This window comes from Solibacillus sp. FSL R7-0668 (genome assembly GCF_038006205.1).
Lineage (GTDB): Bacteria > Bacillota > Bacilli > Bacillales_A > Planococcaceae > Solibacillus.
Window position 1 is genome coordinate 1,345,758 of sequence record NZ_JBBOUU010000001.1, and the last position, 230,686, is coordinate 1,576,443.

244 protein-coding genes, 1 other RNA gene, 2 pseudogenes, 1 riboswitch and 1 other annotated feature (2 of these 249 only partly in view) are annotated in these 230,686 nt (G+C 38.0%); of the genes and pseudogenes, 175 read left to right on the plus strand and 72 right to left on the minus strand.

Translation table 11 applies throughout. From position 1 onward, the window contains the following. From panB to MKX47_RS06460, 15 genes are all read left to right on the plus strand, one after another. Positions 1 to 437 carry the 3' portion of a 3-methyl-2-oxobutanoate hydroxymethyltransferase gene (gene panB, locus MKX47_RS06390; RefSeq protein ID WP_340772278.1) on the plus strand. 403 nt of this gene lie to the left of the window's left edge, so only the last 437 of its 840 coding nucleotides appear in the window; the start codon falls outside the window, past its left edge; its stop codon occupies positions 435 to 437. After that, positions 434 to 1,297, plus strand: a complete 864-nt coding sequence (gene panC, locus MKX47_RS06395) for a pantoate--beta-alanine ligase (protein WP_340772279.1) — start codon at positions 434 to 436, stop codon at positions 1,295 to 1,297. The genes panB and panC overlap by 4 nt, the downstream gene beginning before the upstream one ends. Then, on the plus strand, positions 1,290 to 1,673 hold the full coding sequence (panD, locus tag MKX47_RS06400; protein WP_340772281.1) for an aspartate 1-decarboxylase: 384 nt from the start codon (positions 1,290 to 1,292) through the stop codon (positions 1,671 to 1,673). Before panC ends, panD begins: the two co-directional genes overlap by 8 nt. 187 nt (positions 1,674 to 1,860) lie before the next feature. After that, positions 1,861 to 2,448, plus strand: a complete 588-nt coding sequence (locus MKX47_RS06405; RefSeq protein WP_340772282.1) for a 3D domain-containing protein — start codon at positions 1,861 to 1,863, stop codon at positions 2,446 to 2,448. Between the two features lie 109 nt (positions 2,449 to 2,557). Then, the gene (locus MKX47_RS06410; protein WP_340772285.1) at positions 2,558 to 2,923 is read left to right on the plus strand and encodes a DUF423 domain-containing protein; all 366 of its coding nucleotides are present in this window, start codon (positions 2,558 to 2,560) and stop codon (positions 2,921 to 2,923) included. Positions 2,924 to 3,067: 144 nt separating this feature from the next. Then, the gene (lpdA, locus tag MKX47_RS06415) at positions 3,068 to 4,402 is read left to right on the plus strand and encodes a dihydrolipoyl dehydrogenase (RefSeq protein ID WP_340772287.1); all 1,335 of its coding nucleotides are present in this window, start codon (positions 3,068 to 3,070) and stop codon (positions 4,400 to 4,402) included. 99 nt (positions 4,403 to 4,501) lie between these two features. Then, positions 4,502 to 4,840, plus strand: a complete 339-nt coding sequence (locus MKX47_RS06420; RefSeq protein ID WP_340772288.1) for a transketolase — start codon at positions 4,502 to 4,504, stop codon at positions 4,838 to 4,840. A gap of 339 nt (positions 4,841 to 5,179) precedes the next feature. Further along, positions 5,180 to 6,328, plus strand: coding sequence for a cation:proton antiporter (locus MKX47_RS06425; RefSeq protein WP_340772289.1), 1,149 nt, complete (start codon positions 5,180 to 5,182; stop codon positions 6,326 to 6,328). Between the two features lie 283 nt (positions 6,329 to 6,611). Beyond that, entirely contained in the window at positions 6,612 to 9,395 is a 2,784-nt protein-coding gene (dinG, locus tag MKX47_RS06430) for an ATP-dependent DNA helicase DinG (RefSeq protein ID WP_340772291.1), read from the plus strand. Positions 9,396 to 9,492: 97 nt separating this feature from the next. Further along, positions 9,493 to 9,975, plus strand: a complete 483-nt coding sequence (locus MKX47_RS06435) for a cell wall elongation regulator TseB-like domain-containing protein (protein WP_340772292.1) — start codon at positions 9,493 to 9,495, stop codon at positions 9,973 to 9,975. Between the two features lie 13 nt (positions 9,976 to 9,988). Further along, the gene (locus tag MKX47_RS06440; protein ID WP_340772293.1) at positions 9,989 to 11,182 is read left to right on the plus strand and encodes a pyridoxal phosphate-dependent aminotransferase; all 1,194 of its coding nucleotides are present in this window, start codon (positions 9,989 to 9,991) and stop codon (positions 11,180 to 11,182) included. Between the two features lie 30 nt (positions 11,183 to 11,212). Further along, entirely contained in the window at positions 11,213 to 12,508 is a 1,296-nt protein-coding gene (gene asnS / locus MKX47_RS06445) for an asparagine--tRNA ligase (RefSeq protein ID WP_340772294.1), read from the plus strand. 172 nt (positions 12,509 to 12,680) lie between these two features. Then, positions 12,681 to 13,409 carry a DnaD domain-containing protein gene (locus MKX47_RS06450; protein ID WP_340772295.1) on the plus strand — a complete coding sequence of 243 codons (729 nt, stop codon included), beginning with the start codon at positions 12,681 to 12,683 and terminating at the stop codon, positions 13,407 to 13,409. A gap of 15 nt (positions 13,410 to 13,424) precedes the next feature. Next, positions 13,425 to 14,084, plus strand: coding sequence for an endonuclease III (nth, locus tag MKX47_RS06455; RefSeq protein ID WP_340772296.1), 660 nt, complete (start codon positions 13,425 to 13,427; stop codon positions 14,082 to 14,084). Then, positions 14,081 to 14,425: a YpoC family protein gene (locus MKX47_RS06460; RefSeq protein WP_340772298.1), complete on the plus strand. Its 345-nt coding sequence runs from the start codon at positions 14,081 to 14,083 to the stop codon at positions 14,423 to 14,425. The genes nth and MKX47_RS06460 overlap by 4 nt, the downstream gene beginning before the upstream one ends. Positions 14,426 to 14,554: 129 nt before the next feature. Here the strand turns inward: MKX47_RS06460 and MKX47_RS06465 are convergent, their stop codons facing one another. Both MKX47_RS06465 and recU read right to left on the minus strand, forming a co-directional pair. Further along, positions 14,555 to 17,269, minus strand: coding sequence for a PBP1A family penicillin-binding protein (locus MKX47_RS06465; RefSeq protein ID WP_340772299.1), 2,715 nt, complete (start codon positions 17,267 to 17,269; stop codon positions 14,555 to 14,557). A 1-nt stretch (position 17,270) separates the two neighbouring features. Then, positions 17,271 to 17,930, minus strand: coding sequence for a Holliday junction resolvase RecU (recU, locus tag MKX47_RS06470; RefSeq protein WP_340772300.1), 660 nt, complete (start codon positions 17,928 to 17,930; stop codon positions 17,271 to 17,273). 232 nt (positions 17,931 to 18,162) lie between these two features. Between recU and MKX47_RS06475 the strand changes: the two genes are divergently transcribed. The 11 genes from MKX47_RS06475 to MKX47_RS06525 all read left to right on the plus strand — a co-directional run bounded on the left by MKX47_RS06475 (position 18,163) and on the right by MKX47_RS06525 (position 29,793). Next, positions 18,163 to 18,360, plus strand: a complete 198-nt coding sequence (locus tag MKX47_RS06475; RefSeq protein ID WP_340772301.1) for a molecular chaperone — start codon at positions 18,163 to 18,165, stop codon at positions 18,358 to 18,360. A gap of 49 nt (positions 18,361 to 18,409) precedes the next feature. Continuing rightward, a complete protein-coding gene (locus MKX47_RS06480; protein ID WP_340772302.1) occupies positions 18,410 to 18,778 on the plus strand; it encodes a YppE family protein in 369 nt (122 codons plus the stop codon). After that, entirely contained in the window at positions 18,768 to 21,044 is a 2,277-nt protein-coding gene (locus MKX47_RS06485; protein WP_340772303.1) for a DEAD/DEAH box helicase, read from the plus strand. Before MKX47_RS06480 ends, MKX47_RS06485 begins: the two co-directional genes overlap by 11 nt. 4 nt (positions 21,045 to 21,048) lie before the next feature. Next, positions 21,049 to 22,302 (plus strand): ribonuclease H-like domain-containing protein, encoded by a 1,254-nt coding sequence (locus tag MKX47_RS06490; RefSeq protein ID WP_340772305.1) that lies wholly within the window; start codon positions 21,049 to 21,051, stop codon positions 22,300 to 22,302. Between the two features lie 98 nt (positions 22,303 to 22,400). Beyond that, a complete protein-coding gene (gpsB, locus tag MKX47_RS06495) occupies positions 22,401 to 22,703 on the plus strand; it encodes a cell division regulator GpsB (protein ID WP_340777728.1) in 303 nt (100 codons plus the stop codon). Between the two features lie 63 nt (positions 22,704 to 22,766). Next, positions 22,767 to 23,153, plus strand: an RNA gene (gene rnpB, locus MKX47_RS06500) — RNase P RNA component class B. A 107-nt stretch (positions 23,154 to 23,260) separates the two neighbouring features. Beyond that, positions 23,261 to 25,009, plus strand: coding sequence for a putative bifunctional diguanylate cyclase/phosphodiesterase (locus tag MKX47_RS06505; protein WP_340772306.1), 1,749 nt, complete (start codon positions 23,261 to 23,263; stop codon positions 25,007 to 25,009). Positions 25,010 to 25,012: 3 nt separating this feature from the next. Beyond that, positions 25,013 to 26,152 carry a THUMP domain-containing class I SAM-dependent RNA methyltransferase gene (locus tag MKX47_RS06510; protein WP_340772308.1) on the plus strand — a complete coding sequence of 380 codons (1,140 nt, stop codon included), beginning with the start codon at positions 25,013 to 25,015 and terminating at the stop codon, positions 26,150 to 26,152. 222 nt (positions 26,153 to 26,374) lie between these two features. Beyond that, entirely contained in the window at positions 26,375 to 28,276 is a 1,902-nt protein-coding gene (locus MKX47_RS06515; RefSeq protein WP_340772309.1) for an ATP-dependent DNA helicase, read from the plus strand. 115 nt (positions 28,277 to 28,391) lie between these two features. Beyond that, positions 28,392 to 28,889 (plus strand): RNA polymerase sigma factor, encoded by a 498-nt coding sequence (locus MKX47_RS06520; protein WP_340772311.1) that lies wholly within the window; start codon positions 28,392 to 28,394, stop codon positions 28,887 to 28,889. Next, complete coding sequence (locus MKX47_RS06525) at positions 28,882 to 29,793, plus strand: hypothetical protein (protein ID WP_340772312.1); 912 nt, start codon at positions 28,882 to 28,884, stop codon at positions 29,791 to 29,793. The genes MKX47_RS06520 and MKX47_RS06525 overlap by 8 nt, the downstream gene beginning before the upstream one ends. 39 nt (positions 29,794 to 29,832) lie before the next feature. On the opposite strand, the gene MKX47_RS06530 is transcribed toward MKX47_RS06525, so the two are convergent. Continuing rightward, positions 29,833 to 30,294 (minus strand): chemotaxis protein CheX, encoded by a 462-nt coding sequence (locus tag MKX47_RS06530; protein WP_340772313.1) that lies wholly within the window; start codon positions 30,292 to 30,294, stop codon positions 29,833 to 29,835. Positions 30,295 to 30,743: 449 nt separating this feature from the next. Here MKX47_RS06530 and MKX47_RS06535 point away from each other — a divergent pair, with 449 nt between their 5' ends. The 13 genes from MKX47_RS06535 to MKX47_RS06595 all read left to right on the plus strand — a co-directional run bounded on the left by MKX47_RS06535 (position 30,744) and on the right by MKX47_RS06595 (position 45,246). Continuing rightward, positions 30,744 to 31,544 carry an alpha/beta fold hydrolase gene (locus tag MKX47_RS06535; RefSeq protein ID WP_340772315.1) on the plus strand — a complete coding sequence of 267 codons (801 nt, stop codon included), beginning with the start codon at positions 30,744 to 30,746 and terminating at the stop codon, positions 31,542 to 31,544. A 10-nt stretch (positions 31,545 to 31,554) separates the two neighbouring features. Further along, positions 31,555 to 32,565: a sensor domain-containing diguanylate cyclase gene (locus MKX47_RS06540; protein WP_340772316.1), complete on the plus strand. Its 1,011-nt coding sequence runs from the start codon at positions 31,555 to 31,557 to the stop codon at positions 32,563 to 32,565. Positions 32,566 to 32,765: 200 nt separating this feature from the next. After that, the gene (locus tag MKX47_RS06545; protein WP_340772317.1) at positions 32,766 to 36,377 is read left to right on the plus strand and encodes a dynamin family protein; all 3,612 of its coding nucleotides are present in this window, start codon (positions 32,766 to 32,768) and stop codon (positions 36,375 to 36,377) included. A gap of 12 nt (positions 36,378 to 36,389) precedes the next feature. Continuing rightward, entirely contained in the window at positions 36,390 to 37,202 is an 813-nt protein-coding gene (locus MKX47_RS06550) for a sulfurtransferase (protein WP_340772318.1), read from the plus strand. A gap of 135 nt (positions 37,203 to 37,337) precedes the next feature. After that, positions 37,338 to 38,147: an MBL fold metallo-hydrolase gene (locus MKX47_RS06555; RefSeq protein WP_340772319.1), complete on the plus strand. Its 810-nt coding sequence runs from the start codon at positions 37,338 to 37,340 to the stop codon at positions 38,145 to 38,147. Between the two features lie 372 nt (positions 38,148 to 38,519). Next, the gene (locus tag MKX47_RS06560) at positions 38,520 to 39,140 is read left to right on the plus strand and encodes a DUF47 domain-containing protein (protein WP_340772320.1); all 621 of its coding nucleotides are present in this window, start codon (positions 38,520 to 38,522) and stop codon (positions 39,138 to 39,140) included. A gap of 16 nt (positions 39,141 to 39,156) precedes the next feature. Beyond that, the gene (locus tag MKX47_RS06565; protein ID WP_340772321.1) at positions 39,157 to 40,173 is read left to right on the plus strand and encodes an inorganic phosphate transporter; all 1,017 of its coding nucleotides are present in this window, start codon (positions 39,157 to 39,159) and stop codon (positions 40,171 to 40,173) included. A gap of 507 nt (positions 40,174 to 40,680) precedes the next feature. Further along, positions 40,681 to 40,947: a CD3324 family protein gene (locus MKX47_RS06570; protein WP_340772323.1), complete on the plus strand. Its 267-nt coding sequence runs from the start codon at positions 40,681 to 40,683 to the stop codon at positions 40,945 to 40,947. Between the two features lie 283 nt (positions 40,948 to 41,230). Next, positions 41,231 to 42,010 carry a hypothetical protein gene (locus MKX47_RS06575; RefSeq protein WP_340772324.1) on the plus strand — a complete coding sequence of 260 codons (780 nt, stop codon included), beginning with the start codon at positions 41,231 to 41,233 and terminating at the stop codon, positions 42,008 to 42,010. Positions 42,011 to 42,396: 386 nt separating this feature from the next. Next, positions 42,397 to 43,728, plus strand: coding sequence for a tetratricopeptide repeat protein (locus MKX47_RS06580; RefSeq protein ID WP_340772325.1), 1,332 nt, complete (start codon positions 42,397 to 42,399; stop codon positions 43,726 to 43,728). Positions 43,729 to 43,730: 2 nt separating this feature from the next. After that, a complete protein-coding gene (locus MKX47_RS06585; RefSeq protein WP_340772326.1) occupies positions 43,731 to 44,192 on the plus strand; it encodes a hypothetical protein in 462 nt (153 codons plus the stop codon). 33 nt (positions 44,193 to 44,225) lie between these two features. Then, complete coding sequence (locus MKX47_RS06590; RefSeq protein ID WP_340772327.1) at positions 44,226 to 44,804, plus strand: hypothetical protein; 579 nt, start codon at positions 44,226 to 44,228, stop codon at positions 44,802 to 44,804. 115 nt (positions 44,805 to 44,919) lie between these two features. After that, entirely contained in the window at positions 44,920 to 45,246 is a 327-nt protein-coding gene (locus tag MKX47_RS06595) for a hypothetical protein (RefSeq protein WP_340772328.1), read from the plus strand. Between the two features lie 176 nt (positions 45,247 to 45,422). Here the strand turns inward: MKX47_RS06595 and MKX47_RS06600 are convergent, their stop codons facing one another. The 7 genes from MKX47_RS06600 to MKX47_RS06625 all read right to left on the minus strand — a co-directional run bounded on the left by MKX47_RS06600 (position 45,423) and on the right by MKX47_RS06625 (position 50,882). Continuing rightward, positions 45,423 to 45,890: a YrvL family regulatory protein gene (locus MKX47_RS06600; protein WP_340777729.1), complete on the minus strand. Its 468-nt coding sequence runs from the start codon at positions 45,888 to 45,890 to the stop codon at positions 45,423 to 45,425. 62 nt (positions 45,891 to 45,952) lie between these two features. Next, entirely contained in the window at positions 45,953 to 46,132 is a 180-nt protein-coding gene (locus MKX47_RS06605) for a hypothetical protein (protein ID WP_340772329.1), read from the minus strand. A gap of 123 nt (positions 46,133 to 46,255) precedes the next feature. Continuing rightward, positions 46,256 to 46,456: a DUF6442 family protein gene (locus tag MKX47_RS21425; protein WP_445683572.1), complete on the minus strand. Its 201-nt coding sequence runs from the start codon at positions 46,454 to 46,456 to the stop codon at positions 46,256 to 46,258. Positions 46,457 to 46,466: 10 nt separating this feature from the next. Continuing rightward, on the minus strand, positions 46,467 to 47,507 hold the full coding sequence (locus tag MKX47_RS06610) for a LolA family protein (RefSeq protein ID WP_340772330.1): 1,041 nt from the start codon (positions 47,505 to 47,507) through the stop codon (positions 46,467 to 46,469). After that, the gene (locus MKX47_RS06615; protein WP_340772331.1) at positions 47,504 to 48,928 is read right to left on the minus strand and encodes a sensor histidine kinase; all 1,425 of its coding nucleotides are present in this window, start codon (positions 48,926 to 48,928) and stop codon (positions 47,504 to 47,506) included. The genes MKX47_RS06610 and MKX47_RS06615 overlap by 4 nt, the downstream gene beginning before the upstream one ends. After that, complete coding sequence (locus tag MKX47_RS06620; protein ID WP_340772332.1) at positions 48,925 to 49,620, minus strand: response regulator transcription factor; 696 nt, start codon at positions 49,618 to 49,620, stop codon at positions 48,925 to 48,927. Before MKX47_RS06620 ends, MKX47_RS06615 begins: the two co-directional genes overlap by 4 nt. A gap of 446 nt (positions 49,621 to 50,066) precedes the next feature. Beyond that, the gene (locus MKX47_RS06625) at positions 50,067 to 50,882 is read right to left on the minus strand and encodes a S1C family serine protease (RefSeq protein ID WP_340772333.1); all 816 of its coding nucleotides are present in this window, start codon (positions 50,880 to 50,882) and stop codon (positions 50,067 to 50,069) included. 393 nt (positions 50,883 to 51,275) lie between these two features. Between MKX47_RS06625 and MKX47_RS06630 the strand changes: the two genes are divergently transcribed. Beyond that, on the plus strand, positions 51,276 to 52,496 hold the full coding sequence (locus MKX47_RS06630; protein WP_340772334.1) for an NAD(P)-dependent malic enzyme: 1,221 nt from the start codon (positions 51,276 to 51,278) through the stop codon (positions 52,494 to 52,496). Between the two features lie 47 nt (positions 52,497 to 52,543). Here the strand turns inward: MKX47_RS06630 and pepF are convergent, their stop codons facing one another. After that, entirely contained in the window at positions 52,544 to 54,349 is a 1,806-nt protein-coding gene (pepF, locus tag MKX47_RS06635; RefSeq protein WP_340772335.1) for an oligoendopeptidase F, read from the minus strand. Positions 54,350 to 54,506: 157 nt separating this feature from the next. On the opposite strand from pepF, the gene MKX47_RS06640 reads away from it, so the two are divergent. Continuing rightward, on the plus strand, positions 54,507 to 55,361 hold the full coding sequence (locus tag MKX47_RS06640; protein WP_340772336.1) for a patatin-like phospholipase family protein: 855 nt from the start codon (positions 54,507 to 54,509) through the stop codon (positions 55,359 to 55,361). Positions 55,362 to 55,477: 116 nt separating this feature from the next. Here the strand turns inward: MKX47_RS06640 and MKX47_RS06645 are convergent, their stop codons facing one another. From MKX47_RS06645 to MKX47_RS06655, 3 genes are all read right to left on the minus strand, one after another. Further along, positions 55,478 to 55,660: a hypothetical protein gene (locus tag MKX47_RS06645; RefSeq protein ID WP_340772337.1), complete on the minus strand. Its 183-nt coding sequence runs from the start codon at positions 55,658 to 55,660 to the stop codon at positions 55,478 to 55,480. A gap of 144 nt (positions 55,661 to 55,804) precedes the next feature. Beyond that, positions 55,805 to 57,184 carry a Na+/H+ antiporter NhaC gene (gene nhaC, locus MKX47_RS06650; RefSeq protein WP_340772338.1) on the minus strand — a complete coding sequence of 460 codons (1,380 nt, stop codon included), beginning with the start codon at positions 57,182 to 57,184 and terminating at the stop codon, positions 55,805 to 55,807. Between the two features lie 142 nt (positions 57,185 to 57,326). Next, on the minus strand, positions 57,327 to 58,013 hold the full coding sequence (locus MKX47_RS06655) for a phosphoribosylaminoimidazolesuccinocarboxamide synthase (protein ID WP_340772339.1): 687 nt from the start codon (positions 58,011 to 58,013) through the stop codon (positions 57,327 to 57,329). A 178-nt stretch (positions 58,014 to 58,191) separates the two neighbouring features. Between MKX47_RS06655 and MKX47_RS06660 the strand changes: the two genes are divergently transcribed. Continuing rightward, positions 58,192 to 58,614: a universal stress protein gene (locus MKX47_RS06660; RefSeq protein WP_340772340.1), complete on the plus strand. Its 423-nt coding sequence runs from the start codon at positions 58,192 to 58,194 to the stop codon at positions 58,612 to 58,614. Positions 58,615 to 58,667: 53 nt separating this feature from the next. Here MKX47_RS06660 and gdhA read toward each other — a convergent pair whose 3' ends face one another. After that, the gene (gene gdhA, locus MKX47_RS06665) at positions 58,668 to 60,032 is read right to left on the minus strand and encodes an NADP-specific glutamate dehydrogenase (protein ID WP_340772341.1); all 1,365 of its coding nucleotides are present in this window, start codon (positions 60,030 to 60,032) and stop codon (positions 58,668 to 58,670) included. A gap of 171 nt (positions 60,033 to 60,203) precedes the next feature. Between gdhA and MKX47_RS06670 the strand changes: the two genes are divergently transcribed. Genes MKX47_RS06670 through MKX47_RS06680 form a run of 3 tightly spaced genes read left to right on the plus strand, consistent with a single transcriptional unit; the run spans position 60,204 to position 62,360 of the window. Next, positions 60,204 to 60,671, plus strand: coding sequence for a YaiI/YqxD family protein (locus MKX47_RS06670; RefSeq protein ID WP_340777732.1), 468 nt, complete (start codon positions 60,204 to 60,206; stop codon positions 60,669 to 60,671). Beyond that, complete coding sequence (locus MKX47_RS06675; RefSeq protein ID WP_340772342.1) at positions 60,664 to 61,992, plus strand: D-serine ammonia-lyase; 1,329 nt, start codon at positions 60,664 to 60,666, stop codon at positions 61,990 to 61,992. The genes MKX47_RS06670 and MKX47_RS06675 overlap by 8 nt, the downstream gene beginning before the upstream one ends. 14 nt (positions 61,993 to 62,006) lie before the next feature. Next, the gene (locus MKX47_RS06680) at positions 62,007 to 62,360 is read left to right on the plus strand and encodes a DUF4181 domain-containing protein (RefSeq protein WP_340772343.1); all 354 of its coding nucleotides are present in this window, start codon (positions 62,007 to 62,009) and stop codon (positions 62,358 to 62,360) included. Between the two features lie 48 nt (positions 62,361 to 62,408). On the opposite strand, the gene MKX47_RS06685 is transcribed toward MKX47_RS06680, so the two are convergent. After that, a complete protein-coding gene (locus tag MKX47_RS06685) occupies positions 62,409 to 63,230 on the minus strand; it encodes a squalene/phytoene synthase family protein (protein ID WP_340772344.1) in 822 nt (273 codons plus the stop codon). Between the two features lie 199 nt (positions 63,231 to 63,429). On the opposite strand from MKX47_RS06685, the gene MKX47_RS06690 reads away from it, so the two are divergent. From MKX47_RS06690 to MKX47_RS06700, 3 genes are all read left to right on the plus strand, one after another. Further along, the gene (locus MKX47_RS06690; protein WP_340772345.1) at positions 63,430 to 64,053 is read left to right on the plus strand and encodes a hypothetical protein; all 624 of its coding nucleotides are present in this window, start codon (positions 63,430 to 63,432) and stop codon (positions 64,051 to 64,053) included. A gap of 261 nt (positions 64,054 to 64,314) precedes the next feature. Continuing rightward, positions 64,315 to 64,836: a sigma-70 family RNA polymerase sigma factor gene (locus MKX47_RS06695; RefSeq protein WP_340772346.1), complete on the plus strand. Its 522-nt coding sequence runs from the start codon at positions 64,315 to 64,317 to the stop codon at positions 64,834 to 64,836. Beyond that, positions 64,823 to 65,767 (plus strand): hypothetical protein, encoded by a 945-nt coding sequence (locus MKX47_RS06700; protein ID WP_340772347.1) that lies wholly within the window; start codon positions 64,823 to 64,825, stop codon positions 65,765 to 65,767. The genes MKX47_RS06695 and MKX47_RS06700 overlap by 14 nt, the downstream gene beginning before the upstream one ends. An 88-nt stretch (positions 65,768 to 65,855) precedes the next feature. Here MKX47_RS06700 and MKX47_RS06705 read toward each other — a convergent pair whose 3' ends face one another. Further along, positions 65,856 to 66,338, minus strand: coding sequence for a YjdJ family protein (locus MKX47_RS06705; protein ID WP_340772348.1), 483 nt, complete (start codon positions 66,336 to 66,338; stop codon positions 65,856 to 65,858). 145 nt (positions 66,339 to 66,483) lie between these two features. Between MKX47_RS06705 and MKX47_RS06710 the strand changes: the two genes are divergently transcribed. The 3 genes from MKX47_RS06710 to MKX47_RS06720 all read left to right on the plus strand — a co-directional run bounded on the left by MKX47_RS06710 (position 66,484) and on the right by MKX47_RS06720 (position 68,887). Continuing rightward, the gene (locus MKX47_RS06710) at positions 66,484 to 67,092 is read left to right on the plus strand and encodes an FMN-binding negative transcriptional regulator (protein WP_340772349.1); all 609 of its coding nucleotides are present in this window, start codon (positions 66,484 to 66,486) and stop codon (positions 67,090 to 67,092) included. A 606-nt stretch (positions 67,093 to 67,698) separates the two neighbouring features. Then, positions 67,699 to 68,262, plus strand: a complete 564-nt coding sequence (locus tag MKX47_RS06715) for an MFS transporter (protein WP_340772350.1) — start codon at positions 67,699 to 67,701, stop codon at positions 68,260 to 68,262. Further along, positions 68,195 to 68,887, plus strand: coding sequence for a hypothetical protein (locus MKX47_RS06720; protein ID WP_340772351.1), 693 nt, complete (start codon positions 68,195 to 68,197; stop codon positions 68,885 to 68,887). Before MKX47_RS06715 ends, MKX47_RS06720 begins: the two co-directional genes overlap by 68 nt. A 74-nt stretch (positions 68,888 to 68,961) precedes the next feature. Here the strand turns inward: MKX47_RS06720 and MKX47_RS06725 are convergent, their stop codons facing one another. Beyond that, the gene (locus MKX47_RS06725) at positions 68,962 to 69,456 is read right to left on the minus strand and encodes a DinB family protein (RefSeq protein ID WP_340772352.1); all 495 of its coding nucleotides are present in this window, start codon (positions 69,454 to 69,456) and stop codon (positions 68,962 to 68,964) included. Positions 69,457 to 69,493: 37 nt separating this feature from the next. Then, positions 69,494 to 70,285, minus strand: coding sequence for an aminoglycoside adenylyltransferase domain-containing protein (locus tag MKX47_RS06730; RefSeq protein ID WP_340772353.1), 792 nt, complete (start codon positions 70,283 to 70,285; stop codon positions 69,494 to 69,496). A 462-nt stretch (positions 70,286 to 70,747) separates the two neighbouring features. Here MKX47_RS06730 and MKX47_RS06735 point away from each other — a divergent pair, with 462 nt between their 5' ends. Beyond that, entirely contained in the window at positions 70,748 to 71,590 is an 843-nt protein-coding gene (locus MKX47_RS06735) for a hypothetical protein (RefSeq protein ID WP_340772354.1), read from the plus strand. A 136-nt stretch (positions 71,591 to 71,726) separates the two neighbouring features. Here MKX47_RS06735 and nadA read toward each other — a convergent pair whose 3' ends face one another. The 3 genes from nadA to nadB are packed head-to-tail and all read right to left on the minus strand — an operon-like array spanning position 71,727 to position 75,211. Further along, a complete protein-coding gene (nadA, locus tag MKX47_RS06740; RefSeq protein WP_340772355.1) occupies positions 71,727 to 72,827 on the minus strand; it encodes a quinolinate synthase NadA in 1,101 nt (366 codons plus the stop codon). Next, entirely contained in the window at positions 72,814 to 73,674 is an 861-nt protein-coding gene (gene nadC / locus MKX47_RS06745) for a carboxylating nicotinate-nucleotide diphosphorylase (RefSeq protein ID WP_340772356.1), read from the minus strand. Before nadC ends, nadA begins: the two co-directional genes overlap by 14 nt. Then, complete coding sequence (gene nadB, locus MKX47_RS06750; protein ID WP_340772357.1) at positions 73,631 to 75,211, minus strand: L-aspartate oxidase; 1,581 nt, start codon at positions 75,209 to 75,211, stop codon at positions 73,631 to 73,633. The genes nadC and nadB overlap by 44 nt, the downstream gene beginning before the upstream one ends. Before the next feature lie 96 nt (positions 75,212 to 75,307). On the opposite strand from nadB, the gene MKX47_RS06755 reads away from it, so the two are divergent. The 6 genes from MKX47_RS06755 to MKX47_RS06780 all read left to right on the plus strand — a co-directional run bounded on the left by MKX47_RS06755 (position 75,308) and on the right by MKX47_RS06780 (position 81,327). After that, positions 75,308 to 76,429 carry a cysteine desulfurase family protein gene (locus MKX47_RS06755; protein WP_340772358.1) on the plus strand — a complete coding sequence of 374 codons (1,122 nt, stop codon included), beginning with the start codon at positions 75,308 to 75,310 and terminating at the stop codon, positions 76,427 to 76,429. A gap of 69 nt (positions 76,430 to 76,498) precedes the next feature. Further along, on the plus strand, positions 76,499 to 76,630 hold the full coding sequence (locus MKX47_RS06760; protein ID WP_340772359.1) for an RAxF-45 family protein: 132 nt from the start codon (positions 76,499 to 76,501) through the stop codon (positions 76,628 to 76,630). Between the two features lie 120 nt (positions 76,631 to 76,750). Continuing rightward, the gene (abc-f, locus tag MKX47_RS06765) at positions 76,751 to 78,364 is read left to right on the plus strand and encodes a ribosomal protection-like ABC-F family protein (RefSeq protein ID WP_340772360.1); all 1,614 of its coding nucleotides are present in this window, start codon (positions 76,751 to 76,753) and stop codon (positions 78,362 to 78,364) included. Beyond that, positions 78,361 to 78,801 carry an ASCH domain-containing protein gene (locus MKX47_RS06770; protein ID WP_340772361.1) on the plus strand — a complete coding sequence of 147 codons (441 nt, stop codon included), beginning with the start codon at positions 78,361 to 78,363 and terminating at the stop codon, positions 78,799 to 78,801. Before abc-f ends, MKX47_RS06770 begins: the two co-directional genes overlap by 4 nt. A gap of 205 nt (positions 78,802 to 79,006) precedes the next feature. Further along, complete coding sequence (locus MKX47_RS06775; protein ID WP_340772363.1) at positions 79,007 to 80,914, plus strand: LTA synthase family protein; 1,908 nt, start codon at positions 79,007 to 79,009, stop codon at positions 80,912 to 80,914. A 152-nt stretch (positions 80,915 to 81,066) separates the two neighbouring features. Next, positions 81,067 to 81,327 (plus strand): hypothetical protein, encoded by a 261-nt coding sequence (locus tag MKX47_RS06780; protein WP_340772364.1) that lies wholly within the window; start codon positions 81,067 to 81,069, stop codon positions 81,325 to 81,327. 552 nt (positions 81,328 to 81,879) lie between these two features. Here MKX47_RS06780 and MKX47_RS06785 read toward each other — a convergent pair. After that, positions 81,880 to 82,911: a S66 family peptidase gene (locus tag MKX47_RS06785; protein ID WP_340772365.1), complete on the minus strand. Its 1,032-nt coding sequence runs from the start codon at positions 82,909 to 82,911 to the stop codon at positions 81,880 to 81,882. Between the two features lie 465 nt (positions 82,912 to 83,376). Here MKX47_RS06785 and MKX47_RS06790 point away from each other — a divergent pair, with 465 nt between their 5' ends. Continuing rightward, positions 83,377 to 85,071: a methyl-accepting chemotaxis protein gene (locus MKX47_RS06790; protein WP_340772366.1), complete on the plus strand. Its 1,695-nt coding sequence runs from the start codon at positions 83,377 to 83,379 to the stop codon at positions 85,069 to 85,071. Between the two features lie 227 nt (positions 85,072 to 85,298). Here the strand turns inward: MKX47_RS06790 and MKX47_RS06795 are convergent, their stop codons facing one another. Further along, a complete protein-coding gene (locus MKX47_RS06795; protein WP_340770684.1) occupies positions 85,299 to 86,651 on the minus strand; it encodes a transposase in 1,353 nt (450 codons plus the stop codon). 362 nt (positions 86,652 to 87,013) lie between these two features. On the opposite strand from MKX47_RS06795, the gene MKX47_RS06800 reads away from it, so the two are divergent. Then, a complete protein-coding gene (locus MKX47_RS06800; protein ID WP_340772367.1) occupies positions 87,014 to 88,708 on the plus strand; it encodes a methyl-accepting chemotaxis protein in 1,695 nt (564 codons plus the stop codon). 220 nt (positions 88,709 to 88,928) lie between these two features. On the opposite strand, the gene MKX47_RS06805 is transcribed toward MKX47_RS06800, so the two are convergent. Beyond that, entirely contained in the window at positions 88,929 to 89,633 is a 705-nt protein-coding gene (locus MKX47_RS06805; RefSeq protein WP_340772368.1) for a class I SAM-dependent methyltransferase, read from the minus strand. Between the two features lie 299 nt (positions 89,634 to 89,932). Between MKX47_RS06805 and MKX47_RS06810 the strand changes: the two genes are divergently transcribed. Both MKX47_RS06810 and MKX47_RS06815 read left to right on the plus strand, forming a co-directional pair. Continuing rightward, the gene (locus tag MKX47_RS06810) at positions 89,933 to 90,367 is read left to right on the plus strand and encodes a GNAT family N-acetyltransferase (RefSeq protein ID WP_340772369.1); all 435 of its coding nucleotides are present in this window, start codon (positions 89,933 to 89,935) and stop codon (positions 90,365 to 90,367) included. A 3-nt stretch (positions 90,368 to 90,370) separates the two neighbouring features. Next, complete coding sequence (locus tag MKX47_RS06815) at positions 90,371 to 90,610, plus strand: DUF3977 family protein (protein WP_340772370.1); 240 nt, start codon at positions 90,371 to 90,373, stop codon at positions 90,608 to 90,610. Positions 90,611 to 90,661: 51 nt separating this feature from the next. Here the strand turns inward: MKX47_RS06815 and MKX47_RS06820 are convergent, their stop codons facing one another. After that, a complete protein-coding gene (locus MKX47_RS06820; protein WP_340772371.1) occupies positions 90,662 to 91,834 on the minus strand; it encodes an MFS transporter in 1,173 nt (390 codons plus the stop codon). A gap of 103 nt (positions 91,835 to 91,937) precedes the next feature. On the opposite strand from MKX47_RS06820, the gene MKX47_RS06825 reads away from it, so the two are divergent. Then, on the plus strand, positions 91,938 to 93,332 hold the full coding sequence (locus MKX47_RS06825) for an SgrR family transcriptional regulator (protein WP_340772372.1): 1,395 nt from the start codon (positions 91,938 to 91,940) through the stop codon (positions 93,330 to 93,332). A 102-nt stretch (positions 93,333 to 93,434) separates the two neighbouring features. On the opposite strand, the gene MKX47_RS06830 is transcribed toward MKX47_RS06825, so the two are convergent. Genes MKX47_RS06830 through MKX47_RS06845 form a run of 4 tightly spaced genes read right to left on the minus strand, consistent with a single transcriptional unit; the run spans position 93,435 to position 95,646 of the window. Further along, positions 93,435 to 93,641 carry a hypothetical protein gene (locus tag MKX47_RS06830; RefSeq protein WP_340772373.1) on the minus strand — a complete coding sequence of 69 codons (207 nt, stop codon included), beginning with the start codon at positions 93,639 to 93,641 and terminating at the stop codon, positions 93,435 to 93,437. After that, positions 93,641 to 94,051, minus strand: coding sequence for an arsenate reductase (thioredoxin) (gene arsC, locus MKX47_RS06835; protein ID WP_340772374.1), 411 nt, complete (start codon positions 94,049 to 94,051; stop codon positions 93,641 to 93,643). Before arsC ends, MKX47_RS06830 begins: the two co-directional genes overlap by 1 nt. A 12-nt stretch (positions 94,052 to 94,063) precedes the next feature. Then, a complete protein-coding gene (locus MKX47_RS06840; protein WP_340772375.1) occupies positions 94,064 to 95,353 on the minus strand; it encodes an arsenic transporter in 1,290 nt (429 codons plus the stop codon). After that, on the minus strand, positions 95,341 to 95,646 hold the full coding sequence (locus tag MKX47_RS06845; RefSeq protein ID WP_340772376.1) for an ArsR/SmtB family transcription factor: 306 nt from the start codon (positions 95,644 to 95,646) through the stop codon (positions 95,341 to 95,343). Before MKX47_RS06845 ends, MKX47_RS06840 begins: the two co-directional genes overlap by 13 nt. Before the next feature lie 280 nt (positions 95,647 to 95,926). Between MKX47_RS06845 and MKX47_RS06850 the strand changes: the two genes are divergently transcribed. Then, positions 95,927 to 96,325 (plus strand): VOC family protein, encoded by a 399-nt coding sequence (locus MKX47_RS06850; protein ID WP_340772377.1) that lies wholly within the window; start codon positions 95,927 to 95,929, stop codon positions 96,323 to 96,325. A gap of 93 nt (positions 96,326 to 96,418) precedes the next feature. Here MKX47_RS06850 and ade read toward each other — a convergent pair whose 3' ends face one another. Further along, positions 96,419 to 98,146: an adenine deaminase gene (gene ade / locus MKX47_RS06855; protein ID WP_340772378.1), complete on the minus strand. Its 1,728-nt coding sequence runs from the start codon at positions 98,144 to 98,146 to the stop codon at positions 96,419 to 96,421. A gap of 437 nt (positions 98,147 to 98,583) precedes the next feature. Between ade and MKX47_RS06860 the strand changes: the two genes are divergently transcribed. The 3 genes from MKX47_RS06860 to MKX47_RS06870 all read left to right on the plus strand — a co-directional run bounded on the left by MKX47_RS06860 (position 98,584) and on the right by MKX47_RS06870 (position 100,797). After that, the gene (locus MKX47_RS06860) at positions 98,584 to 98,940 is read left to right on the plus strand and encodes a hypothetical protein (RefSeq protein ID WP_340772379.1); all 357 of its coding nucleotides are present in this window, start codon (positions 98,584 to 98,586) and stop codon (positions 98,938 to 98,940) included. Positions 98,941 to 99,008: 68 nt separating this feature from the next. Then, positions 99,009 to 100,154 carry a methyl-accepting chemotaxis protein gene (locus tag MKX47_RS06865; protein WP_340772380.1) on the plus strand — a complete coding sequence of 382 codons (1,146 nt, stop codon included), beginning with the start codon at positions 99,009 to 99,011 and terminating at the stop codon, positions 100,152 to 100,154. A gap of 94 nt (positions 100,155 to 100,248) precedes the next feature. Then, positions 100,249 to 100,797: a DUF4256 domain-containing protein gene (locus tag MKX47_RS06870; protein WP_340772381.1), complete on the plus strand. Its 549-nt coding sequence runs from the start codon at positions 100,249 to 100,251 to the stop codon at positions 100,795 to 100,797. 375 nt (positions 100,798 to 101,172) lie between these two features. On the opposite strand, the gene MKX47_RS06875 is transcribed toward MKX47_RS06870, so the two are convergent. Continuing rightward, positions 101,173 to 101,445, minus strand: a complete 273-nt coding sequence (locus MKX47_RS06875; protein WP_340772382.1) for a hypothetical protein — start codon at positions 101,443 to 101,445, stop codon at positions 101,173 to 101,175. 18 nt (positions 101,446 to 101,463) lie between these two features. Continuing rightward, entirely contained in the window at positions 101,464 to 101,901 is a 438-nt protein-coding gene (locus MKX47_RS06880; RefSeq protein WP_340772383.1) for a GNAT family N-acetyltransferase, read from the minus strand. 166 nt (positions 101,902 to 102,067) lie between these two features. Between MKX47_RS06880 and MKX47_RS06885 the strand changes: the two genes are divergently transcribed. The 18 genes from MKX47_RS06885 (at position 102,068) to MKX47_RS06970 (ending at position 117,141) form a co-directional block, all read left to right on the plus strand. Beyond that, positions 102,068 to 102,388 carry a PadR family transcriptional regulator gene (locus MKX47_RS06885; protein ID WP_340772384.1) on the plus strand — a complete coding sequence of 107 codons (321 nt, stop codon included), beginning with the start codon at positions 102,068 to 102,070 and terminating at the stop codon, positions 102,386 to 102,388. Beyond that, positions 102,381 to 103,571, plus strand: a complete 1,191-nt coding sequence (locus MKX47_RS06890; protein ID WP_340772385.1) for a DUF2812 domain-containing protein — start codon at positions 102,381 to 102,383, stop codon at positions 103,569 to 103,571. Before MKX47_RS06885 ends, MKX47_RS06890 begins: the two co-directional genes overlap by 8 nt. 90 nt (positions 103,572 to 103,661) lie before the next feature. Beyond that, complete coding sequence (locus tag MKX47_RS06895) at positions 103,662 to 104,492, plus strand: EAL domain-containing protein (RefSeq protein ID WP_340772386.1); 831 nt, start codon at positions 103,662 to 103,664, stop codon at positions 104,490 to 104,492. A 24-nt stretch (positions 104,493 to 104,516) separates the two neighbouring features. Then, positions 104,517 to 105,467, plus strand: coding sequence for a GGDEF domain-containing protein (locus MKX47_RS06900; protein ID WP_340772387.1), 951 nt, complete (start codon positions 104,517 to 104,519; stop codon positions 105,465 to 105,467). Positions 105,468 to 105,683: 216 nt separating this feature from the next. After that, complete coding sequence (locus tag MKX47_RS06905) at positions 105,684 to 106,061, plus strand: GntR family transcriptional regulator (protein WP_340772388.1); 378 nt, start codon at positions 105,684 to 105,686, stop codon at positions 106,059 to 106,061. Further along, positions 106,054 to 106,743, plus strand: coding sequence for an ABC transporter ATP-binding protein (locus MKX47_RS06910; protein WP_340772389.1), 690 nt, complete (start codon positions 106,054 to 106,056; stop codon positions 106,741 to 106,743). The genes MKX47_RS06905 and MKX47_RS06910 overlap by 8 nt, the downstream gene beginning before the upstream one ends. After that, entirely contained in the window at positions 106,740 to 107,567 is an 828-nt protein-coding gene (locus MKX47_RS06915; RefSeq protein WP_340772390.1) for a hypothetical protein, read from the plus strand. Before MKX47_RS06910 ends, MKX47_RS06915 begins: the two co-directional genes overlap by 4 nt. Before the next feature lie 12 nt (positions 107,568 to 107,579). Then, entirely contained in the window at positions 107,580 to 108,773 is a 1,194-nt protein-coding gene (locus MKX47_RS06920; RefSeq protein WP_340772391.1) for a hypothetical protein, read from the plus strand. Between the two features lie 164 nt (positions 108,774 to 108,937). Further along, a complete protein-coding gene (locus tag MKX47_RS06925) occupies positions 108,938 to 109,804 on the plus strand; it encodes an alpha/beta fold hydrolase (protein ID WP_340772392.1) in 867 nt (288 codons plus the stop codon). 124 nt (positions 109,805 to 109,928) lie between these two features. Then, entirely contained in the window at positions 109,929 to 110,507 is a 579-nt protein-coding gene (locus MKX47_RS06930; protein WP_340777734.1) for a GNAT family N-acetyltransferase, read from the plus strand. Positions 110,508 to 110,523: 16 nt separating this feature from the next. Beyond that, on the plus strand, positions 110,524 to 111,048 hold the full coding sequence (locus tag MKX47_RS06935) for a GNAT family N-acetyltransferase (protein ID WP_340772393.1): 525 nt from the start codon (positions 110,524 to 110,526) through the stop codon (positions 111,046 to 111,048). An 80-nt stretch (positions 111,049 to 111,128) separates the two neighbouring features. Further along, positions 111,129 to 111,836, plus strand: a complete 708-nt coding sequence (locus tag MKX47_RS06940; RefSeq protein ID WP_340772394.1) for a hypothetical protein — start codon at positions 111,129 to 111,131, stop codon at positions 111,834 to 111,836. Beyond that, positions 111,829 to 112,533, plus strand: a complete 705-nt coding sequence (locus MKX47_RS06945; RefSeq protein WP_340772395.1) for a hypothetical protein — start codon at positions 111,829 to 111,831, stop codon at positions 112,531 to 112,533. The genes MKX47_RS06940 and MKX47_RS06945 overlap by 8 nt, the downstream gene beginning before the upstream one ends. A gap of 81 nt (positions 112,534 to 112,614) precedes the next feature. Beyond that, positions 112,615 to 113,190, plus strand: coding sequence for a GNAT family N-acetyltransferase (locus MKX47_RS06950; protein WP_340772396.1), 576 nt, complete (start codon positions 112,615 to 112,617; stop codon positions 113,188 to 113,190). Between the two features lie 246 nt (positions 113,191 to 113,436). Continuing rightward, on the plus strand, positions 113,437 to 114,507 hold the full coding sequence (locus MKX47_RS06955) for a 3'-5' exonuclease (RefSeq protein ID WP_340772397.1): 1,071 nt from the start codon (positions 113,437 to 113,439) through the stop codon (positions 114,505 to 114,507). 100 nt (positions 114,508 to 114,607) lie between these two features. Beyond that, positions 114,608 to 115,444, plus strand: a complete 837-nt coding sequence (gene coaW / locus MKX47_RS06960; RefSeq protein WP_340772398.1) for a type II pantothenate kinase — start codon at positions 114,608 to 114,610, stop codon at positions 115,442 to 115,444. 124 nt (positions 115,445 to 115,568) lie between these two features. Then, entirely contained in the window at positions 115,569 to 115,967 is a 399-nt protein-coding gene (locus tag MKX47_RS06965; RefSeq protein ID WP_340772399.1) for a MarR family winged helix-turn-helix transcriptional regulator, read from the plus strand. Between the two features lie 4 nt (positions 115,968 to 115,971). Then, positions 115,972 to 117,141 (plus strand): MFS transporter, encoded by a 1,170-nt coding sequence (locus MKX47_RS06970; RefSeq protein WP_340772400.1) that lies wholly within the window; start codon positions 115,972 to 115,974, stop codon positions 117,139 to 117,141. Between the two features lie 42 nt (positions 117,142 to 117,183). On the opposite strand, the gene MKX47_RS06975 is transcribed toward MKX47_RS06970, so the two are convergent. Continuing rightward, positions 117,184 to 117,576 (minus strand): ribonuclease HI family protein, encoded by a 393-nt coding sequence (locus MKX47_RS06975; RefSeq protein WP_340772401.1) that lies wholly within the window; start codon positions 117,574 to 117,576, stop codon positions 117,184 to 117,186. A 107-nt stretch (positions 117,577 to 117,683) separates the two neighbouring features. Between MKX47_RS06975 and MKX47_RS06980 the strand changes: the two genes are divergently transcribed. Further along, positions 117,684 to 117,878 (plus strand): zinc-finger domain-containing protein, encoded by a 195-nt coding sequence (locus MKX47_RS06980; protein WP_340772402.1) that lies wholly within the window; start codon positions 117,684 to 117,686, stop codon positions 117,876 to 117,878. A 357-nt stretch (positions 117,879 to 118,235) separates the two neighbouring features. Here the strand turns inward: MKX47_RS06980 and MKX47_RS06985 are convergent, their stop codons facing one another. Together MKX47_RS06985 and MKX47_RS06990 are read right to left on the minus strand one after the other, a co-directional pair. After that, a complete protein-coding gene (locus MKX47_RS06985) occupies positions 118,236 to 119,240 on the minus strand; it encodes a YecA family protein (RefSeq protein ID WP_340772403.1) in 1,005 nt (334 codons plus the stop codon). A 214-nt stretch (positions 119,241 to 119,454) separates the two neighbouring features. Beyond that, positions 119,455 to 120,351 (minus strand): DMT family transporter, encoded by an 897-nt coding sequence (locus tag MKX47_RS06990; RefSeq protein ID WP_340772404.1) that lies wholly within the window; start codon positions 120,349 to 120,351, stop codon positions 119,455 to 119,457. A 168-nt stretch (positions 120,352 to 120,519) separates the two neighbouring features. On the opposite strand from MKX47_RS06990, the gene MKX47_RS06995 reads away from it, so the two are divergent. The 4 genes from MKX47_RS06995 (at position 120,520) to MKX47_RS07010 (ending at position 122,940) form a co-directional block, all read left to right on the plus strand. Then, positions 120,520 to 121,392 carry a LysR family transcriptional regulator gene (locus tag MKX47_RS06995; protein WP_340772405.1) on the plus strand — a complete coding sequence of 291 codons (873 nt, stop codon included), beginning with the start codon at positions 120,520 to 120,522 and terminating at the stop codon, positions 121,390 to 121,392. A gap of 12 nt (positions 121,393 to 121,404) precedes the next feature. Then, a complete protein-coding gene (locus MKX47_RS07000; RefSeq protein WP_340772406.1) occupies positions 121,405 to 122,067 on the plus strand; it encodes a phosphopantothenoylcysteine decarboxylase domain-containing protein in 663 nt (220 codons plus the stop codon). A gap of 70 nt (positions 122,068 to 122,137) precedes the next feature. After that, positions 122,138 to 122,623, plus strand: coding sequence for a YbaK/EbsC family protein (locus tag MKX47_RS07005; RefSeq protein WP_340772407.1), 486 nt, complete (start codon positions 122,138 to 122,140; stop codon positions 122,621 to 122,623). Between the two features lie 80 nt (positions 122,624 to 122,703). Next, complete coding sequence (locus MKX47_RS07010) at positions 122,704 to 122,940, plus strand: hypothetical protein (RefSeq protein WP_340772408.1); 237 nt, start codon at positions 122,704 to 122,706, stop codon at positions 122,938 to 122,940. A 40-nt stretch (positions 122,941 to 122,980) separates the two neighbouring features. On the opposite strand, the gene MKX47_RS07015 is transcribed toward MKX47_RS07010, so the two are convergent. Further along, positions 122,981 to 123,181, minus strand: a complete 201-nt coding sequence (locus MKX47_RS07015; RefSeq protein ID WP_340772409.1) for a cold-shock protein — start codon at positions 123,179 to 123,181, stop codon at positions 122,981 to 122,983. 188 nt (positions 123,182 to 123,369) lie between these two features. Between MKX47_RS07015 and MKX47_RS07020 the strand changes: the two genes are divergently transcribed. Then, complete coding sequence (locus tag MKX47_RS07020; protein WP_340772410.1) at positions 123,370 to 125,046, plus strand: formate--tetrahydrofolate ligase; 1,677 nt, start codon at positions 123,370 to 123,372, stop codon at positions 125,044 to 125,046. An 84-nt stretch (positions 125,047 to 125,130) separates the two neighbouring features. Here the strand turns inward: MKX47_RS07020 and MKX47_RS07025 are convergent, their stop codons facing one another. Together MKX47_RS07025 and MKX47_RS07030 are read right to left on the minus strand one after the other, a co-directional pair. Continuing rightward, entirely contained in the window at positions 125,131 to 125,283 is a 153-nt protein-coding gene (locus MKX47_RS07025; protein WP_340772411.1) for a hypothetical protein, read from the minus strand. Positions 125,284 to 125,567: 284 nt separating this feature from the next. Next, entirely contained in the window at positions 125,568 to 126,326 is a 759-nt protein-coding gene (locus tag MKX47_RS07030; RefSeq protein WP_340772412.1) for a class I SAM-dependent methyltransferase, read from the minus strand. 130 nt (positions 126,327 to 126,456) lie between these two features. Here MKX47_RS07030 and MKX47_RS07035 point away from each other — a divergent pair, with 130 nt between their 5' ends. Beyond that, entirely contained in the window at positions 126,457 to 127,224 is a 768-nt protein-coding gene (locus MKX47_RS07035; RefSeq protein ID WP_340772413.1) for a LysR family transcriptional regulator, read from the plus strand. 230 nt (positions 127,225 to 127,454) lie between these two features. Here the strand turns inward: MKX47_RS07035 and MKX47_RS07040 are convergent, their stop codons facing one another. Next, positions 127,455 to 128,789 carry an amidohydrolase family protein gene (locus MKX47_RS07040; protein WP_340772414.1) on the minus strand — a complete coding sequence of 445 codons (1,335 nt, stop codon included), beginning with the start codon at positions 128,787 to 128,789 and terminating at the stop codon, positions 127,455 to 127,457. A 117-nt stretch (positions 128,790 to 128,906) separates the two neighbouring features. Here MKX47_RS07040 and MKX47_RS07045 point away from each other — a divergent pair, with 117 nt between their 5' ends. The 12 genes from MKX47_RS07045 (at position 128,907) to MKX47_RS07100 (ending at position 137,460) form a co-directional block, all read left to right on the plus strand. Continuing rightward, positions 128,907 to 129,791, plus strand: coding sequence for a helix-turn-helix domain-containing protein (locus MKX47_RS07045; protein WP_340772415.1), 885 nt, complete (start codon positions 128,907 to 128,909; stop codon positions 129,789 to 129,791). Positions 129,792 to 129,981: 190 nt separating this feature from the next. Next, positions 129,982 to 130,437 carry a hypothetical protein gene (locus MKX47_RS07050; protein WP_340772416.1) on the plus strand — a complete coding sequence of 152 codons (456 nt, stop codon included), beginning with the start codon at positions 129,982 to 129,984 and terminating at the stop codon, positions 130,435 to 130,437. 136 nt (positions 130,438 to 130,573) lie between these two features. Continuing rightward, positions 130,574 to 130,774: a hypothetical protein gene (locus tag MKX47_RS07055; RefSeq protein WP_340772417.1), complete on the plus strand. Its 201-nt coding sequence runs from the start codon at positions 130,574 to 130,576 to the stop codon at positions 130,772 to 130,774. Positions 130,775 to 131,018: 244 nt separating this feature from the next. Next, complete coding sequence (locus tag MKX47_RS07060; RefSeq protein ID WP_340772418.1) at positions 131,019 to 131,531, plus strand: hypothetical protein; 513 nt, start codon at positions 131,019 to 131,021, stop codon at positions 131,529 to 131,531. A gap of 382 nt (positions 131,532 to 131,913) precedes the next feature. Continuing rightward, positions 131,914 to 132,450, plus strand: a complete 537-nt coding sequence (locus MKX47_RS07065; RefSeq protein WP_340772419.1) for a D-glycero-alpha-D-manno-heptose-1,7-bisphosphate 7-phosphatase — start codon at positions 131,914 to 131,916, stop codon at positions 132,448 to 132,450. Positions 132,451 to 132,930: 480 nt separating this feature from the next. Beyond that, entirely contained in the window at positions 132,931 to 134,223 is a 1,293-nt protein-coding gene (locus tag MKX47_RS07070) for a transglutaminase domain-containing protein (protein WP_340772420.1), read from the plus strand. A gap of 74 nt (positions 134,224 to 134,297) precedes the next feature. Beyond that, positions 134,298 to 134,579 carry a hypothetical protein gene (locus tag MKX47_RS07075; RefSeq protein WP_340772421.1) on the plus strand — a complete coding sequence of 94 codons (282 nt, stop codon included), beginning with the start codon at positions 134,298 to 134,300 and terminating at the stop codon, positions 134,577 to 134,579. A gap of 239 nt (positions 134,580 to 134,818) precedes the next feature. After that, positions 134,819 to 135,268 carry a LytTR family DNA-binding domain-containing protein gene (locus MKX47_RS07080; protein WP_340772422.1) on the plus strand — a complete coding sequence of 150 codons (450 nt, stop codon included), beginning with the start codon at positions 134,819 to 134,821 and terminating at the stop codon, positions 135,266 to 135,268. Further along, the gene (locus MKX47_RS07085; protein ID WP_340772423.1) at positions 135,265 to 135,687 is read left to right on the plus strand and encodes a DUF3021 family protein; all 423 of its coding nucleotides are present in this window, start codon (positions 135,265 to 135,267) and stop codon (positions 135,685 to 135,687) included. Before MKX47_RS07080 ends, MKX47_RS07085 begins: the two co-directional genes overlap by 4 nt. Positions 135,688 to 135,747: 60 nt before the next feature. Then, positions 135,748 to 136,287, plus strand: a complete 540-nt coding sequence (locus MKX47_RS07090) for an ATP-dependent exonuclease (protein ID WP_340772424.1) — start codon at positions 135,748 to 135,750, stop codon at positions 136,285 to 136,287. Between the two features lie 87 nt (positions 136,288 to 136,374). After that, the gene (locus tag MKX47_RS07095) at positions 136,375 to 136,992 is read left to right on the plus strand and encodes a C39 family peptidase (RefSeq protein ID WP_340772425.1); all 618 of its coding nucleotides are present in this window, start codon (positions 136,375 to 136,377) and stop codon (positions 136,990 to 136,992) included. A gap of 126 nt (positions 136,993 to 137,118) precedes the next feature. Beyond that, positions 137,119 to 137,460: an ASCH domain-containing protein gene (locus tag MKX47_RS07100; RefSeq protein WP_340772428.1), complete on the plus strand. Its 342-nt coding sequence runs from the start codon at positions 137,119 to 137,121 to the stop codon at positions 137,458 to 137,460. 126 nt (positions 137,461 to 137,586) lie between these two features. On the opposite strand, the gene MKX47_RS07105 is transcribed toward MKX47_RS07100, so the two are convergent. From MKX47_RS07105 to MKX47_RS07115, 3 genes are all read right to left on the minus strand, one after another. Then, the gene (locus MKX47_RS07105; protein WP_340772429.1) at positions 137,587 to 137,775 is read right to left on the minus strand and encodes a DUF4017 family protein; all 189 of its coding nucleotides are present in this window, start codon (positions 137,773 to 137,775) and stop codon (positions 137,587 to 137,589) included. Positions 137,776 to 137,839: 64 nt separating this feature from the next. Further along, the gene (locus tag MKX47_RS07110; RefSeq protein ID WP_340772430.1) at positions 137,840 to 139,117 is read right to left on the minus strand and encodes an alkaline phosphatase family protein; all 1,278 of its coding nucleotides are present in this window, start codon (positions 139,115 to 139,117) and stop codon (positions 137,840 to 137,842) included. Positions 139,118 to 139,121: 4 nt separating this feature from the next. After that, positions 139,122 to 140,306: an MFS transporter gene (locus MKX47_RS07115; protein ID WP_340777735.1), complete on the minus strand. Its 1,185-nt coding sequence runs from the start codon at positions 140,304 to 140,306 to the stop codon at positions 139,122 to 139,124. A 258-nt stretch (positions 140,307 to 140,564) separates the two neighbouring features. Here MKX47_RS07115 and MKX47_RS07120 point away from each other — a divergent pair, with 258 nt between their 5' ends. From MKX47_RS07120 to MKX47_RS07160, 9 genes are all read left to right on the plus strand, one after another. After that, positions 140,565 to 141,737 carry an MDR family MFS transporter gene (locus MKX47_RS07120; protein ID WP_340772431.1) on the plus strand — a complete coding sequence of 391 codons (1,173 nt, stop codon included), beginning with the start codon at positions 140,565 to 140,567 and terminating at the stop codon, positions 141,735 to 141,737. Between the two features lie 65 nt (positions 141,738 to 141,802). After that, positions 141,803 to 141,900, plus strand: a riboswitch (TPP riboswitch). Between the two features lie 72 nt (positions 141,901 to 141,972). Beyond that, entirely contained in the window at positions 141,973 to 142,116 is a 144-nt protein-coding gene (locus MKX47_RS07125) for a hypothetical protein (protein WP_340772433.1), read from the plus strand. Beyond that, positions 142,113 to 142,925 carry a bifunctional hydroxymethylpyrimidine kinase/phosphomethylpyrimidine kinase gene (gene thiD, locus MKX47_RS07130; RefSeq protein ID WP_340772436.1) on the plus strand — a complete coding sequence of 271 codons (813 nt, stop codon included), beginning with the start codon at positions 142,113 to 142,115 and terminating at the stop codon, positions 142,923 to 142,925. The genes MKX47_RS07125 and thiD overlap by 4 nt, the downstream gene beginning before the upstream one ends. Before the next feature lie 59 nt (positions 142,926 to 142,984). Further along, a complete protein-coding gene (locus tag MKX47_RS07135) occupies positions 142,985 to 143,959 on the plus strand; it encodes an NADPH:quinone reductase (protein WP_340772438.1) in 975 nt (324 codons plus the stop codon). A 257-nt stretch (positions 143,960 to 144,216) separates the two neighbouring features. Beyond that, positions 144,217 to 145,650, plus strand: coding sequence for a hypothetical protein (locus tag MKX47_RS07140; RefSeq protein WP_340772440.1), 1,434 nt, complete (start codon positions 144,217 to 144,219; stop codon positions 145,648 to 145,650). A gap of 54 nt (positions 145,651 to 145,704) precedes the next feature. Further along, positions 145,705 to 145,946: a binding site (T-box leader), on the plus strand. A 113-nt stretch (positions 145,947 to 146,059) separates the two neighbouring features. Continuing rightward, positions 146,060 to 147,694, plus strand: coding sequence for a methionine--tRNA ligase (metG, locus tag MKX47_RS07145; protein WP_340772442.1), 1,635 nt, complete (start codon positions 146,060 to 146,062; stop codon positions 147,692 to 147,694). Positions 147,695 to 147,702: 8 nt separating this feature from the next. Next, positions 147,703 to 148,266: a histidine phosphatase family protein gene (locus tag MKX47_RS07150; RefSeq protein WP_340772444.1), complete on the plus strand. Its 564-nt coding sequence runs from the start codon at positions 147,703 to 147,705 to the stop codon at positions 148,264 to 148,266. Between the two features lie 90 nt (positions 148,267 to 148,356). Continuing rightward, entirely contained in the window at positions 148,357 to 149,301 is a 945-nt protein-coding gene (locus tag MKX47_RS07155) for a hypothetical protein (protein ID WP_340772446.1), read from the plus strand. A 103-nt stretch (positions 149,302 to 149,404) separates the two neighbouring features. Further along, positions 149,405 to 150,565 carry a DUF2812 domain-containing protein gene (locus MKX47_RS07160; protein WP_340772449.1) on the plus strand — a complete coding sequence of 387 codons (1,161 nt, stop codon included), beginning with the start codon at positions 149,405 to 149,407 and terminating at the stop codon, positions 150,563 to 150,565. A 180-nt stretch (positions 150,566 to 150,745) separates the two neighbouring features. On the opposite strand, the gene MKX47_RS07165 is transcribed toward MKX47_RS07160, so the two are convergent. Then, positions 150,746 to 151,099: a hypothetical protein gene (locus MKX47_RS07165; protein ID WP_340772451.1), complete on the minus strand. Its 354-nt coding sequence runs from the start codon at positions 151,097 to 151,099 to the stop codon at positions 150,746 to 150,748. A gap of 265 nt (positions 151,100 to 151,364) precedes the next feature. On the opposite strand from MKX47_RS07165, the gene MKX47_RS07170 reads away from it, so the two are divergent. After that, positions 151,365 to 151,823, plus strand: a complete 459-nt coding sequence (locus MKX47_RS07170; protein WP_340772453.1) for a hypothetical protein — start codon at positions 151,365 to 151,367, stop codon at positions 151,821 to 151,823. 659 nt (positions 151,824 to 152,482) lie between these two features. On the opposite strand, the gene MKX47_RS07175 is transcribed toward MKX47_RS07170, so the two are convergent. Continuing rightward, positions 152,483 to 153,307, minus strand: a complete 825-nt coding sequence (locus MKX47_RS07175) for a MerR family transcriptional regulator (protein WP_340772455.1) — start codon at positions 153,305 to 153,307, stop codon at positions 152,483 to 152,485. Between the two features lie 129 nt (positions 153,308 to 153,436). Between MKX47_RS07175 and MKX47_RS07180 the strand changes: the two genes are divergently transcribed. Together MKX47_RS07180 and MKX47_RS07185 are read left to right on the plus strand one after the other, a co-directional pair. Beyond that, positions 153,437 to 153,910, plus strand: coding sequence for a GNAT family N-acetyltransferase (locus MKX47_RS07180; RefSeq protein WP_340772459.1), 474 nt, complete (start codon positions 153,437 to 153,439; stop codon positions 153,908 to 153,910). Between the two features lie 27 nt (positions 153,911 to 153,937). After that, positions 153,938 to 155,296: an MATE family efflux transporter gene (locus MKX47_RS07185; protein ID WP_340772461.1), complete on the plus strand. Its 1,359-nt coding sequence runs from the start codon at positions 153,938 to 153,940 to the stop codon at positions 155,294 to 155,296. A gap of 116 nt (positions 155,297 to 155,412) precedes the next feature. Here MKX47_RS07185 and MKX47_RS07190 read toward each other — a convergent pair whose 3' ends face one another. Next, positions 155,413 to 155,817: a hypothetical protein gene (locus tag MKX47_RS07190; protein ID WP_340772466.1), complete on the minus strand. Its 405-nt coding sequence runs from the start codon at positions 155,815 to 155,817 to the stop codon at positions 155,413 to 155,415. Between the two features lie 264 nt (positions 155,818 to 156,081). On the opposite strand from MKX47_RS07190, the gene MKX47_RS07195 reads away from it, so the two are divergent. Next, positions 156,082 to 157,230: a DUF2812 domain-containing protein gene (locus MKX47_RS07195; RefSeq protein ID WP_340772471.1), complete on the plus strand. Its 1,149-nt coding sequence runs from the start codon at positions 156,082 to 156,084 to the stop codon at positions 157,228 to 157,230. Positions 157,231 to 157,307: 77 nt separating this feature from the next. On the opposite strand, the gene MKX47_RS07200 is transcribed toward MKX47_RS07195, so the two are convergent. Continuing rightward, entirely contained in the window at positions 157,308 to 157,832 is a 525-nt protein-coding gene (locus MKX47_RS07200) for an AAA family ATPase (protein ID WP_340772473.1), read from the minus strand. A 396-nt stretch (positions 157,833 to 158,228) separates the two neighbouring features. Between MKX47_RS07200 and MKX47_RS07205 the strand changes: the two genes are divergently transcribed. Beyond that, on the plus strand, positions 158,229 to 158,822 hold the full coding sequence (locus tag MKX47_RS07205) for a biotin transporter BioY (protein ID WP_340772476.1): 594 nt from the start codon (positions 158,229 to 158,231) through the stop codon (positions 158,820 to 158,822). A 12-nt stretch (positions 158,823 to 158,834) separates the two neighbouring features. Further along, positions 158,835 to 159,830: a biotin synthase BioB gene (gene bioB, locus MKX47_RS07210; RefSeq protein ID WP_340772478.1), complete on the plus strand. Its 996-nt coding sequence runs from the start codon at positions 158,835 to 158,837 to the stop codon at positions 159,828 to 159,830. A gap of 54 nt (positions 159,831 to 159,884) precedes the next feature. Here bioB and MKX47_RS07215 read toward each other — a convergent pair whose 3' ends face one another. From MKX47_RS07215 to MKX47_RS07230, 4 genes are read right to left on the minus strand one after another with little or no spacing between them, the layout of a single operon-like run. Then, positions 159,885 to 160,682, minus strand: a complete 798-nt coding sequence (locus tag MKX47_RS07215; protein ID WP_340772480.1) for an ABC transporter ATP-binding protein — start codon at positions 160,680 to 160,682, stop codon at positions 159,885 to 159,887. Next, a complete protein-coding gene (locus tag MKX47_RS07220) occupies positions 160,683 to 161,714 on the minus strand; it encodes a FecCD family ABC transporter permease (RefSeq protein ID WP_340772482.1) in 1,032 nt (343 codons plus the stop codon). Continuing rightward, positions 161,711 to 162,745: a FecCD family ABC transporter permease gene (locus MKX47_RS07225; protein WP_340777737.1), complete on the minus strand. Its 1,035-nt coding sequence runs from the start codon at positions 162,743 to 162,745 to the stop codon at positions 161,711 to 161,713. Before MKX47_RS07225 ends, MKX47_RS07220 begins: the two co-directional genes overlap by 4 nt. Before the next feature lie 2 nt (positions 162,746 to 162,747). Beyond that, a complete protein-coding gene (locus MKX47_RS07230; RefSeq protein WP_340772485.1) occupies positions 162,748 to 163,800 on the minus strand; it encodes an iron-siderophore ABC transporter substrate-binding protein in 1,053 nt (350 codons plus the stop codon). A 238-nt stretch (positions 163,801 to 164,038) separates the two neighbouring features. Here MKX47_RS07230 and MKX47_RS07235 point away from each other — a divergent pair, with 238 nt between their 5' ends. Beyond that, positions 164,039 to 165,067, plus strand: a complete 1,029-nt coding sequence (locus MKX47_RS07235) for an NAD(P)/FAD-dependent oxidoreductase (protein ID WP_340772487.1) — start codon at positions 164,039 to 164,041, stop codon at positions 165,065 to 165,067. Positions 165,068 to 165,114: 47 nt separating this feature from the next. On the opposite strand, the gene MKX47_RS07240 is transcribed toward MKX47_RS07235, so the two are convergent. Next, positions 165,115 to 165,909 carry a M15 family metallopeptidase gene (locus tag MKX47_RS07240; RefSeq protein ID WP_340772489.1) on the minus strand — a complete coding sequence of 265 codons (795 nt, stop codon included), beginning with the start codon at positions 165,907 to 165,909 and terminating at the stop codon, positions 165,115 to 165,117. A gap of 214 nt (positions 165,910 to 166,123) precedes the next feature. Between MKX47_RS07240 and MKX47_RS07245 the strand changes: the two genes are divergently transcribed. Further along, positions 166,124 to 168,526 carry an excinuclease ABC subunit UvrA gene (locus tag MKX47_RS07245; RefSeq protein ID WP_340772492.1) on the plus strand — a complete coding sequence of 801 codons (2,403 nt, stop codon included), beginning with the start codon at positions 166,124 to 166,126 and terminating at the stop codon, positions 168,524 to 168,526. A 92-nt stretch (positions 168,527 to 168,618) separates the two neighbouring features. Here MKX47_RS07245 and MKX47_RS07250 read toward each other — a convergent pair whose 3' ends face one another. Continuing rightward, positions 168,619 to 169,302, minus strand: a complete 684-nt coding sequence (locus MKX47_RS07250) for a TraR/DksA C4-type zinc finger protein (protein WP_340772494.1) — start codon at positions 169,300 to 169,302, stop codon at positions 168,619 to 168,621. Between the two features lie 297 nt (positions 169,303 to 169,599). Between MKX47_RS07250 and MKX47_RS07255 the strand changes: the two genes are divergently transcribed. Both MKX47_RS07255 and MKX47_RS07260 read left to right on the plus strand, forming a co-directional pair. After that, a complete protein-coding gene (locus tag MKX47_RS07255; RefSeq protein WP_340772495.1) occupies positions 169,600 to 170,004 on the plus strand; it encodes an NUDIX hydrolase in 405 nt (134 codons plus the stop codon). Positions 170,005 to 170,066: 62 nt separating this feature from the next. Then, the gene (locus MKX47_RS07260; RefSeq protein ID WP_340772499.1) at positions 170,067 to 170,819 is read left to right on the plus strand and encodes a class I SAM-dependent methyltransferase; all 753 of its coding nucleotides are present in this window, start codon (positions 170,067 to 170,069) and stop codon (positions 170,817 to 170,819) included. Between the two features lie 79 nt (positions 170,820 to 170,898). On the opposite strand, the gene MKX47_RS07265 is transcribed toward MKX47_RS07260, so the two are convergent. After that, positions 170,899 to 171,546: a helix-turn-helix domain-containing protein gene (locus MKX47_RS07265; protein WP_340772501.1), complete on the minus strand. Its 648-nt coding sequence runs from the start codon at positions 171,544 to 171,546 to the stop codon at positions 170,899 to 170,901. Positions 171,547 to 172,241: 695 nt separating this feature from the next. Between MKX47_RS07265 and MKX47_RS07270 the strand changes: the two genes are divergently transcribed. The 4 genes from MKX47_RS07270 (at position 172,242) to MKX47_RS07285 (ending at position 174,243) form a co-directional block, all read left to right on the plus strand. Continuing rightward, entirely contained in the window at positions 172,242 to 172,385 is a 144-nt protein-coding gene (locus MKX47_RS07270) for a DUF3953 domain-containing protein (protein WP_340777739.1), read from the plus strand. 133 nt (positions 172,386 to 172,518) lie between these two features. Beyond that, on the plus strand, positions 172,519 to 173,085 hold the full coding sequence (locus MKX47_RS07275) for a GNAT family N-acetyltransferase (RefSeq protein WP_340772502.1): 567 nt from the start codon (positions 172,519 to 172,521) through the stop codon (positions 173,083 to 173,085). Between the two features lie 93 nt (positions 173,086 to 173,178). Then, entirely contained in the window at positions 173,179 to 173,451 is a 273-nt protein-coding gene (locus tag MKX47_RS07280) for a hypothetical protein (protein ID WP_340772503.1), read from the plus strand. Between the two features lie 312 nt (positions 173,452 to 173,763). After that, entirely contained in the window at positions 173,764 to 174,243 is a 480-nt protein-coding gene (locus MKX47_RS07285; RefSeq protein WP_340772504.1) for an HIT family protein, read from the plus strand. A gap of 658 nt (positions 174,244 to 174,901) precedes the next feature. Here MKX47_RS07285 and MKX47_RS07290 read toward each other — a convergent pair. From MKX47_RS07290 to MKX47_RS07300, 3 genes are read right to left on the minus strand one after another with little or no spacing between them, the layout of a single operon-like run. Then, positions 174,902 to 175,627: a hypothetical protein gene (locus MKX47_RS07290; RefSeq protein WP_340772507.1), complete on the minus strand. Its 726-nt coding sequence runs from the start codon at positions 175,625 to 175,627 to the stop codon at positions 174,902 to 174,904. 12 nt (positions 175,628 to 175,639) lie between these two features. Beyond that, on the minus strand, positions 175,640 to 176,374 hold the full coding sequence (locus MKX47_RS07295) for a hypothetical protein (protein ID WP_340772509.1): 735 nt from the start codon (positions 176,372 to 176,374) through the stop codon (positions 175,640 to 175,642). Next, entirely contained in the window at positions 176,367 to 177,260 is an 894-nt protein-coding gene (locus MKX47_RS07300) for an ABC transporter ATP-binding protein (RefSeq protein ID WP_340772511.1), read from the minus strand. Before MKX47_RS07300 ends, MKX47_RS07295 begins: the two co-directional genes overlap by 8 nt. A 263-nt stretch (positions 177,261 to 177,523) precedes the next feature. Here MKX47_RS07300 and MKX47_RS07305 point away from each other — a divergent pair, with 263 nt between their 5' ends. Beyond that, positions 177,524 to 177,955 carry a hypothetical protein gene (locus tag MKX47_RS07305; RefSeq protein WP_340772513.1) on the plus strand — a complete coding sequence of 144 codons (432 nt, stop codon included), beginning with the start codon at positions 177,524 to 177,526 and terminating at the stop codon, positions 177,953 to 177,955. A gap of 344 nt (positions 177,956 to 178,299) precedes the next feature. Further along, on the plus strand, positions 178,300 to 178,692 hold the full coding sequence (locus MKX47_RS07310; protein WP_340772515.1) for a hypothetical protein: 393 nt from the start codon (positions 178,300 to 178,302) through the stop codon (positions 178,690 to 178,692). A 356-nt stretch (positions 178,693 to 179,048) separates the two neighbouring features. On the opposite strand, the gene MKX47_RS07315 is transcribed toward MKX47_RS07310, so the two are convergent. Next, a complete protein-coding gene (locus tag MKX47_RS07315) occupies positions 179,049 to 179,186 on the minus strand; it encodes a hypothetical protein (protein ID WP_340772517.1) in 138 nt (45 codons plus the stop codon). A gap of 145 nt (positions 179,187 to 179,331) precedes the next feature. On the opposite strand from MKX47_RS07315, the pseudogene MKX47_RS07320 reads away from it, so the two are divergent. The 8 genes and pseudogenes from MKX47_RS07320 to MKX47_RS07355 form a co-directional block, all read left to right on the plus strand. Continuing rightward, positions 179,332 to 179,562, plus strand: a pseudogene (locus MKX47_RS07320) (hypothetical protein); the annotation flags it as partial. A 501-nt stretch (positions 179,563 to 180,063) separates the two neighbouring features. After that, positions 180,064 to 180,402: a hypothetical protein gene (locus MKX47_RS07325; protein ID WP_340772519.1), complete on the plus strand. Its 339-nt coding sequence runs from the start codon at positions 180,064 to 180,066 to the stop codon at positions 180,400 to 180,402. 23 nt (positions 180,403 to 180,425) lie between these two features. Continuing rightward, positions 180,426 to 180,767 carry a MazG nucleotide pyrophosphohydrolase domain-containing protein gene (locus MKX47_RS07330; protein WP_340772521.1) on the plus strand — a complete coding sequence of 114 codons (342 nt, stop codon included), beginning with the start codon at positions 180,426 to 180,428 and terminating at the stop codon, positions 180,765 to 180,767. A gap of 141 nt (positions 180,768 to 180,908) precedes the next feature. After that, the gene (locus MKX47_RS07335) at positions 180,909 to 181,643 is read left to right on the plus strand and encodes an AAA family ATPase (protein WP_340772523.1); all 735 of its coding nucleotides are present in this window, start codon (positions 180,909 to 180,911) and stop codon (positions 181,641 to 181,643) included. Positions 181,644 to 181,696: 53 nt separating this feature from the next. Further along, positions 181,697 to 182,389 carry an AIM24 family protein gene (locus tag MKX47_RS07340; protein WP_340772525.1) on the plus strand — a complete coding sequence of 231 codons (693 nt, stop codon included), beginning with the start codon at positions 181,697 to 181,699 and terminating at the stop codon, positions 182,387 to 182,389. Positions 182,390 to 182,443: 54 nt separating this feature from the next. Continuing rightward, positions 182,444 to 183,424: a hypothetical protein gene (locus MKX47_RS07345; RefSeq protein ID WP_340772527.1), complete on the plus strand. Its 981-nt coding sequence runs from the start codon at positions 182,444 to 182,446 to the stop codon at positions 183,422 to 183,424. A gap of 70 nt (positions 183,425 to 183,494) precedes the next feature. Then, a complete protein-coding gene (locus MKX47_RS07350; RefSeq protein WP_340772529.1) occupies positions 183,495 to 184,604 on the plus strand; it encodes a M20/M25/M40 family metallo-hydrolase in 1,110 nt (369 codons plus the stop codon). Positions 184,605 to 184,615: 11 nt separating this feature from the next. After that, the gene (locus tag MKX47_RS07355; protein WP_340772531.1) at positions 184,616 to 185,098 is read left to right on the plus strand and encodes a chemotaxis protein CheW; all 483 of its coding nucleotides are present in this window, start codon (positions 184,616 to 184,618) and stop codon (positions 185,096 to 185,098) included. A gap of 48 nt (positions 185,099 to 185,146) precedes the next feature. Here the strand turns inward: MKX47_RS07355 and MKX47_RS07360 are convergent, their stop codons facing one another. Beyond that, entirely contained in the window at positions 185,147 to 185,797 is a 651-nt protein-coding gene (locus MKX47_RS07360; protein ID WP_340772534.1) for a DedA family protein, read from the minus strand. 149 nt (positions 185,798 to 185,946) lie between these two features. Here MKX47_RS07360 and MKX47_RS07365 point away from each other — a divergent pair, with 149 nt between their 5' ends. From MKX47_RS07365 to MKX47_RS07385, 5 genes are all read left to right on the plus strand, one after another. Then, positions 185,947 to 186,447 (plus strand): DUF1648 domain-containing protein, encoded by a 501-nt coding sequence (locus MKX47_RS07365; protein WP_340772536.1) that lies wholly within the window; start codon positions 185,947 to 185,949, stop codon positions 186,445 to 186,447. Positions 186,448 to 186,460: 13 nt separating this feature from the next. Further along, positions 186,461 to 186,940 (plus strand): nucleoside 2-deoxyribosyltransferase, encoded by a 480-nt coding sequence (locus tag MKX47_RS07370; protein WP_340772538.1) that lies wholly within the window; start codon positions 186,461 to 186,463, stop codon positions 186,938 to 186,940. Positions 186,941 to 187,059: 119 nt separating this feature from the next. Then, complete coding sequence (locus tag MKX47_RS07375; RefSeq protein WP_340772540.1) at positions 187,060 to 187,557, plus strand: RNA polymerase sigma factor; 498 nt, start codon at positions 187,060 to 187,062, stop codon at positions 187,555 to 187,557. Continuing rightward, complete coding sequence (locus MKX47_RS07380; protein WP_340772542.1) at positions 187,547 to 188,431, plus strand: hypothetical protein; 885 nt, start codon at positions 187,547 to 187,549, stop codon at positions 188,429 to 188,431. The genes MKX47_RS07375 and MKX47_RS07380 overlap by 11 nt, the downstream gene beginning before the upstream one ends. 7 nt (positions 188,432 to 188,438) lie before the next feature. Continuing rightward, the gene (locus MKX47_RS07385) at positions 188,439 to 188,639 is read left to right on the plus strand and encodes a cysteine-rich CWC family protein (RefSeq protein WP_340772544.1); all 201 of its coding nucleotides are present in this window, start codon (positions 188,439 to 188,441) and stop codon (positions 188,637 to 188,639) included. A 22-nt stretch (positions 188,640 to 188,661) separates the two neighbouring features. Here the strand turns inward: MKX47_RS07385 and MKX47_RS07390 are convergent, their stop codons facing one another. Beyond that, the gene (locus MKX47_RS07390) at positions 188,662 to 188,949 is read right to left on the minus strand and encodes an ABC transporter permease (protein ID WP_445683573.1); all 288 of its coding nucleotides are present in this window, start codon (positions 188,947 to 188,949) and stop codon (positions 188,662 to 188,664) included. Between the two features lie 150 nt (positions 188,950 to 189,099). Between MKX47_RS07390 and MKX47_RS07395 the strand changes: the two genes are divergently transcribed. Next, a complete protein-coding gene (locus tag MKX47_RS07395) occupies positions 189,100 to 189,465 on the plus strand; it encodes a DUF5412 domain-containing protein (protein ID WP_445683574.1) in 366 nt (121 codons plus the stop codon). 187 nt (positions 189,466 to 189,652) lie between these two features. Here MKX47_RS07395 and MKX47_RS07400 read toward each other — a convergent pair whose 3' ends face one another. After that, on the minus strand, positions 189,653 to 190,210 hold the full coding sequence (locus MKX47_RS07400; RefSeq protein ID WP_340772550.1) for a TetR/AcrR family transcriptional regulator: 558 nt from the start codon (positions 190,208 to 190,210) through the stop codon (positions 189,653 to 189,655). Positions 190,211 to 190,419: 209 nt separating this feature from the next. On the opposite strand from MKX47_RS07400, the gene qac reads away from it, so the two are divergent. Together qac and ccsB are read left to right on the plus strand one after the other, a co-directional pair. Beyond that, complete coding sequence (qac, locus tag MKX47_RS07405; RefSeq protein ID WP_340772551.1) at positions 190,420 to 191,970, plus strand: QacA/B family quaternary ammonium compound efflux MFS transporter; 1,551 nt, start codon at positions 190,420 to 190,422, stop codon at positions 191,968 to 191,970. 234 nt (positions 191,971 to 192,204) lie between these two features. Continuing rightward, positions 192,205 to 193,359: a c-type cytochrome biogenesis protein CcsB gene (gene ccsB / locus MKX47_RS07410; protein WP_340772553.1), complete on the plus strand. Its 1,155-nt coding sequence runs from the start codon at positions 192,205 to 192,207 to the stop codon at positions 193,357 to 193,359. Between the two features lie 109 nt (positions 193,360 to 193,468). Here ccsB and MKX47_RS07415 read toward each other — a convergent pair whose 3' ends face one another. Continuing rightward, positions 193,469 to 194,008, minus strand: a complete 540-nt coding sequence (locus tag MKX47_RS07415) for a helix-turn-helix domain-containing protein (RefSeq protein ID WP_340772556.1) — start codon at positions 194,006 to 194,008, stop codon at positions 193,469 to 193,471. A gap of 106 nt (positions 194,009 to 194,114) precedes the next feature. On the opposite strand from MKX47_RS07415, the gene MKX47_RS07420 reads away from it, so the two are divergent. Genes MKX47_RS07420 through MKX47_RS07430 form a run of 3 tightly spaced genes read left to right on the plus strand, consistent with a single transcriptional unit; the run spans position 194,115 to position 196,041 of the window. Continuing rightward, positions 194,115 to 194,354 carry a PLD nuclease N-terminal domain-containing protein gene (locus MKX47_RS07420; protein ID WP_340772559.1) on the plus strand — a complete coding sequence of 80 codons (240 nt, stop codon included), beginning with the start codon at positions 194,115 to 194,117 and terminating at the stop codon, positions 194,352 to 194,354. Beyond that, entirely contained in the window at positions 194,351 to 195,256 is a 906-nt protein-coding gene (locus MKX47_RS07425; protein ID WP_340772560.1) for an ABC transporter ATP-binding protein, read from the plus strand. The genes MKX47_RS07420 and MKX47_RS07425 overlap by 4 nt, the downstream gene beginning before the upstream one ends. Further along, the gene (locus MKX47_RS07430) at positions 195,253 to 196,041 is read left to right on the plus strand and encodes an ABC transporter permease (protein WP_340772562.1); all 789 of its coding nucleotides are present in this window, start codon (positions 195,253 to 195,255) and stop codon (positions 196,039 to 196,041) included. Before MKX47_RS07425 ends, MKX47_RS07430 begins: the two co-directional genes overlap by 4 nt. Positions 196,042 to 196,116: 75 nt before the next feature. Here MKX47_RS07430 and MKX47_RS07435 read toward each other — a convergent pair whose 3' ends face one another. After that, complete coding sequence (locus tag MKX47_RS07435; RefSeq protein WP_340772564.1) at positions 196,117 to 197,136, minus strand: DUF2332 domain-containing protein; 1,020 nt, start codon at positions 197,134 to 197,136, stop codon at positions 196,117 to 196,119. Between the two features lie 113 nt (positions 197,137 to 197,249). Here MKX47_RS07435 and MKX47_RS07440 point away from each other — a divergent pair, with 113 nt between their 5' ends. The 7 genes from MKX47_RS07440 to MKX47_RS07470 all read left to right on the plus strand — a co-directional run bounded on the left by MKX47_RS07440 (position 197,250) and on the right by MKX47_RS07470 (position 202,657). Continuing rightward, positions 197,250 to 198,128 (plus strand): LysR family transcriptional regulator, encoded by an 879-nt coding sequence (locus tag MKX47_RS07440; RefSeq protein ID WP_340772566.1) that lies wholly within the window; start codon positions 197,250 to 197,252, stop codon positions 198,126 to 198,128. Positions 198,129 to 198,343: 215 nt separating this feature from the next. Further along, positions 198,344 to 198,637 carry a transposase gene (locus MKX47_RS07445; RefSeq protein ID WP_340772569.1) on the plus strand — a complete coding sequence of 98 codons (294 nt, stop codon included), beginning with the start codon at positions 198,344 to 198,346 and terminating at the stop codon, positions 198,635 to 198,637. Next, positions 198,568 to 199,533 carry an IS3 family transposase gene (locus MKX47_RS07450; RefSeq protein ID WP_340772571.1) on the plus strand — a complete coding sequence of 322 codons (966 nt, stop codon included), beginning with the start codon at positions 198,568 to 198,570 and terminating at the stop codon, positions 199,531 to 199,533. Before MKX47_RS07445 ends, MKX47_RS07450 begins: the two co-directional genes overlap by 70 nt. A 442-nt stretch (positions 199,534 to 199,975) precedes the next feature. Then, entirely contained in the window at positions 199,976 to 200,590 is a 615-nt protein-coding gene (locus MKX47_RS07455; protein WP_340772573.1) for a class I SAM-dependent methyltransferase, read from the plus strand. 111 nt (positions 200,591 to 200,701) lie between these two features. Continuing rightward, positions 200,702 to 201,247, plus strand: a complete 546-nt coding sequence (locus MKX47_RS07460) for an ankyrin repeat domain-containing protein (protein WP_340772575.1) — start codon at positions 200,702 to 200,704, stop codon at positions 201,245 to 201,247. A gap of 56 nt (positions 201,248 to 201,303) precedes the next feature. Next, a complete protein-coding gene (locus MKX47_RS07465; RefSeq protein ID WP_340777745.1) occupies positions 201,304 to 201,807 on the plus strand; it encodes a GrpB family protein in 504 nt (167 codons plus the stop codon). Between the two features lie 154 nt (positions 201,808 to 201,961). Further along, positions 201,962 to 202,657, plus strand: coding sequence for a CPBP family intramembrane glutamic endopeptidase (locus tag MKX47_RS07470; RefSeq protein WP_340772578.1), 696 nt, complete (start codon positions 201,962 to 201,964; stop codon positions 202,655 to 202,657). Positions 202,658 to 202,797: 140 nt separating this feature from the next. Here the strand turns inward: MKX47_RS07470 and hepT are convergent, their stop codons facing one another. From hepT to MKX47_RS07495, 5 genes are all read right to left on the minus strand, one after another. Beyond that, positions 202,798 to 203,196 (minus strand): type VII toxin-antitoxin system HepT family RNase toxin, encoded by a 399-nt coding sequence (gene hepT, locus MKX47_RS07475; protein WP_340772580.1) that lies wholly within the window; start codon positions 203,194 to 203,196, stop codon positions 202,798 to 202,800. 403 nt (positions 203,197 to 203,599) lie between these two features. Further along, positions 203,600 to 204,088 carry a histidine phosphatase family protein gene (locus MKX47_RS07480; RefSeq protein ID WP_340772582.1) on the minus strand — a complete coding sequence of 163 codons (489 nt, stop codon included), beginning with the start codon at positions 204,086 to 204,088 and terminating at the stop codon, positions 203,600 to 203,602. A 90-nt stretch (positions 204,089 to 204,178) separates the two neighbouring features. Beyond that, positions 204,179 to 204,958 (minus strand): YibE/F family protein, encoded by a 780-nt coding sequence (locus MKX47_RS07485; protein WP_340772585.1) that lies wholly within the window; start codon positions 204,956 to 204,958, stop codon positions 204,179 to 204,181. Next, positions 204,955 to 206,094 (minus strand): YibE/F family protein, encoded by a 1,140-nt coding sequence (locus MKX47_RS07490; RefSeq protein ID WP_340772587.1) that lies wholly within the window; start codon positions 206,092 to 206,094, stop codon positions 204,955 to 204,957. The genes MKX47_RS07485 and MKX47_RS07490 overlap by 4 nt, the downstream gene beginning before the upstream one ends. A 130-nt stretch (positions 206,095 to 206,224) precedes the next feature. Further along, positions 206,225 to 206,524: a hypothetical protein gene (locus MKX47_RS07495; protein ID WP_340772590.1), complete on the minus strand. Its 300-nt coding sequence runs from the start codon at positions 206,522 to 206,524 to the stop codon at positions 206,225 to 206,227. Between the two features lie 139 nt (positions 206,525 to 206,663). Here MKX47_RS07495 and MKX47_RS07500 point away from each other — a divergent pair, with 139 nt between their 5' ends. From MKX47_RS07500 to MKX47_RS07535, 8 genes and pseudogenes are all read left to right on the plus strand, one after another. Continuing rightward, a complete protein-coding gene (locus MKX47_RS07500) occupies positions 206,664 to 207,146 on the plus strand; it encodes a GNAT family N-acetyltransferase (RefSeq protein WP_340772592.1) in 483 nt (160 codons plus the stop codon). Between the two features lie 213 nt (positions 207,147 to 207,359). After that, a pseudogene (locus tag MKX47_RS07505) lies at positions 207,360 to 208,368 on the plus strand (serine hydrolase domain-containing protein). A gap of 157 nt (positions 208,369 to 208,525) precedes the next feature. Next, positions 208,526 to 209,278 (plus strand): DUF4184 family protein, encoded by a 753-nt coding sequence (locus MKX47_RS07510; RefSeq protein WP_340772594.1) that lies wholly within the window; start codon positions 208,526 to 208,528, stop codon positions 209,276 to 209,278. A 202-nt stretch (positions 209,279 to 209,480) separates the two neighbouring features. Next, complete coding sequence (locus tag MKX47_RS07515) at positions 209,481 to 210,581, plus strand: flavin monoamine oxidase family protein (RefSeq protein WP_340772597.1); 1,101 nt, start codon at positions 209,481 to 209,483, stop codon at positions 210,579 to 210,581. Between the two features lie 524 nt (positions 210,582 to 211,105). Next, positions 211,106 to 212,413 (plus strand): sensor histidine kinase, encoded by a 1,308-nt coding sequence (locus MKX47_RS07520; protein WP_340772598.1) that lies wholly within the window; start codon positions 211,106 to 211,108, stop codon positions 212,411 to 212,413. A gap of 562 nt (positions 212,414 to 212,975) precedes the next feature. Then, positions 212,976 to 213,470, plus strand: coding sequence for a sigma-70 family RNA polymerase sigma factor (locus tag MKX47_RS07525; RefSeq protein WP_340777747.1), 495 nt, complete (start codon positions 212,976 to 212,978; stop codon positions 213,468 to 213,470). Next, positions 213,463 to 214,239 (plus strand): ABC transporter ATP-binding protein, encoded by a 777-nt coding sequence (locus MKX47_RS07530; protein WP_445683607.1) that lies wholly within the window; start codon positions 213,463 to 213,465, stop codon positions 214,237 to 214,239. The genes MKX47_RS07525 and MKX47_RS07530 overlap by 8 nt, the downstream gene beginning before the upstream one ends. After that, positions 214,239 to 216,635, plus strand: a complete 2,397-nt coding sequence (locus MKX47_RS07535; RefSeq protein WP_340772601.1) for an FtsX-like permease family protein — start codon at positions 214,239 to 214,241, stop codon at positions 216,633 to 216,635. The genes MKX47_RS07530 and MKX47_RS07535 overlap by 1 nt, the downstream gene beginning before the upstream one ends. 187 nt (positions 216,636 to 216,822) lie before the next feature. Here MKX47_RS07535 and MKX47_RS07540 read toward each other — a convergent pair whose 3' ends face one another. Further along, positions 216,823 to 217,698, minus strand: a complete 876-nt coding sequence (locus MKX47_RS07540; RefSeq protein WP_340772603.1) for a helix-turn-helix domain-containing protein — start codon at positions 217,696 to 217,698, stop codon at positions 216,823 to 216,825. A 291-nt stretch (positions 217,699 to 217,989) separates the two neighbouring features. Between MKX47_RS07540 and MKX47_RS07545 the strand changes: the two genes are divergently transcribed. The 3 genes from MKX47_RS07545 to MKX47_RS07555 all read left to right on the plus strand — a co-directional run bounded on the left by MKX47_RS07545 (position 217,990) and on the right by MKX47_RS07555 (position 219,479). Then, complete coding sequence (locus MKX47_RS07545) at positions 217,990 to 218,229, plus strand: hypothetical protein (RefSeq protein ID WP_340772604.1); 240 nt, start codon at positions 217,990 to 217,992, stop codon at positions 218,227 to 218,229. A gap of 276 nt (positions 218,230 to 218,505) precedes the next feature. Beyond that, positions 218,506 to 219,177: a MerR family transcriptional regulator gene (locus MKX47_RS07550; RefSeq protein ID WP_340772606.1), complete on the plus strand. Its 672-nt coding sequence runs from the start codon at positions 218,506 to 218,508 to the stop codon at positions 219,175 to 219,177. An 80-nt stretch (positions 219,178 to 219,257) separates the two neighbouring features. Next, on the plus strand, positions 219,258 to 219,479 hold the full coding sequence (locus MKX47_RS07555; RefSeq protein WP_340772608.1) for a hypothetical protein: 222 nt from the start codon (positions 219,258 to 219,260) through the stop codon (positions 219,477 to 219,479). 350 nt (positions 219,480 to 219,829) lie between these two features. On the opposite strand, the gene MKX47_RS07560 is transcribed toward MKX47_RS07555, so the two are convergent. Continuing rightward, positions 219,830 to 221,890, minus strand: coding sequence for a catalase (locus MKX47_RS07560; protein ID WP_340772609.1), 2,061 nt, complete (start codon positions 221,888 to 221,890; stop codon positions 219,830 to 219,832). Positions 221,891 to 222,215: 325 nt separating this feature from the next. On the opposite strand from MKX47_RS07560, the gene MKX47_RS07565 reads away from it, so the two are divergent. From MKX47_RS07565 to MKX47_RS07575, 3 genes are all read left to right on the plus strand, one after another. Beyond that, a complete protein-coding gene (locus MKX47_RS07565; RefSeq protein WP_340772611.1) occupies positions 222,216 to 222,785 on the plus strand; it encodes a hypothetical protein in 570 nt (189 codons plus the stop codon). A 25-nt stretch (positions 222,786 to 222,810) separates the two neighbouring features. Further along, on the plus strand, positions 222,811 to 223,740 hold the full coding sequence (locus tag MKX47_RS07570; protein WP_340772612.1) for an alpha/beta fold hydrolase: 930 nt from the start codon (positions 222,811 to 222,813) through the stop codon (positions 223,738 to 223,740). Between the two features lie 91 nt (positions 223,741 to 223,831). Continuing rightward, complete coding sequence (locus tag MKX47_RS07575) at positions 223,832 to 224,419, plus strand: dienelactone hydrolase family protein (RefSeq protein WP_340772613.1); 588 nt, start codon at positions 223,832 to 223,834, stop codon at positions 224,417 to 224,419. Between the two features lie 193 nt (positions 224,420 to 224,612). Here the strand turns inward: MKX47_RS07575 and MKX47_RS07580 are convergent, their stop codons facing one another. Next, positions 224,613 to 225,074 carry an NUDIX hydrolase gene (locus tag MKX47_RS07580; RefSeq protein WP_340772614.1) on the minus strand — a complete coding sequence of 154 codons (462 nt, stop codon included), beginning with the start codon at positions 225,072 to 225,074 and terminating at the stop codon, positions 224,613 to 224,615. A 180-nt stretch (positions 225,075 to 225,254) separates the two neighbouring features. Continuing rightward, on the minus strand, positions 225,255 to 225,659 hold the full coding sequence (locus MKX47_RS07585) for a VOC family protein (RefSeq protein ID WP_340772615.1): 405 nt from the start codon (positions 225,657 to 225,659) through the stop codon (positions 225,255 to 225,257). A gap of 208 nt (positions 225,660 to 225,867) precedes the next feature. Between MKX47_RS07585 and MKX47_RS07590 the strand changes: the two genes are divergently transcribed. From MKX47_RS07590 to MKX47_RS07615, 6 genes are all read left to right on the plus strand, one after another. Next, positions 225,868 to 226,584, plus strand: a complete 717-nt coding sequence (locus MKX47_RS07590) for an aspartate/glutamate racemase family protein (RefSeq protein WP_340772616.1) — start codon at positions 225,868 to 225,870, stop codon at positions 226,582 to 226,584. A gap of 175 nt (positions 226,585 to 226,759) precedes the next feature. Then, the gene (locus tag MKX47_RS07595; RefSeq protein ID WP_340772618.1) at positions 226,760 to 227,572 is read left to right on the plus strand and encodes an ABC transporter ATP-binding protein; all 813 of its coding nucleotides are present in this window, start codon (positions 226,760 to 226,762) and stop codon (positions 227,570 to 227,572) included. A gap of 2 nt (positions 227,573 to 227,574) precedes the next feature. After that, positions 227,575 to 228,279 (plus strand): hypothetical protein, encoded by a 705-nt coding sequence (locus MKX47_RS07600; RefSeq protein ID WP_340772620.1) that lies wholly within the window; start codon positions 227,575 to 227,577, stop codon positions 228,277 to 228,279. 409 nt (positions 228,280 to 228,688) lie between these two features. Beyond that, positions 228,689 to 229,297, plus strand: a complete 609-nt coding sequence (locus MKX47_RS07605) for a CPBP family intramembrane glutamic endopeptidase (protein ID WP_340772622.1) — start codon at positions 228,689 to 228,691, stop codon at positions 229,295 to 229,297. Positions 229,298 to 230,140: 843 nt separating this feature from the next. Beyond that, positions 230,141 to 230,518 (plus strand): GntR family transcriptional regulator, encoded by a 378-nt coding sequence (locus MKX47_RS07610; RefSeq protein ID WP_340772624.1) that lies wholly within the window; start codon positions 230,141 to 230,143, stop codon positions 230,516 to 230,518. Next, a protein-coding gene (locus MKX47_RS07615) for an ABC transporter ATP-binding protein (RefSeq protein WP_340772626.1) crosses the window boundary here: on the plus strand, positions 230,518 to 230,686 show its 5' portion. 710 nt of this gene lie beyond the right edge of the window; only the first 169 of its 879 coding nucleotides appear in the window; it begins with the start codon at positions 230,518 to 230,520; its stop codon lies off the right edge, out of view. The genes MKX47_RS07610 and MKX47_RS07615 overlap by 1 nt, the downstream gene beginning before the upstream one ends.

A 230,686-nucleotide genomic window follows, 5' to 3' on the forward strand; every position in this document is an offset into this window, starting at 1 on the left:
CGCATTTAGGGCTATTACCACAATCTGCAGGGGTTTTAGGTGGCTATAAAGTGCAAGGGAAAACAGCGGAGCAGGCAGAAAAGTTAATTCAAGATGCCTTAGAAGTGGAGCAAGCAGGAGCCTGTGCGGTTGTACTAGAATGCATTCCCCATCAATTGACGGCGGTTGTTTCTGACAAGCTAACGGTCCCGACAATTGGGATTGGTGCGGGGGTCGAAGCAGATGGGCAGGTACTGGTATTCCATGATTTACTGCGATTTGGTAAACATCATATGCCAAAGTTCGTACACGGTTTTGCGCAGGTGGGCGATGAAATTGAGCGCGGTATTAAAGGCTACACCGATGCAGTGAAGGCTGGGACTTTCCCAACATTAGCCCATAGCTTTACGATGAAGGAAGAGGAATTGAACGAGCTATATGGAGGCGTAAGATCATGAACGTCATTTCAACGATTGCACAATTAAGAGAAGTGGTGTTACATGCAAAAAAGCAACAGCAAACAATCGGACTCGTCCCAACGATGGGCTATTTACACGATGGGCATTTGACGCTAGCTGCTAATGCACGACAGGAAAATGAACTTGTTGTCATGAGTATTTTCGTCAATCCAACACAGTTTGGACCGAATGAGGATTTTGAGTCGTATCCACGTGATTTAGCGCGTGATACGAAGTTGGCACAATCGGCTGGTGTGGATATTATTTTCGCGCCATCGGTGGAAGAAATGTACCCTCATGATGGAGGCATCCGAATTCGAGCAGGTCGTCAAGCGGAACTATTATGTGGGGCTAGCCGTCCGGGGCATTTTGATGGCGTGCTTCAGGTTGTGGCCAAGTTATTTCATTTAGTTCAGCCGGATCGTGCTTATTTTGGTCAAAAGGATGCACAGCAAGTAGCGATTATTCAGACGATGGTGCGTGATTATAACTTCCCAGTCGAACTGCGCATTGTACCGGTTGTACGAGAAGAAGACGGCTTAGCAAAATCCAGCCGTAATATTTATTTATCGCCATTAGACCGCTCACAAGCACCTGCCATCCAACAAGCATTGCAGCTGGCAAAACGCGAATTACAGGAAACGCAAGACGTTAAAAAGGCACTCGCATTAGCAACGAAACTGATTGAAAAAAATACGGATGGAAAAATTGATTATTTAGCCATTTTAGCGTATCCAGATTTAACAGAGGTGACGCCAGAAACAGAGCAAATTCTGCTAGCCGCCGCTGTTTATATTGGAACAACACGTTTAATTGATAATGTAATCTTTTCGTTAAAAGGGGAAATCGCACATGTTTAGAATGATGATGAATAGTAAAATTCACCGCGCACAGGTAACACAGGCAGACTTAAATTATGTTGGTTCCATTACAATCGACCAAAATCTTTTAGACGCAGTTGGGATGCTGCCAAATGAAAAGGTGCATATTGTCAATAATAATAATGGTGCACGCTTTGAAACATATATTATTGCTGGCGAGCGTGGATCAGGCGTGATTTGTGTGAACGGCGCAGCAGCTCGCCTTGTGCAAAAAGGGGATGTCGTTATAATTATTTCGTATGTGTATGTAGACAACAATGAAATTGCCGACCATCAACCAACTGTGGCAATCATGGGGGATAACAATACCATTAAAGAACTAATTAGCTACGAGCCAGAAGCAACGGTAATGTAAGTGGAATAGGGTGTTACATAGAAGGACTTCTATGTAGCCCCCTTTTTTGTTACAAAATATTATGTTTTGAATAATTTTGTAATAATTATATTATACCCCTGTAATATATTTGAAATATTAAATGTGTAGACTAGGGTTAGTTTATAAATACTAATTATTTCAAATGTAACAGGAGGAAATGGCTATAATGAATCAGTGTAAAATAATTTTAAGCCTATCTTTAGTCTTGTTCAGTTCGATTTTCTATGTAAATACAACTAGTGCAGCAACACACACAGTAAAGACCGATGAAAATATAGAAGAGATTGCAAAGCGTTACGATACAACAGTGGAAGAAATATTAGAGCTAAACCGAATTGAAAAGGCAAGCGATATCGTAGCGCATTTAGTATTACGATTACCTGAACCGAAACCAAAAGAAACACCTAAGGAACAGCCAAAAAATGCGGAAGCAAAAAAAGAAACGATTGAGGATTATGAAGTTGTTAAAACATTAACAGTAGAAGCAAGTGCTTTTACAGCAGGCTGTAGCGGCTGCTCTGGCAAAACGGCCTACGGAATTGATTTACGCAAAAATCCAGATATTAAATTAATTGCGGTTGACCCAAATATGATTCCGCTTGGCACAAAAGTATGGGTGAAGGGCTACGGGATTGCCATCGCTGGTGATACGGGTGGTTCGATTAAAGGCGGTAAAATCGATGTCTTTATGAAAACAAAGAAAGAAGCATATAGCTGGGGACGTAAAAAGGTTGAGATTAAGATTTTGAAATGAATACAAACGCAAAAACCACGGAGATTTCTGGTTTTTGCGTTTTTTCTTTTTTTGCTATGGATTATAGGGGATAATTAAATCGATACATATGTATGAAAGGAGGCTTATTATGGAAATTATTTTAGCAATGGGTGCAATTTTAGGTGCGTTAACTGTAGCGCTTGGTGCATTTGGCGCGCATGCGTTAAAGGGCAAATTTGCTGAGGAACGCTATGAGCAGATCTTTGAGACGGGGGTTCGTTATCAGATGTACCATAGCTTAGCCATTTTAATTATTGGTTTAGTGATGCATGTCGTTGGGGAATTACCAATTCTAGAAGTTGCTGCATATTTAATGCTAGCTGGTATTCTCCTATTTTCAGGGAGCTTATATGCACTTTCAGTTACAGGAATTCGCAAGCTTGGTGCTATTACGCCGATTGGAGGTCTATGTTTTATTGCGGGGTGGATTTGTCTTGCGGTAGGTATTCTATAACGGTTATTGTCCTAATTAGAATGCCTTATTTTAGTTTGTCCTTTTATAAAGATTCACATGAAATCTACTTTACACATGTAAAACCTCCAACTTCAGTTGCAATCCAAATATCGTGATGTTAAGGTGAAAAACGAGGTGGAAAATATGGAAAACTTTGATTTAGCAGTAATAGGTGCGGGTCCGGGTGGTTATGTAGCGGCCATCCATGCTGCAAAAAGTGGTTTAAAGGTCGCGCTAGTAGAACGCGATAAAGTAGGTGGGGCTTGCTATAACGTAGGGTGTATCCCATCGAAAATAATGTTAGAGCACAGTAAATTAGTGCAGGAAATTCGCCGTGGGACAGATTGGGGCGTAACGGTTCCGACAATTCATATTGATTTCCCAAAATTAATGCAGCGTAAGGATCAAGTTGTGGAGGAATTACTAACAAATATCGAAACCTTTATTGAAAACGCGCAAATTACAATGTTTCGCGGGGAAGCAACGGTAACGGCAGAGCGCAAAGTCATTGTAGATAATGAAGCTTTTTTTGCTAAGCACGTTATTTTAGCTACGGGTAGTCGTCCATTTGTTCCTCCATTTAAAGGGATTGAAACAGCAAATTATTATACAACGGATACATTCTTTAGTATTCAGGAATTACCGAAGGAGTTAACGATAATCGGTGGAGGGGTCATTGCAATAGAGATGGCCTTTGCATTAGCACCAATGGGCACGAAGGTTACGGTGTTAAATCATAGTAAAGACATTTTACAAACCGAAGAGCCGGATGCGCGTCCGATTATTAAAGAAAAAATGAAACAACTCGGTATTGAGCTGATAACAGATTTTACGTTTGAAGAAATTCATCCTGATAAAATTCAAACATCAATTGGTGATTTCTCTTTCGAAAATTTATTGTTTGCAACGGGGCGTCGTCCGAATACGCAAATTGCGGATGCGCTAGAAATGGATATGGATGGTCGTTTGATTAAGGTGAATAATCATTATGAAACGAGTATTCCGGGGATTTTTGCGATTGGTGATTTAGTCGGAGGTTTCCAGCTTGCTCACTCTGCTAGTGCAGAAGGGGTGCATGCGGTGGATTATATTTTAGGGAAGCATCCAAAGGTCATTAATCAGCAGGAAATTCCGCGCTGTGTGTATACGCATCCAGAAATTGCGACATTCGGTATGCTTGAGCATGAGGCACCAGCCGATTCGATTGTTACGAAAATGTATTTACCGACAAATCCCAAAGCTTTACTTGAAGGTAATACACAAGGCTTTATGAAGTTTGTCGCTAGTCCTGAGGGGGATATTTATGGGGCATGTGTTGTTGGGGACGGTGCAACAGAAATGATCAACTCAATGCTAGCAGCGAAAGTATTGGGTGGCTCGGTGAAAGATTTGGCTCGCTTAATTTTCCCACATCCAACAGTTAGTGAACATGTAGGCGATGCTGCACGTTCGGTATTTGGCAAAGCGATTCACGCATAATAGTTAATGCATGTTCAAAACACTTGAGCATGCATTTTTCTTTAAGCTTCAATTATTGTTCGTTATACTAATGGTACTAATTACTACATGAGGTGCATGATGGAACAAGAAATAATGGAAAAGGTCGAAAAAGAAGTCGAACAAGCGCTATTTACCTGCATCGATTTAAAAATGGAAGAAAATTATCTGGTGATGGGACAAGTTTTTGCAAAAGTACTCGCACAGCTACAAAAGCATAATTTCATTAGCCCAACATTAAAGGTAATAGTCACACCCGAGAGCTGCTTAACAGAGACGCGTCTATTGCTCGAGAGCTTGCAAGAAGCGCAGCGCAGACATACATCGCGGGGCAAGCTATTAACACATCGTCAAATATTAAATGTTTGGCTTCGTAAAAACGCGCATTATCAGCGTGAAATTTTACCGGGGTTCTTCTAATAATCTCTTTTGACAATAAGGAAATTTTAGAAAATAGCAGAAAATCGTTGCGTCTCTAACATTATTTATATATAATAGAACTATTCAATAGAAAAGTAAGGCATGGTGGAGTCAGTCAATTCTGGCACCGCCATGCCTTTTTGTTGTTCTAGGAAGTCTAAATATACTATATATTCAAAATATATAAAGTCTTTCTTGTACAACTTAACTAAAACGTAACGTTCTTAGAGCTAGTTGCGCCACTTTTTTGAATAACTAGTTTTGAGCATAGTCACCCTTAATCAAGGGCGATTATTCAAATGTTTTAGTGCTTTGTTACATCTAGAAGGGAGTCGTTGTATGTTTATTTTTCAAATTGTGATCGTTTTATTAGCAACGAAAATTGCTGGTCATTTTTCAGTTCGACTTGGGCAGCCATCTGTGCTTGGGAAGATTTTAGTTGGTATCCTCATTGGTCCAGCAATGTTAGGCTGGGTGACAGATAATGATGTTATGCAAGCATTTAGTCAAATTGGTGTTATTTTATTAATGTTTTTAGCAGGGCTTGAGACAGATTTAGAAGAATTAAATGCCAATATGAAGGGCGCTGTATATGTTGCGATTGGTGGTATTATTATCCCGATTGCGATGAGTTATCCGTTAGCGCTCGCATTTGGCTTAACGCAAGGGCAGGCCATTTTCATTGGTTTAACATTAGCGGCAACATCAGTGAGTATTTCGGTACAAACATTAAATGAAATCGGATGGTTAAAAAGTAAAGAGGGTTCAACTTTACTAGGTGCAGCTGTATTAGATGATATCATTGTTGTCATTTTATTAGCCATTGCGATGAGCTTCCTAGTTGGGGATGATGTATCGATCCCGGCATTACTTGGCGGCAAAGTGTTCTTCTTTGTGTTGTTATTTGTTGTTGCGAAGTGGGTCATTCCACCATTCTTAAAGGCGTTTAGTCGTTTAAAGGTAACAGAGGCGCTTGTTAGTGGAGCACTTGTAGCTTGTTTTGCTTTCGCATATATTGGAGAGCATTATTTCGGAATCGCGACAATTATCGGTGCATTCTTTATGGGTATTGCGATTGGGCGTACGGAATTTAAAGATAAAGTTGAACATAAAGTAGAGTCAATTGCAAGTAGTTTATTTGTGCCATTTTTCTTCGTGAGCATCGGATTATCGGTAACGTTTGATGGAATTACGGAAAATATTTGGTTCTTAGTTGTCTTCTCAATTGTAGCGATTTTATCGAAATTAATTGGTTCTGGTTTAGGTGCAAAGCTTGCAGGATTCAGCTGGCGTTCATCTACAGGGATTGGTTCAGGGATGGTTTCGCGTGGTGAGGTTGCGCTTATTTTAGCGGCAATGGGCTTATCAAGCGGGCTATTACCAGCAGAGGATTACACGCCAATGGTCATTGTCATTATTATTACAACAATTGTGACACCACCAATGTTAAAAGGAGTATTCGGTGTTCGTGAACATTATCATTCATAAAATTTATGCTTGCTAATTGGATACAAAACGATTATTCTAGTAAACAGGTGCCAAAACCTCAGTGAAGATTTAGTCTTCACACACAAAAGCTCCACCTAAACAGCACGGACTTGCTGGGAGACTTTTGTTCGTGCAGGGAGATGAGCCCCTGCACACCTTACATATGATAATTAACCTAGTGCTTGCGTTCTTGCAGTACTAGGTTTTTTTGTATTTACATGACCTTACCTCGCTCATTATGATAAAATGCCGTTATAATACTTGAACTGTGAGTTGAATGATAATGAATGAAAGTCAAAAATATGCCATTGTCGATATTGAAACGACCGGTCATTCGCCAGCAAATGGTGACCGTATGATACAAATTGCGATTGTCATTATGCAACAGTGGCAAGTTGTCAAAACCTATACAAAATTTATCCATCCAGGAAAGTCGATCCCTATGTTTATTCAGGATTTGACAAATATTACAGATGAGGATGTTAAAGATGCGCTACCGTTTGAAGCGTATGCCGATAAGATTTACGAGCTGTTACAGGATACTGTATTTGTTGCGCATAACACTGATTTTGATTTATCGTTTTTGCAGGCAGAATTTACACGCGCGGGTTTACCAAAATGGCATGGGAAAAAGATGGATACAGTCGAGCTTTCGAAAATATTATTCCCTATGTCGTTAAGCTATAAATTAGGGGATTTAGCAAGCGATTTGAACATTCCGCTTGAAAGTGCCCACCGTGCGGATGATGATGCGCTAGCGACGGCGTATTTACTAAAACGCTGCTGGGAAGAGCTCCTAACGCTACCATTAGTGACGTTAGAGCAGCTACATAAGCGTTCGTTCCGTTTGCGATCCCATTTAGCACAGTTATTTTTTGATGCACTTGTTATAAAGCGTGCAAAAGTTTCTGATGACCGTGAGCATGTGTTTTTCAATAAAATTGCGGTTCGTAAAATGGCACCAACGCCAAAAGGCTTTGAACCGCTTCAGCAATACCCGCAAACAGTAGAAGAAAAGGTAGCCTTGCTGCAAAGGGCCATTCCGAATTTCGAACAGCGCCCACAGCAATTTGCTATGATGGACCGGATTTTTGAAAAGCTAACGGCACAGCAAGAGCATGTGATTGAAGCCTCAACCGGTATTGGTAAAACGATGGGCTATTTAGTACCATCTATTTTTTATGCGAAGCAAACGAATCAAAAGGTTGGTATTAGTTCGTATACCTCCCATTTACTTGACCAGCTTTTGCAAAATGAAATCCCCGTTATTGAAAAAATGCTCGGTCAGCCGATTAAAGTCGCATTACTAAAGGGGATGAATCATTATGTCGATGTCGAGAAATTTGAAAAACAATTAAAGTCATTAGACGATTCATATGATGAGACGTTTACCTTACTACAAACGCTTATTTGGCTAGCTAAAACCGAAACAGGTGATTTAAATGAGCTCAATGTTTCGGGTGGTGGGCAATTATTGCTCGATAAAATTCGTAAAACGGCGTTGCCAAAAACGACCATGCCACTCTATGATTTTTATTCGCGTGCCATTCAGATGAGCAAACAGGCAGACCTGATTATTACAAACCATGCGATGCTACTCAGCGATTTAGTGCGCCATGACCAAATTTTTAATGAATTTGGAGGCTGGATCATTGACGAAGCACATCAGTTTATACAAGCTGCCATTAGTCAGGACGAAAAAATTTTCTCCTATATGAATTGGAAGTATTTATTTGGTCAAATTGGGGCGTATGAAGATGAAGCGCTCTCTTTTAAATTGTCCAAATTGGCGTATAAAAAGCATGTTTCAAACCAACAAACTTTGCAGCAATTAGAAAAACGCTATATGCAAATGGTACGAAGCTTTGATGATGCGATTACAACGTTGATAACTGCCATGAAAACGCATCCTAAAAGCTCGCTAAAACAGCAAAAGATTTCTTTATTTTTTAATGAGTTAGATTTACCACAAGCAGCCTTTGAAAAAGTAGCATCACTTATTCAGCAATGGTTAGATAGTGCAGCATCACTTCATCGACAGTTTATGACGGACGTAAATGAGCTTGCGCCAGAGCATCTATATTTACTTGAGCAATGGCAATATTGGCTGGATGAATTTACGATTAAATTATCTGAGTGGGATGATGTCTTTTTACGTCAGGAAGCTAATTATACTAGCTGGATTGAGCTGGATAAACGGAGCCTACCGGGGAGTATTCAAATTTATAAAAAACCCGTAGCTGTAACAGAGAAAATTCAAAAGCTATTTGCGCCAATTCGTGAGCAAAGTGCGGTAATTTGGACATCTGGAACATTGACCGTGCCAAATAATGAACGCTTCATCACGAACCAATTGGGTATTGATACGTCTATACAAATTGAAAAATTACATGCTGATCCAAGCTACTATGATGGGGCGCACGTCTATATTGTCGAGGATATGCCGGATATTCAGGCGGTGTCACAATCGGATTATATCGAAGAAGTAGCACATGCCATTACCAATGTGGTACGTATGACAGAGGGACGTTCGTTTGTGTTATTTACATCACAAGAAATGCTACGACAAACGGTGGATTTAATTCATGAAAGTGAATTGCTAAGTGACTATATGCTATTTGCGCAAGGTGTTACTGCGGGGAGTCGAATGCGCTTATTAAAATCATTCCAGAAGTTCAATCATTCCGTGTTATTTGGCACGAATAGCTTCTGGGAGGGTGTGGATGTGCCAGGGGACGGGCTTGCTACGGTTATTGTGGTACGCCTGCCGTTTTCTGCACCAGAAGAGCCATCCTTTAAAGCACGCGCAGAGCATTTACAAAGGCAGGGGATAAATGCCTTTACGGAATTGGCATTACCAGAAGCGGTGCTAAGATTTAAACAAGGTTTCGGTCGATTAATTCGTTCAAGTCATGACAAAGGGGCATTGGTCGTTTTAGATCGCCGAATTGAAACGAAATCGTATGGGCGTGAATTTATCGAGTCATTACCGCCAATATCAATACAAAAACTGCCACTTCATAGTATGGTACAACAGCTTGGAAATTGGTATAATGAAAAACGATGAGGAAGGAAAGCAGGTCGACAACTATGAAACAAAACAATCCATACCGTACAGCAATTGTCACTGTACAAAAAAATCAATTGAAATGTAAGGTGCAGCCATGAAAAACTGGATCATCTTTTCGGTTGTCTTTATTTTATCTTTGTCACTTGTTATTTCAGTGTTCGTATTTTGGAAAGCAGATGCGCCGTTTTCTGATATAGAGCAAAAGGCAGAGCAGTTTGCAATGGATACGAAGGCACTTGCTGTTGTTGAAGATTCATATGTATACAACGGAAATAAGCCGTATGTAACCGTATTTGGTGTAGACGAATATGGGAAAGAAAAGGCAATCTTCGTCCCGATGAGTTTAGATGAAAATTCAATGCAAGAAGTATTTTTAGCAGATGGCATTACAAAAGATGAGGCATTAAAGCGCTTCCGTAATGAAACGGCTGCAAAAGAAATTCTTCATACAAAATTAGGCTTTGAGCAACCGGGTCCAGTATGGGAAATTACCTATATTTCAGAGTCGGGTAGCTTAAATTACGTCTATTTAATACATGAAGATGGGCAATGGTGGAAACGCATATTGAATTTGTAGAGGAGAAATGACCATGAAACAATTGTTAGCAAACCGTGTAAAAACATTAACACCTTCTTCAACTTTAGCGATTACTGCGAAGGCGAAGGAACTAAAAGAGCAAGGGATTGACGTAATCGGATTGGGAGCAGGGGAGCCTGACTTCAACACACCAGAAAACATTTTAAATGCTGCAAAGGCGTCAATGGATGCAGGATTAACAAAGTATACGCCAGCTGGTGGTTTACCGGTATTAAAGAAAGCAATCATTGACAAATTACAGCGCGATAACGAGCTTACATATCAAGCGAATGAAATTTTAGTTGGTGTTGGTGCAAAGCATGTACTGTATACATTGTTCCAAGTGATTTTAGATGAGGGCGATGAAGTAATTATCCCAATTCCATATTGGGTTTCATATCCAGAGCAAGTAAAGTTAGCAGGGGGTGTGCCTGTATACGTAGAAGGAACAGCGGCGCAAGGCTACAAAATTACACCTTCTCAATTACGTGAAGCGATTACTAATAAGACAAAAGCGGTTATTATTAACTCGCCTTCAAATCCTTCTGGCATGATTTATTCAAAAGAAGAATTAGCAGAGCTTGCAAAAGTGGCAGAAGAAAAAGATATTTTAATCGTTTCAGATGAAATTTATGAAAAGCTTGTTTACAATGGAGTAGAGCATTTTTCAATTGCACAGCTTTCGGATGCAATTAAAGCGCGTACAATCGTTGTAAACGGTGTAGCAAAATCACACTCAATGACAGGCTGGCGTATTGGTTATGCTGCTGGGGATGCAACAATTATCAAAGCGATGACGGACTTAGCGTCACATTCGACTTCAAATGCAACTACGACTGCACAATATGCAACTGTAGAAGCGTACAACGGTTCTCAAGAAACAGTTGAAATGATGCGTCAAGCGTTTGAATCGCGTTTAGAGGCGATTTTCCCGAAATTAGAGGCGATTCCTGGTTTTAAAGTATTAAAGCCACAAGGTGCCTTCTACTTATTACCAGACGTATCAGAAGCAGCAACAAAAACAGGCTACGCATCGGTGGATGATTTTGCAAGTGCATTATTAACAGAAGCAAATGTAGCAGTAATCCCGGGCTCAGGCTTTGGAGCACCTGCCACAATGCGCTTATCGTATGCAACATCTTTAGAATTACTAGAAGAAGCAGTTCGTCGTATTGATGCTTTTGTGAAAGCAAAGTGGCAAGAATAGTAGGACTGCATCTGAGTTTTGGAGGACTTTATGAAAAAAATTATGATTAAAGATATGCCACAACATATCGGCGAAACTGTCAAAATCGGTGCTTGGTTAGCGAACAAACGTGCTAGCGGTAAATTAGCATTCTTACAATTGCGTGATGGCTCAGGCTTCGCACAAGGCGTTGTTGTAAAAGAAGAAGTAGGCGAAGAGCTTTTTGCAGTAGCAAAAGGCATGACGCAAGAAACGTCTATGTACATCATCGGTGAAGTAAAAGCAGACGAACGTTCTACTTTTGGTGCAGAGTTAAATGTAACTGGTATCGAAGTGATTCACGCTGCAGTGGACTTCCCAATCACACCAAAAGAGCACGGTACAGAATTCTTAATGGACAACCGTCACTTATGGTTACGTTCTCGTAAACAACATGCTGTTATGAAAGTGCGTAACGAAATTATTCGCGCAACGTATGAGTTCTTCAATGACAATGGATTCACAAAAATGGACCCACCAATTTTAACAGGTTCAGCGCCAGAAGGTACTTCAGAGCTATTCGCTACGAAATACTTCGATGAGGATGCCTACCTATCTCAATCAGGTCAGCTTTATATGGAAGCTGCGGCAATGGCACAAGGTCGCGTATTCTCATTCGGTCCGACATTCCGTGCAGAAAAGTCGAAAACTCGTCGTCATTTAATCGAGTTCTGGATGATTGAGCCGGAAATGGCCTTCGTAGAGTTTGAAGAAAACTTAGAAGTACAAGAACAATATGTTACTCATATCGTTCAGTCTGTGCTGAAAAACTGTAAAATGGATTTAGAGCGTCTAGGTCGTGACACTTCTAAATTAGAAAATATCAAAGCACCATTCCCACGTATTTCTTATGATGATGCGATCAAATTCTTACATGAACAAGGCTTTGATGATATTCAGTGGGGTGATGATTTCGGTGCACCACACGAAACAGCAATCGCCAATGCGTACGACAAGCCAGTATTCATCACTTGCTACCCAGTAGGCATTAAGCCATTCTATATGCAACCCCATCCAGAGCGCGATGACGTTGTATTATGTGCAGACTTAATTGCACCAGAAGGCTACGGGGAAATTATCGGTGGTTCTGAGCGTATTCATGATTATGATTTATTAAAATCTCGCTTAGAAGAGCACAACTTATCAATGGACGCATACGCTTGGTACTTAGAGCTTCGTAAACAAGGCTCAGTACCGCACTCTGGCTTCGGTCTTGGTTTAGAGCGTACAGTAGCATGGATTTCAGGAACGGAGCACATCCGTGAAACAATTCCATTCCCACGTTTATTAAACCGCTTGTACCCATAATTTATAAATTGCATTTTTTAAAGAGCGTCCGGCCAATTTACCGGGCGCTTTATTAGTGGATAGGCAAGTATAGCTTTTTTTAGGATATCCACATAAGTAAAGACAACCTTTCTCGCTATTTAGCGCGAAATATGTTTTTCTAATTATATTAGTGACAAAGGGGATTCTAGCAATGGACAATCAATTTAATCGAATCCGCATTTGGACAGAGCAAAAGCAAATTACAGTGCCACAACTGTTTTTTAAGCATTACAGTGAAATGAATATTCAAGATGATGAAGCGCTCATCGTCCTACATTTAATGAGCTTTGCACAAGAGGGGATTGACTTTCCAACGCCAAACGACATATTAGCGCGGACAAGCTTTCAAATGATCACGATTAGCCAACTCTTACAGCGCCTTATGCAAAAGGGCTATGTAGAAATTTCACAAAGCACCGACGAATCAGGGCGTATCGTTGAAAAGTATTCATTGTATCCACTTTGGGAGCGTCTGCTTGATTTATTGCAGTCCAAGGAAATGCAAAGCCAAGTGAAAACGCAAAAAATCGACGAGGCCAAGATTTTCCAATTGTTTGAGCAAGAATTAGGCCGCTTACTATCGCCAATTGAAATTGAAACAATCGGCATGTGGATGGATATTGACCAGCATACACCTGAAATTATTAAAGCGGCGCTAAAAGAGGCGGTGCTTGCGGGGAAGGTGAGCTTACGCTATATCGACCGGATTTTAATTGAGTGGAAAAAGAAAAATATTAAAACGCTTTCTCAAATCGAGCAACATAGTGAGCAATATCGGAAACATACGATGCAGCCATCTACTCAAAAGCCCTATAATCAGCAACAAGCACCAAAGACGAAAAAAGCACCGTTCTATAACTGGTTAGAAGAACGCGAATAGAGAGGAGAAGCGCGCATGTTAACAAAAGCGAAATGGCTAGAATTTTTAGATACGATGGACGAAATGTATCCAGACGCACACTGTGAGCTCGTGCACGACAATCCGTTTGAATTAACGATTGCGACACTTCTTTCAGCGCAGTGTACAGACGTTTTAGTAAACAAAGTGACGAAGGATTTATTTCAAAAATATAAAACACCGCAAGACTATTTAAATGTATCACTTGAAGAACTGCAAACCGATATTCGTTCAATCGGCCTTTACCGCAATAAGGCGAAAAACATTCAACTATTATGTGAGCGACTACTGACGGAATATGGCGGTGAGGTACCGGCATCACGTGAAGAATTAGTGACATTACCTGGTGTCGGACGAAAAACGGCGAATGTTGTGTTATCCGTAGCGTTTGATGTGCCAGCAATGGCCGTGGACACGCATGTAGAGCGTGTAACAAAACGCTTAGGTCTATGTCGCTGGAAGGATAGTGTACTTGAAGTCGAAGAAACGATTATGAAGAAAACGCCAATTGATCGATGGAGTCGCGCACATCACCAAATTATCTTCTTTGGCCGTTACCATTGTAAGGCACAAAATCCAGGCTGTGCGAAATGCCCGTTGCTTGTAGATTGCCGTGAAGGTCAAAAGCGTTTGAAAAAGGGTTTGGTGAATGTATGATTGCTGTAAAAAAAGAAATGATCGCCAAGGAGCTTGTGGATGCATGGTTTAGCAAGTGGGAATTACTACGTGAGGATATTCATGCTGCACATGACCGCCGTGATGGCTCGGCTCTTGACGCGATGCTAAAGGGGATTGCCCATTTCGAACAATTTTTAATCGATAGTGCGGAATCGGATGCAGTCTTTTCAGTGCAAGCGGACTATGAGCTGATGCCGATTAATGGTATGGAACGCTTCCAATTTATTAAAATGCGTCCGACACAATATGCTTGCTATCGTCAGTTGGATGAGCTGTATAAGGAAACGAAAAAGCGTTGTGCGAGATTGCGCTTAAAATAAACAAGGGGCTAGGTGGAGAACAGAACATTCTTCGCCTAGCCTTATTAGATGGTAGGAGTTATTCAAAAATTTTTACATAAAAAAACACAAATCGCGCCAACTAAGTGCGATTTGTGTTTTTAAATTTATTTAGGATTCACCATCATCTGTAGTGCCATCACCTGTGCCTGGTGATGTTGGCTCTGTTGGTTGTGTTGGTGGTGGCGTTATTCCTGGATCTTCTGTGTTACCATTATTATTGTTGCCATTCCCACCGTTATTATTGCCGTTGTTTCCATTGTTCCCGTTATTCCCATTGTTGCTGTTATTGCCGTTATTCCCATTTCCATTTCCATTATTGCCATTTTCCGTTGAATCACCTGGATTTTCTGGCTGTTCCGGTTCTTCGTTATTATCGGTTGGGTCTTCCGGCTCAATCGGCTCTTCTTCGACTGGATCGCCTTCAACAAATAAGGTTACGGAAGCTGGATCACTTCGCAGATCCCCTGAAATCGCCGTTACGGTAAAGGTATAGGTCTTTCCTTTTTCAATACCTGAAATTTGAGCGGTTGTTGCACTTGAAGTTGCGACTACACTTGATGGGCCACCATCTACTGACATCGTTACTTCATAGGTGATTGGGTCTAAAACCTCACCGCTCTCATTCGTTCCTTCTGTCAGTGAAGAATGAGTCCAGGCTAAGTCTGCAAGCTGTGCTACTTCATTGAATGTTGCCGTTAGACCTGATGGCGCATCCAGTGTTTGTGGTACATGCTCTTCTGAATACTCAGTTGGCTGTGTGCCTTTTACAAATAGCTCTGTGCTACGTAAATTCGATGGTGTGTAGCTGCTTGCTAATTGTAATGGATTTGAACCAATCACAATATCAGCTGCAACAACCGAGCTTGGCTGTTTAAATGAAGATGAAGGATTGTGACGATCTAAATCCGTCATAATTGATTTAAATAAATATTGAGGCATCCAGCGCTCATCCCATGAAGTAATGGCGTCTTTACGCTTCGAATAACCGCCCCAAATCGCGATAGAATAGTTCGTTGAATAGCCAGCAAACCAAGAATCTGGAACTGATCCACTCTTCAAATTATATTTACTAAATTCATCTTTTGAATAGTTTGTTGTACCTGTTTTACCTGCGATATCGACACCTGATACTGCCGCACGTGGAGCAGAGGCATTACGCTTGTTACTGACAACATCACGTAAAATATCTGTCACCATATAGGCTGTGTAATCACTCATCGCAATTTTTGGTTTTGGTTTATAGGATTTCGATGTTTTCCCATCACGATATACAATTTTTGAAATAGAATGCGCGTCATTGTATGTTCCGTTATTACCAAATGCTGCATAAGAAGCCGCCATTTGAATTGGTGACATCGTGACATGACCGCCACCGATTGCATCTGACTCTACTAGGCTATCCGTTTTAATCCCTAAGTTTTCGATAAATTGCTGTGCTCGATCTGCGCCAACCTCTTTGAATGCTTTAACAGCTGGAATATTTCGAGACGCGAATAATGCTTCACGTGCTGTCATTGCACCTAAATATTTGCTATCCCAGTTTGTAATCACTTGTTTTGAGCCGGTATAGGTCATTGGCTCATCTACTAATGTTTGCCCAGTTGACCATTTTAAATACTCAATGGCTGGACCGTAATCAATTAAAGGCTTAATTGTCGAACCAGGTGAGCGAGATTGATTGTCGTAGGCAAAGTTATAGTTAAAGCCTGAATAATTACGACCACCACCAATAGCGCGAAGTTCACCCGTTTGTGTATCGACCACTGCAACACCTGCTTCGATTTTTTCGGTAGGGAAGTTGCTGTCGTTATTCATCACATTTTCGACAATTTCTTGTGCTTTTGGGTCCAGTGTAGTGTACACTTTAATACCCTCTGCGATTAATTCACCATCGCCTGCTGCTTCAAGCTCTGATACGACAACATCCAAAAACGCTGGATATTTTGTTTCGCTATTCGCAACGCGTTGTTCTTCTGGGATTAAACCAGCTGCAATATCGACTGTTTTGGCTTCATCCGCTTGAGCTTGTGAAATTTTATCATGCTGCACCATTAAAGAAAGAACAATATTACGACGTTTTTCTGCATTTTCCGGCTTTTTGTAGGGGTTAAAGTTATTTGGACTTTGTGGCATACCCGCTAATTGAGCCGCTTCTGCTAATGTTAATTCGTTTAATTCTTTCCCATAAAATTCTTTTGCTGCTGTACCAAAGCCGTAAACACGACCAGACATTAATACTTTGTTAAAGTACATTTCAAAAATTTCTTCTTTAGAATATTGGCGTTCTAGCTGTACAGCCAGCCATGCCTCCTGTGCTTTACGCTCTAATTTTTTTTCATTTGTAAAGAATGAATTTTTTACTACTTGTTGTGTAATGGTACTCGCACCTTGGGCACCAAAGCCGTCTCGGAAGTTGGCGATAACAGCCCCTCCTAAACGCCAAATATCAATACCGAAATGATCAAAGAAACGAGAATCTTCCGTTGCAATGATGGCATCAATCATTTGTTGTGGAATATCTTCATATTTGACATATTGACGTGTTTCTGCCCCGATTGTCGCAAATAACTCCCCATTTATGTCATAAAACTCTGAAGACAAAGGATCTTTTAATAATTCCTCGTCTAAATCAGGTGCTTTGCTGACGTAGTAGCCAAATAATGCAGCCCCACTCGCAAAGCCAATTACGCCCAATAAGACAATGGTTAGGACAATGCGTTTAATCCATTTCCCAGTGGAAGGTTTATTTTTAGTTTTTTTAGCTTTTTGTTGTAATTGACGTTCACGTTTAATTTCTTCACGTGTTCTTCTTTTTTCCGTCACGTTATTTCTCCTCACTTTCACAAACTGATTTGTCTGCGATTAATACATCCACTGCTTGTAAATAGTCTAACCGAGGTAAATAGCCTTCGTGAATTTCGATAGCCTCAGTTTCGAACACAGTGAATGGAATCGATTTTCTGCCGCCGTTCTTCATATTATCGTAGAATCGGGCCACAACGTCATATCGTACGACAAAATTGCGGGAAAGCGTACTAAAACGCACGATAAAAAAGGCAATACCCCGTTGATGCAGAACCGAATTCATATGTTCCATTTGGTGTGGGTGGATGTTTTTTAGTGGAAAGGATGTTTTACTATCCGTTTCCTTTGCTTCAAAATCGATATAGTAGCCATTATACACACCATTATAATCCGTCGTTGAAGGCGTGCGGAAATATGCCTCACGAATTACTGCAGCACTTCTCGCCGGATAATCTACTTTGACGATTTGGATGGGAACAGGTTTCTTGTGTATATTTGCCAATTTTTGCTGTGAATAAAACACATTTGTATCATTTAAATCATCTTCTAAGCTTTTTCCACGGTTACTATACGAAATTTCTTTGTTGTTTGTTCCTTTAGTTTTCTTTGCTTTGGCTTGTTTTGGCTCGTCTCGTTTCGTGCCTGCATAAAGTTTACCATTCGGATACCGTATGACCATGGAATCACCTTCCTTCTAATAAAGAAATCATCCGTCAATATTTTACCATAGAAAACGACTACAAAAATAGTAATTCACCAGTAGTAAGCTTTGTCCATTCCGTTAACGAACAAGCTACATTTTTAAAAATCTTGCAAAATAACACTACTTTTGGCGAATAGTCACTAGTTTTGTCTTGGGTGAAGGAACAGCTGAGCCCTTAGCGAATCTATTCAAAAAAGGGGGGAACCGATTGAGTAAAATTGCATCTATCATTCGGCAAATCGACTTAGCACAAAATTTGCTTACACTACAATTTGAGCAGCAGCGCCTACATCTTTCACAACACTATTTATTGCGTACCCTTGCCGTTTATCAAAAGGTTAGCTTAGCAGAAAATAGAGAGCAAGTAAAGAATGCACGTTCGCATATGAGTAGTACAAATGATTAGAATTTGATACACTAAACGAAAATGAGCTTTTCACGTTGAGGTGTAGACAATGCAATTAATGACTGAAACCATATTATTAATACAAGAATGCGAGGCGTGTTTAACACGTTTTCAAAAAATGCGTGATGAGGACCGAGAGCCGGATTTTTTTAATGAGGTAAAGCCGCATGCAGATTCACTACATGCCCAAATCAAAAACTGGCAACAAATCGCGCATATTTGGATTACAAAAACAGCGCCCAAAAATTTATATGTACAACAAATTGACCATGCGGCTGATGCGATGGAGCAATTTGTTGTGCAGTCTTTTTATAAAGGAACGAGTAAAAAGCGCTTCATCCAATCGATTCAATCTACGATGTATACGCTCCGTTTAGTCGTACGAAAATTAGAAGAAGGTGATGTGCATGTTAAGTAAAAAGCGTACGGTGAGCGAACTCTTAGCAGAATGGCGATTCGATGAGGAACTGCAACAAAATATTATAAGCACACATTCAATCGAAGCGACACCAGCACATTATGCTGATTTTCCTGCTGCGATGCATCCCTCGATTCAAAAGGCGCTACATGCGCGAGGAATCAAGCAGCTTTATACGCACCAGCGTCAAGCGTTTGACTATGCACAGCAAGGGAAGCACTTTACGGCGATTACCCCAACGGCATCAGGAAAATCCTATTGCTATCATTTGCCGGTGCTCCAAAAAATTTTAGAGGATAAATCAAGCCGCGCCATTTATTTATTTCCAACAAAAGCATTGGCACAAGATCAAAAATCGGATTTAAATGAATTAATTGAATTAATGGACGAGGATATTTTAAGTTATACATATGACGGCGATACAGCGCCTGGTATTCGTCAAAAGATTCGTAAGGCCGGTCATATTGTGATGACCAATCCAGATATGCTCCATTCAGGCATCTTGCCACACCATACGAAATGGGTTTCGTTATTTGAAAACTTAAAGTACATTGTGATCGATGAGTTACATTCGTATAAAGGGGTATTTGGCTCACATGTGGCCCATGTCATTCGCCGATTACAGCGTATTTGTGAATTTTACGGAAGTAATCCTGTATTCATTTGTACAAGTGCGACCATTAAAAATCCAAAAGAGCTTGCTGAAACTTTAACGAACGTGCAGCATGAGCTCATTGCCAAATCAGGTGCACCAGTTGGGAAGAAAACATTTGTCTTTTACAATCCACCAATTATTCATCCAACTTTTGGGGTGCGTCGAAGTGCGGTGTTAGAAGTACGAGACATTTCGAGGCGTCTGTTTGAAGCGGGCATTCAAACGATTATTTTTGCGAAATCTCGTGTGCGCGTAGAAATGCTTGTAACGTATTTGAAATCATTGACAACGAAGAAAATTGGCGATGAATCGATTCAAGGCTATCGAGGTGGCTATTTACCGAGCGAGCGTAGAGAAATCGAAAAAGGTCTGCGCGAGGGCAAAATTCAAATGGTTATCAGTACAAATGCGCTGGAGCTAGGGGTAGATATTGGTCAGCTACAAGCATGCATTATGACGGGCTACCCAGGGAATATCGCGAGTGCATGGCAACAAGCAGGGCGCGCGGGCAGACGTCAGGATGAGGCGCTGATTGTATATGTGGCACAATCTACAGCGCTTGATCAGTATGTCGTACAGCACCCGAGCTTTATGCTAGGTAGCTCACCTGAGGAAGCCCGTATTAATCCAGAAAACATGCTAATTTTAATGGAACATTTGAAATGTGCGGCTTTTGAATTGCCGTTTACGATGGATGATGCCTATGGTGAATATGAGGTACAGGAGCTGCTTGCTTATTTGGAGGAGGAGGGCGTTCTTGTCAAAACGTCGACCAAGTGGCATTGGATGAGTGACCGTTTCCCTGCGCATGAAATTTCATTGCGTTCGGCTGCTCAGGAAAATGTCGTCATTATTGATATTTCGACGCCTGCCAATACAAAGGTCATCGGAGAAATGGATACGTACAGCGCCATGACATTATTACATGAGGAAGCCATTTATATTCATCAAGGAACGCAATACCAGGTGGAAAAGCTCGATTGGGAGGAAAAGAAAGCATTTGTACGAGAAGTCAATGTCGATTACTTCACGGATGCTAACTTAGCAGTAGAATTAAAAGTATTAAGTGAAGACAAATCTGCAAGCTTTAGTGGTGCAACAGTAAGCTACGGTGATGTCAGTCTGCTTGCGATTCCCACTATTTTCAAAAAAATCCGTTTCCATTCTCACGATAATATTGGCTCTGGTCCTATTTCTATTCCACCAATGGAAATGCATACGAATGCGACTTGGATGAGCTTTGACTTACCTGAAAATTGGACAGAAGAACAGCTAACAGATGCTTTAACTGGTGCTGCCTATGCAATCAGTAGCTTTGTGCCGCTATTTATTCATTGTGACCGTTCGGATATTTCCGTTGTCCCACAAGTAAAGGCCATTCATAATGAAAAGCCGACGCTGTTTATCTATGATAGCTATCCGGGGGGGATCGGCTTAAGTGAACGTGTGTATGATGTATTGCTACCATTATTAGAAAAGACAAAGCAGCATGTCCTTCTTTGTCCTTGTGAGCATGGCTGTCCGGCATGTATCGGCGCACAGGATACATTAGGAGAAAGTAAAAAACAAGTCATCAAAGTGTTAACTATACTAATGAGTGAAATGATGTGAATACATGTCATATGAAAATAAAATTTTACAAATGAAAAAAATGCTTGGTAAAAAAAACGAGACCAAACAGGAAAAGCCGAAGTTTATCAAGCCAGAAGCGCCAAGCTATACAGCATCCTGGCAGCAGGCAGGGCTAGAGCTAATTGAAAACGAATTTGGTGTGCTATTTAAGCGCGAGGTACATTATCCATTTATGTACCAGCATGGCGATTATCGTCTTGGGGAGCTATTTACTGCTCTCAAGCGTTGGCGTGTACATGGTGAGGATCATCCATTTGCTATTACTGAGGATGAAAAAATTGTGTTCTTTGATACCGAAACGACAGGGTTAAAGGGAACTGGCACGCATATTTTTCTATTAGGCTTTTTAGAGGCCGATGATGAAGGCTTTACACTGACGCAATATGTATTGGCCGATCCATCAAACGAGGCGGCACTGCTTTTCGAATCAAAAATGTGGCAGCGCAATGTGACGATTGTGTCGTACAATGGCAAAAGCTTTGACTGGCCCCAGCTACATGTGCGCTGGACACTGAATCAACAACATATCCCCAAGCTAAAAGAGCAACGCCAAGTCGATTTACTGCATAGCTCGAAGCGTCTGTGGAAGGACGATTTATCTCGTATGAAGCTAACGCAAGTAGAGCAGGATAAGCTTGGCTTTTACCGGAGGGGGGATATTCCCGGTCATTTGGCGCCAATTATTTATTTTGACGCGGTAAAAAGTGGCAACGCAGAAACCTTAATGAAAGTACTGCTGCATAATGAGTGGGATTTACTTTCTTTAATTACACTGTATATTCATTCGACCAATTTATTGCACGATGCCATCACGACTGAATCGGCAACTACGTATACCAATATTGGGAAATGGTTTGGCGATTTAAAGCAACGTCAAACGAGCGCCGATATTTTAAAGGCTGTCACAACACATTTTGATGCAAGTGAAACAGGCCATGCCCATTTTTATTTAGCATATGAATTAAAGCGAGAAGGCGAATTCGAACTGGCGATTGAAGCGTTTCAATCCGCTTTGTCTACAATTCCAGATAAAAAACAATTGCAAGCTTATGAGCAACTTGCCATATTATTCGAGCATCAAATAAAGGATTACAAACAGGCACTCCATTATACAAAAAAAGGGGCCGAATTAATTGAGCTTCTATCATTTGCAAAAAGAACACAGCTTGAAAAACAGCGACAAAATTGGCAAAAACGGATTTTACGTTTAGTCAGAAAACAAAATCAGCAATCATGACAAAATTTTTGGAATGGCGACTTATGTAATAGGTACGAAATGATGGACCTATGCTATAATACAATCAAGAAAGTTGCGTGACGGAAGGACGATGCATGATGGAAATTAAATTAACAGCTGACTATATATTAGAAAAAGAATTTAAAAAGAGCATGAAGGGCTATAATATCGATGAAGTGGATCAATTTTTAGACATTATTCGTGAAGATTATGATGCCTTTACAGCAAAAATAGCAGCACTTACAGAAGAAAATGAGCGCCTAAAACAGGAAATGACGAGCACAAGCCGTAAAACGGTAGTGCCAGCTCAGCCAGCAGGAGCAAATAATACAAACTTCGACATTTTAAAACGTCTATCAAATTTAGAAAAGCATGTATTTGGTAGTAAACTATACGAATAGTTAGACTATTAAGGGAAGCATTGAATTTTTGATGTAAGTGCAGTATACTTTATTCATACATCAATTATCGAGTAATCGCTGCGTTTCTTGAAAACGTAGAGGAAAGTCCATGCTCACACGCTGCTGCGATGCGCGTAGTGTTCGTGCTTACTGAAAAAATAAGGTAAGGCAGGGAGATGTCTCTCTGACGGCGGAAGGAAATCCTAAGTCTTTTGATATGGATGACACTTCCTGAAAGTGCCACAGTGACGGAGCTTATTAGGAAACTAATAAGGTGGAACGAGGTAAACCCCATGAGTGAGAAACCCAAATTATGGTAGGGGCACTCTCCTGAAGGAAATGAACGGATGGAGGGACGTAAGACTATTCTTGCGTAGATAGATGATTACTACCTATTCGTACGAGGCGCAAGCTGTTTGAGTACTTAGGAACAAAACATGGCTTATTGATTATTGATGCTTTTTTTAACATTAAAAGGGCTCTCCATTATTTTTTGTGGAGAGCCTTTCTTAATAGAATAAAAGTAATTTGCGAATCAACTATAAGGGGATATTTATGTGAACGGAATCATGTCAGATTTATCAGCCGTACAAGAGCTATCATTATCGCAATATCCAAAAAGTCTTATTGATCAAGTATTTGCTAATATTGCGGAAGGCATCATGATTACGGATCGGCATAAAAAAATCGTCACAACGAATGCAGCATTTGAAATTGTGACAGGATATAAAATAGAAGAAGTTCGAGGGAAAAACCCTTCCGTTATCCAATCCGGTATCCATGAGCGTGAATTTTACGTGAATATGTGGAGCCAAATTGATAAAGAGGGTATGTGGCAAGGTGAAATTTGGAACCGACGCAAAACAGGGGAGCTTTACCCAGAATGGCTGACGATATTAGCCATTAAGTCTGAAGAAGGCGAAATTACGAATTACTGCGCGATTTTTACGGATTTATCGGAGCGTAAAATCGTAGAGGATGAATTAGCGAAACGCTCGTTATATGATTCATTAACGGATGTTTGTAATCGATTTGCCTTTATCGAACGTATGAAAACATTATTAGAAGTTTCCGAAAGCAAAGCCCAAAAGATTCAACATGCTGTATTTTTTATGGATTTGGATCGATTCAAGCAAGTGAATGATACACTTGGACATGCGATTGGGGACCTTTTACTCGTAGAAGTATCAAAGCGTGTAAAAAGCCTTCTAAAAAATAAAGATATTTTAGCTCGTTTTGGTGGCGATGAATTTGTAATTACGCTATCGAATATTCATCATCCTCGAGAAGCAGCGCAATTTGCCGAACGTGTCATTCGTGCTTTTGAACAACCAATTCGAATTCATGATCAAGATATTTATGTGTCAACAAGTATTGGGATTAGTATTTATCCAGAGGATGGCACGTCAACGGAAATGTTATTAAATCGTGCAGATAAGGCAATGACTTTCTCAAAGGAAAATGGGCGTAATTGCTTCTCATTTTACTTTGAGGAATTAAAAACGGATTCGAATCGTGTGTTAGCGTTAGATAGTGAGCTACGAAAGGCGATAGAAAATCGTGAATTTACACTAGCCTTTCAGCCGAAAATATGTGTAGAGACACAAAATATTGTTGGCGTTGAAGCTCTTGTTCGTTGGAAGAGTGAAAAATTGGGCTTTGTATCACCAGCTGAATTTATTGAGCATGCCGAAGAATCAGGTCTAATCATTCCATTAAGTGAAATTATTTTTGATTTGGCATGTCAGGGCTATCATAAGCTCGTAGCGGCAGGCTATCCAAATATACCGATTGCGATTAATGTATCGAGCATTCACTTCCAGCAGCAAAGTTTTTTAGAATCGATCCAAACAGTATTAGAGCATAATAATACATCGGCACAAAATTTTGAAATAGAAGTAACGGAGCGTACGGTCATGAATACTGCTCAAGAAACAATTAGCAAGCTTGTGAAGCTAAAGCAGCTTGGCTTTAAATTATCCATTGATGACTTTGGGACAGGCTATTCTTCATTAAGCTATTTAGTGCGATTCCCACTAGATGTATTAAAAATTGACCGCAGCTTTATACAGCATATTTGCTCGCTAGATGATAAGCAGGCCATTGTCGATGCGATTATTCAAATGGCACATCGTTTACAAATGAAAGTGGTAGCAGAGGGCGTTGAAAATGAGCGACAAGTAGAGCTATTAAAGTTGATGGGCTGTGATTTTATTCAAGGCTATTATTATAGTAAGCCGCTCCCGATGGACGAATTAATCGACTTCTTTCACTTTTGGGAAGTTGAGCATCAAGGAAGGATTTAATTTATGACAAAATTTCAATTAGTTGCAACGGCAGCCATGGGGCTAGAGGCAATCGTTGCAGAAGAGGTACGTGAATTAGGCTATGAAACACGTGTCGACAATGGCAAAGTGTATTTTGAGGGCGACGAATTAGCGATTGCTCGGACGAATTTATGGTTACGTGTAGCAGACCGCGTGAAAATCGTAGTGGCAAAATTTCCAGCCAAAACATTCGATCAATTATTCGAAGGTGTCAAAGCCATTCAGTGGGAAAAATATTTACCAGTCGATGCGAATTTTCCGGTATCCGGTAAATCGGTAAAATCAAAATTATACAGTGTGCCAGACTGCCAAGCGATTACAAAAAAAGCAATTGTCGAGCGCATGAAGTTGGCGTATAAACGCTTAGGATTTTTAGATGAATCCGGTCCATTATTTAAAATCGAGATTTCCATTTTAAAGGATGAGGCAACATTAACGATTGATACATCAGGAGCTGGTCTTCATAAACGCGGCTACCGTACAAGCCAAGGGGAAGCGCCTTTAAAAGAAACATTAGCAGCAGCACTTGTGAAAATATCAAAATGGTCTCCAAGTCGTCCATTTGTTGACCCATTCTGTGGCTCAGGTACAATTGCACTGGAAGCCGCAATGATTGGTCAAAATATCGCACCCGGCTACAACCGTGAGTTCGTGTCAGAAACTTGGCCATGGATGAAACAAGCAATTTGGGATCAAGCGCGTGACGAGGCAGATGAAAAAGCAGATTATGATCAGGAGTTAACGATAATCGGGTCGGATATTGATCATCGCATGATTTCGATTGCACAGGAAAACGCAGTGGAAGCGGGCTTTGGGGATATGATTACCTTTAAGCAAATGCAGGCCATCGATTTTACTACAAAATTAACGGACGGTGTCATCGTAACGAACCCACCATATGGAGAACGTATCGGTGAACTTGAAGAAATTGAAAAAATGCTACGACAATTTGGAGATGTCATGAAAAACTATCCAACATGGTCTGTGTATATGCTGTCTTCAATGGAAGATTTAGAAGTGCATTACGGCAAAAAGGCTACCAAAAAACGTAAGCTATTCAATGGATTCATCCGCACTGATTACTATCAATTCTGGGGTCAAAAATCAAAGCGCGAGCAATAATAGCGCCATCGTTATTAAACTACAGTTGATGATTGAACTCCATTTGTCTGTTACATGGCAAATGGAGTTTTTTTGATTAATTTTAGGATGTTATGAGTAGGATTTCTTTTTGATTCATAGTATAATAATCAGTACGGATTTTTTAGATATAGTTAAAATGACTTTATGCGGAAGGGATGAGTGAGCGTTCCTTCCGCTTCATACTTGAGGGGGAACTTTGGTTTGAGAAAATCATTACCGTTTGAATTATCACGTGAAAAAACGTTCTTTGATTCGCTTGGCGATTGGCTTGGAGATGTTCTATATGATGAGCTGCCAGAGCGTGGCTTTGAATGTCGTGATGAGCAAATTTTCATGGCCTACCAAATCGAGCAAGCATTAAAGGAAAAGAACGTCTTATTCGCAGAAGCAGGGGTAGGTACAGGGAAAACGATTGCCTATTTATTGCCTGCTGTATCCTATGCGCGCTATACGGGAAAGCCCGCGTTAATCGCATGTGCAGATGAAACATTAATCGACCAGCTTGTAAAAGAAGGTGGCGATATTCATAAATTACGTGATGTGCTCGGATTAGATATTGACGTCCGTTTAGCAAAATCACGTGACCAATACTTATGTTTAAAGCGTTTTGAAGAAGCCGAAAAAACAGAAACGGAAGAATGGATTGATGATATTGCCTTTTCTATTCCTGATGGTGTGTACGCACAGGGAAGTATGATTGCGGTGCAGCCTTATGGTGATCGTTCAGATTATTCAGGTGTAAGTGATGAGGATTGGCAAAAGGTCAATTACAACTCGATTATGCAATGTGCGGTATGTGATTTACGCAACCGCTGTGGGCAAACATTGCACCGCGCGCATTATCGTAAATCAACGGACTTAATTATCTGTTCTCAGGACTTTTTAATGGAGCATTTAGCGACAAAGGAATCGCGTGAACGAGAAGGTCAATTGCCGCTACTGCCAGAAGTGTCAATGATTGTCCTAGATGAAGGACACTTATTAGAGTATGCAGCCCAAAAAGCATTAACCTACAAAGTACAAGCGTATACAATTGTAGAGCTGCTAGAACGTTTAATGGTAGATGGTGTTCGTGAGCGCACGCTATATGCGATGGAGCATTTACAAGACCATCATGAGTTATTTTTCGATCAATTACGTGACGATGTCTTGCCTTCAGAGGAAGATCGCAAGCGCATCAGCAAATCAGAGCGCCTTATTCAATTAGGCCAGCGCGTGGTTGCAGATGTGGAGCAGCTATTAGAGGAGTTTGTCTTTGAATCTGAGTTATATATGATTCCAGAATATGAATTAAATATGGCGGAGGAATTTTTAGAGCATTATGCGGCGGCGATTCGCATTTTTGTCGCACAAGGTGATGCGGTCGATTGGTTAGAGGATACAGATGGCGAAGAAACATTAGTCATTATGCCTCGCTTAATTACCGATGTTTTATCGGAAACATTATTCTCGAAAAAAATGCCGATTGTTTTCTCGTCGGCGACACTATCAGTTAAAAAGGATTTCAGCTATATTGCATCAAGCCTAGGTATTGATCAATACCAAAGCTTCAGCGTGCCGTCACCGTTTGACTATGAGGAAGTCATGAAAATTTACTTACATGAACTAACGCAGGATGAAAAAGTGACGCAAGTGGAAACCTTGCTGAAAGATGGCGAAAAGACATTAATTTTATTTAAATCAAAACAAGCGATGAATGAATTTAAATCCAAACTGAGCTTAATGACGCGTTTGAATGTTGCATTTGAAGGGGATCGCGAACTTTCTGCCATTGTCCGTGATTTCCAAAATGGCGCTATTCAAACATTATGCTCGTATCATTTATGGGAAGGGTTGGACTTACCTGAGGAAGCGTTAACGCGTGTCGTTATTTTTGACTTACCGTTCCCACCACAGGATCCGCTATTTGATGCGAAGCGTTCCTTTGCGACGAATCCATTTGAAGAGGTGGAGCTACCATTCATGCTATTACGCTTACAGCAGGGAATGGGGCGCTTAATTCGTACTTCGAATGACCATGGCGATATTCATATTTTATTAAATGAGCATGAAGCACAGTCAAAGGATAAATTTATCGACATTTTAGCAGTCACGCCGCAATAATACGAAGCCCGTTCGAGTCATTCGAGCGGGTTTTTGTTTTGGGGAAATTTATGTAAAATGAGGTGAGTAAAATAGGTAAGTTATCCGTCTATATAAGTAAGGAGGTGGAAAAGCGGTGTCGATTGCCCGATTGTATGAAGAATATAGCGAAGCAGTGTACCAATTTATTTATTTTTTAGTTGGTGAGGAGGAGCTTGCCAAAGATTTAACGCAAGAAACATTCTTAAAGGCGATGAATCATTTCTCCGGTTTTCGCCGTGATGCAAGTGAGAAAACATGGCTCATGAAAATCGCGCGCAATCTCGTGTATGACCATTTCAGGCGTAAGAAAGTGTTGAAGTTTATTCCATTTTTACAAAAGCATGAGCAACTGGAGCCTACATATGTACCGGAGAGATGGTTGGAATCAAAGGATAGTCAATATAAGCTATATAAGGCATTGGGACAATTGCCATATCAATACCGAGAAGTCATTGTATTGCGGAAAATTGAGGGCTTTTCCATTAAAGAAAGCGCAAAAATTTTAGGATGGAATGGCGCGAAAGTACGGAATGCCACGGAGCGCGGAATGAAAAAATTGCAGCAGCTGTTAGGAGGGGATGAGGATGCTTGATTCAAAATTAAAGAATATCGCGCGACCAAAACTTGACGCTAACACAAAGGCGAGCCAACTTGCGACTTTACAAACGAAGCAACAACAGGGAAAGCAAAGACAGACAAAGAACTATATAGTAATACTTATTTCCTTTGCAATCCTCACATTATTTTTTATCCAAACATTGCACTATACACCCCCTAATGAGCAGCAGCAAGCCGATGTACTAAAGGTGGGAACTTTAAAAAAGGCAACCTACTTATATTCAACAAATGCGGAACGTAACTATCAATTTCCATCGTTATTTATAACAGGTGAAATGACGACGGATAATGTAGCTAAGCTAAAACAACTTGAACAATTATTAAATGGGTTGGAGAAAGTACCATTTACCGAGAGTTTAACGAAAGAGGAAGGTGCAACGAATTATGTACTCGAGCAAACAAATGGTGATACACTGTATTTAAAAAGTGTATACCGACAACAAGGCTCTCTACTGATAGATGTGAAAACAAATCAAGCCATTGCTTTTTCTGATGATACGGCAAGAGCACTCGAACAATTTTGGATGGAATTATATTTAGAAAACAAAGGATTTCCGATGTGGAAAATCCTTTTGCTCATTGGAATTTCTATCGTGGCATTCATTATTTTACCAAAGCATAATTGGAAACAAGAAAAAATGGATTTACGATTACTATTTCTAACTTTTATTATATTAATTAGTTTTATCTATGGTTTGAAACAATTTACAGCTTGGTATGGTGTTGGAAATATTGCAGTATTTTTGTTGATGATGACTTGTACGTTTATTTTAGTATCTGCACTTGAAAGAAAATTCAAGCGAACACAGCTTACATGGAAGAAGCTGTTTTTGCAAATTGCCTTCATTTGTTTATTTCTATTCATAGTATTGGTCTAATAAAAAAATCGCTCGCATGCTTTTATGCGAACGATTTTTTTATTCTTCTTCATCATCAATCGTATATAAAATAAAAATGTCACCAATGCCTTCAAGTGTAGCAGGAAGCTTAAATGCTTGTTGGAAGCCATAAAGCTTGGTGTTGCCAACCATGACAGTTGGAGGGGTAATATCAAGCTCTAAATCATGCTGTCCCGTAAATGTACATAAATTACCAGCAATCATATTTCCGAATTCTCCAGTAAATGATTCAAGCATGGCACCCTCTAGAGGCATACCGAACATGCCAGAACCGATCGCACCAAAAATTTCAGGCGAACCATCAATAATAATACGTCCTTTTAAATCGCCAACAAGACCAATTAAAACACCCATTTCCTTTTGCTCATAAGGCTCAGTGGCAATGGTGGGTGATTTTACATCGATATTCATAGGTAAAATTGTCTTTAATGAATGGATAGTCCCATTTAAAATCGTTTGAATATGTTTCGAAGCATTCAAAAAATAACACGTCCTCTCCTAAATCTTTACAACATTTTACCATGTTTTTCGACAACTTGTATAGGTAATTTGTCGAATAAAATGAAACTTTACTAGATGAAAGGGTTTCAAATCTGATATCGAACCTAAATTTCCACCAAATAGGCTCTTCAAAATAAAAGGATATTGACGAATAAAACAATAACGCTTATAATGAAATTGATAATTATTATCAATAATTTAAGGACGGTGTAACAAATGCTTTATACATTTATTGGAGCAACGATGCTAGCGTATTTTGCGATTGGCAAATATGTATTAAATAACACAGTAAAGTAATATCTCGTCCTATAATCTTATATATAAACGTTTCATCGTATTATCACTATGATAATACGATTTTTTATGTAGCTATTTTTGTATAATCCCTTAAAATAATAGATAAAAAGAATTAAGTGAGGCTTATTGATATGAATCTAATTACACTTAGAAATCATGTAACCATTCATGGTCAAGGTTCACAGGTTATTGTGATGGCGCATGGTTTTGGTTGTGACCAAACATTGTGGTGGCCCCTTGTAAAACATTTCGAAACACAATATAAAATCATTCTGTTTGATTATGTAGGAGCTGGACAATCGGACTTAACAGCCTATAATTCAAGTAAATATGATTGTCTGCAAGGTTATGCGCAGGATGTATTAGAAGTCATTGAATCCATGCAACTTCAAAAAGTCATTTTTATTGGACATTCCGTTAGTTCGATGATTGGTTTACATGCAGCGCTTATAAAGCCAGAGTTTTTTGAAAAAATCATAATGATAGGACCATCACCATATTATATAAATGAAGTGAATTATCATGGTGGCTTCGAACGGAATGAAATTGAAGAGCTGCTTACGACAATGGAAATGAATTTTGCTGGTTGGGCAAGCTATATGGCCCCAGTGGCAATAGATGAGCCAAGTGATTCTGATTTGTCAAAAGGGCTTGAGCAATGCTTTGTATCGACCAACTCAAAAATTGCACGTCAATTTGCTGAAGTAACGTTTTTTAGCGATACACGTCCCTATTTATCGGAGCTACAAATACCAACGTTAATTATGCAATGTGCGAATGATAGCATTGTACCGGTCGAAGTCGGACATTATTTACATGAGAAAATTTCAGAGAGTGAATTAGTCGTTTTAAATACGCGTGGGCACTACCCTCATGTCAGTGAACCAAAATTAACTGCTGACATCATACAACAGTATTTACAGAAGATTTAGAGGTGAGATTATGGAAAGTCGATTGGACCGATTACCTTGTGGATATATCGTAGTCAATAATCACTATCTAATCGTGGATGTGAATGAAACTTTTTTACATTGGACACTCTATTCAAAAAGTGAACTAGTAGGGCAGCATATCGAAATATTATTTCAATCAAGTAATAAGCTGATTTTCCATTCCTATTTTTATCCAAATATGATGTTATACAAGCAAATTGATGAATTGTTTATTCATATTTCGGGAAAAGATGGACATTCCATCCCTTGTATAGTTAATGCAAAGGAGTTACAAATTGAGCAGGAAAATTATGTTGACCTTGTATTGATGCCAATGAAAAAGCGGATTAAATATGAACATGAAGTGCGCCAAACGAAAAGTCTTTTGGAGCGGGCCTATGAAGAAAAGGAAAAAGCGTACAAGCATTTGCAACATATTTATGAAAAAATTGAATTAAAGCAAGCGCAATTAGTAGAAATGAATAAGCAGCTAACGAAAATATCGAACACTGATAATTTAACGGGTATTGCAAATCGGCGTTATTTCCAGCAGCAACTGACAAAGCGAACCGAACAATTTCATATTCAGGGAATTGCATTTTCACTTCTTCTATTAGATATCGATAATTTTAAACAAGTCAATGATAAATTCGGTCATCCTGTAGGTGATCTAGTGCTGGCACAACTTGGATTAATTTTAAAAGAGCTGGCACGTGAACAAGATACCGTAGCACGTTTTGGTGGAGAAGAATTTGTAATGTTACTTGGCTCGACAAATGAAGCTGAAGTATTGAAAATTGCCGACCAGCTAAAAGAAACGGTCGAACAAACGATTTGGCCAACAGTCGGTCATGTGACAGTAAGTATTGGCTGCACAACTTTTAAAGCAAGTGATACCGAAAGTAGCGTATTTGAGCATGCCGATGAAGCCCTTTACGAATCGAAGCGTAATGGTCGAAATTGTATTACTCAGTATGAAGCGATGAGAATATCTAATAGTAAAGAGTCATTTTCAACATGAAAATGGCTTTTTTTCATAGCAGTCAATTATCCGAAAATAGCATTTTGGTAGCCTAAAATGGAGTAAATCTACAATGATTATGGAAAAAAATGATAGTGGCAATAATTTTTGTGAAAACGTGCCGATTTTCTTTAAAAATCATGGTACTATAGATTTGTGACGAAACGAAGGCAAAACGATATAAAAAAGGGGAAACAAGCATGACATTGTTTGATGATAAAATTCAAGGATTGTTACAGCAATCTGCATTACAATACATAATTTATAAAGAGAATGAAGACACAGAGCGAATTGAAAAACTTAATCTTTTCGCGCGTAAATTATTACAAAAAGAATTTGTAATCGGCTTTGCGGGGCACTTCTCTGCGGGTAAATCAAGTATGATCAATGCGCTATCAGGTGAAAATATTTTAGCGACAAGCCCAATTCCAACAAGTGCCAACATCGTAAAAGTGCATAAATCGGATGAGGATTTTGCGATTCTTTATTTACACAATGAAAAGCCAGTCAAATTCGAAGCTGGCTATGATATTAAACAAGTAAAAGAGCTTAGTAAAAATGGGGAGCTTGTTTCGCAAATCGAAATCGGCCATAGCACATCAAGCTTACCAGAGGGTGTAACGGTAATGGATACACCGGGTGTTGACTCAACAGATGATGCGCACGCGATGAGTACAGAATCAGCGCTGCATATTGCGGATATGGTGTTCTATACAATGGACTACAACCATGTTCAATCCGAGCTAAACTTCCAATTTACGAAGCAATTGATGAAATACAATCCGAACGTCTATTTAATCGTAAACCAAATTGACAAGCATCGGGATACAGAGCTAACGTTTGATGATTTCAAGCAATCGGTGCACAATTCATTCGCTGCTTGGGGTGTGTATCCAAAAGATATTTTCTTCACATCTTTACGTGAAAAAGAATTGCCAAATAATGATTTTAATCAAGTGAAGAAAATCGTGATGGATTCCATGAATGATTGGCAGGAGCAATTAATTTTAACGGCAGAAAACACGCTGACAAAATTACAGCATGAGCACGAAGCCTATTTAGAAGAAGAAAAGCAAGACCGTTTCACAACCTATGCCGAAGTGGTGTCAGAGGATGATTGGCAGCACCGTGATGATATTTTAGAACAATTCGATAAACTAACGCGTCAAACTGAATTATTCTCGTTTGATGTATTTGACAAGCAATTCGATGAAAATCGAAAAGAGCTGCTTGCAAACGCTGCCATTATGCCGGCAGATGTACGTGAAAAGCTTCGCGAATATTTAGAAAGTCAGCAAGAGGACTTTAAAGTGGGAGGGTTGTTCACAGCGAAAAAGAAAACAGCAGAAGCAAAGGTGCAGCGCCAAGAAGATGCGTATGCAGCATTTAACCATGTCGTACAATCGCAAATTACGGGTCATATGAAGGCATTAATGAAAAATGCATTAAAAGATGTAGGTGCCCTAAATGATGAACGTGCAGCAGCCATTGATGCAAAGGAATTTAACTTCCCATTCTCCATTATTGAAGAGCAAGTCCAAAAAAGCGCGGTCATTACAGGGGATGCGGTACTGAACTTTGCGAACCGTGTGTCTGAAGCGGTAAAACGTTATTTTATTCAAATGACAGATGCTTGGAAGATTGAGCAACAGTCGACGCTAGAGCAAGTGGCAATCGAAGCAGCCGCGCCAGTTAAATTAAAAATAAATGCCATGACCGAAAAAGTGGAGGCATTAAACCAAATTATTAAAATTGAAAAGTTCCAGGCGTTTAGCAATACACTAATGAAGCAAGTGTCAAATGAAATTCGCGCGGAATCTAAAGTTCATTTAGAAAAATGGACGCGTGAGCATGAGCAGGCATTAAAGGATATCCGCCCGTTTGATGAATCGATGTTACAAGCAAAAGAAGCGACAGAAGAAATCGTGGAACAACAGCAGCTAGAAAAAATCGGTTCAGGCTTAAATATTGATCAAGTGACTGCGCGTGCGTTAAAGACCGCACATATTTTATCGGATGTACAAGGATTTAAGGAAGTAGCGAACTTCTTGACGAAAAAGGTCGAACGTCTGCAAAAGCGTGACTTCACGATTGCCTTATTTGGTGCGTTCTCTGCTGGTAAATCCAGCTTTTCAAATGCGTTAATGGGGGACAGAGTATTACCCGTATCACCAAACCCAACTACAGCAGCGATTAATAAAATCCGCCCAGTTACGCCAGAGCATCCTCATGAAACAGCGGATGTACATTTGAAAACAGAAGCACAATTATTGGAGGATATTCAAGGCTCGTATGCAGCAATTGGCTTAACGGTCAGCTCATTACAAGAGGCATATGATCGTGCGGCGGAAGGATTAGCCGTGCAATTATCGGATGAGCGTTTAAATGTCCATAAATCATTTATTCGCGCCTATTCGGAAGGCTTTGAATCCTTCTTACCAAAATTAGGTACGACATTACGTGTCAACCGACATGATTTTGAAAAGTATGTCGCGCAGGAAAATCGTTCATGCTTCGTTGATAATATTGATTTCTATTTTGATTCACCACTTACGCGTATGGGGGTTACATTAGTCGATACGCCAGGTGCAGACTCAATTAACGCACGCCATACAGGGGTTGCATTTGATTATATTCGTAATGCCGATGCGATTTTATTCATTACGTATTACAATCATGCCTTCGCAAAAGCGGACCGTGAATTCTTAATTCAATTAGGTCGTGTTAAGGATGCATTTGAATTAGATAAAATGTTCTTCATCGTCAATGCGATTGACTTAGCATCAACAATGGAGGAAGAGGAAGAAGTAAAGGGCTACGTTCGTACAGAGCTACAACGCTTCGGAATCCGCTTCCCAAGACTTTACGGCGTATCCAGCTTACTGGCATTAAAAGAAAAGCAAGAACAAAAAGAGCATGATTCGGGTATGGCACCGTTTGAAGATGCGTTCCATCACTTCTTAAATGATGAGCTGATGGGCATTGCGGTACAAGCTCTACAAGAGGAAATCGAGAAAACCGAGGACCGTCTGCATGATTTAATCACACAAACGGAAGAAAACTTAAAGCGTAAAGATGAGCGCTTAGGTGAACTGGCACACTTAGAGCAGCATGTGCGTGGCAAGTACCAAACAACACAAACGTCCATGGTAGAAAGCGAATCAAAGCAAGAGCTAGATGAGTTACTGTACTATGTATTGCAGCGTGTGTACTATCGTTACCCAGATTTCTTCCGCGAAAGCTATAACCCGTCGACATTTGCACAAATGCCGGTACAGCAAGCATTAGAAACTGCATTAAAAGAAGTACTGCAAGCATTAAGCTTTGACTTTGCGCAGGAGTTACGTGTAACGAACTTCCGTTTAGCACAATTTGTTGATAAGAAAATGAAGGAACGCTACAAAGATGAGGCACGTGATTTAAAGGAATTAAATCCAAGCTTTGGCTTTATGGCCTATGAAACAAGCGAGCCAGAAATTTTAGATTACACAGGTCCATTTAATGATCCAACTCCATATGCAGGGGTAAAATCAAACTTCAAAAACGTTAAGGCGTTTTTCGAGAAAAACGAAAAAGAACTTTTACGTGATGCGTTAGAGCAATTAACAAAGCCAGATGCACAAAACTATTTGGATACAGAAAAGGTCAAATTAATCGAATGGGCGAATCGTTTCATTGCAATCGAAGCAGAAGGGTTACGTCAACATATGCTAGAACAAGCCGTCGAGCAAATTGAGACAGAGCGCTTGTTATTACAAGAAGAAAGCCGTTTAGCAGTTTGGAAAGATATCTACGCACAATTAAAAGCGTAAGGGGGAAACGACATGCAAACAACGATTTTTGTATCAGCCAATAAAATGGAACGTAACGGACGAATCATTGATGCCCGTTACGATTTAACAAATGAGCAATTAGGCAAGCAACTATATGAGGAAGGGCATATTGAAGGGGCCATCTTTTGGGATTTAAATGATGATCTTTCTGATATGACACGTAATGAAGGACGCCATCCACTTCCAAGTAAGGAGCAGCTGCAACAGCTTTTCGAACGAAGTGGTTTACATGTCAATGATGCCATTTATATTTATGACCAAGGTGCATCGCCATTTGCTACGCGTGCCTGGTGGATTTTACATTATGCAGGCTTTCAACACGCGTATATTGTCAACGGGGGCTATCAAGCGATGAAGGCTGCAGGTTTTGCCATATCGGAGGAAGTTCCTACATTTGCTCCGACAACGTTGAATTTACAATGGAATGATGAAATTTTATTAAAACGCTCGGATATTGTGCGTGTAGTAGACGAGAAAGCAAACGTAACATTACTCGATGCGCGTGCCAATGTGCGTTACCGTGGGGAAGAAGAGCCAATGGATGCCGTTGCTGGCCATATTCCAACTGCGAAAAATTATGATTGGGAACAGCTCCGAGAAGGTGCCAATTTAGTTATTACCTCCTCGTTATTAGAAAAAGTAAAAAAAGACGAGGAGATTATTGTGTACTGTGGTTCAGGTGTAACCGCAACACCTGTTTATTCGATTTTAAAACAGGCTGGCTATGAGCAGGTAAAGATTTATATGGCTGGCTATAGCGATTGGGTAAAACACGAACCAATCGAAATTGGTGAAAACCTTTAACTGAATTCAGCTAAATAACATGATTTTTCCGACAAATGGGAAAATCATGTTTTTTAATCTTAAAAAATGAGCGTTCATTCATAAATTATGCTACAGTAAAATTACAAAAATTAGCGAATGAGGGAGTGAATTATTGTGTTATTGAAGAAAAAAACGGAACAGCTGACACAGTCGGGCGTGAATATGGTCAATGGCATTGTCACATTTCAGGCAATCAAGCTGAATGTGCATTGCTTTGAGGTGGACGGCGTGTTAATCGATACAGGTTCGGCTTCACTCTTAAAGGAATTTAAGCCGTTCTTCTCGCAGCTTGATATTGATCAAACGGTATTGACACATTTTCATGAAGATCATTCGGGTGGGGCGCACTATGTGCAAACAAAATTAAATGTACCTATTTATATGAGTGATGTTCGTCGGCAAGAGTGTACATATAAAGCGAAGTACCCTTTATACCGCAAGCTATTTTGGGGGAGTCGTGAGCCGTTCGAAGCAAATGTGATTGGCGAACGCTTTTCCTCGCGCACAGCAAATTGGCAGGTCATTCAAACACCGGGGCATTCCAATGATCATTTAGTGTTTTTAAATGAACAAACCGGCCAGCTCTTTTCGGGTGATTTATTTGTAACACCAAAAACAAAGGTCGTAATGCGTGACGAAAGCATACCACAAATCATCTCGTCAATAGAGCGGGTGCTTACTTATGATTTTGAAGAAGTATTTTGCAATCATGCAGGCTATGTAAAGGATGGTAAAAGAAAGCTACGTATGAAGCTAGATTATTTACAAGAGCTGAGCGGTAAAATTAAGCATATGAATGACGAAGGGCTATCTGTAAAGGAAATCACTGGGCAACTATTCGAGAGAAAATACCCAATTAGTAAGTTTTCTTTAGGTGAATGGGATTCCACGCATATTGTGTCCTCAATACTACGTAAAGGCTAGAAAATGGAGAGAATTTCTTTGGAAGGTAAAGGAAATTCTCTTTTTTTGATTTTTATTATAACGTAATATAACCTTTACAATTCCTTTACAATTGAGAAGGATATGAACTGGATATATTCGTAATGGCGACTTTTTATTTCGAAATAAATATCGAATTTGTCGAATTTCGGCATAAAATCGGTGCTTTTTAATAGGATTCAGAATATTTTGATAGAAAATGATAATTTCAATAGGGAAAGTAGTGTGATTTTCATCGTATGTTTTGTAAAGGTTTTGTTAAGAACAAATAGAAGTATTGAAGAAATTGAAAAGTAGATGTTATGATAACGTAGGTTTTGATTTACAAACTTAATTTTAGGAGGATTTACACCCGTGTTTAATTCAAAAAAACCAGATCCATTTTTCGAAGGATTATTAAATATTGCTAAAAATGTACAGCAAGGTGCCAACTTCGCAAAAGAATGTACCATCTCAAATATTGCAGACTTAAAGCAAATTCAAATTAAAATGAAATCTTACGAAACAGCGGGTGACAAATTAATTCACGAATTAATCGTCAAATTAAATGATTCGTTCATGACACCAATCGAGCGTGAAGACATTTTAGCGCTAGCCATTAAATTAGACGATATTTTAGATGGCATTGAAAACACAATTGCGCATTTTGAAATGTATGCTTTTACAGATTTAAACCAGCATATGCATAATTTCTTAGACTACATTGCAAAATCTTCAGATGAAGCAGTGAAGGCCATGGAATTATTAAACAAAAAGGATTTAATCGGCATGCGTCAACATGCGATTTTAATAAAGGATTATGAACGTCAATGTGATGAAATTTTCCGTGAATCCATTACAGAGCTATTCCAAGTGGAAAAAGATCCAATCCGTTTAATTATTTTTAAGGATTTATATGAACAGTTAGAAGAAATTGCAGATTACTGCCAAAATGTAGCAAATACAATTGAATCGATCATTATGCGAAACGCGTAAAGAAAAGGAGTAAACTATGGATACGTTATTAATTATTACCGTCCTTGTCGTCATCTTTGCGCTCGCATTCGATTTTATTAACGGCTTTCATGACACAGCAAATGCGATTGCCACTTCTGTATCAACGCGTGCGCTAAAGCCGCGTGTGGCAATTCTAATGGCAGCGACGATGAACTTTATCGGTGCGATGACATTCGTAGGTGTAGCAAAAGCGGTAGCATCAGGCATTGTTGATCCATTCTCGCTAAACGCATTTGAAGGGGATGTCACAGGTTCGGTTGTTATTTTAGCAGCACTGAGCTCTGCCATTACTTGGAACTTATTAACATGGTATTTCGGAATTCCATCGAGTTCTTCGCATACGTTAATTGGTTCAATTGCGGGTGCGGCAGTGGCATCAGCAGGCTTTGGTATTTTAAACTATGAAGGCTTCATAAAGATTTTACAGGCATTAATTATTTCGCCTATTCTTGCATTAGGTCTTGGTTTCATCGTGATGAAGATTTTCAAATTCATCTTCCAACGTTCACCATTATATACAACAACAAAAGCCTTCCGATTAACACAAATCGGTACAGCGGCATTGCAATCCTTCACACATGGTACGAATGATGCGCAAAAGGCGATGGGTATTATTACAATGGCATTAATCGCTGCGAATTGGCAATCAACAGATGAAGTACAAGATTGGGTACGCTTTGCCTGTGCATTAGCAATGGGTCTTGGTACATCAGTAGGTGGCTACAAAATCATCAAAACAGTTGGCGGCAAAATTATGAAAATCCGTCCTGTTAACGGGGTAGCAGCTGACTTAACGTCTGCATCAATTATTTTTGGTGCAACAGTAATCGCGTTACCGGTATCGACAACACATGTCATTTCTTCGGCTATTATGGGTGTAGGTGCTGCACAGCGTGTAAAAGGTGTAAAATGGGGGATGGCACGTAAGATTGTCATTACGTGGTTTATCACATTACCAATTTCAGCTGTAATGGCAGGGGCATTTTACTTCGTATACAGCATGATTTTCTAAAATAAAGCGGTACGGCTCCTAATTAAAATATATGAAATAGAGCATGAACGAGTCTATCAAATCAACAAAGATTTGATAGGCTATTTTTATTGCTTTTTTCATCTAAATGATGCTGTGCGGACCAATTTAATCCAATTATTAATGGGATTTTTGAGGGGTAATGTTCTTAAATTAAAATTAAATATTTTCATTTGCTAAAATGAGTTTAGTATGAAAATTATTTTTCTACGTATATTAAGTGTGAATAATATGATAATTAAGATATTATATAAATGAGATAGCTTATATTGTGTATTTACGCATATCAAAAGCATACTAGGAGGTTGATGGATATGAGGCAATCAAGTTATTTGATGTGCACTAATGTTCAAACTCATGCAAAGCTTATTATTAGGAAAGCGATACTTTGCATGGGGTAAAAAAAATCAAACAAATCGCTAGAGCATTTTCTAATAGTATGGCTTTGCACCTTATTTATTTTTATATGAAAATAGGGGAGCTAGCATAATGAACTATGTAAATGCAAATCAAATTTTACCTGAGCATTTATTAAATGAAATCCAAAAATATGTACAAGGTGAAATGATATATATACCGAAGCAGCAACACTCACGTGAAAAATGGGGTTCTAAAAGTGATGGTCGATTATTGATTGACGAGCGCAATTTAGAAATCCAACATTTATTTAAGAATGGAAAAAATATTGAGCAACTAGCCAAACAATATTTTTTGTCTGCTGAAACAATTAAAAAAATTGTTTATTCAAAGAAGTAAATGGAAGCGAAAACTTTATTACATACAACGATTAAGCTATCTAGACATTGCGCTAGATGGCTTTTCGTTTTTTATTAATGAGATTTAAGTAGAAAACAATTCCGAATAGTTTTGTCCCTATTTGTACTAGGAAAAGTAGTCTATGATTGGAATGAATCAATATAGTGAGGAGAAAAGAGAATGCAGATTCAACCGACAACAAATGTATTAGCTTCATGGATGACGAGTTATATCCCTGATAAAGACTTCTTTTTTTTTAACAGAAGAGCAATATAGCAAGGTAATGAATCATTTGGATATACTTGCTATACCTATAGACGAGTTTTTTAGTCATAGTACATATAGTCAGATCCACTATATGAATAGTTATGAGTATTGGAATATAAAATATGCAAAATACGTCATTGTGGCTGAAAGTAACTGGATTGAACAACTGTCGAAAGAGGAAAAGAAATTCATCTTAACTGCTCAAGTACAATGCAAAAGAGGAATGACTGTACCGATTTCATTTATACATAACATCAAAGATATCCCAGTAGATTATATTCAAAACGGCCATGTGGTATTGCAACGTACAATGTGGGAAAATCTGAATCCATATACAAAGGAGAAATTATTATTAAGGATGGTTTATGAATGGTGGGATAAGGGAGAATGTCAAGAAGTCCCCGTCAATTTGCCGAATCATATACATTTGTTTGCCAATACATTTGGGAAAAAACAAGGGGCCAATTGCTTAGCGGCGGTATTATATGCAATTACGGAAGGAAAAAATCCATGGCTCATTCATGAATGGGTACATCAACAAACCTTTTTAGAGAAATTGAAGCAATGTCAGTATCAAATTGTGAAAACGAACAGACCAAATAAAGGCGATGTGGTTATTTGGCAAGATGAAAATGATAACATCCAGCATGCGGCATATTGTATTGAAGAAAATCTTTTTTTTAATAAGCATGGTCAAACGATATTTAATCCTTGGAAACTTTTATCAACGGAGCAACTAAACAAAGAGTGGAGCAGTTTAAAACAACTTATATATAGACGAGCCCAACAAAATTAATACATGACAATGATGCTAGGAAAATAAAATGATACAAAGTTCAATAATCCCCAGCCTCCTTATTGAGAGGGGGTTGCATAGAGAAAGCTCGTCAAACCTTAATCTGGCTTGACGAGCTTTTTCTTTTTTAGATAGTTACCAAATGTAGTATTAGGAACATTTATACTTACTATGAATAGGTTTATTATTATTTCTGTAAAAGCAATTACATACGGCTTCAACTAGATAAGCTGTTAGTTCAACGGAAATAGTTTGGAGTGCTGTATGCTTTGTTTGATGTGTAATTGAAACCATTATTTTCCTCTTACATATGTTATATTAATATAAATCTAAGAAGTATGGTATGACTAAACAATTATTGATTATTTAGAAAGGTGAGAGCGAACGTGAAATTTCAATTTGAGCTTAAAGGCGAGCAATTTAATCCTAATGAGTGGGCAAGTGACAATTGCCATTTAGTTGGAGACTTACAAATTTATGTGGATGGACAGCTGTATTTTACCGAAACACATATAACTATAGTAGGGCTCGCAAAGGAGCTTGGGAAATGGCTAGCTGCAATGCGACATGATTTACGATGCAATTTTATCTATCATTTGATTGATCGAGATGAGCCGATACTACTGTTTGATATACAGCAAAATCGTATGAAGCTGCATTCACCCATTGAACAATTTGAGCCGCCAGCATTACCAGTTGAAACAGTGAAATATGCGGTCCTTCGTTTTTTAGTTGCTTTGAATGAACAGCTTCACAAAATCGATTATATCGAGAAGTTGGACCGTTTTTTGACGGGTGTTGTAACGGAAAATACGAAGGCTATACTGCTGCTTGAGCAGAATGAATATGAGGAGTCATTGGCGTTGTTTAAAAAGCTTGCTGAGGAAGCACCTTCTGTTCAAAGCTTAAACAATTATGCCTGGATGTTTTTGCGAGAGGAAGAAGACCGTGACGAGGCGGAAAGACTACTGCAGCAAGTACTGGCATTTGAGCCACAGTCATCCTTTCCCTATATGATGCTCGGTGAAATTGCGATACATAAACAGCAGTTTGAGGAAGCGAAAAGCTATTTACAGCAGGCTCTTACATTTAGCGAAACAGAAGAAGCAACCTACAATTTAGCACTTGCCCATTTTCAGCTTGGTGCGTACGAGCAAGCGGCACAAACGTTTGCACTTTGTGTGGGTGATTCAGGGCTGACACAGCTGCATGAGGTTGTTTCTTGGGTATACGCAGGGGTGCATGATAAGGCAAAGGCATTGTTAGAGGGCTGGAATGATGAAGCGGATGACTACACAGGTGCGATAGAAATAGCAGACGTTTACGTGGAACTAGGTCAATTTGTGGAGGCTCGTGAGCAGTTTGAAAAAGAGTGGAGCAGCTATTACACTTCGCCGTATATCGTCAGTCGTTTTGCCTATACATTATGGCGATTACAGGACAAAGATGCTTGTCATTCGTTGATTCACCAAGCAATCCAGCAAAATAAAGAGGAAATAAAAGATGAACAGCAGGCTGAACTCGATGAACATTGGACAGCGCAGGATCGTGATGAGCGTATTGTAGAATTAACCGAGCGACAACATACGCTAGAAGCTTTATGGCAACGCCTCGAAAATGGCTCCGTGCCTGCGTTTGAATATGATATGTATCCTATGAGCGGCTGCCAGCTATTTGGCTGTGTGCAGCATGGAAATTTGGAGTATGAAGGAGCTTAATTATGGATATCGAATTAATTCGACTTTATACGTATGAATTACATTGGCATTTGCCAGAAGCAATACAAAAAGAGGCAATGGAATGGCTCACAGAAAACACACCACGCGATCAGCTCGCACTTGTTTTTCCACCGTATGCGAAAAGTTGCTGGCAAAACAGCATGAAAGTGATTGAGGCAATCGGTTATCCAGCTAACAAAGCGGCATTCCCACGGATGGTGGAGCTATTTCAGGATTGTAATTGGCCTGGTGCTGAGGAGGCCGTGCTTTATTTTCAAACCTTAGAGAAAGCGATTGTTATGCCCTATATAGAAGCAGGAGGCAAGCGAGCTATTATTGAACGAGATGAGGAGTGGCTTTGGTTTTTATATGTGGTATGTGAAAGGCTACAGTTTGACCGAGCAGATTTTCAGAATAAGTCGGTGTTTGATACGATGAAAGAAATTTATGAACGTGATGCGTAAAAAAATTAAGCAATAAGATGGAGGTGTAGAGCCGTGTTTACGAACGAACAGCTACAAGCGATGATTCGCCAAGAGGTCGTGAGCGAGCAGTACCCATATTCGACACAGGATGAGCAGGAGCTAAAAAATTATTTGAAATCGATTTTAGCTGAGCTAGAGCGTGCCCAAATTCATTGCAAGGTTGAAAGGGAGCATTTTGGTAGTGGCTATGCTTCTTATATGCAATGGTTTTGCTATGAAGCACAACATATAGAGGTGAAGGAGGATGCGAATAAGCGTGAAGAACATATTCAAGGCTTGCACGTCCTCATTAGCCGATTAGCCCCTGTAATTCTAATAGGCAATGCAGATGAAAGTAATGCCTATTCATTGTCAGGCGAGTATTTGGGTGGGGGAAAGAGCATGTTGGATGAACCTTACCAGCTTGTAATTGAGCCTCGGTTTGAACAGCTATTTCAAACGCTCGAGCGAATTTTTATGAAATACCATTTTACCGTGCTACGTAAGGAAGACATCGAGTCGCTACTAGCTTTTGATGTAGCCATTCCGACACTGTCGCGCAGGAAAGGGAAGTATCTTGTATGGGATGCGATTTTTTACTGGGAGGATTAGGAGATGCTATTTACAGGTCATTATTTTGATAACTACCGACTCTTTGATGTGACAGATGAAATGATTGAGCGCGCCCAGCAAAAGCTGAAAGTGATATTCAAAGGAGCTAAACTAAATGTGTAAGGAACGAACAAAATGTTTAAAAGTAGAAGCTGATTTCAGCGCGGATCCGTTATGGTGTAATAAATGCTATGGCAATTTAGAGCTAGACGAATTTCCATTATCAAAAACATTAAAGACCGAGCTGTTAGAGTGGGTGGCTGCATACGGTACATGGATTGAGTGGGAGACAGACGGCATTGTGGCGGGTGGTGTTGCAATGGAGGCACAGCATAATGTGCGTGGGGCAGAGCTGACTGAACAGGTTAAACAAGAGCTAGAGGGACAATATGAAGTCGTATTTTCGCCATCAACCTTTGCGAAAAGACATAGCGAAATCTAAGGTATTAAGCAGAATAAAAAAATCGCTTTCCTTTTTTATGGAGTTAAGACAACAACACCAAAAGGAAGAGCGATTTTAATGCGCCATAATAATACCACATAGAACACATTTAACCGCCAATAACTGGGTCGCATAAAAATGCTAGTTTCCAACTTTATAGCAACCGCTAGATGAGGTTATTTTTTAGAGCTCAATCTCTGTTCTATTTGCTTAAATTCCTCGCTATCTCTCATTGGTGGTTCATCATCTTGCTCGCCTAATTTCCAATTGATTAGTGCGGTAATAAGTGCGAATAAAAGTGCGCCTTGCCAAGTAATCGAAATCGTATCCATAAAGGTATCGATTACTTTAATTAGCCCAAATGTGAGGCAGGTATTAAGTATGATTGATAACCAACCTTTACTTGATTGGATAATGTCCAGCGATTTTAAAGCTTTTGGTAGCGCATTTGCAATGAGTGAAAGGGGCATTTCAAGAAATACATACAGCACAAAGAATAATAATAAAGCACCAATTGAATTGTATTGTAGCCCGAAAATCTTTAGAAATATGTATTCAAAAATAGCAAATCCTAATAAAGCTATGCCTAGGATAGATGTACATATAACGATTATTTTTAAGTTCTTTATTTGTGATGCCTCCAGTCATTTTCATGGATAGATATTTTTCCCTAACTAGTTATGTACATGCTAGTAAATACTAATGCTCATTTTTTCTTTTCAATAAATATAAACAAATAAATTAAGAGATTAACAGAAAAAATTGTCAACATGATGCCATTGATTGCGCGCATTAAATAGGTATCATTAGGGTATCCAAAAATGATGTAACCGATAGCATAGATGGCTGCAACCCACTTTATACTAGTAAAAATGTTTTTCTTCATAAGTTACCCCTTTTCAAATTTGCATCTACATATAATTTAGCGAAGTAAGCGTTGATAGTTTACTCCGCCAAATGATGTATTAAATTATTTTATAAAGATAGTGGATGATTAAGGCAATCTTCGTCAGTCCATAAGATATCGCTGACCAAAATGCTGTTTTTGATTTTGATATAGTGCAAACGAACGAATCCTCAAGGAAGCCGTTAACACAGCTAATAAATCTGTGGCGGGTTGTTCATTCATAATTTTTATGATGATTAAAATTATAATGAAAACGCAAATACTTAAAATATGCGTTGAATCATCTGAGGTTTCTTTCTGCATGTTTTGCTCCTTATTGAATCACTTCCATTTGCTCCGTTAACGCAAGTACCTCTTCAAATGTAAGCTCTTCATCTTCTAATATAATGCCGTAACGTAGGCCATCTTCATCCCATTGTAGGAGTTTGAAAAATTGTTCATCTGTTATTTCAGCAGGTTGACCATGGACTTTTACAGCGCTATCAGTCGAAAACGGTTCTGTATCTGTTGGGATGAAAACCGATAGCGTAAAGGCAGGCTCACCGTCCTTTAAATACGTAAGCGCAATTTCCTTCGTTTCAGGTACTTCCATATCTTCAATCGTTAATAGCTCATAGCCTGTAGATGCTGGGAAGGCTAGGAAGTCACCAAGCATTTTTTGAGCCTCTGACGCCGTAATTTGTGTTGGCATCGTAACGTCTATTGTTTCCATTGCTGCATCGGCAGGGAGGTCTAATACAAATTGATCCGCTGAAATTTTTGCGTCAGGCTCAAATTTTGTGAATTCCATTGTTAGCTTCATATCCTCTGTAATTGATACAGTTTTTAAGGTCATCCACGTTTTCTTGTCTACCCAAATTTCGATATCACCAATTAAAGAACCTTTTTCCTTTGCCTTGGCGATTAAATGATACGTTTCACGTCCTGCGATTTTTTCACTATCCCCAACAGAAATATCATGTGTGTCTTTAATTAATTCCAATGTTTGCATCGCTTGTTCCTTTAATGTTGGACGGACAAAGCCCTCCATATCATCGGTTACGGTATAGGTTGAACCAGAATTAAGTGTTGGATTGTAAAGTGTAACTGTTTTGCCGTCATTAACTGTAAGTGTTTCCTCACCTGTAGCATCTAGCATTTCAATACGAATCTTTCCGTTATGCTCCCATTGTTTTGCCGTATAGCTTCCTTCACCATCAACGTTCATCTTATATTCCGCATAGTAAGAAGAAAGTTCTGTTGTTTCCTCCATCGCTTGATTTAAAATTTCCTGTGGTGAATATTGTTCGGTTTCGCTGCAAGCTCCTAGTGCAAGCGTTAATGTTAGTGCTGCTGCATAAACTACTTTTTTCATTCCTTTTCCTCCTGTGGTAGCCAAATGATAAAGGCTGTTTCGTTTTGTTTCGATACGACTTTAATTGTGCCGTGATGCTTCTCAATAATATCTTTGGCAATCGTTAGTCCTAATCCCGTACCTCGATTACCTGTTTTTGTTCGTGCTTGGTCAACCTGATAAAGTGGTTCAAAAATCTGGTTTAATTGCTCAGCTGGAATTTCTGTGCCTGTATTTGTCACAATGATGTAGACGCCAGTCGTTTTAGTTAAATGCATAGAGCACCAGTTAGGCGCCAAATGTGGATTGAATGCTGCAATGCGAATTGTTCCACTTGTGTTTGCATAGCGCCAAGCATTCGATAATAAATTATCTAACACACGCATGAGCTGTTTTGGCTGTACGTAAAAGGTCCCTGTCACATGACAGCTTATTGTACAAATAAATCCTTTTTCCCGACTAATATCCTCATAATCTGCAAGGAGCATGTCAAAAAATTCTTCGCCATCCACTGCTACAAGCTCCATTTCATAAGTAGGTGACTGCAATAGTGAAAACATCGTTAACTCATCAAGTAGCTGTTTCATATATACGGTTTTCGCTGTAATAATCGATAAATATTCCTCTTTGTTTGCATCACCTTCAGATAAAAGGCTCTCGGTATAAGCTTGAATAGATGTGAGCGGTGTCTTTAAATCATGCGAAAGACTCGCCAGCATATAGTGTTTTTGCTGTTGCTCCTGCTGTAAATGTGCGCGTGCTGCTAAAATTTCTTGTTGCATTGCTTCAAAGCTAGTGCTAAGTTCACCGATTTCATCTTTTCTACTAGGTAAAGGCTCGATTAGGAGTCCTTTCGCAAAGTGCTGCATCTGTTGTTGTAGCTGCCGAAGTGGCTTGTTTAAACGACGATGTAAAAACCAAATGACCAAACTATACAGAATCAGTAAAATTGCAGCTAAACCAATCAATACAAGGGTCATTTTAGATTCCACATGGTCTACCCATTCCGTACGAGCGAGTGAGATTTTATAAATACCGATGATTTGCTTTTCTTGATAGACAGGCTCTTTATAGACAAACGCATCGTACGTTTGTTCAAGCTCATATAAATGCTGATAAAGCTTCTTTTTATTCTCAAAATTTGCCTGACTAACAAATGGGTTGGAGGCATATAACACACGACCACTCGCGTTATAAAGCGTTATCATGAGGTAATTATTTGTTGTCTGTTCGAGCGCTGCATAATTCGCAGACGTTGAATAAAGAGAAGGATCTGTAAGCAGCTTCTTTACATCTGTTACCGTATTCCACTTGTCAAAATACTCCTCAACATGCTTGTCCTGATAGTAGTTGTTAATTGAAACATAAAGCCCATAAAAAGCGGCAAGCGGGATAAGCATAACGAGTAAGTAGGTAAGGAGTAACCATGTTTTGATTTTCATAATGGCTCACCGATAAAGCGATAACCCTTGCCCCAAACGGTTTGAATAAAATGTGGATTTTTCACAGGGTCGCCTAGCTTTTCTCGTAGTGCTTTAATATGTACGGTAACGGTATGTAGCTGATCCATATCTGCTTGCTGCCAAATATGCTGATAAAGTGCTTCTTTTGTAAAGAGTTCAAGTGGATGCTGGGCGAATAGCTTTAATAAGTCATATTCTTTTTGTGTCACATTGACTTCGGCTTCGTTCAAATAAACAAGCTGTTCTTGCCAATGAATCGTCAATCCATTTGAAAAATGTTGAATGTTTTGTGGAAGGGTTAGGTGATTGTAGCGATACCAACGTTTTAACTGCGCGCGTACTCGTGCCTTTAATTCTTCTAAAGAAAAAGGCTTCGCTAAATAATCATCCGCATCCGCAAGTCCCGTCACTTTATCGACTTCCGTATTTCGTGCACTAATCATAATGACAGGAATATCACTTTCAAGTCGAATATGTTCGATTACCTGTAAACCATCCATTTCAGGTAGCATCCAATCAACGAGCACTAAATCAAAGCGAGCTGCTTTAAAATCTGCTAACCCTTCTAATCCTGTTGTTGCCCACGTGACATTGTAGCCATCATTCGTTAATGTATGCTGAATGATTTTCGCAATTTCTTGATCATCTTCTATGAGTAGTATTTGGTTCATGCTTACGCCTCCTGAAAAAAATATAACAATTGATACGGTGAATATTGAAAACTTTATACATTCTTTATATTTATTGTGCATTATTTCAGCATAATAGGGATTCATTTGGAAGAATCTATTTAAATATATGTAGTGATGGAGATAAAATGGGTTTTAATTCACACTTAAAGGTAGTTTTTGATAGAAAATAGTATTGCAAATGGGTATTAGATGAGGGATTTTGAGTGTTTTTGGAGATGAAGGCTTAAGATCTCAACATATTTATGTTAATTTACAAGGTATCTTATTTAAGAATTGGATGAAATGATGGTTGTTTGTATTTCGAGCGTGATTTGCTGAATTATTTTTTTTTAAGAAACTTCTAGAAACTAAAACTAGGAAAGATAGACTCATTTCACCTATCTTCCCTAGCAAAAATAATTTTACCATTCAACTAGACAGTTGTTTTACTGTAAAGTCTGCTGAAATTGTTGGTGGACGGCTTCAATCGGGATAAATAACCCAACCTTGCCATAAGGTTCACGTGATCCGGTTGCAAAAACAACGCCGATGACCCGCCCAGCTTCATTAATGACGGGGCTACCACTATTGCCTCGGTATACAGGAGCATTCATCATTACAATATCAGTTTTTATATCCGTAGCATTTGTATAGCCGAGCAGCTTTCCTTCATTCGCAATGCCACTAAAGGCGAGGGGATTACCGATGAAATAAACATGCTCATTTTTAGTGAATGTACTGTCTTCCGCTAAGGTTAAATGTGGCAACTCACGGCCATCTATCTTTAATAAGGCTACATCATATTCCTCATAAGCCTCAACAACCTGTGCTTCGTATAAGGAGTCATCTGGAAAGACAACTGTAATCGTTAAAGCATCATCAATGACATGCTCGTTCGTTAAAATAAAGCCATCCTCTGAAATAGCGAAACCTGTCCCTTTTCCGGAATCGGTGTTAATTGTTACAACGGCCTGCTTGTATGTTTGAATGTTTTCTTGGCTAGAAAGCTTGGCCGATACTTTTAAAAATTCAATGGCCGGAATAGAGTAGATATTAAATATAATCGCAAAGGTATTGAAAATTAATGTAAACGCCATGAGCCAAACGACGATTCGTACAACAGGCTTTTGGCGTTTTGGCTTCATAGGGGTAGGATTTAAACGGCGTTCGCGTTCCTCAGCGAGCGCTTTTTGTTGTTCGTCTAATACAAGTTCTAAAAATTCTTCTTCTGTGAGCTCTTCGGTCGATTTATGTTCAGTCATGTAATTCCCTCCGATATGTATAAGTGTAACAAATTGTGAGAAATTTGTGACGACATCTTTTTGAACAAATATTTTTATTTTTGAAGTATGTGAATTTCTTCATATTACACGAGCGAAAATACTTCGTGCAAATAATCACACAATTTCGCCCTTTAAAGCGCTAGTTTGAAAATGACAGCCCTTACATTTATTTTCTTAATATAATTGATTGTGTAAAGATGAGCAATCCAAAAGGAAACGAAAATGACGCTTGAAGCGTTGATGCCAAAGGATTTTTAACGAATTTTATGAGTAATGTTTATAATTCAAATATTATTGTTGACATAAGGGTGAGAAACCCATAATATACGTAAATATAAAGAAAATTCAAACAATTAGAAAAGGATGATGAGAATGGATTTAATGAAGAAGTCGTTAGAAATGCATGAAAATTTTGGTGGTAAGATGGAGATTCGCTCAAAGGTACCTGTTCAGGACAAATATGATTTAAGCTTAGCGTATTCACCAGGTGTGGCAGCTCCATGTTTAGAAATTGAAAAAAATCCATCAAAGGTGTATGACTACACAATGAAGGGCAATTTAGTAGCAGTTATCACAGATGGGACGGCAGTGTTAGGACTTGGAGATATTGGTCCAGAGGCAGCGTTACCAGTAATGGAAGGGAAGGCGCTATTATTAAAACGCTTTGCCAATGTGGATGCGGTCCCAGTTTGCTTAAATACAAAGGATGTCGATGAGATTGTGCAAGTTGTCAAAGCGATTTCTCCTACATATGGGGGGATTAATTTAGAAGATATTTCAGCGCCACGCTGCTTTGAAATTGAAGACCGTTTGCGTGCTGAATGTAATATTCCTGTCTTTCATGACGATCAGCACGGGACAGCGATTGTTGTAGGTGCTGCGTTAATCAATGCATTAAAAATTGTGAAAAAGCAGCCGAAAAATATGAAGGTTGTCATTAATGGCGCGGGTGCAGCGGGTATTGCCATCTTACGTATTTTAATTCAGATGGGCTATGTAAACGTATTAATGTGTGATACAAAAGGAATCATTTATGAAGGGCGACAAGAGGGGATGAACCCGATTAAAGAACAAGTCGCAAATATAACGAATCCTTATCAATTACGAGGAACATTAGATGAAGCGCTTGTGGATGCGGATGTATTTATCGGTGTTTCTGCGGCTGATTTGCTGAAGGAGCATCATATTAAATCAATGGCAGCAGAACCAATAGTTTTTGCCTTAGCTAATCCAAATCCAGAAGTAACACCGGATAATGCTAAAAAATGGGGCGTAAAAATTATCGGTACAGGGCGCTCAGATTATGCAAATCAAATTAACAATATGCTTGCATTCCCGGGTATTTTCCGTGGTGCATTAGATGTACGAGCAACAGATATTAACGAGGACATGAAGTTGGCTGCGGTTGAAGCTATTGCCTCATTGGTGACGGATGAAGAGTTAAATGAAGACTTTATTGTACCAAGCTCTATGGATGAGCGTGTAGCGGGGGTAGTCGCAAAAGCTGTAGGTTCTGCCGCGATTGAATCTGGCGTGTCGGATTTGTTCCAGCAAACAGCTGTTGTACAAGAAACAACTACGATTGCGATATAAAAATAAGCGATGGCGTTCCGTATATTGGACGCCATCGCGTTTCTTCCTTAGTGTGCGGCGATTTCTGCTGTTAGCTCTTCAAGCTGTGTAATTAACTCACCGATAAATGCAATCGTTTCGCGTAATGGCTGCTCGGTTGAAAGATCTACACCTGCCATTTGTGCTAATTCTAGCGGTGATTTTGTACCACCAGCTTTTAATACGTCTATCCAATCTGCAACGGCTGATTCGTCCCCGTTCGAAATGCGACGATACACCTGTGTAGAAATCGTTAAACCAGCAGAATACGTATATGGATATAAGCCCATATAGTAGTGTGGCTGGCGCATCCAAGTTAGCTCCGCACCTTCATTTACTTCTATTGCATCGCCCCAGAAGTTTTCTAATACTTTGCGTTTGATTTCGTTCAGCTTCGGTGCATTGACTGTACCACCTGCGTCTACGATTTCGTACACTTTGCGTTGGTAGGCCGCTTCTAGTAAATGTGTAACAAAGTTGTGGTAGTACGTACGGCTAATAATTGTTGAAATGACCCAACGTTTGAAGCGTGCGTCTGTTGAGTTTTTCAATAAATAGTTGGCCATTAACATTTCGTTCATTGTGGATGGTGCTTCAATAAAATAAAGTGATGGACGCGCATTAAACACATTTTGCGCATCATTTGCTAAATAGAAGTGTCCCGCGTGACCAAGTTCATGTGCAAGAACGAATACTTCATTCATACGGCTTGTCCAAGAAATTAAAATATATGGGTGTACACCGTATGGGCTAGAACAGAATGCCCCTGTTGATTTTCCTACATTTTGTGCGAAATCAATCCAGCGCTCATCAAATGAACGATCCAGCATATGCGCATAATCCTCGCCCATAATCGCTAGGCCGTCCTTCATGTATTTGCGCGATTCTTCGATAGTAATTGTAGGCTCATAAGTTGGGTCTAATGAAATTTTCAAATCGGCAAATGTCATACGGTCTAATTGATGTGCTTTTTGAATAAGCTTTGCATAGCGGCGCATATGTGGTGCCAACTCGGTAGTAATTAAATCAATTTGACGATCGTACATAGAGCGGTCTACGCGCTGCGGTTGTAATAATGAATCGAAAATCGAATCATAGCCTCGTAAGTCAGCTTCTGTTTTTTCCATTTGAATATGCGTGTTATACGTCTTTGCTGTTGTATGCTGGTAGTCACGTAGTTTCTTAGAAAATGCATCAAAGGCAGCGCGGCGTTTTACTGTATCCGTTTCGAGCTCCCAGTCGCCTTCAAATAAATTATAGCTCATTGGATACGATTGACCATCCACCTCAAAATCAGGGAATTGCATATCAACTAATTTCGTTGTGTTATAAAGTTCGTATGGTGCGTTAAATGTCGCACCAAATGCAGCTAATGCTTTTTCAGCCTGTGGATGTAATTGATGCGGCTTTTGTACTAATAATTTATCAATAAAGTTTTTGTATTCTGGCTTTACGTTTTGCGCCTCTTTTAATACGGCTTCATCTAATGCTAGTAAATCACTTGTAACAAATGAAAGCTTCGTTGCGATTGTTGCAGCTAATGCGCCAAAGTTTGCCGAACGCATTTGATTTTCTGTATTTGTTTGATCGACACTGCTTGCAAGATTCGCAAACGTTCCGATGGGTACCATTTTTTCTTGGATTTTTTCTGTTACCTCGATTGCTTTTATAGCACTATTCACATCCGCAATGCTGCCTTCTAAGCTAGTTGCCGCATCATCTACAAATGCTTTTAAATCCTCGATTGCGGCTGTATAATCTGTTTCGGTTGCGAATAAATCTTCTAAATTCCATGTTTCTTGCACAGGTACTTCGCTACGTTTTATTGTTGACATCATATGCCCTCCTATTTGTTACGAATTTCGAAATAAATAATAACATATTTCAGAATATTTAGGAAGTAAATGGCGATAATAAATTCTTTGTTGTCAATTCGAGAAAACCTTATAATGGAATTAAGGATTTTCATATGGATGAAAGAGTGTGATAAGGGTGAATGAAGTAAAGGATTGTAGTTTGATTTTAGAAGGGGGCACTTTCCGTACGGTGTATACTGCGGGTGTGCTGGATGCATTAATGGAGGAAGAAATTGTGATGCCGTATATTGCTGCGATATCAGCGGGCGCAATTAATGCGGTTTCGTATATGTCGAATCAGCCGGAGCGTACAATGCGTGTATTAACGACATATCGCAATGACCCGCGCTATATGGGACCACGCAATATTTTAAAGGAAAAAAGTATTTTCGGACTGGATTTTGCGTATAATGTCGTGCCGAATGAGCTCGATTTATTTGATTGGGAGGCGTATTATAATTACCCTGGTGAAGTGGAATTTGGGGTAACGAATGCGTATACCGGAAAAGTGGAGTACAAGCAGGCACATACGATGAACAAAACATGCGACATTTTACAAGCCACATGTGCCATTCCGGTATTGTTTCCCGAAATTAAAATCGGCAATGCACCCTATTATGACGGGGGACTAACCGATTCGATTCCAGTAAAGCGCGCTATTGAAAAGGGTTTTGAGAAGCATTTGCTCATCTTAACACGCGAGCCGGGCTATTTAAAAGAGGCATCGAAATCATCTACTTGGGTAACGAAGCTATTCAAAAAGCGTTATCCACGTTTGGCAGCTGCAATGAATCAGCGCCCTGAACACTACAATGAAACGATGCAGTTTATTAGCGAACTGGAACAGAAGGGCAATGCATTCATATTCAAACCAGACCGCGCGCTAAAAAGCTTTGAAAATAAGGTGGATCAAATGAAGGCGAACTATTATATGGGCTACGAGCAAGCAACAAAGCAAATGGCGGAGTTGAAGCTGTTTTTAGGGGTGTAGATGCAAGGTCGGCTGTATTATAATAATGTTTTAAACGAAAAGGCATGGAAAATCGTAATGGATTTTTACATGTCTTTTTTATGTGCAAATCCACATTGCTATGTTGTATAAATTTTTTAAGAGGGTGGATTATTTTGTTGCTCAAGTTCTTGCTCTATTTCTTCATTACTAAGTTCTGGAGGTTTAGCTGGTTGTTGTTTATTTTTAAAATATAGTCCCACTTCTGAGTAATTAATGCCGTGTTTTACTGCTAAAAAAATCACGATATATAAAACAAGTATCCAAAATATTATCACCATTTTAACCCTCTTTCTAAACTATCAATTTAATAAATATTACCATATATTAGATAGGGGTAATATACAAAAAAATAGGCAAACAATTACGTAGTGTATATTGCTTGCCTTAAAAAAGGATTTGCTCGAAACAGCTATCTATATACACTAGTGCGTTTCTTTTGTAATCGTGATATTCAACCAGCCAAACAAAATTGTGATGACTGGGCTAAGTAAGCAGAAAAATGCAAATGGTAAGTAATCGAGTACAGGAACATTCAACGTCGATACAATAAATAAACCACATACACTCCATGGAACAAGCGGGTTAATGACAGTCCCTGCATCTTCAATGGTGCGTGCTAAGTTTTTCGGATGAAGCTTTAACTGCTTGAACTTTTCTTTAAAGGCCTCTCCTGTTAAAAGCAGTGATAAATATTGTTCACCAATCGTGAAGTTAATGCCAATTGCTGTAAATGCTGCACCAGTAATGACAGAGCCCACTGATTTTAATTGGCTTTGCAATGTTTCTAAAAGTGTTTGAATAATGCCCAGTGCAAATAAAAGACCGCCCATCGAGAGGGAAAGCACAATTAAAATGATCGTAAACAGCATACTATTCATGCCACCACGGGATAGTAGCGAATCAATTGCAGCTACACCTGTTTCCATAGAATAGCCGTTATATAAAATCGAAAACAGTTCATTTAATGGAATGGTGCTATGGAAATACGCAATCACAATGCCGCTGATGGCACTAATCGCAAGTGTAGCAAGGCTTGGAACCTTCAATATGGTACAAACAATCAGCACGACTAATGGCAACACAGAATACCAATGGATTAAGTTTGTCGCAAGGAGTGTTTCCTTGTAGCTATTAATGAGCGTGGTATCAATTTCATCCGCATTTGGAGATAGCACCGCATAGCCAATAAGTGTTAGGACGAATGCTGGAAACGTTGTATACATCATATTTTTGATATGTGCAAAAAGGTCAATACCTACGACAGTTGCTGCAAGATTAGTTGTATCTGATAACGGTGACATTTTATCCCCGAAAAAAGCCCCTGATACAATTGCGCCAGCAGTAATGGAAAGTAAAGCATCAATAGAGCTGGCGACACCCAGCATTGCCACACCAATCGTAGCTACGGTCGTAAGGGAGCTACCAATCGCCGTACCGATAATACTCGTAATAATAAAAACAATTGCGTAAAAGAAGGTCGCCGATACAATTGACAGCCCCATAAATAATAAGGTTGGAATGGTACCACCAATAAGCCAGCTACTAATTAAAATACCAATTAACAGAAAAATATAAATCGCGCCAATGCTTGTAGCAACGGATTGTATCATACTTTTCTCCATTGTTTTAAAAGGCACTTTTTTAACAATACCGTAGACGATCAATAACGTAATCGAAATTAATATAGGCACATGAGGCACACTTTCGAGCTTGATAATGGAATAGGAAATCATTGCAATAATGCTAAGCATAAGAAGTAATGCCTCGATGAAATGAGGTTTTACGTGCTGAGTTTGATTCATGAAGTCAAAACCTTTCGAGAAATTATTTTCGCGCTTCAACGCGTCGAAGTACGAAAGCTAGTGTAGCACTTTATCGGGGAAAAGGGAAGAGGAAAATAAAAAGTAGCGCAAACTGAAATCCAATTTGCACTACTATTATCTATTAATCCGCTAACATAATTTGCTCTAATTGTAATGGCTCGATATACGTATCGCCTTTGTATGCGCGCATATTACCGCCTGAAATTTCATCAATTAATAAAATTTCGTTTGTTTTCGCATCGCGGCCAAATTCTAATTTAATATCATACAGTGTTAAGCCTTTTTTCGCTAGCTCTGCACCAACGAATTTTGAAATTTCAATCGTACGTTGTTTTAAGATGGCATATTCTTCGCGTGTTAACAGGTTTAACATCGCTAATGCATCTTCTGAAATTGGAGGATCTTGACGGTCATCGTCTTTAATTGTTACTTCTACAAACGCGTCTAAATCTTGCCCTTCCGTAGCATAGGCACCGTAACGACGTAAGAATGAACCAACAGCTTTAAAGCGGCAAATAACTTCTAAGCCTTTTCCGAACACTGTTGCAGGCTTTACAGTCATCGTTTGCTCTTCGAAGTTAGCATCTACATAATGAGTAGGTACGTTAAGCTCGTTTAATTTAGAGTAGAAGAATGATGTTAATTTTAAGCCAGCTAAGCCAGCGCCGTCGATTGTTAATCCTACTGTGTTAGCACCTGGATCGAACACACCGTTTTCACCTGTAACATCATCTTTGAATTTTAATAAATAAAGTTCATTTTCTAATTTAAATACATCTTTTGTTTTACCAGTATAAATTAATTCCACGCTAAAAAACCTCCAATTTGAATTCTTTTTTATTATAACACGAATGTTATTGTGTTGAGTATATAAAATCGTTCGTTTTTGTAAGAAAGACGTCTAACAACTATTGCCGGAAGTGGAAATACAGTGCACATTAAGGCGTACATTTGCTATACTACAACTAAGAAAAGGAGTGGTAATCATGGTAGAAACATATCATAATGTTGTCGTAGCAGTAGACTTTTCAGAAAAAGCAAAAATTGCATTTGAACGCGGTGTCCGCATTGCAAAGTTAACAGGTGCTACACTTCACCTTGTTTGTGTAATTGATACACATTCGTTTGGTTCTGTGGAAGCATATGATTTAAAATATGCAAAAGAACTAAAAGAAAAAGCAGCTGTACATTTAGACGAATACAAAAAAATAGCGGTTGAAGCGGGTGTTGAGAATATCCGAACAATCGTGGAAGAAGGCTCGCCAAAGGTTATTTTAACGAGTTTAACTGAATCGGATTTAATCATTGTTGGTGCAACAGGGTTAAACCGCGCTGAACGCTTCTTACTTGGCTCTGTGTCAGAAAATGTTGTACGCAATGCGAAATGTGATGTATTAGTCGTACGTTAAACGAATTTGAAAACCGCAACCCCGAAGAGGAGATTGCGGTTTTTCATTGACTATTAGTACACGCCTTCAACGAGCATACCGTTCGCTACTCTAACAAAGCCTGCAATATTAGAACCTACTACTAAGTTCCCCTCATAGCCATATTTCTTCGCTGCTTCTGAGCTTTCGTTGAAAATAGATTTCATAATATCATGTAATTTGGCATCTACTTCCTGGAATGTCCAGTACGTACGGCTGGAATTTTGTGCCATTTCTAATGCGGATACTGCCACACCTCCAGCATTTGCTGCTTTGGCAGGTCCGAATAATACACCGCTATCTAAAAATTCATTGATTGCTTCTAAGTTCGAAGGCATGTTGGCACCTTCTGCAACAACTTTTACACCGTTTGCGATTAATGTACGTGCTTGATCGCCATTAATTTCATTTTGAGTTGCACAAGGTAGGGCAATATCACATGGAATTGTCCAAATTCCTTCGCAGCCTGCTGTAAATACAGCATTCGGACGGTATGTTACATATTCGCTAATACGTTTGCCTTCTACTTCTTTTAATCGCTTCACAATTTTTAAATCGATGCCTTCTGCGTCGTAAATATAGCCTGAAGAATCAGAGCAAGCAACAACCTTAGCGCCAAAATGCTGAGCTTTTTCAATTGCGTAAATGGCAACATTACCTGAACCAGATACAACAACCGTTTTGTTTAAGAATGTGCTATTTGCCTCACGTAGCATTTCGCTTACGAAGTATACTAAACCATAGCCAGTTGCCTCTGTACGTGCTAATGAACCACCATAACCAGGCTTTTTACCAGTTAATACGCCCGATTCATAGGCACCACGGATACGCTTGTATTGGCCCCATAAATAGCCAACCTCACGCGCACCTACACCAATATCGCCTGCAGGAACATCGACATCTGGACCAACATAACGGTATAATTCTGTCATAAATGCTTGGCAGAAGCGCATAATTTCTGCATCTGATTTCCCTTTTGGATCAAAGTCAGAGCCACCTTTACCACCGCCAATAGGTTGACCTGTTAAAGCATTTTTAAAAATTTGCTCGAATGCTAAAAACTTCATAATGGATTCGTTTACTGTTGGATGGAAACGTAAGCCGCCTTTATATGGTCCGATGACATTGTTGTATTGTACACGGTAACCACGATTTACTTGTACGTCGTGATTATCATCTTGCCAAGCAACTCGGAATGAAACGATGCGATCAGGTTCTACGATACGCTCTAAAATATTATGTTTGATGTATTCAGGATGCTGTTCGAATACAGGAACTAATGATAGGAATATTTCTTCCGCTGCTTGTAAGAATTCTGGTTGATGTGCGTTCTTTGATTGTAGTTTAGAGAATACGTTATCAACGTATTGTTTTGCATTATTAATCAAGGCTGTTGTCATTTTGTAACCCCCAAATTTATTGTTAGCTCTACATTAGTACGAATTATCTCGCAATTCAATTTAATTTTATGTGACATGGGCTTGTAAAATTGATGTGAGAAAGGGAAAACGCTTTCATAAAGCTATATTAAAATAATAAAAAATAGTCAATATTAGGAAGGGTGGATATTTATTTTAAAGCTATTAATTGATGCAGATGCCTGCCCAGTTGTTTATTTGGCGCTGTTTGTTTCATCTCAATTTGAGATAATACCTATCTTGTTCTGCGATACGTCTCATCGTGTAGAGCGTGAAAATGTAAAAACTATTATTGTCGACAAAGGACCAGATTCGGTCGACTTTAAGCTCTTGAGTGAACTAAAACGCGGTGATATCGTTATTACAGGCGACTATGGCCTTGCAGCTATGTGTTTGGCAAAAGGTGGAATAGTCCTCACACATAACGGTAAAGAACTGACGTCTGACAACATAGATCAACTGTTGGCATTTCGCTATGAAAGTGCGAAAATAAGACGTGCAGGAGGTCGCACAAAGGGGCCTAAAAAACGTACGGAAGAAAACAATTTGGCGTTTGAAGTGAAATTTCGACAAATTTGTGAACGTGCGATTTTACTGAAGGAGGAGAAACGGCATGAGTGAGCAAAAAATCGATGTAAACGCTTTAATAGCAGGCTTTCCATTAATTGAAAAGCTGCAAACACAACAATATGTATTTTGGGTTAATGAGCCATTATTTATTCAAAAGCAAACAATTTCGTCTATTTCTATGGAAATGATTCGGAATGCCGAACAAAAATTACAACGTTTTTCTTCATATATAAAGGAAGTATTTCCGATGACAAAATTTTCTGGCGGCCTGATTGAATCCGATTTAAAGGAAATCCCTTATATGAAAAAATTAATCGAAGGACGCCGTGGCTTTGCAATTCCAGGGACACTGATGCTGAAATGCGACCATGCGTTACCAATCGCAGGCTCGATTAAAGCACGAGGGGGCATTTATGAAGTGTTGAGTCACGCTGAAAAGCTAGCCCTAGATGCAGGACTTATCTCAAAAACAGATGATTATGCCAAATTCGCATCCGATGAAATGCGCGTATTTTTCAGCCAATACAAAATTGCGGTTGGGTCAACAGGCAATTTGGGGTTAAGTATCGGAATGATGGGGGCTAAATTAGGCTTTCAAGTAACGGTGCATATGAGTGTGGAGGCTAAACAATGGAAAAAAGAATTATTGCGTAAAAACGGTGTAGAAGTGATTGAACATCAAACGGATTATACAGAGGCAGTGCGCCAAGGTCGAATTGCAGCAGAACAAGATGCTACATGTCATTTTATTGATGACGAAAATTCAGTTGATTTATTTTTAGGGTATGCGGTTGCCGGCTTGCGTTTACAGGAGCAGTTAAAGCAGGCGAAAGTAAAGGTTGATGCAGAACATCCATTATTTGTGTATTTACCATGTGGTGTTGGTGGTGGGCCAGGTGGGATTGCCTATAGCTTAAAGCAAATTTACGGTGAAAATGTGCATATTTTCTTCGGAGAGCCAATGCAGTCGCCTTGTATGCTACTTGGGATGATGACCGGCTTACACGATGAAATTAGCGTGGGTGATATTGGATTAACAAACCAAACAGAGGCGGATGGCTTAGCTGTTGGGCGTCCATCCCGTTTTGTAGGGACGTTAATGGAATCCGTGCTGAGCGGATGCTATACTGTGGACGATAGCTTTTTATTTAGAAGTTTAAAGGGTATGTTCGAAACGGAAAATATTTTTATGGAGCCATCTGCGCATGCAGGGGTTTATGGACCAATCGAATTAATGATGCAAGGTGTCGGGTATTTAGAGAAGCATAATTTACAACAAAAGCTACCTCAAGCGACGCATATTATTTGGTCTACTGGTGGTGACTTGGTGCCTGAAGAATTACGCCAGCAGTATTTACAGACAGAGATTTAGAGGGGAAGACAGCTGTGTTAATTTTTATCGTCATTGTAGCGTTATTTGCGGCAGGGATGCTGGATTTAAAGCTACGCAAGAAATTTAATATCGAAAAAAACCAAAAATTTATGGATCAATATGTAGGCATTTGGCATTTGTTTTTAGAGGTGTTCTTATGCTTTATGTTCTTATCGTTTGTGACGGTCAATGTATTTGATCAGAAAACGGTTTACGCATTGCTAATGGCCTTTATTATGGTGCTGTTTATGATTCGTGGATTCCTTGAATTTTTATTTAGACGTGAGATGCGTCGTCATATTATCTCCTTTACATATGTTGCGCTTTGTGCGGTATGTAGTGTGGCGATTGCGTTGTTTATGAAATAAAATGAGGGTGTGCTGCTTACGATGATCACGTAGGCGGCACACCCTATTTTAATCTTGTTGAACTTCTTCTACAGTTGCTTCCACTTCGGCACGTGACATTTTTTCACGGCCATCGCGCATTGCTTGTAGCGTTTTATGAGCTAGTGCAAGTGGCAGCTTACAAAATAGCTTGATGGTACGCTTGTCTAAATCCTTCATATAAAGGTCGGCCTTTGCTAAGTTTTCCTCCGCATAAGCAAATAGCTCCGCACGTGTCCAGTCATCAGGTACGAAGCTGACACCGCGCTCGTCTAAATCTTCCTGCTCATTACGTAAAATATTTACCGCTTGTAAGCCGCGTCCATAGCCAATTGCAAGCTCACGGTCTGTTTTTGTGCCGGCGCTCCATTCCCAAAGGTCGGAAAGCATGACACCTACTAAGCCAGCAACATAGTATGTATAGTCATCTAAATCTTCCTTCGTATGCACTTGCCAGTTTGCGAGCGCCCATTTTGCCATTCCTTCTGCCATCTCACTTGTTGCAGACGTCACAATTGTGCGTGCATCTTGTGGACATACTTCCAGCCAGTCTGCTAAACGTGTTGTCACTTCAGGCATTTTGTCTGCTACCGGTGCTAATGCTTCGGTGTAAGCTGTGTTATCAAAGGCTGGTGCTTTTAAAATATTAGCTACTTTTAAAAGTGTTGCATGTTTCAATTCATTTGAAACATCTTCGTGGTCTTCAATTTCATCGATCGCACGCATGGCCAAATAAGCAGCTGCGACCGTTAGCTTTAATTCTTTATCTAAAAAGGTAATTGGGATATAAAATGTACGGCTCGTGTCTTTTAACACGCGCATCGCATCTTTTTGTAATTGTTTGATTGTCATACGAAGCATCCTCCAATATCTATTGCATCCATCTCTTATCGTATCGTAAATTGACAAAAAGTGAAAATAAAAGTTCTGTTACGTTTTTGCATTAGTAAAGTGGACGTTAATTTATGCATTTGAACACAGGTTTTTTGAATTATTTGGAATGTCATTGTTATTTATAGTAAGTTTTAATGTAATATAGAAGGAAGGAGTGATGAAGTTGAAACTATTGTATTACATTATTTTTGGGGCTGTTGGCGGGGTATTTGTTGCTTTGATGAATTTACCGCCCTATACGATAGCCGTATTCTTTGGTATGGGAATGATAATTAGTCTTGCAAATTTATTTTACATAATCATGTATTCGCAAAATTTAAAGAAGCTTGAAAAATACATTCAGCAAAACAGTAAAAATCCGATTTACAAAAGTTTACAGTTATTAGCACAAGGTACTGACGAAGAATTTATGAATAGCTTAGAGGCGATTGTGAAGAAGTATAAAAATACAAAATATGAGGCCACATATGGTGCATTGCTTACGATGATGCAAGGGAATTTTGAGCAAGCACACCGTTACAATAAGCCACAGTTACATAAGGAAGTCGGGAAATATACGCATTATTTGATCGAAATTATGGCTGGAAAAGAAATCGAGGATGTTCCCGTATTTAAGCAAAGCTGGATGAATGCAAGCATTGAAGCACATAAAGCGTTTATGCTTAAAGATTTAGTAGCCTTTGAATCCCTTTCAAAACAAGCGACGAATCAGGCGAAGGGCATTCAGTATTACGGGAACTATTATACGTTTAAGCGGATGAGGGGAAGATTGTCCGAATAACTTAATAGAAAAAATTGCGCATTCGTTTTAGTTGAATGCGTTTTCATTAATTATTGTTGATACTTTACAAATAAAAAAAGAGTTAATGCAAGGCAACACAAGATGAAAATGATAATGAACCAAAGGAACATTTTGAATTTCATAGCCTCCCCCCCATAAAAATGATTACTTAAATCTTACCATTAAATTGCAATCTATTTACCGATAAAATAAACTTTTGCGCGAAGCATCTCGTTTATACTTACGAAGGGAGGGAATGCTGTGGTTTCTAATGAGCAATTTCAGCTCGTGATGGATCAACATACAGAGCATTTGTTTCGCATCGCGTATTATTATACGAAAAATGTCCATGTTTCACAGGATATTGTGCAAGATACATTCGTCAAATATTATACGACGAAGACTTATGAACATCGTAGAGAATTAAAGGCTTTCCTTTCTCGTATTACGATCAATTTATGTAAAGATTATTTGAAAAGTTGGACGTATCGTAAAATGATTGTTCAAGAAAAGTTATTACCGCAACGGACAGTTGAACAAGAGGATGCTTTACTATTAAAAGATGAGCGGGATTTATTGGATGAGGCGATTTTAAGCTTGCCATTAAAGCAACGTGAGGCGATTGTCTATTTTTATTTAGAGCAAATGACAATTCGAGAAATTGCTGTGCTACTTGAGATTCCAGAAAACACAGTGAAATCAAGACTTCGGAGTGGTAAAAAAATTTTAAAAGAAAAACTTGCCAATGTTGAGTGGGAGGTGTTAATAAATGCGTCCATATAAATTGAAACGACTAGAAAATATTGAAAATGACAAAAAGCAAATTATCGAAAGCACATGGCGTAAAGTGAGGCAACCTAAGCGTAAAAAGCAATCGAATTCGTTGAAAGTCGCTCTTGTCAGTGTTGCGAGTATTACACTAGTTGTTTTGCTATCATGGTCATTTATTGATTCACCAAACAACTCACAAATTGATATGCAGATTGAAGGTATACCGCTATTGAAAGATATTGAATCGATAGAAATATGGAAAAAAGGCACAGGTGATTCTGTGGTAATAATGGAAGAGTCTCAGCTTCAATCATTATATGAGATTATTTCTTTTGTTTTACAGCACTCAGTCAACGGTCAGCTTCAAACGGACGATTACCATTATTCTCTTCAAATAAATGAACGAGGCTTTTACCCCAGAGGACATGTTTATGTCACGAAAAACCAGATGTTTTATTTGTCGATGGTTGCTTCGATAACCGATGCGCAATATAAAATGATAAAAGAACTTTTTCAGAACCAAAAGTTTATTGATGAAAGTTTAAATTCGCAGCCAATTACAGAAAAAGGAGGTATGTTTTATTTCGATGTGCTCACTTTAGGGGATTCTAAGTCCGCAATGATTGGTCAATATGGTTATCATTATACAGAACGGCAAAATGAAGAAGGTTTTTATAATGCAGATACCATTTATGATTATGGCACGATTGAGGTATATCTGCGTGATGATCTAATTGTGGCAATAGAAAATCAACATTTTTATAGTGTGGATTTTGATGATATCTATGAAGCGTTTTTGAAGAGGGGTTTTGTTGAAGAAAATCCAGACTCTGCTTATGTGTCAAGTTTTTATAGTAAGGCAAGCAATCAGCAAATTATATTTGAGACGAATCCTAATGGAACATTAATAGCAACGTTAAGGTATAAAATAAGCAGCGAATGATTGAAACAGGCATATCTTTTTGAGGTTACAATGGATATGCCTGTTTTTGTAATTATGTTTGAGTAGTGTTCAACTAGCTCATTCACTTTTAATTTGTATTATTAGAGGTCCTTATTTTAGCGCTTTTTAAATAAGCGAAGACTGTGATAATAGCACTAATAAATCCAATAATTAATGTAACGGAGAAAAAGATTCTTCCTCCAATTGTTAACGAATTAAAAGCAACACTACCAAATAAGAGAATTGTACAACTTATTACCCCTAAAAAGATAAGCCCCTGTTTAATATGATGCTTTACTAAGTAGTAGCCAATTATAGACAAAATATAGCACATACTTAGTAGCATAATTATCGGAAAGAGCGGCTGATATTTAGCGGCATAAACAAAATAATCAAGCTGGCTAATCTCATAACCACTCACAATTTCAATATTAAAAAGCTTAGAAAAAGGGGTAGAATAGTTCCATTCCCAAGGTATATCTATGATTGCACTTCCCTCGTACCAAGCAAAAAATGTTGAGAAAACTAATGTAAATATACCTAGGATCAACAGGAACACATATTTATACATTTTTACCACCTCATTTCCATAGTTTGTTACAATATAGACGCATTAAGAGGCTTTTAGTTTCGAAGGAGATTATAGCGGAAAAACGTTTGATAGGAGCCTATGATTTGGGAGTAATTATACTAAATGATTTTTTGGGGGGACTGACATGTACATTCCAAAGTATTTTCAAATGAAAGACGAGCATGAGATGTTTCGTTTTATGGTGCATCATAGCTTTGCAACGCTTGTTTCTCAGTCTAGTAGCGGACTGGTTGCGAGTCATTTACCATTAACAGTTAAGGTAGATGACCGCGTTTTGTACGGGCATTTTGCAAAGGCAAATTCGCAGTGGCAGGGGCTGGATGGGCAGCGGGTACTCGTTATTTTTCATGGGCCACATAGCTATATTTCGTCATCTTGGTATGAGACAAAGGATGCCGTCCCAACGTGGAATTATACAGCGGTGCATGTGAAAGGAACGCTTCAATTACTACAGGATGAGGCACTAATTGACGACTGTTTACGTGAATTAATCGATAAATATGAAGCACCAAATAGCTCGTATCGATATGATGCGGTGGATTCAAAGTATATCGCGAGCTTAAAAAAGGGGATTGTCGCGTTTAAAATTGACATCGAATCGCTCGATGGGAAGGCAAAATTAAGTCAAAATCATTCGAACGAGCGCCAACAGCTTGTTATTGAACAATTGAAAAATACAAATGATCCGGAAAGTATAGCAATTGCAAAGTTGATGGAGCAAAACAAAGATTAGTTTTTATTAATTTCACATACTCGCAATCATTTTTAAAAACAGATAAAAACTATCATTGATAAAGCATATGATTAATGCTGAAAATGCATAGGGTTTACTGTTTTTAAATTCGTAAATAAAGGTGATTACGCCGAAAGTTAATAAACCAATCTAGCTACTTTCCCACAAGATATTTGCTAATTTATCGGGAAAAAGTGTGTACCCCCCGCTAAAAAGCAAGTCCAAATGACAACGGTTGAACCTAGAAAAATATAACTTAATTGAGATGCCATTATTGAATCATCTTCTATAAAATAAAGCGCGACCACGATACAAATACTTATAAAAACCCAAATATAAACAGAAGTGACATAAGTTATCTCCCCTTGTTATTTATAATTTGACATATCGATTGGGAAATAGTTTCCAAATTAACGTAAATAGGTATTACAATTTATGTAATTATGTTGTATATTTTACTAATCAAACTAAAAGGAGAGAGGAATATGTTAGCCATTACATTAACGATCACAAACGAATCGGAGGGTATGTTGAACTAATTTAATACTGTCACTTATTCTCCGATTTGAGTTTCATAATTGACTCAAAAATTCGGAGGGCAAAAAATTGGATATTAAAAACATTTATTATTTTTTATCGAGTTCACGTTCATTTTGTATTCATATCGTATTTACGCTAAATGCGATTTATTACGTTTCTCAGGCTGACTTGAACCCACTACAGTTAGTGTTAGTAGGAACGATTATGGAATTGGCTATCTTATTCTTTGAAATACCGACTGGATTAGTAGCTGATTTTTGGGGACGGAAAAAATCATTTATCATTGGGACGTTCATTATAGGTGTTGCGCATCTATTAGAAGGAAGTTTCCCGGAATTTTGGGCAATTGCCATTGGTGCTGCATTATGGGGCATTGGATGGACTTTCATAAGTGGGGCAGAAACAGCATGGATTGCGGACGAATTAGAAAATAATGAATTGGATTTGATTTTTCTAAAAGGCGCTCGGTATGGCTCAGTTGGTAGTTTCTTAGGGATTATTGTTAGCGTTCTTTTAGCTACTGCTTTTTCGGTGCAAATGGCGATCTTAATAGCGGGGGGGGTTGCTCGTTGTTATTGCCTTGGTTTCTATAAGAATTGTACCCGAAACAAAATTTGTGCGTATGGCTAGTGAAGAGGCGACAGGTTTTCAACAAATGCTACGAGCGCTGAAGAGTGGCATTACTCAAATAAAAGGGAATTCCATTTTACTAGGTCTTGCTGCGATTACGTTATTTGTGGGATTAGCTAGCGAAGGTTTTGATAGACTTTGGGGTGCTCATTTTATAGAAGGCTTTCAATTGGATGCTGAAGAAGCCGTTTATTGGTTTGGTGCTTTTTACGCAATTGCTTTTTTATTAAATATAGGCATTTTAAAAGTTGTTGAAACATATGTGAAAAAACGATTTACTCATGTTTTACTCGCACTGAATGGCTTGCTTGTTTTGACTATGTTGCTGTTCGCAATGAGTGAGACTTTTTTACTGGCAATAGTACTATACTGGGTAATTGCTTCGCTACGAGCAGTAAATTCGCCATTAATAACGGTTTTAACAAACCAACAATTACAATCACAAGGGCGTGCAACGGCGCTATCCATGTATGGTCAGCTTGATGCATTTGGACAAGTAGCTGGCGGGCCATTAGTAGGGATGGTTGCGCTTTATACATCGATTCAAGGTGGGCTTATGATGTCTGCACTTTTAATAATTCCTACAGTGTTCTTTTTATGGAAGATGAGAAAATTGGCTTCATGAGACAGATTGTTTGAAGTAATGATTGTGTAAGGGTTCATAGATGTTACTAAAATACTAAGGTGGAAACGTTGATACTACAGCGTTTCCGTCTTTTTTATTTCCTGAATATCTTTTAAAAAGGTGTGAATTTGCCTCATATGGTGAATATCATGCTCCATCAAACCTTTGAAATAGGAATACAGGGATAATGAAGAGTAGTTAATTGTTAACTCGGCTAACCAATTTTCTTCAGGTAGGTCACTTAATGTTTCAATTAATTCCTTACGAATACGTATGCACTTTTCAAATGTGTGTTGAATCGGTTCATTTCTTGCAAGGTGAGCTGAATATAAATTTAAATCGTCAGCATTCGGACTTGATGGCAAACTGCTGTTCGTCAATAAATATGGAATTCTATTTTGCAAGACAAATTCATCCCAAGTATAAAAATGACCAATGATTTCGATGGTCGACCATTTTCCATCACGAATCGGTGTTAGTAAAACATGTTCATTTATATGTGTCAAGCTTTGTATGAAACGAAGAAAATCCTGTTGATGGGCTAGGATTTCGGATTTTTCTTTAAGCATTTTAATCAGCTCCAATTCCTTAATTCAATCAAATTACTCAATCGAAGTATCCAATTCTATCCTCAATTGCATTTAAAATATATTGTTTATATGATGCTAACTCTTCTGGAGTAAATTCAAGGGAGTTTGCTTTGTTGCAATAGCCGTTTAGCGCTTTAGAAATGGTGTTACGATTCGGCTCTGATAAGTGTATTAGTCCCCAAGTTCCAGCTTCCTGCTTAGAAAAAATCAAATTGTGTTTTAAATAAATGTAGACTCGCAGCATATTTAAAATGCTGTACATAGGAGTTTCATTTATGTTCTCCAAACAATCATTAAAGTCATTCATAATCGCATCGATATAATCAGACTGAGGGATTTGTGGAAACACATCGCAAATCGGTTGCCCTTTATAGCAGATACCCTTGTAGTGAATAATTGTAAGATGTGCGGCTAAATCAACATCAGTTTTAATATCTTCATTAATTACTTCAGAAGTATGATTTAATAAATCCTGCATAGTACGCTCTCTCCAATATTCACTATAATGAAAATCATACGGGCATGGGTGTCGCCATGTCTTTAATTGTTCGATATGTAAAAAGGAAATTTCAATTGGAAAGGGCTTGCCTGAAATAACTAATAAAAACTTTGCTAATTGATTTTTATCTTTATTGGAAAGAGTGGTTTTCGTCACAACAATTAAATCAATATCACTCGTTTGATCATTGAACCCGCCTAAAGCGAGCGAACCATGAATATAGGTTCCTATAAAATTATTTTGAAGGATTTCATCAAGATTATGCTGCAATATATCTATAAATAGAAATACATTAGATAGTTTTTTCATTAAATTATCCCTTCCTTAGTAAATCATTGTGTGCATTAAAATATGCCAAAGTGACATATTATTCAAATTTTCACCAGTATACTTTTTCGGGGAAAAAAACGCTAATGTAAAAATGATTAGTGTGAAAAAGATTTTCTGAAAATTCATAATAAGAAATTATTTTAGGATTTTAAATCGGAAACATTGGTACTATGGCGTTCCCATACTTTTCGTACCACAAAAAACATCTCTAAAACTAAATGATCCTTATTCACTACTTTTTCACAATTCATTTTTCTAGCTGTAAAGTTGCAATCAACCTTAATGATTTTTATATAAAGGTAAAAATATCCTACAATTTCAAAAAACAACTAATGCCTCAATCTTAATTGTATGAATTGTCTTACAATTATGGGTGTATGGTTACTGATGAATATCTTTTAGTGAACATATTAAAAAAACATTTGAGGAGCTGAAGATTGCTTGAATAGTGCATTTGGTAGTAAAGTTATTCGATTTGGGTTAGTTTTATCGGTGTTATTGCTTATACTTTCGGCATGTAATGAAAAAAATGAAGCGGATACAGAGGATGAAACAAAAGATTCGATTACATCTGAACAGGAAAATGTCGGTCAAGATGAAGTGGGAAAAGAAAAAACAGAAACAGCAGTACCAACTTCATCAGATAAATACGGGACTTCTAATTTGGCTGAATGTGAAGGGATTCGTTTTGAAAAAGATGCGATTATTGATGGCAATCAATTAGCCCCATGTATAATGGCTGCCATGTTGGAAGTGGAAACAGGAACGCATAAGGTGGCAACAGATGATGGGACCAGCACAATCGTAGACTTTCAATTTACACCCGAATTTTCATTAAGTGCGGACAATGGGGACACGATTATTATCGTCAATGACAGTGAGGGCTGGATGAAGATGCCGAGTGGTAAATGGTTTAGTGAAACGGATGTATCCGATGATCCAGATGTATTACTTGCATCCAATACAATTAAGTTAACACGTGTATTTGCACATCCAAATACCATCACCCAATTTTTGGCTTTAACGCCTAGTTGGAAGGTTGTAGAAGAATCGAAAGTACCCGCAGAAGATGCCTTTGTCGACACTGCATGGCAGCTTGTTCCGAATGAACCGGTTGTTATGGAAGGTACGGAATTTACGGATGTCGAGCTGTGGATTACCGATGACTATTTAGGTGCCTATTACACATCGACTGCGAAGATGATGGGCATGTCAGCAACCTCGAGCGACACATTTATGCAATGGGGCGAGCCGGTAACCATCGTAAATCCAATGGAATCGTGATTTTTTACTTGTTTTAGCATGCTTCTTCTACTTCTATAGGAGACATTGAAAAAGTCGACTCACACTTAAATGAATAGTGTGGATCGACTTTTATTTTTCTATCTATTTAAAACACATAAGTTAATACTGAGATTTATTACGCACGTGCCAACATACGCTCTAGTGATAATAATGCCTGCGCCGTAACTTCTTTATCAACAGCAATCACATTGCCTTGTCCACCTTGCTCGATTATTTCAAGTGCCCATAATAAGTGGGGCAAATCGATGCGGTTCATCGTTAAGCATGGGCACATATTTTCATTTAATGAAATAATATGCTTATCAGGGTAAGTGGCGATTAATCGTTTCACTAAATTCATTTCTGTCCCAATGGCCCAACTTGAACCCGCAGGCGCAGCTTCAATGACATCGCAAATATACTTCGTTGAGCCGTTGTCATCTGATAGGGCCACTACTTCACGACTACATTCGGGATGCACGAGAATGTTCATGTTTGGATATTTTTTACGTACTTCTTGAATGTTATATACCGTAAAGCCCTCATGTACAGAGCAATGCCCCTTCCATAAAATGACCTTCACATCTTCAAGTGCGCCCTCATACTCGAGCTTGCCTGAAATCGGATTCCACACAGCCATATGCTCCAATGGAATACCAAGCTCAAAGGCAGTATTACGTCCTAAATGCTGATCAGGTAGGAAGAATAGACGGGATTTTTGTGTAAATGCCCATTGTACCATTGATTTTGCATTCGAGGAGGTAACACAAGCCCCACCGTTACGCCCTGTAAATGCTTTAATAGCGGCAGTTGAATTCACATAGGTTAAGGGGATGATTGTATCGCCAAATGTTTTTGTAAGCTCTAACCAGGCCTCCTCTGTTTGGTAAATATTCGCCATATCGGCCATAGAGCAGCCAGCACGCATATCTGGTAAGTAGACGATTTGGTCATCCTCTGTTAGCATATCCGCTGTTTCCGCCATGAAATGTACACCACAAAACACAATATGTTTCGCTTTTTTATTGGCGGCAGCTACTTGGGCAAGTTGGAGGGAATCTCCTGTTACATCAGCGAATTGAATAACCTCATCACGCTGGTAATGATGCCCAGGAATGAATAGCTCCTCACCTAGCTTGTCTTTTATTTCACGGATGCGTGTTTCCATTTGCTCTTGGGTTAAGGATTTATATTTTTCTGGAAGCATCGAGATGTCCATAAATTTAGCGAGTACCATAGCTCATTTCTCCTTTCTGCTGTACGAGTGCACTAATATCAAATGCAGGGACGGAATGGGTGAGGGCACCAAGGGAAATCCACTGTACACCACTTTCTGCATAGGCTCTTAAATTGTCGAGTGTTATATTGCCTGAAGCCTCCGTTGCAATATGAGGTGGCACGAGTGAAATCCAGTCACGAATTTCTGCCGGCGTCCGGTTATCGAACATAATAATGTCGGCTCCTGCATCGATGGCTTCTATTAGTTGCTCCTTCGTTTCGATTTCTACCTCAATTTTGACAGTGTGCCCGATTTTACTACGCGCGGCTTCAACAGCTTTTGTGATACTGCCGGCAAAAGCAATATGATTGTCCTTTAACATAATGGCATCATATAGACCGTTCCGATGATTATAGGCGCCACCTATACGGACAGCGTATTTATCAAGCATACGAAGACCTGGGATTGTTTTACGTGTGTCACAAATATGCGCCTTCGTACCAATCGTTTGAGCAACTGCCTTATTTGCCTTTGTCGCAATTCCACTCATGCGCTGCACTAAATTTAATATGACACGCTCACCAGTTAATAGGCTTCGAAGAGAACCTTTAATAATGGCAAGCTGATCTCCTTTTGAAATGGATTCGCCGTCTTTCTTTAATACTTGTACATTTAAAGTTGAATCTAATAGAGGAAAGCCGATTTCAATAATTTGGGCACCACAAAAAATGCCGTCTTCCTTTGCATAAAACGTAAAGGAGCCCTGTTCTTCAGGAGAAAAAATCGCTTCACTCGATAAATCACCATCGCCAATATCTTCATTAAAAAAGCTCGTTAACATAGCTTTCAGTTTGATTACATTCATATAAATCGTTCCTCACATTCATTTTTCCTTGTTCAAAGACAATCCACTTTTTTTGCCAAAGTTCGTCTTTCGAAGGATAGTCACTGCGTATATGTGCGCCTCTTGATTCGGTTCTTGCTTGTGCAGCATGAGCGATTAAAGAAGCGGTTATATTCATAAAATATAATTCTATGAGCTTCTTAGAATATCCCTGTAGACGTCCTTTTTGGCTTGAGATGCTCGGTAATTGTTGGATTAATTTTTGTAAGCCCTCATTTGAGCGAACAATACCGGCACAATTTAGCATCGCTTCCTGTAAAGACTCTTTAGCGTATAGATTATTAGGTAACGAAGAGCCGGTTTCATTTTTACTTATAAAATTACTTTGCTTATTTCCGTTATTCAGCAAATGGGTTGCCATCATTTTCCCAAACGTAATGCCTTCTAATAATGAGTTACTTGCAAGTCGATTTGCCCCGTGCACACCCGTACAAGCAACTTCACCAATGGCAAATAATCGCGGGATAGAGGTTTGTCCGTAACGATTCGTAATGACACCGCCCATTAAAAAATGGCTGCCAGGTGCAATGGGGATTTTTCCATTCGATAAATTAACCCCATTTTGATGACAAAGGGCGTGGATTGTGGGAAATTTTTTATCAAAGTGGTCGATCCTCGAAATATCAATAAAAGTTTCTTGTCCACTTGCTCGCATTTTGTACATTTCATGGGCTGTAATATGACGTGGTGCCAAATCACCCAAAGGATGCTTACCGTCCATGATCGGTTTTCCGTTCTGGTCAACAAACCTTCCTCCAGCTCCTCGAACAGCCTCCGAAACGAGACCTCTTGCTCCATTTACATAGAGTAAGCTCGGATGAAATTGGACAAATTCCATATCGGTAATGGCTGCTCCGGCTAAATAAGCTAATGCAATCCCATCTCCATAGCTATTCTCACAATTAGAAGTACATTCATAGAGTGCACCGGCCCCACCAGTTGCTAGAATAATGTACGAGGCGTAGTAAGATTTTTCCCCTTCATTCGTTTTTACGCGAACACCGCAGCATTCCCCGGCTGAATTTAAGAGCAGTTCATAAGCAAATTCAAATGTGTGGATATGAACATTTGGTGGTAATCCTCCAGCTAGATAATTGACAAGATTTTTACCTGTAGCATCTCCCCCTGCATGAACGATTCGGTGCTTGCTATGCGCGCCCTCTAAGCCAAGAGAAATTTCCCCATCTTTATCGAAATCTACCTTAAATCCTTCTTGCAAAAGCTCTTTTACTATAGAAGAGCCGTTTTCAATTAGTGCTTTTACATTTTCCTCATGATGATGAAATTCACCAGCCTCAAGTGTGTCTTGTATATGAAGCGAAGTATGGTCGTGAGTAGTGATAACCGCTGCGATACCACCTTGTGCTTTGTAAGAACTACTATTTTTTAAATCTGCTTTTGTAATGATATGGACATCAAATCGGCTACTTAAATTTCGCGCAGCTTCAAGTGCAGCGATGCCTCCGCCGATAATGACAATATCTGTATGAATAATCATATTAACTCCTTTTTACAGTTGTCTTGACACATATCTTTACATAGAATAATAAAATAAACAAGTATTTATTACTTCGTTAGAAAAGAGGCGCAGGAAATGATTTATTTAGACTATGCAGCAACAACACCAATGACTGAAGGCGCAATAGAAGCTTATAGCGAAGTCGCACGAAAACTCGCAGGCAATCCATCAAGCCTGCATGATATGGGAGGTGGTGCAGCGACTGCTATTAAGTGGGCAAGAAAGGTTATTGCCGATAAGCTTGATGTACATGAGGATGGAATTATTTTTACTGGTAGTGGTACGGAAGGAAATATACTAGCAATTTTGTCTCTAGCGAGGGGAGTCCATCGTGGAAAACATATTATTTCTTGCATGGCAGAGCATACGTCCGTTCATGCAGCATTAAATACAGTAGAACGGGAAGGTTTTGAAGTAACAAAGCTACCGCTAACAAAAGAAGGAATAATCGATTTAGCGAGTATAGAGTTGGCTATTCGCCCAGAGACGACGCTTATTACGATTCAGCATGTGAATTCAGAAATCGGCAGCATCCAGCCCGTCAAAGCAATTGCTGAGCTAGCAAACAAATTCGGAATTCCTATTCATATAGATTGTGTTCAGTCATTTTGTAAGTTAGATATAACGGATTTTTCGGGGCAGGTAGATGCTATCACTGTCTCAGCACATAAAGTGGGTGGACCTAAAGGCTGTGGGGCTATCTATATCAATCCGCATGTGCGAGCGACACCGGTATTTCCGGGAGTCACACATGAAAGGGGCTTACGAGGTGGAACACTGGATACACCAAGTATTGTTGCAATGGCAGTAGCTGTTGAAGAGTTTATGTATGATATCACCGATCAATGGCAGCTTCGCCAAGACCTCATCACATCACTTGATAAGAAAATATTTCAAGTAATCGGAGCTTCTCCCGAAAACCAGCTACCGAATATTTGCGGAATTTGTATGCGAGGGGTAGAAGGGCAATATGTCATGCTCAAATTAAATGAGGAGGGGATTGCCATTTCGACAGGGAGTGCCTGTGATGTGAACAGCGCATCAGGAACAAAGGCAATTCTCGCGATGGGAAAATCATTGACGGAAGCAAGACAATTTTTCCGCATTTCTTTTGGAAGTAAGACGAAGCACGAGGAAATAGTAAAGGTGCATGAGGCGTTAAATAAGATTAGTATGAATTCGAATGCATTTCTTTAATCGTAATCTAGCTTTTTTGGCGGAAATATGGTAATATTGAAATAATTTAAATGAACGGAGGTGAACAGAATGAATAAGTTAGCTATGGGGACAGGTGTACAAGTAGATACCGCTATGTATTTTGCACGTGTCATTACTTTTAAATTTGCGTCTAACGGGATAGGTCTGTCCTTTTTTAGACAATTTAAAAATAATGCGTAGCTAATTAACTTCATTCTTTTCACCATACTAATGGAAAGGCTGTCTCGTTAAGGAGCAGTCTTTTTTTCATGGAGAAAATAAGAAATTTGATTGTAAGCTACGCTATGGAGGCGTAGGAATATGCAGTTAAAAGCAGAAAATATAACAAAAACTATGGGTGGTAACACCATTTTTAAAGAACTTTCATTGGAAGTCAATACGGGAGCGCGCGTGGCGATAGTCGGTCGTAATGGAAGCGGGAAAACGACGCTATTTAAGGTACTAGCAGGAATCGAACAACCGGATCAAGGTCGTGTTATTAAAGCAAAGGGACAAACAATGGGCTATTTGCATCAAATTCCGAGCTACACAAATACAACCGTTTTTGATGTATTATCTGAAGCGTTTACTGAGTTACATGCAATGAAAGCAAGACTAACGGATTTAGAGCAGCGTATGCAGACGGATATGTCGGAGAAGATTCTAAATCAATATGGTGAAATACAGGAGCAATATCTTGCCAATGTCGGCTATGAAATTGAGGCGAAAATTGCTTCCATTGCGAGTGGATTAAAGATTACTAAGTTATTAGAGCAACCGTTTGACGCGTTAAGTGGTGGAGAAAAAACGAAGGTCATGCTAGCGCAAATTTTATTGCAACAGCCAGATATCCTTTTGTTAGATGAACCAACGAATCATTTAGATTTAGCCGCAACGGAATGGCTAGAAAACTATTTACATTATTTCAAAGGGACGGTTATTGTCATTTCGCATGACCGCATGTTTTTAAACAACATTGTGCAGTATGTTGCCGAAATTGAAGACGGAGAAATTTGGATGAGCAAGGGCAATTACGATCAATACCTTCAAAATAAAGAGGCAAAGATCGCGCAGCAATTTGCGGACTATCAAGAGCAACAGAAAAAGATTCAAAAAATAAAAGAGGCCATTCGTCGTCTTCGTCAATGGGCGAATGAAGCGTCTCCACCGAATCCGGATTTATTCCGAAAAGCAAAGGTCATGGAGAAAATGCTTGCTCGTATGGAATTAGTAAAAAAGCCAAAAACAGAGCGCCAAATGAATTTGCAACTAAAGGCAGAGGATCGAACAGGGAAAGAAGTGTTTATGCTACGCGATATTTCGCATGGCTTTGACCAGGATTTTTTATTTATGGATATTCAGCTATCTGTCTATTTTCAGGACCGTTTAGCAATTGTCGGAAATAATGGAACCGGAAAATCGACGCTAATGAAAATTCTACTTGGCCAATTGCAGCCGCTTGACGGGCAGGTAAAGCAAGGTAGTAATTTGAAAATTGGCTATCTCGCGCAGCAGTTCGACCAATTTAATCCGAAGCAACGATTAATCGATGCCTTTCGTGAGCAAGTGTCATTAACGGAATATGATGCGCGGCATATGTTGGCCCAGTTTTTATTTTACGGTCATGATGTATTTAAAAAAGTCGAGCAGCTCAGCGGTGGTGAAAAGATGCGCCTTTGTTTAGCACAATTAATGGTACAAAAATGCAATGTCCTTGTGCTGGATGAACCAACGAATCATTTAGATATTGAATCAAGAGAAGCCTTAGAAGAAGCGCTTGAACATTTTGAAGGTACGATTATTACGATTAGCCATGATCGCTATTTTTTACAAAAATTATTTACGAGAACGGCATGGTTAGAAAATCAGCAGCTCACAATCCATGAAGGTCCATTCGAGTGGGCACAAACAAAGCAAAGGGAGTTAGAAAAATGAATAAAATTGAACAGTATTGGCAACAATTTTGTGCGTTAGAAGGATTACAAAATATCCGTTTTACAGAAGCTTTTCAATTTGGCGAAAAGGCAGATTGGTTGGCAAGTCTCGTTGTTGGTGGAACAAAGACAGCCACTTGCTCAAGCCATCCTTTGTATGAAATCGAGGGAGATGCTTTACCCGCAGTAGGTGATTATCAAATTGTCTTAAACAGTCATGATGAGCCTGTTGCCATTATAAAATCCACTTCAATAGAAATTTATCCGTTTAATGAGGTGCCCGTTGATTTTGCGTTGGCAGAGGGAGAGGGGACTTACGAAGAGTGGAAAGAGGCGCATATCGCGTTCTTTGGTCGGCTATTACCTGAGTACAATCTACAATTTACAGAGGATATGCTGACGGTTTGCGATCGGTTTGAAAAAGTCTATCCGAAATAATGTACAACTTTTCGATGCGCTTACACGGATGTAGCTTAAATTCTTTTCATTTTTAATGCTAATACGCATAAATCGGTGATTAAAATGCAACCTTTTCTCCTGCGAATCGTTTAATAGTTGCATACAACAAAGATTTTTTGATATAGTGAATAATGTTTTTCTGATCTATTTGAAAAGCTTTTGAATGAAGAAAGAGTGAGATAAGGTGAAAGATTTAGTGGAGAAAAAAGGAATACAAATAAAAGGTTTTTTAGGAATCTATCTATTAGCTGTGTTGATGATTTGGCTAAAAACCTATATAACGCAATTGACGCAATTTAATTTAGGTGTTGAGGGAACGCTTCAACAATTTTTATTATTTATTAATCCGTTAGGCTCAGCATTGCTATTTTTATCGGTGGCCTTTCTATTTAGAGGCAAAAGTAAAATGAGTATGCTAGTCATCGTCTATACATTAATGACGATTTTATTATATTCAAATGTCATGTATTACCGCTTCTTTAGCGATTTTATTACATTACCGACGATTTTCCAAACGCAAAACTTTGGTGATTTAAGCGGCGGTGTGTTTGCGCTGTTCCGTCCATCGGATTTACTTTATTTCGTAGACGTTGCTTTTCTTATTTATTTACGTGTTGCGAAAAAGGAACAGTTTAAGCAAGTTAAAACAGGCTTTGTAATGCCAGTCATTGCGGTGGCCTTTGCGTTGATGATTTCTTCGACGAACTTATTTTTAGCAGAAAAGGATCGTCCAGATTTACTTGTGCGCGGCTTTGACCGTAGCTATATTGTTAAATATTTAGGCATGTACAATTATGCGATTTACGATACAGTAAAAACTGCAGAGGCATCTTCAGAACGTGCACTTGCGGATAGTAGTGACATCACGGAAATTATTAACTACACAAAATCAAATTATGCTGAACCAAACCCTGAATACTTTGGCTTAGCAAAAGATATGAACGTAATTTATTTACATTTAGAATCCATGCAAACATTTTTAATTGACTATGAATTACATGGTCAGCAAGTCACACCATTTTTAAATTCATTAGTGAAAAATGAAAATACATTATTCTTTGATAATTTCTACCATCAAACGGCACAGGGAAAAACATCTGATGCAGAGTTTATGCTAGAGAATTCATTATACGGCTTGCCACAAGGTTCGGCCTTTATTACGAAGGGGCAAAATACGTACCAAGCAGCACCGTCGATTTTAAAGGATTACGGCTATACATCGGCTGTATTCCATGGTAACGGGGGGACGTTCTGGAATCGAAATGTGGTTTATAATCAGTTTGGCTATGATAAGTTTTTCGATGCAAGTAGCTATGACACAACGGACCCTAAAAATATGGCGGAATATGGATTACTTGATAAGCCATTTTTCGAGCAGTCTAAAAGCTTGTTAGAGACATTACCACAGCCGTTTTACACAAAATTTATTACAGTGGCACATCACTTCCCATACAAAATGGATCAAGAGTTGGTCACAATTGATAAGGCGACAACAGGCGATGAAAGTGTTGATAATTACTTCCAAACTGCGCGCTATGCGGATGAGGCTATTGAAGAATTCTTTACGTATTTAAAAGAAACAGGTCTATTTGAGAACACAATGGTCGTGATGTATGGTGACCATTACGGAATTTCGGATAATCATAATAAAGCGATGGCGCAAATTATCGGTGAAGAAGTGACGCCAGTTGTGAATGCGGATTTACAGCGTGTGCCATTATTAATTTATGTACCAGGTATGGAGGGTGGCGTTAACCACACATATGGTGGACAAATAGACCTTCTACCAACTGTGCTCCATTTATTAGGCGTGGAAACACAAAACAATATTCACTTCGGTACTGATTTATTGTCAGCGGAGCATAATGAAGTCGTTCCTTTTAGAAAAGGAGATTTTGTTAGCCCTACGATTTATTCGCTAGATGGCAAATATTATGACCGTTCAACAGGTGAGCTTTTAGATGCATCGCAATTCGAATTAGCCGATCAGATGAAAGCGAATGTAGAACAAAAACTGAATTATTCAGATAAAGTAGTCAATGGAGATTTACTACGCTTTTACTCAAAAGATGGTAAAGTAATTTCAGAATAATTAATAACACCGCGCAATCCACTAAGGAGCGCGGTGTTTTTTGTTTGATGTTAAAATTATGAGAAAAAGATTAGCAGGTGAGTAGAATCGGACAAAAAATGGATGCACATGTGTTCAAAACAAGGTAGAAGCTGTATGACGCCTATTTAACGTTGCTTGAACAGCAAAAATTAGAACAACTAACGATTCAAGCATTGAGTGCACAAGCAAAGATTAATCGTGTAACCTTTTACAAGTATTTTCAAAATTTAGCGGACTTCCATGATCAGTTTGTAACGCACTATATTTTAGAATTGTATGAAGTAATGAGCCCGTTCCACTATAAACCATATTCAATAGGCTTTGAATATGGTGTGCTGCTGCAATTGCTAGAGCATATTCAGGAAAATCATAAACCTATAAAGTTTTATTGACATCACCAAATATCACGGACTTCAATAAAAAGCTATTAGCGCACTTCCAGCAGCGCATTGCAAAACATAAGACAGAACTTGCGCTATTTGATTTTCCTGGAACAGGGGTCGATCAGTTCTTTGTGGCTTGGTACGAGGTATCGGCATTATTTGGCACCATCATAATATAGGCACAGACGGATTTTACTTATAGCACTGCCCAATTAGCAGATGATATTGTTCGGCAAGCACCTCATGCGGATTAGTTTGGCTACACTTTTTGCTTTGTCTTATACTGAAAGCAATCAAACTGGGAGGCGAGTAGATGACAAATTATCAAGCTGGAATTTATAAAGGGGCTAATTTAGTAGCGGTAGAGGAGCGTTCGATGCCAGAAGTTGGGCCGAATGATGTGTGATTATGCAAGTATACCCCTTAAGCGAAATTCAAACAGCTTTTGAAACGGCAATTGCAGCCAAAGATTCCATTAAAGTAATTGTCGATTTAACGAAATAAGTCAACAACTAATAAAAGCCTGCTTCGAAGTGGGAAGCAGGCTTTTGACACGTTATGTTATTCGACAGCGTTTTCTAAAATGGAGAATGTACTATTGTCACAATCAATTTCAGCAAGTGCCCCGTACGGTAAAATAAACTTCGGCTCTGTATGCCCAAAATTTAAGTTATAAAGTACAGGCAAATGCTCGAGCTGATATTCCTTTAATACTTTTAAAATTTCTGCCTTGTATTCTTCGTAGTATTTTTCGTCTTGCGGTTTACCAAAAATAATGCCATTTGCTTGCTGTAAAATCCCTTGTAGGGCATAGTTACGCAGCCAATAACGTACATTGTTTGGCTTTGGCTTTTCTTCGGACGTTTCGAAAAACAGAATGCTGTCCTTCCACATTTCTTTATCAGGCCAAAGCTCCGTACCATTCACGAAATCTAACACCTCAATGCAGCCACCGATTAAGCGTCCTTGAACAACGCCTGATCCTTGTAGTACCTCATAGCCTTTGTTGTTACGCATCGTGCGGCGTGTATCTTTGTACGCCTGACTCCATGCCAAAAACTCACTCGTCCATTTTTCAGCAGGTTCAATAGTACCGATGACCTCATTTGAAAATAAGGTACGCTCAATGGATTCAATTGTATAAGGGTCCATTGCCACATTTTCCGCAAAATCTGTTAAAATAGCAGGTCCATAAAAGGATGAAACCCCTGCCTTCAAGCAAAATAAATGGGGAACGGTTGTGTCAGAATAGCCCATAAAAATCTTTGGATTATTATGAATCACATCAAAATCGATATATGGAAGTAGTCGAACACTATCCTCACCACCAATGTTTGCGATGATGGCCTTAATAGTGGGATCTTGAAACGCTGCCATAAAATCTTGGGCGCGTGCTTCCGGATGTTCGTATAAATACTGAGCCCCCTTCAAGCTATTCGGCATCGCAACGACATGTAGGCCAAATACTTCTTCTAGTCTTTGTACCCCTTGTTCATAGCGCCAGCGTAAATCGGACTCGCCAGCACCACCCCAAGACGGACTGATTGTGGCAACGGTATCACCACACTTTAATCTCATTGGCTTCTTTAGCATCCTCATCACCTCGTGTTTTTTGTAGTAAAATTATGTAAATGCTATTTTAGCGGATTCTGAAACATTTTACTAGCAAAAGTTCAATACTTATTTTCTTGCTTTTCATTTTGGGTAAAGTTTCCGGTATGAAATAGATTTATTAAAAAGATGATAGTAAGGCTTATTTAATGAAGGTGGATTGCTTTTACAAAAATGTCATTATAGTAGGAGTGTTAGTATAAAAAGAATCATAAGAAAAAGCCTGTAGAGGTGCTTTTGTATAAATAGTACCTTGAAAGAGAATTATTTTAGTGAAATTTTATTGTAGGAATAAATATTTTGCTCAATTTTGTTGGTTTTTAATAAATTGTTTAATAGAAATGTGCATTTAGTTTGATGTCTGAACAAAGGTAGTATGTTATATTAGAAAAATGATTAATAAATCGAGGTAATATAGGTTTTTATAATGGAGAGGGGTATTGATTTATGATGAAACAATTTAGTTTCAAATCAGTTAAGGCAAAAATACTAAGTGCCTTTTTAGTCGTAACAGTTTTCATATTCGGATTTAGTACATACAGTTATTTTGCAAATGCTCGAATTATTTCGACTGCTGAAAATATTGTCGAAAAGGAGCTAAAACTACTATCGGCGAGTGAAAAGTTGGCATCTACAGTCAGTCTTCGGACATCAGCATCGAAAAGCTATATACTGGATGGAAATGTTGCTGCGAAAGATTCATTTGAGGAGTATGTAAAAATAGCAGAGGAAAACTTCGCTATTATTAATGAACTAGAATCCAGTGAAGAATTATCAGAGCTTGCAGATAAGTCAAGAACATGGCGAGAGAATGTCCGAACACAAGTATTCGATGTATATGATAAGGGTGATAAAGAGCAAGCCATTCGAAACTTAGCCGAAACGGATTTACTTGCATTGGAAGTAATGACCGGCTATCAGGATTTCGCAAATGCAAAAAAAGAGTCTATTGATAAACTAGGTGCAGAGATGATTTCTCTTTCAAAGGCAACAAAGAACCTAGGTTCAGCCATTGGTGTGATTATCACTATTCTATCAGTGGCGGTTGCCTTACTTACAGCGCGTATTATTACTACACCGATTAAAGAAGTAGTGAAGAAAATAACAGCGATGGCAGATGGGGATATGAGCCAACCACCATTAAAACAAAAAACGCAAGATGAGGTTGGCGTACTTGTCCAATCTACGAATATAATGAATGAGAAACTTCATGGTTTGTTAAGCACGATTCATGAAGTTTCTGGAAATGTAGCAGCAAGTAGTGAAGAGCTAGCTCAATCAGCAATCGGTGTAAAGGACGGCTCACAGCAAATTGCTATGACTATGACAGACCTTGCAGAAGGTTCGGAATCACAGGCAAGTAGTGCAGGCGATTTAGCCAATATGATAGAAAACTTTAAAGGAAATGTACAGCAAGCAACCGATCAAGGAACAGCAATGGCCAATGATTCTCAAGCAGTTTTACAATTAACGGCAACAGGTCAGGGGTTAATGAATGCATCGACAGAGCAAATGGCTACAATAGACCGCATTGTACAAGAAGCTGTGTCAAAAGTTGAAGGGTTAAATAGTCAATCACAAGAAATTTCAAAATTAGTAGAAGTAATTGATGACATTGCCAATCAAACGAATTTACTCGCATTAAATGCGGCCATTGAAGCGGCAAGAGCGGGTGAGCAAGGAAAAGGCTTTGCGGTTGTTGCAGATGAAGTTCGTAAGCTAGCAGAGCAAGTATCGTTATCCGTTACAGATATTTCCTCAATCGTAACACGTATTCAAAGCGAAACGACGAATGTCACAATCTCACTGCAAACAGGGTATGACGAAGTGAAAAAAGGTACCGAACAAATAACGGAAACGGGCGAAACATTTGGCACGATTTCGACTGCTGTCACTCACATGTCAACAAATATTCAAAGCATTACAGAAAATCTTCAGGGAATTTCTACGACAACTGAGCAAATTAATCGCTCTATTGACGAAATTGCAGCGATTACTCAGGAATCAGCTGCTGGCGTAGAAGAAACAACAGCGACGATTGAGGAAACAGTAAGTACAATGGAAGAAATCGTGAATAATACAGATCAATTAGCAATTCTTGCTGAAAATTTAAATAACCAAGTACAACAGTTTAAATTATAGAAAATGAAGTCTTCATTGGGGTGTATCTGTGCACTCAATGAAGGCTTTTTTTATAAAGTAGAAGATATTAATATGTAATGGAATTTTTATAGTGAAATTCAGTTTATTTTTAACAGAATGACGTCGAAAAAATGTTTATGAAATAATTTTATATTCGAATCAATTTCATAAATCGATTTTTTCAAGAATTTAGACGAATACAATTTTTTGATTTTCATTTTTAAAAATTATGCAGCTGTGTTTTGTTCATTTAATTGTGCATTCAAACGATCAACGGCTAATTTGCAGGCATTATAAATAAACGTCACCAGATTGAAATGGAGCTTGGCTTTTCTACCTGTTCGATGACGGACATTATTTAATTGAAAATATTCTTTTAAGTAGGCATTCACACGTTCAACAGCTGTACGTTCTTTGTACAGTTTCTCCCATAATGCGGAGCCTCTTGCTGGATACGTATACTTGCGAATATCCGTTTCACACTTGATTTTAAAAACTTTTTGACACAGTGAATCCTCACGTAATGGACACGTTGCACATTCTTTTGGACGTGTAAATTTTAAACACTGATATTTCTCGTCATAGCTGTCGTAACAGTAGCTATGTTCACGTACGCACGTTGGACGGAAATTTTCATCGAAACCCAAGATTTCGGATTCACGACGTTTAACGTATGGAATGACTGCTTTCATGTCTTGATTTAAAATTTGTCGATAGATCGCTTTGTAATCATACCCTGCATCAAATATCGTTGTTGTAAATTGATTTGGCACGACTTCAGCTACCTTTTTTAACAGTGGAATGGCTGCTTTACTATCACTTAAATTACCAGACGACATCAAGCGTGCCACAATGTACTGACTTTTTGTCAAGACAGCTAAATGCCCTTTAAAGCCGAACCAGAACGTGTTTTTACCGTCACTATTTTTCTTGACACCCCACTTGGGTTCGATTGGGATGTCTCGCCAAAGTGTCGATGTTGGAATCGTTAATTGAGCTTCTAATTTCTTTTCATAGGTTGTAAGATTTGCCTCGATTTCTGCTTGTTCAGCGAGCCAGGCTTCATGCTCTTCTTTCGATTTGCGACCACGCTTTTTCGGGATTTTTTCCTTTTTCTCAGATGGTTTTGATGCATCGCGCGCTTCAAAATGTGTCGCGTCAAAAGCGAGATGTTCTTCCTCTAGAAATCCTTCTGTAAAGGCATTTTGGATGAGTTCATCTTGCATTTTATCAAAGACTTCTGATTGGCTAATCACATCGACCATACGTGAATAAGAAGAGTCAGAAGGTACTGAATCAGAAAGTAAAAAGCCGCAATCTAAACGAAAGATAAGATCATTTTTCAGACGCTTGATTAAATCTTTTACCGTTGGAATACGCTCAATAATACGAATCACGAGCGATTGAATCATCGCACTATAGTTTAATTCTCTTGGAGCGCCACGCATTGTCTTTTTACTAAACAGTTGAAAAATCGGCTGTAAATCAAAAGTAGCCAAAATCGCATCAAAACGATGAGAACTTTCCATTTCCATTAATTCATGGATGTCAAATAGACGCATTTGCTTTACAATAGTCATAGGGCATTCACCTCAGGGATAATTTTGGTTTGGTCACTTAAATTATACCAAATTGGGGAGGTGCCCTTTTTTTATTGTTTTGAAACCCATGGGAGACAAGGGGTTGGAATTATGAAATTAACTCATTCATAAAATCGTGTGAAATTTTTCATTTTTAATAATATATTGTTGTGAAATAAGTTAGACTATAGTAAATTTCAACTACTCAACAGGGTATATTTAACTATAATCTTTTTTTATTAGTAGTATTTTTATATAAGAAATGTGCAAATAGTTAATAGGAGATATAGGAGTGTTGTGCTATATTGGTTTATAGAAAATAAAATGTAATAAACTACATAAAATAGAAAGGACTGCTTAATATGAAGGGCAATAAAAGACTTCAATCTATTAAAAAAAGATTATTAACAGCATTCTTATTTGTATCTTTTTATATTGTTTGTTTTACGGTTTATAATTATTTTGCAAATGAGCGTTTAGTTTCGATGAGTGAAAGTTTGGTAAATGAAGAATTACAAGTACTTATAGCTAGTGAAAAAATGATGGAATCGATTAATAGTCGAAATTTGGCTCAGAAAAACTACGTATTATCAGGGAATAAAGAATATATCGAAGAGTTTGAGAGCTATAGTGAATTGGCAAAGGCTAATGGTAATCTTCTCGTGAATTTGGGTGCTGATGATAATTTATTGGAACTCAATGAAAAGGCTCAAGAATGGGAAAACATTGTCCAAACAAAAGTATTTGCTGAGTATGACAAAGGAAATTCTGAACAGGCCTATCAAAATATGATGGCTAACGATTATTTGGCTGATGAAATAAAAGAAGGCTATGCTACCTTAGTACAAGTGAAAGAAGAATCCATAAATGAAATGGGTCATGACATGGTTTCACAATTGAAGAGAAGTACAATTATTGGAATCATTGTTGGTCTTGTTATTGTAGCGCTTGCCATTATAACGGCATTTGTTATGTCAAAAATTATTGCTGATCCTATTAAAGCGGCGATTCAAAAATTAAAAGCGATTGCAGAAGGTGATTTAAGTCAGCCACCTTTAGTACATAAAGAAAAGGATGAAATTGGATTACTGATTGAGTCGACGAATACTGTGAATAGCATGCTTCAGAATGTGCTTGGATCGATTCAAGATATATCTGAAAATTTAGCAGCAAGCAGTGAAGAGCTGGCGCAATCAGCGGTCGGTGTCAAAGATGGTTCACAGCAAATCGCCTTGACCATGACAGACCTGGCGGAAGGCTCAGAATCACAAGCAAATAGTGCAGGTGATTTAGCCAATATGATGGAAAACTTTAAAGGGAATGTACAGCAAGCAACCGACCAAGGTGCGACAATGGCCAATGATTCCCAAGCAGTACTACAATTAACGGCATCAGGTCAAGGGTTGATGAATGCATCGACAGAGCAAATGGCTACAATAGACCGCATTGTACAAGAAGCCGTGTCAAAAGTTGAAGGATTAAATAACCAATCACAAGAAATTACAAAATTAGTTGAGGTAATTGATGGCATTGCCAATCAAACGAATTTACTCGCTTTAAACGCAGCTATTGAAGCAGCAAGAGCGGGTGAACAGGGGAAAGGCTTCGCAGTTGTGGCGGATGAAGTTCGTAAACTAGCAGAGCAAGTATCGTTATCCGTTACAGATATTTCCTCAATCGTAACACGTATTCAAAGCGAAACGACGAATGTCACAATGTCACTGCAAACAGGCTATGACGAAGTGAAAAAAGGTACCGAGCAAATAACGGAAACGGGCGAAACATTTGGCACAATTTCGAAAGCAGTCAATCGCATGTCAACGAATATTCAAAGTATCACAGAAAATCTTCAGGGAATCTCGAACACAACTGAGCAAATTAATCGCTCTATTGACGAAATTGCAGCGATTACTCAAGAATCGGCCGCTGGTGTAGAACAAACAACGGCGACGATAGAGGAAACAGTAGGTACAATGGAAGAAATCGTAACTAGCTCCGAACGTTTAGCGACAGTAGCTGAAGAAATTAATACAAAAATGCAACAGTTTAAGCTTTAAAAATAATAGGGCCTCCAAACGTATGTGTAGCTGCGTATGTTTGGAGGTTTTTTGTAGATTTTTATATGTGGTTGTGATGTGTTTCATTGTGTACTTTACATTTACATCGAGGTGAAGCGGGAAATATAGTGATTCGAGCGTAATTAAAAAGTCGTGCATTTTGGTGCTGAATGATAAAAGAATTTATTTCAGTAGGTGGCGTGATGGTTTTTTAGCGTTTTTAGTATTCCTTTTTAAATAAGCAAATAATAAAATCCTCAAGACCAAACTCATCATCCGCTAAGTGGGTGTGCAACATATCACGTATTTCCATCTCTTTAAAATGATGAAAGATGGCTTGGAATTTTTCTTTAGAATAGCCGATACCGCCATGTAAGCTTCGATCAATATAATATTGTTCATCTGCAAGTGCGGAGCCGCCGTATTTGCCATGTTCTTTAAAGGCACTAATGGAAAAATAGCCATCACGTTTTAAATGCTGATGGAGAAACTGTAAATAAGTTATTCTTTGATGTGGGGCTAAGTGATGAAAACAGCCAGAATCGTAAATAAAATCAAATGACTCATGTGGCAATTTTAAGTTGAACATATTATCGCAGTAAAATTCAATCTCCACATTTTGTAAGCTAGCTTGTTGAGTTGCCCAACGTATAGCCTCCTCTGATAAATCAACAGCCGTTACCGTGAAGCCTTGTTTCGCTAAATAAATCGCATTTCGTCCATTGCCACAGCCAATTTCAAGCACACGTCCACGTTCAATCATTTTGTTCTCAACATATTTCTTCAAATGCTCATCAACGCGGTCACAAAAAAATGGAATGTCCTTATCTTTATGCTCCTTATAGAATGAATCCCAAAATTGAGTTGGCTCTCTTAATAAAGTGTCTAAGAGATCATATACATCCTGCTCATCTTTTACTAACATAAAATCCCTCCTTTATAGTAAAAATTGTAATATAATGGAGGATGGGGGATGTTACATTGAGTTTATAAATATGTTAAATTAATTGTTAATTTATTGTATAGAATGCTGTGAAAATGTATTTTAAGAGTGCTCTTTTTATAGTTGCAAAGTTTTTATTTAATAGTTGAGGGGAATTGTACGTGAACTATTTAAAGTTGTATAGGGTAGAAATAGGAGGCTTTCACAGAGCCTTATGAAATCTGGAATGTTACATTTATTACGAATATTACAATCGTAGGAAAATGAAAGGAGTATCTTTTATGCAAATACGTAGCTTTAAAAAGGAAGACGTTATTACACTAACAAGTTTAATGAAACAGCTCGGCTATCCTACAAACTTTACTCAACTACAAGATCGTTTTGAAAAGCTTATTAAATTACCAAACTATCATGTCTTTATTGCGGAGCTTGAAGGGGAAGTAGTTGGATTTACGGGGTTTATGAAACAATGGGCGTTTGAATATGATGGACCATATGTAAGGGTTTTAGCTTTTGTTGTAAATGAAAAGCAACGTCGAAAGAATATCGGTCAGTGCTTAATGCAGGAAGTTGAAAATTGGGCGCGAAATAATGATTGCATGAGAGTTACATTAAATAGTGGAAATCGGGAAGAACGAAAGGCAGCACATCTATTTTATGAACGTTTAGGTTACGTTGCGAAGAGTACGGGATTTTCGAAAATATTGAGGAACTAAAGTATGAAATTTATCGAATTTGGCATCGGCAATAGATGGCTTGTACGAACAGAAACGGAATTAACGGATGGCACAGAATACGAAGAGAAGGGGATTATTGGTCCAATTCAATTTCGGTCAGCCTATATACGAGTATGGATTTGGAAGACGGTGCTTATTCTTGATTTAAAGGAAGGCATAAAGCTTAAAAGGAAAAATCGTAATATGTTTAAGGTGATTTTTGGTGTTGGGAGTAAGAATTGAAGAAAGGATGAAAACGTCTTCGGAATTCCTATGAAGACGTTTTTTTGATTTCTATCTCAAACTTTCTGAATTAATAGAATACATATTTCGAATTAATAAGTACGACGCCATTGAAATAATCGCTAATAGTAAAAAAATAAAGTTCATTCCCATTATAGAGGCAATGACACCTAAAAGCGGGCTAATACAAACAACACTGCCTTGATTAATAATCATTCGAAAGCTCGCCATTTTCCCATTAAAACCCGCAGCAGTATGCATTTGTTGAACTGCTTGAAAGTGGCTTCGAATCCAGGTTGTTAACAATCCTATTAAAAATAAGCTAATGCCAATAATAAGATGACTTTTACTAAATACACAAAGTATCAAAGCGAGGCTAAGAAGCAAAAATGCAGTGTGTGAGAAAATACGGTTTAATTTTGTTAAGAATTGCTTTGAACATAATCCGATAGAGATACCGCCTACCGTTAATATTATTTGTAGATAGCCATAAACAGCCGCATTATTTGCGAACGTTTCATACGTAAAGGCAGCTAAAAATCCTGTTGTGCAATGTGTAATTACTTGACCAGAGCCAAGTATAACGAAGAGTTTCCAAAATAGCGAGTTCGTTTTTATGTAACGAAAGCCATCCTTTAAATCTTGATGAATCGTAGTATGAATCTTTGTCTTTACTTGAATAGTATTAGGTAATGTGTAAGAAATCGTAAAAGTAATTGCTACGGAAAAAAGCATGAGTAGTAAAACAGATAGATTCGAGTAATCTACAAGTTGACTAGCGATAAATGAACCAATTACTCCGCCAAAAATTGAAATAGAGGCGGACTTTGTAAATAGATAAGGTAATCGCTCGTGTTCAAACAATTGTGTCATATACACTTGTACAGATGGTCTAAAAATACTACCACCTAGTTGTAAAAGCATGTGTGATAAGAATAGCATATAGATGGAATCCAATTGAAAGCTTATTAGCATATTGAATAGTGCGATTGTGATAACAATAATGGCGATTTGAATCATCCTTTTGCTATCTCGTCGGTCAACAATTGCTCCGATATATAGATTGGCAATTAAGCTTGGAACAAATCCTAAGCTAACGTAAAGCCCAGTTAATAGCAAACTTCCGGTCGTTGCAAAAATTGTCCAAGAGCTTAACACTAAAAATGCACCGCTTATTAAATCAAGCGAAAATTGAATACAAAATATTTTTTTAACATAGGGCATCCCATTCACCAGCCTTTTCTTTATAATGAAACTATAAAGTAGACATAAGGGATTAAAAATGGACAATTTTACTGAATATGTCCGCTTTTAAGTGGTGATGCAAATGATCAATTTATTGAAATTATGGGCTTTAAATTCAGAAACATTAGCCATTCATGACATTGCTGAGTATTTACATTTAAGTGTGAAACAAACGGCTCGAAATTTAAAAAAGTATGAGCAGCAAGGTTGGCTAACATATACACCTGGTAGAGGGAGAGGAAATAAATCAAAAATAATTTGGCATAAAGACGGTGAAGAAATTGTAGAGGAAATTTTAAATGACCCGAAATTATCACGTGCAATCTTAAAAAGTTTAGATGTTGAACCGTTGCCTGAAGCGCTCGTTACAACCATCTTTTCATCACTGTTTTTCAAACAAATTCATATGCCAAATAAATTAACGATACCAATTTATAATACACAACTAACCATAAATCCACTTTCAGTCATTGATACAGAATCAGCTTGGATTGTCTCGCATCTATTTAGCAGATTAGTTGATGAACATGGTAAAGGGGATTTGGCTTACCACTGGGAGCAAAGAAAAGGGAAGTTTATTTTTTATTTGAGGTCCAATCTTTATTGGCATACAGGACAACCAATGAAGATGCATCAAATTGTTGATTCGCTCTTAAAGTCCTTTAATCATGTAAGCTATAGGCAATATCGAGCAAAGTTAAGGGACATTCACTATTCAAATCAAAATCTAATAGTTGATTATGAAGGCAATTTACAGGAGCTTTTATTAGTACTTGCTCAAATTGAATTTTCTATACAGTACGATGGGGTATTTTCTGGTGCATTTGCAATAAAGCAAACTGCAGCAAATGAATATTTATTAACGGCAAACCCAAATTATCATCTAGGAAAACCAATTATATGCAATATTATGCTTCAGACAATTCCTTCTCAACTAATAAGGAAAATATCGTCTACAGCTGTGTATGAAAACAATTGGTCTGAAGAGCTAGAGTATGGGGGCACATTTTACCTTTATTATAAATCAGAAGTTTTAAAGCAACGGGAACAGCAATTACAGCATTTTTTCTTTCGGTTTGCAAACGAGGTTACTCGATTAGATGAGACGAAAATTGCTCTTCATAGTAACCTAATTGATGTTGTAATTCCTTTAGCATCATTGAAAGTGGGTTATGTTGTCAATAAAGAAAAGTTTGTCGATTTATTAAGTACAATTGGTAGTCCATTTATACAAGTTGATCATTTAACGGTGGAAGATGCTCAAATTGCAGAGAAACTGGTAGAATATGATTGCTTAATTGTTCCAATATACCCCGATTCATTGGAGTATTCTAAAGATAGCTTTGAAACGATTTTTACTAGTAAAGTTGCTTTATATGACTCTTATCGTAAAATGTATTATCCGAAAAATTTTATTCGAAAAGGGCATGATTTGTTCGGCTATCCGAATTTGAAGGAAAGTTATTTAATTGAATAGTTCCATAGATAGAAGGAAACACAAGAAACAAGTAAGAGAAGCTTGTTTCTTGTGCTTAGAAGCGGTGAATTATAAAAATCTTGGTAAATTATCATTGCGAAGTTAACGTTTTGGCAGTTGTAGTTCACCCAACGCCTCTATAAAATTCGCTTTTGAAATCGGTCCGAGTGAATCAATATGACCGTTAAAGAATTGCTTGATCATATAGTTTTCAAGTGCTTTCATGTCAACAACTTCTGCTTGCAATAACAGCTGCATATAAGCGATGAAAAAGGGTTTCGATTTGTTGCCGGAATGGTGTATTCGCATCAGTTTTGCCCCGCAAAAGCTTTAATCCGCGCTTCAATCGCATTGCGCACCGTTTGGAAAACAAGCCATTTTTCTTCGTGAGTTCCAGTTGCTTTCGCTGGGTCGTCAAAGCCCCAATGTTCGCGGCGGATAGGAGGCGGCGTCATGGGACATTTATCCGCTGCATCCCCGCAGAGTGTGACGATGAGCGTGGCATTGTTTAAAATGGCTTCGTCAATGATGTCTGAAGTTTGGTTGGAGATATCGACACCTACCTCTGCCATTGCCTTGACAGCATTGGGATTTAGGCCGTGAGCTTCAATACCGGCACTTTGTACGTCCCAATCTGGTAAATATTTTTTCGCAAATCCTTCTGCCATCTGTGAGCGACAGGAATTGCCGGTACATAAGAAGCAAATCGTTTTCTTCATAAAGTTAGGCTCCTAATAAAGTAATAATGATAGATACAGTCCGAGTAATGTCATGAATAAAATCGGAATCGTTAACACAATGCCGGTTTTAAAGTACGTGCCCCAAGAGATTTTGATGCCTTTTTCACTGAGCACATAGAGCCAAACGAGCGTGGCAAGAGAACCGATTGGTGTAATTTTTGGACCTAAATCCGAACCAATGACATTGGCGTAAATCAAAGCATCCTTTACAGCCCCATGTGTAGAGGTTTCTGCAATTGCTAGCGCATTGATCATGACAGTTGGTAAATTGTTCATGATGCTCGATAAAAATGCAGCTAAAAAGCCCATTCCCATTGTGGCGAATAAGAGGCCTTGATTAGCCGTCCATTCAATTAATTCGGCTAAATAGTTTGTTAAGCCCGCGTTGCCGAGACCGTATACAACAACATACATACCGATAGAGAAAAAGACAATATTCCAAGGTGCCCCTTTTAACACCTTTTTCGTGTCAACGGCTGGACGATTTCGCGCGAGCACTAATGTTATCATGGTAATAATTCCTGCAATGAGGGAAACCGGTACACCTAAGGATTCACTTGAAAAGTAACCAATTACCAATAACAAAAGAATCGGCCAAGCCCATTTGAATAGAAAGGGATCTTTAATCGCTAGCTTTGGTTCTTTTAATAATGCATGTGAAAACTGCTTTGGAATCGATTTATGGAAATAGAGGAGTAGCACTGAAATCGTCGCAATAATCGAGAATAAGTTTGGTATCACCATGCGTAGTGCATAATCAACAAAGCCGATTCCAAAAAAGTCTGCAGAAACAATATTCACTAGGTTACTAACAACAAACGGCAAGCTTGTTGTATCAGCAATAAAGCCGCTCGCCATAATGAATGGGAAAATAATCTGTTCTTTAAATTGCAAATGGCGTACCATCGCAAGAACAATCGGCGTTAAAATAAGTGCAGCGCCATCATTAGCGAAAAGCGCGGCAACAATCGCCCCGAGTAAACTGATGTAAATGAAAAGCTTGATGCCACTTCCTTTCGCGATTCTTGCCATATGTAGTGCAGCCCATTCAAATAAGCCGATCTCATCTAATATAAGTGAAATAATAATGATAGCGATAAATGATAATGTTGCATTCCATGTAATGTCAATAACCGTTGCAACATCTGAAAAATTGACAACGCCGCATAATAGAGCAATCGTAGCTCCTGCCATCGCTGACCACCCAATATTTAAGTTTTTTGGCTGCCATATTACGAAAATTAATGTCACGATAAAGATAATGCTTGCTAGTAAGAACATGATGACCCCTCACAACGACATCCTGTAGTAGGAAGTTCATTTAACACAGCATTTACTACTTCAGGTAATGACTCTGCCAAACGATAATATTTCCAAATGCCGTTTTTTCTTTCTAAAATAATGCCAGCTTCTTTTAATTTTTTTAGCTGTTGACTCACTGCTGGCTGCGAGATTTGAAGCACCTCGACCAAATCACAAACACAGACCTCACCATTTTTCAGGCAAGAAAGTAGCGTCAGTCGGTTTTTATCTGCTAATGCTTTCAACTGTTTTTCAAGTATATGTAGCTCCATTGCTTCCTCCTAACTAAGTAAGTGCTTATATAAGGTAGCATAATTGAATATATAAGTAAATTCTTATATTGTTTATTGGAAGAAACTTGGGTTTTATTAGAACGTTTCGGGTACTTATTAGAAAAATTGACAAGGATATTAGAAACGCTACTTTTTTACAGTAGCTTAGCATTTAACACCACGTCGTAGTAAGACTTAAGTATTTAGCAAAGTCATATGGTTATCTACATTCAAACTGATTTATAATAAAAATAGAACAATTTCAGGAGGATAAGTTATTATGGAAAAAGTGACGCCATTTTTAATGTTCCAAGAGGGAAATGCAGAAGAGGCAATGAATTTTTATACATCCATTATTGAGGATTCAGCTATTACACATATTACTCGGTACGGAGCAAATGACGCTGGTGGAGATGAAGGAACGGTGATGCAGGCTACTTTTACGTTAAAGGGGCAAGAGTTTATGTGCATTGACAGTAATATTAAACATCAGTTTACCTTTACGCCTTCATTCTCAATTTATCTTACATGTGATTCCGAGGCAGAGCTGGACAATCTGTACGAGCAGCTAATTGAAGGCGGCCAAGCACTTATGCCTGTAAACAATTACGGCTTCAGTAAAAAATTCGGCTGGATCAATGATCGTTTTGGCGTTTCATGGCAAATTAATTTACCTTAAAATATAGTTAAGAACCGCCTATTTTCAAGTGAAATAGGCGGTTCTTTTGAATAAATAAAATTAAAACCCTAACTTGCTTGTTCGCGGTTTATTTTAGTTTACTTCAATCTCAATATGCTCAAACGCTTCCACATCAAATAACCCCGTATCCGTTAATTTCAATGAAGGAATAACTGGTAACGCCAGGAATGACAGTGTTAAAAATAGATGGAATGATAAGGTTGGATGCAAACTATGCAATGCTTCATGAACGGCATGTAACTCATCTGTTGCTACGGTTGCATCGACATTGGTCATAATACCACCGATCGGCAGGGCCATCTGTGCTAACACCTTCCCGTCTTTCACGACAACAAGTCCGCCTTGCATTGCTTGAAGTGCATTGAGCGCAGCTGCCATATCTTCATCATTTGTCCCAACAACAATGGCGTTGTGTGAATCATGTGAAACGGTTGTCGCTACAGCACCTGCCTGTAGCCCAAGTCCGTGAACGATGGCAACACTTTTTGTACCACGCTGTAAATGGCGCTCGAATACGGCGATTTTCAAGAAATCCTTGTCCGTATTGGCGACGAATTCCCCATCCATAACATCAACATGGGCAGTTAATTTCTTTGTAATAATCTGATGCGGAATGACTTCGATAATGTTCACAAGTGATTGTGATAAGTTCAGCTTGAAATCTTCTGCTTTGATTTCTGGTAAATGCACCGATTGTAAAATGCTTGCTGGTACGGCTGTTTGACGTGCTGAAGGTAATAGCATTTCACCATTTTCGGCAACCTTTTCCCCGCGCTTCCACACGGCGGCAATTTTCATCGTTTCAAGGTCATCCAGTAGGACAAAATCTGCTTGGAAGCCTGCTGCTAATGCACCTAAATGATGCAGTCGGTAACATTCCGCAGCGTTTAGTGATGCCAATTGAATCGCTTGTAACGGGTCCATGCCATCTTTTATAACCATTGCGATGGAGGCGTTAATCGTTCCTTCGTCAATGATTTCATCTAAATGCTTATCATCTGTACAGAAAGCAAAGCGTCGGGCATTTTGCGTAGTAACTGCTGGTAAAATGGCACGTACATTTTTAGCGGCTGAGCCTTCACGCATTAACACATACATACCTTGTGTGACACGTTCAATTGCTTCTTCTGCGCTTACACATTCGTGGTCGGTATGAATGCTCGCAGCGCGGTAGCCGGTAATTTGTTTGGCGTTTAGTCCGGCTGCGTGACCATCGATAATCATGTTGTTGTCAAGGCCGAGCTGAATTTTAGCAAGCATATCCTCCTCACCATTTAATACTGCTGCAAAATCCATGACCTCCGCTAAGCCAAGTACTTGCTCCTCCTTTGTAAAGGGTGCTAAGTCTACAGCTTTTAATGTTGCGCCTGCATGCTCAAAGCTTGTCGCAGGGACGCTTGAAGGGAGCATATAATAAATGTCCATGAGTGCATGGCGCGCTTCATCAATCATATAGGAAAGTCCTGTCGTTCCGGCAACATTGGCAATTTCATGAGGATCTGTGATAGCGGTTGTGACACCATGTGGTAATAAAATGCGGCTAAATTGTTCGGGTGTTAACATCGATGATTCAATATGGATATGCGCATCAATTAGTCCTGGAATACAGTAACGTCCCTTCGCATCTTCCTCGTGCTTTGCCTGATACTTACCTTCCGTATCCACCGCGATAATCCGTCCATTGGCGACGACTAAGTCTGCTTTTTTCCATTGTAATAAAAACACATCGGCAATCATTGCATTGCGTAAAATAAAATCCGCTTCGATTTTGTGCTGTGATATGGCAATTAAATTTTTCATAGTGTGACCCCCAAGTAGTTTTTGAAATTCTATCGCATTCTTTAGATGAGTGCAAATAAAGTTACATAGAAAATGAAGAAATCTTGATTAGTATGAGGAATAGTGTATATGTACTACCTAATAATACTCGTCTTCGTATTGAGTATTTTTTTGTTTTAATGTGATTTCTTTTGAAACCATCACAGTTTCCTTTACAAAATGATAAAAATTTTCTGAGTAAACCTTTTTTATCACTCAATCGTTACAAGATTATGTAGAAAAAAGTCCTATTTGAGACAAAGTGTGGTTAGTTCATTTATAATATTATGATGTTATGTGAAATGGGTAATTATTATTTAATGGAATTGCGATGTTAAATAATTAGTAGACAAGGGTGTGGAAATTCAATGTCTAACGGTTATTGACAATTCCAACCGTTACAAAAAAGGAGACTAGGTATGATTGTTGTTGATAAAAAAAGCTATAAGATGGCTATTGATGAAACGAAGCGCCTGTTAAGTGTGCAAATACTTGGCCTATTGAGAGAAGCAGATACAGAGGAATATTTGCAAGATTTACAGGAAACGATTCAGAAAGTGAACCGCTCGAATTATACGTTTATGGTGGATGCTACGTACCAAACGCCATCACCATCAAAAGTTGCAGCAGAACTGGATAATATTATGCTCTTTTATTCTTCCCTCGGCTTTAAGGACATTGTTATTGTGAAGCCAAAGTCGAAAATTGCGCAAGTTCAAATTCGAAATGCACTAGAGCGTATTGACTTTAACGGGACATTTATTGAAAGCAAGTAATACAAAGTTCGAATGATATAGGTAGTAAGTATCTAGTTGGTTATTTGAAGAAAAAAGGAGTATCAAAGATGGAGTTTATAATGTTAGGCATCCTAGTTATTTTATTAGGCACAACGATTTACTTTGCCTATCGTGTAATGACGATTAAAAAGCAAGTAGCTATGTTTGAGCAAATGTTGGATGATTTAGGCAGTGAACAAGGTGGTGCGGCTTTGAACCGTCTAAATGAAAGTGGAAAGGGCAATCAATTTGTGACTTTTATCAATCGTTTACGTGATGGTTTTACAATGTTTGCGACGAATGTTTTACAGAAAAGTGTTCATTTAGCCGAGCATGGTGAATACGCGGCGGAAAAGGCAGATATTGTACGTGCTGCAATTGATGAGGTAGGACGCGGACTAGATAAGCAATTAACTGCAACAGAAGAAAGTTCAGTGGCGATGGAGGATATTACACAAGCCATTGAAGAATTATCTGTACGCTCAAATGAAATTTCAGAGCAGTCGAATATGACGTTACAGTTAACAGAGGCTGGGAATGAAAAGCTCCAAGTATCATTGACGAAGATGACGCAATTTAATGATACGATTCATACCACATTTGATGCGATTCATAATCTTGGAGAGAAGTCGCATGAAATCGGCAATATTGTGAAGGTCATTACAGGGATTTCAGATCAAATTAACTTATTAGCGTTAAATGCAGCAATCGAGGCTGCTCGTGCAGGTGAGCATGGAAAGGGTTTCGCGGTAGTAGCCGATGAAGTACGTAAGCTAGCTGAGCAATCTCGCCATTCTGCTTCAGAGGTATCTAGTATCGTAAAAAATATTCAAGTAGAAACCGACAAAGTGATCACTTCCATGCAACAAGGAACAGAGGAATTTGAGGATGCCAATACAACGATTGATGAAGTTGGCACGATGTTTGGGCGAATTTTAGAAACAACAAAAGTTATTGCGGAAAACAATGCAAATTCTTCTGCTAGTACAGAGGAATTATCATCAAGCTCGATTCAAATTATGACATCGATTAAAGAAATTGCGGAAATCTCAAAGGAATCGGTAGAAATGTTTGAAGAACTCATGGAAATTAATGATGAAGAGCTCCATACGATGGACAAACTATTAAAAGAAGTGGAAGCATTAGTCGAAATGAAAGCCGATACAGACAAGCTGTTGCAATCATTCAAGCAAGATTCACAGCAGGTGGCGTAGTTGATGGGGGAGGGCATATAATGCGCTTCCTTTTTCATTTGACGAAAGTAGGGCATGTCCGTTAACTTTAATAGTAAAAATGGAGGGATTAGATATGGCATTAACAACAGAGCAAAAGCAGCAATTATTCACTACATTACAGCAGCGTTTTGAAAAAAATCCACAGCGTCACGAGGGCATTGAATGGGCGCAAGTGGAGGAGAAGCTAGAAAATGCACCCGATAAGCTATGGTCATTATCGCAAATGGAAGAAACAGCCGGGGAGCCGGATATTATCGGTACAACGGAAGACGGCGCTTTCCTTTTCATGGACTGCGCAAAGGAAAGTCCAAAAGGCCGTCGTAGTGTGTGCTATGATCGCGCGGCGTTAGAGGCACGAAAAAATCACCCACCGGCAACAAGTGCGATGGATCTTGTGAAGGAAATGGGTATTGAGATGGCGACGGAGGAACAGTACCGCGCCCTACAGCTATTAGGTGAATTTGATTTGAAATCATCGAGCTGGATAGCAACACCAGACAACATTCGTCAGCTCGGTGGTGCACTGTTTTGCGATCGTCGCTATAATACAGTGTTCGTTTATCATAACGGAGCCGATTCCTACTATGCAGCACGAGGTTTCCGTGGGGTATTAACTGTATAACAAGAAGGTAGCAGCGTTATGGCGTTGCTACCTTTTTTTATACGATCATTGAATGGTTTAGGGTTTTGATTCGAGTAGGTTTAATAAATCGTGATGTTAGGGGGGAGCGTGTTTATTAGAAAAAATGTGTGATATATTAGAACATTTCACCATTTTATTAGAAAAAACAGCCGTTATATTAGAAAATCACGATAATTTGCGGTTCATTCGATGGTTATAGAGATAATGAAGCTATTCTAAATAATGGTCCTATGCAAGATTACGCTCGCATAGAATTTCTTGTACGATCGGTGCATACCGGGCACACTCAAAAAAGAGCCGCGCATCCTTAACGAATACGCGACCATCTACAAGTGTTTGTGCACTTAATACATATTATTTCGTTCTTAATTTTTCAATCTCTTCTATTGATAGACCTGTAGCTTTTGTAATGGTTTCTAAATCAAGATGTAGAGGAAGTAATTCTTTCGCTACTTTTAAAACGCCTTCTTCAAACCCTTCTTCAAGACTTTTCTCACGCACATCAGCTAATCGAGCTTCCTCATCTAAAATCGCTTTTAACCGAGATTGGTAGGCGATAATAGTCTCTGGTGTTTGACTTAGGATTTTCCACGCATTAAAAGCTTCTAATAGGGTTTCATCTTTCACAGCTAACGCCTCCAATTCTTATAATTCCTTGCTTAAAAACATAATGCGTTCAATTTCCTCAAAGCCATTTTTCTTATAGAAGGCTTCGGCAGGGATGCCTCTGTCCGTTAGTAATGTAATATTTTGAATGGCATGTGGTTTTAGCTCATTCACTAGTTGACTTAATAATGCTGTTCCGACACCAGCATGTTGTTTTTGTGACGCTACACACATTTCATTAATGAAAAATTCGTTGCCACTCCACCATGCGTGGCGAACGCCAAAGATAAATCCGACAATTTCATCATGCTCAAAAGCTAATAGCCCTAGAAAGCCAGGCGTATGCGTAAATTCCGTTAAATAGCTCGTAGCGTTTTCGAGCGTCCATTCATCGTTCCAAGGGGCACTATTGAATACTTCGATAAATGTCTTTGTGCAATTTTCTAAATCTTGTTCCGTAAATTGTTTAAATTCCATTGATTAGCTGCTCCTTTGTGCATTGGCTAATTATAAGTATAAGTGAAAGAAGTGATGCACTGTATAGAATTTGCTGAATTAAGGTAAATATATTTACAATTATCTCCTATTTCGTTACTATTATGTCATACGATATATCGCGAGACATAATAGTGAGGTGATGGAAATGTCTTATAGTGGTGGACCGATGACCGAGGCGATGTATTATGTGCTGCTTGCGCTCATGCGTCCGAATCATGGCTATCAGCTGATGCATGCCATCGGAGAAGTTTCGCGCGGACGAATGCAAATGGGACCAGGAACACTTTACGGCGTTTTGTCGCGAATGCAAAAAGATGGGCTCATTGCATTAGCTAATAATGATGGACGACGCAAAACCTATGAAATTACAGTGGACGGGAAAGCAGCGCTACTTAGTGAATACCGTCGATTGCAGGCTGTTTTAGAAGATAGTCGGTTATTGGAGGAGGGGATAGCGAATGACTAAGATTGTGCGAAAGTTGCATTTTAATGATAGTTGGAACATCTTAAGAGATGAAAGCTGGTATACGCATATGGCACAGCAAGGTCTATTCTTGAAGAACAAGGGCAAGTTCTTTACTTACTTTGAACAACGACCTAGTCAAAATATGAAATACCGTATTGAGGTTTCGAAAAAAGCGTTAGAGGATGCACAAATTGATTTTTATGAAACGTCAGGATGGGATTATGTAACGAGCTATCATTATTTTCATGTTTTTTGTTCGCCAGCTGAATTGAACGCACCAGAAATTCATACTGATCCGACACAACAGGCGGTTACATTGAAACAATTAAATAACCGTTTAATGACGAGCTTACTTATGTTAATTACAGTTATTGTTTTTAATTTAGCAATGACCTGGGCAATTTTCTTTTTAGATGGAACCGCTGTGTATCAGCTTGTGCAAGGGACATCAGCAAGCCAACTTTTAATGCAAGTGGTACTATTTTTACTTATGATACAAATGGCGCAAGCGGTTTTGTCGATACGACGCTTAAAAATCAATTTACAAAGCGGTATAGCGTTAGTGCATGATAGGCCGTGGCAGAAAAAATCTTGGCTACAGTCTAGCTTGATTATCGGGTATTTTCTTATTGCGCTATTATCTTGTTGTATTTCATTTTTACAAATTTACTTATCAGAACGTGGGACTTTAACAGAACAGGATACGCGTTTTCCAGCGGTGAGTTTAGCTGCGGTTGAGGGAAATCCAGCGCTTACACTTGAAGAAAGCTGGCATCGTGGTATCAATTACGGTAGTATGTATGATAAATCATGGAGCCCACTAGCACCAACACAGTATTCCGTTCGCCAGTCTGGCATTGTGCCAAATAAGCTATGGACGGGTGAAAATAGCGAGTATTCACCTTCAATTGATACGGAATTTTATGAAGTGAGCTTTGAATTTTTAGCACGACCATTAGCACGTGATTTAATGAAGTGGTACGACTTTGGTGATGGCAGACTGTATTCAAAAGTAGCTGATTCAAGATTCGATGTGCTGTATACACGTGAGGATTATCCAATGCTTGAAATTGCGGCACACAAAGGAAAAATGGTTGTCTATGTACGCTATTTCGGGGATGCAAAGAAGGGTCAAGTCATTGAGCAAGTGGCGACTTTTTTGGCATCAGGAAGCAACTGGTAAAAGATTAATAATAATTTACAAAAAATTCATACTGCACTAATAACCTTGCTTCATAATAAAAACTATTAGTTATTAGAAGAAGGTGTCACTTTGAAAGTACTAGCCGCAACAAAACCAACTTCATTTTTTAATGGCAATCCATTTCTTTACTGGCAGCGTTTATACGCACTAAAAAAAATTATGGCACACGATAAAATGAAGACTTTTTTTCAACCGATTTACGATGTACAGGCAAATCAAACAATGGGCTTTGAAGCATTAAACCGCCCCGATAATTTTACTTGCTTTGATAATACAGATGATTTTTATGAATTTGTTGGACAAACAAAGAATGTCTATTTATTTGAGCGTTTTTGCCGCAATTTATCGATTCGTCGTTATTGTGAAAAAATAAAAAAAGGCATAGACGCTCAAGATTTTACTTTATTTATTAATATTCATCCTGATATTTTGCTCGATAAAAACTATCATAGTGGCGAAACGCTTGCTTCTTTAAAATCCTTTGGCATTTCCCCGAAGCAAGTTGTTTTTGAATTGACGGAACGTAGTGCGGTTACTGACTTTCAAGAGTTTTCTCGGGTGCTCTCACATTACCGCAAGCAAGGGTACCGAATCGCGGTAGATGATGTAGGCTCAGGCTATAATAGTTTAAAAACGCTTATTTATTTAAAGCCGGAGTTTATCAAAATTGACCGTTCGTTAATTACAAACATCGATACCGAAGTGCCACAGCAGCAATTATTATCGGTATTATTAAATTATGCCAACCAATCCGAAACAAAGGTGATTGCAGAAGGTATTGAACGAATGGAAGAATACGAATACATACGCGAGGCAGGAGTTCATTTTGCACAAGGCTATGCGATTGGGCGTCCAAATGAACAGCTAAATGAAGCAAGTGTACCGCTTCATCGTAAATAGATTTGAAAGTGAGTTGGACAATCTATGTTAACTATTGGTCATATTGTGGAAGAGGCCGAATGGATTGATGAACAGGTAAAAAATAAAGAGGTCAATCAAAAGTTCGTTCAGCAGCCTTCACTTCGGGGGATTGTGATCGTAAAGGACCACACGCCAGTCGGTCATATCCCGCGCGCCCATTTCTATCAGAAAATTGGAACGCTATATGGCTATAATTTATATATGGGTCGTGCGAACACACTTTTAGCAAAGACCAACCCGTTAATAATTGATGCGAATGTCAGCCTTGGAGATGCGAGTAAGCTGGCAATGGAGCGCAATGAGGAAGATTTATATGACGATTTGATTGTCACAGAAAATGATCGCTTTATTGGAATCGTTAGTGTACGAACATTATTATTAAAATTAGCAGAAGCAGAAATTTCGCGGGCAAGTGCACTCAATCCGCTTAGCGGGCTACCAGGAAATCGAATAATTGATATAAAAATAAATGATGTATTAAATGCCCAAAGCTTTTCACTCATGTATATTGACGTAGACCGCTTTAAAATCTTCAATGACTTATACGGATTTAATCGGGGCGATAAAGTTTTGTTGTATTTAACAGAGATATTAAAGCAATGTGTACCGTCACCAGATGATTTTCTTGGTCATATTGGGGGCGATGACTTTGTTATTATTGTTCCTCATTTTGAAGTAACCGCTCTTTGCGAAAGTATTCTTTGGCATTTCCAACAAAAAATCCATCAATTTTTTGATGAACAGCATTTAGCAAATCCACCACTTGTAAAAGATCGCAATGGGGAAGAAATTTTGTTGGAGCCGATGACGCTATCGATTGCCGTTGTCTCAAATGAGCAGCAAACCTTTGCAAATGAATATGAGCTTTCTCATGCAGTAGCTCAAGTGAAAAAGCTATGTAAAATGCAGGACAACAACTGTATGATCATTCACAATCCGGCGCTCGCTATGTAAGTAAAGTGAGTGTCTTTTTCTGTTTTCAAAAAAGTTTGATGGAAAAGTATTGACAATTCATGTGTATTACATGCATAATACAGATGAGCAGGTGTATGAAGTGCTTAATACATTTTTTTGTGCGTAATGTATTAAGTGAGTAATACGCTTTGAACAGTTATTTTTTTAGTTATAGTGTATGAAGCTATTAATACAGAGAAAGAGGTGGTGAGGTTAATGGAAGTGAAATTTAATAATCGGGACCCTGTCTATGTGCAGGTCATTCGCCATTTTAAGGAGCAAATTGCGAAGGGGCTTTATGCACCAGGGCAGGAAATTCCGTCCCGACGTGAGCTAGCCAATCAGCTCAAAATTAACCCGAATACGGTGCAGCGTGCCTATAAAGAAATGGAGGAGCAGCAATTGATTTATACAGAAGGAAATTTGCCAAGTTGTATTACGAAAGATGAGGATGTATTAAAAGGGGTACGTCACGAATTAATTAGTGAAGCAGTGCATGTTTTTGTGAATTCTATTAAGTCGATTAATGCGCCACTCCCTGAAGTAATCGAGCTCGTGCAGAAGCAGTATGAGGAGGGTGAGGCACGTGATTGAAGTAAAGCATGTGTATAAAAAATTTAAGCGTAAACAGGTACTCAAAGATATGAGCTTCACCGCTGAAAAAGGGCAAATTACGTGTTTGATTGGTATTAATGGTGCGGGTAAAACAACGATTATGAAGTCTATCATGGCATTAACGCCAATCGACAGCGGTGAAATTTTAATTGATGGGCAAAAAATCAGTAAAGAGGCGTATGAAAAAATCACCTATATCCCAGATCGCCTAACGATGCTACCAAGCTATACAATTGCTCAGGCATTTCAGTTTATGGCAGACTTTTATAAAACGTGGAATAAGCAGCGTGCAACAGAGCTATTGGCATTCTTCAAGCTGGAGCCTTCAGAAAAAATATCAAGCTTATCAAAGGGGAATGCTGCGAAGGTCAATTTACTGCTCGGGCTCGCTTTAGATGTGGATTATATTTTAATGGATGAACCGTTTTCAGGGATAGATATTTTCTCACGTGAACAAATTGCGGAGGTATTTACAAGCCATTTAATCGAAAATCGTGGGGTTATTATTACGACACACGAAATAAATGACATTGAGCATTTGATTGATAAGGCTGTATTAATAGGCAATGGTACGGTGTTAAAGCAGATTGATGTGGAAGAAACCCGTGAAGTGGATGGGAAATCTGTTGTAGATATTATGAGGGAGGTGTATGTCGGATGAGTTACATCAAACTCGTTAACTTTGAAGTACAGCGCTTTTTTAAGTTTTTAGTAGCTTTAATTGTCATTGTTGGGACTACACAAGTGATTGCGGCTTTTTTATCGGCTAAGAGTTTTAAGGATCACGCCGAAAGAGTAATGCAACAAGAAAATCTGTTAGCGCAAGAATTTGCTTTAAACTACGGGAACGGGACCTACACAATTATGAACTTTTTGAATTTTAGTTTATTCCAGTTGTCGATTATGTTTGCAGCAGCGATGCTATTGATTTATATCTTTTTTATTTGGTATCGTGATTGGTTTGGGAAATCTTCGTTTATTTATCGTTTATTAATGCTACCAACAGAACGCCGCAATGTCTATTTTGCCAAGCTAACAGCCATTTTATTATTTGTTTTTAGTCTCGTTGGGATGCAGGTACTATTAATCGAAGTTGCGGAGCTCATCATGAAGTGGATGATTCCAGCCGAGCTGATTTTAGAGAGCGGAGTTATTACTACGTATTCTCATGAATTAATGTCAATATTCTTTCCCCAAACAATTGTTCACTTTTTAGCGAGCTATGGATTGGGTACAGCAATTGTTGCTATGTTATTTACGGCGATTTTAATTGAACGAAGCTATCATTTGAAAGGGATTTTCATGGCTGGATTTTATCTAGTACTTTCACTAGCTTTGTTAATGATACCCGTATTTATTGGTGGCTATAATAACTATTTTTATACAAGCGAGCTATTAATGATAGTTGCATGTATGGCGCTGATTGTTTTTGTAATGGCAGTAGTCATTGCCAATTATTTATTGAAGCGAAAAATTAATGTGTAGGGAGGGGAAATGATGAAAAAATATTGGTCATTAATTATTATTGTAACCGTAATTGTTGCGACACTTGCTACGCATTACATACAGATGGCGAGTGCTTCCAATAATGAATATCAAGTAACCTTTGAAAAAATTACCGGTGATGAGCGTTATGTCAATAATCTTGTGATCGAGGGTAATATTGACAATGATGGAAATTATCAATATACCCCAGTCGTATTTTCAAATGGAAAAATGAAAGCCCAAAGCTATTCGTTTTATGAGCGTCCAATATCACTTATGTATAAACGAATGATTGATGAGCATAAAAGCTTCATGCGCGGTAAAACACTTGATGCCGATCGTTTTTATGAGGATGAGGAACAGCTTGTTTATGTGAGTGTGCCTGATAATATTTGGGAATTAGCTGTTGGGGATGATTTAATTTATGAGGTAGATATCTTAAATAAGGCCGATGACAGTGTACAATCGTTTACTGTTAAAAGTAAGCTAGAAGCAGCTGCAAATTGGATTAGGCTAGAGCATATTGATATCATTGGCAATGAATTAAAATTTGTCGCGAATCTTTCGAACGGAAATGGTAATGAAAAAGCTTACCTCACAACGGTTGATATGAAGAGTCAGCAAGTAACAAGTAATACTATGATTGAAATGATTTATAGTGAGGAAGCAATTCAGAGTAAGGAATCCATTCGAATGAGCATAAACTTTTATGGTGATTATAATAATATAACATCTGAAAAATATTTAGTATATGGTATTAGTGAGTATGATACAAGATCTGATCAAATGAATATACTTTCACAGCAATTTAAAGTGCTGGATTTAGAAACAAATGAGGTCGAGCCATTTGATCTACCAAAAGAGATCTTAGCTGATGAAAGACGTATGTTCGTACGAGATCATCAATTTATTTGTGCGAGTATTATCGATGGTCAGATTATCGTGAATCGTTATAATTTAGGGCAAAAGCAATGGCTAGAACCACTTACATTGGATGCACCATATGAAATATTGCCACTTGCGTTATTTAATATGCAAATGACGAATGATAAGCTCTATATTACAGCACAAGCAGCTGAGGGCCAGCTATTGTTTATTATTGATTCGGAATCAGCAGCAACCTTATACAGTGGGTTAATCAAGCCTGCTTCAGGAAGTCAGAAGTTTACGTTGGCAATGGATCGGTTTTATGAAGAATTAGATTGATAGGAAATTGAAAAGGCATCGGAGCTATTTTTCTCCGGTGTTTTTTTGTGTAATCATGATGGATTTCCAAATTATCCAAAATATAAGAATGTATTGCAATCAAACTCAAAATACGCGAAAATTTTAGTAGCATATTAAAAATAACTTATGGGATGGTGTTTTAAATGTGGGAGCAGCAACTAATTGAAACTGAAAATGGTGTATTTGAAGTGTTTAGTTCGGGGGAAGGAGAGCCAATTTGTATCACACATTTATATAGTGAGTTTAATGCAAATGGCAATCGATTTGCGGAGATGTTTCAGCCTTATTATAAGGTGTATTTAGTGAATTTGCGTGGATGTGGTCATTCAACGGATGATTTAAGTAACTATAATTATAGTATGCAAGATAGTGTGAAGGATTTAGAAGCTATTCGTAAAGCGCTACATATAGATACATGGGGATTTGCCGGACATTCGACAGGAGGCATGCTTGCGTTAAAATATGCAATCATGAATCCTAAAAGCTTAGAATTTATTGTAGCTGGTGGTCTTTGTGCTTCTTCGGATTATATGCGTCATGTTGGTAGTATGTATTGTAAGGAAAATCCGAATAACAAGCGCATTTTAGAAATATTGGCGATGCTGAAAGATCCAGCTTCTACAATAGAAGATCGACGCGCGGGTTCAAAGGAATGGGCGCTTATGTCGCTCTATCAAGAACATAGCTATGACAATATGGTGAGTCGTCCTAATAGCGGGAAAACGGTGTCAAAAAGGCTAGATTACTTTTCGTATGAGGAGCTACCGAGCTATGATTTACGCCCACAGCTACCAGAAGTAAAAACGAGAGCCTATATATACGGCGGGTTATATGATGCACAATGTCCCTATGAATATGCAGAGGAAGCAGCACAACTTCTTGGCAATGCAACACTTATGACCTTTAACGAAAGCAATCATCACCCATGTATTGAGGAAGAAGAAGCATTTGTGCAGTTTGTAAAAGGAATCTTTAATGAGCAGTTAACAAGTGTGGGGAAGCACGAATAATTATTACCGGGGAAATAATTTGAAACATTCGAAATATTGAGATTTATGAAATGCGAGTGGTGGGCTGTAACAGGAATTTATTTTTAAATAGATCTTAATACGACATTAAAGAAGAGGAACGATGATGATTATTCGCAACTATACAGAAAAAGATGAACAAGGATGGCTACGTTGCCGTGTATTGTCCTTTTTAAATACGGCTTACTTTGATAATGTGTTAAACAAAAAAGAAATCTATGAAAATCCATCAATTGAATTGGTAGCAGAAAAGGACAATCAAATTGTAGGTTTGTTAGATATCGAATACGAGCAAGAGCCAAAAACAGTTTGTACTGCGAAAGAAAAGAATGGTGGGATGATTTGGCATATCGCCGTACATCCAGATTATCAACGACAAGGCATTGGGGAGCGCTTACTTGAAACGGCCATTCAAGAAGCTAAAAAATTCAATTTACAATACCTAGAAGCATGGACGAGGGATGATATTTGGGTACAGCAGTGGTATGAAAAAATGGAGTTTGAGCTATCGAGTTCTTATTATCATTTGTTTATCGAAGGAAATGAGTTGAACGGCACTGTAAATACTGAGGTAAATAATTTATATCCAGTTACGCTGTTTGCTCATTATACAGGTGAGGATTTGGCAGCGTTTCAAAATGTAAAACGAAAACATGAATGCGTTTGCTATGTAAAAGAAATCTAATTAAGAGGACATATTTATGAAAATTCAAAAATTCAATTTAGAAACAGAAGATTTAGTCGAGTTACTCTGTTCAAATGAATGGGCATTTCATTCGAACACAAAGATTGATCAGGATGCGGTACGGCAGGCTGTGAAGAAGGGCTACTATGCGGATGGACGCGAGACGTTTTGGATTATTTTTAATGGTCAAAAGGTCGGAATTATTATAATAGAGGATATTGATGATACGATTCCATTATTTGATCTCCGTCTTACGAAAAATGCGCGAGGTAATGGACTCGGTGTAAAGGTATTGCACTGGTTAAAGGATTATCTTTATGGTGAAAAAAATAAAATTCGCATAGAGGGCTATACGAGAGCGGATAATTTGGCGATGCGAAAATGCTTTACCAATGCGGGTTTTGTAAAGGAAGGCTATTTGCGAAATGCTTGGGAAAATGAGGACGGGACCATTTCAGACACGGTCTTATATGCCTCGATTTTTGAAGATTGGCAGCAAAATAAAATGACGCCTACGAAATTGAATGAATATCCCTTTTAAAATAGCATTTTTAGGTGGAAATTTTTACATCCTCTTTATAGAATTGAATTAACGTTAGCTAAATATAGGGGGTGTTTGTTTTGTGGGATGGAAATATTACAACAACTATTACAGCAACAATGAGCTGGGGAATTATTTTAATGCTTGTTTTGAACGTATATCGTAAGCAAGCTGAAAAAGTAGCGTTATGGAAGATACTAATAGCCTATATTATTGGTTTGGTTTCATTTTCTATTTCATTTCAATATTTTGGAGAAGGATTAAAAATAGCCATTTTACCGCTTGGTGTATGGCTTTTATTTGCGGTGTTATACCGTCGTAAAAGCTGGCAACGATATCGGAAATTCGCTTGGCTTGGATTTTTATCTAACTTCATTTTTTTAGGTAGTGCGTTCATTTCTATTCCGATTCATCATTGGATTTATCCGCAAAACGAGCTGAATACGTTTGTCACCGATTTATCTGATGCTACAATCATCGTAACGCATCCTTCAGGAAACGCACAGGTACAATTAACTCCACAAGCTGCTGAGGCATTGGAGCAGCCACAACAAGGATATATTGACAGTATTGAATGGTACAATGAATTAGCTTTTCAGGAGCCAACAGATCGACAGGAGAAATTTCCATATCTATTATTAGGTACAACAGCTAGATGGGGGAGTGGCTACAAGCCGACTGTATTTCTCGAACGGGATGGAAAAGGGCTGCTCATTACAACGGAAAAAAAGCAGCTTTATTTTCGAACGCCGCAGTCTTTGTTAAGCGAGGTTACTTCACATGACTAAAAAGCGTGTGTTTTTCGGAGTGGCCATAATTGTTTTAATTCTTGCAGGCTATTATCTTTATTTAACGTTAAAGCCACCAACAGCATTTTTAACAGATGAACAATTAATCACGGAGCTAAATCGTTATGACCAGAAGTTGCAAACAGAAGTGATTGTAAATAAGCAACAGCTGGATGCGCGTCATTATTATGTGCCTATTGAACTGAAGGATGGCAAGAGTGGTATGAGCTTTTGGAAATGGTATCGAGGGGATTGGAAGCTTCTTCAAATAACAACGCATCCATTTTTACGCTGGCAATTGGATGACAAGGATGCGTCGACGATTCATTTTGTGTGGCATCAACAAAGTAAGCAAGAGTCAACATTACCAATTTACTTAATAGCTGACCGAAGCTACCATGTTAGCAATGATGTCCATCGCTATGAGCCCAGAGTCCAGCTAGAAAGCGCGATTTCTGTAACGGCATACGGGGCTAAGCGTATTCCTTCAGAATGGGCTACTATTATGACGTCTACTAATCAGCCATTTATACAAGATAAGTTTGATTTTTTCCAACCATATCAGGGGGAGCGCTACACGATCTACGCACAATATCTTGACATTTTTTCTGTGCCAAGTAATAGAAGTTATTTAGTCGATCATGCAAAGTCTACGTTTGACTATGTGATGCATATTGAGAGGTATCAATTGGAGTAAGGCATAGGCATAGAAAGTTTAAGGTAAACATCCAGAGCGCTTAAGAGTAGAAGCTAGCTCATATTAACGGGGGACGACGAAGTGGATAACATTATACTAGAAAACGATTTCGTACAATTAAGACCGATTGAACGGACGGATATTGAGGCAATAACAGTAGCTGCAAATGATGCGCGAATTTGGACACATATGTCGGTCACTTTACTAGATCATACGGCGGTAGAAAATTATGTTGAAAAAGCAATCGAAGAACGGGAAAAAGGGATTTCCTATATGTTTGTAATCTGCGAAAAGGCGAGTGGAAAGCTTGTTGGCTGTACATCGTTTTTAGATATTTCACTCTCACATCAGCGTTTAGAAATTGGGTCTACTTGGTATCATCCGAGCGTTTGGCGCACAGCGATTAATACCAATTGTAAGTTTTTATTATTACAGCATTGCTTTGAAAGCTTACAGTTAAACCGGGTGCAAATTAAAACAGGCCACGAAAATGAACGCTCACAGCAAGCGATTGAACGAATTGGCGCGCAAAAGGAAGGCATTTTACGCAATCATATGATTAAAAAGGATGGCACGATTCGTCATACGGTCATGTATAGCATCGTTTTAGAAGATTGGCAGCAGGTGAAAGCGAGATTTGTTGATCAGTTATTATAAAAGCAACATTTACATTAAATACCCGTTACATATCGACGTAACGGGTATTTAATATTCACAATTATTATATTAGTTCATACTATAAAGAACAAAATTTCACTAGCAACTTATTGATTAATCACAAAATTTCATGCCTTTTCTCACAAATTGTGATGTAAATAAGAACATTGTCGTGTTATTAGAAGTGAATTCCGCTACAATAGTAAAAGATATATTATTAAGATACTATCGGTAAAATTATAGTAGGTGAATATTTTGGAACGAACAAAAACATATATCAGTGTAGATATTGAGGCCGCGCTTATCCGTGGGAAGCAATATATTATTGAAATTGGCGCGGTCAAATGGCTACCAGACGGCACTACGGAGACATTTACACAGCTGATCCAGCCCTATAAATTCAAAAAATTAAATGCCCATATTCAACAGCTCACAGGTATTAAGACCGAGCAATTACTGGATGCCCCATCTTTTAAAGAGGCTTTTTATAAGTTCAAACGCTGGTGTAAGCAAGATTATGTATTTTTAACATTTGGCGAATTTGATCGTAAAGTGCTAGAAGAAGAGCTCACACGCAATTACATAAACAAAGATTGTCTCTATCCAATAATTGATTTCCAGCAAAAATATATGATTGCCCAAGGGATTAAAGAACAGCCTTCATTAGGCGGGCTAATGGAGCAGCTAGGATTAGAAATTGAAACGCAGCACCGCGCTTTAGCAGATGCGGATAGTTTATTGGCAATTTTTAAAGCGGTAAATGGCGTCAATATTATTGAGCAGCAACAGACTAATGAATTTACCTTGTTTTTAACGAATTTCCGCATGCTGGAATCAACCTATGATCTTGTCATGTCCGTGACAAACTGCTCGGTTATTAATGGCCAGGTACAGGTGCATGCTATGAATACCTTCCGCGAAGAGCTACCCTATACTGTGCAAAAAATTGAACGTACGCAAGAAGATGGAGAGGTACAGATAAGCGAAAAAGTTTCCATTCAATCTAGTCCAGGCGCAAAGTTATTTTTACAGCAACTTGCGGAGGATGTACCAGGGAAGATATTAATTTCTCGTTCTGCCTTACGCTCGGTATCAAAAATATTAAAATTACATCATGTCACATTGCCTAAAACAGAAGTGATGACATTAACACATATTATGAAGACCGAAGAAATGGTCGCGAAATTTAACTTAGTAGATGAATCCACGCACTCGTTTGAAGCCAAACTCATGCGTTTAATCCGTAAGTTTGAGCAAGCTTTCGTGGACGAGTTTTATAAACGTGCGTTAATCGAGAAGCAAGCCGTTGAAGTGTAGGGGGTATTTAGGGGAAAGTTTCACTTTATCCCGTGCACACGTTACGCTATGATAGTAAAGTAAGAAATTCACTAGCGGGAAATATAAAGGAGAATAGTTTATGTCAACATGGATTGGAATCGACACAGGGGGTACGTTGACAAAGCTTGCGTATTTAAATGAACAACAAGAGCTTACATTAACAGTCTTTCCATCAAACGAACTGGATCTTGTAAAAGAGTGGTTAGAGCAGCATCCTCAAGTAGAAGAAATCGGATTAACAGGTGGCCGTACTGAGCAATTACGTGATGTGTTAAACACGATGAAGTCGATTGAATATATTGTAGAATTTGAAGCAACTTTAAAGGGTGTGCGCTACTTACTGGAGAAAGAGGGCCATACCATCGAACAAAGTATCATTACGAATATTGGTACAGGTACGTCAATTCACTATATGGACGGCAATCAGCATATGCGTGTGGGTGGCACAGGAATTGGTGGCGGTACATTAATCGGTTTAGCGACCATTATGACAGGGATTACGGACTTTGATGAGATTAAATCACATGCATCCTTAGGGCAGCGTGGAGCAATTGATTTACTAGTCAAGGACATTTACCAAGGCATGGACACACCGCTTGATGGCAATTTAACGGCGAGTAATTTTGGGAAAGTAGGCATTACCGAGCAAGCCAATTTTGCTCAAAGTGACATATTGGCAACAACGCAGGGGCTAGTGGGTGAAGTAATTACAACATTAAGTATACAGCTAGCCGAGCAGCATAATGCCGAGCACATTGTTTACATAGGCTCTACATTATCAAACAATGAGCAAATGAAGCAGGTCATTGAATATTATACCGTCTTGAAAAAGCATACACCGATTTTCTTATCAGATTTCGGATTTTCTGGTGCAATTGGGGCGCTGATCAATATTCGCGAGCATACTAAAAATTAAATCGAAAGCATTTAAGCTAATTTATTTAGTTTGAATGCTTTTTTGCTGTTTACAAAAAACTTCGAGAGGCGTACTATTAATCAAGTAGTTATTTAACTAGGTAAATAAATGGAGGGTGATTACGATGAATCCATTATTTCATCTGTTATTTCAAAAAAACCGTCAGCTTGTTAATCATTTAAATGAAGCGCTTAAGGAACATGGACTATTTCATTCACAATGGTCGATTCTGTTTTTGCTGCATGAAAAGGGACCAATGTCGCTCACGGAAATTTGGAAGTATTTAAACGTTGAAGCGCCAACGATTACGCGTACAGTTACACGCTTACAAACATTGGGCTGGATTGAACGGATAGACGGTGTGGATAAACGAGAGAAAATTGTTGCGCTTTCTGTTTATGCATGTGAGCAATTTCCGCATATAGAGGCTTCCGTTTTGGCGTTTGAGGCCAATATGACGCGTCAGCTTTCCGAGCAAGAGCAACAACAGCTGATGGCATTAATAAAAAAGTTAGAAGGTTAAGAGAATGGAACAACGAATTTTTACAAAACGTTTTATCAGTCTATTTTTTACAAATATGGCGGTGTTTTTCGTATTTTATGGTCTCGTGACAACGTTGCCACTTTATGCAATGGGGGTATTAGGAAAATCGGATGATGCGTCGGGATTACTTGTGACGGTCTTCCTGCTATCGGCGATTATCATGCGCCCGTTTAGTGGGAAACTACTAGATATGTTTGGGAAGAAACGATTATTAGTCATTAGTATCGTATTTTATTTACTTTGTACGGTGCTATATGTCTTTTTTAAACCCTATGTGCTCCTACTGGCATTGCGTTTTTCCCAGGGGATTTGGTTTAGTATTGCTACGACTGCGGCTGGTTCGCTTGCTGCTGATATTGTCCCGGCAAATAAAAAGGGGACAGGGCTTGGTTATTTTACAATGTCCACGAATTTAGCGGTCGTATTAGGCCCATTCTTTGGTTTACTAATCGTGCAATATGCGAGCTTTGATCTGTTGTTTATTGTGCTTTCGGTCATTGTTCTAATTGGTGCATTGCTTGCCTTAACGCTACAAACACATGATTTACCTAAGCCAGCATATGTTGAGCGCAATTTTAAATTTGGTTTTCATGATTTATTTGAGAAAAAGGCATTACCACTTGCGGCGCTTGCGAGTTTAATTGCCTTTGCTTATGCGAGTGTACTGTCGTTTTTATCGTTATATGCAGAGCAACAAAATTTACTCGCTGCAGCTAGTTATTTTTATGCGGTATTTGCGGCAGCAATGATTTCGATTCGTCCGCTTACGGGGAAAATATATGACACATTCGGTGCGAAGTATATTATTATTCCATCGTTCTTTTTATTTGCGATGGGGCTTGTCATTTTAGCAAATGCGAGTCATACGTGGATCTTTTTAATTTCGGCGGCATTTATTGGTGTGGGCTACGGTACATTAACGACAAGCTTTCAATCACTATGTATTCAATCAACAACTCCTCAACGGACTGGTTATGCGACAGCTACTTATTTCACACTATTTGATTTAGGGATTGCACTCGGGTCCTATGTGCTTGGGATTGTTGCGGTTACGTTAAGTTATACGATGGTCTATTATTTATCGGCCTTGTTGTTAATGCTTGTTTTTGTAATGTATATGCTATTTTATGTGCAAAGAAAAGCAAATGTGTAATACGGAAGGGAGTGTCCCAGAATTATTTCTCGGACACTCTCTTTAGTTTTTATTCTTTAAAATTGCTTCACGTGCTAGAGCATCGGCGGCTTTATTTTCTTTGTCGGGAATCCATTTAATGAAGAAAAGTTCGAATTCGTCGATGAGCTGTAAGGCCTGCTCTAAAAACGGCTTAAATTCTTCGTTTTTTACGTAACGTTTATCGACTGAGCTCACAACTATTTTTGAATCGGAATGCATCCAGACAAAATTGGTTGAAAGTTTTTTCGCTTCCTCTAAGCCACGAACGAGCGCGGTAAATTCAGCGATATGATTGTTGGTCATACCGATTGCTTCGTTTATTTTGATAAGATGTCCTTCGCCTTTAATAAAGATGCCAATGCCGCTCGGTCCAGGATTACCGGCACTCGCACCATCAATATATACCTCTAACATGAAAAAACTCCTTTACGTTACTAATTTTAGTATAGCAAATGGACGACAGTTGGAGAAATGAAAAAAATAGCGTACAATAGGGAAACAGCTTTAAGGAGGTACAGCACGTGAATAAAATGGATGTTATGAAGGATATCGATGAATTGACGGATACGTATTGTGTGGATTGCCTAGTGATTCGTGATTTACGCAAAGTGCGTGGCAAGCAAGGCGCTCATCGTTTTTGCATAGAGAGCTGTACGGTAGGCGAGCAGCTGCAGTTTTTAGGTCAAGAGATTATGAAGGTTCGTGAAAAATTATAAATTTGCTACGTTTTGGAGGCTTCGATAATCTGTGAATTCTGTTTGACTGAAAAGCGCTTCATTGCGTACGTTTATACTGAGATAATAGGCGAAATGTGGTTAATCAATCATATATTTCTAAAATCGAGCATAAAAGTCAGGAAACCGAGCGCAAAAATGAAAATTCGATCATAAATCAATCGAAAACGAGCATAAAAATAAAATATGGATCATATTTCAACGCAAAGTGATCATGGAATCGCCTCTCTCTAGACGATTGTGAAAATCAATCCGATACTTCGCCGATCAACAATAAAAAAATAAAAAACCGGTTTTAGAAAACGATTTGTTTTCCGAAACCGGTTTTAATTTTGGAGTTTAGTTAGCCCCAGCTGTAACTAATTGCTTCTCTTCATGGAAAGCCATTAGCTCTTGATGGTATTTGTTTAATGAAGATGCTGAAATACCAAAGCTTTCAGCAATCTCTTTTACCGTGAATTTTTGACCTAATAAGTCGTGATCCTGACCGAAGCGAATTGCACCCGCAGCAATGGCGCCGGCTTTACGAGCAGAAGGTTCTTTTTCTACTAAGTAATCTTCAACAATCGCAACAAAGCTGCCGTTGTCGATGCCTTTGTCAGCCATGAATGCTTTTAACTGTTCCACAACCTCTTGTTCGAATGGCGTGAATTCTTCGCCCTCGTAGCCGTTTTCTACTAAACCTTCCCATAGTAAGAGGTGGTTTTCTTTTGTGAATTGCTCTACGCTTAGCCCACTTTTCTTGTAAGCAGCTGTAAATTCTTCAAATGAAATCGCATGCTCCTTGTGGAAGAAAATTAATGTTGAAACCGCTAATACGTGGTTTTCTTGTTTTGTTCCATCAGGTAATAGGAAAGCAAATACACGCATGCCTAGTGGGATTGGTTTAGGGCTTTCTTTTTGGATGTGGTACACTGTGCCATCCATTGCCGAAATGGCTGTGAAGTATTCACTTTCTACTGATTCAACAGTACCGATAAAGAATGTAGGCTTTTCCCAAGTTTTTAATAGCTCGATCATAGATGGGCGAACCATTTTCTTGGCCATTTTTGCTAAGTAATTTGTCCAAATTTCAGGACGCTTATGGAAGAAAAATTCGTCCAATGCTACAGCTTCTACTAGTTCCTTTTGTAGCTTTGTTTCTAGTTTTGGAGCCCAAGCTTGTACTAGCTCGATAAACTCACGAATATCTTTTCTTTCTGGGTAGCTTGTATAAAATGTTTGTAATACATTTTCAATTTCTTCATGGAAAATTGTCGTAGAAGTTGCTTGAGTTTTACCTTCACAACACTTCTTGTATTTCTTTCCGCTTCCGCATGGGCATGGGTCATTACGTCCAACCATAGTAACACTTCCTTTAATACAACTTGTTAAATATTTATAGTGCAAATAATGCTATTCTTAATAATAACGTCAGAATGTTATTAAGAAAACTGATTATCTATTGCAAACAATCAGAAAATAGCACTTTTTTAATTATAGTAAACTAAGAATGGAAATAGAACTAAAATATAAAAAAAATAGGACATAGCGAGATTTCTGCTATGCCTACACTATTTTAAATAGTAGAGTGCGATTCCAATTGCGCCAATTTTTTCGCTGCTGAAAATTGTTCGAGCTGAGCAACAAAATTCCCAATTAAAATGAATGCGCCACCAATTAGTAACTGAGACGTTAAACCTTCACCTAGGAAAATGAATGCAAACAGTGCAGCGAAAATTGGCTCTAATGAGAAAATTAGCCCTGTATGAGTAGGGGATGTGTACTGTTGTACAACAGCTTGTGCGACGAAGCAGAACGCTGTACAAATAACACCTAATCCCAAAATAGCTACCCAGCCAAGTGATGTCGTCGGTAATTTTGGTGTTTCCAATGCTAGTGTAAAAATAGCACCAAGCACACCCGCCACACCTAATTGATAGACACCATAAGAAATTGACTCAACGTCCTTTGTAAATTTGCTATTTAAAATTAAGTAAATTGAATAGCAAACGGCTGCAATGGCAACTAATACATCACCTGTTTGGAATGCTAGTGACTCTTTTAATGTTAAGATTGTAATCCCAATCATCGTTGCCACGATTGCAAAACTAACGGCACGCGAAGGCAAACGCTTGTCTAAAAAGCTTGTGAAGATGGGCACTAACACGACTGTTAAGCTTAAAATAAAGCCTGCATTCCCAGCAGAAGTTGTTTTTAAGCCGAATAATGATAGAGCGAAAACGGCGAATAATAAAATGCCTTGAACCGTTGCATAGTAAATTGTTTTTTTCGTAACGCGTAACATCATTGGTAAAAAGATTAGACCGGCAATGATAAATGCGATGAGGCATCGGAGTGCAACAACATTATACGCTTCTAGTACTTCTAATCCCATCACCATGAACGTATAGGAAAGACCCCAAAACATTGTCACGATCACCATTAAAATATTTGCTTTACCTTGTAAACTCAAAGATGTCACCACATTCCGTTAAATTAATGTTTTTAGGCTAGCAAACATAACGGCTTAGCCCTGTTATAATACACTATAAACTGCGTATTGTGATTAGTAAAACGAATGTTTATAATGATTAATATGAAAAAAATTCATGTTTAAATGGTTAAATGGAGGTGATTCGCAGTGAGTCTTGTGAAGTATGAAATTTTGAATAAAGTTGCAGAAGTACAAAGTTTTACAAAAGCTGCGGAACTGCTTGGATTGACACAATCTGCGGTGAGTCATGCGATTTCCAGTCTTGAAAAGGAGTTCGGCTTTAATTTAATTCACCGCAATCGCAATGGTGTTACGTTGACGGAAGATGGACAAGAAATGTTAATTGAAATGCGCAAAGTTTTGACAGCACAAGAGCATCTAGAGCAGGCTGCCTCCAATATTTTAGGAGTCAATAAGGGGACGGTTCGAATCGGCTTAATTTCAACGATTTCAACTCATTGGATGCCGAATATTATTCCGATTATGGAAGCACTTTATCCCGGAATTAGAATTGAGCTGCGTGAGGGGGATTATTTTGAAATTGAGCAATGGCTCTTAAATGGCGAGGTGGATTGTGGCTTTTTAAATCGCACAAGCTCGAAACAATTTGATTTTATTCCATTAAAGCGTGATCCACTTTTGTGTATTGTCTCAAACGAAAGTCCGCTATATGATAATACTACAATCGATTTATTAGAAATTGAAAATTTGCCATTTATCATGCCTTCTTATAAGGGCACCAATGATGTCATGGCGAATTTTGAAAAGTATGGGATTCGTCCGAATATTCGCTTTGAATTATTCGATGAAAAGGCGATTGTCGCAATGGTTGAGCATAATTTGGGAATCAGTATCATGCCGCAAATGGCTGTTTCAATGTTGCCACAAAACGTGAAAGCGTTACCGTTATTACAAGAGAGCTTTCGTACAATCGGGTTATCGACAAAACAAAAACTATCACCGGCGTCGAAAAAGTTTGTTGAGGTTTTACAAAAATGGCTGGCGTCGGTTGAACAATAGTGGGGGATACGGATGTTAACAGGAAAAAAGGTATTAATTACGAGTGGGGGCACATTTGAAAAGTGGGATAATGTGCGCGGTCATACGAACTTATCAAAAGGAACAATGGGCTGCTATTTAGCAGAAGCAGCCTATGCCAAAAATGCAGAAGTCATCTATATGCACGGGATTTTTGCACAAATGCCGGCACATAAGGACCAGATGCGACTGGTTAAGTTTGAGGGAATAGAGGATTTAGGTCAGACATTAAAGCAAATTGTCGAAGCGGAGCACATTGATTATGTCATAATGGCGGTGGCTGGCTCGGATTGGCTCATTGACAAAGTGTTTGATCAATCAGGGAATGAGCTGACGGAAAAAGGAAAAATGCCATCCGACGAGCCACCTATTATTCACTTTAAAAAGGCGCCAAAAATTTTAGCACAGGTGAAAAACTGGGCACCGAATACAACGTTAATCGGCTTTAAGCTAGAAGCAACGGAAGATGAGCAATATTTAATCGACCGTGCTACGAAACGCATGCAAGCAGCCAACGCAGATTACATGATAGCGAACAGTTCAAAATCCTTATACGGTGCGATGGAGCCACATTTGATTCTTTCAAAAGCAGGTGCCGTTATTAAAAAAGACGGTAAGAAGAATACTGCTGAGGCATTAATCGATTTATTAGACTAGAAAAGCCATAACTGACCCGTTTTTATGGTATAATTGGAATATTCTATTTATTTATAATGAGGTGTCAGACATGTCGATTCAGTCAGTAAAGGCGTATTTTGAAACGCAGGGGCGATTGCATGACGTTCTTGAATTCACCGAAAGTAGCGCAACCGTGGAGCAAGCAGCCAATGTGCTCAATGTGATACCTGCTCGTATTGCTAAAACCTTATCCTTCCATAGCAAGGATGAGAAGGGCTTACTTGTTGTGGCGGCAGGTGATGCGAAAATTGATAATAGTAAATTTAAGCAACAATTTGGCTTAAAGGCAAAAATGCTGGATTTTGAAACAGTGGCAGCTTTAACGGGTCATCCTGTTGGTGGGGTTTGTCCCTTTGCGCTTGCAAATGATTTGCCGGTATTTTTGGATGTTTCTTTAAAGCGCTTTACGACGATTTTTCCAGCTTGTGGCAGTGCCAATTCTGCGATTGAGCTAACATGCGATGAATTAGAGCGCTATACAGCTGGAAGCGAGTGGGTAGACGTTTGTAAAGCTTGGCAGGACCCGCAAGTATAGAAGTTCTACTAGGGAACGAGCTGCAGGGGAATTGATTTCGTAATAGCAGCATTTTTAATACATAGTAAGGGAGTCTAGTTATGACAAATTTAACGAAGCAAGAGGCATTACAGGCATTAAATAATAGCCAATTTATTGGTTTTACGACGACTTCAGGCAATGTTATTGTCAAGAAGTCTAATCGGACTGATTACGATATTTTTGTTTATGAGGAGGGCAATGAGGAGCCTTCACATTATATTGGTAAAATAACAAATGTATTAGCAACCTTTAATGATAAAAATAGTAACAAGGATTTTATGATTGTAGAGAAGTAAAAAAAGCTGTAAACGCCATTGTACGCGTTTACAGCTTGATTTATTTTTTTAAGACATTCGCAGCTTGTGCACCGCGTATGCCATCAACAACTTCAAATTCTACGGCCTGTCCTTCAGCTAATGTGCGGAAGCCCTCTTCTTTTATGCCAGTGAAGTGTACGAATACATCTTCGCCATTGTCACATTCTATAAATCCATACCCTTTTTCATTGTCGAACCATTTTACAGTGCCTTGGTGCATTCGCGATCTCCTCCGATACTGTTAAAAGTCAATTGAAAATATAAGAAAACGGAATATTACGAATAAACTATATACTAAAAAGGCGATTGATGTCAATAATTTGTCGATTTGACAGAGGATTTTTGATTATCAATTCAAATAAAACAGACTATAATAAGAAGCGACTATGATAGAAAGCAGGGCGAATCATGACAACTACGACGAAACCTTTAACAGATATTGAAATTGCAAACGAAGCGACGATGAAGCCAATCGTGGAGATTGCAGAGAAAGCGGGAATTCCGTTAGATGCAGTGGAGCAGTATGGGCGCTATAAAGCAAAGATTGACACAAGTAAAGTAAAAGGTGAAGCAAATGCTAAAGTAATTTTAGTGACAGCGATTAGCCCTACTCCAGCGGGTGAGGGGAAATCAACTGTAACAGTAGGCTTAGCAGATGCCTTACATCAATTAAATAAAAGCGTGATGGTAGCATTACGTGAACCATCATTAGGTCCTGTTATGGGTGTAAAAGGTGGCGCAACAGGCGGTGGTTACGCACAAGTATTGCCGATGGAGCAAATTAATCTCCATTTCAATGGTGACTTCCATGCGATTACAACAGCGAACAACGCGTTATCTGCGTTAATCGACAACCATATCCATCAAGGGAATGCATTGAATATCGACCCGCGCCGTATCATTTGGAAGCGTGTATTAGATTTAAATGACCGCGCATTACGCCATGTGACAGTGGGTCTAGGTGGCCCATTACAAGGTGTTCCACGCGAAGATGGCTTTGATATTACGGTTGCCTCAGAAATTATGGCGATTTTCTGTTTAGCGACAAGTATTCAGGACTTAAAGGCACGCTTAAAACGTATTTTAATTGGCTACACATATGACCGTCAGCCAGTAACAGTAGGTGATTTGCAAGTAGAGGGTGCATTAACTTTAATTTTAAAAGAAGCCTTAAATCCAAACCTAGTACAAACAATTGAAGGGACACCAGCATTAATTCATGGTGGCCCATTTGCCAACATCGCACACGGCTGTAACTCCATTATCGCAACGCAAACAGCACGTCAATTGGCGGATATCGTCATTACGGAGGCGGGTTTTGGCTCGGATTTAGGGGCAGAAAAATTCTTCAATATTAAAGCGCGTGAAGCCGACTTTAAACCAAGTGCTGTTGTCGTTGTTGCGACAATTCGCGCGCTAAAAATGCACGGTGGCGTAGCGAAAGGCGAATTAGTAGCTGAAAATGTCGAGGCATTGAAGACGGGGATTGCTAATTTAGCACAGCATGTTGAAATTGTACGTAATTTCGGCTTAGAGCCTGTTATTGCATTAAATCGTTTCATTACAGATACAGAAGCCGAATTAGCATTTGTATTAGAATGGGCTCAGGCAAATGAAGTTCGCATCGCGCGTACGAATGTGTGGGAAGAGGGCGGAAAAGGCGGAATTGAGCTAGCCAAACAAGTGCTAGAAGTGATTGAGCAGCCAAACGATTTCCATCAATTATATGGACTACAAGAAACGGTTGAACAGAAGCTCATAAAAATTGTGCAGCAAGTGTACGGTGGAGCAGGCGTTCAATTAACAGACGCAGCGAAAAAGCAATTAACAACGATTGAAAAAAATGGCTGGGATCACTTACCGATTTGTATGGCCAAGACCCAATATTCGTTATCGGATCAACCAAGCTTACTTGGACGCCCAACAGATTTCATCGTAACGATTCGCGAAATTATTCCAAAGCTAGGAGCGGGCTTCCTAGTGTGCTTAACTGGTGACATTATGACAATGCCTGGCTTACCAAAACAACCAGCAGCTCTACGCATGGATGTTGCGGAGGATGGCAGTGCAATAGGCTTATTCTAATGAACAAAATAAAAAACGTATTCGTGTCAATTGCGCGAATACGTTTTTTTATGCTTTACCATTAGTCAATTCTTTCAAATCCTTTTAGAACATTACACGGAAGAAGTTTTCGATCACCATATATGCAATACTTGCTCCGTAAACTGCTGAACCGATTAAAATAGGGGAGATTACTAATAAACCTTTGCGCTCTTTGTCACTCATTACATGTGGTTGTTGTACTTGGATGGCTTTCATAATAAACACTCCTTTTTTCTGCTTCGTGATTCCTTATTGCTATTATATGACTTATTTTTAATGAAATCAATATAAAAGTTCACATTTCAGACAAAATATTTGTTTGAAATACAAAAAAGGCTTATTAAGCGAGCAAAAGGTGGATAGTGAATGGTTTTGAAAAAAGTTCGATTGAGTCAGCTACATAAACAATCGAATTTTTCATGACTAATGATAAAAGCATGCATATTTATTATGTGGAAGAATGGATTAAATATTTGAGGAGATTTTTTTGTGGGCTATGTTTATTTAATCGCTAAAACCCGAATTCGTTTATAATCTGCATACCATACGCCATTTTTACATAATTTCTCTTTTAAATTTTTAATCGTGTTTTCAATTATGGATTGCTTTATTTCTTCGTCCATCTGCTCAAATAGGCTAGGACTAAACATATCAATCCAATTTCTTAAACCATCTTCACCGTTTAATTTTGTAGGTCGTGCAAAATGCTGTGCATAGCCTACTGTGAACCCTACTGATTCCATTAAAGCTGTATATTGACCAATTGTTGGGAAATACCAAGGGAATTGCTCGTCGGTAAAGGGAATGCCAGCTCGTTGGATTTGCTGAATTAATTCGTCGGTAATCGTTTGTACATTGCTCGCTCCACCAAACTCTGCAACAAAGCGTCCCCCTGGTTTAAGGCTACGATAAATGCCTTCTAAAACGTCTTTAGCATCTTTAATCCAATGTAGTGTTGCATTCGAAAAGGCTGTGTCAAATATATGTTTATACGAAAGTTTTGTAGCATCCATCACATGAAATGGGATATCTGGATATTTCATTTTTGCTTGTTCAATCATATTCGCAGAATGATCGATTCCTACAACCGCTATGCCCATTTGTTGCAGGTTATTTGCTAAATCACCTGTACCACAGCCTACATCTAAGAGGCTTTCTCCTTGTTTTGGTTGTAATAACTCAATTAAATCATGACCGTAATTTGAAACAAATTGATGCTGCTGATCGTATAATGTTGCATTCCATAAATCTTTTTTCATTATTTCCACTCCATTCTTTAAATGAATTTTCTTACAACTTGTATGAATTAGATTATAATAAACTCAATCAATAAGGAGAAATAAGTAAAAGTGGGATTGTTAATAACGAATCGTTATAAGGGGCGTTTGTATGGAAATTAAATGGATTAAAACGTTTATTGTTGCTGCACAATATGAAAATTTACGGAAAACGTCGGAGGAGCTTTTTTTAACACAGCCAGCAGTTACAAAGCATATACAACGTTTAGAGGAACGATTACAAATTCAATTATTTGAGAGAGAGGGCAAAAAAATCCGGTTAAGCGCGGCTGGAGCTAAATATTTACCACATGCAAAAGCTTTACTAACGCAATATGAAAACGGTTTAGCCGCATTTGAGTCATGGAAGCATGGGTATGAACAAAAGGTACAGATTGCAGTGGCTCCGCAAATCGCTTCCTCTATTTTACCGGAAATTTTAAGCGAATTTATGAGTGCTTTTCCGAAAATTGACGTACATATTAATGTGATCAATTCCTATGAGGTTGCGAAAGAAGTAGGAAATGGTAATGCGGATATAGGGCTGACACAAGTTCATTCACTCGTAGACAATATTGAAAGTGAAATTGTGTTAGAGGAGCCAGTTGTATTAGTAGCACCATATACGAAGGATGAGGAAACAGAGGAAGATATACTAGCGAAGTATCGATTAATTACATATAATCATCCAGTTTATTGGGATGATTTAATCCATCAAATTCATCAACATTATGCTTTTACAAAGACTTTTAAAGTGAATCAAATCGAAGTAACGAAGCGCTTTATTGAGCAAGGGTTGGGGGCATCCTATTTACCGTATTCTATGATTCAAAAAGAACTTCAGTATCAAATGGTGAAAATCATTTCGGCAAAAAAATAGTGTCACCGATTTCACAAACATATGTATTAACAAAAGTTAAAACAGATGAAGTAACGGCGTTTGTTCGGTTTTTAAAAGAGAAGTTGAAGGAACGATAAAAAAATTGTAGAAAATAAAGCGCAGAAAGTGTACAAATAAGCGAATGTGGGGCCAACTACAACGAATAGCCAACTAGTTGAATTTTTTAACTAGTTGGCCTGTTCTAAATAGCTACCAAAAAATATCAATATTTAATCCACACTAACAGCTTCCCATCGCTCCATAAAAGCTTGTATGGATTGATTAAAGTCTTCTTCACTTGGAACATTACTTAGAATTTCTTCTTGGTTATATACTTTTCCACCCTTAACGATGAGCTCAATATCCTGTGTATGTTGTATATTTTTTAATGGATTGTTGCTTAAAATGATGAGGTCTGCCATTTTGCCTTCTTGGATTGTTCCAATATCCGTTAAATTAATGGATTTGGCTGCATTGACTGTAGCCGCTTGCAGAGCTTCTAATTCGGTAAAACCAATTTCGACAAATAGTTCGAGTTCACGGTGTAAAGCCATACCTGCGTAAGTAAAAATCAATGCAGGGGTATCGGTTCCAGCAACTACTGTTCCCCCCATATCATAGTAGGTTTTAGCAATTGTTTTTGTTAAATTATTGATAACGGCGGTCCTTGTTTTAATCGAATCGATGTGTGTGATATTTTTTTTCCATTCTTCGATCAGATTATTTATCGTATTAAATGATTCAATCACATTATTTTTAGGAGACCAATAATCAGGATATTTGATCGATTGATCGAATACTACCATTGTTGGGCAAAGTTTCACATTGTGTGCGAGCATTTTTTCACAAAGCTCCTTTATTTTTGCTTGATCTGGATTTTCCCAATCGATATGGCTCCATTCCTTTTGATCGACTAATGGATTCCATCCTTTATACATTTCTTGTGCAAATCCAGATGCATGTTCAATCCAAGTAACGCCTAATTCCGCTGCATCAAAAGCCGTTAGCTCCTCAGAATTCATTAAATCACAGGCTACCTCCATGTTAAACTTCTTCGCCTCATCAACGGCGGCTGCCATCACATCTCTCTTGATCCAGCCATACAGTTTTATAAAGTTTGCACCTACTTCAACTTGTCTGCGCACTTCTTTTCTTGCCTCTTCCGGATTGTCTGTTACGAAATTGCTATAGCTCGTCGGACCCCATTGACCCTGCGTACCGTCAATCATTCGATCAGATGCATAAACTCTTGGTGTTGGTGCATCATCAGGTTTTTGCATTAAATTTTGAAGTAAGAGCACATTACCTGCCGCATTCCTTACTGTCGTTACCCCTGATGCAACAAAATGAGGCGCGTAACGTTCATTAATATGACAGTGCATATCAATTAGACCGGGAATAATATATTTTCCTTGTGCATCCATTGTCTCGATTCCCTCAGGTAAAGCTTCAGATTGATTGAAAATATTTTTTATTTTATTCCCTTCAATTTCAATGACCCCGATAAAAGATTCTCCATTCTCCACATTGATAATCGTTCCATTTTTGATTAATAATTTTTGCATGTTTTCTTCCTCCTTCGTAATATTCCATATATTTCTTTTTCTGATTTCATTGTATATTGAATAAAACAATGGATTTTTAAAATTTTCATATAGCGGAATTGAGGGGGATAAATGTTTGTGGAATATGGGAAAACGCTAAGAATGATACGACATCAAAAAGGAATTACCTTGAAGCAACTAGCAGAGGGGGTTTGTTCTGTTTCTTTTTTATCAAAGTTTGAACGGGGAGATTCCGATATCACGCTTGGTCTCATGACGAAATTATTAGAAAAGTTAATGATGAATTTTGATGAGTTTTTATTTATCCATCACGATTATCAGCCTGATCAACTAGAGCAATTTTTTAACGCAGCACGCACTGCCTATTTTAATAGAGATGTACATCAACTAAAGCAGCTGAAAAACACAGCACTCAATAAATGGAGGCAATATGGTGTAGAGACCTACCATTTTAATGCGCTGTTGCTTGCAATATATGAAAGTATCGTAGACAGTAAATATATTGACGAGGGGGGAGTGGCATATGATATTTCGCTTCTTTCTGATTACTTATTTCGGGTAGAGGTTTGGGGCTATTATGAGTTAATGCTATATAGTGGAACGTTGCTAGTACTGGAAGCGGATATGGTAATACTTTTATCTAGAACCGCCTATGAGAAAAGTGCTCGCTTTCAAGGCTATAAAAAGGTGAATGAAGCAATCACATCTGTGCTGTTTAATACGATTATTTTTTTACTTGGACCTGTGAATCGATTCCAAGAAGAATTTACATATCAAAAGGAATTTTTGGAATTTATCTCGTATCTGGAGAAAATCGCCCTTCCAGAAAGCAACTTAATAGAAAGAAAGCACTTGTTAGAGCTGAAGGGTGCTTATGATATCCGAATAGGGAACAAGGAGCAGGGAATCGCAAAAATAAAAAAAGCGATCCAACTTTTAAATGACCTCGATGCGACTAAGTTAGCGAATAATATTGAGCACTATCTTTTGCAAATTATCTAATGGGAGTTACTTTGTTTTTGTAGATGATTCTAGATAATAAAGCTGTATAGAAATATTAGTCGATAAAAAAATAATAATGTCATTTTTAAACGCGCGTTTGGGGACGTTATTTAATCTAACAAACGAATTTCATGGTATATTATCTCTGTTAATTACATTAAATGATTTTTATGTAGGGGGATATTTATGTATGAGCGCGCATGAGTTTTTTTTGATAAAAAGAACCGAAACACAAGATGAAGAATTTTTTGAAACATTTTATAGAAATAGAGAAAATCACAAGGATATAATTGTTGATTACATTACAGTTGATATGGAAATATTTGATTATATTCATGATTCTCTTACATGGATTCCATGTAGAATCCCTAGTTTGCCAGGAATGCCGAAAGAGATAGGGCTTAATGAAATTGGTGTAACATTATTTGACGAACATTCGGCTTCTTCCCTTATTTCTATTTTTACTGCTTGGAGAGATTTATTTAAGAATGGTCCAAATATAATCGAAAAACGTATTTTTTTCCATGAGGGCGAAGATACGTTAAGTTTTGAAAGAGATGACACCATAGAAAGATTTGAAAAAATCATTTCTATGTCCAAGCAACTGTCTGAGGGCAAATATTATATATATCATTGTGGTATATGAAAATCACCAAAATGTCCCCAAATCCCGCTTTGGTAGCGTTTTTATAATTTTATATTCAAGTCAACTAATATAATACTGAAACCCTTTTTCTTTCCAACTCGTATGTAAAGTACTAGGCGTTTTAGGAGGAGATATCATGGGGCTACTGGGCATTGTTCTTACAATCATTTCAATTGTGATTGTGTTCTTTAATTACAATATTGCTATTTTAATTTTTGGGTTTTCTTTACTTCTATTTGGTGGTCATCAGTTACAAAAAAATAACAAGAAGATGTCGTACATACAGTTCGTCTCTGGATTTATTTTTATCATAGGTATTTTAATTTCAGGGTTCTAGTAGGCTAAATAAAGCTATATAACGTTCCCAAATGACACATAGGGAACATTCAATCCAGCAGCTAAGATTATTTAATCGTCTTAGCTGCTTATTTATTTAATTAGGCTACCAATAACACTTTAAGAAGTTTTGGTTTACACTTAATATAAAACGATTTTGGGAGGTATTTATTACATAGTCTAAAGCTTACAAACAATAGAAAACTCTTCTCTAGCTCAAATCAAATCATTCGTGAGGTGCCAATATGAAAACATATAAAAAAAATCTAATTCCCATATGGATTGTATTATTTGTTGTGTATTTATTTATATTGTTTATCTATCAAATATCTATAATTGAACTGCCCACTGTTATATTCACTGTCATTTATATTTGTACTTCCACTATGATTAGTTTATTTGTAATAGGTATAAAATCGGACAATAAAAAATTAATGAATTTTATATCTAGTTTAGCTCTTGCGATTCTCTTCATTTGTTCAATAGGCGTGGCTAGCTATATTTATCATCATGAACAGGATGATTTTAAGAAGAAAGAGATTTTATTAACAGGTGCATCGAGCGCATTCCAATCGCTTAATTTAAAAAATGAAAACATTGTATCGATTGAGGTTGGAGAATATACCAAAGGAGATGGTTTTCCTTATAAATATAAAGTGAAAGTTGTGACTTCTGATTCTGAAACCCCGTATTATTTTGAATGCTCGAATTATAAATGTGAAACGATGATAAGGTATACTTATCCTGTAGAAGATTAAGGGGAAAATTATTAATACACATCCATACAAAATAACGTTCCCAAATCAAAGTTTGGGAAACCACAATAACCCACGAAATGCTGTGAATACAACATTTCGTGGGTTTTACTTAGAATATTGTTTATACAGCTTTTTATGCAAAGCAAGATAAACATTGTTACGATAGGACTTTTCAAGATTTTACAGAGTGTGTTATCTGAATAAAAACCTGTATATAGGGAAATTTATTAAAGCTGTAAGAAAATGAATAAAAGATTTTAACGTATTTTTTCAGCTAATAGATTTCGTTTTGAAATTTATGGGACTTCGAGAATCAGACCGCTTAAAGCCGAGAATTTTTAACATACTAAAAATAATGTTAAAAATTAAAGGTGTGATTGAATTGAAGAGAGCAGTTTTTTTAGATCGAGATGGCGTAATAAATGAAGTGCTAACGGATCGAGTGAAATTTGTAAACGAACCAAATCAATTTTATTTTTTACCTGGTGTAGAAGAAGCAATTAAAAGTTTAAATGAATATTTTGATTATGTGTTTGTCGTAACAAATCAAGGTGGAATTGGATTAGGTTACATGAAGGAAAGGCAGCTAAATAAAGTTCATGACTATATGGTAGCTGAACTGGAGAAAAAGGGAGCAACGATTCATAAGGTTGCCTATTGTCCGCATAAACCAAAGGCTGGGTGTGAATGTAGAAAACCAAATATCAAAATGATTTTAGATTTAGGGGAAAAATACAAAATCAATTTCGAAAAATCCTATATGGTTGGTGATACTGATACAGATATTCAAGCAGGTAAGAAAGCAGGTACCAGAACCGTTTTTATTGGTGAGAGTGATCCACTAGCAGATGCAGTGTATCCAAATTTAAAAGAGGTAGCACAATGGATTATTCGTGATAGTAAAAACGATAAGAAATAACCCACAGTGGAAAATTAACCATTGTGGGTTTTAGTAGCTACAACAGTAGCGCCATTTTTAACAACTTCTAACTTAAGTTAAATATTAAATTTATTTGGACCGATTTCATTTCCATTAAAATTAATGATGGATAAATGTTGTGAACATTATAGAAATAAATTCTGAAATATTGGCTACTAATATCGAGTAATTTATATAGGGTTATTATTGGAATAAATTGCCGATATTTAGAGAAGACTAATTTTTGGTAAATGAATTACTTATCATTCTTAAAGCACTGTAAATTGTAATCTCATACTGTACTATTTGCCGCGAAATGTATTTTGTCAGAAACTATATGAATACATAATTCGTTTAAGTAATATAAAATGGAATGAAAGAAATTCACATGGATCGCGCGAATATTTCGCTTTTATTCGTAGAAAGCCGATTTCTTCAAGTAAGAATTGTAGAAGATAGGTTTGGGGGTGACAAAACGACATGGAAAATATCATCATATTTGCAATCCTATTTTTAATCATGCTGTGGCTATGGTGGAAAATGAATCGTGCTTATTTTTTACAGCGTTACATTCGGAAGCAATTACAACGAGGGATTCGCCAAAATAAGCAGGAAATTCGGTTGGCAAAGGGCGATAAGGAGCAGCAATTTGAGCTGTATAAACGTGTTTACAATCATGCGATTCTTACATCAAAGAAGCGCCATAAAAGAAGTCAAGTAAAGTATGAGCGCCAAGTAAATAATGAGCTCAATCGAATGGTTAGAAATCCACTAACACGACTGTTTTCATCGATATTCTTGCTCATAAAAGGGATAACAGCGCTTGTTGCGTTGTTTTTTACCATTATCATGGGCTCTATTGTCGTGGATGAAGTTAAGGCGAGTAACTTAACTTTGCCAACGATTAATCAAGAGACGCAATTAAAGCTAAAAAATGATGCAAGCGACGTCATCGATCAGTTCGTTACCAACTTTATCGATCCCAATCGGGGCATTGCTACTCTGGCCTATGATGAAGTAGCGAATTCAAAGATTGTGCCGGTTTATTCGGAAGCGACTTATCCAGAAGGTGTGGAAACGGTTGAACAGCTGGGACAGGCAATAGCCTATAATATGGCCAATTTCGAGCCGCAATTTACGATTCCCTATACAGGTAAAACGGCTGATTTTAGCGCAACAATTGATGAGGTGTATAAATGGCTTGAAGTAAATGAACCGTATTATTGGGGCGTCTTTGAGGAAAGTAAGTCAAAATACATCGATTACGGCTCCGTTATTGAATGGCAGGTCGATATGTCCTATGACTTAACAGCCGAAGAAAACGCTCAGGTAAACGGGAAAATAAAGCAACTCACCGATTCGATTCCTTCAACTGCAACCGACATTGAAAAAATCAAGTTCGTCAATGATTATTTAGTGAAGCATACGAAATATACTGCAGAAAGTACGGCGAGTCCACATACACCGTTTTCTGTTTTAATGAATGGTGAGGGGGTTTGCGAGGGCTATGCCTTAGCTGCCTTACTCATGCTGGAGGCGTTGGATGTGGAAGTAAAATATGTTGTTGGTGATGCAGGTGGTCCTCATGCATGGAATTTAGTCAAGGTAGAAGGCGAATGGTACCATTTAGATACGACATGGAACGACCCTTTACCAGACCAAGGTGAAAAAGTACATTATAATTATTTCCTATTAAGTGATGAAACAATGGCACAGGATCACACATGGAATCGTGAAGATTACCCAGCAACCGCAATGAGCAATTATTGGTAATGAAGTTTAGATTCGGCAAGTAACGAATCGGTATGTGATAATATAATAAGAAATCTTTGTTTTAGGAGGATTACATGAGCTTGATTGCGCAGCATCCTTATATAAAAATAGAAAGAAAAGTGACAAGTATTGCACAGTATGAAATTGAGCATGCCCGAATCATTTATTTATACAATGATAAGGTCGTGACACAGCATAGAGAGTTTCCGATGAAGCAGGTGATGGATTTTTCATTTCGAGAAATTGCAAATCAAGGCGGTATTCTCTATTTGCATACGCTACAGGGAGTATATACGTATATCGTGAAATCTTCTCCAGAAGCTTTTATCACAGCATATCGAGCAAATTTCAAGTAAAGGTTGCATGAGCAAAAGCATAGAACGCATTGTTTTGTCCGAAATTCGTTATGACAAAATCTGATAATCTCCGTAAATGTTCAATCTGACAATTTACGGGGATTTTTTGTTTTGTCAAAGCTAACAGGTTGGTTTTTAGGGCTAACATGCATTTTATTGTAAGTAAATTACTTTATACTATAAATAACGTGATACATCGCGATGTTTTAACGAAATTGTATAAGAAAGGTGGTTTACACATGGACGTAAAAGTGTTACTTGCGCCTGAATATATAAAGCCAAGTGCCGAAATTAAAGCGCGGGAATTGACACCGCGAATTGAAAAAGTGGTCGCGCTATTAGAGCAGGAGCAGCGTAAAATCATTACAATCTATAAAGGCAAGGAACTAGCGCTTATTGAGGAACAGGAAATCCTATTAATTCGCACGGAGGTTGGCAAGGTGTGTGTCTATTTGAAAGCGGGCGATTGGCATGAAACGAATATGACGCTCGCACAATTTGAAGAAATTTTAGACGATGAATTTGTCCGAATATCTAAAAGTGCCATCGTTAATTTAGAAGCTGTACAATCCGTGAAGGCTGCTTTTAGTGGCATGCTTCATGTGACGCTCAAAAATGATTTAGAGGAAACGATTAGTCGCATTTACCGAAAGGGTTTTAAAGAAAAATTAAAGGAGTGGTATTCATGAGAAAAGCTGTTCAATCAATCATTGGTTCGTTTGCTGTGGGATGTATGATTTTTATGGTATCGATTTTAATCGCATATTGGAACGGTCAAATGCAAATATTTGAGCAGTTGCAGCTTCGTTATGATCAATTCGTACTCGGCATTTTCATGGTTAGTATTGTTACTGGGGGTGGGGGCTATCTCATTTATCAATTGAACATCTCCTATAATAAGCGTGTGCTGCTGCATTATGGCACAAGTATTTTAGCGATAATGATAACTTCTATTTGGCTTGATATAATTTCAATTTCTGTTTCGCAACTAGTAACATATGGAACATTAATTTCTGCCATTTTCATTGTCAATTGGTATTATATTTATGCAAATGCCAAAAAAGATGCGGAAGAAATCAACGCGCTGTTAAAACAACATACGCACTGAATGGCATTTTATGGTATATTTATTTAGGATTGGAATTTAAGGACGATGGGAGAGAACTAAATGTTGAAGCAATATTCACCGAGGCTATTATTTGCTTTAGTCGCAATTACTTGTCTTGTTATTTCACCACTGTTTGCCATTTTTGTACCGATGACCGTGCCAGATTTATTTTTAACGGACCGTTCATGGTTTTACATCTATTCCTTTAGGGGCAATGCCAAACTCATTATGATTGGCTTTGTCCTTTTAGCAGCTGCCTTTGCATTGCTCAGCTGGAAACGACATGTAACGACGTATGTTGGCTGTTTGGCACTAATTGTTTTTGGACTCGTGACATTGTATAGTTCCACTGAAAATTATACAGCAATTAATGAAACGCAAGTACAGAAAAATCAGCTATTTGGTTCTCAAACGCTAAAGTGGGATGAAATTGAGAACGTAGTATTCGAATATGTACCAGGGGCGTTAGGGGAATTTATATTTACCGGGAAAAATGGCGAAAAGATTATTGTGAAAGAAGATAAAACAATGGTAACAACCTATATTTATCAGACGGCAAACAAACTAAATGTCCCTTATGAAGAATTGGAGAAAAAATAAGGGTAGATAGTACTTCTTCTGTTCATTGTGCAGTTTACATTCGTATATTGGTACAAAAACGAGGGAATAGTAATGGAGGAAAGTAATATGTTTATCGTGAGATCAGTTATTATATGGTTTATTATTACAACGAGCATTAATGCATATTTAATGACATTTCCTATACCTGTCCTAAGAAAACGAAATTATCCAGCGACCTATCTCATTCAACAAACGAATCGAATCGATTTTCAAAACAATACGGAATGTGCAGCCTTTTCTACAGCGTATCTTTTACGTCACTTTGGTAAGGAGGCTGATGGTGAAACCTTATACACGCATTTTCCTAGTAAAACGAGGGCGGGCAATGTATATCCAAAGGGAATCCGTACGATGCTAAGAAAAAAAGGCTATGAAACAAACTATTATAAAGGAACTATCCATACATTAAAGTACGAAGTCAGTAAGGGAAATCCAGTAATTGTTTTTATTAAAGTACATAAGGATCGAAATAATCTGCATTTTGTCCCTGTAATTGGGTACGACGAAGCGTATATTTACCTTGCAGAATCATTAAAACATCAGGTGAATTGTGAGGATGAACACACAAGCTATAATCGAAAAGTTCCAATCGATGAATTTAAAAAATTATGGAATATAAAAAGATTTCATATGCCTCTTTATAGCAATACGTACATAGCTGTAAACGCCAAACAACGCTCATAATAAAGGTTCTACACAAAAGCAATGCACTAATGCCTTAATGTAAGGAACAATTTACCGCTGATCGGAGCCTAAATTTAATGAGTCTAAATAACCTTAAAAAACTAGAAATGCATTGGGGGAAGATAAATGATCCATCAAATGGCTTTAAATGAAGAATATTTTGAATCCATTAAAACGGGAAAGAAAAAAGTTGAAGTCCGATTAAATGATGCAAAGAGAAGAAAGATAAAAATTGGGGATTTGATTGAATTTAGTAGTGCTTCAAATCAAGAGCATTTACTAATGGTCAAAGTAACTGAATTAAGAAAATATGATACATTCAAAGAGATGTATCTAAGCATTCCTTTTAAAGATTTTGATTGTGATGGATGGACAATGGATGAAATGATCGATGGAACCTACGACATATACACCCCCGAACAGGAAAAAGAGTGGGGAACATTAGCAATAACGATTCAATATTCATAGGGCGGAAGATTATTGGTAAGTAAAGTTTTTCTATTGTAAGTGGACTACGATACCTTTCATACGCTAAGGGATACACAGTGAAATCATCAAAAAAATGAACAGCAATAGCCATTCATTTTAGTTATTTTACTTTGTTGATAATTTTTTGTTCATAAAGAAAGTGATTAATATGCCAATGATGAGGGCTGGGATTGCGTATATTTGCCCGACAAGCAATTTCCAGCCGATCGTATTGTAACCGTCAGATGCAGGAAGCAAGATAGCAATCAAACAAACAACCAAATAAGCTGCTAATGGCAAAAGTATTTTTTTCATAGGTATGTTATTCTCCTTTTTCTAGTTAAACCGGTATAGGTTAATTCGTTTATCCATTATAGGCTCATCGAAACGCCTCTTTCAACGCACGCCCATCCGTCTCACCCAGCGGTAAATCTAAAATAGAGGCAATGGTTGGACCAATATCCACGACACGCACTTCACCTAAATCAATGCCTTGTCGTACGGTCGGGCCTGCGATAATGAGATTACTCATATAATCGGGCTTACTCGGCAAGTAGCCATGTGTTGCATAAACCTTGCCCTGTGCATGTATATCAACAACGGGCTCTTGCTTATAATCATCCTCAAAGCAATAGCCTTCTTTTGCCTCCAACATAATCGCAAAGCGCGGATCAACATGCAAGGAGTCAAGCTCAGAACGCTCTAAAATCTCTTCAATGCCATATTGTTCATCGTGCATAGCCTTCCGTAAAATGCTGAGCGCTTGTTTGTAGGCTTCAGTATCTCCGTGCTGCACATGTAAATACGCCGCACCACCCGCAGCCTGCACATAGACCCGCCATTTCGGAATACCCGCTTCTTCATAAATGAGCCCGGCATCTGCAAATAGGCGATTCAAATACACTTTATAACGCACATCAAGCTGACTATGGTCACCTACAATCAGAAAGGTTGTTTCATCATACGTACCGGCTTCCTTTGTGGCATTGATAATCGCACCAATACGGCGATCCATACGTGATAATACATCATCAATATGTGAACCCTTCGTCCCTTTTAAATGCTTGCTATCATCTAAATCAATTAAATGCAGCATAAACAGTTCAGGTTTTTTGTTTTTAATAGTATCCACCGCGCAGGCAGTTGTGAAATCGTCTAAATAAGGCTGTTGAATGCCTTGCCGAATTTTACCGTACTTCATTTCCATCGCCAGCGTAAATAATTTACTGCCGTTTTTTAATATTTTCAGCGCTTGATTTTCCCCCCTCACCGCACGAATTTCGGGGATGTTGTACGTAATCGGCGCCTTACCAGAAACAGGCCAGAGTAACGCAGCCGTTTTTAAGCCCTTTTTCTGTGCCGTTTCAAAAATCGTCGAACTCTTCATATCGCTTAAAAACCAATGCCAGTCTTGGTCCATTTCCCGTACAAATGGTTGAAACGGATTATTGTGATAAACATGATGCTTGTTAGGATAATTGCCCGTAACATAAGATGCATGAATGACATAGGTCAAACTCGGATAAACAGTTTCGACCTTTGTCGTTGTAGCCCCATGTTCAATCAAGCTTTTTAAATGGGGCAACTCTTTTGCGGCTGTCCAGTTATCCTTTGAAAATGCATCATATGAAATGACGATACAATGTTTTTTTGCCATAGTATTACCTCGCTGTCTGTTGGCGTGTTGTGGCGTCCTTTGGTAGCATTAAAAAGACAAGAAGCCCTAAAATAAATAACGGAATAATGGATAAAATACTGTATTTGGCCACGCCTGTTAATGTTGTTGTTAATGCCATTAAGAATGGACCAATAATCGCGGCGAACTTGCCAAAAATATTGTAAAAGCCGAAAAATTCATTCGAGCGTTCTTTTGGAATAATTTTGCCGTAATACGAACGGCTAAGTGCTTGAATCCCACCTTGCGCGGAGCCAATCATCACCCCAAGTACGAAAATATGCCACATTTCCGAAATGAAAAACGCTGCGATACAAGACACAAGATACGTGAAGATGCCGACGATAATCATTGTTCGTGTGGAGTATTTTTTCGCCAATGAACCGTAAATAAGGGCACATGGGAACGCGACAATTTGAATAACCAGTAAAATACCGAGTAGCATAAACGTATCGAGTGACTCTGCACCAAGCACGCTCGTTGCATACGGTACAACCATTTTGATGATCGTATCCACGCCATCAATGTATAAAAAGTACGCAATTAAAAAGGTAAAGACGATTTTATAATTCTTAATTTGCATAAAGGTTTGACCAAGTCGTTTAAAGCTATTGCCAATTGGATTTGGCTCTGGCTCGATATAGTGGCGCTGCTTCACATCTTTGATCATTGGAATGGTCAATAGCCCCCACCAAAGCGCGGTAATGAAGAACCCAATTTGATAGCCGATTGCTTTATCCATGCCCATAAAGAAAATGACGACTAAGCTAATACCGAATGGAATCACGCTTGAAATATAGCCAAAAGCAAAGCCGGATGAAGAGACTTTATCCATCTTTTCGTCCGTTGTTACGTCTACTAAAAACGAATCATAGAAAATATTTGCGCCTGCAAAGCCAATACATGACAAAATATACATCACGATTAGGAGCTGCCATTGACCGCTTTCGGGAGCGATAAACGCAAAGGATAGCGTAGAAAAAATACCAACAAGCGCGAAAAATGTGAAGAAGCGTTTTTTCTTGTCCCTATAGTCGGCAATTGCGCCGAGTATTGGACTCAGCACCGCTACTAAAATACTAGCAAGGGAATTGAAATAGCCTAAATCCATGTTGTTGACACCGTTAAACATCCCAAAAACAATTGGAAATAATGCCGTTGTAATGGCCATGGAATAGGCAGAATTTCCGCAATCATACAGGATCCACGATTTTTCTTCTTTCGTTAACTTCAAATGCATCAAACTCCCATCACACTGTAATTGCCGCATGCGCGACTAGTAAAAAAGAATGAGTTATGACGTATATTATACCATTTGAATGGAAAGTAACGGAAACTGAAACTATAAAATTTACGGAAAATTAATAATATTAAAAACCAGGTGGCCTTTCAACTATAATAGAAATATTAGAGAGACTGGAGGTGTGTGATGCAAAAAATATTTCAATATTTTCTTCCGCTCGTATGGATTATTTTGTGTGGCACAATTTTTGTACGGACAGCTAGCTTTATGGCAATTCCATTTTTAGCGCTTTATCTACACAATGAGCTTGAGGCATCACCACTGATCATTGGGCTTACAATTGGTATGGCTCCGCTTTTTTCAACATTTGGGGGGCTAGCTGGGGGTTATTTGACGGATCGATTTGGGCGGAAAAGTGTTATTATTACAACCGTTTTCGTATGGAGCCTTACATTTATCGGCTTCGCGTTTGCTCCGTCCGCGCTGTTTTTTGTAGGATTAAATGCGTTGAATGGGCTGTGCCGTTCGTTTTTTGAGCCAGGTACACAGGCATTGATGATTGATTTTACAGAAAATGAAAAAAAGCGTAGACTGTTTTCGGTACGTTATACAGCCATTAATATTGCGGCGGTTTTTGGACCGTTATTAGGGGTTTGGATTGCGAATTTATCAAACCCAGCCATTCCATTTGCGATTACAGGCATTATGTATGCGTTGTACGGGTGTTTTTTATTCGTTGTGCTAAATCGTTATGAAATGAAGCAAAACAAGCTTTCAAGTACGCAGCATGTTTTTGCCATTTTTAAAGCGGTGTTTCAAGATCAGAAGCTCTTATTTTTCATTGCAGGTGGTATTTTAATTACGCTGGGCTATTCCCAATTTGATTCGACATTGCCTCAGTTTATTAATATGACTGTGGAAGATGGTGTAACACTGTTTTCGTACGTCATTGTGGCCAATTCAATAACAGTGCTGGCTTTTCAATTGCCACTAACGTTGATGATTGAAAAAATGTCGATATATGCTTCATTGAAAATGGGGATACTGATTTTTTCAGTTGGTCTATTATTATTTGGTTTGTCGGACAGTGCGTGGCTATTTATTGCAAGTATGATTGTGTTTTCCATTGGGGAAATTTTTTGTTTTCCAATGATGAATGCGGTGATTGAAGAAATTGCCCCAGACGATCAGAAGGGGACGTATTTAGGCGCGGGGCAGCTGAAAAACATCGGCGGCTTTATTGGACCAATCTTTGGGGGCTGGCTATTAACGGCTGCCACTGATTATATGTTTACGATTATTGCCGCTGTGATGTTCAGTAGCATTTATACTTACCGAAAAGCTTTGAGAAGTGCTTAGAATGGTGCAATCTTACAATAAGCCTTGTGTTTAAAATAGGGTTTTGTTACACTCAAACTAATTAAATGCACTTGCGGGGGGACACATTGTGTTGAGAAGGTTAAAACCTGACCCTTAGAACCTGGCAGTTAATACTGGCGTAGGGAGCAATCACAGGGTAAGAATACTCTTTTTGGCGTCTCTATGATAGAGGCGCCTTTTTGCTTTTACGTCAACTATGAAGGAGTGGGAATTGTTGACTTTACAAAAATTGAATGCGAAAAAGCCGGTAATCCGTTGCCGTGCAAACGAGGGTGTTACGATGAGCTTCTTAACGATTGGAGTAGCTCAGGGAAATAGCTTTAATCCTTTACAACGAGTTTTGGAGGTGCACGTATGATTGCATGTACAATTGCAGGTTCAGATAGTAGTGGTGGCGCTGGGATTCAAGCGGATCTTAAAACATTTCAGGAGTTGGGCGTGTTTGGGACGTCTGTCATTACAGCGTTAACGGCACAAAATACATTAGGTGTGCATGGTATTTTTCCGACAACCGTTGAATTTGTTCAAGCCCAATTAAAGGCGGTGCTTGAGGATTTAGAGGTCAAAGCAATTAAAACAGGCATGTTATTTGATGCTGAAATAATTGCAGGTGTTGTTTCGCTTTTGAAAGATCAGCAAATTCCATTAATCGTTGACCCGGTGATGATTGCAAAGGGCGGTGCGAGCTTATTGCAGCAGCAGGCAATTCTTGCGATGAAGGAGCGATTACTGCCACTAGCAACCGTTTGTACACCGAATATTCCAGAGGCAGAGGTGCTGACGGGTCGGACAATTGAAACTGCAGAAGATATAGAACTTGCTGGGCGTGATTTATTGGCATTAGGTGTCAAGTGTGTCGTGATGAAGGGCGGCCATTTACAAGGGGAAAAGGCGATGGATACAGTATTCATTAGCGATGAGCCAACCTTTGTGATGGAAACCGAGCGCTACGATACAAAGCACACACATGGAACGGGCTGTACTTTTTCGGCGGCAATTACGGCTGAAATGGCAAAAGGACGTAATCTAAGGGAAGCCATTATTGAAGCGAAAAAATATGTCCAGTTGGCGATTAGCCATCCGTTAAATATTGGTCATGGCTTTGGTCCAACGAATCATTTTGCGTATCGTCAGCAGCAAGGACAGTGCAAAGTCGAAGTTCGTTAAATGTACAAATATGAATTGTTGTAATATTCTATTATTATAATAAATTCGAGGTGAGTCTATTGAAAGCAATTGAAATTAAGAATTTTGGTACATCAGAAAATTTACAACTTGCCGAACTGGCATTACCCGCTATTTCGGCAACGGATGTACGCGTAAAGCTATATGCAGCTGGGGTAAATCCAAGTGATGTTTATACATCGACAGGTACATATGCTATCAAACCATCATTACCGTATATACCGGGCTTAGATGGCGCGGGTATTGTGGACGCAGTTGGAGAAGCAGTGACGAATGTTCAAGTAGGCGATCGTGTATTTGTCGCTAGCTTACCTGGTGCAACAACTGGAACATTTGCAGAAGCAGTCGTATGTAATGCAAGCTATGTGATGCCATTACCGGAGCAAATTAGCTTTTTACAGGGCGCGGCACTGGGCATACCGGCATTGACAGCGTTTCGTGCCGTTGTGCAAAAAGCTGGCGTACAAGAAGGTCAAACAGTACTCATTCACGGAGCAAGTGGAGCGGTTGGTTTGCAAGCGGTGCAAATGGCCAAAGCATTTGGAGCAACGGTTATTGGTACAGCGAGCCGTATAGCTGGAAAGACACTTGTGAAGGAAGCGGGCGCGGATTATGTAATGGATCATGTGACAGAAGCAAATATGGAGCAACTTCTTGACATTACAGAGGGTGCTGGTCCAGATGTCATTATTGAATTTTTAGCGAATGTCAATTTAGCGGTGGACTTACAGCTGATAGCGAAGTACGGCAAGATTGTCATTGTCGGCAATCGCGGTGAAATTGAAATCAACCCACGTCTCATGATGCAAAAGGAATGTGATGTGACCGGCATGGTATTATTTAATGCAACGGCTGACCAACATCGTTCGTTAATGACAAGTGTGGCGAAAATGCTTGAAAACAATCAGCTGACTCCAATTGTAGGGCATAGCTATCCGCTCGCACAAGCAGGTGAAGCGTTTGATGCGGTGATGGCAGGCAAGCATAATGGGAAGGTTGTACTTGAAATTTTATAAGGATTATGAAAAATTTCAATTTTGAATTGGGGGTTTTTTCATTTTTTGGAAATTCATCGGTTCCCCACTATATAAGCGTGATTCCGAAACTACTTATCATTCAATAAGCCTGCCCCCTCATAAAAGTAAAGATCCAATTCATGGGAATCTTAGTAGTTTCGTAGCGATTTTCGTTTGATTTGAAATTGTCTCTATAAGCGTGTGAAAACACTGGTATGATAGAAAAAGCCATACAACTTCGAGGGAGGCAGATTAACATGGGCTTAAAAGAAGAACTCAAGCGCGAAATGCGTAACGCAACAAAGGATGTTGCAAAGGAAGTAGAAAAGAATTGGGTGCTTGATTATGAAGGACATAAAATTGAATTTATTAATAAAATGCTAGAAGAAACCTTACTTGTTGACGGTGAAATCATCGCGCAGCATATTCGCCAATCGATTTGGTCACATATTAGGCCCTATTCAAAATTAAAGGGCACATTTGTCGGCAATGACGGCAAAACACATAAGGTGTATGTCAAAGTAGGCGGCTTTATAAAATTAAATGTCATAATCAAAGTCGATGGCCAAAAACTTTTAGCTGAAACACAGGCCTTAACGATGATTCCTTGGAAAAATAAGCAAGCAATTATTCCTTTTTTACAGCAGCAAATTATAGAGCACGGCAAGCTTGTCAATAAGGAATTGCCAGATGATGAGTATTTATACGATGACAATGAAATGAAACTAGCTCCCGGGTTTGCCGATCAGCTTGTAAACGAACCGGTGCTGTTGTCCTATCCGAAAAAGCTCGTGAAGCTGTTGATCACACAAAGTGAGCATCCGACCGAGGCGAATCGTAAAGCAACCTACGAAAAAACTCAGGAAGAAAAGGTCATTTCGTATTTCCATGAATTTCTCGTGCAATTTGCAGAGGTAGAAAAAGATGAAGCGCTTGTGCAGCAGGAGGCGCTGTGGCTATTAGAGCATGCCGCCCATCGCGAGGTCGTTAAATTTGCATTGGTTGTGTTAGGGGCGACAAACTGTGAAAAGCATAAGGAGCTTTTAAAGCAAATCGCCTTGCATGAGGAATTTACTGGAGTGGCGTTATTTGCGTTATCAAACGGTATGCCGAGCGCCAATGATGCTATTTGGGACGTCGCAAAAAATGTTTCAGACTGGGGCAAAATCGAGGCACTAAACTTTTTAGAGCCGGAACGAGAAGAAATCCGTCATTGGTTTTTAACAGATGGCATCGTCAATATTGTGCCGGGGGTTCACGCTGCATTACAATGTGCAGATAAAGGGAAGCTAGATATTGAGCTGCATGAGGATACGATTAGTGATGTGCTATTTGATGGGGCGAGTAAGTTGATTTTGGCCATGCTTTATGAGGGTCAATACCGTGAAATCGACGAATATGAATACGCGGGGCAAGTATGCATGCGCTATACAAAGCATGCTAAAACACATTGCCAAACGCTGCATCATTTTTATACACTCACTAAAATTGCTGAGTATTTGAATGAGGATGAAGAGATTTGGAATGGTCGCTTTGAATACAACTGGAAGCCACATGAAAAGCTGGCGACTGAAACAGCGATTGAAGAAATAAGTCGCGAGTTGAAATGGTTGGAAGAAGCGAAAGAGCTGCTTGTAGACCAACCAGACAATGAAGGTGCGCTAGCGATCGTCAATTATTATAAAAAGTAAAATGACAAAATTCCTTGAAATGGGTCCTTTGTTATTGTAGAATGGCACTAATTAAGAAAAGCGTTGATAAGGAAGAGTACGTAATACGGCGTTATATAGAGAGCTTTTGATGGTGGAAATAAAGCAAACAACGTTTACCGAACATGGCCTTTGAGCAAAAGTACCGAAAACGGAGTAGGCTACTTTCGAGAGATGCACTCGTTACAACAGCAGCAGTATGAACACGTACTGACTTGAGGCAAATAGTGTGAGCTATTTGTAAATTTAGGTGGTAACACGAATGATTCGTCCTAATCGCATTATGCGGTTGGGGCGTTTTTTTTTGCAAATAGGAAGTGAGGGGTCATATTTGCAAAAGAATTCGTACATCTCTACGCTTTTTGGAATACAATTTTAGGAGGAAATGTAAATGGCAATTTTAATCGGAGGGGCTTGGCCTTATGCAAATGGTTCACTTCATTTGGGGCATATCGCGGCCTTATTACCTGGAGATATTTTAGCGAGATACTATCGATTGAAAGGTGAGGACGTCCTGTACGTTTCGGGGAGTGATTGTAATGGTACCCCGATTTCGATTCGGGCAAATCAGGAGCAAACAACGGTTACAGCGATTGCAGATCGTTATCATCAGGAGTTTATTGAATGCTTTCAGAAGCTTGGCTTTACGTATGATTTATATACGCGTACCGATGCCGAACATCATCACAAATCCGTTCAAGCAATTTTCTTGAAGCTTCTAGAAAACGGTCATTTGTATACGAAAAAAATCGAGCAAGCGTATTGTACGGTAGATAAGCAGTTTTTACCTGATCGCTTTGTGGAAGGAATCTGTCCGAACTGTGGGGCAAAAGCGCGTGGTGATCAATGTGATAATTGTTCGGCGATTTTAGACCCACTGGATTTACTGGAGAAGCGCTGTAAAATTTGTGGGACGGAGCCGGAAATTCGTGAAACTGAGCATTACTATTTTGCATTTAGCAAATTCCAGCAGCAGCTTGAGCGTTATACAGAACATGCGGAGCAAACTAATGCTTGGCGAGACAATGCGCTTCAATTAACGAAGCGCTATTTAGCAGAGGGGCTGCCTGATCGCGCGGTTACACGTGATTTACCAAATGGGATTGATGTTCCGGTAGCCGGCTTTGAGGGCAAGAAAATATATGTGTGGATTGAAGCGGTTGCGGGCTATTATACAGCAAGCGTGGAGTGGGGGAAGGTAAACGGTGTTGATATGATGAAGTGGTGGAATGCCCAAACGACTTCGTATTATGTGCATGGAAAGGATAATATTCCGTTTCATAGCGTGATTTGGCCAGCCATTTTACGCGGCTTAAACAGTGAGGCTTTACCAACGCATATTGTGTCGAATGAATATTTAACACTCGAAAAACGAAAGCTGTCCACGAGTCAAAATTGGGCAGTTTGGGTACCCGATATTTTACAGCGCTATCATCCGGATTCTTTGCGCTACTTTTTAACGATCAATGCACCTGAAACGCGCGATGCCGACTTTTCATGGCGTGAGTTTATTTATAGTCATAACAGCGAGTTGCTCGGGGCATTTGCGAATTTTGTGAATCGCACGTTGAAATTTATTGAAAAGTCGTTTGATGGCAACGTGCCACAAGTAGATGTCGAAGAAGGGAAAAAAGCGCAAGTTGCGGAATTATATAAAGTGGTCGGACAAAAAATTGAAGCGGGTTCGAGTAAAGCGGCACTTGATGTGATTTTTGAATTTGTGCGTGCGGCTAATCGTTATTTTGATGAAGAAAAACCGTGGATTACAGTACGTGAAGATCTCGCTGCCTGTGAAAAAACACTCGCGACCTGTACATGGCTCATTCAAAATTTTGCGGTGCTATTAAAGCCGTTTTTACCCTTTGCCAGTGAAGCGATTGAAGGCATGCTGCAAGTGCGCGCGGAATCTTGGAAGCCACAGGAAGCTTTAGCGCAAAAGGTCGTGAATGTCGTGCCTCTATATGAGCGCATTGATGTGAAGCAAATTGATGAGGAGCTAGAAAAGTTAGCAGCGAATGAAAAATAGGGGGACTTATGACCATCGTTTATTTTGTGCGCCATGCACATTCCGTATATACACCAGATGAATACAATCGTCCAATTTCTGAAGCGGGGCGAGTGGAAGCTTTAAAGTTAATCAAGCTCTTTGAAAATATTGACGTGCAGGCAATGTATACGAGTAGTTACTTGCGTGCAATACAAACGATTGAGCCGATTGCACAAGCCAAAAATTTAAGTATTACGCAGATGGAAGCATTAAATGAACGGCTATTAAGCAATGCACCAATTGAAAATTTTGCTGAAGCGATTTTGAAGGTATGGCAAAATCCAACGTTCGCCTATCCGGGTGGAGAATCCAATATTGCGGCACAAAATCGTGCAGTGCCAGTATTAAAGGAACTATTAAAACAGCATGAACATGAAGTGATTGTCATTGGTACACACGGCAATATATTAACACTTATGTTACAGGCCTTTAATACACAATATGGATTGGCGTTTTGGAAGGGGCTAGCGATGCCGGATGTCATTAAGGCTGAGTTTTTGCATAATGAGCTGGTATCTGTAGAAAAAATAGCCATAACGTCAAAGGATTAATCGAACAAGACGTGTGAAGTATGTACTCATAAGTTTTAAAAATACTGAAAAATTACCACATGATTGAATAATGATGAGGAGAGATTTGGCTTGGATAATATCGTTATTAAAAGTAATTTTGAAAAGGCGAAACTATTTATAAAAACAAAAGCTAGAGGATTAGAACGTTCTCGGTTTGAATATGAGTTTGAAAACGGTAATCAGGAAAATGTTCTAAGAGAGTTAAAAATGTATCAAAACAAGGATGGTGGCTTTGGAAATGGGATAGAGCCGGATTTTTGGTTACCGCATTCCTCTCCAATTGCTACCTGGACAGCAGGGCAAATATTAATGGACATTGGGGCTGATAAAGACGAGCCAATGGTAAAATCAATGCTAGCCTATTTAGTAAATACAAATCACCCCGAAACAGGAATGTGGGATACTGTGTTACCGGAGAACAATGAGTATCCACATGCACCTTGGTGGCATTGGCAAGAAAATATACAAGAAAATTGGATGTTTAATCCTGGTGTAGAATTAGCCGCATTTCTGGTACATTGGTCCTCCGAGAAAAGCGAATCTGCGGAAATTGGGTGGCGTTCGATTGCTAAAGCAGTAACGTATTTAATGAATAAGAGCGAGATGGATAAACATGAAATAAATAACTTTCAACAACTTATTAAAATAATTAGACCTCATGAACTAAGCTTTGAAGCTCGAACTAAATACCCTCTTCAAGTAGTTTCCGAAAAAATTATGGATTTTGCTGAAAAATGCGTAGATAAGGATACATCTACTTGGATACATGGCTATAATGCTCTTCCATTAGATTTTATTGATCATCCGGATCATCCACTTTGTTTAAGGTTTGGTCAATTGCTTGAAAAAAATCTGGACCTTTACTTGGAACAAACGACCAACGATGGACTTTGGGATATTTCTTGGAGCTGGGGAAGCTATCCAGAAGACTTCAAAGTAGCTAAGGAATACTGGAAGGGGATCCTTGCTGTTAACCGATATAAGCAGCTCAAGGCTTTCGGCTATTTGGAATAAAACGTTTGATGTTCAACGAATGGAACTTTGGATGAATAATACTCGCAGTTATACTTGATTGAAGTATTATCACTTTATATATTTATAGTCAATCTACAAGGGGGTGGAGATTATCGATACGAAAAGCAAGCTACTACGTCTAGCCTTCTGGGAAATTGGAAAAGTAGAGAGCTGGCTCATAGAACAAGCTCAGCAAGGCTTGATATTAGTAAAATTAACTGGCTATAAGGCAACGTTTCAAATTGCAGAGCCACAACAGTTAGAATACCGAATGATCGTCATGCCTGAAAAAGATACCGTTCCTAAGAATCTTAAGGAACTCGAACAAGCAGGCTGGTACTATGTGACGAGCTATCAGTATTATCATATTTTTTGCTCACAGCAGGCGGATGCGACGACGGAAATTGAAGAAGACTTCATGAAGCAATCAGAGTCCTTGTCAGGTATTTTGCTAGATTTACGTAAGCAGCTTCTGTTTAGTGTTTTGATGATTTTGATGTTTATTGGCTTAGTTATTTCTTTAGTTGTAGATACTCAGACGCCAGTGATGAGTATGATTGAAGGGAGTAGCATTATGGTGCTGCTTTTTATGTTTACAATCGGTTCTTCAGTTCTTACAAATTATCAAAATTATCTTAAGTTAATGCGCATCAAAAAGCAGCTTGCACAAGGAATTGCACTGGATCATCATGAAAATTGGCGTTCACCAAAATTGAAAAAATTCGGGTGGGGCTGGATAAATTTTGCGCTCGCCACGATTTTAATATGGATGATTGTTATAAGTTTTACTAAAAGTGGCCATGAAACCTTGCCAAAAAACACTGAGCACTTACCCATTTTGCGTTTAAATATGATCGAGCCGCCTAAAGAAATGGAATTGAGTATAATCGATTATACAGATATCATGAATTCGTTCGAGCAAAACTGGTCAATATTTGCGCCGATTCAATATGAAGTAAGTGAACGCGTCAATATACCAACAGAAAATCAAGCAACCTATTCACCATGGCTTAATTTCCGAGTAATTGAATGTACTGTACCAAGCATAGCAAAGGCGTTGTTTAATGAGTGGGTAATATTTTATCGTTTTGAAAATGATACCAAGCTGTCGCACGCAGCATTTGATCAAGTGCTTGTGGAACAAATTCATGAGGATTCTATCCGCATTTTAACGCGTAAGGACCAGCGTGTGCAGTATGTGGACTATCAGGGTGAGGCAAATGTCGAGACCATTTTAAGGGCATTAGAAAATTTATTAGTATGAGGAAGAGGTCTGTATAAAGTGTTTTTACTTTTAACAGACGAATATAATAAATTTTCCGCATGAGTCATTGGAAACGATGAAATACAGAAGATTATTAACGATGAAGTATCCAATGTAAAAAAATAATATAACTAAAATGGCGACGATCTCGAGTGGAGGAAGTCGCTTTTTTAAATGCCACTACCTTTTAAAAACGACATCGATAGTGCATGCGTGTGGAGGCTGTTCTTTTTCTGCATAGTTGTTGATGTAAAATGTAACTTTTACGTTGCCATAAATATGCGTTTCTTCTTTTTCTGCATACACTTCAAAAAAATCAGCTGTATAATGCTTGTTTCCGTCTTTTTCCATGTAGCACCAAACTTCATCTGCTTTTCGTGGGTTGAGCCCTTTCGTAAGTAAAAACGAAACAAGCGCATCATTTTTCATAATTTGCTCTGCGTAAAAAACACAATCCTCACATATGCAATGTTCGGCAGTACCAGCAAGTTCTCTGTTCGCATATAATTGCTCATTTAATTGTTTTGTGTTCATAATGCCCTCCAATGTCTATGGGGAAAAACCCAATTGCTTTGATGATAACCATTTTATTTCTAATATGGTTGGCTCGTTTCAGCTAAAGTTCGGCTAATTTTGGCCTGCTTTTGGCTAGTTCCCGCACTATCGTAATATTAATTGAATTATTACCAAATTAATAGACTTAATCGTACATAATAGTACGTGTTAATGCAGCAAGATAGATAGAAGGAATATTTCTACATGGGAAGAATAGAACTATAAAAGGGAGGGATTGTGTTTAATGTTGAAGAGGCTTGGTATTTTCATTTTTTCTAGTATTCTTTTACTGGGGATATCTGGGTGTGATGATGCGGTTGATGATAAGAATGAAATATGGGAGCAGAGTCCTGTTTTTGAATCAGGTGGTTACACAATGATTGGGGAAGAAGGGCGTTTGGGTTTTATTTACGATGAAAGTGAAGTAATGAAATTCTATCCAAATAAAACGCAAAAGTACATGTGGCATTTTTGGGGGGATGAGCAAGAGCTTGATGGTAAATTTACGGTTATGGCTACTAACCAAGATGACGGAGAACAAGTTCCTTTGCTAACAGTAGATCATCTTAGTGGACCAAATAATGGTGCAGATCGACATATACCCTCACATTTGACTTTGCCCAAAGAAGGTATGTGGAAACTGGATGCTTATATAGAAGAAAAGCTTTTTGGGACGATATATGTTGAAGTTCATAAGGAATAAAAAGAATGTTCAGCGATGTGAATTCTTAAATAAATTGATTCAAGAAGGAGACTATTGTGAAATATTTGTTTGTTGGTTAGGTAATGAAAGTGAACCACTGGAGCATAAAGAATTCAGTGATTTAAGGAAACCTGTTATAGAACCATTAGAACGCGATGAGCAGTGTTATATTATATTTAACAAATAAAACGGACTTGTTTAAATTAATTAAACAAGTCTGTTTTAGTCCCAAATATGGCATTGGAATCGTTATTTTGAATAGCTTTAGTAAATGCATTAATTCAACTTACTGTTACGTTTTGCTAGAAACAAGGTAAATATACCTCCGATTACTATTGAAATTACTATTTTGGGAAAGTAGTTAGTTGTAAATCCTTCTATCACATATCCTTTAAACTTTTGATAAAATGTCGCTTCTGTTACCCAATTCCCAATATCGCAGGTAGGCTAATCAATATATATATAACTATAAAACCAAGAAGAAATGTCTTAAGTATCATAATAGTCACCCTCAAATCCTTTTGAAACTTCGAATTATGGATTTAAAGTTTTTCGACAAAATAGACTTACATTCCTTCAAACCTTCCCAAAGTGTCGTTTACGAAAAGACACATTTACGTACTTATTCCTAAAGGCATCTATCCTCTGACTAATACAAGCTATCCCTCCACTTCCACCATAATTTTAGTAACATAATGCTCCTCGCCAGTTACCGAGATTTCGTCTAATACATATTCCTCATAAGCATAGTTGCCAAGCGTGATTTGCTGTGCGTCGATAAAGTTCATTATTTTTGAATACGTTTCTGAAATATTTTTATCGCTGCCTAGGTGGTACGCAACGACGTAAAGACCGCTTTGCTTTGTGTAAAGAGGTACATTCTCGGCATCCTCGGCGATTTTCGTATACAAGTATGCGTAATTGTCATAGTCCTCTTGCAATAGTTTTTCTTTACTGATGACTGCACCAATCGGGTATCCGATATCTAATTCCTTCGTGTATAAATAATCGATAAATACCGATACCGATTTTAAAAATTCCTTATCCGAGCAATCTAAAATAGAGTCGCTTAAAAACAATTGCTCCTGCTGCTGTTCAACAAGCTGAATTTGAGAAAAATCAATTGTTAGTGCATGTTCCGTTAAGGCAATTTTTGTGTCAATAATCTTTTGGATTTGATGGAGATTTTGAATTTTTTTTTCGATTTCTAAAGACTTGCCTTTCAGTAGGTCGATTAGTTCAGTTGGCGTTTTTGTGCGCAAAAATAATTTAATGTCCTTTAACGGCATGTCCACTTCCTTAAGCAATTCAATGACATTAAATACATCAAATTGATGGTAGGAATAATAACGATAGCCCTTCTCAGTTTTTATTTCGGGGGAGAGCAGCCCAATTTCATCGTAATGAAAGAGTGTTTGCTTTTTTACATGGCATAGCTTGGCGAATTCACCAGTTGTAAAGTATTTACGTAAATTTTCATTCATTTTTAAAACATCCTCCTTGACTATATGGTTACCGTATACTTTAAGCTGTTACTATACCACAAAATTATCCTCACATGAGGGACGTTACTCACTTAACTTAAGGAGAACGAAAGAAAGGATTTGATAGTCGTGGATATTACTATTCATGACGTAACGCAAGAAAATGTACAGGCAATTTTAAATTTACGAGTAGGAGCGGCGCAGCAGGGCTTTATCGAATCAACACAGCAATGCTTAGATGAAGCGAAAGAATGTGCGAATTACAAACCAGTTGGCCTTTATGTGGATCATGAGCTCATCGGATTTTCGATGTATGGCTATTTCCAAGAGCGAGAGGGAGATGGGCGTGTTTGGCTGGACCGCTTTTTAATCGATGCCAACTATCAAGGCTTTGGCTACGGAAAAACGATGCTAACCGCGATGATTGACAAATTAGTCGATGAATTTGCATGTGAAACGATTTATTTAAGTGTATATGAGGATAATAAAGCTGCCATCCACTTATATGAAAAATTCGACTTTCATTTTAATGATGAATTGGATGAAAATGGCGAAAAAATTATGGTGAAAAACTTTCAAAACATAAACGGACAACGACAATAACTCAATAAAAAAGCAATAGGTGAAAAAATGAATGAAACATCTACAACATTAAGAACTACCCCCACGAAAAAACTATTTATCTCGTATTTAATCCCTTCAATTATCGGCATGCTGCTGATGGCAGTGAACATATTAGTTGATGGCATCTTTGTTAGTAATGGAGTTGGACCTGAGGCATTAGCAGGTGTCAATATTGCGGTGCCAATATTCTCTATTTTACTGTCGATATCCCTTTGGATTGGTATGGGAGGAGCAACGCTTTATTCTATTGCGCTTGGACAAAATAATCCCAAAAAAGCACAATCGATTTTTACGCAATCCTTCTTCCTTGCAACGTTTATTGTCGGCATTTTAGTTGTACTTAGCCTATGGAAGCAAAAGGAGCTTGCCTATTTATTTGGCGCCAGCGATGAAATCTTTCCTTATGTGAAGGATTATCTTCAAATCATTCTAATATTCGGTATCGTCTACGTTGTCGAAAATATTTTAAGTATTTTTATAAGAAATGACGGTAATCCAAGGCTCGCAATGATTGGGCTTGGTGTTACTTCTATACTGAATATTGTATTGAACTATATCTTTATTTTCATGATGGATATGGGCGTAAAAGGCGCGGCTTACGGTACTGGTATTGCGACTTTGATTGGTGTTTTTGTTTTACTAATGCACTTCTTCCACAAAGAGAGTATTTTGAAATTTACGAAGCTCCAGTTTGAAATGAAAACAGTGAGCGAAATTTTGAAAATTGGTTTGCCAAGCTTTATTGTCGAGGCATCCGCAGCGGTGACAGTTATTGCCTATAATATTACGTTTATGCATTTTGTCGGTGCAATCGGGGTGACAGCCTACGCGGTTGTAAACTACATGCATGCCGTTTTCCTGATGCTGTTTATCGGAATTGGCGCGGCACTGCAACCAATTGTCAGCTATCATTACGGGGCGAAATTATATAGTCGCTTGCAGCAATTTTTAAAGCTGGGCGTCATTACCGGCATTTTGTTTGGGATTGGTATTTGGTTTGTTGGCTGGAAATTTAGCGAAACCATTGTGGCGTTATTCGGCGAGATGCCAGAGGACGTTTTAGCGTATACAACGAACGGAATTCTGCTGTACTTCATCGGCTATTTATTTTTAGGCTTTAATTTAGTTTACGCAGAATACTATCAGGCCATTAAAAAGATCAAGCTTTCTTCTATTATAATAGTAACGAGAAGCATCATACTCTTTTTACCGCTGCTATGGCTGCTACCAACCTACTTTGGTGGGGACTATATTTGGCTCGCATTCCCGATAGCAGAAGGGCTTACTGCTATTGGCTTAATCATCGCGCGGAAGAAATTACGCGTTTTGAAAAAGGAAGCATCCGAATCAATGCTTACGGCGTAGAGGAATAATGATTAAAATAAAAGCGCACTTACTTCGATGAGTGCGCTTTTGTCGTGGGTTGGAGGGTAGCCCTAGTCTTCTCGGTCTTTTTGATAGATAATAAGCATTGAATTAATTTAATCTACGATAATCGCTGAGATGGAAGGAACGCCTATTTCGTTCATTCCCTCATATGTACCGTAAACTGTAATTTCAGCCCCATAATTTGTGTTAGCTAACGGGTAATTTTCGATGGCGTAGGCTTCAGACACTTCTTCATTTCCTACAGTAAGGAAAAACTCAAAATCATATTTTTCTTCCGTTACGAATCTAGATACTGTCCCTTTCGAAACAACTTTCGTACCAGCTTTAACTTTACCTTCGTTAACATCAGCAAAATCGAGTTCAATTGCTTCACTTTTCAATTTTTCTTCTTCACTTACTTCTACTGGTGCAGATTCAGTTGTCACCAACTCTTTTTCTTCGTCGCATGCTGTAAGTAGTAATGCTGACAATGCCCCTAAGTATAATAATTTTTTCATATATAAAAACTTCCTTTCTTTTACAATCTTATAGTATTACCTGAAATAAATACATGATATGTAATTATTTGTATAATAAGGAATCTATTTACATGGTGATATATGTGAGCGGAAATTAAAAGTCCGTCTCGATTCGTTCTTTTTTTCTTACGCGATCAAACTTTTCTATTTCACCAAAAAAATCTTATATGAGATGGTGCATTGACTTTTCAGATTGAACTACCTCCACCACTATTTTACAATAATAGAAAGGAGGCTGATGTCTTGGGCAAAAAACGAAAGCTTGTGCCAGTGAAATTATGGCAGCGTGGTCAGATGGAGAGTTGGCTTTCCGAACAGGCACAGCACGGGCTAAAGCTTGAAAAATTTAATAACTTTATCGCGACATTTCAAAAGGCAGAACCCCAAAGTCTTGAATATCGCATGATTGTCATGCATGAAAAAGATAGTTATCCAGCAAATACAAACGAGCTGGAACAAGCGGGCTGGGACTATGTCGCGAGCTATCAGTATTATCATATTTTTTGCTCGCAGCAAGCGGATCCGTTAAGTGAGATTGAGGAGTTATCTGAACAAGCAGCATCATTTGATGGGATTTTAAAGCAGACCCGCAACCAAATACTTATCTATAGTTTTTCTATCGTTGTGTTGTTTGCTATGGCATTACTATTTTTTAGGGATAACCCAAAACCAATTACGAATCTCATTGAAGGCTATTTATTAAGCTCGTTGTTCATTATTTTTATCAATAGTTGGATTGGCATTGCTTTCCTTTATGAATTCTTGATGATTCGGCGCGTCAAAAAGCAGCTAGAACAAGGGATTGCATTGGATTACCGAGCGAGCTGGCGTTTGTCGGGTGTGAAAAGATATTTTTGGAATAGTAGTTACTATGTAATTACCGTGGTAATTGCGTTTACGTTAATCAAGCAAGTGAATAATCAAGGCTACGAAACATTAGCAGAAAACACCGAGGATTTACCGCTTTTGCGATTGGTTATGATTGAAGCGCCTGAAACAAGGATCAAGATTGAAATGGAGGCAGAAGAGGTAGGTCGTCAAAATTCACTTATGAAAAACTGGACTTTTTTTGCGCCCGTTCAATATACAGTACAGGAATCCGTAGTAATAGCAAGAGAAAATAAACCCTTCTATAATCCACAGCTCGAATACCAGATCATTGAATGTACGGTGCCAAGCTTAGGAAAGGCATTGTTTGAGGAATGGGCAACGTATTATGAAGTACATAAAGAACCCCATTTCTCGCACACGGCGTTTGATCGAGTGCTTGTGGAAAAAATATATGAGGATACTGTTCGCATATTAACAATAAAAGATAATCGGGTGCAGTATGTCGATTATATTGGTGAAGCAAGTATCGAGGCCATTTTGGAAGCTTTAGAAAATTTATAGGTTTAAAGTGAACACAGTAAGTTGGCGGAGTTGTTTGGAAGGGGATTTCCTAACAACTCCATTTTGTTTGAGCAAAATTATCGGAAAGTGTTTATCCATTTTTCTACATCTTGTTTGTTATAGACGATTATTCGTTTTTCCTTATGTATCTCTGTCATTTGTAAAAAACGTATTTTGTCTACTTGTTCAAAATGATTATTCCATTTAAACATATTCAAAAATAACTGAAGGGTTGGCTGATAATTTGATTTTTCAAAGCCTAACTTCTGCTTAATGAATCGTTTCATAATTCGCGACGTTCGAGTGGAATAACCCGTATTGAGAAATAATATGACATCCGCGTGCTGCCAACTTTGATGTACCCAATCCTTCGTATGTACGCCTTCGATTATCCAGCTTTTTGATTGAACGATTGCTTCTAAGTTTCGTTCAATTTCTTGGTCAGTTCTTCGGATATCTCCAGAGGGATTTCTGATCCATACAGCGTTATCGATTTCATAATATGGGATTCCCGTTATTTCAGATAATTTTTTCGCTAATGTTGTTTTGCCACTCCCAACCGAGCCATAAATATGTATTTTTTGAGTAGGTTGATTCTTCATAACTTCCCCTTTATTTTTTTGTCTAATAGTATCCATTCTCTATTGGAACATGAATTTCCTTTAATTTTGATGTTGAGTGATTCTAATTAATACCTACATTTTTATGTAGTAAGGAGATTCATAGAAAGATGCCTTTTCGTAAAAAAAAGTCTCTTAGAATTTGCAAAGGGGAATCATTCACGCTTTTTTTAGCGTTTCCATTTTAGATGATCCTATGGGGATTTTTGTAATGAAATAGCGAAATTCTGTTTCAACTAGCAAACTTCGACTTCCCTTTAAGAGAGCACTCACTCATATAAGTTAACCTAATATAAAAATAGGTTGACGTAAAAAAGCTGATACTTTATATTTACGTTAACCATAAAAATATTTAAGTTAACTTAAGGAGGGGACATTATGGAATCAGTATCACGTTCAAACGCATCATGGAAGACGATTGATTTAGTGTATTGTGGTTTATTTGCAACACTGATGATGATTGGCGCAAATATTACGTCGTTTGCACCATTTTTAACAGTAGGGGGTGTACCGATTACGTTGCAAACCTTTTTCGCGGTGCTTGCGGGCTTAGTGCTTGGCAAAAAGCGCGGGGCAATTGCTTGTACCGTATACATGCTCATCGGCTTGGCAGGGGCACCTGTGTTTGCAAAGTTTAGTGGAGGATTTTCAGCCATTTTATCACCGACATTTGGCTTTATCGCAACGTTCATCTTAATTGCCTATGTGGCAGGCGTTATTGTAGAAAAGTATCAAACGCGCATCGCCTTTATCGTGGCTGCGTTAGTGGCTACGGTATTAAATTATATTTTGGGGACGAATTGGATGTACGGCGCTTATAAATTCTGGGCAAGTGCACCAGATGAATTCTCATATGGTATGGCTTGGTTATGGATGATTCCACCGATGCCAAAAGATTTCGTATTAGCAATCTTTGCGGGGATTTTTGCATATCGCTTACAAAAAGTATTGAAAATTTTACCGGTGAAGTAGGGGGCAATGAATATGAATTGGGTACAACTAGCAGAAGAGGTTCTTGAGGGGAAATTATTAACAAATGACGAAGCATTAGCAATTTTACACGCTTCAGATGATGAATTATTACCATTAATGCAAGGCGCGTTTACGATTCGCAAACATTATTATGGCAAAAAAGTAAAATTAAATATGATTATGAATGCCAAGAGTGGCTATTGTCCTGAAAACTGTGGCTACTGCTCGCAATCGTCCATCTCGACAGCGCCTATCGAAAAATATCCGTTTATTACAAAAGACGAAATTTTAGCAGGGGCCAAGCAAGCTTTTGAAAATCAAATTGGTACGTTTTGCATTGTGGCAAGTGGACGTGGACCGACGCGCAAAGATGTCAATGTTGTCAGTGAAGCAGTTCAGGAAATTAAAGAAAAATACGGCTTAAAGGTATGTGCTTGCTTAGGGCTATTAAAAGACGAACAGGCCGATCAGCTAAAAACAGCAGGCGTTGATCGTTACAATCACAATTTAAATACGTCTGAAAAGCATCATGATTATATTACGACATCGCATACTTACCAAGACCGTGTCAATACGGTTGAAATTGCGAAAAAGCACGGGATGTCACCTTGCTCGGGAGCGATTATCGGCATGCGCGAAACGAAGCAAGATGTTGTCGATATCGCCTATGCACTTCATGCACTTGATGCCGATTCGATTCCGATCAACTTTTTAAATGCGATTGATGGTACAAAGCTGGAAGGCACGAAGGAATTAGATCCACGCTATTGTTTAAAAGTTTTAGCATTATTCCGCTATATTAATCCAACGAAGGAAATTCGCATTGCGGGTGGACGTGAAATTAATCTAGGCTCCTTGCAGCCACTGGGAATGTACGCAGCAAATAGTATTTTCGTAGGAGACTATTTAACAACAGAGGGGCAAGAGGAAAATGCGGATTATGCAATGATTCGCGATTTAGGCTTCGAAATTGAAGTCAATGATAAGCAAGCAGCCTTACAAGGGTAAATGACAAGATGTATTCCACGAAAGCAATCGCGGAATACATCTTTTTTCATTCCTTCACTCACAATGATGGCGTCCAATAGGTAAGATGAGAGGCGTATTGGACACCGGATCAGTAATGACCGAGCATTCTAATTGAAATGTTTCTCGTATTAAAGTGCTCGTAATAATATCCTGTGGCGTACCTTCTGCAATGAGACGCCCATTTTTCATCGTAAATAAATAATCGGCATAGCGTGCGGATAAATTAATATCGTGCAATACCATCACAATGGTTGTGCCATACTTTTTATTTAAGTCGGTGAGTAAATCTAATATTTCGACCTGATAGGTAATATCTAAAAAGGTCGTTGGTTCGTCTAAAAATAGGATGTCGGTTTGCTGGGCAAGCGCCATCGCAATCCACACGCGCTGACGCTGACCGCCCGATAATTCATCGATATTTCGATCAGCGAACTCCGCAATATTCATCATTTCAAGTGCTTCCGAAACGGCTTCATAGTCCTTTTTCGACCAGCTTCCAAAAAGTGTTTGGTGTGGGAAACGCCCACGACCTACTAAATCCGCTACGGTAATGCCTTCAGGGACGACAGGGGATTGCGGTAAAAGCCCAAGCGTTTTGGCCAGCTGCTTTGGTGGCATTTGATGGATCGATTTTCCATCGAGCACCACCTCACCATTTGTAGGCTTAATGAGACGCGCCATCGTTTTGAGCAGCGTCGATTTGCCACAACCATTTGCCCCGATAATGATGCTCATTTTATTTTGTGGGATGCTTAATTGAACATCGTTTAAAATCATTTTTTGTTCATAGCCGGCCTGTAAATTTTGTGCCTGTAATGTATGGTGCGTCATTTAGATATCTCCTTTACGATTGATGCGAATTAATAAGTAAATCAAGTACGGTGCGCCGATAATGCCGGTCACGACACCTACTGGATATCTCGTCGTAAAGGCAAATTGACCAATTAAATCAGCCGCCAATACTAAAATGACCCCGATAAAGCCGGCTGGAATGAGCGCAGAAAAGTTACTGCCAACAAGGCGTTTGGCAATCGGACCCGCTAAAAAGGCAACGAATGCAATCGGACCTGTCACAGCAGTTGCGAGGGCAATCATCAACACCGCGCAAATAATTAACAAAATACGCGTTTTATTTGTATTTACACCGAGCGTAGTGGCCATTTCTTCGCCAAGCTCCAGCATTTCAAGACGCTTCGAAAAAATGAGTAATAGCGGTGTGAAAACAATGACCGTAATCATTAATGGCGTCAATGTTTCCATTTTCACCCCGTTTAAGCTGCCACTTAACCAGCGTAGGGCAGTCGGAAGATCATGCGTTTTCCCGATAAGCATTAAATAAGAAATAAACGCGTTCAGCATCGCTTGAATCCCAATGCCGATTAAAATTAAACGTCCAATTGAAAAACTCGAACCCTTTGCTAAAAAATAAATGAATAAGGTCGTGCCTAAACCACCAACGATTGAGGCGATGGACACAACGGTATTACTCGCATGCAGCACGATAATGCAAAATACCGCTGCCGCACTTGAGCCAGCCGTAATTCCAATGACATTTGGGTTTGCTAGTGGGTTACGTAGCATCGTTTGGAATACATAGCCACCGACACCAAATGCAAAGCCAGCAAATAAGCCAGCTAGCATACGTGGAAGGCGGATGGTCCCAACGGCAAATGTAGCGCCCTTTACCTCTTCACCTAGCAATACAGCTATAACATCCTTTACCGGATAGATTGTGTTCCCAAGCATCAGCATCGTTGCACATAAAGCTAGTGTTAGTAATACTAGAATGGAAGTGGTCAGCACAAATCGTCGCTTGCGCTGCTGTCTTGCTTTCATAATAGAAGTCAATGTTTCGTTGATCATAGGCTACGCACTTTCGCTTTCATTGTAATGTAGATTAAAATCGGTGCTCCGACAAATGCGGTTAAAATGCCGACTTGTAGCTCGCCTGGACTTCCAAGTAGACGACCACATACGTCCGAAATCATGAGCACAATGCCACCAGTTAATGCAGATAACGGAATGAGTACGCGTACATCTGGCCCAATGACAAGCCGTACTAGATGAGTAGCTAACAGTCCGATAAAGCCGATTGGACCGGCCAGTGCTGTTGCTGCACCACATAATAGCACACCACCAAGGGAAGCAAATAATCGAATGGTCCCAGTGCGCACACCTAGACCGGTCGCCACTTCATCTCCTAAAGCCAGTGCGTTGAGGGCAGGGGCAGTAAATAGGGCTATAAGTAGTCCAATGATTAAAAATGGGATAAATAACGAAATCGAATCCCAAGAACCGGAGCCAACACTCCCCACTTGCCAAAAACGGAACTGATCCATAACATTCGAACGTGGAATCATCACCGCTGTCACAAGAGAGGATAAAATCGCACTCGTCGCAGCACCGGCAAGGACGAGCTTCAGTGGAGTTGCGCCACTAGCCCCCATTGAGCCGATGCCAAAGACAAAAATCGCCGTAAGAATCGCCCCTACTATCGCTAAAAAGATATATTCATTGGCAAAGCTAATATTGAAAAAAGCAATCCCGCAAACGACAAATAGCGATGCCCCCGTATTAACCCCTAAAATACTTGGGTCGGCTATTGGGTTGCGTGTAACGGACTGCATCAGTGCACCAGAAACGCCTAGTGCAGCGCCCACCATAAAGCAAAAAATCGTTCGTACAATTCGCTGACGTACAACATTGGCCTCGTGTGACTGAACGTCAGGATGAAGTAATCCATCCATTAGTCCAGTCATGCCAATCGTACGAGAACCGAATACGAGCGATGCGATGATGCTAAGCGCAAGTAATAGAATAAGAACAACGACTACTTTTACCATATTTTTCGGGAGTAATTGCTTCTTATGTTCGGAAATCTGTAAATCGTTCATCATTACTGAATGTTTTTCGCAACATCCGAAATTAATGTTAAGTACTCATCAATTGTGTACTTAATAGATAGCGGGTTAGGGTTACCAGCTGCTGCAAGTGGTGTGTTGTCTTCTACAATGATAACATTGCCTTTTTCGATGGCAGGAATTTTACCTAAAATCGGATCCGCCTGTAATGCTTTTACCGTGTTTGTATCTCCATATGCGATGAAGATTTCAACATCCGCTAATGCATCTGCATGTTCAGCAGATAATTCGATGTAGAAGCTGTCGTCTTTATTTAATGCTTCTAAGCTTTCTGGATATGCCATGCCTAAATCTGTTAAGAATTCACCGCGTGGATCACCAGGTGTGTAAATGTAGAATTTTGATAGGTCTGTTACATTGAACATACCGAATGCTGCTTTTTTGCCTTTGATTGCAGCATATTCATTGGCTTTATCGGCAATTAATTTTTCTGTGTCCTCGATTAATTGTGCGCCCTCAGCTTCCATACCCATACCAGCTGCGTTTAATGTGACTTGTTCGCGCCATGAAGTTACCCAAGGTGTTTCTTTGTAGGCGATTACAGGAGCGATTTGGCTTAGCGTATCGTACTCTTCTTGTGTAATACCAGAGTAGGCAGCTAAGATCACGTCTGGATTTGAATCGGCAATGGCTTCAAAGTCTAAGCCGTCTGTATCTTGGTAGATATTCGGCTTTTCTTCACCTAATTTTTTTAATGCTTCGGCCGTCCAAGGAAGCATCCCACTTTCATCTTGTACACCGTAGTTCGCTGCAGAGAACCCTACAGGAACTGTGCCTAAAGCAAGCGCTACGTCATGGTTTGCCCACGCGATTGTTGCTACGCGTTCTGGTTTTTCCTCAATCACCGTTTCACCAAAAGCATGCTGTACGGTAATTGGATATTTTTGTTCAGATAAGTCAGTTGATGCTGTGTCATCTTTTTTGTTGTCTGTTGTTGCTTTATCATCAGATGAATCTGAGCAAGCGGCTAACACGATTGCCATGAAGCAGGCAAGTAGTAGCGTTAATAATGATTTTTTGTTCTTCATATTATTTTACCTCACATAACTTCTGTTCTAGTGATAAAGATTCTCATTATCACTGATAATCAAATATTACGCTAATTTTCAATAATGTCAATATTAAATTTGTGCGAGAAACAAATAAAGGAGATGGAATATTGACAAGTTATTGGATAAACGGTATTTTAATGATAAAGATTCTCAATATCATTTGTATCTAGAGTTATATCGGTATAATAAAAATGAATGGAACGGAGCGATCAATGTGGAAGTTTATGATGTAACGATTGTTGGTGGGGGTCCTGCTGGCTTATATAGTGCGTTTTACAGTGGTATGCGTGATATGAAAACTAAAATTATCGAATTCCACCCGTATTTAGGAGGGAAAGTGAATATCTTCTTAGAAAAAATACTATGGGATATTGGCGGGCAGCCACCGATTGTTGCAGAAAAGTTTATTGGACAATTAATCGAGCAGGCAATGACTTTTGAGCCAACTGTTTGCTTAAATTCAAAAGTAGAGCATATTGAAAAGCAAGAGAATGTATTCGTCATTACAACAAATAATGGGGAAAAGCATTATTCGAAAACCGTGATTATCGCAATTGGCGGTGGTATTTTCCAACCGATCAAGCTTGAAATTGAAGGGGCAGAAAAATATGAAATGACCAACCTACATTATACAATTAACGGGATGGAACGCTTTGCTGGTAAGGATATCCTCATTTCAGGTGGGGGCAACGCGGCAATCGACTGGGCAGTGGAGCTATTACCGATTGCGAAAAAGCTGACGGTTATTTATCGTAGTGACGAATTAAAAGCCCATGAAGCACAGATTAAAAAGCTAAAAGCGCATAACGTAGAAATTTTACTCCATACCGAAATTCAGTCGCTAGTTTCTAATGATGAAAAAACAGCGATTGCGCATGTTATCATTCGTAAGGGGGATGTGGAGAAATCCGTCACAGTGGATGATATTATTATTTGCCACGGCTATAATCGCGAAGTGTCACTCGATTTTGCGCAAGGAATTATACCCAAGCGCAATGAGCATCAGCTTTTTGAGAGTGAGGGACAGTGTCATACAACAACACCAGGTATTTTTGCGGTAGGGGATATCGTTGCTTATTCGGACAAGGTGTATTTATTAGTCGGAACATTTAACGATGCGGTGCTAGCGGTTAATGGCGCTAAGAAATATTTGGAGCCCGAGGCCAATAGCTATGCGATGGTGTCTTCGCATAATGAGAAGTTTCGAGAGCGTAATCATAAAATTTTAGTGGACATAAACTAATCAAAAGCTCCAAGCGGCGTAATTTTCCCCGCTGTTTGGAGCTTTTGTTATTCCATAATAGAAGTAATAATATAGCCGTTTTTGTTGTCACCCGAAACGTTGAAGTTGTCCGTGTTTGGGATGTTGACGGTTGACATGTCCGTCGTATATTGGACGAAATACGTTGACCCATTTACTTTTGTCGTATAGGATTGTTCCTTTTTGACAAACTGAATGTATTCTTCAAGCACCATATCCTTTTTTTGCATCGTCACACTATGTGGTAAGCCCACGTAGCGGAAATGCCACGGCTCATAATTGATGCCTGTTACGTCCACTTTATGCTTCGGATAGCGTAGAATAAATCCGTATTTTGGGGCATTTTGCTCAAGCCATTTCCCTTCAGCGACGTTTTCCATTTTTCCAGCTGTAGATCCGATATCGAGGGATAGCCCGGTTTGATGCTCGCTGTAGCCAGATGGAAGTGCATAGTCCGCGCCATTCTTCTCGAATAATTGCTGCTGTAATTTTCCGCTTCGATAAGCACTGTTAATAATAAAATGATGAATGTCATCTTGCTGTGCCGCCTCGAAAAGCTGCTTTAATGGCTGTATCGCTTGATTTTCTAATAGGAAGGTAGAATCGACAATGACGTTTGCTGCGATGTCCATTGGGATTTGTGCTAAATTTGTCGGGTCTTGCTGTAGCTCGATATCTCGATTGACTAAGACAAGATCGCCACTGGATATGGCATAGTGTTCAAGTGAAATGGTTTGAGGCAAGTCAGGTGCTGCGACTTGCTCCTTTGTAAAAAATTGATAACCAATAACGGCAATCAGTATCGCGAATAATAGTTTTTTCATAAGTAATAATGCTCCTTTAACACAAGCATAAAATACAAAACTTAATTTTATGTGATGGAAATTCTTAAGAAATTCTGAAGATGTGTGGTCATTGTCGTCCAAATTCGTAATGTTGATACGTTTAAATAATTTTTCCTACTATCTATAGAAACAGTACGGAAGCGTGAAAAATGGTAAGCTAATGAATGTAATGAAGTCAATTAGAGGTGAATGTATGAAGCATATTGTAATCGAAAATGCATACGAAGGAAATTTAAAAAATATTTCAGTCACGATTCCACGCAATCAGCTTGTTTGTGTGACGGGGGTTTCGGGCTCAGGAAAATCAACATTGGTGCTCGATACATTATACCAGGAATGTCAGCGTCAATATTTGGAGGCAATTGGTTATCAGGGCATTCAAAAGCCTGGTGTGGAGGCAATTCGCAATATTTCGCCCGCGATTCAAATTAATCAGCATTTAACAAATAAAAACCCGCGTTCCACAGTCGGTACGCTGACGAATATTTATACCGATTTGCGTATGGTTTACGAAAAAGTGAGTGAGCGCCCATGTAGTGACTGTGGCAAAATGTTCGCGCAGCATGAGGGCAAAGAGGTAACAGAAAATATTCATGGGGAATACACAACATTTGTGCATTGTCCGCATTGTGATAGCAAGCAGCTCAAGCTAACTCGCGCGCATTTTTCCTACAATAAAACGGATGGGGCTTGTCCAACATGTTCAGGTTTAGGTGTCGAGGTGTCGCTTGATTGGGATAAGGTGCTAGATGAAACGAAGACTCTAGAAGAGGGCGCGGTGCACTTTTTAGATAAAGGCTATCTAAGCTATGTGCAAGGCATTTTAAAAAATGCGTTCACCTTTTATGAATTGGGCGATGTGCAAAATGTACCGTTAAAGGATTGGAGCGAAAAGCATCGTGCTATCTTAATAAAAGGGGCTGAGGCGGCCAATGTTGATCCAGAAAAAGGTGTGCCGAAAAATGTAACTAAGGGGCGCTTTGAAGGGGTTGAACCATTATTATGGCGTCGCTTTACCGAAAAAAGTGGTGATTCGGAAGTGGAGTACTATTTTAAGAAAACGACTTGCTCAAGTTGTGATGGCGAGCGTTTACGTGAAGAGAGCCGTCAAGCGATTGTGAATGAAAAACGTTTACCAGAGCTGTCGAATTATTCATTAGAGCATTTAGCTGCTTGGATTGATGCATTAAATGCAAAACTATCGGAGAGCCAGCGTGCTTATATCGGTCATTTTATTTTGGATATGACGACGAAGTTAGCGCGTTTAATCAAGGTGGGTGTCGGCTATTTAACGCTAGACCGTCAAACGATTACATTGTCAGGAGGGGAACAGCAAAAAATTAAGCTTTCTGCGACATTAGATTCAGAGCTAACAGGCGTCATTTATTTACTGGATGAGCCGACAAGTGGGCTGCATCCGAAAGACACGCTTGGCATGATTGACATTTTAAAACGCATGCGTGATTTAGGTAATACGGTCATTGTTATCGAGCATGATACCGATGTGATGAAGGCGGCGGACATGATTTTGGATATTGGTCCTGGCGCGGGGACATTTGGTGGTGAGCTGATTGGATTGGGGACGCTCGAGCGGCTGATGGACATGGAAACATCTGTTACAGGCAGCTATTTGAAAAAGCCGACTGTTTTAAATACAAAGCCACGTCAAGCGAATGGTCATATTACAGTAGCCAATGTATCAGAAAACAACTTGCAAAATGTCACGGTGCAATTTCCAAAGCAGTGCTTTACGACAGTAGTAGGTGCTTCAGGTTCGGGGAAATCTACCTTAATCTTTGATGTCCTAGCGGATGAAACATTTGATGATTTCGACCAAGTCATTACGGTGCAGCAGGCGTCGATTTCACGGATGCGTCGCTCGAATATTGCGACCTATACCGATGCGTTTACCGTCCTACGTAATTCATTTGCGAAAGAACCATTAGCAAAGGAAAAGGGCTTTACGAATAAGCATTTTAGCTTTAATACAGCAGGTGGACGCTGTGATAACTGCGAAGGTCTTGGAGTGGTACCAAGCAATATGATGTTTTTCGATAATGTCGAGCTTGTATGTCCGGTATGTAATGGTAAGCGGTTCAAGGACGAAATTTTAGAAGTGACCTTGCACGACTATTCGATTTCAGAAATTCTGGATCTATCCATTGAAAAGGCAGCAGAAGTATTAAAGGCAGATAAAAAACTGACGAAAATTTTCTCGTTATTAATGGAAGTAGGTTTGGGCTATATTACGCTGGGACAATCATTGACGACTCTTTCTGGTGGTGAGGGACAGCGCTTGAAGCTGGCAAAAGAGCTTCTTAGCGTAAAAGGGCAGCAAAATCTCTTTTTAATTGATGAGCCTTCAACTGGTCTACATCCAGTAGATATTGAAAACTTTATCATTTTGCTAAACAAAATGGTGGATGAAGGGCATACCGTTATTGTCGTCGAGCATAATGAGCAAATTATTCGTGAGGCGGATTATTTGATCGAGCTTGGTCCAGAAGGTGGCGATAAGGGGGGCACCGTTATCGCGACAGGAACACCTGAGGAAATTAAAAACAATAGCGCATCCATTATGCGTGATTATTTGTAAATGGTAATCGAATGATGAACAGGGTGAGCCCCAGATAGGAAACACTGAAAACAGTGCTTCTATTTGGGGCTTATCTGTTTAATACAAGTGCTTCATTCCAAATAATCATACTTCCGTGCTTCATCTGCATACTGCTGTGATATTTGGCCGTTTAATTGATCTTCCTTTGAGACATGTAATATTTCGAGAGCTGAATACATATCCTCGCCGTCTTTGTCTTGATACAATTCATTATAATGCTCATAGTCACCTTCAAAGTCTGAAGGCGTATCGGAATTGCCGTATTGCGCAACGACTTGGAAGGAGTCCTCATTATCTTGTAATTCATCATCTGCCTCTCTGCCTGAGAATGAGTTATCCACAGGCGGCAGGATGCTCTGTTCCTCGATAGGACGGTCGGTTGGTACGTATTTTGCTTCACTATGGTCGATGCAAAACGCGGTATACGGTACGGCGCTTAACCGATCATACGGAATGGCTTCATGGCATTTTTCACAAACGCCATATGTTCCGTTTTCCATCCTTTCAAGCGCTGCGTCTATTTGGTCTTTCATATCTTCACTATGCACCTCTAACGCCATATCCTTTTCGCGATCGTATAGTTCGGTTGCTAAATCGGCCGGGTGATTGTCAATTGTTGATAATTCATCGGTCGCATCACGTAAGCTGTATGGCGATTTCACACTGTCTTCGTTTCCATCAGTGACTCCGCTTAATTCCTTTTTTTGTTCGATTAGTTTCTTTTTTAGTCTGGCTAATTGTTTGTCGTTTAGCATTGGCATCAATTCCTTTCAATTGTAGTATGAGCGGAATGAGGAGAAATCATTTAGGGAATGACATTTGGAAGTTATGATGATTTATGGATATTTGCAAATATATGTTGAATATCGCAAATATCTTCAAAATTTCGCAAATAAAATCTAAAAGTCGCAAATATCCCCGAGATTTCGCAAATAAAAATTAAAAGTCGCAAATATATTCGCACATGTTTCGGTGATGATTCAATTACTTAGTGAATATATGGTAAAATTTCTCTGGAGAGTGGAATTTAATAACTCAGGAGGATGAAACCTATGCAGTATAAAACTTGGAACGGTGCATCTGCTATTGTCATTAAGGATAATTGTGCGCTAATGGTACGTACAAAAAAATCGACTAGTTGGAGCGTGCCTTCTGGTGGAGTAGAAGTTGGCGAAACAGCAAAAGAAGCCTGTGTCCGAGAAATTTTAGAAGAAACAGGTTATGAAGCTAAGGTCGTAAAAGAATTACATACTAAAAAGACAATTATCCAAGATTATTTGGTGACAACTCAGTACTTCTTATGCGAAATTACGGGTGGTAACATTCAATTTCATGATCCTGATGAAGAAATTGAAGAAATTTCGTGGAAAGATCGCAACGAAATTTCAAAACTCAATCATACTTATCCCGAAGACCAAGAAATTATTGAACAATTTTTATTAAATATACTTTCTTGAAAAGGTACCTGAATTATGAGCATTTCACTGACTAATCTATTTCATAAAAAGGGGTTCAACTGATGTTTAACAATGAATTTAGCGATAATTTATCCAAATATGCAAATCCAGGTGAATATGATAAGACGTATAAAGGCTACACAGCAGACTTAGCGTTTATCGAGGCTCATTTAGCAGGGAATCCTCAAGCAATTATTGAGCTTGCTTGTGGGACAGGACGCTTAGCCATACCTCTAGCCAAGCAAGGACACACTGTATATGGTGTCGATATTGATGCAGGCATGTTGAAATTTGCACAAGAAAAGGCTACTGCTGAAAATCTTAACATTCATTTAAGTTTGCAAGATTGTACACAATTAAATTTACCAATTCAATCCAATTTTATATACATGACGGGGAATTCCTTTCAACACTTTTTAACAAATGAGAGCCAAGATGCACTTTTCGATGCAGTTAAAAAACACTTGAACCCAAATGGCGAATTTATTTTTGATACAAGAAATCCGATTTTACATGAACTTGTAGAGGGTGATTGTTCAGAAGAAGCTATTGTTCAACAGGGGGAACTAACGAAGGTCATTAGTCGGGAAATCTATAATCCGTTGACCCAAATTCTAGAATGTACGTCAACATATATAACTTCCAAAAATGAATATCAAGATCATATTAATCTTCGCTATACATATCCATTGGAGCTAAAACGACTATTGCACCAGCATGGATTCGAGCTGATCGCATTATATGGTTCTTGGAAAAAGGAAGTATTTGATGAAAAGAGTGTTTCAATGGTTGTTCATGCGCAATTAAAGTCATAGAAATGGTCCCATATTAAAAAACGAAATTGCGTATAATCGGCAATTTCGTTTTTGTTATGGTCAAATCGTCAGTAAATCACTACTTTAAAAATTTCCCGAATAATCCTTTAGCTTGTTTTTCGGCTGGTTGCTCCGTAGCTGTTGTTAGTTCCTGCTGGGCGACGTTGAGTTTGTTTAAAACATTCATAATGGCGCTGTTTTGTTGTTCGACACGATCGAGCTGACGTTGATGCGCGGCATTTGGTTCGTTTGCCTGTTCTAAAATATGCTGCATCATCGCGCCAAGCTGTTGCTTTAACGTGTAGTTTTGGTCGATTAGCAGCTCATTTTGTGTACGCTGTTCCTCGATTAGCGTTAAGAGCTGCTGGTTTTGCTGCTCAATCCCATGAACATGTGTGGCAAGGAGCTGCATGGAGTTGGATAAATCTTCGAATTGTGAAACATGTGGTGGAGCAGGAATGATCGTGTGCTGTAAAAAGTCAGCTGGCTCAAAAGTCGGCTCTGTTACCATTTGTGCCGCTTCTTTTAACTTGTAGCCACGCTCTTTATTTAGTGTTAAAAAGGCACGAAGCAAAATAAAATCTTCCTCTGAAAATTGGCGATGCATGCGGCTATTGCGGCGTACCTTGTAGCCATGGTCTTCTAAAATTGTCATGTAATGTTGTAACGATGCTTTGCTAATGCCAAGTTGCTCAGCAATTGCACCAGTCGCATAAATCGCGGGCATAGTAAAAACTCCTTAAATATCAAAAAAATAATATATTCCACTATAATTATACGCATAAAGTCATGTAGGTGTGAAGGGAAAGGTCGAATGGTTTTCTATAGGGGTAGATTTGAATAAAAGATTGCTCATTTTTTGAAAGTATGTTACTCCATAATGGCCCGATTATTGTATAATCCACGGCATCAAATTCGTGCATTTACAAGGTTTAGCACAGCAAAGTTTCTAAATAATGGAGGGGATAACGAGGCTATGTAGAATATTATTAAGGTAGGAAAAGGAGTAATTAAATGAGTAAACGTGGAAGTGGTGTTGCTTTTATAGCAATAGCTGCATTTTAATTTTCAGCAAAATACACTAGTGCAGCAATCTTTGGTTCTGGTGTTTTAAGTTGGGACGAAGAATTATTTAATGCAATGTTAAGCTACATAGGCATTCCTTTAAGCATGTCTAGTATGATTGCTTTAATAATAGGTGTAGGATACATAGCTTGGGGAGAATATGAAGAATTCAAAATAAAAAGCAGTGATTGAGGATTGATACCCATTTGCAATGTTAAGGTGATAAATGCATCTAAATCCCGCTTTGGAAAGGGGAGAGTTGCTTTGTTAAGGGTTTTGCAAATTCTATTTTCAATTATTACTTTAGCTTTTGCAGGGTATGGTCTATTCACAAAGGATTTTCAATTTCAAGCATATATGATTTTGTTCTTAGCATTCACAATGCTCGTTGTAGGGCTGCAAGAATTCAAAAGAAATAATAAAATTATAGGCTGGCTGCTATTGGGGGTATTTGCATTTTCAATATTCGTAGCTATCCAAAGTTTTATGTTGAATAACTAATACATAAAAATATACCTAAATAACCTAATGGTAGCTACCGTTCGTTTTTATGGAATCAGGTATACAAAGAAGTGATTAATAATTATAAAAGAGAACACAAATCGATTAAAAAGTAATTAAAGGAGATATTCGATTGAAATTAGCAGAGAAAAAATTCGAATGTAATACAGAAACAGAAAGATTAATTATACGACCGTTAAAAAATGTAGACTATGAAAATTGGTTGAAGGAATTTCAGAATCGCCTTCCATCTCAATATCACCACGATCAAGGAAAAATAGATATGAGCGAATGTACATTAGAATGGTTTGAAAACCTATTAAACAAACATCAGGAATTAGCACGTACAGATGCTGCTTACATATTTGGGATATTTAGCAAAACTGAAGGTACACATTTAGGTATGGTTGATTTTTCAACCTTAGCAAGAGATGACTTTCAATGGGGGAGAATTGGATATACCATTCATAATCAGTATTGGAGAAACGGTTACGGGAAAGAAGCGGTAAACGCAGCACTTACGATAGCTTTTGAACAGTTAACATTTCATCGTATTGAAGCTCATATTAATATTGATAATTTGCCCTCTATTAAGTTAATTGAAAGCGTAGGAATGGAATTTGAATGCATCCGTAAAGCTTTTATATACGAAAATGATGAATGGACTGATAATTTAGTTTATTATAAGAATTCAATTTAATCTTTATCAACAGTGGAGCAATATTCAAAAATGGAACTTCAAAGAGCAAAGTTCTCCTTTTATTTGAAGTTGAAAATATAGGAGGTGACAGCCTTGCAACGTAAACGGAGTGTAGGAATGCTTTCTTTTATTAGTTTGATTATCGGACTTATTTTCTTGGGCGTCTATATTTTTACTGGTAATTCTTTGATAAATGACAACATAACAATGCTACTTGGTTTTATCCTTCTGGCACTTTCTTTTGTTTTATCATTGTTCAGCAAAAAGGACAAATTCGGAAGGATATCACTATATGGTTTTCCGATACTTGTGGTCATTTATTTATTGTTTTTTGGAGTGATGTCTTTATTTTGGAATATACCCTAATAATTCAATTACACAAACGGACGCGATTCTTGAATAAGCTTAATTTTTATTCTTCAAATAATTGGAGATCTAATACAACTAGAACTAATAATGGGTACAAATTAAATCCAAATAACGTTCCTATACATATAGGGAACGTTCAATCTAACAACTAAGATTTTCAACCATTCTTAGCTGCTTTTTATTTCATTAGGTTACCAAACACCGCTTTGGGAAGGGTATTTATAATGTTTTGGAAAGTATGCAAAAATTTATGGCGATTATTATAAAATAAAAGTAAGAAGAAATTTATGATAAAAAGGGGAGCTAAAATTGTATTCTCATAAACCACAGGATTACGAGTGTCCATTTTGTCGAATTGTATCAGGCAAAGAAAAACAAAATAAGGGTACAAAGCAAAAAGATATTATCTATCAAAATAAAGACGTAACAGCATTTATTGCGAGTAAATGGTGGCCAAATAATAAAGGGCATGTTTTAGTGGTTCCAAACGAACATTTTGAAAATATATTTGAACTTCCAGCAGATATAGCTGCAGAGATACACCGTATAGCTCAATTAATAGCTTTTGCAATGAAAGATACATACAACTGTGATGGAATCTCGACTCGTCAACATAATGAACCTGCTGGTAACCAAGATGTATGGCACTATTATCTTCATGTGTACCCAAGATATAACGGAGACAATCTTTATATGACTAAGGGAGAATATACAGAACCAAATGAACGTCCCTTCTACGCTGAAAAGCTACGTTCATGGATAAATGAAAATTCACAAAAATATTTTTAAGCAAATCTATAAAATATTATTTGCGTTGCATTAAAATTTTAGTTAGTTGTCAAAAGAGACCAAATACCTACCTCAATCTTATTTCGGAATTTTTTGAATAAGCAATCTTCCGTCATTGGAAAAAAGCTCATATGGACCCGTACGCCTGCTTTTGTTTTCCGAAACGTCGCCTAAGGGGATTTGCTCAGACACATCGTAGAAGAATTGTTTACAAGTAATTTCCCAATATCACGAAGAAATGGTGCGTTCCTTTTCATTTCGCCTGAATGGAAACAGCGAGATGGCGAAAGACTTTTTCAAAAATTCCCGGCGTCAGACAAGATTGTTTACGCGAAAGCTGCGACGAACTAATGGCATCCCTTTGAATAGATGTTTGAAGTTTATCTGTATCTTTAAGCTGTTTCGCTAACTTATAAAACGATTTTTTATTCAAATGTGCAATGGTAAAAAGCTGAAGAAATTTGTACACAGTCAACTTTTTAATGTAAGCGTCGAAATTTGAAACGTTCGCAATTTTTAAATCTATGTAATATGGATTTAATGCTATATTAAGCTAATTGAATCGAAATAAAAGTCCTAATGAAGTTTGCGTCAAAAGGGCGCAACTTTTAATAGAGACATTCGTATGCTTAGAATTAACTAATGCAATCCATAATTATCAGATTAAATCTCTTTTGTGGAAAATAATAATTCCAACACTATACGACACTGCACAAAAAATATTTAATACAATGACCGATGAAAAGGAATAATGTAACTGATTAAATCCGTTTGTGACAACATAAAACGGCATCGATTCCATTACATTTTTCATTTCTACTGAGCCTCGATCCATTGCCTGAGCAGCCAATTCTCCAATAAAAATAAATGCAATATAATTACAAATTATTAAATAAAATTTATTTAAAAACAAGGCAGATAAAAGAACTGAAAATGCATATAAGCTCCCCATATATAAACCATATACAAAAATTAGTTGAATAAAGTCGGAGAATAATTGTGTAACATCCAACCTCGAAGTAGACATAAGTTCAATTGACCCACCAATCACGACATTTAGCAATGCCAAGGTAACACACAAGCAAAGTAAAAATTCAGCCTTCATTTGAAGGATTTTTATACGAGAACTTGTGCCTGTATAAATGGATTTAGATGTGCCTAAATGAAAATCAGATGTAATCGATATACTAGCTAGATAAATAAAATAAAGCTGGGTTAAAAATAGCGATAATCCAAAATTACCCACGAGTAAATCGGGCTTACCTACATTTAGGCGTATATATATAATATTATCTAACACAGTAAATACGATAAAAATAGCAAGAAATGCGTACATCGATTTACTATGTAATTTCTTTAACTCTAATGTCCAAATATTTCGCATGAGTAACCACCTTTATTGAATTTCCTTTTTAAAAAGAAGTATTACTGTTCCAACACCTATAAACAAAGTAGTCATCAGTAAAATAAAACTATCCACTATTGTAATAGAGCTATACTGCAAGCCTTGTGCCGCAATATTGATTGGGTTATGTGTTATAAATTTTTTTACATAATTTTGTGGAAACAATAATAAAATAAAACCTCTCAAATACTTTTCAACAATGAAAACAGTCATTACGGTAATCATTGTCGCCATTCGACTATAGGTTAACAGCGTAATGAAAAAAGCCAATATACAGATAAATAAACCGACAATCACATACACAACAATCGTTTGTACAAAATTCTGCAGTAGCACATCCATTGAAAATATACGTTCGTGATACATCAGCAAACTATTGGCACTAAATCGATGGACAACACTTACCAATGCGTAAAATATAAGCATCGAAAAAAATTTGCTGCTTAAGATGATTCGCCTTGGATACGGGCCTGTGAAAAGAATACGCGTTGTTTTAAATGTATACTCTTTCGATAGTGTTACAGCCGGCAGTAAAATGAGGACATAAAATAAAAGGTCATGAATTAACTGATAAAAAAATTCAGTGGTATATGAAGTTTCACTATCTAGCGTAAACGCAAACATACCTAGTGTATAAATACTAATGATTCCTAGTGCTATCCATAATTCTTTTGTCTTCACGACATATTTAAAATCAACCAATGTTAACCGAAATAAATTAGCCAATTTTATTGCCTCCTAATAAATCGAAAAACTTCGCTTCTAAATTTTTCTCTACCGGATAGACGGTAGAAATGCGCCCTCCCATTTTCACCACTTGAATAATTAATTCTTCCATATCGTGAGCTTTCGATTCAAAATGGATGGCATTTGTCGTTGTATCTTTTATGGATACATGTAACTGCAGGAGTATTTGTTTCAACTTATACGTATCTGTTGATTCCATTTTATAAGAGCATATTTCCGTGATAGATGAGTCCTTTAAGTCCAAAATTTCAAGTAATCGACCATTTTGAAGAAAGGCAACTCTATCACAAATGATCTCAATCTCTGATAAAATATGACTCGAAATTAGGACCGAAATTTGAAGTTTCTCGACAACCGTTTTAATGATATTGCGAATTTCCACGACACCTTCTGGATCGAGTCCATTTGTTGGCTCATCTAATATTAATAGCTGTGGGTCATTGAGTAATGCTTGAGCTAAGCCTAAACGTTGTTTCATTCCAAGCGAGTAATTTTTCACTTTTTTATGAATAAATCCATCCATATTTAATAGTTCAATAATGTCTAGAACTTCTTTTTTGTTATAGCCTCCTGAAAACTCAGCAAAGTAACGCAAATTCTCAATGCCTGATAAATTTGGATAAAAACTTGGATTTTCAATGACACATCCTACAAAGCGCTTATTCGTAGCATTCGTCTGAATAGAAACATTCCCTTTGTATTTGCGTGTAATGCCGACGATAATTTTCATTAATGTAGTCTTACCTGCACCATTTGGACCAACTAAACCTAGCACTTCACCTTTTTTAATCGCTAAATTAATGTGTTGAAGTGCAGCTTTGCCTTTAAAAATTTTTGTAACATCCTGCATTTCTAAAACATTCATTATAAACACTCCCTTATTCCTTACACTGCTTACCATTTATTGTAGACAAGCAATTAAAGGAAATCGTTTGATATATGTGACAAAACTCCATTCGTAAGTGACAATTTTGTCATATTAAGGTATTTTTGAATGAATAGAGATGTAATTCGTTCTGAATATTTTAAATTTAAATATTAGAACATTCTCCAACACCGCTTTGGGAGTGTTTGAAAGGAATTTTAAAAACTAAATCGAATGTAAATAATTATTATTGGGGGTGCCATATGAAAAAATGGATTATTATCGTATTTTGTTTTTTATTAGTAGCATGTGATAACAATGCAGCTCTTACAGCTGAAACGCCAGAAAAAGCATTACTATTACTTGAATCTCAAAAGGATTACCCAAGAATTGTAAAATTATTAAATTCGATTGAAATAAATGAGGAGCAAGTAATTTATGTTTTTGAAGGTGAAATAAATAATCAATCAGAATGGTTTGTTGCAAATATAGAAAAAGTAGGAGAGTCTAAATGGCTTGTTAAGGAGTCCATAAATGTTGGATTACCAAACAGTGAGGCTAAAAAATATTCTGCTGGAACAAATACTTTTACCGCAGGGGTTAGTAATGTTCCATTAAAAAAACTAGACGATAGAAAAGTTGTTACTATTCCTGACCATGAATATTTTGTTTGGATTGAGTTAAATAAAGATTAGAAACTATTTGAATTGGTTTGGGTCTTTTAATGCTTATACAGTCAAAATGTTGATATTTACAATCTGATAAACATTTTTACGATTTTCACGTTGTTAGGTATTGTAATTTCAATCCTTTCATTCATCTTTTTATGGTTGTCAAAAGAGAAAAGTCATTTGTGCTGAATTAAAATTCATTACCATTCAAAATAAGGTTCCCAAATGGCACTTTGTGGGCGTTGACCAAGCAATTAAAATAAATAAAAATCACTGTCTAATTCATATGAATCGATATTGATTCTAAAGATGGAGGAATCGTTCTGAAAAAAATATGGCTAGTACCTATTTATATAATCTTCATTGTCATGATGTTTACAGTTTATCAACAACAACGAGTAATTAACGATTATCGTAGTTTACTTTTTGAAGAATTGGAAAAGTTAAATACTCAATTTGAGCGTTTTTTGGTTTTTCATAAGGAATCAGAAAAGTATGATGAAAAAGAACGCAATGAAAAGCTTCAACAATTAAGAACCACTTTTTCAGATTTTTTTTACTATACCGGGGACATTTTAAAAGTAGAGTCTGAAATACGAGAAAACTATTTGATTACCTATCAACAGACGAAATTTGACCTTTCTAAACTTCTAGATAGCTATATAGCTGCAGCAACAGCAGAAGAACGTAATAGAATTTATAAAGAAATAAATGAACTTTATAGTGTTTACAATGAATTCCTTGATTCTTCTGAAGTGTAATTAATTAATCATTTTGAATAAAAATTTCATACAACTCTATAACTAATAATATTTCCAAATTAAAGTTTGGAAACATACTTAAAAGTCACAATCGCTGATTTGACAATGTTTGTGGCTTTTCTGGTGGAACATTTTTTATATAGCTTTTTATACAAATGGCACAAACCATTGTTATGGTTGCATTTAAACTTGCTAGGCTTGCTCAATGGCTTGCATAAAACATTGTATAACCTTTTTTTTATTGTCGACGCAATCCCATAAAAATGTTATTTCACAATACCGATTAATTATTGAATAAGTAATTTCAGTTTTTTTAAGCGTTATTCAACGACCACAATAACTGTCGTTGGTTCCATCTACTTCACTAAGCCAGCTGCATAAAATGGACCGCGCATTGCTGATTGATTACTTTTTGAGCTCAAAAAGGCTTTTAACAGGACACGTTGCTCGTATAAATAGTTATAAATTTCAATTGCAATGGGTATTTGGGGCATCTGGCTTTTCACAATCGAAAATATGTCGTTAAAAGATACTTCTAAAATTTAGAAGCTATATAATCGACAATATGAGAGAATCTGTCTACGATGAATACAAATATGCGCACCCGAAATTTAGAGGGCTTTGCGGCACAAAAAATTATTTGGCGCACCATTATTGTCATTCGCACCTGAAATGTTATGGGATTTTTATCATAATTGGGTGTACTCATGGCTGCCAATGCCCTTTATGGTCGATGGGTTACGTGAAATCTTCTTCTTCGGTACTGGTGTGACATGGGGTAATACACAAGTACTTGTTTGGATTATGATTGTCAGTATCATTGTGATTGTATTATCCGCATTAATTCCGAAAAAACAGGTGGAAGAATAAGTTGAATGGAAGCACCGAGTTCCGCGCTCGGTGTTTTTTGTGACTGGGGGATGATTTTGTATTTTATTTGGACGGGTGAGCAGGGATATATTTGCGACTTTTTGATTTTATTTGCGAAATTCTCGGGATATTTGCGATTTTAAAAGTTTATTTGCGAAAATATGAAGATATTTGCGATATCCCACATATATTTGCGAATCCCCAAAAATCCCCATTATTTTCCCGATTTGAATTCACTTTTGACTAGAACGGCACGCCGTCCCTGAATTAGGGTGATACACCTAAATTATGGTACAATTTAAAAAGAGCTGAATTGTCGGTTATTCTATTATTGATACGAAAAATCCGCTATCTAGCAGTGTGAACGAAATTTATCAGTCAGGAAACGCATCATCCTTTGGGCCAAATTATAGCGTGGTTCTAAACTTACATATCTTCAAATGGCACAACAGGGCTTTGAGAGAATTGGTCTTGGAAATAATCATTTAAGGTGGTGTTTAATTGAAAAAAATATCTCTAGTGATCATCGTTGCTGTTGTGTTCGGATTTTTCTATGTTTATAAAACGCCTGTCATTAGTACACAAGCAGCGTTAATTCATGCAGAAAAATATCTTTTAAATCCGCCAGAAGAGTGGGGAGATTCTATTATTTTTAATGGGCTAGAGGGGATTCCAGAAGAAAATATACGCGTGAATCTTTCGCAACAACACGGGTTTTGGCATGAATTAACGAATAGCATGCAATGGGAAGTGACGATAAAATCTCCAGAAAATGAATCTACTGTCATCATGGATGCACACACAGGTGAGTTTATTGAAATCATAGGGGCGTTTAGTTAAGAGAAAAGTTAGGATGGAAAAAAGTGAGGAATCGTATGGAGCAATTAACATTTAGTGAATTACAACATTACCTAGCATTAAAATACAAAGAAGGACGTACTTCTTCTGCATTATTCATGAAATTAGTAGAGGAAATTGGTGAGGTTGCAGAAGTATTAAATCAATTAGAAGGTCGCAAGCAGCTGACTTCAGATGCTTCCTTAGAAAAAGAATTAGTTGATGTTTTACATTATGCGATCGCTATTGCTAGTGTAAATAATATTGATTTAACAAAGGCAATTATCGAAAAAGATAGGGAAGCAGCAATAAAATATAATCAAACGCCAAATTTAGAGGAATTTTTAGTAGCACATAAAGTAAAATAACGATTTTCAACTTAAACAACACCAAACCAAACACGAAAAGCGAATCTAAAAGCGTTTCGTGTTTTTGATTAACCATTATTTCGCAAACCCAAAATCAACGCGACTTATTGTAAAATAATAGAAAGAAAGGTGGAATCATAAATGTTTTTAAAATCCGCTACGATCAAAAGAGAAATCATCCCAAATTACGAGGAATACCCGTTTTCTATTCCGTTTGTGCGCGCTTTGGATGAGCTGGATTTAGATACGCCGATTACGTTTTTTGTAGGGGAAAATGGCGCGGGTAAATCGACATTACTTGAAGCCATTGCCGATCAAATTGGCTTTAATCCAGCAGGGGGGAGCACGCAAAACTATCGAGTGTTTGACGTTCATAAATCTGAAGCCGCGCTTGGCGAATATGTCAAGCTTGCGTGGTGGCCAAAAGTGACGAACGGCTTTTTCTTACGCGCGGAAACGTTTTATCAATTTGCCTCACATGTGGATGAAACGGATGTGTATGGCTACCCATCCTATGGTGGGAAATCACTGCATCAGCAATCACATGGCGAATCGTTCTTTTCGTTATTCCAGAATCGCTTTCAAGGTAATGCCATCTATTTATTGGACGAGCCTGAAGCTGCACTTTCTCCGACGAGACAGCTGGCATTTCTGACGTTATTACATGACTTATTAAAAGAAGGGAATGTGCAGTTTATTATCGCTACCCATTCGCCGATTTTGCTTGGCTATCCGGATGCTCGAATTTATCATTTTCATGAAAAAGGTGTTGAAGAAATAGAATACGAACAGACGGAGCATTATCAAGTGACCTCATATTTTTTACAGCACCGCGAGAAGATGTTGGCCCAATTATTTGAGGAAGAAGAGGAATGATTTGAATCTTTCGATAATGCTGAACCGTATATGAATAAAGGGGCGTGAATGTTATGGGAAAATATTCATTAACACAATTTGTACAAAAAACGAAGCAGGATGAACACGAAAACGAATTTTTTGAACTCGAAACCGAGCGCGTATTAGAGGTCAATTTGAACGGTGAGGTATGGGCAAAGATGGGCTCGATGATTGCGTATACAGGCTCGATTAAATTCGAACGTGAGCGAATGCTGGAGCATGGGGTTGGCAAACTGTTTAAAAAGGCATTAACAGGTGAGGGTACACCACTGATGCGCGCAAAAGGCAATGGTCGCCTGTATTTAGCCGATCAGGGCAAAAAGGTAACGATTTTTGAATTGAATGGGGAAAGTCTATGTGTCAATGGTAATGATTTACTGGCATTTGAAAATCGGATAAACTGGGATATTCATTTAATGCGTAAAATGGCAGGTATTATGGCGGGTGGTTTATTTAATGTGACCCTACAGGGGACTGGCATGGTCGCGATTACAACGCATTTTGAGCCACTAACCTTACTCGTTAAGCCGGGAGAAAAAGTGTACACCGATCCCAATGCTACCGTTGCGTGGAGCGGTAATTTAACGCCAGAATTTACAACGGATATTACAATGCGCACACTGATTGGTCGTGGCAGTAATGAGTCGATACAAATGGCATTTTCAGGCGAGGGCTTTGTCATTATTCAACCATTTGAGGAAGTATATCTAGCTTCACAGCAATAAGCTTAGACAGTTCCCAAATTTCGGTATAAACTAAAGCTAAGAGGGGGCGTTGACATGGAGTGGCAACAATTACAGCTGATGACAGAAAACTACAAGCTACAACTACTTGAAGCCGAGAAACTACATAAAAAGCAAACAACCGTAGAACGTTTAATCCAACATGCAGAACGTGAAATTGAGCATTTTGAACAAGAAATGCAGCAGGCACGTAAAGCATTAAATAAATTAGAGCAGTCATCGTTCATCAATTTATTCCGCAATTGGTCAGGCAAGCGCGATGAACTCATCGAGCAAAATTTAGACCGAGTTGCTGTTACCGAATTAAAGCTGATCGAAGCACAATTAATGCTTGAGGATTTACAGGACGATGTAGTCGATATTGTTCATAAGTTAAATGCCATCAATGAGCCGTATATTGAACAGGAACTTCAAAAATTAACGAACGAAAAGAAGCTGTGGCTAGCAGAGCATGCCCCACAGCTTGCGGAAAAGCTAACAGCCATTGCCGAACAGCAAACATTATGCAAGCAGCTTACAAAGGAAATCCAGGAGGCTATTGATGCTGGGAATGCTGCGTTAAGCGCATTAACTGATGCTGGCTTTGCGTTACATGAGGCAGATTCGTATTCAACATGGGATACCTTTTTAGGTGGGGGCTTTATGGCAACAGCGATGAAGCATGAAAAGCTAGAAATGACTAACAGCTATATTCATAGCGCACAAATGGCACTGCAACGCTTTAGCAATGAGCTGTTAGACGTCAAGGATATGCGCAATGAGACAATTGAGATTGGTACAGACGGCTTTGTAAAATTTACTGATTTCTTCTTTGATAATATTTTCACGGATTGGTCCATTCATTCGAAAATTACAACCGCCATGAACCAAATTTCACGCGTACAAGATGATGTCGCAAACACATTGCGCGAATTGCAGCAAAAATTAACGGTCACGCTGAAAAAAGAAGCCGAACTGATTGCAGCGCGTGAAGCGATTCTTAATACCGACACGTCAGCATTGTTTTTTGAAAAATAGGGGCGTACAATAAGGCGTATATTTTATTTAAAGTTCTTGTAGTAGAACCAAATCAAAGGAGTCTTTTAACATGAGTCGTTTAGTAGAAGAATTTTTAGAATTAGTGCAAATTGATTCTGAAACAAAGCATGAACAGGTAATTGCACCAATTTTAGTGCAAAAATTAGAGGCAATGGGCTTTGAAGTATTCCAAGATGATGCCCACACACGCAATGGTCATGGTGCGGGCAACATTATCGCAACATTAAAAGGTGATGAGTCTATCGAGCCAATTTACTTTACGGTGCATATGGATACAGTTGTACCGGGCGTTGGCATTAAGCCTGAAATTCGTGAAGACGGCTATATTTACTCGGACGGCACAACGATTTTAGGAGCAGACGATAAAGCAGGGATGGCGGCAATTTTCGAAATGGCCCGTCGCATCAAGGAAAAAAATATTGCACACGGCACAATCCAGTTCATCATTACAGCAGGTGAAGAAAGTGGCTTAGTGGGTGCGAAGGAATTAGATCCAGCACATATTATCGCAAAATACGGTTTTGCGGTAGATAGCGACGGTAAAGTAGGGGGCATTGTTGTCGCAGCGCCATTCCAAGCAAAAGTGAATGTCAAAGTATTCGGTAAAACAGCACACGCTGGTGTTGCACCTGAAAAAGGCATTTCTGCGATTACCGTAGCAGCAAAAGCCGTAGCGCAGTTAAAGCTAGGCCGTTTAGATGAAGAAACAACGGCAAATATCGGACGTTTCGAGGGCGGAAAAGCTACAAACATCGTCTGTGATGAAGTAACGATTTTTGCAGAGGCACGTTCAATTGACGAAGCGAAACTAAATGCTCAAACAGCACATATGAAAGAAACATTCGAGCGTGTCGCAAAGGAAAACGGCGCACGTGCAGAAGTAGAAGTTGCCTTATCATACCCAGGCTTCCGCGTAACTGAAGCAGATAAAGTTGTACAAATCGCACTAGCTGCAGCGAAAGCAGTTGGTCGTGAGCCACAGCTAGGTATTTCAGGTGGCGGTAGTGATGCCAATGTTATCGCAGGCTTCGGAATTCCTACCGTAAATTTATCGGTTGGCTATGAGGAAATCCATACAACAAACGAAAGAATGCCAGTACAAGAGTTAGAAAAATTGGCAGATTTACTTGAGCAAATTATTATTGAAACAGCTAAATAAGAGGTGATTTTATGGGCTTTGAAAAAGCAGTTGTTTTTTTATGTGGCACGGAAGAATATGCGGTACCTGTTGACCAAGTTGTTTCAATTGAAAAGCTTGAGCGGGTTACACCGATTCCGCATTTGCCGAATTACTTGTTAGGCTTTACACGACTTCGCGGTGAATTAACACCGGTGATTGATTTTGGGCGCATTTTATACAATAGCCCAACAAATACCGCTACATCAAAGGTCATCGTATTATCGACAGATGTTGTCAATTATGGCTTGCTGGTGGCAGATGCGCGGGAAATTATTGATTTAGAAGCGGATGTACTTAAGCAAATGGGGCTTGTGAATTATGAGAAGACGAAATATTTCACTGCGGTTGCCAATTTAGAGGACCGTATGATTTCATGCGTCGATCCAAGCATTTTAGTGAATTCATTAGAGGGTATTCGAGAAATTATCGAATACTTACATAAAATGCTGGAAAATGAGGAAGCGAAGGCTTAAAACAAAATAAGGAGTACAAAATCAGGGGAAGATTTTGTACTCCTTTATTTATGCGGAACCATGTGTATTTTTCTTTGCTTGTTTGCGGTAAGCGAGTCCCGTAATCGCAAAAACGAATACGGAAATAATACTTAATGTTAACACTAAATTATCTTCCACCCAGGAAATATTGCCTAATATGAAGCCACTACCTAGCCAGACCGTTGTCCAAAGTACAGCGCCAATAAAGTTATAGCGCAAAAATGTGCCATAGGAAAAGTTTGTATAGCCAGAAATAAATGGTGTCATCGTGCGCATTAATGGGACAAAGCGAGAAAAGGTAATGGCGGCACGGTCATATTTCTGCAAAAAGTTTTGCGCCTTTTGCGTCGATTCCTCTGAGACAATACGCAGGAGAATATTGCGCTTCGGTGGAATTTTTCGCACAGAACGCCCAATCAAATAGTTACTACTATCGGCAAGCGTAGTCGCCACAATAAATAAAAAGAATAAAATCAGAAAGTCTAGTTTTCCAAGGGCTGCCAATGTTCCACTCGTGAAAACAGTGCTATCTCCTGGTAAAAATGTTAAAATTACAAAGGCCGTTTTCGTAAAAACAACGGCAAATAGTAGAAAATAAATATAGAAGCCAAGCTCCTTTATATAATAGAAAATAATTTGGTCAATTTCACGTAAAAATTGAATGAAGTCTATAAGCATAGGAAAATCCTTTCAACCGAGATATTAGTATTATAGCCGAAATCGCCAGCTTTTCGTATGGTTCAATACGATTAGAACGTAAAAATGACTTTCGCATGAAATGAAGGCGAATCTAAGCCACCAGCTCTATGAAATAGGAGGATAAGATAATGGATATTGAAAACCGCCCAAAATTAAAAATCCCAAAAACAAAGATGGAATGGCTAGCGGATGGCATTGGCTACTTGTCACTGTTATCCATGTTTGCTATTTTGATTATGCAATGGGGGGCTTTGCCAGAGGAGATACCCGCTCATTTTGGTGCAAATGGCGAAGTGGATCGCTGGGGTTCCAAATGGGAGCTCTTGATTTTACCAGGTATTGCGATTGGCTTGAATATTTTTCTCATGATATTTGAAAAATTTCCGCAAGTACATAATTATCCAGAGCGATTGAACGAATCGAATGTGGTCGCATTTTATACTAATAGTCGGCAAGCCATGAATTATATGAAAAATATTATTAACCTATTATTTACCTATCTTGTGTATAATACGATTTCGATTGCGTTGAGTGGGACTGATAAACTTGGCTGGCCATTTTATTGTATACTAGGGCTGTTATTTGTGGTGCTCGGCTGGAAAATCGTAAAATCGATGAAAATAAAATGATGAGGTGTATGAAATGAAAGCGTATTTAGCAAATGGACTATTTTCAATTGGAGACCGCTATGTCAATGAGGTCATTGCCCGTGAATTGCGCGCGGCGATTCCACAAATTGACTTGTATGTCCCGCAGGAAAATGATGCCATTAACGATAAAAATACCTATGCAGATAGCTTAGCGATTGCAGAGGCTGATTTAAATAGTTTAAAGGAAAGTGATGTTTTAATCGCAGTGATTGACGGTGTGGAAATCGATTCGGGCGTTGCCGCTGAAATTGGTGCGTTTTCGATGCTTAACCGTCCAATTGTGGCACTGTTTAGTGATGTACGCCAGCAAGGTCGAACTAATAGCAAGAAAATTGATGCGCTCATTGCAGATGGCACAGAAAATCAGTTCATTTACCGCAACTTATTTGTCGTAGGTTTGATTAAGCAAAATGGCGTTATTGCCTCGACAATTGAGGAAGTTGTGGAGCAGGTGAAGAAAGTAAGAAAATAATAGAGGGAGCTGTGTTTCTTAGGAGATGCAGCTTTTTTATTTCTGTGAAAAAATATTTATAGAAAAACTTACATATTTATGGCATTTGTTCGTCTAGTAGGGTAAGAGAGGTGACGCACATGGATTTTGAGAAGCTGTACAGCGACGAGTTTCATTCGACCTATGTATTTATACGCTATATGGTGGGGAATGCGGAGCTTGCAGAGGATTTTACACAGGAAACATTTCTACGTATTTTAAAAGCGAAAAATTTAGCGTTGGTTACGAATGCCAGTGTTTATACTCGGCAAATCGCCCGTAATCTTGTCTATGATTATTATCGAAAAAAAGCACTTATTAAATGGTTGCCGTTTTCAGCATCGAATGAGCAGCACGAAATTACGTATGTTCCAGAGGATTGGCTCGTGCAGCAAGAGCAGCGGAAAATGTTGTTTGAAGCATTACAAAAGCTAAAGCCATTACAGCGCGAAATTATTATTTATCGCAAAATTGAAGAGCGCTCGATTGAAGAAACATGTAACATATTGGGACTTACGGCGATGAAGGTTGCTAACACACAGCGAAGTGCGATGAAAAAACTCGAACAATTACTAGGAGGTGTACGTGATGAAGCTTGATGAACGATTAACAGATCTTCAAAATCACCCAGAGGATGAACAGTTAAAACACAGCATTCGCGAAAAATTAGATATGGGCGATAAGCGAAAACAGTGGAATTGGTTAGGTAGTCGTTTTGGTGAGGTCAGCTTTGGGCTACTAATCCTATTTTTAGGTAGTTTTTTGCTCTATACCTCGATGCAACCAACCCATCAAGCAAGCTCTGAATCGATTCAAGCGATTTATTCGTATAAAAGTAAAGATGCGGATGTAGCTTTTCGCGCGAAGCCATCAGTAAATTATATAGGCATGGAAAATGTGACGACAGAAAACCTTGTCCTCCTATTTGAAACCCTAAATGAGCTCCCTGAAATTTCACCGCAAACAAAAAATTATGGAGATTATGAATTGGTGGTCGTTTATGAAAATGGAGAACAGCGCCGATTTGAATTGGATGCAAGTTATTTATATGATGTTGATGAGGATGTTTATTATCCAGGCTACAATCAAATGTCCGCTAAGATAGATTCGGATCTTTATGAAGCGCATTATGAGAATAAGCTGCCGATTTATCTCATGACGCCTCTAATATTTCTATTAATTGGCGGGATCGCTTTGTTTTATAGTCGAAGAAAAATAGAACTGCCAAAGCCAAGTAAATCGAGGTATGTGGTATTAGTTTCGTACACACTGACCATATTGGGGATTTTCTTATATGCATATAATAATGGTCTACTGTATTTCCCGTACCTTTTACTTGTCATTTTCGCATTGGCCTACATGATGTGGTGGTCTATAAAGCGTGATGTGACCAACCCAGTGATTTTAAAGGTAGAGAAATTTAGAATGATCGCGCTTGTCGTAATTGTGGTAGTATTTTTGTTGTGGGGGTAGGTAAATCATGATTTCAGAAAAACAATGCCCAATTTGTCAGGGCAACAACGCATGTAATGTAGCAGATGCACAAAATTGCTGGTGCATGACTGCAAAAATCCCTCAGCTGGTGAAGGATCAAGTGCCGACAGAGCTGAAAGGCAAGAGCTGCATTTGTGCCGCTTGTGTGGAGAAATACAGTATAACAAACGAAACACCTAGTCGATAATGGCTAGGTGTTTTTGCTTAACTTATAATTTGCGGTACTTTTTCTGAGCCAATAAATTTAAGACAATAAATGCAAGGATAAAGCCGATTAAAATAACAATATGCTTTGTATAATCACCTAAGCCTTGCCCCATATGCATAATGCCCTTTAAAGCATCCGCCGTGTAATACAGTGGCATCAAATAGGAAAGATTCTTCAGCCAATTTGCCATGCCATCCATTGGAAAAATACCGGAAAAGAAAATTTGTGGCTCAATGACAAGCGGTATAAATTGAATCATTTGGAATTCAGAGCTTGCAAATGTTGACAAGAGAATCCCAGGTGATATTTTTACAAAAATGTAAACAATTATAAATTATTCTTACCTGCTACTTAATATAAAAAGTGAAAAAAAGGGAACAAAATTTATGACAAAGAGTCTAAATAGTCAGAGATGTTTAATAAAGAAGGTGGGATTTTGTTGAAACGAAATAAAGTCATTTCCATTGTACTGATTGTGCTGCTTTCAATTATGGGGGTGATAAGCTACGGGATTTATTGGGCTTTTTTTGATATGAATCGCTTACCATCAGGGGAGTATTTAACAGAAGCCACCTCACCTGATGGCAAGTATACCGTAAGAGCCTATGTTTCAAGTACGAGTTTAAGTGCAGATGCGGTGAGAGGCGAGCTTGTGTTTCATGAGAAGAAGGGAAAAACGAAAAACATTTATTGGAATTACCGAGAGTCGCATGCAACCATCGAATGGTTGGATCACCAAACGGTTGTGATCAATGGACACAAGCTACATGTGCCTGGTGATAAATATGATTTTCGGAGGGAATGATCAGCCTAATCCCGTAACATGGCGTTGATCACCTCAATCGATTGCTTTGGTGGCTATGAGGGGTGTGGTGTTAATATAGCTTTGTCATATAGTTTGATCAAAAATATTTCAGAAACCAGCGTTTTTCTATAGATAAAAGGGGCTCCATTTTGAAAAAAGACTGATCAAAATGGAGACTTCCAATGCTTTATTCCACGCCTTTTAAAAATATTTGTGAAAAACGCTCCATAAGCTCCATTCTCTTTTTAATATCAATTTTATTGGTAAAGGTAATAATTCCATTGATCGTTGTCGCTGCAATTTGACTAACAGATGCTACATCTTCAATAGCCCATTCATTTTCCTTATTTCCAGCACTAAATATTTCGTAGTAAGTGTTTAAATAGCGTTGTTCAAGCTCATTTATTTTTTCTTCAATTTGTTTTGATTCGTGTTCTCCAGTGTAAAATTCCATAATTGCTGTTTGTAGCGGATAATAGAACTCGGTTTTCACAGATAATTCGTTATATAGATAAAATTTTTCTCGATTGCTCTTGCATTTTTTCTCTTCCTCACGCCATGTTGCATACCATTCTACATCTTCCATATTAAGAATTTCCAAAAAGAGATTTTCTTTTGTTTTAAAATGATAATATAAATTCCCTTTACTGCTGCCAGAATATTTTACAATATCCCCAGTTGTAGTAGCGTTATATCCATTTTTAATAAATAGTTCTTTTGCTGTCTTTAATATCTTTTCTTTCAACTTTTTCACTCCTACTATGAAGAAATTATCATTCATTATAACATATACAATTAACAATTCATTTTATAGCTTACCCCAGCTTGTATTTCCGTTTCCCATCTAAAATCGAGTAAGATTCACTTGAAAAGATAAATCGTATAAGTTATACTCCTGAACAGACCGTACAGTCGGTTTGTAAAATAGCTGTATTTTAAGGAGGAAAAATTAAGATGACTTCATTTTTTTCGAAAACGTCAAATATGATGACAACAAAGCAACGATGGACTGCTTTGATTGTTCTTGCGGCTAGTTTATTCGTAGTGATGATGGATATGACGATTCTAATCATGGCTCTACCCGATCTTGTAAGAGAATTACAGCCTACAGCAACTCAACAGTTATGGATTGTTGATATCTATTCACTCATTTTAGCTGGTTTTATTATTCCTATGAGTAATCTTGCTGATAGATGGGGGCGTAAAAAGGCTTTACTAACCGGATTTACTCTATTTGGCTTAGTATCTTTACTCATATTTTTTGCAGAAAGTGCATCCTTTGTAATCGCTATTCGATTTCTTCTCGGAATTGCGGGGGCTCTAATCATGCCAACGACACTTTCTATGATTCGTGTAATCTTCGAAAATCCTAAGGAAAGAGCAACGGCATTGGCTGTATGGTCGATTGTTTCTTCTGTGGGTGCTGTATTTGGCCCAATTATTGGAGGGGCTTTACTTGAAAAGTTTTCATGGCATTCAGCCTTTTTAATTAATGTTCCATTCGCTATACTCGCTGTCGTTGCGGGTCTATTCTTATTGCCTGAATCTCGGGTAGTAAAATCACAGTCTCATAGTTGGGATATACCGTCTACTTTTTTATCTGTCACAGGTATGATTGCATTTGTTTGGAGTATTAAAGAATTTTCAAAAGAAGGGCTTTCTGAATTAACACCATGGATTGTTATTGTAGTTGCCTTCGTTATGCTCATATTGTTTGTAAGACGCAATTTATCAAGCTCTGAGCCAATGCTTGATGTAAGGCTATTTAAGAGTCGATCATTTTCAGCTGGTACGATTGCGGCATTCATGACTATGTTTGCAATGGCTTCTGTTCTCTTATTAGTCGCGCAATGGTTACAGGTCGTTGAAGGACTTTCACCATTTAAAGCAGGATTCTATCTGTTACCAATGGCATTAGGAGCAATGATTTTCGCTCCAATCGCTCCGGGATTAGCCACACGTCTAGGGGCAAGAATTGTACTACCAATTGGAATTGGAATTGCAGCTATTGGCATGTTCGTTATGTATTTCTTTGGACATCCGTTAACCTATCCAACTTTAGCTATAGCATTATTATTAGTCGGAGCTGGTACTGCTTCGTTAGCTGTTGCTTCGGCACTCATCATGTTGGAAACACCCACATCAAAAGCTGGAAATGCTGCAGCTATTGAAGAGTCCATGTATGATCTTGGAAACGTGTTTGGTGTCGCTATTCTCGGAAGTCTTGCATCATTGCTTTATCGCTCCTATTTAGATATTGCAGCATTTTCATCCAATGGAATTGTTGGTGAATTAGCGCATGTAGCTAACGAATCTGTTGTAGGAGCTGTTGAGGTGGCTAAGATAACGGGCTTGACTCAGCTTGCTACAGATGCAATCGCCGCGTTTAACGACTCTTTTATAACAGCAGCCCTAATCGGTGGAATTATCATGATGATTGTAGCAGTTATTGCCTTCTTTTTAATTCCTAAATCCCTGGATATTACGAAGCAAGGAGATCATTAACAAACGACTATATACATCTAATGTTTTTTTGGAGAACGTCTTAATTTGCATATTCATCACCTCAAGTAAACGATAATATTGGAGTGCACTCTAAGGTCAAGTGAAGATAGTTAAATTTGGATATATTGTGAATTATTTAAATACCAAAGATTAATAGGAACAAATTGTAAGTGATAGCGTTTCATCAATGAAGGAGGTAAAAATCAGACAAATAAACTACATGAGGTGAGTATTTTGGATTCACAACAATTATTAACTATTAGTAACAATTTACTTCTTGGTGGCTTTATCTTATTGCTAATCGCGATTGTTCCACTCGGGCTCTCTGTCAAATCAAACAAAGCACTATTTGGGAAGCTGGGCATTGTGATTACGTATGCAGCATTTATTTTACAGCTTGGTTATTTTAGTACGAGATGGGTCGCTGTCAAGCATGCGCCTGTAAGTAATATGTTTGAGTTTGTAACATTTTTTGGGATCATGCTGATTGGCGGCTTTATACTAATTTATCACATGTATAAGCAAGTGATCGTCGGTTTATTTGTTATTCCGATTTCACTCATCATTATTGGCTACGGCAGTGCTTTTTCTAGTGAAGTTTCGCCATTAGTGCCATCATTAATTAGTAATTGGCTTACGATTCACGTTATTACGGTTGCCATTTCGAGTGCCATATTATCGATTTCGTTTGCGACTGGGATTATGTATCTTTTAAAGGTGCTCGATGTGACGAAAAAAACAATCAGCACACGTGCATTAGAATTCGTGCTGTATTGTTTAGTTGTGGTCATTGGCTTTGTTGGTGCATCGACGGTATTTGGCTTTGCAATGGAGCCTGTTACAATTACGTACAAGGATGTACAAGAAAAAGAAAGTACCGCGATTTATGAAATGTATCCGCTCATTGTGAACGAAAATCCGGAACAAATAGGGCTTATGACAATTACGAATAAGATTGATGCAGCAAAACTAAATTCCATTGCATGGGCTTTTATTGTCGGAACAGTGTTGTACATAATGCTCCGTCTGATCACAAGAAAGAGTATAAGTATGCTGTTAAAACCTCTAACAAAACGGGTAAATGCTAATTTGATGGACGAAATATCATACCGTGCCGTTGTCATTGGTTTCCCACTATTTGCTCTTGGTGGCTTATTATTTGCGATGATTTGGGCGCAAATTGCATGGGGCAGATTTTGGGGCTGGGATCCTAAAGAAGTATGGGCGCTCATTACGTTTCTGTTTTATGCAGCAATGTTACATTTACGATTATCGAAGTCATGGGAAGGTGAAAAGACTGCATGGATGGCGATTATCGGATTTAGTATTATTGTATTCAATCAAGTTTTCGTAAACCTTGTTATCGCAGGGCTTCATTCGTATGCATAACTTTGAGTAAGCGCAATTTATTTTAAAGAAACAAAGAGAAGCGTCAGAAAGTTAAATTCTTCTGACGCTACTTTATTGACATGGCTGCTAAAAACCATCACTTTTTAGCTTAATTTTCAGGAATAATCGTTATTGCAACAGTTCTAGTTGGTGCTTCTGGATTATTACTTGGTGCGCGGAAATATTTAGTCATTAATTCATTGAGCTCGTTTTGGAATTGAGTGAAATGGTTTTCATCTATCTTTAATTCCACTACAGAAAAGGTGGATCGATCCTCTCGAGAATTTTCTTCCTCTAATTTTTCAAGATAATCTTTGTATTGAGTCATAAGTAATAATTGATAGTAAGAAATGTAATTTAGCTTTTCCTCGGTAGATACTTGATTCCATTCATCACCATCAATTTTAATCTCATTTTCATTAATAGCGTAATATTTTTCAGAAACAGATTTCACTTTTTTTTCTTGAATGATGCTAATGATACTAGCATCAACTAAAATTTGGATTTGTCTATATAATGTGGCTTGGGGGACATCTTTGAGCATTTTCACCATCTCTAATGGGGTAAGCCCGTGTTCTCTGTTACGAAGCAGTGCTTGGCAAATTTTAATTCTTACAGGATGCATTAAAATATCAACTTTATTTTTCATCGAATCACCTATTTTTATTATCATTATAAATAATAAGAATAATGATTGCAATTTTCCATTCAATTCATTATCATTATTGATAATGATAATATGGGAGGTGAAATCAATGCAATTACATTACGGTATAGACGATTTGATGAAAATTGATATTTGGTCTTTTTTACCGATTATTTTACCGATTTTAATAATAGGTGCACTTTTAATCTTCATTGCTTTAGTTGACTTGTTTCGACATAGAGACACTCGAAAAAATGTTCTGATCTGGACATTTGTGATTCTATTTGTTAATACATTAGGACCGATTTTGTACTTTATTTTAGGAAGAAAGGATCGTGAAACGCTTTGAAATTAGAGATTAAAAATATTTCAAAAGCATTTAATGAAAAAATGGTAATCGACAATTTTTCGATGGAATTAGAAAGAGGAGAATGTGTCGGTTTAATTGGTCCTAATGGCGCTGGAAAATCGACTTTAATAAAAATTATTTCAGATGTCATTTATCCAGATAAAGGGGAGGTCCTATTAAACGGCGTAAATGTGTCAAAGATGAAGGAAGAAATCGGTTACTTACCACAATATCCAAACTTTTTTCATTGGATGACAGCTCAAGAAACGCTAATGTTCATGGGGCAACTTTCAGGTTTGAAAAAAGAAGCATTAATAAAGATCATTCCAGAAATTTTAGCTAAAGTTGGACTAAAGGAAGAAGGAGAATCTAAAGTCGGTAACTTTTCTGGGGGAATGAAGCAACGATTGGGGATAGCACAAGCATTAATACATAAACCATCATTACTAATAATGGATGAACCTGTATCTGCATTAGATCCAGTTGGGCGCAGAGAGGTGCTAAATCTTATCGAAGAAATAAAACAAGACACAACCATCTTATTATCCACCCACATTTTAAGTGATGCTGAGGAAATCTGTGAACGCTTTATCATGATTAAAAAAGGTATGAAAGTAGAGGATGCGCCGATAACAGAGCTTTTAGGACGCAATAGTAGTAACCAAATTCATTTAACCATTACTGCAAATGATGTTAATTGGATTGATACTGTAAGAAGCTTGCCTTATGTAGAATGGGTTGAAGTGGTCGGGCATAAAGCCAAAATTCAAATTAGTAATATCGAAAAAAATAAGAATAGTTTACTTGAAAATGCGCTTTTGCACAATGTGAATTTAATTCATTTTGAGATTTATAGTGAATCCTTAGAAGATATCTTTTTAAAATTGGTGGTGCAAAAATGAGCAAATGGATCGTGCTAATGAATAAAGAATTTAATCAAATGGTTCGTGATTTTAGAATCATTTGGCTTCCAATCACATTTATGTTTTTAGGCGCAACGCAACCATTGGTCAATTATTATTTACCCTCAATATTAAAGGCTTTAGGAGGTAGTCAGGGAATTACAATTGACCCAAACATGGCTCAGCTAGAGGGAGGTGAAGTATTAGCGAGTACGTTAGCTTCACAATTTGATCAGCTTGGAATCATGATATTGGTTATGGCTATTATGGGAATTATTCAAACAGATAAGTCAAACGGAATGCTGGCCTTCATTTTAACCCGACCTGTTGCAGTAACCTCTTATATTGCGAGTAAAATTGTTGCAAACTATCTATTAGTGGCCTTTAGCATTGCAGTTGGCTATTTTACTTCAAATATTTATGTAAATTATCTCTATTCTTCGGTTCCATTTTCACATGCTATGATTGGATTTATTTTTTATCTTGTATGGGCCTTATTTATTGTAATTTTCACAACATTGATTAGCACTATTTTCAAAAGTCAGGGTGTTATTGCGTTAATTTCAATTGGAACTCTTCTAGGCTGTAGATTAGTTATTGGTCTAAGTCCGATAGTAGATTTAGTAAATCCTGCTGTAATGAGTAAATATGCAATCGAATACTTGAGTAATGGGGTGAGTTATTCGAACATATTGAGTGGAAGCCTTTTTACGTTTGCATGGCTATTCGTAATACTGATTACGATTCATTATTGGATTTATAATAAAAAATTTATTATCGAATAATGAATTTTTTATAAGGGAAGTGGCATGCGTCTATATCGGGCTATGCCACTTTTTAACGTTACAAAACCAATCATGTCATAATCCGTGTTTCCAGTAAAAATACTTCCCATGACCATCTGTTTGCTGCAGTGTTTTCTTTGATTGGGTAACCCCTTGATTAATGAAATCTACATGCAAATCCGCATCATATATATTGTTATAAATATGATAAATGCTGTGCTGGTTACTCATTTGTGCTAGCAGCTCGAGTAAATCCGCTTTGAGCTGTGTTGGAAATTGATTCGCAACATGGGTGTGGAAAATGACGATTTGTGTTGCTTTGTAAGCTTCATCTACCAATAGTTTGGGTAAGAGCGCGGTGAAATCTCCCGTTAGTAATTGTTTTTCGCATTGTTGGTGAATTCTGCGAGCGATTGCTAGATTTACTTTTCGCTCGATAAGCTCTGGCCAGATTAAACTTTGTAGCCATTGATATTGCGCCTCATCATGTAAGTTAATAATATTTAAATCGATGCCAATGCGGTTTTGGATAATTGGCTTTTGCGTGAAGACAATCGGTTCTCCCAAATTTTTAGCTTGTAGGGTTAATGGACTTGTTTGGTCACCCAACGTAATCGTTTCACCTTGATGAATACTGTAATGATAGTGATCTACATTTAATAATAAACCGGCGCTTGTTCCGATTTCGATTAATGTTAATGGTTTTTTTGCTTGTGCTGAAATTTCAGACAAAAGGGGGTATAAATAGCTTGCTCGCTGGACTTCATTTGTTTGGACGAGCTTCGTTTGAAAGAGCTGTAAAAGTTCCTGTTGATACTCTGCACAAAAGGCAATAAGTAGTTGAAAGCTTTGTTCTAGATTTGCGTCTTGTGGTTTGTCAAAGACTTGTTTCAACGGTGTTTCTTTTTGCATCGCTAAGTGTTGAACTGATGCAAAAAATAGATTGGGCTTTGGCTGTGTGGGTGGAATATGGCTAATCAAGTTTAAAAGGGGCTCATTTGTAACAATCTGCCGGCACCAATAGGCATATATTGGACTTTTTCCTTGCGCCTCCTGTTCAGCAAAGCGTAAAAAAGTTGCGATAATTTTTTCCATAAGGACACCTCATTTCGTTGATGAAGTTATTGTATAATGGATATTAGATTAAATAAATTAATAAAATTTAATGTATTTGATTAATGATATTAATCAAAAGGGGTGGCTAGAGGATGGATTTAAAATGGCTAAAAACATTTGTAACGGTCTATGAAGAAGGGAATTTTCGTGCTGCGGCAGAAAAGTTATTTATCTCACAGCCAAGTATTACGGTCCATATCAAAGCATTAGAAGAAGCGTTACAGGTGGCGTTATTTCAGCGTGAACATACGAAAGTAAGCGTTACGACAGTTGGCGAACACTATTATCCGATTGCGAAAAAAATCCTAGCGCAAGTAGAGGCAAGTAAAACGGAGATTCGTACCGTGGCAAGCAATCAGAAAACGCGACTCGTTATCGCACTTTCTTCCGCGCTCATTTCAACTGATTTATTGAAGGTGATTCATGATTTCATTGAATCACACCCAAATTATGAGGTTGAAATGATGATGCAGGATGGCAATTATTTAGATGGACTATTGAAAAGTCAGCAGGTCGATGTCGTCATTAGTTTACAAAAAACAAAGTCAAAGGACCTGCATTCGGAGCGACTGATTCGTTCTCCGATGAAGCTTGTTTATTCGACCAAACTACCTTTAGAAGGCCATCATTATGATCAGCAGCTAAAGTGGCTATTCGAAAATTATCCGCTCTATATGGGGTATTTAGATGAACATGCGCCCATTGTAGAAAGCTTGGAAAGTGAGTATTTCGTAAGGCGTTATAATAAGGTGCATGACAGTATTTTTGCGATTAAGCTTATTAGCGAAGGGCTAGGGATCGGGCTATTACCGGAATTTCAAATCAAAACCGAAATAGCAGAGGGCAAGCTAAAGGTGCTCGATATCGGCACAATTGCTTCTATATATTCGGTTGATATTTATATGAGCCATTTGCGGAATCAAGTGAAATGGAGTGAGTTTTTTAGTTATTTGAGAGAGCGGTTTGGGTAAGTATAACCTATTTTGAGGTTCATCACCGACATAAGGGGTGGATTTTTACAATTGTCTATAGATAGGCGGTATGAATGACCACTTTACGTGGAAATATGCTCGATATTTGATTTTTATGCTCGGTTTTATGTTATTTGTGAGGTTAGTATAAATAATGGACACGTAATTGCGAGCGTATGTATGATAAGACTAATACATTAAAGGACGTGTTCAAAATGAGTAAAAGACCCACACCAGAGTACAAAGAGTATGTCATAAAGCTTGTAGTGGAAGAAGGGAAAAAAGCCACTCAACTAGCCTATGAGTTAGGAATTGGAGAATCTTCTATTCGACGCTGGGTAAAAGAATATCGCGATCAAAAGGCAGCCGAAACAGAGGGTATTCAGTATGTCACACCGACAGAGTTAAAACGAATGCAAAATGATTATGAAAAGAAATTGTGTGCACTCGAGGAGGAAAATGCCATCTTAAAAAAGGCGATGCACATCTTTGCGAAAAACCAGCCGTAATTTATACCTTTATTCAAGCACATGTAGGTGAATTTACGATTGTAAAGATGTGTGACGTACTTGGTGTCTCCAAAAGTGGCTACTATAATTGGCTTCAGAAACAATCCGCTCCCCTAACAGAACGAGAAGAAAAGGAAATTGAAATTACTCAAAAGGTACATCAATCCTTTCATGAAAGCTATGGTACATATGGTAGCCCTCGTATTCGAAAGGATTTACAAGAATGGGGATATGTTTTATCTCAAAAGAAAATCGCGAATTTGATGCGAGAGCTCGGTCTATGTGCTGTGATCCCTAAACAATATCAACGAACAACCAATTCCGATCACAACCACTTTATTTATCCTGATTTAGTGAAGCGTGACTTCGATGTGAAAGAGCCAAATCAAGTGTGGGTGGCGGATATTACGTATATACGTACGATGCAGGGGTGGCTTTATTTGGCGAGCATTATGGATTTATACTCACGCAAAATTATTGGTTGGGCAATCGCTGACCACATGAAAGAAGCATTGGTTTTAGAGGCATTGGAAAAAGCGTTACTAATAAGAAAACCACCAGCAGGTTGCATTCATCATTCCGACAGAGGGGTACAATACTGCTCAAACGCGTATACCAATCGATTAAAAGAACACCAGATGGAAATAAGCATGAGTAAAAAAGGAGATCCTTATGATAATACCTGCATCGAGTCATTCCATTCGACCATCAAAAAAGAATGTATTTATCGTCAACGATTCCAAACAAAACACGAGGCCAAGCAAGTAGTTCAAGCCTATATCATTGAGTTTTATAACAAGAAAAGACGTCACTCTACATTGGGATATGTGTCTCCCAATCAATATGAACGAATCAACAACCCAAAAGACACATCTAGCCGCTCAAAATCCGCTTAGAGGTAGTTGTATCGTTAAGCTCCATTTTGGAGGTTAACGATACAACTACCAGACCAACCGAAGGGCGGTAGTAATAAAATGCTCGATTTTTTATGTCCATTTTATTGACTTAAGACCATTTGTGATCGAATTTTTAGTTTTATGCTCGATTAACCTTATTTTACCATTATTTTCAGTATAAACGCACATAATAAAGCATTTTGAAACGAATTGAATGCACAGAGGAATGAATTTACATGTCATCCTCAACTTATGATAGATTGGCCTAATTCAAGGTTTATATGTTAAAATATAACTATCTTATTGAAAGGCGTGATTGAAATGGAAAATACGTTTAATTTGTATCAGTATAGTCATTTTAATGGAGGACATTGCGAGTAACTCATCAAATCGAGGAATTTTTTGAATGCTTGCAAATTAGAAACGTATTGGGGGAGCATTCATGTTAAGTAATCAGGGATTTAATTTGTGGGCAGATGAATATGATAAAACAGTTCAGTTAAGTGAGGAAAATAATCTCTATCCTTTTGCAGGCTATAAGGAAGTATTAAATGTGATTTTTAACGAAGTCATGCAAAAAGATAATTCAGAAATTTTAGATATCGGTTTTGGGACAGGTGTATTAACAAGCAAATTGTATGCAAATGGACACCAAATTGATGGCGTGGATTTTTCATCGAAAATGATTGCCATTGCACAATCGACTATGCCCGATGCCAATTTGATGGAATGGGACATATCAATGGGTCTCCCTCCACAGGTACTTGGCAAAAAGTATGATGCTATCATTAGCACGTATGCATTGCATCACTTAACAGACGAAGAGAAAATCGCATTCATAGCCAAATTAAGACCTTTGCTCAAGGAAGATGGCAAAATTTTTATTGGTGATATTGCTTTTGAAACAAGAGAGCAGCATAAGCAATGTCGACAAGAAAGTATTGAATATTGGGATGACGATGAATTTTATTTTGTTTATGAAGAAATCCGTTCCTTATTGGAAGATGAGTGTGACTTTTATCCAATTTCACATTGTGGTGGGGTATTGATTCTTTAAATAAATACGCAATATATGGGAGTGGCAAGATAACTTTAGCTACTCCCTTTTTTGCGATTTGTGGTGGTTTCTCAAAAAAGGATAAGCGGAATGGGAAATAGAAATTGTATAATGAAAAAAATTATACTGGAGGATTACAGGATGAATTCAAATGTGAGGGATCTATTCAAATCGATTGAATCAAATGACGTGGAAGCATTACACAAAGTACTTATTTCAAACCCTGCCTTAGCCAATAAAGAAAATGAGCAGGGGTTAACGCCTTTAGGATTTGCTGCGCATTTTGGAAATAAGGATATTGTACAACTTCTATTAAATTTCAATGCAGATATAAATGCTGTTTCCCATTCTAAGATAGAATATATCCCATCAAATACAGCTCTGCATGCAGCCATTGCAGGAACACGAAATTTAGAAGTCATTGAACTACTTTTAAATAATCAAGCGAACACAAATATCTTTGATAGCAATGGTCATACAGCTATACATACGGCTGTGTTTCATGATGATAACATCGAACTAATTAACCTTCTTATTAAACATGGGGCCTCTGTTCAAGCAAAGGCTGAAGGTGGAAAAACGGCATTAGAATTAGCAATCGAGCTAGGGAGCCATCAAGTAGCTGAAAAATTACGCCACGTTATTGAAACTGCCTAATTTCTTTGAGGAGATATTTGGAAAAATATAAAAACCTAAAGCAAGGGGAAATTCATTTGAAAGTCCGTCTGTCAGAGTATGATGAAAATTGGAGACGAATGTTCGAAGAGGAAGCTCAATTTTTAAGAGAACTATTTAGTGATGAAATTATTGAAATTGAACATTTTGGTAGCACCTCTGTACCAGGCATGAAGGCAAAACCTGTTATTGACATGATGTGCCTTGTTCAGGACATCAAGAAAATGGATGCGTTCAATGTTCAAATGAAATTGCTTGGATATGATGTTGCAGGTGAATGGGGCATACCCGGCAGACGACTATTTAGAAAAGGTGGAGAAACGAGAACCCATCATATCCATGTTTATCAGTACGATAATCTTCAAATTAAACGACATTTGGTGCTACGAGATTATTTAAAAAAGCATCCAGAAGAGGTTAAACAATATAGTAGTTTGAAAGAAGAATTGGCTCAACGCTTTGAAGATACGGCTTACTACAGCAAAGCGAAAAAACCTTACGTGAATGAATTGGAACAACGGGCATTGAATTGGTTTGAATAACAAGGAACATAGATGATATTTTAGTCGGTGTTCCAGAAACGAACTAGATACATTTACTTGTTTAGCATTATTTACCGGTGAACCTTATTATAAGTGTTCGTAGAAAATAAAATGGAATGTACGCATTGTAACTGGAAAAATAGGGGGCTAGGTTATGAATACTTCTGCATGGCAGCATGATAAATGGACGTGGAAGGAATTTACGTTATTGTTATTGCTCGAATTCATTTTCGTCATTGTGGTTGTTAAATACGGCGTCCAATCGCTATATCAAACTTGGTTTAATAATACCTTATATTCAGGAACACTGACTGGACTAACCATAGCGATTGTACTGATGGTGGGATTGTATTTTATCGCCCTGCGCCCGCAAAAGCTTTCCTGGGGGGAAGTCGGGATAAAAAAATTTTCCGCAAAGTATTGGTGGAAGATCCTGATATGGTTATTAATAACGGTTGTTTTAAGTGTCGCAGTATTAGTACTAACAAGCGCATTAGGGAATAGCATAGACAATAGCAAGACCGAAAGCCTCCAACAAAATATTAATTGGTTTACGATTCTCATTGGAATTATTTCTGCGGGCATCATCTCACCAATTTACGAAGAGATATTTTATCGGGGGTTTATTTACCGCTGGATAAGAGTAAGGCTTGGTGTGAAATGGGGGATTTTGCTTAGTTCACTAATCTTTACAATCGCGCATTTTCCAACTTTAAATGCAATGCCAGTGAATTTTATCACCGGTGTGATGTTTGCATGGGCATATGAAAAGACGGGTTCTGTAATTCCAGCGATGATTATTCATGGGGTATTTAATACGATAGCCGTTTTATTGACAGTTACAGGATAAGATTGGCTATGAAGATTATTGATTGCTATTCTTTATTTAGGATACGTTCATCGTCCTTTATTTAATTATAAAGGTTGGATGAGAAAAACGGTGAGTCGTATCATAAGTAAGTGCGGTCACATAAAAACGAAGGAATTCAATTAGATTCCTTCGTTTTCTGTTTGAATGATTTCTAATTTACCCTGTGATTGTTCAATGTCTAGTTGAGCCAGTAAGTAATCTTTTACAATACTTAAAATATCATTTTCATTTAACCTGAAATAGTTATGCTTCAAGCTGTAACACGACCTTCGTAAAATTTTTAAAATCGTCGATATGTTCATTAATGTATTTGTCAAATTCGCATTGATGATTCCCGCTTTTTGTAATAACTTAAAACTTACATGGCGAGCTTTTGGAACACCAAGTTTTTGTTCACTTACAATATGCATCGCTAAATCGATACTTGCTTCACAGGCACGCTGAATATTTAAGATGATACTTTCTTGTTTTGTGAGCTCTCTTAGGTTGTCGGGATTACCCTCATGAATTCGGTTCATTCATCGCTATAAACACTTCCCAGTTCTTTAATTGATTCTATTATCCTTAATCATTTGTCGCAGAAATAAGCTAGATCAATATCACTTTCATGATGATTTGTTCCTTTTACATTAGAGTCAAATAAAATGATGAAGCAAGGATTAAGTGCATGATTTAAATGTTCAAATAGTTGCTGCTGAGTTTCTTGCTTGAACATGCTAGCACGGTCTTTTCTTTATTATATACGTAGATGAAAAAAACGTAATTACAATAGTAAGTAAAACCATATCACTGGTGATGGTAAGCAATTAATTAGAACTACCTATTTTTAACAAGTCATTCGCCAAATTAATCAAACCCCGGTTTCCTTCATCACCGCCAAATCCTCTCATAAAGTGCTCCACCCGAATCTATTTGAATCATTTAAACATCAGGATTCGTTAATTGCGCCCATTGTTCAAAACCAAAATTTGATGAAAGTAGGTTTAACAGTAGTGCGCTAAGATTGCCGTGTGTCACCAGTGCAATTGTTTGGATATCTTCAGTATTTAGCTCATAAAGCAAGGAAAGAATGCGCGTGGTCGCTTTCAGGCTCGATTCGCCACCAGGAAATTCTAGATGCATATCCTTAAAGCTGCGTTGTAATTTGTCTTTCCAATCGGGTAGATGCTTTGCGCTTAAGACCCGTTCCTTTAAACGATCATCGATTTCAATGTGAAGATTATGTTTTAGCGCATAAGGCGTAATGGTATGGATTGTTCTTGTAAAAGGGCTGGAGATGATTCGGTCAATCGGGTACGTTTCTAGAAAATCGGCTAATTGCTGTGCTTGTTCCAATCCAGCTTCTGTTAATGCTGCTTCGGGTTCTTGTCCTTCTGCTGCGCAATGTCTAATTAATAGGAACTTGGTCAAATTGTATCCCTCCAAATTGAAATTTAGTAGCTGTATTATTCAAACTATACTCCTTAAACGGATGCCCGAACAATGTAACGGGAAAAGCACCTACTTTTTAGATTTCGCTGAATCTGCCTGTTTCCTTACTAAAAAATAGGCAGTAATATAAGCCGTAATTGGAATAACGAGTGTAACGCCAATCGCTGCACAACAAATCGTAATCAATTCACTGCTGAATACTTTTGAATTGACGATTTCCCCTAATGAATAAGAAAGATCCTTAAACCAGATCAGTAAGGCTAAGTAACCACCAAAAAAAGCGAAAAATAAGGTATTGGTACTCGTCCCTAAAATATCTCTCCCTATACTTAAACCAAATCGAAATAGCTCTTTTCGGTCAATATTTGGGTGATGATAATGCATTTCTCGCATAGGTGAAGCAATGGCGATCGCTGCATCTGTAATGGCACCAATCGTACTCATAATAATGACGGATACCGCGATTTTGACAAAATCAAGCCCTATATAAAATGAAAACATGCCCATTTCCTCGGTTTCCTCTTCACCAAAGCCCTGTATCATCGCGCTATTTGTGATTATAGAGATTAAGATGACTAATACAATGGTCGTCAGTATCGTTGCTAAAAAGGCTGTTTTCGTTGTCCAGTTTACTTCATTAATGTAAAAAAGGTTAATACAGCTAATGAATACACAGGCAATTAATGTTAAATAGACCGGATTGATAGTAGGGTCATTCATAAAGAACAAGGTGATGATTATAACACCGAAATTTAGAAACAAGGCAATAAATGACCGAATCCCTTTTCTCCCACCGATGATTGCCATAAATACGAATAACAGTCCGGCAAGTAAAACTAATACATTCATTGCTGCGCCTTCTTTCTAATCACAAAAAATATTGCGGTATAAAGACCAATTGGAATCGTAAGGACAATTCCAATGCCACCTGCTAGTGCACGTACTAACTCAAGAGATAGATTCAGTGAAAGTGTATAGCCAAACGTAGACGCATTTTTGAAATAAAGTAATAGGATAGGGATCGATCCACTAACATAGGCAAAGAACAAAATATTCGTCATTGTACCCATAATATCCTTTCCGATTTCCAAGCCTGATTTTGTAAGAGCTTTAACTGAGATCGTCGGGTCTTTTTCATACAACCCAAAAATCGAAGAAGACATCGTAATCGCAACATCCATGACAGCCCCTAAAGCGCCGATAATTAAGCCTGCTAAAAAGACCGTTTTATACGGGCGCGATATAAACTGCAATTCCTCATAACGAAGGCCATTTTCGCCCGTAATGACTAAAGCGATATATGTAATGAGAAGCGATGTAAACGTCCCAATCAATGTGGCAATTATCGCAGAGAATGTTTTTTCGTTTCGACCATTTACGAGTAATAGAGAAACGACGGTAAATACAATAACGCTAGCCCCACAAATCCATAATAAACTTTGATTGGCCGATTGAATATAAATATCGAGTGCAAACCAAAGGATCGCCGCGTTAAAGGCTAAACTTAAAACCGATAATAAACCTTGTCTTTTGCCGACGAGCAGCAGTACAAAAATAAATACCCATGCAATGAGGACTAAATATTTATCCCGCTTCACACCAGTAATCGTACCGCTTTGCTCCTGACTTGCTTGCAATTGTGTATCGAATGAAACGAATACTTCGCTGCCTACCTCAAACTTTTGGTCAAATGCTTGAGATTTAGAATAGTCATTTGTTAAATGGATGAGCGTGCCTTTTTCAACACCGTTTTTCACCTTAGCGATTAACTGCTGCGTATATAAAACGTCTTTGTTTTGAAAATTATCTTCTACATTTGTTGTACTGACTATTGTTACATCAACCACCTCTGCAATTGTGCTTTTATAGAAGGCATAATTGTGATGAACAAATACAAGCGAGCCGATGAATAAAACGATGAGCACAAGCGTAAATAGGCGTTGTTGCCAGGATGTTTTTTGATAGAGCGGTTGAAGCGACGGCATGTGCACACCTCCTGTAAATAATATAGGTAACAGTTCACACTATACCAAAAAATGATGGAAATAGCGCAAAAGAAGCGATGTTTACGCATCATTACTAAGAAAAAGGTGTAGAAAACCAAATATTCACTAGTTATCTTCGTTCTATATTTTGAACCTCTTTGGCTGTAAGTGTAACATCCTTAATAAACATGCCTTTGTTTAATTTGTAGGTGATTGAGCTGATATCTTCGCCTGAAATTTTTAGCATAACATCTGTAAAAATTAAATTATTGCCATTCCCATTCCGACTTATACTCTTGATCATTCCTATTCTATCTGCAGGGAATAATTCGAATGTAGCTTTATGGGTTGAAAGATTGGTATGAAGCAGATTGCCGTTCGTGTTGTTTGCATAAGCAGTGATGATGAAATTTAAACCATCGTCTATCAACCCCTTTCACTATAAACACACCCGAGCATACCATTTGGTGAATTTTGAATTGAAGTAATTTTAAGTGATGGATTCATTATATTTATTGATTATCAATTTGGTATATACTTACAATATAAATCTATTTTTTGGTGAAGGCATGTCAATTAAAGCAATTACGATTCATAATCGAGACCGCATGATCCAATTTTTTGAAGAGCATTGGTGGAGTTCGCAAATGATTATTTCTTCTGGAATATATAACTGTGACCAATTGGACGGGTATATTTACGAAGAAGCTGAAGAAATTTTAGGCTTACTTACCTATGTATTCCATGAAGAGGCACTCGAGGTGATTTCATTGGATAGTGTCCAAGAGGGGCAGGGAATTGGCTCGAAGCTAATGCAAGCAGTCGAGTTATTAGCGAAGCAAAAAGGGCTGTTAAAAATTACGTTACTTACTACAAATGATAATTTAAACGCGTTGAAATTTTATCAAAAGAGAGGCTATCGCATCGTAAAAGTCATACCAGATGCGGTAACGAAAGCGCGGGCGATAAAGCCTTCCATTCCGTTGATAGGTGATGAAGGGATACCTTTACATGATGAACTACAATTGGAAAAATTGTTAGTTGATTATTGATAATTAAGTATGATTAAAATCATTCTTTATTTGTAAATTCCCGAGAGATTAGAGGATTCTTTGTTGGATATTTATGTTGATTTAACTATGAAGATTGTGAGGACATATAGTTAGACGAAAGGGGCAGTTTAGTTTCAATAAATATTACTTTGTCTGATTGTAAGATTTAAGGGATAGATAATTTCGAGCTGGGATTAAAAGGGGATGTAGTGAGTGGTAGATGCTCAAAAATTAGTTTCGTATGTAGATGATATAAAGGAACGCAATAATAGCAGTGCATCTTCATTAGTTATAATAAAGGACAATAGTATTGTATTAGAACATTATAGTGGATTTCATTCCAACTCTAATTCAAATTCTATACCTATTTCTGAAACCTCACAGTTTAACGTTGCATCTGCAAGAAAAAGCTATTTAGGTTTAGCAATAGCCTATGCTTTATATGAAGGTAAAATTAAAAGTCTGGATGACTATGCACTCGATTACTTTGACAGTTTTGATAAGGGACTCCTTGCAGGAACAACTTTAAGGCATCTTGTTACTCACTCACATGGATTAAACGAGAGAAGTGACGGGATTATTTTTAGAGAATTTGATCCCGGAGAGGGTTGGGCATACAGAGGAATTAACATTCTAATGATGACAAAACTTATAAATAAACTGTATGATAAAAGTTTCCCTGAATTGCTTAAAGAGAGGGTATTCCTACCATTAGGTTTTAAAGAAACTGCTTGGCATACAAGACCAAATGAAAAGTTGGTTCAAGTAATCGATAAACCTAACGATATTGCTACATATAAATTAGGTAGTTCAAATGATGGTTTTGACTCTAATCTCCATACCTCGGCTCGAGAATTTGCTTTATGGGGAAGTCTTCATTTGAATAATGGATTAGTAAATGGGAAGCAAGTTGTTCCAAAAGAAGTCATTCAAATAGCTACCCGAGTACAAAACCCAGCTTATAAAGATCAAAATTTACCACAAAACGGATTGTTTTGGTATGTAAATGATACACCCTCATTAAGAAGCGAAATTGGAGAAAGAGTGCCTAAAGGTTCCTATTCAAATATTGGGTGTAACGGGTCCGACTTTATTAGTTATTCCTAAATATAATCTTGTTATATCAAAAATGTACAATAAACGATATAACTTTGGGGGTAACAATTACCTTCATTATTTAAGAGAATTCAGCAATTTAGTTGCTGATACATTTAAAGAGTAATTATGTTCATATTCAATTAACAAGGGCTTTTGTCAAGTCGAGCAAAGTTTAGACTCTAGAAGGGACTATACTAACGGTGCAGTTAGTAAAGTAAGGCTATGCTATAATAAAAATGTGACAAGATACTTTTGAAATATAATTCTAGGAGTGAAATTAAATGCCTTTGACTTTTGCTCATCCAGCAGCTGTTTTACCTTTTTCAAGAAATAGTAAATATGTTAATTTCCTTGCATTGGTATTAGGTAGCATGGCACCTGATTTTGAGTATTTTCTACATGGAAAGCCACATGGTGAGATTGGCCATACATTCTTTGGATTTATCGCTTTTAATCTACCAATTTTAGTAGTCGTTTATTTTATTTATCAAACATGTATACATAGGACCTTATTCAGTCATTTGCCATCTGTATTGCAAGATACATATCATCCAAAACCAAGTTCACCACGTTTGTTAAAAATAATTGTATTTTTGTATTCTGCATTATTTGGAATGCTAACCCATGTCGTCTGGGATTCGTTTACTCATGCTGGAGGATTTATGGTGACAAACTTATCATTCCTTTCTTACACTGTTCCTATTTTGGATTTTAAAATCCCCATCTTTAAGTTTCTTCAGCACGGTAGCACAATAGCTGGTATGACTTTGATCATAGTATATATGTATTTTCGAACAGCAAGGAATAAGTCAAATAGGGATGAGACGACAAATACCAAACAAAAATTAATGTATTGGGGTCAAATAGCATTGTTAACAGCACTTTTGTTTTATGTATGGTATTTGATTGATAGCGTTTCGATTGATTTTTATGGTATTATTGTTGTGCGAATAATTGATTCAGCTTTAATTAGTTTGTTAGTTGTTTCATTATATTTTAATCACTTTCCGGGGCTTTACTTCAAGAAGGGGTAAAGCTTTTTATATTGAACTACCAGCGCAGTTTATTCGAGTGAGCAGAATAATTCCAATTCATTTGTTCAAGGAACTCAATTAATAGCTAGAACTTCTGGGGACCTTCAAACTTATAATGTAATGGTTCAAAATCTTATGAAAAACTTAAAATCATAAAAGCTCTGAATCCTGTAAAAAAATACGGACAAAAGGAGGAATGAATGTGAACAAACCTGTAATCATTATTGGAGCTGGGGTGAGTGGTCTTCGAGCTGCATCTCTCCTTACTTCACAAGGAATTAAATGTAGGGTTTTAGAAGCTAGAGACCGAAGTGGCGGTAGAATTTTGAGCATTTCCGATAAAAGCAGACCTGAACTAGGTAAATTTGACCTCGGTCCTACATGGTTTTGGCCACAGTATGAGCGTACGATTACCAATCTTGTTAAAGAACTGAACTTAGCAACCTTTTCTCAGTACACGAGAGGAGCAATGCTTTTAGAACGTTTTCCAAACGAGAAAGCAGAGCGTTATGTATTACCTGAAAATGCTGAGGAAAGATCCGTCCGATTTATTGGAGGTGTGCAGACTCTTATTGATGCTATAGCAGATACTATTCCATCAGGAGTAGTCGAGCTTGAAACGCGAGTGACAGCAATTCGTCTAGATGAAGACGGTGCGATCACGGTTGAAGCAGACATTGCAAATGGGAAGGCGGAAAAAATTTCAGCGGGTGCTGTTATTTTAGCATTACCGCCTCGGCTAGTGGCGCGGGATATTGAATTCTCTCCATCTCTACCTCCTGATATTATGACGAACCTTCTAAGCAAACCTACTTGGATGGCAGGACAGGCCAAGGCAGTTGCCATCTATGAGCGTCCCTTCTGGAGGGAATCAGGCCTCTCTGGATTCGTAAGGAGTGGGGTTGGACCCCTACAAGAAATCCATGACGCTTCTCCTTCTCCTGAAACGGAATCTGGTGCACTATTTGGTTTCTTTGGAATGCCAGCGAACATGCGCCAAGAATTGGGGGAGGATAAAGTTTTAAATTTGGTCATTGATCAATTAGTTAGGCTTTTTGGCCCCTCCGCTCAAAATGTAAAGGCTATCCTATACAAGGATTGGTCCACAGATGCCGAAACAGCTGTTGAGGAAGATTGGGACCCGCTAAGAGATTTCCCAAGGTATGGTCAACCACAAATAGCAGGGATATGGGAAAAGAAAATTATTTTTGCTGGTACAGAGTCTAATTCTCAATATGGTGGACATCTTGAAGGTGCACTCTTGGCAGCTGATAAAGCCGTTTCTAAAATCCTAGCTGATTAGTTAAAGAAGTACAATGGATGGAAGAAAGCCCCTATTGCTGGGAACAAGGAGCCGGAAACTATGCCTTTTCAATAGAAGGAAAATAAGCCTATACAGCGTTCCAAAATAAAAAGTTTGGAAACAGGCTTAAATACCATGAATGTTGTGAAAGCAGCGTTCGTGGTTTTTCTTATTGAACTAAAGCCCTTGTTGAATAGCGTTGATTATCTTGTATTCCACAATCAGGCGCTATTGTTGTAGATTTTTATTTATGAAAGGTTACCAACCATGTTTGAGGATATAAATAAGTGAAAGCCAGGGGATTTTAGCTTGACTTTATTTATTGTCAAAGTAAGTAGATTAATTAGCAGTATTCTTAATAAAATGGATTAACGTTGCGTAAAAACGAACAATCAAATTTTTTTGTAATATATAAGTTTTTTGGACAAAAGGATTTAGAACATTTATACTGTTTTTTGTTCCTTTATATCAATTTAATATTAATAATTGTAGATTTTACATAGGAAGGAAGTGTTGTTTAGAGTATGAAGCGTTTTAAATTAAAGCTAATTATAGTGTTATCTATCGTATTAGTCATATTCTTTATTGGAATAAGTATGTACACTTCCTATACCAAGATTGAAAATACAGTGGAAGAGGCGATTGCTAACCAAAATCTTGAAGCGGCTAAATCCATTGCAAAGGCGATTGATCTGGAAACATATGAGCGATTTTTAAAAGAACAGAATCGTGATGAAGATTATTGGACAATACGGCATTATTTGAATGATGCCCGAGAAAAACTAGGTGTATTATACGTTTATACTTTAGAAGTAGACAACCCTACTACATCGAAAGCTTTAATTGTAGGTTATCCTGAAAACAAGGATAATCCAAATGATTTTCCAATAGGTGAAGCTTGTACAGTACCGGAAACCCAAGTGAAATTAGCGTATGAGGAAGGAAAGCAATTTGTAACAAAGATACTAGAAGATACGAAATATGGTCATGAGTATATGACGGTGGGGACTCCTATTATGAATGGAGAAGGGGAAATCATTAGCTACCTTAGCATTGATATTAGTACGGATACACTTGACGAGATTAAAGGATCCGTTATGAATAGCAATATGGTTCTATTAGTTCTCAATGGACTTTTTGTTATTATTTTTATTATTTCTCTCTTCCTTTTACAAAAGTGGTATCAAAAAGAAGTTGGCACTACTGAATATACCTATCAAAAGGAAATTAAAACATTAATTGCTTCTGTCTCATCATTAAGGCACGATTATATTAACCATATCCAAATTTTATATGGATTTCTGCAGATAGGTGAAGTAGATCAAGCGAGAAATTATGCAGAATCTTTGTCTAAAGACATACAGACAATTGAATCCTTAAAATGTAATCTTGATCACCCGGGATTAGCGATATTACTGCAAACAAAAAAATTAACATGTCAAAATCAAGAAATTGATATACAGATAACCGTTGATGATAATCCCTTTGATAATATTAAAACGATTGATTTAATCAATATATTATCGAACATAATTGATAATGCAATCGATGCAACAATGGAGTTGCCAGAGGAACAACGTAAAATTACAGTTAGCTGTAAAGCAGACGAGTTATTTTATACGTTCTCGATTAAGAACACTGGGCGAAAGCTACCTGACATAAATCAAATTTTTAAACAAGGCTACTCAACGAAAAAAGTGGAGGAAGGAAGAGTTAGAGGACAAGGTTTGTTTATTGTTAAAGAAACACTTAATAAATACAATGGATCAATTACACTTGATACAACAAAAGAAAAAGAGACAATAGCGATTGTGAAGATCCCTACTAAGTAAATAGTAAAAGGTTGTGGTACAAATAAAATGACGTGCCATAGCCTTTTTTAGTGGAAAAGAAAGTATAAGCTTTTTAAGCGGTGTCTAGCGCAAGTCGTCTATAAGAGCGAAATATAAAAATAGAGCACTGTTACGGTATGCTGACGAATAGCCAGCTAGCTGAAAAATTTTTTGGCTAATTACATATTCAGATGCTTTTGCAATGGTATTTTTACCGGAGAATGGTAAACGAAGTGTTTTAATTAAATATTCGTATCTCGAAATAATCAAATCATTTTATTAAAATAAAACTATATTTGATTCAAAACAGCTAGTTTCTTACTGTTAAAATCAGCGTTTGCAACTTTCTTTTAATCAAACTTTATTAAAAACAGATATTTATGAAGGCAGAACAGTATCTAAAAGCTGTTTTGCTTTTTTTTTATGGAATTAAAAATTTTTGAATCGTTTCCTGTATTTGGTTAGTCTAATGTATAGAGGACGGTGAAGTCATATTAATTCTTTACAAGAAGATTTACTCGAACGTATCAAACAGGGCGATTCGGACGTCTTTTATGAGCTAATTGAGCCGATTCATGCGGATCTTTATCGCATGGCATTTGTCTATGTTCAAAATGAAACGGATGCAGTGGATATACTTCAGCAAGCGATAATTCAAGCATTTGAACGCATTGAAAGCTTGAAGGAGCCAAGTTATTTTAAAACATGGATGATTCGGATTGTTATTAATTGCAGTAAAACCTATTTATCCAAAATGAAGAAGCTAGAGATTACAGATCCGCTTGAATTAGTTGATGTCCAGTCGGTTTCACATACATATATGGAAGAAGAAATGGATTTATGGGCTGCCCTGCAATCGCTCGAAGAAAAATATAAAACGGTATTGTTGTTAAGATTTTACCAGGATTATACGGTGCCAGAAGTAGCGGCGATTTTAGAAATGCCTTTAGGAACGGTGAAAACCAATATTCGTCGTGGTCTAATGCAGCTAAAACAAAAATTGAAAGGGGTGTATCTAGATGAATGGCTACAATCCGTTGAAGGAAATGATGAATAAAATCCCTGTGCCACCACTGAAAGAGGTTTTACGATTAGATGGGATGAGTAAACTTTTTGAACAACCCACCCATACAGTAAATGCGCTAAAAAATGTGCATTGTACGATTTATGAAGGAGAAATGGTGGCGATTATGGGAACGAGTGGCTCAGGTAAGAGTACGCTACTAAACATGATTAGCGCGATTGATGAGCCATCATCTGGGACGCTTTATTTATTTAGTGAAAATGCCAATGACATGTATAAGGAGCCAAACGCATCAAAGTTTAGAAAAGAGCAAATCGGCTTTGTCTTTCAGGATTTTCACTTGTTGAAGGATTTAAATGTGGAGGATAATATCGCAATCCCGCTTATTTTAAATGATGTCCCTTCAAAAGAAATTGCGATTCGTGTGGAGCAAGTGATGAAGCAGCTTGGCATTTATGAATGGCGCAAGCATCGACCGCAGCAATTATCAGGTGGGCAGAAGCAGCGAGTAGCGATTGCAAGAGCGATAATTCATAAACCGCCGATTTTACTTGCGGATGAGCCGACTGGTGCACTGGATGTAAACACAACCAATGACATATTAAAGCTCCTAACAGACTTGCAAAAACAGGGGCAAACGGTCATTTTAGTAACGCATGATCCATATGTTGCGACATTTGCTGGGCGTGTACTGTTTTTCCATGATGGTCAAATCGTTGATAGCTATCAAAATGAACAATCTCTAGCCGATTTAGATATCATTTTAGAGCGCTTTAAAACGATTTCTAGAGGTGATGCGTGATGTTTGATTTAAGAACGATTGCATGGAAATTATGTAAAGCAGCGAAAACACATGTCATTACGAGCATTTGCATTATTGCAGTTACCATTTGTTTAATCGTGACGATGGCAACATATATCCATAATGCGAAAAATACATTAGATGCCAATATTGATGCGATGTTTGGTGAGATGGATATTTTGGCAGGCTATAATTATGGGCAGGGGCAATATGTTTCAGATGACTTGTTGGAGCAAATAGCTGAGCTACCAGACGTTGATGCGCTTTCCCCCATATCTCTTGAAATGACCGACATTAATCAGTTACAAGGCGTTTATACATTAGGGGTAGAAAATGATGCGCTTGTAAAAAGTCGCTATCATTTTGAACAAGATTTGACACAAGAAACGGTGATTGTCAGCGAGTTATTGGCGAAAACGTTGGATGTAGCGGTGAATGACGACATTGTATTAAATGACAAAGCGTATACAGTCATGGAAGTGTTGCCGACACCGATGGGAGCAGAGCCTTTTCAAATGGCGTTAGTTCATAATGATGAATTAAAAGAGAGTGGCTTTACGGCTTTATTTATGCTCATTCAAACAGACGAAATGGAAGCAGTAGCAAATGCGTTACATTCATTTGATTCACAGCTACGAGTTGATATTGTGAATGAGTATGATTTTATTAAAATGAATTTACAGGCCTTACTTATTTTTGTGGTCGTATTATCTGTGTTTGTACTGCTGATTACTGCGCTATTATTAATCTCAACAATGCAGCTATTATTTACAAAATTAAAAGAGCAGCTCATGATTTTACGCTCACTCGGCGCATCAACGACACAAATCGCAAAGCTTGTTCAAATTCAACTTGTTAGTATTGTGTGCTTAGGTTTAATTTTCGGCACGGCTCTTAGCTTTGCGACGATTCATTTCGCCTTACCTCAGCTCATTAAATGGATGCAGCTGCCTGAAGCATCAACGGAATTTCCAATTGTTTTAGTGGTAGGTATTGTTCTGACAGTTGGTTTATTACTTACAGGTTATATGTTGCGGCAAGTACGAAAAGCTACGAATATTTTACCGCTACAAATTGTCAATGACACAGAACCGCGTACATTTGTGTTAACGAAGTGGAAGCTGATTGTGGTCGGAATTTCCACAGTAATGGCATTCCTTTTATTATTAGTTGGACAGCTTGATCCAGGAGGGGGAAAAGGGACACTACAAATCCTTTTAGGTTCGTTATGGCTGGCGTTGCTTTTTCTCTATATGATTCCATTTACCTTCCAGTGGCTGTTAAAAGCTGTACTACGACCAATTCGCCTGCTTTTTGGAAGAGAAGCCTATTTAGCCTGTCAGCAGTTGATTCCACAAATTCGCGTGAACATAAAAATTGTCCTAACGCTAGTAGGGCTAGTTGTGATTTTAGTATTTGGCTCGTCGGTCTTGAAATCATTGCAAGCCAATGAGCAAGCATATTTAAACGAACGTTTTGAAGCGCAATATATTTTGTCCAATCCAACAGGCCTAAAAGGGAGTTCCGAAATTTTAACAGAGCTTCAGAAAATGGAAAATACCGTTGTGAAACGTGCAACTAGTATGGGAAGTTCGATATCGATGTCAGTAGATGGAGAGACCTTTGATTTATTTGCGGAAAACTTGAATGTATATGGAATTGAAGGTTTAGCAGAAAATAAAATTGTAGTAACCGAGAAATTCGCTAAAGCTGAAAATATTGCCATTGGTGATTGGATTTCACCGTATTTTTTAGATTATGAACTTTTGGTTATGCAGCAGCAACCCACCTTTGAAGTTGTCAAAATCATTGCTACTGAGCAATCATACGTAGGTGCCTATATCGATTGGTCTTCGGCATATGCTCAAAATCAATTACCAATTCGTGAAATTAAGTTAGATACTGCAAATAGTGGTCAACTAGAGCGGCTATTAAGTCTTTATCCGATGTTTCATTTATTAGAAAAATCTGAGGCCATTGAACAGGCAAATACGATGTTCTACCAGCGCTGGAGCTTATTTGTTGGGGTATTCATTGTGTTACTCGTTGCAACAACAATCGGCATTATCCAAACATTAATGCATTTGGTATACACAAATCGCTCCCAGTATACCATTCAGCGTTTACTCGGTCTTTCACCAAATGGACTAGTGAAATACTTATGTATGCAGGTGTTAAGCTTTGTGTTATATGGATTAATGACAGGCTTACTAATTGGAGCATTGTTAACTCGTTTGGTTTCGCTAATTGATAAGGAAGCTGGACAATTCGCGTTTGATTTTGCAACGATTGGTGTTGTATGTGCAGGGCTCGTTGTGCTATTACTCCTCGTATTCGGCGTGCAGGGCTATATGATTAGCAGACGCAAGCTTTCTGAGGAAATGGTGGAGCTTTAGGAATTGAAGGTGTTATGAATAGAAAACAGATAGCTGTGCATTTTGCTGCATGCTATCTGTTTTTTTTATTTGGACTCTCCACGGAGGTCGATGTTACCCCACCTTACATATATATTTTAGGTTAAGTTGAAATCGGATATTCCGTTGTCTAGGTTTTTTCAAAATATCTTTTCCAAGGGGGAACCTTTTAATCTACAAGCGTATTTTTATAAGTAGCGATTTCTTCTTGGAGAATATTCAAAAGATTATTTTCTTCTAATTCCTGTAATATATTTAGCCCTTTATTGATCCAGTCACTACTTGTATTTGTAGATTGGTTTAAATGAGAAATTATTATTCCCTTTCTAATATAACAAATACCTAATCGCAAATATTCCCCTAATTGTTTACTCAAGCTTATTGCGTTATCTACGATATTTAGGGATTCTTCAAATAACTGGTTTTTAATTAGTAACAAACTAAAATTTACTGAAATATTTAATTTAATCATTTCTAAGTCCTTATCACCTTTATAAAAATCTATATTACGTTCAACAAAAGTTTTGATTGTCCTTACAGTTTCAATTGGAAATAAAAATAATATAGAATTAATTAAATAAATATCTGCCTTGTATAGACGATTTCTTTTACTTAAATCATACCATACTTCTATTAATCCCATATTTGCTTTTTTTAAGTCACTTGTATTCAACAAAATTAATAAAGATTCACATACTTTTTCTATATGTTGTAAGAATAAGTCCTCGCTATCATAATTTTGAATTTTATGAATAATCAAATTCAATTCTTCTTTATTATTATAGGTTAAATTAAAAAAGTTATTAATTATATCTTTTCGTACTTCAAACGTAGTACCTTTATTTAGAATAATTAAGAGTTCATCGCAAGTAATATCAAGTCTATCTAATATTTTCAATAAAGCTTGAGATGACACATCAATAATCCCATTTTCAAATCTAGAATAATTACTTTGTGTCATTATATTAGAAGCTACAAATTTCTGAGAAATACCTTTATCCTCTCTTATTTCTTTAATAGTTAACCCTAATTCAACATACTTCATGATTAATTCTCCCTTTTCTATATTTAAATTCAAACATTCAATTCAAATATTTTCCAAGTCAATATCATTTTATAACACTCTATTAATTCTAATATATGTATTTTTGCATATTTAAACTTACACTTCCATTATATAACTTATAATTCTCATAAAGGGAGCATTCCTTTATGAAGGATTGGTGCCATCTTGAAGGAAAAAAGACATCCTGTATGGTGTTTAGTGTCAACTCGGAAATTGATCCATCATCAAACAGGAGCACTACTCTATGAATAGAAAAAGGTGGAATTATTTATGGACGAAAAACGGAAGTTAGAACTGAAGATGAAAGAAAATAAATTAATGATGAGACAAGCGGGCTTTGTAATATTATTTATAATACTTTTTCTTCAATACTTTAAACTAGCTGCTTACTTGTCAAATAAATTTTTTTTTACTAGTTATTTTTTTTTCAACTTTTTAATGATTTTAGGTATTCCTATATCATACTTTGTTGCAAAATATTTAGTTCGGTTAGTAAAAAAAATAATATGAATAAAGTATCTCGATTAGCGATATATGGTTATTAAACTAACAGGGCTTTAATTGAATATTCGGTTTCCGAAATGAGATAGCTGTGCATTTTGCTGCATGCTATCTGTTTTCTTACTATAAATCCACAATAGGAAGCACGGAGAAGCTACCATTTTTTGTATAACAGTAGAATATTTTGTCACAATTTAAATAGATTCTATCTTCGTATGCTTGACTCTTCCTTTAGGGAAGCCTTTATACTAGAAGGGTATCTACAAAGGGGAGGACGAATAAACTATGGGGAATTTACTGAAGATTCGAGATGTTTCTAGCAAATACAACATTACGGCGCGCACCTTGCGTTATTATGAAGACATGGGCTTGCTCACTAGTATTCGTAGCGATGAAGTAACTTATAGGATGTATGATGAAAATGCTATTAGACGAATTGAACAAATATTAGTTTTGCGTAAACTAAACATTAGTATAAAAGATATTCAACGTATTTTTGATTCTTCTGGCTCTGGTGTAGTTTTAGATGTATTAGGAAAAAAGGTAGATACTATTGATGACGAAGTAGCATTATTATATGAATTGAAGGAGCTTGTAATGGATTTCATTAAAGAAATCGAGAGAATAAACTTTACGGACCACTCCGATATTAAGCAGCTCTATAGTAAAGCAAAAGAAATCGAAACTCAAATTGTAAATGCCGATTATATTGGCAACCCTACCAACATACATCGTTTAATTGAGATAACCGATAAATTAGATAAAAAGATTCCGGATGTTATGGTTGTGAGAGTACCGGCATTTCGAGCAATAACTTCAGATGAACATACATGGGAAGAAATATTTAAACACGGCGGATATATGTTTCAACTATGGCAGCATTACGACTCATTTAAAACCGTTATATTTGACTGCTTAGATTTCACATTGGTAAAAGTGATCACAGCGGCGAAATGATTTGTGCTATTAAAGATGATGTGAGTGAGGATGATGTGAGCCCACTTAAAATGATTGATTTTCCTGGAGGCCTGTATGCGATGGCGGTCAGTATTGATGAGGACGATGAAAGTATCCGAAAAGTACAAGATAAAATCTGTCAATGGATTGAGGGTACGAATTTCGAGCTAGACAAAAATCGTAGCTTTATGTTCAATATGCCTTATTTAGATGAAGAAAATGTTTATCAACAGGATATTGAAAAGGGATTGGGCTATCGACAAATGCAACGATATGTCCCTATTAAATTAAAGGGAATTTAATGATGATTGAGTTACTAGCAGTCCCACCATCGAAACATGTTTTTTACAATCTTCTATAGATAGGAGATTGTATGACTCTTTGCATAGAAATACTTGGAATTTTCAAGTGCGATTTTAGCCTTTTTACGTGTGAATGCCCAAAAATATCCATCGTTTTAATAAAACCGTAGATCATCTCTAACTTATCGTAAAGACCCCAATAGAAGTAAATTATTTTAGAATTAATACTTTTAACTAAGAATCCATTTCAACAATCATTATTTTTAAAAGCTAAGCCTCTACTTTTAAATTGAAAAATCCCCTGTAAGATGGCTCCTACAGGGGATGTAATTACATCAAGTTCAGTGAAATTAATAAATATCTCGATCCCAAAAACGTTGCATGGCAATGGCATCGACAAATTGCTTGCCAAAATCAGCGTTGCCAGTAGCTATTACAATACCAGGTCCTAATTTTGCGCTGGATTCGTTAAAAAATGGCATACCTGATTGTGCAACGCCTATTGGTTTATAATGACGAAATGCTTGGTTAATATTTATGACTACATCTTGATTGAATTTGGCTTGATTTTCGGCCTTTCCCCCTACAACATATAGGGCGTCAAACAAAACAGAATCAGTTGTTAAATACGTTTCAGTCGCTGTTAACTGCACGCCGTCCTTACTTTCGACTTTTCCGATTCGCTCAGCAATAATACGATAGCGCACCCCGAATTTTTTAAATGTCTTCAACACATTATTCACTTCTGACGCATCGAATCCATTGCCAATTAGTACACCGACTTTCAATGTTTGTGGCAGTTTGATTGTATTCGCCTGGCTCAGTGCGTGGGAAGAAGCCGTAACGGTTGATTGCTCGCCAGTTGGTTTGTTTACCCCTACATTATTCGCAATAATGGTCGCCATTTCTTTATCAACGTGGACAAACATGTCGACTACTTGCTGGCGAACGGATTGACTATTTACTTTGCCAACTTCGAAGCTAAAGGCATTGATGATATGTTGCTTTTCTGGTGGTGACATACTATTCCAAAATAGCCTTGCTTGTGAAAAATGATCATCAAACGATTTGCTTCGTGCGCGGGTAATATGTCCTTCCACTTTTTCCTCATAATGCACAAACCCACCTTCAGCGGCAGTAGAAGTCGAAGGGGTATTATTTGCAAGAGAGTTTTTATGGTAACTGACGCGCCCGACATTAATCGTCTGTCGACTAAAGCCATTGCGCTGATTATTATGAATTGGACAAACCGGGCGATTGATCGGAATTTCAGTAAAATTTGGTCCACCTAAACGAAGGAGCTGTGTATCAATATAAGAAAATAAACGGCCTTGTAGCAGCGGATCATTTGTAAAATCAATGCCCGGTACAACATTACCCGGATGGAAAGCGACTTGCTCGGTTTCTGCAAAAACGTTGTCAACATTACGATTCAAGGTCATTTTCCCAATAATCTTTACGGGTATGATTTCTTCAGGCCAAAGCTTTGTCGCATCTAAAATGTCAAAATCAAATTTAAACTCATCTTCCTGCTCAAGTATTTGTACACCGAGCTCGTATTCTGGGAAATCACCCATTTCGATGGATTCCCATAAATCGCGACGTTGAAAATCGGTATCTTTTCCTGCAATGATTTGCGCTTCATCCCATACGAGTGAATGAACGCCTAATACTGGCTTCCAATGGAACTTTACAAATCGCGACTTTCCTTTGTCATTGATAAATCGGAAAGTATGGACGCCAAAGCCTTCCATCATTCTATAATTTTTAGGTATAGCCCGATCCGACATCAACCACATCACCATCGCGGCACTTTCCTGATTATTCGCAACAAAATCCCAGAAGGTATCATGTGCAGTCGCTGCTTGTGGCATCTCATTATTTGGCTCTGGCTTCGCGGCATGAATTAAATCTGGAAACTTCATCGCATCCTGTATGAAGAAGATCGGAATATTATTACCAACTAAATCATAATTACCTTCCTCGGTATAGAACTTGACGGCAAATCCACGCACATCTCGTGCTGTATCCATCGAACCAGAACTTCCAACAACATTCGAAAACCGCAAAAAGACAGGCGTTTTGGACCCTACTTTTTGTAGAAATCCTGCTTTTGTATATTCTTTCATCGATTCATACAATTCAAATTCTCCATGTGCGGCATAGCCTCTTGCATGAACGACACGTTCTGGAATACGCTCATGATCAAAATGCGTCATCTTTTCCCGAAAGTGAAAATCCTCCATCAATGTTGGACCTCGAACGCCTGCTTTTAACGAATCCTCATCATTTGATACCTTCACACCTTGATTTGTCGTCATCTTTTTCCCATCATTATTTACGAGAAACTGCTCAAGCTGTTGTTCCTTTGCATCCGCATCTTTCTTTTGATTAGACCAAGATTTGTCCACAAAATCCCCTTTCCTTACTTCACAATTTTCATTTCACATATGTCTCATACACTATATGTTTGTTGGATAGATTCATTCTTGAAGCGATTTCATAAACCATATTTTGAAGAGCTTGGACTTCTTGTGTGAAAACTTATGCTAAAAAGTTCAAGCTTACTGTTGCTTTTACAATTTTAATTGAATCAGCATCGCAGCGTTGAGGAAGAAGGAAATTGACCACAAAATAGAGAAGTATGATATTAGAAAATGGATAAGAATTTGGAAATTCTGGATGAAAGTAAAGAGTTTATTTAGAAATCAAAAAAATAATTTTGGAGTGAGCTAATTGAAATTTAATTATGATGATATTAGAAGTGGTAATGCAACTTGTACGTTTGAAATTAATGATAAAAAGATGGAGTTTTACCCTTCTTTTCATTCAGATGCTCTAGGTGACTTTGTTACATATCTTGCATCGGTACATCCACTCTGTAAATTAAGCTGGAAGGAAGGCGCTTTTCATAAAAGAAATGGAGGTATCGAATGGCATACTGGTCCTGTTTTATTGTGTTGGGAATTTAAGCGTGATTTTGAAGACTTAGAAATTATAATTACAGAAAAACAAAATTTCATAGTTGAAAGAAAAGTTAATGATAAATTACCCAAAAAAATATTGAAAACAAAATGTAATTTTGAAGAATTTGTATTATGCGTAGTGAAAGAGTTAGATAGAATGATTAAACAACGTGGTATTTTAGGATATCGTCAAGAATGGCAATATTACACCTTTCCCATTGATGGTTTCCTTGCTTTGAAACATGCGTGTCTTTATAAAAAACCATTTGAAATAACAAAGAAAAATAGTGGTACCGTAATTGAAGATGAATTAAATTTATTGTTAAGTACACTTGAGTAAGTTGTTTTACCAATGAGGATTTTAGTTGAACAATGCATTATATATGGGGGTGAAGAAGATTAGCGAAATACTGGTAGTGAATCAAAAAAATATGGAAATTCTTCAAAGGGGAGAAAATGGCACACCAATAATTATTCTTACTGGATTGGGTTGCTCATTTGATGAGTGGCACGATGTGATAACAACATTAAGCAAAACGAATCGAGTTGTAATGTATCATAGACCTGGTCTTGGTGCGAGTGAAATTCGAAATGAAGTCCGTAATACGCAGGCGGTCGTAAACGAATTAAAGGAGTTGATGCGTTTACTTGAAATACATGAACCCGTACTATTAGTTGGTCATTCGTATGGTGGATTATGTGTACAGCACTTTGTGAAAAAATATCCTAAAAAGGTTGCGGGAGTGATTTTAGTAGATTCAACTTCTGTTGACTTAAAGGTCTTGGACGAGTTGAATTTACCCGTTTTGAATGAAGAATCAACCGATGAGATTTGGATTGAAAAATGTGATTCCTATTCTTTAATGAATCACGAAGAATTAAGGGGAATTATTAATCCAACACTTACAGAACAGCAGAAACGACTACCTCTTTATGTACAACAACGTCTAATTTATTTCCAAATTATCCCTACTTTATACAAAGCAATGCGTTCTGAAATAAGCAATTGGAAGAAGGACGCAGATATCATAAAGAGCTTAGGGGCATTCCCTAATATACCTCTAATCGTAATTGGTCGAGATAAAGAATATACTATTAGGTTAGGAACTGACGATGGGTTACCAGAGTCAGAGTTAAGATTATTTGAAGAAAAGTGGCAAGAGTTAATTCTGAGTCAAGTGAATCTATCTCAAAGAAGTAGGTTTATATTAGCACAAAATTCAAGTCATTCAATACATATGGATAGACCGGATATCATTATTGAATCCATAAACAACATCAATCAGATCAGATAGGGAGTCGAGCAAGGCTAAATATACTAGTGAAGATAAGCATAATCAATTACAGAAAAATGAGTTAAAAGAATTCGAAAGGAGGGTGCATGCTATGGAATTAAAACAAAATTCAAATCGATGTATGATTCTTTTGCATGAAATTTATGGAATCAATCAGCACATGCAGTATTATGCAAAGCTGTTATTTAAACAAAATTTTGATGTATATATCCCCAAATTAATAAATATAGAAGAGCCATTTCCTTATGAAGAGGAAGAACGAGCCTACCATCATTTTATAGAAAATAAAGGGTTTGAAAATGCCTATAATCAAGTAACGGCGATTATCGATGATTTATCAAAAAAATACAAAGAAGTCCATATAATAGGCTTTAGTGTTGGTGCAACCGTTGCGTGGCTTTGTAGTAATCATGAAAATGTACAAAGAGTTGTTGGCTTGTATGGGTCCCGTATTCGACAATATCTTGATATAATTCCGAAGTCTGATACCGTCTTAATTTATGGCGAGCATGAGCAGTCATTTGAGCCTAAAGATTTAAAACATAAGCTATCAAAGTACACTAATGTATTGGTGAAGATTGTAGAAGGGGAACATGGCTTTGCGGACCCGTACTCAACGGAATACAATAAAAGAAGTGCTGATAGTATATTAATATATTTAACCGATTATTCAGATTAAAACGTTCCTAATACAGCGGAACTTAAAAAAATCCCTTTTGAAGATAGATTGATCAAAAGGGGTTCATAGTTAGTAGATTTTAGCTTAATTTTTATAAAAAGTTTGAGTCGCAAAAAGTTTGAGTATTTTCTAGCTATGTTGTTAGTTAATAGCGACATTAACGGATTGAACTTAAATCAGCCTTTCATAACTGCTAATTATGTGACTTAATCATTCTGTTGTTTTGTTTAATCAAATCTAAAAGGTCTTCAGGAACAAGCCGTAATTCGCCGCTTTGAAACTTACTTATAGGCAATCGCCTAATTTTGAATATACTCCCGTCATCTTCCTTACCTTCAAACACTTCCTTGGTATAAAAAGAGGTATCAACAAAGGCTGCATTATATACTTGTACAATCTCATGTCCTACTTCGCCGTTAAAAGTAAAGATATTTTCAACAGTTCCCAAATATTGAAGTTCAAAAATATCCGTTTCAATTTCTTCTTGTATTTCTCTTATTAATGCTTCGTCGCTTTTTTCTCCGTACTCAATGCCACCCCCTATAGGACGGTAAAAATACTCAACTTTTACTGGATCATAGCCCTCTGCAACAAGGATCGTATCGTCCTTTTGAAATATACAAATAACCAGTGGTCGTATTCTTCCTTTTTTCATTGAAATCCTCCCAATCCTTAATTAATATCCTTTAGTTGTTTCGATTCAATTACGAATTAACCCTGCTTTGAGACAGAATCTTTAATCAAAAATTGTTTTAATAATCTCGCTTTTTCTAAAACTAGTTGGAGCGTGTTTGGGAAAGGCATTGTTGTAAATCGGTTACACATTATAAATTTTCTAGATGCCTCTATTATTTCGTAATTCAATAATCGTTCCTTCAGGTGCTATTAATTTACAGAGTGCTCCATTTTCCACTTCGTAAATAATTTCCCCATCTTTTTGTTTAAAATGAACGTTTAGTTTTTTCAAACGCTCAACTTCAAAAGGCAAATCTTCAACCCAAATGCAAAAATGGACAATCCCTTCACTATTTGAATAAACAGGTTTTAAAACTTCATGTTGCTTTCCTGTTTGAAGTTCAATATAAAAATCTCCTAACTTTAACCAAGTATTATATGCACGCCCATGAAAATTAGGCGTTTGTTGGACAATTTCAAAACCAAGAGCTTCAGTATAAAATTCAACAGTTTCTAAATAAGATTTTGTTTGTATACATAGATGATGTATATAAGCATTTTTCATAATTTTTCTAACTCCTTCTAATTTTTACATATTCAAATTTTCAATGCAATTATTATTACATAATTTAAGGATGGAATATATGGTTTGTGGATACTATTTTAATTGTCATTTCAGCTCAAGTTCTATTGCAAAAATAAACTTCATTTAGACAAGCCTACATGTATAATGGATAATAATAGTAAAAAATAGTTAATAAGGGGAGAATTACGTGAAAACGATTGGCTTAATCGGTGGAATGAGTTGGGAATCCTCAGCTGTGTATTATCGTGTGATTAATGAGGAAGTAAAAAAATATTTAGGTGGGCTACACTCATCGAAATGTCTATTGGCGAGCGTTGATTTTGCGGAAATTGAGGCCTATCAAATGAAGGGGAATTGGAATTTAGCGGGACAATTATTAGGACAAACAGCAGAAAAGTTGCAGGCTGCTGGCGCAGATTTTATCGTTATTTGTACGAATACAATGCATAAAGTCGTACCAATGATTGAGCAATATATTACCATTCCGATATTACATATTGCCGATGCGACAGCGGACACTATTTTGCAGGAAGGTTATGAAAAAATTGGTTTACTGGGGACAAAATTTACGATGGAGCAAGACTTTTATAAGGATTGCCTCATAGGAAAGGGCATTCAGCCAATCATCCCAACTGAAACTGAAAGAAATGAGGTACACCGCATTATATATGAAGAGCTGTGCCTAGGAATGATTAAAGACGCATCACGAGACTTTTATTTGTCGGTGATTGAAAACCTTCAAAAGCAAGGTGCGCAGGGTATTATTTTAGGATGTACAGAAATTGGCTTGTTGATTACCACGCAGCATACGAATTTGCCATTATTTGATACCACACTCATCCATGCACAGATGGCAGCGCTTGAATCAATAGAATCAATACACACAAGTAAACTTAAGAGGTAATTGAATAAGCAGACATCTTTATTGAACTAACGTAGCATTACTTGTCTGATCTTTTATTTAATTAATTAGTTTTTCGTGACATTACATAAAAGCCACTAAACGAAGATTTGGGTGCATGATTTAATAAAATTCAGCACTATAATTAATAAAAAAGATACAGAAATTGGAGGATTGAATGGAAAAAGACATTTTTGAAGCTATTGATGTAAGTAAAGAAATCGAAGGGAAAATGATTTTAAATAAAATAAGCTTCCAGTGTGAAGACTATACTACTATGGCTATCTGTGGGCAAAATGGTTCTGGTAAAAGTACATTATTAAAAGTCTTGGCAGGCATATATGAACCTACAAGTGGAAAAGTCAGAAGGGGAAAGAGGAAGGTAGGGTATGTACCAGAACACTTTCCGGAGAATTTACGATTTAAGCTCAAAGAATATTTGTTACTAACAGCGTCGTTTCACGGTTTTTCTAAACAACATATTGAAACGGATCTTTTAGAATATATCAGAATTTTCGGTTTACAGCGATATGTAGACACGCCATTAAAACAATGTTCAAAGGGGACAAAACAAAAGGCAGGTTTAATTCAAGCGCTTATTATGAAGCCTGATATCCTTCTTTTAGACGAACCTCTAACTGGATTGGATAGCCCAACCCAGAATCAATTAATAGATCTTCTGGAAAAGTTAAAAAAACAAGTAACTATCATTTTCACAACACATGAAGATAAGATGATTGAGAAATTGGCAGATAATATTTTTTATGTTGAATCTGGGGAGGTTTTAAGCTGTTTAAAACCACGAAATGTACAAAAGTCGATTAAGGTGAAATTTAATAATAAAGATATTTTTAAAGAGCTAAATTTCTATGATATTACATATGAAAGAAATACTGCTTTCATTACGGTAGACGCAGCTAAATCTGATGAATTACTCCTAGATTTATTAAATAAAAAATGCTCTATTTTAGAGGTAAATGAAAAGAGGTAAGTATGACTGGGTTTATTCGTTATCAATTCATAAGTTATATTCGTTCTTTAAAAATGATTCCACCCATCACTGTTTTTTGCACATGGGTATTTGTACTGTATGCGTACAGTGGTGTTGCGATTTTAAGCAGCTACGCAGTCACAAGTTTTACGATGTATTTAGTGATGACTTGGTTGACGATGAGTGCTTTTTCAATTGAAGAAGAGAGTGAGAGGTACATATTGTTTGTCCAATTGGATAGCAAAAATCGTTATTTATGGGGCAAATGGACGATTTGCTTAATTTTCGCAATCCTATTTATGGTTTTGGCCATTCTTTATCCGATCATGATGAACAGTTTTAAAGGAACGATCAGACCTATTCATTTAGGACTTGCAATATATAGTCATTTCCTTTTAGCTTGGTTTGGCATTTTAGTAGGTACTTTTTTCTCCGTTACTTCATTTGCTACAAGAAAATATGCATGGCTATCAGCGATGTTGGTGATTGTAGTTTCTATTTCTTATGAAGGACTAGTGGAAAAAATAAGTTTGCTTAAATGGGGACTTATCATATTTCCACCGGTAACGCAGGTGATTAATTATTCGAATGGAGACGAATCAATTCAAATAGGGCATGATTTTTGGTTACTTGCAATGTGGACATTTGTTTACTCGGTTCTTGGGGGAATCGTAGTTTGGCGGATGTTTTTAAGGAAGGAAAGGTAATTTTTCAGAGCTACAATATGTTGCGTTTTAATTGAATACCTAAAATAGAATTAATCGTGAAAAAGGATGTTGATGGAATGAATAAGCGCGGGGCAGGTGTTATCTTTATAGCAATAGCTGCTTTTTTGTTGCATCAAAATATAATAGTGCGGAAATCTTTGGTTCGGGTGTTTTGAGTTGGGATGAGTTCCTATTTCATGCAATGTTAAACTATGTTGGTTCAAGTATGTTCAGTATTATTGCATTAATAATAGGGGGAGCATGAAGAAATCACGATAAAAAACAGCAATCTAATAAATAATTATATATATCACGAGTTTCTGAGTGTCAATTTGTGGATTTGCTTTATTGTTAATATGTAGCTGGTTTGACAGTCATGGTTGATGTAAATTACGGAGGTCGGTGGAAAATGATAATTAATTTGTTAATTAGCGCAATTTTTCAACTATTGCTTTTTTCGATAATTCCATTCGTTTGGTGGGTAGTTACTGCAAAAAAAGAAACTAGCTATTTAACTTGGTTAGGAATTAAAAAAATAAAAATTAAAAGCAATCAAATTTTTATGGCTTCATTTTTATTCGTTATTATCGTTTTGGTGATACCTGGTTATTTAGCGGTTGCTTTTTTTATAGATGAGTCGGCAATGGCAACCTCACAGTTTTCTGGTAAAGGTATTTCAGCAATTATTCCCGTTCTAATTTACGCCTTTTTGCAAACTGGACTATCAGAAGAGATATTTTTCCGAGGTTTTCTAACTAAAAGATTAATAAATAGATTTGGTTTTCAACTCGGTAATTCTATACAAGGTATTCTATTTGGATTGATGCATGGTGCAATGTTTATGGTATTACTCAACCCATTAGAAATAATAATTATAATACTAATTACTGGAGTTGGGGGGTATTTACTTGGCTGGATAAATGAGAAACAATCAAACGGTTCAATAATTTCAAGTTGGCTAATACACGGAATTGTTAATACTATCTCTTCATCATGGGCTTTATTTAATTTGTTGTGATGATACGTTTAAAAAGTACAGTCAACTTCTAGGGCCTTCGTATAAAAAATTCTACAAAGGATATAAAATATGCCTAAAAAGTTCCCTTATGAAAGTGAGAAATTCCACTTATTAACCAATTGAAGGAGGGCATTTTGGCTGTTTGTAATAGTAATGTTCCCAAAAGGTGTTTTGAGAAGCAAAACCTTTCGATAAAATATTACCTATCAGAAGAAGTTGAATTACCCAATTGAATGTTTGGGTGGTTGATTAAGGAATCAAATTAGAAGCCCGTATCTGTAATGTTCGCTATTATGAAGAGAATGACTATGATTCGATTAGAATGGGAAGCACAGAAAGCCACGAATGTTAAGACTCGTGGCTTTTCCTACTAGCATTATTTATCCTGCTATTCATGCAGGAAACACCAACGCCTGATATATCTATATTTACACGATTACCGCTTTCTTTTTAATGTGCAAAAAATCATGTTTTTTAACATTGAAAATTCGCACTTATTGTTTGAAATAAAGCTTGATCAAAATTTTAATATAAAACATTGTATGAAGTTTCAGCTTCCAAAACGGATTAACTTTTCATAAAACCAGTAACTCCATGTAATTTAAATGCCGCCTCCTCAAATATTTTTGCCTTCGATTTTCTTCAATAATCCCACACAACTAACTTTAATATTTCATCCAAGGTCTTTACATGAACAGATAGTTTCATCAATTTTTTGAGTTTTCATTTTTGTCTATTGAAAATAAATGCTGAAAAATTTATTCAATTTATATTGACAATAAATTATCGATTTGTATATATTGTATATAAAGTATATATACAATATGAATTGAGGAAGCATGCATGCAAATTTTAATTTCACATAATTCAAAGGAACCAATTTATGAACAAATCGTACAGCAAATTAAGAAAGCCATTTTAGCAAATGACATTGCGGCTGGCTACGCTTTACCATCTATGCGTAACATGGCGAAGGATTTGGATGTAAGTGTCATCACAACAAAGCGGGCCTACGAAGAGCTTGAAAAGATGGGGCTCATTTATTCAGTTGTTGGGAAAGGCTCTTTTGTATCAGAGCAAAATAAGGAAATGATTTTAGAACGAAAACAAAAGGTGATTGAGGAGCAGCTAAGTCAGGCGATTGAAAATGGGAAAGAGATTGGCTTAAATTTAAATGAAATACAAGCGCTCGTCGCACTTTTATATGAGGAGAGGGAATAATGGAATCAGTCATTAAATTAAATAATGTCAGTAAACATTTTTCAGGTTTTGAAGTGAAGGATGTATCATTTGAAGTGAAAAAAGGCTTTGTTACAGGCTTTGTCGGTGCAAATGGCATGGGTAAATCAACAACGATTAAGCTCATTATGAATCTTCTTCAGCCAGACA

Excerpts from the sequence above, each read along its gene's own strand:
- panD (WP_340772281.1), top strand. The coding sequence starts at position 1,290 with ATGTTTAGAATGATGATGAATAGTAAAATTCACCGCGCACAGGTAACA.
- MKX47_RS06435 (WP_340772292.1), top strand. The coding sequence starts at position 9,493 with ATGAAAAACTGGATCATCTTTTCGGTTGTCTTTATTTTATCTTTGTCA.
- MKX47_RS07350 (WP_340772529.1), top strand. The coding sequence starts at position 183,495 with ATGAGTCGTTTAGTAGAAGAATTTTTAGAATTAGTGCAAATTGATTCT.
- MKX47_RS06425 (WP_340772289.1), top strand. The coding sequence starts at position 5,180 with ATGTTTATTTTTCAAATTGTGATCGTTTTATTAGCAACGAAAATTGCT.
- MKX47_RS06820 (WP_340772371.1), bottom strand. The coding sequence starts at position 91,834 with ATGCCCTATGTTAAAAAAATATTTTGTATTCAATTTTCGCTTGATTTA.
- MKX47_RS07430 (WP_340772562.1), top strand. The coding sequence starts at position 195,253 with ATGAGCAAATGGATCGTGCTAATGAATAAAGAATTTAATCAAATGGTT.
- MKX47_RS07575 (WP_340772613.1), top strand. The coding sequence starts at position 223,832 with ATGGAATTAAAACAAAATTCAAATCGATGTATGATTCTTTTGCATGAA.
- MKX47_RS07095 (WP_340772425.1), top strand. The coding sequence starts at position 136,375 with ATGTTTATCGTGAGATCAGTTATTATATGGTTTATTATTACAACGAGC.
- hepT (WP_340772580.1), bottom strand. The coding sequence starts at position 203,196 with ATGAACCGAATTCATGAGGGTAATCCCGACAACCTAAGAGAGCTCACA.
- metG (WP_340772442.1), top strand. The coding sequence starts at position 146,060 with ATGGCAATTTTAATCGGAGGGGCTTGGCCTTATGCAAATGGTTCACTT.
- MKX47_RS07260 (WP_340772499.1), top strand. The coding sequence starts at position 170,067 with ATGTTTAACAATGAATTTAGCGATAATTTATCCAAATATGCAAATCCA.
- MKX47_RS06860 (WP_340772379.1), top strand. The coding sequence starts at position 98,584 with ATGATTGTTGTTGATAAAAAAAGCTATAAGATGGCTATTGATGAAACG.
- MKX47_RS07075 (WP_340772421.1), top strand. The coding sequence starts at position 134,298 with ATGAGCTTGATTGCGCAGCATCCTTATATAAAAATAGAAAGAAAAGTG.
- MKX47_RS06760 (WP_340772359.1), top strand. The coding sequence starts at position 76,499 with ATGAATAAGTTAGCTATGGGGACAGGTGTACAAGTAGATACCGCTATG.
- MKX47_RS07545 (WP_340772604.1), top strand. The coding sequence starts at position 217,990 with ATGGACGAAAAACGGAAGTTAGAACTGAAGATGAAAGAAAATAAATTA.
- MKX47_RS06685 (WP_340772344.1), bottom strand. The coding sequence starts at position 63,230 with ATGACAATCAAACAATTACAAAAAGATGCGATGCGCGTGTTAAAAGAC.
- MKX47_RS07445 (WP_340772569.1), top strand. The coding sequence starts at position 198,344 with ATGAGTAAAAGACCCACACCAGAGTACAAAGAGTATGTCATAAAGCTT.
- MKX47_RS07370 (WP_340772538.1), top strand. The coding sequence starts at position 186,461 with ATGAAAGCGTATTTAGCAAATGGACTATTTTCAATTGGAGACCGCTAT.
- MKX47_RS06770 (WP_340772361.1), top strand. The coding sequence starts at position 78,361 with ATGAATAAAATTGAACAGTATTGGCAACAATTTTGTGCGTTAGAAGGA.
- MKX47_RS06610 (WP_340772330.1), bottom strand. The coding sequence starts at position 47,507 with ATGAAAAAAGTAGTTTATGCAGCAGCACTAACATTAACGCTTGCACTA.
- MKX47_RS07020 (WP_340772410.1), top strand. The coding sequence starts at position 123,370 with ATGACAACTACGACGAAACCTTTAACAGATATTGAAATTGCAAACGAA.
- MKX47_RS07215 (WP_340772480.1), bottom strand. The coding sequence starts at position 160,682 with ATGACGCACCATACATTACAGGCACAAAATTTACAGGCCGGCTATGAA.
- MKX47_RS06945 (WP_340772395.1), top strand. The coding sequence starts at position 111,829 with ATGACTAAAAAGCGTGTGTTTTTCGGAGTGGCCATAATTGTTTTAATT.
- MKX47_RS07540 (WP_340772603.1), bottom strand. The coding sequence starts at position 217,698 with ATGAAGTATGTTGAATTAGGGTTAACTATTAAAGAAATAAGAGAGGAT.
- MKX47_RS06700 (WP_340772347.1), top strand. The coding sequence starts at position 64,823 with ATGCGTCCATATAAATTGAAACGACTAGAAAATATTGAAAATGACAAA.
- MKX47_RS07030 (WP_340772412.1), bottom strand. The coding sequence starts at position 126,326 with ATGAAAAAAGATTTATGGAATGCAACATTATACGATCAGCAGCATCAA.
- MKX47_RS07245 (WP_340772492.1), top strand. The coding sequence starts at position 166,124 with ATGAAGCATATTGTAATCGAAAATGCATACGAAGGAAATTTAAAAAAT.
- MKX47_RS07380 (WP_340772542.1), top strand. The coding sequence starts at position 187,547 with ATGAAGCTTGATGAACGATTAACAGATCTTCAAAATCACCCAGAGGAT.
- recU (WP_340772300.1), bottom strand. The coding sequence starts at position 17,930 with ATGGTCATACGGTATCCGAATGGTAAACTTTATGCAGGCACGAAACGA.
- MKX47_RS07240 (WP_340772489.1), bottom strand. The coding sequence starts at position 165,909 with ATGAAAAAACTATTATTCGCGATACTGATTGCCGTTATTGGTTATCAA.
- MKX47_RS06645 (WP_340772337.1), bottom strand. The coding sequence starts at position 55,660 with ATGGTGATAATATTTTGGATACTTGTTTTATATATCGTGATTTTTTTA.
- MKX47_RS06450 (WP_340772295.1), top strand. The coding sequence starts at position 12,681 with ATGGACAATCAATTTAATCGAATCCGCATTTGGACAGAGCAAAAGCAA.
- MKX47_RS06970 (WP_340772400.1), top strand. The coding sequence starts at position 115,972 with ATGGAACAACGAATTTTTACAAAACGTTTTATCAGTCTATTTTTTACA.
- MKX47_RS07190 (WP_340772466.1), bottom strand. The coding sequence starts at position 155,817 with ATGAAAAAATTATTATACTTAGGGGCATTGTCAGCATTACTACTTACA.
- MKX47_RS06480 (WP_340772302.1), top strand. The coding sequence starts at position 18,410 with ATGCAATTAATGACTGAAACCATATTATTAATACAAGAATGCGAGGCG.
- MKX47_RS07365 (WP_340772536.1), top strand. The coding sequence starts at position 185,947 with ATGGATATTGAAAACCGCCCAAAATTAAAAATCCCAAAAACAAAGATG.
- asnS (WP_340772294.1), top strand. The coding sequence starts at position 11,213 with ATGAAAAAAATTATGATTAAAGATATGCCACAACATATCGGCGAAACT.
- MKX47_RS06630 (WP_340772334.1), top strand. The coding sequence starts at position 51,276 with ATGGATTTAATGAAGAAGTCGTTAGAAATGCATGAAAATTTTGGTGGT.
- MKX47_RS06840 (WP_340772375.1), bottom strand. The coding sequence starts at position 95,353 with ATGTTCTTACTAGCAAGCATTATCTTTATCGTGACATTAATTTTCGTA.
- MKX47_RS06900 (WP_340772387.1), top strand. The coding sequence starts at position 104,517 with ATGTTAACTATTGGTCATATTGTGGAAGAGGCCGAATGGATTGATGAA.
- MKX47_RS06790 (WP_340772366.1), top strand. The coding sequence starts at position 83,377 with ATGATGAAACAATTTAGTTTCAAATCAGTTAAGGCAAAAATACTAAGT.
- MKX47_RS07595 (WP_340772618.1), top strand. The coding sequence starts at position 226,760 with ATGGAAAAAGACATTTTTGAAGCTATTGATGTAAGTAAAGAAATCGAA.
- MKX47_RS07290 (WP_340772507.1), bottom strand. The coding sequence starts at position 175,627 with ATGCGAAATATTTGGACATTAGAGTTAAAGAAATTACATAGTAAATCG.
- MKX47_RS07115 (WP_340777735.1), bottom strand. The coding sequence starts at position 140,306 with ATGGCCATTACAACGGCATTATTTCCAATTGTTTTTGGGATGTTTAAC.
- nhaC (WP_340772338.1), bottom strand. The coding sequence starts at position 57,184 with ATGAATCAAACTCAGCACGTAAAACCTCATTTCATCGAGGCATTACTT.
- MKX47_RS07010 (WP_340772408.1), top strand. The coding sequence starts at position 122,704 with ATGACAAATTTAACGAAGCAAGAGGCATTACAGGCATTAAATAATAGC.
- MKX47_RS07580 (WP_340772614.1), bottom strand. The coding sequence starts at position 225,074 with ATGAAAAAAGGAAGAATACGACCACTGGTTATTTGTATATTTCAAAAG.
- MKX47_RS06710 (WP_340772349.1), top strand. The coding sequence starts at position 66,484 with ATGTACATTCCAAAGTATTTTCAAATGAAAGACGAGCATGAGATGTTT.
- bioB (WP_340772478.1), top strand. The coding sequence starts at position 158,835 with ATGAATTGGGTACAACTAGCAGAAGAGGTTCTTGAGGGGAAATTATTA.
- MKX47_RS07055 (WP_340772417.1), top strand. The coding sequence starts at position 130,574 with ATGGGGCTACTGGGCATTGTTCTTACAATCATTTCAATTGTGATTGTG.
- MKX47_RS07600 (WP_340772620.1), top strand. The coding sequence starts at position 227,575 with ATGACTGGGTTTATTCGTTATCAATTCATAAGTTATATTCGTTCTTTA.
- MKX47_RS06845 (WP_340772376.1), bottom strand. The coding sequence starts at position 95,646 with ATGGAGCTACATATACTTGAAAAACAGTTGAAAGCATTAGCAGATAAA.
- MKX47_RS07000 (WP_340772406.1), top strand. The coding sequence starts at position 121,405 with ATGTTAACAGGAAAAAAGGTATTAATTACGAGTGGGGGCACATTTGAA.
- MKX47_RS06730 (WP_340772353.1), bottom strand. The coding sequence starts at position 70,285 with ATGAAAAAACTATCTAATGTATTTCTATTTATAGATATATTGCAGCAT.
- MKX47_RS07220 (WP_340772482.1), bottom strand. The coding sequence starts at position 161,714 with ATGATCAACGAAACATTGACTTCTATTATGAAAGCAAGACAGCAGCGC.
- MKX47_RS06865 (WP_340772380.1), top strand. The coding sequence starts at position 99,009 with ATGGAGTTTATAATGTTAGGCATCCTAGTTATTTTATTAGGCACAACG.
- MKX47_RS06405 (WP_340772282.1), top strand. The coding sequence starts at position 1,861 with ATGAATCAGTGTAAAATAATTTTAAGCCTATCTTTAGTCTTGTTCAGT.
- MKX47_RS06975 (WP_340772401.1), bottom strand. The coding sequence starts at position 117,576 with ATGTTAGAGGTATATATTGATGGTGCGAGTGCCGGTAATCCTGGACCG.
- MKX47_RS06805 (WP_340772368.1), bottom strand. The coding sequence starts at position 89,633 with ATGTTAGTAAAAGATGAGCAGGATGTATATGATCTCTTAGACACTTTA.
- MKX47_RS06440 (WP_340772293.1), top strand. The coding sequence starts at position 9,989 with ATGAAACAATTGTTAGCAAACCGTGTAAAAACATTAACACCTTCTTCA.
- MKX47_RS07345 (WP_340772527.1), top strand. The coding sequence starts at position 182,444 with ATGGAGTGGCAACAATTACAGCTGATGACAGAAAACTACAAGCTACAA.
- ade (WP_340772378.1), bottom strand. The coding sequence starts at position 98,146 with ATGAAAAATTTAATTGCCATATCACAGCACAAAATCGAAGCGGATTTT.
- MKX47_RS07385 (WP_340772544.1), top strand. The coding sequence starts at position 188,439 with ATGATTTCAGAAAAACAATGCCCAATTTGTCAGGGCAACAACGCATGT.
- MKX47_RS06540 (WP_340772316.1), top strand. The coding sequence starts at position 31,555 with ATGGAAAGTCGATTGGACCGATTACCTTGTGGATATATCGTAGTCAAT.
- MKX47_RS06850 (WP_340772377.1), top strand. The coding sequence starts at position 95,927 with ATGGAAAAAGTGACGCCATTTTTAATGTTCCAAGAGGGAAATGCAGAA.
- MKX47_RS07035 (WP_340772413.1), top strand. The coding sequence starts at position 126,457 with ATGGAAATTAAATGGATTAAAACGTTTATTGTTGCTGCACAATATGAA.
- MKX47_RS06545 (WP_340772317.1), top strand. The coding sequence starts at position 32,766 with ATGACATTGTTTGATGATAAAATTCAAGGATTGTTACAGCAATCTGCA.
- MKX47_RS07230 (WP_340772485.1), bottom strand. The coding sequence starts at position 163,800 with ATGAAGAACAAAAAATCATTATTAACGCTACTACTTGCCTGCTTCATG.
- MKX47_RS07255 (WP_340772495.1), top strand. The coding sequence starts at position 169,600 with ATGCAGTATAAAACTTGGAACGGTGCATCTGCTATTGTCATTAAGGAT.
- MKX47_RS06935 (WP_340772393.1), top strand. The coding sequence starts at position 110,524 with ATGAAAATTCAAAAATTCAATTTAGAAACAGAAGATTTAGTCGAGTTA.
- MKX47_RS07520 (WP_340772598.1), top strand. The coding sequence starts at position 211,106 with ATGAAGCGTTTTAAATTAAAGCTAATTATAGTGTTATCTATCGTATTA.
- gpsB (WP_340777728.1), top strand. The coding sequence starts at position 22,401 with ATGGAAATTAAATTAACAGCTGACTATATATTAGAAAAAGAATTTAAA.
- MKX47_RS07175 (WP_340772455.1), bottom strand. The coding sequence starts at position 153,307 with ATGAATGAAAATTTACGTAAATACTTTACAACTGGTGAATTCGCCAAG.
- MKX47_RS06705 (WP_340772348.1), bottom strand. The coding sequence starts at position 66,338 with ATGTATAAATATGTGTTCCTGTTGATCCTAGGTATATTTACATTAGTT.
- MKX47_RS07185 (WP_340772461.1), top strand. The coding sequence starts at position 153,938 with ATGAATGAAACATCTACAACATTAAGAACTACCCCCACGAAAAAACTA.
- nadB (WP_340772357.1), bottom strand. The coding sequence starts at position 75,211 with ATGATTATTCATACAGATATTGTCATTATCGGCGGAGGCATCGCTGCA.
- MKX47_RS06420 (WP_340772288.1), top strand. The coding sequence starts at position 4,502 with ATGGAACAAGAAATAATGGAAAAGGTCGAAAAAGAAGTCGAACAAGCG.
- abc-f (WP_340772360.1), top strand. The coding sequence starts at position 76,751 with ATGCAGTTAAAAGCAGAAAATATAACAAAAACTATGGGTGGTAACACC.
- MKX47_RS06985 (WP_340772403.1), bottom strand. The coding sequence starts at position 119,240 with ATGGTTGGACGTAATGACCCATGCCCATGCGGAAGCGGAAAGAAATAC.
- MKX47_RS06460 (WP_340772298.1), top strand. The coding sequence starts at position 14,081 with ATGATTGCTGTAAAAAAAGAAATGATCGCCAAGGAGCTTGTGGATGCA.
- MKX47_RS07510 (WP_340772594.1), top strand. The coding sequence starts at position 208,526 with ATGCCTTTGACTTTTGCTCATCCAGCAGCTGTTTTACCTTTTTCAAGA.
- MKX47_RS06690 (WP_340772345.1), top strand. The coding sequence starts at position 63,430 with ATGAAGTTGAAACTATTGTATTACATTATTTTTGGGGCTGTTGGCGGG.
- MKX47_RS07500 (WP_340772592.1), top strand. The coding sequence starts at position 206,664 with ATGTCAATTAAAGCAATTACGATTCATAATCGAGACCGCATGATCCAA.
- MKX47_RS07015 (WP_340772409.1), bottom strand. The coding sequence starts at position 123,181 with ATGCACCAAGGCACTGTAAAATGGTTCGACAATGAAAAAGGGTATGGA.
- MKX47_RS07105 (WP_340772429.1), bottom strand. The coding sequence starts at position 137,775 with ATGAAAAAAATACTTTTGCCATTAGCAGCTTATTTGGTTGTTTGTTTG.
- MKX47_RS07025 (WP_340772411.1), bottom strand. The coding sequence starts at position 125,283 with ATGAAAGCCATCCAAGTACAACAACCACATGTAATGAGTGACAAAGAG.
- MKX47_RS06925 (WP_340772392.1), top strand. The coding sequence starts at position 108,938 with ATGTGGGAGCAGCAACTAATTGAAACTGAAAATGGTGTATTTGAAGTG.
- MKX47_RS07300 (WP_340772511.1), bottom strand. The coding sequence starts at position 177,260 with ATGAATGTTTTAGAAATGCAGGATGTTACAAAAATTTTTAAAGGCAAA.
- MKX47_RS06595 (WP_340772328.1), top strand. The coding sequence starts at position 44,920 with ATGTGTAAGGAACGAACAAAATGTTTAAAAGTAGAAGCTGATTTCAGC.
- MKX47_RS06535 (WP_340772315.1), top strand. The coding sequence starts at position 30,744 with ATGAATCTAATTACACTTAGAAATCATGTAACCATTCATGGTCAAGGT.
- MKX47_RS07485 (WP_340772585.1), bottom strand. The coding sequence starts at position 204,958 with ATGAATGTATTAGTTTTACTTGCCGGACTGTTATTCGTATTTATGGCA.
- MKX47_RS06930 (WP_340777734.1), top strand. The coding sequence starts at position 109,929 with ATGATTATTCGCAACTATACAGAAAAAGATGAACAAGGATGGCTACGT.
- MKX47_RS07460 (WP_340772575.1), top strand. The coding sequence starts at position 200,702 with ATGAAAAAAATTATACTGGAGGATTACAGGATGAATTCAAATGTGAGG.
- MKX47_RS06575 (WP_340772324.1), top strand. The coding sequence starts at position 41,231 with ATGAATCATTTGGATATACTTGCTATACCTATAGACGAGTTTTTTAGT.
- coaW (WP_340772398.1), top strand. The coding sequence starts at position 114,608 with ATGTCAACATGGATTGGAATCGACACAGGGGGTACGTTGACAAAGCTT.
- MKX47_RS07355 (WP_340772531.1), top strand. The coding sequence starts at position 184,616 with ATGGGCTTTGAAAAAGCAGTTGTTTTTTTATGTGGCACGGAAGAATAT.
- MKX47_RS06830 (WP_340772373.1), bottom strand. The coding sequence starts at position 93,641 with ATGCGAATACACCATTCCGGCAACAAATCGAAACCCTTTTTCATCGCT.
- MKX47_RS06965 (WP_340772399.1), top strand. The coding sequence starts at position 115,569 with ATGAATCCATTATTTCATCTGTTATTTCAAAAAAACCGTCAGCTTGTT.
- MKX47_RS07265 (WP_340772501.1), bottom strand. The coding sequence starts at position 171,546 with ATGCCCGCGATTTATGCGACTGGTGCAATTGCTGAGCAACTTGGCATT.
- nadA (WP_340772355.1), bottom strand. The coding sequence starts at position 72,827 with ATGGTACTCGCTAAATTTATGGACATCTCGATGCTTCCAGAAAAATAT.
- MKX47_RS06785 (WP_340772365.1), bottom strand. The coding sequence starts at position 82,911 with ATGCTAAAGAAGCCAATGAGATTAAAGTGTGGTGATACCGTTGCCACA.
- MKX47_RS06605 (WP_340772329.1), bottom strand. The coding sequence starts at position 46,132 with ATGAAGAAAAACATTTTTACTAGTATAAAGTGGGTTGCAGCCATCTAT.
- MKX47_RS06795 (WP_340770684.1), bottom strand. The coding sequence starts at position 86,651 with ATGACTATTGTAAAGCAAATGCGTCTATTTGACATCCATGAATTAATG.
- thiD (WP_340772436.1), top strand. The coding sequence starts at position 142,113 with ATGATTGCATGTACAATTGCAGGTTCAGATAGTAGTGGTGGCGCTGGG.
- MKX47_RS06490 (WP_340772305.1), top strand. The coding sequence starts at position 21,049 with ATGTCATATGAAAATAAAATTTTACAAATGAAAAAAATGCTTGGTAAA.
- MKX47_RS07375 (WP_340772540.1), top strand. The coding sequence starts at position 187,060 with ATGGATTTTGAGAAGCTGTACAGCGACGAGTTTCATTCGACCTATGTA.
- MKX47_RS07140 (WP_340772440.1), top strand. The coding sequence starts at position 144,217 with ATGGGCTTAAAAGAAGAACTCAAGCGCGAAATGCGTAACGCAACAAAG.
- dinG (WP_340772291.1), top strand. The coding sequence starts at position 6,612 with ATGAATGAAAGTCAAAAATATGCCATTGTCGATATTGAAACGACCGGT.
- MKX47_RS07150 (WP_340772444.1), top strand. The coding sequence starts at position 147,703 with ATGACCATCGTTTATTTTGTGCGCCATGCACATTCCGTATATACACCA.
- MKX47_RS21425 (WP_445683572.1), bottom strand. The coding sequence starts at position 46,456 with ATGCAGAAAGAAACCTCAGATGATTCAACGCATATTTTAAGTATTTGC.
- MKX47_RS07120 (WP_340772431.1), top strand. The coding sequence starts at position 140,565 with ATGCAAAAAATATTTCAATATTTTCTTCCGCTCGTATGGATTATTTTG.
- MKX47_RS07080 (WP_340772422.1), top strand. The coding sequence starts at position 134,819 with ATGGACGTAAAAGTGTTACTTGCGCCTGAATATATAAAGCCAAGTGCC.
- MKX47_RS07165 (WP_340772451.1), bottom strand. The coding sequence starts at position 151,099 with ATGAACACAAAACAATTAAATGAGCAATTATATGCGAACAGAGAACTT.
- MKX47_RS07470 (WP_340772578.1), top strand. The coding sequence starts at position 201,962 with ATGAATACTTCTGCATGGCAGCATGATAAATGGACGTGGAAGGAATTT.
- MKX47_RS07310 (WP_340772515.1), top strand. The coding sequence starts at position 178,300 with ATGATGTTTACAGTTTATCAACAACAACGAGTAATTAACGATTATCGT.
- MKX47_RS07200 (WP_340772473.1), bottom strand. The coding sequence starts at position 157,832 with ATGAAGAATCAACCTACTCAAAAAATACATATTTATGGCTCGGTTGGG.
- MKX47_RS07270 (WP_340777739.1), top strand. The coding sequence starts at position 172,242 with ATGATTTTGTTCTTAGCATTCACAATGCTCGTTGTAGGGCTGCAAGAA.
- MKX47_RS06755 (WP_340772358.1), top strand. The coding sequence starts at position 75,308 with ATGATTTATTTAGACTATGCAGCAACAACACCAATGACTGAAGGCGCA.
- MKX47_RS06800 (WP_340772367.1), top strand. The coding sequence starts at position 87,014 with ATGAAGGGCAATAAAAGACTTCAATCTATTAAAAAAAGATTATTAACA.
- MKX47_RS07550 (WP_340772606.1), top strand. The coding sequence starts at position 218,506 with ATGGGGAATTTACTGAAGATTCGAGATGTTTCTAGCAAATACAACATT.
- MKX47_RS06725 (WP_340772352.1), bottom strand. The coding sequence starts at position 69,456 with ATGCTTAAAGAAAAATCCGAAATCCTAGCCCATCAACAGGATTTTCTT.
- MKX47_RS06485 (WP_340772303.1), top strand. The coding sequence starts at position 18,768 with ATGTTAAGTAAAAAGCGTACGGTGAGCGAACTCTTAGCAGAATGGCGA.
- MKX47_RS06870 (WP_340772381.1), top strand. The coding sequence starts at position 100,249 with ATGGCATTAACAACAGAGCAAAAGCAGCAATTATTCACTACATTACAG.
- MKX47_RS06890 (WP_340772385.1), top strand. The coding sequence starts at position 102,381 with ATGACTAAGATTGTGCGAAAGTTGCATTTTAATGATAGTTGGAACATC.
- MKX47_RS07535 (WP_340772601.1), top strand. The coding sequence starts at position 214,239 with ATGTTTGATTTAAGAACGATTGCATGGAAATTATGTAAAGCAGCGAAA.
- nth (WP_340772296.1), top strand. The coding sequence starts at position 13,425 with ATGTTAACAAAAGCGAAATGGCTAGAATTTTTAGATACGATGGACGAA.
- MKX47_RS07050 (WP_340772416.1), top strand. The coding sequence starts at position 129,982 with ATGAGCGCGCATGAGTTTTTTTTGATAAAAAGAACCGAAACACAAGAT.
- MKX47_RS07205 (WP_340772476.1), top strand. The coding sequence starts at position 158,229 with ATGGAATCAGTATCACGTTCAAACGCATCATGGAAGACGATTGATTTA.
- MKX47_RS07040 (WP_340772414.1), bottom strand. The coding sequence starts at position 128,789 with ATGCAAAAATTATTAATCAAAAATGGAACGATTATCAATGTGGAGAAT.
- nadC (WP_340772356.1), bottom strand. The coding sequence starts at position 73,674 with ATGAATGTAATCAAACTGAAAGCTATGTTAACGAGCTTTTTTAATGAA.
- MKX47_RS06660 (WP_340772340.1), top strand. The coding sequence starts at position 58,192 with ATGGTAGAAACATATCATAATGTTGTCGTAGCAGTAGACTTTTCAGAA.
- MKX47_RS06885 (WP_340772384.1), top strand. The coding sequence starts at position 102,068 with ATGTCTTATAGTGGTGGACCGATGACCGAGGCGATGTATTATGTGCTG.
- MKX47_RS07100 (WP_340772428.1), top strand. The coding sequence starts at position 137,119 with ATGATCCATCAAATGGCTTTAAATGAAGAATATTTTGAATCCATTAAA.
- MKX47_RS07070 (WP_340772420.1), top strand. The coding sequence starts at position 132,931 with ATGGAAAATATCATCATATTTGCAATCCTATTTTTAATCATGCTGTGG.
- MKX47_RS07605 (WP_340772622.1), top strand. The coding sequence starts at position 228,689 with ATGATAATTAATTTGTTAATTAGCGCAATTTTTCAACTATTGCTTTTT.
- MKX47_RS07435 (WP_340772564.1), bottom strand. The coding sequence starts at position 197,136 with ATGGAAAAAATTATCGCAACTTTTTTACGCTTTGCTGAACAGGAGGCG.
- MKX47_RS06510 (WP_340772308.1), top strand. The coding sequence starts at position 25,013 with ATGACAAAATTTCAATTAGTTGCAACGGCAGCCATGGGGCTAGAGGCA.
- MKX47_RS06905 (WP_340772388.1), top strand. The coding sequence starts at position 105,684 with ATGGAAGTGAAATTTAATAATCGGGACCCTGTCTATGTGCAGGTCATT.
- MKX47_RS07360 (WP_340772534.1), bottom strand. The coding sequence starts at position 185,797 with ATGCTTATAGACTTCATTCAATTTTTACGTGAAATTGACCAAATTATT.
- MKX47_RS06815 (WP_340772370.1), top strand. The coding sequence starts at position 90,371 with ATGAAATTTATCGAATTTGGCATCGGCAATAGATGGCTTGTACGAACA.
- MKX47_RS07060 (WP_340772418.1), top strand. The coding sequence starts at position 131,019 with ATGAAAACATATAAAAAAAATCTAATTCCCATATGGATTGTATTATTT.
- MKX47_RS06615 (WP_340772331.1), bottom strand. The coding sequence starts at position 48,928 with ATGAAAATCAAAACATGGTTACTCCTTACCTACTTACTCGTTATGCTT.
- MKX47_RS06915 (WP_340772390.1), top strand. The coding sequence starts at position 106,740 with ATGAGTTACATCAAACTCGTTAACTTTGAAGTACAGCGCTTTTTTAAG.
- MKX47_RS06550 (WP_340772318.1), top strand. The coding sequence starts at position 36,390 with ATGCAAACAACGATTTTTGTATCAGCCAATAAAATGGAACGTAACGGA.
- MKX47_RS06880 (WP_340772383.1), bottom strand. The coding sequence starts at position 101,901 with ATGGAATTTAAACAATTTACGGAACAAGATTTAGAAAATTGCACAAAG.
- panC (WP_340772279.1), top strand. The coding sequence starts at position 434 with ATGAACGTCATTTCAACGATTGCACAATTAAGAGAAGTGGTGTTACAT.
- MKX47_RS06565 (WP_340772321.1), top strand. The coding sequence starts at position 39,157 with ATGGATACGTTATTAATTATTACCGTCCTTGTCGTCATCTTTGCGCTC.
- MKX47_RS07610 (WP_340772624.1), top strand. The coding sequence starts at position 230,141 with ATGCAAATTTTAATTTCACATAATTCAAAGGAACCAATTTATGAACAA.
- pepF (WP_340772335.1), bottom strand. The coding sequence starts at position 54,349 with ATGTCAACAATAAAACGTAGCGAAGTACCTGTGCAAGAAACATGGAAT.
- qac (WP_340772551.1), top strand. The coding sequence starts at position 190,420 with ATGACTTCATTTTTTTCGAAAACGTCAAATATGATGACAACAAAGCAA.
- MKX47_RS06810 (WP_340772369.1), top strand. The coding sequence starts at position 89,933 with ATGCAAATACGTAGCTTTAAAAAGGAAGACGTTATTACACTAACAAGT.
- MKX47_RS07420 (WP_340772559.1), top strand. The coding sequence starts at position 194,115 with ATGCAATTACATTACGGTATAGACGATTTGATGAAAATTGATATTTGG.
- MKX47_RS07555 (WP_340772608.1), top strand. The coding sequence starts at position 219,258 with ATGGCGGTCAGTATTGATGAGGACGATGAAAGTATCCGAAAAGTACAA.
- MKX47_RS07225 (WP_340777737.1), bottom strand. The coding sequence starts at position 162,745 with ATGAACGATTTACAGATTTCCGAACATAAGAAGCAATTACTCCCGAAA.
- MKX47_RS06525 (WP_340772312.1), top strand. The coding sequence starts at position 28,882 with ATGCTTGATTCAAAATTAAAGAATATCGCGCGACCAAAACTTGACGCT.
- MKX47_RS06625 (WP_340772333.1), bottom strand. The coding sequence starts at position 50,882 with ATGACTGAACATAAATCGACCGAAGAGCTCACAGAAGAAGAATTTTTA.
- lpdA (WP_340772287.1), top strand. The coding sequence starts at position 3,068 with ATGGAAAACTTTGATTTAGCAGTAATAGGTGCGGGTCCGGGTGGTTAT.
- MKX47_RS07440 (WP_340772566.1), top strand. The coding sequence starts at position 197,250 with ATGGATTTAAAATGGCTAAAAACATTTGTAACGGTCTATGAAGAAGGG.
- MKX47_RS07085 (WP_340772423.1), top strand. The coding sequence starts at position 135,265 with ATGAGAAAAGCTGTTCAATCAATCATTGGTTCGTTTGCTGTGGGATGT.
- MKX47_RS07530 (WP_445683607.1), top strand. The coding sequence starts at position 213,463 with ATGAATAAAATCCCTGTGCCACCACTGAAAGAGGTTTTACGATTAGAT.
- MKX47_RS07585 (WP_340772615.1), bottom strand. The coding sequence starts at position 225,659 with ATGAAAAATGCTTATATACATCATCTATGTATACAAACAAAATCTTAT.
- MKX47_RS07090 (WP_340772424.1), top strand. The coding sequence starts at position 135,748 with ATGTTGAAGCAATATTCACCGAGGCTATTATTTGCTTTAGTCGCAATT.
- MKX47_RS07250 (WP_340772494.1), bottom strand. The coding sequence starts at position 169,302 with ATGCTAAACGACAAACAATTAGCCAGACTAAAAAAGAAACTAATCGAA.
- MKX47_RS07305 (WP_340772513.1), top strand. The coding sequence starts at position 177,524 with ATGAAAAAATGGATTATTATCGTATTTTGTTTTTTATTAGTAGCATGT.
- gdhA (WP_340772341.1), bottom strand. The coding sequence starts at position 60,032 with ATGACAACAGCCTTGATTAATAATGCAAAACAATACGTTGATAACGTA.
- MKX47_RS06920 (WP_340772391.1), top strand. The coding sequence starts at position 107,580 with ATGAAAAAATATTGGTCATTAATTATTATTGTAACCGTAATTGTTGCG.
- MKX47_RS06585 (WP_340772326.1), top strand. The coding sequence starts at position 43,731 with ATGGATATCGAATTAATTCGACTTTATACGTATGAATTACATTGGCAT.
- MKX47_RS06570 (WP_340772323.1), top strand. The coding sequence starts at position 40,681 with ATGAACTATGTAAATGCAAATCAAATTTTACCTGAGCATTTATTAAAT.
- MKX47_RS07170 (WP_340772453.1), top strand. The coding sequence starts at position 151,365 with ATGTTGAAGAGGCTTGGTATTTTCATTTTTTCTAGTATTCTTTTACTG.
- arsC (WP_340772374.1), bottom strand. The coding sequence starts at position 94,051 with ATGAAGAAAACGATTTGCTTCTTATGTACCGGCAATTCCTGTCGCTCA.
- MKX47_RS07335 (WP_340772523.1), top strand. The coding sequence starts at position 180,909 with ATGTTTTTAAAATCCGCTACGATCAAAAGAGAAATCATCCCAAATTAC.
- MKX47_RS07490 (WP_340772587.1), bottom strand. The coding sequence starts at position 206,094 with ATGCCGTCGCTTCAACCGCTCTATCAAAAAACATCCTGGCAACAACGC.
- MKX47_RS07415 (WP_340772556.1), bottom strand. The coding sequence starts at position 194,008 with ATGAAAAATAAAGTTGATATTTTAATGCATCCTGTAAGAATTAAAATT.
- MKX47_RS07110 (WP_340772430.1), bottom strand. The coding sequence starts at position 139,117 with ATGGCAAAAAAACATTGTATCGTCATTTCATATGATGCATTTTCAAAG.
- MKX47_RS07455 (WP_340772573.1), top strand. The coding sequence starts at position 199,976 with ATGTTAAGTAATCAGGGATTTAATTTGTGGGCAGATGAATATGATAAA.
- MKX47_RS06825 (WP_340772372.1), top strand. The coding sequence starts at position 91,938 with ATGATCAATTTATTGAAATTATGGGCTTTAAATTCAGAAACATTAGCC.
- MKX47_RS06410 (WP_340772285.1), top strand. The coding sequence starts at position 2,558 with ATGGAAATTATTTTAGCAATGGGTGCAATTTTAGGTGCGTTAACTGTA.
- MKX47_RS07315 (WP_340772517.1), bottom strand. The coding sequence starts at position 179,186 with ATGCCCCAAATACCCATTGCAATTGAAATTTATAACTATTTATACGAG.
- MKX47_RS07005 (WP_340772407.1), top strand. The coding sequence starts at position 122,138 with ATGTCGATTCAGTCAGTAAAGGCGTATTTTGAAACGCAGGGGCGATTG.
- MKX47_RS07340 (WP_340772525.1), top strand. The coding sequence starts at position 181,697 with ATGGGAAAATATTCATTAACACAATTTGTACAAAAAACGAAGCAGGAT.
- MKX47_RS06620 (WP_340772332.1), bottom strand. The coding sequence starts at position 49,620 with ATGAACCAAATACTACTCATAGAAGATGATCAAGAAATTGCGAAAATC.
- MKX47_RS06675 (WP_340772342.1), top strand. The coding sequence starts at position 60,664 with ATGAGTGAGCAAAAAATCGATGTAAACGCTTTAATAGCAGGCTTTCCA.